Source organism: Roseateles sp., assembly GCF_039595595.1.
Classification (GTDB): domain Bacteria; phylum Pseudomonadota; class Gammaproteobacteria; order Burkholderiales; family Burkholderiaceae_C; genus Roseateles.
The window spans coordinates 1-227960 of the sequence record NZ_JBCNLG010000003.1; the positions used below are offsets into that span (position 1 = coordinate 1).

The following is a 227960-nucleotide window of genomic DNA, read 5'->3' on the forward strand; positions in this document are numbered from 1 at the left end:
TGCCCTGCATCCTCAGCCCCGAGATCGCCACGCGCTCGTCGGGACTCAAATGCCGATACGTCTCTCGTCTTTCCATCGCGACACCTTACCTGGGTAGGGGTGTTGCACTTCAGAATTGAGACCGCCCAGCCTTTGGCTGTCGAATATTTTCCATATCGCTCGCACTGAAGATGCAGGCGCGGGAGGATGATTTCACGACCATGCACGGCGCCCTGTACCGCGGTGATTTATGGAATGTGGTCCCGGGCAGCATGCAGACGGACGATGACGAAGATGCGCACGTCGTGCTGGATGCCGGACCGCTCATTGATGCGAGCATGTTGAAGCACAACCACTCGCGCACCTCGATCGGGAAATACTTGAAAGACAACCCCGATCAAGAGGGCGTGGTTGTCAACGCCAAGCACGGCGAAACGCTGAGAAAGAGAACCAGACGTCACACGGTCCAGCGTGAAGTCCTGGCAAATAAAGATTCTGGACAAGTGACAAAGACGATCAAATTCAACAACTCGATTGAATTGAAGAGAATCGCCTTGATCAGGCGTGCCCTGAACTTTGTTTCAGTCGCACCCGCCAATGATGTCATCCGGTTGTCGGCGCTCATTGGTCAATCATTTGATCGACCCAACGGACACAGGCGCTAGCGCTCCTTGTCACGCCCTTCAAACGCAGCCTTGTCGACATCGAGGCCCCCGCCCCCGCCTGACGCCCAAGCCAAGCCCGCATCCCAATACGGCGGATCCCCGAACGCCTCCTTGAGCGCATCGGCCAGCGCTCTCAGCTTCGCCGACGCGCGCCGGCCGTCGGGGTGGGCCATGTAGAGGAACTCCGTCTCGGGCGACTGGCCGACGTCGACGATCTCCAGCTCGCCCGAGCGCAACTGCTCGCCGATGATGAAGGTCGGCAGCAGCGCCAGGCCCAGCCCCGCCATCGCGGCCTCGCGCATCATGTCGCCGTTGTTCACGCGCAGGACCACGTGTGGCCGCACGAACTCATCCGCTCTCGCTTCGAGGAAGCGCCAATCGGCGATGCCGCGATTGCTGTAGCGGATCGCCCGATGGTCCGCGAAGTCCGCGGGGCGGCGCGGCCGGCCGTGCCGCTTCAGATAGGCCGGCGAGGCCACCAGGAAGCGCCGGCTCGGCGCCAGCACCCACGCCACCAGGCGCGAATCCGCGATCGCACCGTGACGCAGCACCGCGTCGTAGCCGTCGGCCTGCGCGTCGACGCGGCGGTCGTCGAGCTCCAGCGTCATCGAGATGCCGGGATGCCGGCTCAGGAACGGATACAGCGCCGGCCCCAGGTGCATGCGACCGAAGGTTACCGGCGCCGACAGCCGCATCGGACCGGTCAATTGACCGCGGCGCTCGCTGACCTCGGCGGCGGCCTCTTCCACCTCCCGCACGATGCGCAGCGCGCGCTCGAGGAAGGCCTGACCGTCTTCCGTCAGGCTGAGCTTGCGGGTCGTGCGGTGGAACAGCGGCGCGCCAAGGCCCTGTTCGAGCTCCGCCAGCCGCTCGCTGACCACCGACTTCGACAGCGACATCCGCCGCGCCGCGCCGCTGATCGATCCGGCTTCCGCTATCGCCACGAAGCTGGTGATCCCGTCGAGTTTGAGCATCTCGTCTCCCTCCTTGGGAGGCCGCCGAAGGGGCGGACCCGCGAGGCGCGATTCTGTCGCATTGTTCGGAAGCCCAGAACAGCAGTTCCGCCATTGGCCGGCTTCCGGAAACGGCGGGCGTCGCCGACATTGGACTCATCGATCAACCCCCGGCCGGTTCCCCGGTCAAGCCCCCAAGGAGAGTTCTCATGAGCCACCGCCTGCAAGACAAGGTTGCCCTCATCACCGGCGCCAGCTCCGGCATCGGCCGCACCACCGCCCTGCTCTTCGCCGCCGAAGGCGCGAAGGTCGTCGTCGGCGCGCGTCGCGCGTCCGAGCTGGACCAGCTCGTTTCCGAGATCCACGCCGCAGGCGGCCAGGCCGTCGCGCTCGCTGGCGACGTGCGCTCCGAGGCCTATGCCAAGGCGCTGGTGGACCTGGCGGTCGAGCGCTTCGGCCGGCTGGACGTGGCCTTCAACAACGCCGGCACGCTCGGCGAAGGCGGCCCCAGCACCGAGGTCTCGGAAGCCGGCTGGACCGACACGCTGGCCATCAACCTCACCGGCGCCTTCCTCGGCGCGAAGCACCAGATCGCGCAGATGACGAAGAACGGCGGCGGCTCGGTGGTGTTCACGTCGACCTTCGTCGGCCACACCTTCGCGTTCCCCGGCATGGCCGCGTATGCGGCGAGCAAGTCGGGGCTCATCGGCCTGACGCAGGCGCTGGCGGCCGAGTACGGCCCGCAAGGCGTGCGCGTGAACGCGGTGCTGCCGGGCGCCGTCGACACGGACATGTTCCGGGAGAAGAACGACACGCCCGAGGCGCAGAGCTTCGTCACCAACCTGCATGCGCTCAAGCGCGTGGGCAAGCCGGAAGAGCTGGCGCGCGCGGTGCTGTATCTGGCCTCGGACGACTCGTCCTTCGTGACGGGGACGGCGTCGCTGGTCGATGGCGGCGTGTCGATCACGCGGACTTGAGGCCGGCTCGCGCGTGGATGGCCTAGCATCGCTGCCCATGGCTATCCACCACCTCACTCCCACCGTCGACTCCGACGCTTTCAGCTCTTCCGATCAACGCATCTGGCTGAAGCTCGAAGCCCTGCAACCCTGCGGCTCGTTCAAGCTGCGCGGCGTCGGCCACGCGAGCGAGGTCCATGCCGCCCGCGGCGCGAAGCGGCTGCTGTCGTCCTCGGGCGGCAATGCCGGCATGGCGGTCGCGTATGCGGGACGGAGGCTCGGACTGCCCGTGGTGGTGGTCGTTCCCGAGACGACGCGCGAGTGGCCCAAGACCTTGATCCGCCGTCAGGGCGCCGAGGTCATCGTCCACGGCAAGAGCTGGATGGAGGCCAATGAGCACCTGATGTCGCTGCGCCAGACGGCGGACGCGTTCATCCATCCGTTCGACGACCCGCTGCTGTGGGACGGGCACGCGACGATGATCGAAGAGGCCGCAACGCAGTGTCCGAAGCCGGATGCGGTCGTCCTGTCGGTGGGCGGTGGCGGGCTGATGAGCGGCGTGCTGCAAGGAATGCACGCCGCCGGCTGGAGCGACGTGCCGCTGGTCGCGGCCGAGACCGTCGGTGCCGAATCGCTGAATGCCTCGATCGCGGCAGGCGAGCTCGTGACGCTCGATGCGATCACGAGCATCGCGACCTCGCTCGGCGCGCGCCGCGTCAGCGAGCAGGCCTTCGCATGGACGAAGCGGCATGAGGTCGTCGGCGCAACGGTCACTGACGCGCAAGCGGTGCGGGCTTGCCTCGATGTCGCGAAGGAGCACCGCCTGATCGTCGAGCCGGCGTGCGGCGCGGCGGTCGCGGTGGCGCGCCAGCGCACCGTGCCGGTCTTGCAGAAGGCGCGCAACGTGCTGGTGATCCTCTGCGGCGGCGCTTGCGCGACTTATGAAGACCTGCAGGCCTGGGCCGCGGAAAGCGCCGGCAAGTCCTGACCGCTCACTGCGGTCACATCTTCTCGCCCGGCAATTGGCTCGCTGCCTTCACCCAGGCGGTGAAGGCAGCTTCGTCGAGCGGCTCCCGCTCGCTCACATGGAGATAGCGCGCTCGCGCGGTCTTCGAGTCGACCGGTGGCATCGGATCGAGCGCCTTTCCGTTGAAAAAGGCGACCTTCACGTAGCGTGACATCACGTGGATGCCGAGGAACCAAGTCTCGCCATCCATGCCGTACAGCGGCGAGTTGTACTTCACCGCCTTGCGGACACTGGCGACGGTCTCGCCGACGAGCGCGTCGATGCGCCGCACCGCATCCTGCTTCCAGCCTTGCAACGCAGCGATGTACGCCTGCACGGGCTCATCGCCGTAGCCCTTCGGAATTTGCGGATTGCCGCCCGCCAGGAGCCTGGGCTCCGCGCCAGGTCCTTTGGCAGATTTCCTCGGCGATGAAGTCTTGGTCATGGTCCTAGCAGCGAGCCCCGCATGTGGCGATGCCAGATCGCGTCCTCATGCAAGTCCTGGTTCTGCAGCGTCATCGGCCGCGAGTGCAAATGGCCCTTGGCTTGCTGCGTGGTGAACAGGCCGATCCGGATGTCCTTGCTCCAGCTGCAGAGCTTGGCGCGGCGTTCGGCGTCGGACGGCGAGTGGTCGGTCATGGAGGGGCTTCTGAGTTGCTGAACAGGTTCAGCAAGAGGCCCTCCTGCGCAGACTCCATTCATCAAATGGCTTGCGCGTTTCGATTCGGAGTTACTTCAAATCCAGATCCCAATCCGCCTTGGCGGACTGCCGGACATTCCTGAGCACGTATTCCATCTTCTCCAGGTCCTCGTCAACAAACAACCGTTGATCTTCATCCTCTGCCGTCTCAGATACATGTTGGAGATATTCCTCATAGTGCTTCAACGCCTTCCAGAGAAGGTTGTATTCACCGACGATCAGCTTGACAGCCATTAGTTCACTCCCACTGCGAGCGGGCTTCTCCAAGGTCCGGCCAGTTCACGCCACCCTGGCGATATAGGTCCTGGGCACACTCGGCGATATCACGAACATATACATTCTCCGGCGCGATCATCTGAGTTTCCTTTGAGCTCAGTCAGGGAAATATAAGAAGAACTCGGCGGCGGGAAGCCATGACCAACGTCATCCCCTCGCTGGCGCAGAAAGCGGCTAGGCCCGCCGTCCGCCGGTGGGCAAGTCCCGATAGGGATACCAAACCCGACATCACCCCCGCATGAAATGTGATTGGTCCGGCATCCCGCCCCTCCCTAGGATCACGAACGCCTCACAAGGGGTGCCGCTGCATCGGCGCGTCCCGACATCAACATCAACGAGGAGACAACGATCATGAAGACCACGCGTCGTCAGCTGCTGGCCTTGAGCGCGCTCGCGCTGGGCACCGCCCTCCCCGCCCTGCCCGCCTTCGCGGCCGACGCCAAGCCGCTCGTCCTGGGCTTCTCCCAGGTCGGCGCCGAGAGCGAATGGCGCACCGCCAACAGCAACTCCATCAAGGACGCAGCCAAGCAGGCCGGCATCACCCTCAAGTTCGCAGACGCCCAGCAAAAGCAGGAAAACCAGGTCAAGGCCATCCGCTCCTTCATCGCCCAGAAGGTCGATGTCATCGCGTTCTCCCCCGTCGTCGAGTCCGGCTGGGACACCGTCCTGCGCGAAGCCAAGAACGCCAAGATCCCCGTCATCCTCACCGACCGCGCCGTCAAGGTCAGCGACCCCTCCCTCTACGTCACCTTCATCGGCTCCGACTTCGTCGAGGAGGGCCGCAAGGCCGGCCGCTGGCTCATCGACTGGGCCAAGAAGAACGCCCCCACCGGCGAGGTCAACATCGTCGAACTCCAGGGCACCGTCGGCTCCGCCCCCGCCCTGGACCGCAAGCGCGGCTTCGAGGAAATCATCCAGGCCGAGCCGCGCCTGAAGATCGTCCGCTCGCAGTCCGGCGACTTCACCCGCGCCAAGGGCAAGGAAGTCATGGAGGCCTTCCTCAAGGCCAAGGACAAGAAGATCCACGTCCTCTTCGCCCACAACGACGACATGGCCATCGGCGCCATCCAGGCCATCGAGGAAGCCGGCCTCAAGCCCGCCAAGGACATCGCCATCGTCTCCATCGACGGCGTGCGCGGCGCCTTCCAGGCCATGGCCGCCGGCAAGCTCAATGTCACCGTCGAGTGCAACCCCATGCTCGGCCCCCAGCTCATGCAGCTCGCCAAGGACGTCGTCGCCGGCAAGCCCGTGGCCAAGCGCATCACGACCGAGGAAGGCGTCTTCACCGCCGACGTCGCCGCCAAGGAACTCCCCAACCGCAAGTACTGATGGACGCCCCCGGACTGCTGCTCTCGCTCAGCGGCATCGACAAGGGCTTCCCCGGCGTGCAGGCGCTCTCCGGGGTCTGGCTGCGCCTGTTCGCCGGCGAGATCCACGCCCTCATGGGCCAGAACGGCGCCGGCAAGTCCACCCTCATCAAGGTCCTCACGGGCCTGTACCCGCCCGACGCCGGCCGCATCGAGCTCGCCGGCGATCCCATCGCCCCGCGCTCCACCGCCGATGCCCAGGACCTGGGCATCAGCACCGTCTACCAGGAGGTCAACCTCGTCCCCAACCTGTCGGTGGCCGAGAACCTCTTCATCGGCCGCTACCCGCGCCGCTGGGGCCAGATCGACTGGCCCCGCATGCGCGAGCGCTCCCGTCAGCTGCTGGCCGAGCTCGAACTGGACATCGACGTCGACGCGCCCCTGGCCCGCTACTCGCTCTCGATCCAGCAGATGGTCGCGATCGCGCGGGCGCTCAACATCTCGGCGCGCGTCCTCATCCTCGACGAGCCGACCTCCAGCCTCGACGAGGCCGCCGTCCAGCATCTCTTCCGCGTCATGCGGCGCCTGCGCGAGCAGGGCCTGGCGATCCTCTTCGTCACGCACTTCCTCGATCAGGTCTACGCCGTCTCCGACCGCATCACGGTCATGCGCAACGGCCGCACCGAGGGCGAGTTCCTGCCTCAGGAGCTTGGCCGCCTCGAGCTGATCCAGAAGATGGTCGGCCCGCACACCGCCTCGAGCCAGCCCCTGGAGGCGTGCGCGCAGTCGATGGAGCCGGCGCTCGCCGCGCATGGCCTCGCGCGCAAGGGTGCGCTGCAGCCGCTGGATCTGGAGATCCGCCGGGGTGAGGTGCTGGGCCTGTGCGGTCTCCTGGGCTCGGGCCGGACGGAGACGGCGCGGCTGCTCTTCGGTGCCGACAGTGCTGATGCTGGCGACATCGAGATCGACGGCAAGCGTCAGCGCTTTGCTTCGCCGCGCCAGGCGATCGCCAATGGGTTGGCGTTCTGTTCCGAGGACCGGAAGCTGGAGGGCGCGGTGCTGGCGCTGTCTGTGCGGGAGAACATCGTGCTGGCCTTGCAGGCGCGGCAGGGCTGGTGGCGTGCGATTCCGCTGAAGCGTCAGCAGGCTGTTGCCGACGACTACGTGCGCCGGCTTGGCATCAAGACGGCGGACATCGAGACGCCGATCGGTCTGCTGTCGGGTGGCAATCAGCAGAAGGTGTTGCTGGCTCGCTGGTTGCTGACGCAGCCGCGGCTGTTGATCCTGGACGAGCCGACGCGGGGCATTGATGTGCGCGCGAAGGAGGAGATCATGGACGAGGTCCGGCGCTTGTGCGCGCAGGGGGATGCGACGGATCGCCGCATGGCGGTGCTTTTCATTTCCTCGGAGCTTCCCGAGGTCTTGCGCTGCAGTGATCGTCTGGTGGTCCTACGTGATCGCCGGGCCATTGGCACCTACGACAGGGGCGACCTGGACGAGCGCTCGGTCCTCGAAGTGATTGCCGCCGATGGTCCCCGATCGCAGAACCGTTGAAGGACGGTGGTGGTTGGGGACGGCATGGCTTGGGGTTCAGGCGCTTGCCGCCTGCGGCCCCATGCCATGGCGGCCAACGCCCTGATCGTCGAAGTGAAAGCAACCTGTGATTGACTCCTTCCCCATGAGCAGTGCTCCTGCCGCCGCCAAGCCTCTGCGACGCCGCGTGTTCGCGTTGCTGGTGGCGCATCCTTTGCTGAGGCCGGTGGCCGCGTTGGTGATCCTGTTGCTGATCGATGTGATCTGCCTGCCGGGTTTCTGGCATCTGGAGGTCAAGGATGGGCATTTGTATGGCCCGTTGATCGACATCCTGAACCGTGCCGCGCCGCTGATGCTGGCGGCGCTTGGCATGAGTCTGGTGATTGCGACGCGGGGCATTGATGTGTCGATTGGCGCGGTGGTGGCGATTGCCGCGACGGTGGCGGCCTTGCTGGTGAATGGGGATCACTCGTTGGGCGTTGCCTATGCCGGCGCGCTGGGTGCGGCGTTGTTGTGCGGGGTCTGGAATGGTGCGCTGGTGGCTGGGTTGAAGCTGCAGCCGATCATTGCGACGCTGATCCTGATGGTGGCGGGGCGTGGTCTTGCGCAGTTGTTGTCGGATGGGCAGATTCTGACTGTCTATCGCGATGACTTCTTCGTCCTCGGTGGTGGCTACCTGCTCGGGCTGCCGGTGTCGCTGTGGGTGGTTGCGGCCTTGGCGCTCGTGACCACGGCGCTGCTGCGCAAGACCGCATTGGGCCTGTTCATCCAGGCCGTTGGTCTGAACCCGGTGGCCTCGCGCCTGGCGGGATTGCGCACCGCGACGCTGATCTTCGGCACCTATGTGTTCGCGGCCACCTGCGCCGGGCTGGCCGGCTTGATGATCGCCTCCAACATCAAGAGCGCCGATGCCAACAACGCCGGCCTGCTGCTCGAGCTTGACGCGATCCTTGCGGTCACGCTCGGCGGCGCGTCGCTGGCTGGCGGGAAGTACCACCTGGCTGGCGCGCTGGTGGGGGCGCTCATCATCCAGACGCTCACCACCACGATCTACTCGCTGGGTGTTCCGCCGGAGATCAACATGGTGGTCAAGGCGATCGTCGTGTTCCTGCTCTGCATCCTGCAGTCGAGCGAATTGCGTCCGATGCTGCGGCGCCTGCGTGGGCTGCGTGGCCTGGGTGGAGGCGCGCGATGAACGCCGTCGCCTCGTCCAGTCCCCTCGAGCTGCTGCGCCGCTGGCTGAGGCAACCTGCCTTCAGCGCGCAGATCACCGTCGTGCTGCTGCTCGCGTTGATCGCGGCGGGCGGTGCGCACTACACGGGCTTCGCGTCGCCGCAGGTGATGCTCAACCTCGTCATCGACAACGCGTATCTGCTGGTGCTCGCCGTCGGCATGAGCCTGGTCATCCTGTCCGGCGGCATCGATCTCTCGGTGGGCGCGGTGCTGGCGCTGTCCACCACCATCGCCGCCTGGCTGCTGCACCAGGCGCATTGGCCGGCCTGGGCCGTGATCGCGCTCGTGCTCGGCGGCGGCGCGGTCTTCGGCGTGCTGCAGGGCGCGTTGATCCACTTCTTCAAGCTGCAGCCCTTCATCGTGACGCTCGCCGGCATGTTCCTGGCGCGCGGGCTCTGCTATCTGATCAGCGTCGATTCGATCACCATCGATGATCCGACCTTTGTCGCCATCTCGCAGACGCAGTGGGCGGTGCCTGGCGGATTCATTTCGCCGAGCGCGGCGATCGCGCTCGCGGTGCTGGCCGCGGGGATCTGGGTCGCGCATCGGAGCGCCTTCGGACGCGCGGTGTATGCGCTCGGCGGGAACGAGCAGTCGGCGCTGATGATGGGATTGCCAGTCGGGCGGACCAAGCTCGCGGTCTACGGCGTCAGCGGATTCTGCGCGGCGCTGGCCGGGCTGCTGTTCGCGTTCTACATGCTCAGCGGCTACGGGCTGCATGCGCAGGGGGCGGAGCTCGATGCCATCGCGGCCGTCGTCATCGGCGGCACCATGCTCAGCGGCGGATATGGCTATGTCGCTGGCGCGCTCTCCGGCGTGCTGGTGCTGGGCGTGATCCAGACGCTCATCGCCTTCGACGGCACGCTCAGCTCCTGGTGGACCAAGATCGTCATCGGCGCGCTGCTGTTCGTCTTCTGCGTCGTCCAGCGCCTGCTCGCCCGTCCGGCCGGGCAGGCTTGACGAGTCCGGCTGCGAACGACGGCGGTGCCGTCCGCGTCTGCCTTTCCTGGAGCCCTTCTTCGATGAAGACCTGCATCGCCGCCGCGCTCGCCGCGGCACTCGCCTTCGCGGGCGCGCCGTCCCGCGCGGCCAATCCGCTCTTTCCGCAGCTCTACACGGCCGATCCCGCCGTGCTGGTCGAGAACGGGCGCGCGTACCTCTACGTCGGTCACGACGAGGCCGAGCCCGGCGGCAAGGACTTCGTCATGAACGAGTGGCGCGTGTTCTCGAGCTGCGACTTGACGCATTGGACCGACCACGGCGCGCCGATGAAGGCGCTCGACTTCAAGTGGGCCAAGGGCCGCGCTTGGGCGTCGGACATCACGCGGCGCGTCGTCGACGGGAAGCCGGCCTACTTCTTCTATGCGACCGTGGAGCACGGGTCGATCCCCGGGTTCGCGATCGGGGTGGCGAGGTCGGACAGCCCCCTCGGGCCGTTCACGGACGCGCGCGGGTCGGCGTTGATCACCAACGACATGACCACGCAGACCGACATCGCGTGGGATGACATCGATCCGGCGATCTTCGTCGATGACGATGGGCAGGCCTATCTGTACTTCGGGAACACGGTGTTGAAGTACGTGAAGCTGAAGGGGTCCATGACAGAACTCGCCGGGCCGATCAACGCCGTGGCGGTGAAGGACTTCACCGAGGCCTCGTATCTGCACAAGCATCGCGGCACGTACTACCTGTCGTACTCGCAGCACTTCCCCGAGGAGACCGCGTACATGACCGGGCCCAGCGCCATCGGGCCATGGACGCCGCGCGGCGTGATCATGGCCAGGAACGAGAAGACGCCCACCATCCATCAGGCGATCTTCGAGTTCAACGGGAAGAGCTACATCGCGTATCACAACGCCAAGCTGCCTGGCGGCGGGGAGTTCCGGCGATCGGTCGCGATCGAGGAGCTGCACTACAACGCGGATGGAACGATTCGATTCGTGCCGCAGACGGACGCGGGGCCGGCGGCGAATCCTTCGCCGGGGTGCAAGGGCTGAAGGCCCGCGCAGGCTGCTGGCCCTCTCCCCTGCCCTCTCCCGCAAGCGGGCGAGGGAGTATGAGCCGGACGTCGTAGTAAACCCCCTCGCCCCAGCGGGGAGAGGGAGGGGAGAGGGGCTCGTGGCACAGCGCTGCTGCCCTTCGAAGCCCCCCCTCTCCCCTGCCCTCTCCCCCCTCGCGGGGGGCGAGGGAGTTCGATGCTGGCGGCGCTCGGCGCTTCAGACGCCGAGGATCGATACCGCCTTGGTGTTCAGATAGGCCTCGAGTGCCTCGGGCCCGCCTTCGGAGCCGTAGCCCGAGTCCTTGACCCCGCCGAACGGCATCTCGGCCGATGGCGTGGCGGGCTGGTTGATCCACAGCATGCCGACCTCCACGCGCTGCGCGAGCAGATGAGCGTTCTTGATCGACTTCGTGAACGCATAGCCCGCCAGGCCGAACGGCAGCCGGTTCGCCTCCGCGATGGCGTCTTCCAGCGTGTCGAAGCCGCGGATCGCGGCGATCGGGCCGAAGGGCTCGTCGTTGAAGACGGAGGCCTCGAGCGGCACGTCGGCCAGGATGGTGGGCGCGAAGAAATTGCCGGCATCGCCCACGCGCTCGCCGCCCGTGGCGATCTTGGCGCCGCGCTCGCGCGCCTCGGCAACGATCCTGGACATCGCGACGACGCGCCGCTCATTCGCCAGCGGGCCCAGCGTCGTGCCCTCGGCCAGGCCGTCGCCGAGCTTCAGCCCCTGCGCGTGCTTGACCATCGCCGCGGTGAACTCTTCCTTGAGGCTGTTGTGCACCAGGAAGCGCGTCGGCGAGATGCAGACCTGACCCGCGTTGCGGAACTTCGCGCCGCCGGCAGCCTTGACCGCGAGCGCGACGTCCGCGTCCTCCGCCACGATCACCGGCGCGTGGCCGCCCAGTTCCATGGTCACGCGCTTCATGTGGGCGCCGGCCAGCGCGGCGAGTTGCTTGCCCACCGGCGTCGAGCCGGTGAAGGTGACCTTGCGGATCACCGGATGCGGGATCAGGTAGCCCGAGATCTCGGCCGGATCGCCGAACACCAGCCCGACCGTGCCGGGCGGCACGCCCGCGTCGACGAAGGTCTGCAGCAGCGCGGCCGGCGAGGCCGGTGTCTCCTCCGGCGCCTTCACCAGGAAGGAGCAGCCGGTGGCCAGCGCCGCGCCGAGCTTGCGCACGATCTGGTTGACCGGGAAGTTCCACGGCGTGAACGCGGCGACCGGGCCGACGGGCTCCTTCAACACCAGTTGCTGGGCTGCCAGGTTGCGCGACGGCACGATGCGGCCGTAGACGCGGCGGCCTTCGTCGGCGAACCACTCGATGATGTCGGCGCCGGCGAGCACCTCGACCTTCGCCTCCGCGACGGGCTTGCCTTGTTCCTGCGTCAGCAGACGGGCGATCTCGGGCGCGCGCTCGCGCAGCAGCGCGGCAGCGCGGCGCATGGTCGCCGCGCGCTCGTGGGCGGAGACATTGCGCCAGGCCTCGAAGCCCTTCTGCGCGGCCGCGAGCGCGCGGTCGAGGTCCTCCTTGCTGGCATGAGCCACCTTGCCGATGACGGCGCCGGTCGCCGGATTGCGCACGGCGATCGTGCGGCCGCTGGCCGCATCGACCCATTCATTGGCGATCAGCAGACGGGTGTCGGGATAGGAAGCGGAAGTGGTCATCGCGAGGTCCTCGAAGCCAAAGGGAAAAACTGGCGACGACTCTACCTGCTCCCCGGTACCGCTCGCATGACCGGTGGCGATACCTGACGCCGCGCGGGCGCTTTGATCGCAGGCCGCCCGCGTGAGCGGCGACGGCGGGCATCGGCCGCCAATCCCGCGATGTAGCGAATCGTGTGTCCGGGTCCGCCGCTTGCCCTCCTGGCGGCACCCCCGCTTTCCGACGAGAGGATGAACGATCAGTTCCTGCCACCCCTGCGCTGGCATCGCTTGAAGTGGATCCTGACCGCGTTGATGCTGGCGATCGCGGCCGTGGCGCTGCCCGCGCTGGCGCAGGAGGCGCCGGTCGAGCCGCCCGATCCCGACAAGCTGCTCGACAGCGCACGCAAGGACATGGCGGCGATCCGCAAGCAGCTCGACGATGCGCTCGACGACGCGGCGCTGCAGGACTTGCGCAAGACCGCGCAGTCGGTGCAATCGCGCGCTGAGGAAGCCGCATCCGCGCTGGCGCCGCGGCTGACCGACGCGCAGGCGCGGCTCGCGCAGCTCGGCACGCCGCAGGCAGGCGTGAAGGAGGCTGCCGAGCTGGCGTCGCAGCGCTCGCAATTGACGCGCGAGGTCTCCGCCATCGATGCGCAGATCAAGCTGGCGAAGGTGACCGCCGTCGAGGCCGCGCAGGCCATCGCCACCGCCCAGGCCAATCGCCGGATGCAGCTGGGCGCGCGGCTCGGCGAGCGGGTGCCCTCCGTCGTGCAGTCCGCCTTCTGGGCGTCGCTGGCGCGCGAGCGGATCCCGGACCTGAACCGCACCCGCGACTTCGCCGACCAGTTCGGCACGGTCTGGCGCGCGGTGCCGGCCGGCGACTGGCTCACCCTCGGCGGCGCGGTGGCGGTGATCCTCGCGGCCACCTATGCCTTGCGGCGCTTGATCGCGCATCTGTGCGCAACGCGCGTGCCCGCGGGACGCCTGCGCCGCTCGCTCTACGCGGTCAGCGTCGTCGCGCTGCGCACGCTGCGTCCGGGCCTGATCGCTCACGGCCTGGTGCTGAGCCTCACGGCGAGCGCGCCCGCCGACCCGGCGCTCATCGGATGGCTCGAGACGGTCGAGGCGATCGTCTGGTTCGGCGGCTTCGTGGCGGGCTTGGGAACGGCCTCGCTGATGCCGCGCAAGCCCTCGTGGCGGCTGCTGCCGCTGCCCGACGAGACCGCCGCCCGGCTGGCCTGGTTCCCGCACACGCTCGCGCTCACGGTGATGCTGGGCTGGTGGTCGTCGCGCACCGCGGCGACGCTGGAGATCAGCCTGCCCTGGAACGGCGCCGTGCACGCGCTGGCCACGCTGACCTTCATCGCGGTGCTGTCCCTCGCGACGATGCAGCTGCAGCGGCGGAGCCGGGACGCCAGGCCCGCCGCCGGCGGTGATGGCGCTGGCGAGCAGCCCGGCAGTCATCCCGCCTTCGCGATCCGCCCGCTGTGGCTGTCGGTGCTGCGCGCCGCGGCCTGGCTGGTCTTCGCCGGTTCCGCCGTGGCGCTGCTGACGGGCTTCGTCTCGCTGGCCATGTTCGCGATGAACCAGTTCGTCTGGGGTCTGCTCGTGCTGGGCGGCGCCTACCTGCTGAGCGTGCTGGTCGACGACCTCTTCATGACGCTGCTGGCGAGCCCGCCGGGCGCCGCGGCCGATCACGCCGCCGCGCCGGCCGCCGGGGCCGGTGCCGAGGCCGCGCCGGCCCCGGCCCGCACGCGCGAGCAGACCGCCCTGCTCCTGTCCGGCCTGTGCCGCGTGTCCATCGGCTTCTTCGCGCTGCTGTTGCTGATCGCGCCCTATGGCGAAGGTCCGCTGGACCTGTTCCGCCGCGCCAGCCGCTTCGAGCAGGGCCTGTCCATCGGCGAGCTGAGCCTGCGCCCGATGGCGCTGCTGCAGGGCATGCTGGTGCTGGTGGCCGGCCTGGTGGCGGTGCGGCTGCTCAAGGGCTGGCTGTCGCAGCGCTACATGCCGACGACGCGGATGGACAGCGGCATGCGCACGTCGACGACGACGCTGTTCGGCTACGTCGGGACCGTCGCGGTGATCGCGGCGGCGCTGTCGGCGGTCGGCTTCAGCCTGCAGAGCGTGGCCTGGGTCGCGAGCGCGCTGTCCGTGGGCATCGGCTTCGGCCTGCAGTCGGTGGTGCAGAACTTCGTCTCCGGCCTGATCCTGCTGGCGGAACGGCCGGTGAAGGTCGGCGACTGGGTCTCGCTGTCCGGCGTCGAGGGCGACATCCGCCGCATCAGCGTGCGCGCCACCGAGATCCAGATGGGGGACCGCTCCACGGTCATCGTGCCGAACTCCGAGTTCATCACCAAGATCGTGCGCAACGTCACCTACGGCGAATCCCTCGGCATGGTGCAGTTCAAGCTGCCGATGCCGCTGGCGACCGACACCGAGCGCGTGAAGGCGGTGGTGCTGGCTTCGTTCCAGGCGCACCCGGGCGTGCTGACGGCGCCCGCGCCCAACGTGCAGCTGGACGGCATCGACGGCGACAAGCTGGTGCTCAACGCCTCGGGCTTCGTCAGCTCGCCGCGGGCGGCCTACGGGATCAAGAGCGACCTGCTCTTCGACGTGCTGATGCGGCTGCGCGCCGAGGGCCTGCTGCCGGGCCAGGCCGCGCCCCCGGCCTGAATCGGGGCCGGCGCCCCGAGGCCATGCGGGCCTGGGGCCCGGCCCGCGTGCCGATCAGAAGCGGTGCTGGATGCCCAGCCCCACGCTGGACTGGCTGTCGGCGAAGCCGTTGTCGTCGCGCGAGACGCTGACCACGCCCTTGTCGCCGGACTTGGCGGTCGAGGCCACCGCGTAAAGGCTGGTGCGCTTGGACAGCTCGTACTTGGCGCGCAGCGCGAAGAGCTTGGGATCGTCGGTGCCGCTGGCGCCGCTGGAGATGTCCTGGAAGTAGACCGCGGGCGTGATGCTCAGCGCCGGCGTCGCCTGCCAGGTGGCGCCCAGCCAGGTCATCGTGCTCTTGGCGCTCTCGCCGCCGGCCGCGAAGGTCTTCTTGTAGACGCGCTGCGCCAGGAACAGCTTCACCGGCTTCAGGTCATAGGACAGGCCCCAATGCAGCGCCTTCTCCTTGTCGTAGCGGCCATTGGCGCCCAGCGTCGATCCATTGCGCTGATCCACCACCAGCGCCGCCGCGAACGGGCCGCTGCCATAGGCGCCGGCCAGCGAGAGGAAGCGACCCGCCGCGCTGGAGCCGGTCACCTCGCCCAGCGCGTAGCTGGCGCCCAGCTTCACCGGGCCGAAGCTGCCCTGGTACTTCACGAGGTTGGACACGCCGGTGACCATGCCGTCCTTGCGCGGCAGCGTCGCGATCTGGCCGCCCGAGGTGGCCCAGGAATAGAACGGCGCATAGCCCATCGGGTCGAAGGGCAGCATGAAGTCGTAGGTCGTCGAGTACGAACGGCCCGCGATCACGCGGCCGAAGTCGCCCTCCAGGCCGACGTTGGCCTGCCGGCCCCAGTAGGACGAGCCGGCCGCGCCGGTGTCGAAGCCGACCTCCGCCTCGAGCTGGAACACCGCCTTCAGGCCGCCGCCCAGGTCCTCGGCGCCGCGCAGGCCCCAGCGGGAGGTATTCATGCCGCCCGAGGTCACGCCGAAGCGGTGGTCGCCATTGGCGTTCATGTGGTCGCGATACTCGACCAGCATGTCGGCGATGCCGTAGATGGTGACGCTGCTCTGCGCGAAGGCGGCGGGCGCGGCGCCCAGCGCCAGCAGGCCCGCAGCGCACAGCGCGCCGAAGCGGCCCGGACGGCGCGTGGATCGGGTGCTCATGTCGTGGATGGGGTTCAAGGTGTCTCCTCGTTGTCGTTGATGGGGATTCGGGGTCGATGGGAGCACGGGCGCTCAGCGCCTCAGGCCGAAGCGGACGGCGAGTTCGGCGTACTCCCGGTTTTGCCGGTCGATGAACGCGCGCAGCGCCGGGCCGGTGAGCGCCAGCGGGAACAGGCCATGGCGCGCGCGGATCTCGTCGAAGGCGGGCGCGGCCATCAGGTGATCGAAGGTGGCGGTCCAGGCGGCGTAGGCGGCATCGGTGACCTTGGGGCCGACGTAGAAGCCGCGGATCGCGGGCCAGACGATGTCGACGCCCTGCTCCCGCGCGGTCGGCACGCCGGCCAGCGGCCCGGGCAGGCGCTTGTCGGCCAGCACCGCCAGCGCGCGGAAGGGCCCCGAGGGCGAGAGCTTGTCGAAGACCTCCGAGGCGTCGCCCATGTAGACCTGGACATGGCCGCCCTTGAGCGCGGCCATCGCCTCGCCGCCACCCTCGAAGGCGACGAAGCGCATCGACTTGTGGTCCACGCCCCCGGCCCCCGCGACCAGCGCCGACTTGACCCAGTCCTGGCTGCCGATGGTGCCGCCGGCGGCGAAGCTGATGTGCCCCGGGTCGGCCTTGAGCGCGGCGAGCAGCTCGGGCAGCGTCTTCCACGGCGCCGGCCGGCCCACCAGCACGACGCCGTAGTCGATGCCGATGGCGGCGACCCAGCGCACGTCGTCGGCGCTGCGCTTGCCGAAGCGGCCGTGCGACAGGTTCAGCAGCGAGCCGCTGGAGAAGGCCACCAGCGTCTGGGGCTCGGCGGGCCGGCGGGTGACGATCTGGTCGAAGGCGATCGCGCCGACGCCGCCCGGCATGTAGCTGATGCGCATCGGCGTCGCCGTCAGACCGGCCTGCTGGAAAGCGGCCCGCGCGAGCTTGCAGCTCTGGTCGAAACCGCCGCCGGGCTTGGCGGGGGCGATGCATTCAGGCGCGGCGTCGCCAATGGGCCAGGGCGCGGCGGACGCGCCGCGTCCGGGCTGGGCCATCACGCCCCAGGGCGCCGCCATCCAGGCGGCGGCGAGCAGCGCGGCCGCCCAACGCCGGCCCGCCCGCAATGTCGGGATCGATCGCATCTTGTCTCCTCGCGGTGATCTGAGTCGCCACGGGCCGCCGCCGTCCGCGCGCTGTCGCGAAACGCCGGCAGGCCGCGCGGTCGCCCGCCACCTGCTTGTGACGGACTCTAGGAAACCGGCGCTTTCAGCCGGCTTTCAGCGTGAAAGGGAAAACCGCCGGCGCTTGCAGCGGAAGCCGCAGCGTCACCGCGGTGCCGCGTTCCAGCCCGCCGGCATCCAGTCGCGCGGCCGCGACCTCCATGTCGCCGCAATGGCGGCGCGCGATGGCGCGCACGATCGCCAGGCCCAGTCCCGAGCCCGGCAGGTCCACGTTGGAGCCGCGGAAGAAGCGCTCGCCGGCGCGCGGCCGCTCGTCGGCGGGGATGCCGGGGCCGTCGTCGACGACGCGGATCAGCGCCGCCGGCCCATCGACGCCGATCTGCAGCGTCACGCGGCCGCCGCGCGGCGTGTAGCGCAGCGCGTTGTGCAGCAGGTTCAGCAAGGCCTCGCGCAACTGCCCTTCGTGACCGAGCACGACGATGTCGCCCGGCTCCCGCTCCACGCCCAGATCGATGCCCTGCTCGCGCGCCAGCGGCCAGGATTCGCGCGCGCAGCGCTCGGCCAGGCGGTCCAGCGCGAGGGGCGCCATCTCGACCTGCGCGGTGTCGGCGCGCGCGAGCGCCAGCATCTGGTTGGTGCGGCGCACGGTGTCCTCGATCTGGGCCTTGAGCGCCTCCAGGGCCTCGGCCAGCCGCTCGGGGTCGCGCTCCCGGCGCGCGTAGCCGACCATCGTCGCGAGTGTCGCCAGCGGCGTGCGCAGCTGATGCGAGGCGTCGTCGACGAAACGCCGGCGGCCGTCGATCAGCTCGCGCTGCCGCGCCAGGTGGTGGTTGATCGCGCGCACCAGCGGCGCGGCGTCCGCGGGCACCTCCGATTCGTCCACGGGCGAAAGGTCGTCGTCGGCGCGGGCCTCGACCTCGCGCCGCAGCCGGTCCAGCGGCCGCAGCGCCCAGCCGATCACCAGCGCCAGCGTGGCGGCCACGATGGTCACGGTCAGCAGGTCGCGCCACATCGCCTGGATCAGCAGCGCGCGCGAGAAGGCGTTGCGGGAGTTGGTGCTCTCGGCCACCTGGATGATCAGGCGCCGGCCGGAGCGCTCGGGATCGAGCTCGCGCGCCCAGGCGCCGACGCGCACCGGCGCGCCGAAGTACTCGGCATCGATGAAGCGCGGCACGCCGGTCTTGAGCGGCTGCGCGGGCAGCGGCAGGCCGGCGTTGCCGATCTCCACCAGGCCGTCCTCGGTGCTGACGCGGAAGTAGACCTGGCCGCTGGCGGTCAACTCGAAGAACTCGAGCAGCCGGTACGGCATCTCGACGGACAGGCCGCCGGTCTCGGTGGAGACGTTGCTCTCGATGGCCTTGATCGCGCCGAGCAGCGAGCGGTCGTAGGCCGAGTTGGCCGCCTGCAGCGCGGTGCCCCAGGTCAGCGCCAGTTCCAGCCCGACCGCGGCCAGCATCACCGGCAGCACCAGCGTGAGCAGCGTGCGGCGGACGCTGAAGCGATGCCAGCGCGCCGGGAGCGAGGGTCGCCAGGACCAGCGCCGGCGGGATTGCTGGCCGTCCTGCCGGCGCGGGTCCGCGTCCGGCGGCGTCAGCGTCATGCGGCTTCCAGCACGTAGCCCAGGCCGCGCAGCGTCGTGATGCGGACCTTGCCCGACTCGATGCGGCGCCGCAGCCGGTGGACCAGCACCTCGATGGCCTCGGGACGGACGTCCTGCTCATCGGAGAACAGACGCTCGAGGATTTCCTGCTTGGACATCGGCTCGCCGCTGTGCTGGATCAGCGTGCGCAGCACCGCGTGCTCGCGCGGCGACAGCGCCAGCGGTTCACGGTCCAGCGTGAAGAGCTTGGAGGCGGCGTCGTAGACCAGCGGGCCACAGGCGAACCGCGGCTGGTCGCGGCCGCGGGAGCGGCGGATCAGCGCCACCAGGCGGGCTTCGAGCTCCTGGAGTTCGAAGGGCTTGGCGAGGAAGTCGTCGGCGCCTTCATGGAGCGTGCTCACGCGCTCCATCAGCGAGTCGCGCGCGGTCAGCACCAGCACCGGGACGCGGGAGTCGGCGTCGCGCAGCCTTGCCAGCACCTCATGGCCGCCCAGACCGGGCAGGCCGAGGTCCAGGATCATCGCGTCGTAGCGGGTCGTGGCGAGCTGGCTCAGCACGAGGCGGCCATCGTCGATCCAGTCGACGACGAAGTCGTTCTGGCCGAGCGCCTTCACCAGCCAGTCGGCCAGGGGCTTTTCGTCTTCGACGAGGAGGATCCGCATGGCGCGCGATGCTAGCGCGCCAGTTTGCGGGGTCAGCTAGGTTCTTTCCACATGGCGCCACCCCGTCGAAGGCGCCAGCGCTTCATTCCTTGGACTGAGCATTCTTTTCCGGATCGTCGCGAAATTGATTGGGATCTCCGAAAACTCCGTTCTTGTAGCCGATGTAGTTGGCCGTCCCGATCAAGATGGCGAAGAACACGCCGGCGGCCGCGCAATTGAGCAGAAATTCAATCAACATGAAATCCCCTTATGAACAGAAAGTAATGGCCAAAGATATTCATCAGAACAAGAATCCACATGAGCGAGGCGCAGAATGACTTTCGGATCAGATCGCGCGGGTTCTCAAGATTTTTAGCAACCACCGGCTCCAGCCATCGGACGATCACCATCCAGATCGCGGTCGATACCAGGATCAAGGCCGGCGCGATGGCTGGGATGAAGGCTCGAACGGCTTCATTGGGAATATTGCAAAAAATATCCTGCAGCGAGATGGCTGCGGTGCCGTCAAAGACGAGCAGCAGCAATGCCCAGTCGGCCACCGAGGTTTTCAAGGCCGTTGGACCTCGAATCGTCAGATTCAAGATCCAGCCGACCATAGGCGGGCACGTGCCCGCCAGCCAAAATGTGACCATTTCCGGCGCCATTGCAACTCCTGAGGTCCGTTGAAGACAACGATCCTAGGCTCGCCGGAATCACCGCCAAATCACCCAACGCCGCATCTTGCGAGTTTCTTGCTATCAAATACACGCAAGCAAGTAGTCAGCGCTGGAATCTCGACAAACCGGGGTCAGCGAAGCGCGCCGAACGGGGCGCAGAAATGAAAGGCGCGGACGCGGCGGGCCCCTCTCAGCCGTCTCCCGACGGCACCGGCGCCCGCCGCGCCGTCAAGCGCTCAAGCCAGGTCGCGGCGAGCGGCGTCGATGGTCGCGATGGCCTCCACGGTGTCACCGTGGCGCACCAGCCAACTGACCTTCTCCAGTTGGCGCAGGTCGCCGGCGTTGTCCGGGTCGCGCTGCGCCATCAACTGCCGCCGGGCGTCGCGCAGCAAATGCATCGCGGTGTCCTGGTGGTCGCAGTAGAGCTCGACCTGCACCGCCCGCAGTTGCTGGTGAACCATCGCGCGGCGTTCCGATCGCCGCGTCAGGTCATCGGTGTTCGTCGAGGCCTGGGCCGACGCCGCCGCGAAGGCGGCGACCATGGCGAGGATCGGGGTGGACTTGCTCATGTGCATCTCCTGGGTCCGGCGGGCTCCGCGCCGGTGGCGTCTTCGGGAAGGCGTCGCCGTGGGCCGCGGGGCCGGTCGGGCCGATTGCGTCAAACAACTGTGTGCCCTGGACATAAGGTGCGCCTGTCGAATTAGAGAGACCTTAAGCAAACGCCTCTTCGCGCGATTCCAGGCATGACCTGGCGCTGCGCGCACCGGGAATGACGCGGCGGCAACACCGCCGTCAACGATCGTCACGCGCGGTCACCCGCGCTACACGATGCGAAGCGCTGGCCCGGCATCGCCCTTGCCCGGCTCAAGGCGCCAAGCGCGGGCTTGGCGACCGCCCCGCGACGCTCCTACACTCGGACGGCGTTCGCCAGCAGGTCGCCCAGGGAGAGAACAGATGACCGAAGAGACTGCGGCGCCCGTCGTCCTGTTCGTGGACGACGAGCCTTCCATCCTCAGCGCGCTGCGCCGGCTGGTCCGGCCCCAGGGCTATCGCGTGCTGCTTGCGTCTGGAGGCGCCGCCGGGCTGGAGCTGCTGGCGCAGGAACCGGTCGACGTCGTGGTCTCCGACATGCGCATGCCGGAGATGGACGGCGCGGTCTTCCTGGAGCAGGTCCGCGAACGCTGGCCCGCCGTGGGCCGCATCCTGCTGACCGGCTATGCCGACATCCAGGCCACCGTGGCCGCCGTCAACCGCGGCCAGATCCAGCGCCACATCGCCAAGCCCTGGGACGATCGCGAGCTGCTGATGGCCATCGATGACGCCCTGTCGCGGCGCCGGCTCGAGGTCGAGAATCGCGCGCTGCTGCAGCTCACGAAGGCCCAGAACGCGGAGCTGCAATCGCTCAATGCCGACCTCTCGCAGCGGGTGCGCGCCCGCACGATGGAGCTGGAGCAGGTCAATGCGATGCTGGAGAAATCCTTCGAGCAGGTGAAGGAGACCTTTCTGCTGTCCATCCAGGTGTTCTCCGGCCTGATGGAGTTGCGCGAGGGCGGCCTGGCCGGTTACTCGCGGCAGGTCGCGGATCTGGCGCGGCGCACCGCGCGCCGCATGGGGCTGGGGCCGCGCGTCGAGGAGGACGTCCACAGCGCCGGCCTGCTGCACGAGATCGGCAAGCTCGGCTTCCCCGACGCGCTGCTGCGCAAGCCGGTGTCGACGATGAACGCCGAGGAGATCGCCCGCTACCGGCGCCACACGCTCAACGGCGAGGCGGCGTTGCTGCCGCTGGGCCAGTTGCAGCATGTGGCGCGGCTGGTGCGCTCGCAGCACGAGCGCATCGATGGCAAGGGCTTTCCGGACGGGCTCTCGGGCGATGCCGTGCCGCTGGCGGCGCAGGCGCTGGCCATCGCCAGCGACTATCACGCCGCGCTGTCGGGCCGCATGGCCGAGCAGCGTTTCACCCCCGCGCAGGCGCTGTTGCTGGCGCGCGGCGGCGGCGGCACGCGCTACGAGCCCGAGATCGTCGAGGCCTTCGAGCTCGCCCTCACCGACGAGCCCGAGGACGTGCCGCGCGACCGCCAGATCAGCCCGCAGGACGTCGAGCCCGGCATGGTGCTGGCGCGCGACCTGCTCACGCCCAAGGGCACGCTGCTGCTGGCGGCCGGGCATGTCTTCGACGCGCGGCTGGTGCGGCAGATCCGCGAGTTCGCCGGCCGCGAGGGCGTGAAGCTGGCGCTCTTCGTCCAGCCGCCCGACGGGGACGCGGCGCCCGCGCCACGCCGCGCCGCCGCGCCGCAAGGAGCCGCCCATGGCTGAACGCCTGTTGATCGTGGACGACGAGCCCGGCATCCTGCACGCGCTGCAGCGGCTGCTGCGGCACGGCCTGACCGCCGCCGACGGCAGCCGCTACATCGTCGACGAGTGCGCCAACGGCGTGCAGGCGCTGGAGCGCGCCCGCAGCCATCACTACGCGCTGGCGATCTCCGACTACCGCATGCCCGAGATGAACGGCGTGGACTTCCTGACGGCGCTGCGCACGCTGCAGCCCGACTGCCAGCGCATCATCCTGTCGGGCTACGCCGACCTGAACGCGCTGGTGCGCGCGGTCAACGAGGCCGCGATCGCACGCTTCATCGCCAAGCCCTGGGCCGATTATGAGCTGCTGAGCGCGGTCCGCCAGGTGCTGCAGGTGCGCGAACTGCTGATCGAGAACCGCCGGCTCGCCGACCTGGTGCGCGCGCAGCAGGGGCAGATCAGCGCGCAGGAGGCCGAGCTGCGGCGCCTGGAGCGCCTGGAGCCCGGCATCACCCAGGTGCAGTGGGCGGACGACGGCTCCTTCATCCTCGAGGACCCGGGGGACGTGAAGCTATGAACGCGCCCGACATGACCACGGCCACTGCCACCGCGGCCGGCGGCGCGCCCGCGGGCGCCCCGCCCATCCACCTGGTGGCCGCCTGGGAGGCCGTCACCACGCCGCTGCTCGTCCATGACCAGGAGCGCATCATTCACGCCAACGCCGCGATGCTGCGGCTGCTGGGCTATGAATCCGAGGCGCTGCTGGCGATGCCGATCGATGCCTGGGCGGTCCCGGCGCAGCGCGCGTCGCTGCGCCATTACGGCCTGCAGGCGATCGCGCAGGACGCGCTGCCGCCCGCGATCGAGATCGAGGCCGAGACCGCCAGCGGCTCGGTGCGCTCGCTCGAGCTGACCGCGCGCCCCTACACGCTGCAGGGCCGGCGGCTGAACGTGCTGACGGTGCAGGACCTCAGCGACATGCAGCACGTGCAGACCAGCCTGCTCGACGTCGGCCGCGTGCTGCACCAGATCATCGAGAACAGTCCCGTGGCCAGCTTCGTGCTCGATGCCGAGCATCGCGTCACGCACTGGAACATGGCCTGCAGCAAGCTCACCGGCATCGACCGCTTCGACATGATGGGCCGCCGCGATGCCTGGACCGCCTTCTATCCCGAGGAGCGCCCGCTGCTGGCCGACCTGATCATCGACGGCACCATCGAAGCGCAGAGCGGCCCGCTCTACGAAGGCCGCGCCCGCCGCTCGGAGACCATCGACGACGCCTACGAGGTCGAGGCCTTCTTCCCGAAGATGGACGACGGCGGCCGCTGGCTGTTCTTCACCGCCGCGCCGCTGCTGGACGCGCAGGGCGCGGTGGTCGGCGCCATCGAGACGCTGCAGGACGTCACCCAGCGGCGCCGCGCCGAGGAGGAACTGCGCCGCCACCGCGCCGAGCTCGAGGAGCTGGTGTCCGAGCGCACCGCCGAGCTGCTGCTGACCCACCACGAACTCGAGGCCTTCCTCGAGAACGCCTCGGTGGGGATCGTGACGACGTTGAACCAGCGCCTGGTGCGCGGCAATCGCAAGTTCGCGGAGATGTTCGAGCTGGGCGAGGAGTCGCCCAGCGGCATCCCGACCCGCAACTTCTTCGCCAGCGACGAGGACTTCCAGTCGCTGGCCGCGGTGGCCTACCCGGTGCTCTCGCGCGGCGAGTCGCTGCAGCACGAGATGGAGATGCGCTCCGCGCGCGGCAAGCCGCTGTGGGTGCAGATGATCGCGTACGTGGCCAACCCGCATGACCGGCTGGCCCAGACCTGGTGGCTGCTGCAGGACCGCACCGAGGAGCGCCGCGTCCAGCAGGCGCTGGCCGAGAACTACCAGCGCATCAAGCTCACCAACACCCGGCTCGAGGAGGCGCAGAACCAGCTGCTGCAATCCGAGAAGATGGCCTCGATCGGACAGCTCGCCGCCGGCGTGGCGCATGAGATCAACAACCCGATCGGCTTCGTCACCTCCAACCTGGGCACGCTGCGCGGCTATGTCGAGCCGATGTTCGGGCTGCTCGACGCGATGCAGTCGGCCATCGGCGAGCTGCCCGAGTCCGTGCGGGCGGCGCTCAAGGAGCTCGACCGCCGCATCGACCTGGCCTTCGTCAAGGAGGACCTGCCGCAGTTGCTCGACGAGAGCGAGGACGGTCTGGTCCGGGTCAAGAAGATCGTGCAGGACCTGAAGGACTTCTCGCGCGTGGATCACGCCGAGTGGCAGGACGCCGATCTCAATGCCGGCCTGGACTCGACGCTCAACGTCGTCATGAACGAGGTCAAGTACAAGGCCGAGGTGCGCAAGGACTACGGCCCGCTGCCGCCGGTGCGCTGCATCGCGGCGCAGCTGAACCAGGTCTTCATGAACCTGATCGTCAACGCCGCGCATGCGATCCCGCAGCGCGGCGAGATCCGGCTGACCACCCGCGCGGAGGGCGACTGGGTGTGGGTGCAGGTCGAGGACACCGGCAGCGGCATGAGCGAGGAGGTCCGGCGCCGCATCTTCGAGCCCTTCTTCACCACCAAGCCGGTGGGCAAGGGCACGGGGCTGGGGCTGTCGCTGTCCTACTCGATCGTGCAGAAGCATGCGGGCCGCATCGAGGTCGAGAGCACGCCCGGCGAAGGCACGCGCTTTCGCGTGTGGATCCCGGTCCAGCCGCCCGCGGCGCCGCCGGGCTGACGCCGGCCCGGCTTTTGTATGCCAGTGTGTCCGGCCGCGCGCCGGACACGCGGCGCGCCAAATCGGCGGCGCATCCACACACCGTCGATACATCGGGCCGATGAAATGCGGGCCACGCAGCAGATGACGCTGCATCCACGGAGCCCACCATGATCGCCACCTCTCCCGCCCCCGTCCAAGTCCTCTACACCGCCCGCACCCGCACCACCGGCGGCCGCGAGGGCCGCGGCCAGTCCGACGATGGCCGCCTCGATGTGCAGCTGGGCTCGCCCGGCTCCTCGCGCCCGGGGACGAATCCGGAACAGCTGTTCGCGGTCGGCTGGTCGGCCTGCTTCATCGGCGCCATGGGCCTGGCGGCCCAGGCCATCGGCGTCAAGCTGCCCGCCGACACCGACGTCGAGGCCGCCGTCGACCTGAACAAGGGCAGCGAGGGCTACTCGCTCAGCGCCCGGCTGCGCGTCAGCCTGCCGGGCCTGCCGCGCGACACCGCCTACGAGCTGGTCAAGCGCGCCCATGCCACCTGCCCCTACTCGAAGATGACGCGCGGCAACATCGACGTCGGGCTGGAGCTGGCCTGAACGCGGCCAGCGCGGGAGGAGCCGCGATGAAGCGCCTGCTGCTTGCGCTGCTGTTCCTGTTCGGCGGCGTGGCGCACGAGCTGCGCCACCCGCTGCAGTGCACCGCCATCGTCAGCGGCGGGGGGAGGCGCCGGCGCGACGCGCCGCCCTCGGTATAGTGCCCGGCACCATGAGCGATGCCTCCCCTGCCCTGGCCATCCGGCCCTTCCACGACGAACGCACCGGCACGGTGACCTACGTGCTGTCCGACCCGGCGGCGCGGCAGGCCGCGATCGTCGATCCGGTGCTCGATTTCGACCTGAAGTCCGGCCGCACGTCGACGCTGCAGGCCGACCGCGTGCTGGCGCATCTGGCCGAGGCGGGCCTGCAGGTGCAGTGGATCCTCGAGACCCATGCCCATGCCGACCACCTGTCCGCGGCGCGCTACCTGCAGGAGCGCGTCGGCGGGCGCATCGCCATTGGCGAGCACATCCGCGAGGTGCAGGCGGTGTTCCGCCAGCTCTTCAACCTGGAGCGCAGCTTCCTGCCGGACGGGCGGCAGTTCGACCACCTGTTCGCCGACGGCGACACTTTCCGCATCGGCGGCCTCGAGGCGCAGGCGCTGCTGGTGCCGGGCCATACGCCGGCCTGTCTGGCCTACCGGATCGGGGATGCGGTCTTCGTCGGCGACACGCTGTTCATGCCGGATGTCGGCACCGCGCGGGCCGACTTTCCGGGCGGCGACGCCGCGACGCTGTACCGCTCGATCCGGCGACTGCTGGACCTGCCGCCGGCGACGCGGCTCTTCGTCTGCCACGACTATCCGCCCGAGGGCCGCGCGCCGGCCTGGGAGACCACGGTGGCCGAGCAGCGCGCGCGCAACATCCATGTCCACGACGGCGTGACCGAGGCCGAGTTCGTCGCGCTGCGCACCGGGCGCGATGCGCGGCTGGACGTGCCGGCGCTGATCCTGCCGTCGATCCAGGTCAACATCCGCGCCGGCCATCTGCCGCCCGCCGAAGACAACGGCGTCAGCTATCTGAAGATCCCGTTGAACACGCTGGGCCGGCAGTGAGCGTGATCACGCTTCGCCGCCGACCGCCGCCGACGAGAGCGGCTGCGCGCGTGTATCGGACACGACACGCCCCCGGTCGATGACGATGACGCGGTCCGCCATCGCGATGGTCTCCGGACGGTGCGCCACGATGACGCGCATCGCGCCGAGCGCGGCCACGCTCGCGTTGACGCGGCGCTCGGCCGCGACGTCGAGGTGGCTGGTGGCCTCGTCGAGCATCAGGATCCGCGGCCGCTTGTAGATGGCCCGCGCCAGCAGCAGGCGTTGCCGCTGACCGCCCGACAGCCCGGTGCCGATGTCGCCGATCTGGGTCCGGTAACCCATGGGCAGCGCGGCGATCTCCTCGTGCACGGCGGCCTGGCGCGCGCAGTCCGCCACGCGTTCCAGGTCGGGCGCCGGGTCGAAGAAGCTGATGTTCTCCTCGATGCTGCCCGCGAACAGCAAATCGTCCTGCATCACCGTGCCGACGATGCGGCGGTAGGCGTCCAGTCCAAGCGCTTGCACCGGGTGCCCGCCCACCAGCATCTCGCCGCGCGTCGGGCTCAACAGGCCCAGCATCAGCTTCACCAGCGTCGTCTTGCCGCTGCCCGAGGCGCCGGTCAGCGCGACGCATTCGCCGGGCTCGATCCGCAGGTCGATGCCCGACAGCACCTCCGGCTCACCGTCGCCGTAGCGGAAGGCGACGCCGCGCAGTTCGATCGATGCGGGCAGACGGCTCAGGTCCACGGAGTCCGAGGCGCCGGACTCCTCGGCCGGCGTGGCCAGGATGTCGGACAGCCGCTCGCCGTGCAGGCGCAGCATGCGCAGTTCGAAGAGCTTGTCGATCAACGCGCCCATCCGGTCGCTGAACTGGTCCTTGTAGCTGAGGAAGGCCAGCAGCATGCCCACGCTCATCCGGGTGTCGAGCACGGCCAGCGCGGCCAGCCAGATCACGGCGATGCGCTCGATGCCGAAGATCAGGCCGCGCGCGGTCTCGTAGCCGACCGACCAGCGCGCCAGGCGCAATTCGGCGTTGAACTCGTCGGCCAGCAGGTGCATCCAGCCGAGGCGGCGCAACTCGCCGCGGCCGAACAGGCGCACCGCCTGGGCGCCGCGCACCGATTCGAGGAAATGGGTCTGCTGCAGCGCGCCGCAGCGGATCCGGTCGGCGGTGGCGGCGCGCATCGTCCGGAAGACGCTCCAGCGCAGCAGCCCGTACAGCAGCACGGCGCCCAGCACCACGGCCGTCAGCGGCCCGCTGTACATCAGCATCACGGCGAGCGTGACCAGGGCCAGCAGGCCGTCGATGACGCCCTCGATGAACTGCGTGGTGAGCGTGTGCTGGATGGTCTCGATCGAGCCGAAGCGCGACACGATGTCGCCGAGATGGCGCTTCTCGAACCACGCCAGCGGCAAGCGCATCAGATGGCCGAAGGCGCGTCCCTGCCACTGGAACGCCAGGCTGGTGGAGAGCACCGTCGTCATCCACGAGCGCACGGCGCCGAGCGCGACGCGGATCGCCGCCAGCAGCAGGAAGCCCAGGCCCAGCACCATCACCAGGCCGTGGTCGCCGGTGCTCAAGGCGTGGTCGGTGAGTCCCTGCAGATGGAACGGTGCCGCCAGCGCCAGCGCCTGCAGCGCGATGCCGAGCACCAGCACCTGCGCGAGCGAACGCTTCAGGCCGGTCACGGGCCCGAGCAGCGCGCGCCAGCGCTGCGGCCGGACGTCGGCGGGCGGCGGGGCCGCGCCGTCGATGGCATCGAAGTCCTCGTCGGGGGCGAGTTCGAGCGCGATGCCGGTGAAGCGCCGCGACACCTCCGGCATCGGCACGCGGCGGCGTCCGCAGGCGGGATCGACGATGGTCACGCCGCGGCGCGTCACGCGCTCCAGCACGACGAAGTGCGTCATGTCCCAGTGCAGGACGCAGGGCAGCGACAGGTCCTTGAGCTCTTCCAGCTCGAGCTGCAGCGGACGGCTGCGCAGGCGCAGCGCGGCCGCCATGTCGATCAGGCCGGCGAGCGTGGCGCCGTGCACCGAGATCGAGAAGCGGCGCCGCATCGCCGGGAGATCCATGCGCCGGCCCCAGTGGCTGGCGATCATCGCGAGGCAGGCGGCGCCGCATTCGGCGGCTTCGTCCTGGCGCAGCTCGGGCGTGCGCCGCCGCGGCCGGAAAGCCAGGACGAGGCCGTCAGGCATTCGCGCCCGCCCGTGGCGATGGCGGTTCAGCCCTGCGCGGCAGCACGGCGTTGTGCGCGGCCGGACTCCAGAGCCAGAAGAAGCACCGGACGATCTCCGGCGGGGTGCCGTATTCGTCCAGGTCACCCCGGGCTTGGGTCGCGCCCCCTGCGACATTCCTCAGTTCATTCGCTTTCAAGACTCTCATGCCATTCGCTCCATGGCGGTCGACGACAGGCGGGCACGGCGGGCCGACCGAAACGCCGCGTCCGGGGTGCCGCGGCGACACCCACCCGGCTAGTGCGCCGCCAGGCCCTGATCGAGGAAGGGAAGACGGATGCGCGCGTCCCGTTCGACCGGGACGGCCTCAGTGGCCGGCATCCGGCGGGGACAGCGCGTCGCCCAGCTGTTTCAGGGGATCGATGAGCCACTCGTAGAGGCGGCGCCGCTCGAGCGGCGCAACGGCTTCGAGCGTCATGCCCGGCCGCAGCGCATGGTCGGCGCCACGCGCGGACAGCGATTGGCGGGGCAGGCGCACCCGCACGCGGTAGGCGGGCGGCTCGCCGGCAGCCGCGGGCTCCGACGCGATCAGGTCGACATCGCGCACGCGGCCCTCGATGGCGCCGAACTTCTGATGCGGGAAGGCGTCCAGATGCAGCCTCACCGCCATGCCTGGCGCGAGGAACGCTGCCGCGTGCGAGGGCGCGCGCAAGTCGGCCTCGAGCTCGCCGTCCGCCGGCCAGAGCTGCGCGAGCAGTTCGCCCGCGGCGACGCTCTGCCCCGGCTCCGCTCGAAGTGCCGAGACCACACCGGCGCGCGGGGCGCGGATCAGGACCTCGCGGCGCCCGTCGTGTTCGGCCAGTTCCTGCTCGATCGCGGCCAGCGACCGGGCGGCGGACTCGTCGTCGCGGCGCAGCTGCAGTTCCAGGTCTCGCGCATCCTGGAGCACCGCGGCGCGTTCGCGGCGCGCGGCGGCGCTGGCGCGCTCCTGCTGCGACAGGCGCTGGCGGGCGTCGATCAACGCGGCCTCGCGTTCCTGCGCGGCGCTGGCCGTGCTCATGCCATGGGCCTGGAGCGCGTGCTGGCGATCGAGTGCCGCGCGGTCCAGCTCGACGCGGCGGTGCGACAGGCGGTGTTCGTCCTCCAGCCGGCGCAGATCGCCATCGAGCGCCGCGATCCGATCGCGCAAGGCCGCCAGGCGCTGGCGCCCCTGCGCCTGCCGATGGCCGGTGTCGGCGATCAGGCTGTCGCGGCGATGCGCGATCAGGCGCGACACGGCGGCGTCGGTGCTGCCGCCCCGCGCATCGCCGCGTTCGCTGCCGAGCAGGAAGAGGCCGTCGCCCGCGCGAACGGATTGGCCCTCCGCCACGCGCCGCTCGACGACCCGGCCGGCCCGGTCCGCGACGACGCGCAGCACGCCGCCCGAGGGCGTGAGCACGCCCGGCAGCCGCGCGGTGGCACTGGCCGAGAAGCACAGGATGAAGGCCAGCAGCGCCGCCACGATCGCGGCGGCGAGTGCAGTGAGCACCGCGAAGCTCACGGGCCGCGCCAGCAGGATCGTGCCGTGCAGCGCGTTGCCCTCGCGCTGGGCCTCGGCGCGGAACAGCGCGGCGGGGGCGTCAGGCGACGGTGGGTCAGAAGACGTCAAAGCCGAAATGGCCGGGATTCAGTCCCGGCCATCCCCATTCGTCCTGAGGATCAGCCGGAGGAGCCCCCAGGACATCGGGGCTGGCGCCGCAGGCATCTCACCGACACCCGCAGCGCTAGTGGATCAAGGCGCCTCGACCGGCAGATGGCTCTTGCGAATGCAAGCTCCCGTTCGTCGGGATCTCTCCCCGGTCCGCGCCGCGGAGCGCGCGTCAGAACATCACGTGACGCCGGCCCCACCCCGCCCAGCCGGGCTGCAACGCCCGAGGGCTGCTGGGCGCGCGCTTGACCTGCATCGCCACCGCGACGATGGCCTGCAGGATCACGCCGCCGCTGACGGCATGGACCTGCGCCTCGGACAACTGCCGCATGCCGCGGGCTCTCACGAGCCCTGCCTACCGTCGGCTGGCTTGGGCGTGGGGGTCAGCTCCTTCACCACCGCGACGGACAGCAGCGGCGGGCACAAAACCCCCAGAAGCCAATCCCACCACGCCGCGCCGCCGCCGTGAACGCAATCCATCTCTTGTTCATTCAAGGTTTGCATCGCCATGTTTCCTTCCGTCGAAACATCCGGTCCTGATCAGGACGCGACGGCGGTTCCAGGACCAGCACCTCGCCGCCGCGGGGCGTCTGTGCGACGCCCACAGCGCTAGTGCACCGCCCTGCTCCCGTACGCCTGCGGCGGCGCGCGAGGTGACCATCCCGTTTCGCCGGGTTCAGCCGTCAATGCCCCGCGTGCGCGGTCCCCTCTTCTGCCGGCGAGTGCTCGACGGGGAACGGCGCGAACCAGGCCAGCACGATCGGCGGCAGCGAGAACACCAGCACCCAGCCGAAGAAGCTCGCGTAATGCTGGCCCACGCCCGCGAACAGCCAGCCGCTGACGCTGCCCGTGGCCCACTTGGTCATCGCCATGACGCCCGTGGCCATCGCGTAATGCGTCATCTTGAAGGGCCCCGGCGCGATCTGCTGCATCATGTACAGCATGTGCCCGACCGAGCCCATGCCGAAGCCGAACTTCTCGATCGCGACGACGGCGCCGATCCACCACAGGTCCGCCGGCAGCGCGTGGCTGAGGTAGTAGTAGGTCAGGTGCGGCAGGTTGAGCGCGATGGCCAGCAGCAGGAACGAGCGCCGCAGCGTCATCTTCGCGGCGATGAAACCGCCCAGGAACGCGCCCGCGATGAAGGCCACCGTGCCCGCCGTCCCGTAGATGTGCCCCAGCGCCGCGTTGTCCAGCCCCAGCCCGCCCACCGTGCGCGGATCGAGCAGGAACAGCGGCCCGAACTTCTCGATGAAGCCCTCGCCGAAGCGGTAGAAGAACACCACCGCCAGCATCATCCAGATCGACGGCTTCTGGAACAGCGTCGTCCAGGACTCGCGCAGCGAGACCATCGCAGTGCGCAGGTCTTGCCCGTGCACCGCCGCCGGCGCGCCCGGCGGCAGCACCCGCAGGTGCCACAGGCCGAAGCCGCCCATCATCGCCGCGGCGCCGAGCATCACCGCCATCCAGCACTGCACCCAGGTCCAGCCCAGCGCATCGTGCAGCCACCCGGTCAGCGACACCAGCAGCCCCGACGCGACCACCGCGCCCAGGTTCCAGCACATGCCCTGCAGGCCGGCGTAGCTGGCCTGCTCGCGCGGCGGCATCGTGGTCATGAACACGCCATCGGCCACGATGTCCTGCGTCGCCGACGCGAAACCGGTGATCCAGAAAAAGGCCAGCGACGCCCGCAGGAAGCCCTCCAGCGGCAGGCAGAACGCGATCGCGCCGATCGACGCCATCATCACGAACTGCATCGCGATCACCCACCAGCGCTTGGTCTTGTAAGGCTCCAGCAGCGGCGACCACAGCGGCTTGAGCACCCACGGCAGGTACATCTGCGAGGTGTACAGCGCGATGTCCTCGTTGGACACGCCCATGTTCTTGTAGAGGATCGCGGCCACCGCGCCGACCAGCACGTTGGGCAGCCCCATCGCGAGGTAGAGCGTGGGGACCCAGCTCAGCGGATGGCGGGCCGGCTTGTCCGCGGCGGCTTCGGCCTCGGCCGCGGCCCGCGCAGGCTGCGCCCCATCACCCGGCAGCCGGGAAAGATCTGCACTCATGCGTTGTCTCCTGTTTGGCGCGCAGCATAGAACACCATGACAACGTTGTCAGCCTGGGGAATCGCCTGAGCGGCACCGAGGAAGCGCTGGCGCCCGTCGAAGCAGCCGCCTCTCCCCTGCCCTCTCCCCCTCGCGGGGCGCGAGGGAGTTCGTCACGGAACGATCTGCGGATCTGCCAAGAGGTCGTGAAGGTTTGGAGATGGTTTCGTGACGGCAAGGTTTCCGACGGGTTCGGAGCGCACGCTTGCGAAACCTCCCGTAACACCCGTCCATACCGGGTTAACAACATGTCCATCCTCCGCAACTTCCGCATCGGCCGGCGCCTCGGGCTGGCCTTCGCCGCCATGCTGCTCCTGTTGTGCTTCATCGCGGGATTCGGCATCCAGCAGATGGCCCGCATCAACGCCAACGTGCAGGACCTCAACCAGAACTGGCTGCCCAGCGTCGCCAAGCTCGCCGACATGCAGGACGCCGCCAACCTGGCGCGCCGGCTCACGCTCCGGGCCGTGCTGGAGAGCGACGAGAGCCGCCGGACCAAGATCGTGCAGGACCATGACGCTGCGACGCGCGAGTTCGACAAGGCGGCCAGGATCTACGAGTCGTCGATCACGCCGGGCCGCGAGCAGGAGCTCTACGCCCGCATCCGCGAGGCCTGGAAGGCCTACCAGGACGCCGACGCCGAACTGGCGAAGGTCGTCTCAGGCGGCGAAGCCCAGCACGAGGCCGCCCGCAAGCTTTCCGCCGGCGCCTCGTCGGTCCTCTTCACGAGCCTGGCCGAGGCGATCCACGCCGACGTCAACTTCAACCGCGAAGGCGGCGACGCCGCGGCGAAGGAAGCGGCCGTGTCCTACGCCGACGGGCTGCGCGTGACGCTCATCGCCGTGGCCATCGCGCTGGCCATCGGCGTCTGGCTGGCCTGGCAGGTGACGCGCTCCATCACCGCGCCGATCGCGCAGGCGGTCCGGGCCTCGGAAGACGTGGCCGGCGGCGACCTGACCATCGCCATCCGCGCCCAGGAGCGCGACGAACCCGCCGACCTGCTGCGCGCCATGGCCCGCATGGTCGACCAGCTCGGCCGCCTGGTCGGGCAGGTCCGCGACAGCAGCGAGAGCATCGCCACCGGCTCCCAGGAAATCGCCCAGGGCAACGCCGACCTGAGCTCGCGCACCGAAAGCCAGGCCAGCAGCCTGCAGCAGACCGCCGCGTCGATGGAGCAGCTGACCAGCTCGGTGGCCCAGAACGCCGCCTCGGCCAGCCAGGCCAGCCGCATGGCGGCCGAGGCTTCCGGCGCCGCCGGCGAAGGCGGCCAGGCCGTCGGCGACCTGGTCCACACCATGCAAGGCATCAGCGACGCCTCGCGCCGCATCGGGGACATCATCGGCGTCATCGACGCGATCGCTTTCCAGACCAACATCCTGGCGCTGAACGCCGCCGTCGAGGCCGCCCGCGCCGGCGAGCAGGGCCGCGGCTTCGCGGTCGTGGCCTCCGAGGTCCGGGCGCTGGCGCAGCGCTCGGCCGGCGCCGCCAAGGAGATCAAGGATCTGATCCAGGCCAGCGCGCAGCAGGTGGACACCGGCGCCCGCCAGGCGGTCAGCGCCGGCGAGGTCATGCAGCGCGTCGTGGCCCAGGTGGGCCAGGTCGACACGCTGATCCGCGAGATCTCCGCCGCCACCCAGGAGCAGAACGGCGGCATCCAGCAGGTCGGCGACGCCGTCACCCACCTGGACCAGGTCACCCAGCAGAACGCCGCGCTGGTGGAGGAAAGCGCCGCTGCGGCCGAGAGCCTCAACGGCCAGGCCCAGCAACTGGCCCGTCTGGTCAGCCAGTTCCGGCTGCGCGCGGCGATTACCTAAGTCACGAGGCCGCGAGGCCCCCGCTGGCTATCCTTTCCTCCGGTCAAGAAGGACAGCCAGATGCTCACGCCGCGTTCGGGAAACCAGGATTCCAAGCACCCCTCTCACTGGGCCGCCACCGCGGCCCGCAGCGCTTTCTTGGCGCTGATCGCCGTTGGCGCGCTGGGCGGGTGCTCCTCGATGTCCAGCCTCAACCCCTTCGGCCCGGGCGCGCCCAAGCCCACCGAGGTGCGCGGCACCATCCAGGCCTCGGCCCAGCTCAACCCCAGCGTCACCAAGCGCCCTTCCCCGCTGCTGGTGCGCGTCTATGAGCTGAAGTCGGCCAACGCCTTCAACGCGGCCGACTTCATCAGCCTCTATCAGAAGGACCAGGCCGAGCTCGGCACGGAAATGGTCGCCCGCGAGGAAATGACCCTCCAGCCGGGCGAATCCCGCCCGATCAACAAGAAGACGCTGTCGCCGGAGACCCGCTTCATCGCCGTCTTCGGCGCCTACCGCGATCTGGAGCACGCGCGCTGGCGCGCCGTGGTCCCGGTGATCGCCGGCAAGAAGCAGGAAGTCCTCATCCAGGCCGACGAACTGTCGGTCAGCGCCTCGGTCAAGCAGCCGTGAGCTGGCACAGCAAGGTCATCTGGACGCAGGGCATGTTCCTGCTGCCTCACCATTTCCAGCAGGAAACCCGTTATCTGGAGCACCTGGTCGACAGCCGCGCCCGCGCGCTGGCGCCGCATGGCTGGGGCTTCACCGAACTGGTGCTGGACGAGGCGCTGCTGAGCGTCGGCCGCCTGGGCATCGTGCGCGCGAGCGGCATCCTGCCCGACGGCACCCCCTTCCAGATCCCGCAGGCCGACGCCGCGCTGGCCCCGCTGGAGGTCCCCGCCGACCTCAAGGGCGACATGGTCGTGCTGGCCGCGCCGATCGCGCGCCCCGGCACCGACCAGGTCGCCTTCAACGGCCATGACGGCGGTGAACTCCATCGCTACCACGTCGTCGATCAGGACCTGCGCGACCAGACCAGCGCCGGCGACGAGCCCGAGCCCGTCCAGACCGGCGCGCTGACGCTGCGCCTGCTGCCCGCGCGCGAGCTCAACGACGCCTATGCGGCGCTGGGCGTGGCCCGCATCGCCGAGCGCCGCGCCGACCAGCAACTGGTGCTGGACCGCAGCTACATCCCGCCGCAGACCCGCATCGACGCCAGTGGCCACCTGTCCGCGATGGCCTCGCTGCTGCACGGGCTGGTGCGCCAGCGCGCGCAGCTGCTGTCCTCGCGCATGGGGCAACTGGGCAACGGCGTGTCCGAGCTGGCCGACTTCCTGATGCTGCAGGCGCTGAACCGGGCCGATCCGCTGTTCCGCCAGCACGCCGCGTCGCCGCACGTCCATCCGGAAACGCTGCACCGCGACTGCCTGCAACTGGCCGGCGACATGGCGACCTTCGTCAGCGACACCCGCCTGGCCTCCGAGTACCCGCTGTACCGCCACGACGACCTGCGCGGCAGCTTCGCGCCGCTGCTCGAGGACCTGCGCCGCATGCTCAGCGTCGTGCTGGAGCGCAACGCGCTGCAGATCGATCTGACCGAGCGCACCCATGGCGTGCGCACGGCCGTCGTGCCCGACGCCGACCTGCTGCGCAGCGCGAGCTTCGTCATCGCCGTCAATGCGCAGGTCGCGGCCGAGCAACTGCGTCAGCGCTTCCCGGCGCAGTCCAAGCTGGGCCCGGTGGACCGCATCCGTGATCTGGTGAACCTGCAGCTGCCCGGCATCGGCCTGCGCGCGCTGCCCGTCGCGCCGCGCCAGCTCCCGTTCCACGCGGGCTTCCACTACTTCGAGCTGGACCGCGGCGGCGAACTGTGGAAGCAGCTCGAGCGCAGCGGCAGCCTGGCGCTGCATGTCGCCGGCGACTTCCCCGGACTGGAGCTGGAGCTCTGGGCCATCCGGCAGTAAGCGCCGTATACGGCGCCACGCCTGGCCCCTCCGCCCTTCCATCGATCAAGACAAGTAACCTCCGGGAGCCGGCATGGACCCCTCCGCGCTCAACGATCCGTTCGCAGGCTTCGACGATCAGCGCACCTTCATCAAGCCCCGGCCGGGCGGCGCGCAGGCGCCGCGCGGCGCTTCGCCGTCCCCGGATCCGGTTCAGCCCGACGCCGCCCCTCCGGCCGCCGGGCTCAACGCGCTGCTGACGCTGGCCAACCCGCTGCTGCTGCTGGTCCCTCAACTGCGCGCGACGCGACGCGTCGACGACGTCGGCGCGCTGCGCAACAACCTGGCGCAAGGCATCCGCGACTTCGCCAGCCGCGCCGCCGCCGCCGGCATTCCGCCGGAGCGCGTCATGGCCACGCGCTACGTGCTCTGCACCATGATCGACGAGGCCTGCGCCGACACCCCGTGGGGCGGCTCCGGCGTGTGGGCGCGGCACAGCCTGCTGTCGATGTTCCACAACGAGACCTGGGGCGGCGAGAAGGTCTTCCAGCTGATGGCGCGCCTGGCCGAGAAGCCGGACGCCAACCGCGACCTGCTCGAGCTCATCTACGCGGCGCTGACGCTGGGCTTCGCCGGGCGCTACCGCGTCATCGACAACGGCCCCGCGCAGCTGGAGGCGGTGCGTGACCGCCTCGCCCAGATCCTGAAGCAGCAGCGCGGCGACTACCCCGCGGCGCTGGCGCAGCACTGGCAGGTCGAGGCCACCGTCCAGCGCCGCCACATCGGCTGGCTGCCGCTGGCCGCCACCGCCGCGTTGACGGCGCTGCTGCTGGTGGGCGTCTATCTGTCGCTGACGCTGTCGCTGGCGGAGCGCTCCGATCCGGTGTTCGGACAGATCCAGTCGCTGCGCCTGTCGCCGCCAGTGGTGGCACCGCCACCACCACCGGCCAAGCCGCGGCTCGCGCAATTCCTGCAGTCGGACATCAAGGCCGGCCTGGTCGCGGTGCGCGACGAGGTCGACCGCAGCGTCGTGACGATCCGCGGCGACGGCCTGTTCGCCCCGGCCAGCGCGACCATCGTCCCGGAGCGCGAGGCGCTGATGACGCGCATCGCCGACGCGCTGACGCAGGTGCAGGGCACGGTGCTGGTGACCGGCCACAGCGACGGCACGCCGATCCGCACGCCGCGCTTCCCGTCCAACTGGCACCTGTCCGAGGAACGCGCCAACACCGTGCGCGAGCTGCTGGTGGCACGCCGCGTCGCGCCGGAGCGCATCCGCGCCGAGGGCCGCGCCGACGCCGAGCCGGTCGCCCCCAACGACACCCCCGCCAACCGCGCGCTCAACCGGCGCGTGGAAATCAGTCTGATGGTCAATGGCCGGGCGCCCGAGGCGCCGGCGCGCGGAGCTTCGCGATGAAACGCGTCCTGGGATGGATCTTCAACCGCTGGGTCCTGCTGGCGGTGCTGGTGCTGGCGGTCGCGCTGCTGATCTGGATCGTCGGCCCGCTGGTGGCGATCGGCGAGGCGCGCCCGCTGGACACCGAGCGCTCGCGCTGGATCACCATCGGCGTGCTGCTGCTGGCGGTGGCGCTGTGCATCGCCTGGTCGCGCTGGCGCGCCAGGCGCGGCAACACCGCGGTGGTGAACCAGTTGCTGCAGCAGCCCGCCGGCGAGACGCCGGAACGCGAAAGCGCCGACATGCTGGCCGTACGCGAGCGCTTCCGCCAGGCGCTGCAGATGCTGCAGCGCTCGCGCTTCGGCGCGGAGGGCTCGGCCGGGTTCGCGTCCAAGCTGCGCTCGCGCTTCGGCGGCCGCTACCTGTATGAGCTGCCCTGGTACCTGATCATCGGCGCCCCCGGCTCCGGCAAGACGACCGCGCTGCGCCACAGCGGGCTGAACTTCCCGCTCGCCGAGCAGATGGGCGACCATGCGATCCGCGGCGTCGGCGGCACGCGCCACTGCGACTGGTGGTTCACCGACCAGGCCGTGCTGATCGACACCGCCGGCCGCTTCACGACGCAGGACAGCGACCCGGACAACGACAAGGCGACCTGGAGCGGCTTCCTGCAGATGCTGCGCCGCTCGCGCCCGCGCCAGCCGATCAACGGCGCGCTGGTGACGGTGTCCGTGACCGACCTGCTGTCGCGCAGCCCGGCCGAGCGCGCCCAGCACGCCGCCATGGTGCGCGCCCGCGTACAGGAGCTGCAGAAGGACCTGGACATCCGCTTCCCGGTCTACCTGCTGGTCACCAAGGCCGACCTGCTGTCGGGCTTCATGGACTACTTCGCGACACTGGACAAGGACCAGCGCGCCGCCCCCTGGGGCTTCACCTTCGCGCGCGGCAGCGCCACGCCGCTGGCCGGTTTCGGCGCGGAGTTCGACGCGCTCGAGCAGCGCCTGCAGAACGGCCTGATCGACCGCCTCCAGGCCGAGCGCGATCCGCAGCGCCGCGCCCGCATCTATGGCTTCCCGGCGCAGTTCGCGAGCCTGCGCGCGCTGCTGGCGGAGTTCGCCGAGGGCGTCTTCGCGCCCACCCCGTACGAGGCGCAGCCGCAATTGCGCGGCGTCTACTTCGTCAGCGGCACGCAGGAAGGCACGCCGATCGACCGGGTGCTGGGCTCGGTGGCGCGCAGCTACCAGATCGAGCATGCGGTGCTCCCGCCCAACCAGGCCAGCGGCCGCAGCTATTTCCTGAACCGGCTGCTGGGCGAGGTCGTGTTCGCCGAGGCCGGCCTGGGTGGCACGCACCGCGGCTGGGAACGCCGCCGCAACGCGCTGGCGCTGGCCGGCTACGCGGTCGTGGCGATCGCCGGCATCGGACTGATCACCGCCTGGACCGTCAGCTACTTCAACAACCGCAAGTACCTGGAAGACACCTCGGCCCGCGCCGACCAGGTGCGCGAGCTGCTGCAGTCCACGCCCAACCGCGCCACCGCCGACCTGCTGCCCATCCTGCCGGCGCTGCAGGCCACGCGCGCGCTGGCCGCGGTCGACGACCACGTGCCGCTGTCGATGCGCATGGGCCTGTTCCAGGGCCGCAAGCTCGACAGCGCGGCGCGCGCGTCCTACCAGCGCATGCTGGGCGACGCGGTGCTGCCGCGGCTGGTGCTGCGCATCGAGGAACAGCTGCGCCAGGGCGCCGCGACGCCGGTCACGCTCTACGAGGCGCTGAAGGCCTACGTGATGCTGCATGATCCGCAGCACTTCGATGCCAGGGCGCTGAAGCAGCACATCGAAAGCGACTGGGAAACGACGCGGCGCGAGCTGACGCCGGACCAGCGCGAGCAGCTCGGCGCCCATCTGGACGCGCTGCTGTCGCAGGGCGGCATCGCCTCGCCGCTGCCGGAAGACGCTTCGCTGCTGACGGCGGTGCGCACGCAGCTCGCGACACAGCCGCTGCCGCAGCGCATCTACAACCGGCTGCGCGCGCAGGGGCTGGGCAACGAGTATCCGGAGTTCACCGTCTCGCGCGCCGGCGGCCACAACGCGCCGCTGCTGTTCACGCGGACCAACGGCGCGCCGCTGTCGCAAGGCGTGCCGGGCTTCTTCACCCGTGACGCCTACCTGCGCGGCTTCCAGCCCCGCGTGGGCCAGGTGGCGGACGAGCTGGCGGCGGAGGAGCCCTGGGTGCTCGGCGTCGCCGCCGCGCCCAAGGACGCGCAGGCCATCGTGCGCGCCAACGCGCCGCTGGTCGACGACGTGCGCCGGCTCTATCTGAACGACTACGCGGCGGCCTGGGAGGCCTTCCTCAACAGCGTCAAGCTGCTGCCGATGGCCACGGTGCCGCAGTCGGTGGAGCGCTCGCGCATGCTGTCCGCGCCGGACAGCCCGCTGGGGCCGTTCCTGCGCGCGGCTTCGCGCGAAACGACGCTGACCCAGCCCGGCAACGCGATCGAGAACGCCGAGCGCCGCGCCGCCGACCTGGTCCAGCAGACCCGCGAGCGCGTGGCCGGCATGTTCGGCAAGCCGGGTCAGCCGGGTGCGCAGCCGGACCCGAACGCGCCGCGCATCGAGAGCATCGTCGACGACCGCTTCACCGCGCTGCGCAGCATGGTCACCGCGCCGGCGGGCGGCGGCAAGGCGCCGCTGGACGAGACCGTCGGTCTGATCGCCGAGGCCAACATCATGCTCACGGCCGCCGATTCGGCGCTCAAGGGCGGCAGCGCGCCGCCCCCGTCGCCGGTGCCCACGCGCCTGAAGGCGGCCGCGGCGATGAGCCCGGAGCCGCTGCGCACCATGCTCGACGACCTGGGCAGCAGCAGCGCCCGCGTGTCGCAGGGCGCGATGCGGCAGAACCTGGCGATGGAGGTGCGCTCGCAGGTCGGCGAGTTCTGCAACCAGGCCGTCGCCGGCCGCTACCCGCTGGACCGCAACTCGTCGCGCGACGCCACGCAGGCCGATTTCGCGATGCTGTTCGGCCCTGGCGGCAAGATCGACCAGCTGTTCCAGCAGAAGCTCGCGCCCTACGTCGACACGACGACCCGGCCGTGGAAGTTCCGCGCCGTCGAGGGCACGCCGCTGGGCGCGGACAGCGGCACGCTGCCGCAGTTCCAGCGCGCGCAGGCGATCAAGGAGACCTTCTTCCCCGGCAGCGCCACGCCGTCGCTGCGGCTGGACTTCAAGCCGGTCGAGATGGACACCACGATCCAGCAGTTCATCCTGGACGTCGATGGCCAGATCGTGCGCTACAGCCACGGCCCGCAGATCCCGACCTCGGTGCAGTGGCCGGGTCCGCGCGGCAGCTCGCAGGTGCGGGTGCAGATCAGCCCGGCCAGCACCAGCGGTTCCTCCGGCATGGTCAACGACGGTCCGTGGGCGCTGTTCCGGATGTTCGACCGCGTGAAGATCGAGAAGACCAACGCCCCGGAGCGCTTCCGGGCGACCTTCGACGTGGACGGCCGCAAGGCGGTCTTCGAGATCACCGCGAGCAGCGTCCGCAACCCCTTCCGGCTGCCGGAACTCAACGAGTTCCGTTGCCCGAGCGGCCTGTGATGACCAGGAGAGCCCGACGATGAGCGTGCTGCCCGAAGCCCTGAATCCCTCCGGCGAAGCCGCGCCCGGCTGGTACGGCAAGGTCGCCGCCCTGGGCGATTTCGCGCAGCGCCGGCTGCCGCAGCACTTCGTGCGGCACAGCGATGCCTGGCTGTCCGGTGTGATGCAGGACCTGCCCAAGGTGCTGGGTCCGCGCTGGCTGGACACCTATCTGACCGCGCCGGTGCTGCGCTTCGCATGGGCGCCGGGCGTGGTCGACATGAAGTGGTGGTTCGGCGTGCTGATGGCCAGTTGCGACAACGTCGGACGCTATTTCCCGCTGGTGATCGCGCAGCCCAGAACGCAGCCGCCGGTGGACCGCGCCGGGCTGGATCACCTGGACCGCTGGTACACGGTGCTGGCCAACGCGGCGATGCGCACGCTGGAAGACACCGCGACGGTGGATTCGCTGGAAGCGGCGCTGGCCTCGACGCCGCCCTGGCCGGCCAGCCATGCGGCCACGCTGCCCGCGCCCGAGAACGCCGTGCAATGGGTGACATACACCGCGCCGGCCAGCCTGCTCACCTCGGCAGTGCCGATGCTGGCGGCGGGCGAGCTGATGGAGCGCCTGGCCGGCTGCACGGTGTGGTCGCCCAATCCGGAGCCGGGTGGCCAGGTGCACATGCGCTGGGGCCCGGGCTTGCCCTACGTGGAAGCCTTTGCCGCGATGCTGACCAAGCAGGCGGCCTGACCGGCGCCTGGCGCCGTCCCGTGAGACAGTCGGCGCCAGGGAGAGCCAACATGACGACATTCGGACGCCGCCTGGCGCTGGGGTTTGTGCTCGCGGTCGCTGTGCTCGGTATCGTGGGCGCGGTGGCCCTGCGCAGCGCCTTCCTGATGGAGGACGCCGCTGGCGGCGTGACGCGCAGCCACCAGGGCCTGCGCCTGCTGGCCAACCTGCTCAACGAGATGTCCGAAGCCGAAGCCGCGCAGCGCGCCTTCATGCTGACCAAGGACGAGGCCTACGTGGCCGCGCTGGACAAGTCGATGGGCGAGGTCAAGGACGGCCTCGCCGCGATGCGCGCGGCGCCGGTCTGGGCCTCCCGCGGCAAGGATCTGGACGACACCCAGCGCGACATCACCGCCCTCTTCCAACTCTTCCGGGAACGCATCGCCGAGCGCCGCTCGATCACGATGGAAGAGGTCACGCGCTCGCCCAAGGTGGCGCTGGTGCGCCAACGCATGGAACAGCTGCGCGCCCGCTTCGAGCGCATGGAGCGCGATGAGGTCGCGCAGCTCGAAGCCCGCAGCGGCGCGATGAGCGAGACCACGCGCCTGGTCAAGTGGGTGGGGCTGGGCGGCTCGCTGCTGGGCCTGCTGATCGTGGCCGTCACCGGCGTCGCGCTGCAGCGGCTGCTGGCCGACATGGTCGGCGCGGCGGCCGCCGATGTCGCCCGTCAGGCGCGCGAGCTCGAGGCCTCGTCGCTGCAGCAGGCGGCCGCGGCCAAGCAGACCTCGTCCTCGGCGCTTGAACTGACCGCCACGATGCACGAGGTGCAGGCAGCCGCGAACCAGATCGCGCAGCGCTCCTCGGAGGTCGAGGAGATGGCCTCCGCCAGCGCCCAGTCCGCGCGCTCGGGCGGCGTGGCGATGCATCAGGCGCGCGAGGCCACCGTCACGATGCAGCGCCAGATCGACCTGGTGGTCACGCAGATGACCACGCTGGGCAGGGAAGTCCAGGGCGCCTCGGTGGTGCTGGGCGCCATCGAGGATCTCGCGGAGCGCACCAACATCCTCGCGATCAACGCCACCATCGAGGCCTACAGCGCGGGCGAGGCCGGTGAGCGCTTCCGGGTCGTGGCCGACGAGATCCGCCGTCTGGCCGAGAAGGTCCGCGCGGACGCCTTCGACATCCGCAACCAGCTCGAATCGATCCGCAACGTCTCCAACGCCACGATCATGTCCACCGAGGCCGGCGCCAAGGCGGTGACCACCAGCGCGACGCTGTTCTCGGATGTGGCATCGATGTTCGCGCTGATCTCGGAGCGCGTCGGCGCCTCGGAGCTGGCGAGCAAGGAGATCAAGATGGCCACGCACCAGCAATCCAGCGCCGGACGGCAGCTCGAGACCGCACTGGTGGACGTGGGCCGCGCGACCACCGACGCCGAGGATGTCGCACAGCGCAACCTTCGCACCGCCGAGGCCTTGTCGCGCACCGCGCAACGCCTGAGCGCCTTCGTCGCGTCGCCGGCCATCCGGCGAGTCGTGCCCGCTGGCAACCGGGCAAGCCCGGCCGAAGCGTCCGCCCCGCCCGACGCGCCTGCTCGGCCCGCTCAGCCTTCTTGACCCGTCAGGGACGCCTGCCCCTCCAGCGCCCACGCGCGGCTCACAGCGGCATCCGGCGCGTCGACTCGTCCTCGTCCTCCGCTTCCAGCGGAATCGGTCCCGACTCGACCGCCAGCTCGTCGGCCATCTCGCCGGCCTCGCCGGCCGGGGCTTGGGCGGCCTCGGCCAGGGCCGGTTCGCCCACCCACAGCGCGATCGCGCTGAAGTTGTCCTGGTCCGGCAGCCCGCGCTCCTCGATGGCGGCGCGCATCGCGGCCAGCCAGTCGTCGGGCGAGGCGGAGTGCTTCAGCGTGGCATCGATCAGCGCATCGCCCGCGCTGCCCCACCAGCCGTCGCTGCACAGCAGAAAGACATCGCCCTCCTGCAGCGGCTGCGGCGCGGTCGTGTGCGGATGCAGTTCGTCCTCGATGCCCAGCGCGGCCACCAGGTGATTCTTGTGCGGATGGTCCTCCGCCTGTTCGGGCGTCAGCAGCCCGGCCTCGATCAGCATCTGCACGACGCTGTCGTCCTGCGTGATGGTGTCGATGCGGCCGCCGCGGATGCGATAAAGGCGCGAATCGCCCACATGCGTCCACAGCGCGAAGCCGCGCTGCGCGTCGACGCACAGCGCCACCACGGTGGTGTGCATGCGGTCGCGGCCGGTGCCCTCGACGCCTCTGCGCACGTCGTCGTGCGCGGCCAACACCGCGCCGGTGAGCAACTCGGGCCGCCACGGGAGCGTGGCGTCGCCCAGGCTGGTCTGCATGCGATGCACGGCGCGGCGCGCCGCCTCGGCGCCATTGCGGTGGCCGCCGGCCCCGTCGGCCAGCACGGCATACCAGCCGGGGCCGTTCTCGTGGGCCACGACGGCATCCTCGTTGTTGGCGCGCGCGCCTTGTTCACTGCAGGCGGCGACCCGGATCTTGAGCATGGTGATAACGACGTGTAGGACGGATGGCGGGGCTCAAGCCCCGCTCTGATGTGGTTGCGGAGACGGCGACGGACCCGGCCCGTTCTGGCTCAGGCGCTCGAGCTGGTCCTCGTAGGCCTCCAGGAAGGCCTTGCCGAAGAGGGTGTGGAAGTCCTCCTGCGCCTCGTCGCGGATGGACTCGAAATGCTGCAGGTAGAGCTCCCACAGCTTGGCCTTGCGGTTCATCGCCAGCACGCTGTCGAGCACCGAGCGGCTGGTCAGCTTGGCCTCCAGCGCCGAGGGCTGGAAGCGCGTCAGCACGCCCTCGAGCGCCGCGCGGGTGCCGGCCATCGTGCCGATGGTGTGGCCCACCAGGTCGCGCATCGCGTCCTGCATCGCCGCGGGGCCGGGCAGGAAGCCGCGCACCGGCGGCTGCAGCAGTTGCTCCAGCGCGGACTGCGGATCGGGCGAGAACTTGAGCGGGTTGTTGTCGCGCGAGCGGATCACGGTGACCTGCGCGCGCAGTTCGTGCTTGGTGGCCGCGCGCACAGCCATCATGCGCAGCGCGCCGTCGACGCAGGCATTCAGCAATTGGCCGATGACGCGCATCAGGTCCGGATTCAGGCCTTGCGGCGGCGCGGCCATGCGCACGCCGGCGCCTTCGCAGAAGGCGTTCCACAGCGCGGCGGTGTCGGCTGCCGGGCCCGAAGCGGCCGTTGCCGCCGGGGCTGGCGGGAGCGCGTGCACCGCGGCGGGCGGCATGACAGGCGGCATGATGGGCGGCGGTGCCACGGGCGGCATGACCGGAGCTGCCACGGCCGGGGCCGCGGTGGCTGGAATGACGGGACGCACCGGCGGCGGCACGGCCGCCACGGGCGGGATCGGCGCGGGCGGCGAAGGGGGCAATGGCGGCGGCGCGGGGACACGCACTTCCGGCGGACGGAAAGCCGAATGCAGCGCCGGCGTGTGATCCGGCAGCGCCGGCGTCTGCGGCTCCGGATTGACGGCCGGGGCCGCGGCGCCAAAGAGCGCCAACGGGTCGGACGACAAGCCGTTGCGCGCGCCGGACTCGGCGGTCGCGCCGGCGCCGGCCATGAAACCGGCCAGCGGATCGGACGCGCCGGGCTTCAACCCGAAGAGGTCGTCGAGCGAGCGGTTGCCGTCGCCCGGCACGAGGTCGGCGAAGGCGCCGCCGAAGCCCAGATCGTTGGACGGCGCCACGGTCGGCGCGGGTGCCTGGGCGCCCGGCAGGTCAAGGCCGCCGAAGGGGTCGAAGGCGGCCTTCGTTCCGGCGGCCGGTGCCGCGGGCGCCGTCGGTGCCGGAGGGGGGGCGAAGGGATCGAAGTCGTCCGGCAGCAGCATCGGGCCGGTCGGCGCGGGCGGGGGAGCCTGCACCGGCGGCGCGGCGAACGCCGACAGCGGCGCCGGCGCGGCGGGCGCCGTGCCGAAGACATCGGCCGACGGCGGCAGGCCGCCCAGCAGGTCGGCGAACGGATTGGAGTCCGACAGCGCCGCCGGCGCCGGGGCCGCGAATGGCGCAGGCGCCGGCAACGGGGCCGGGCCTTGCGTGATGGGGCGCGCCAGGTCCGGCGCGCGGCGGATCACGGTGGCGCCGCTGTCGTCGACGAGGTCGCTCTGCACCTCCAGCAGGTAGCCGCCGATGCGGATCTGGTCCTGGTGGCGCAAGGGCACGGCCTGGCCCTGGGCCACGGCCTGGCCGGCGACGGTGATCGGATTGGCGCTGCCGACGTTGCAGATCACGAAGCTGCCGGCCTCGGCGCGGATCTCGGCCTGCTGGCGGGAGATGTGGCGCTCCGGATCGGGCAGCGCCATCGTGTTGTGGTCGGCGCGGCCGATGGTCCCCCCGGTGGCGTCGAAGCGCGCGGTGATGGGCTGCGTCAGGGGCAGGTCGTTGAGCGACACCGCGCGCAGGGTGAGGGTCATGGGGGCTGCCTTTGGGACCACGGGAAACTGACAGGGATGTTTCCGTGTCAGAGCGCACGCTTCAATGAACGAAAGTCACCTCCAGGGGGCTTAACGCTGTTTCATACTCCACCCCGCTCGAATCCCGACGTGATGCCGATGTCGACCTTCTTCCGTCCCGATGCCCCGACTCCCCTGACCCCGGCCGCCCTGGCGGCGCGGGGTCGCGGCCTGACCGCCGGCTCCGCGCTGCTGCTCAGCGTGCTGCTGCTGGCCGGCTGCCAGACGCCGGCTCCCCCACCCCCGCCCCCGGCCGAGCCGGTCGTCGCCGCACCGCCGCCCCCGCCGCCTCCCGAACCCGCGCCGCCAACGCCCGCCGAGCAGGCGCTCGCGCAGAAGACGGCGATGCAGTCGATCGAACTGCTCGAGACCGGCCAGGAGGAACAGGCCCGCGCCGAGTTGCACCGCGCGCTGCAGCTGGATCCGAACAACAAGCTGGCCGTGAGCCTGATGAAGCAGATCACCGCCGATCCGGTGGCGCTGCTGGGCCGCGAGTCCTTCGCCTACACGGTGCAGTCCAGCGACACGCTGTCGCGGATCGCAGGCCGCTTCATGGGCGACATCTACGCGTTCTACATCCTGGCCCGCTACAACGACATCCGCGTGCCGCGCCAGGTGTCGGGCGGCCAGGTGCTGCGCATCCCTGGCAAGCCGCCGGCGGGCCCGCTGTACCCGCGCCCGGGCAAGGCCGAACCCAAGGTGTCGCCCGCGGCCGCCGCGGCTGCTGCAGCCGCCGCCCAGACTGCGGCTCCGGCCGCCACGCCCGCCGCCCCCCCCGCCCCGCCGCCCGCGCCCGAGATCTCGGCCGGCGAAAAGGCGATGCGCGCCGGCGAGGCTCATGAGCGCGTCGGCCGTCTGGACAAGGCGCTGGAGGAATACCGCCGCGCCGAAGCCGCCGATCAGCCTGGCGCCTCCGCGAAGGTCGAGGCCGTGCGCAAGAAGCAGATCGCCCGCGCGACGCTGGCGGCCCGCACCGCGTTCGCCAAGCAGGATCTGGCCGGCGCGATCAAGGGCTGGGACACCGTGCTGCAGCTCGATCCCGAGAACGAGCTGGCCAAGCTGGAGCGCCAGAAGGCCGTCACGCTGAAGGCCAAGGCCGATCAGCTGAAATGAGCCCGCCGCCGCATGCGCGGCGACGGACGACGAAAGAGGCGCCGCGTGCGCCTCTTTTTCATGGCGCATCCGTGAGCACGGCGTGAGCGCACGGTGATGGATGACGCCATCGGTTGGAATTCCGTGCGAGCAACGCGCGAGCGCGCGCCATCGCTCGCTGGGCGACGAATCTGACGTTACGATCCGCAGCCTCTTTACGTTGCAGCAACATGGATATCCGCACTCCGCGCAATTTCGCCATCGACTGCCTGCGCGGCGTTGCGATCCTGCTGGTGGTGGTCCACCACCTGGCCCTGCCCTTCCGCCTGCCGCTGGCGCCCAGCCTGATGGGCGGCTGGATGCCCAAACGCCTGATCGACGCCCTCAGCTTCAATGGCTACGAAGCGGTGTTCATGTTCTTCGTGATCTCGGGCTTCCTGATCGCGACCCGCATCCTCGAGCGCGACGGCGATCTGCGCCGGGTCGAGCTGCGGCCCTTCTATCTGGCGCGCGCGCGGCGCATCCTGCCGCTGCTGCTGCTCGTGCTGGCGGTGCTGACGCTGCTGGCGCTGATCGGGATCGAGGGCTTCGCGCCGTCCGGCGAGCAGAGCGTGGCGGGCCTGCTCGGCTCGGCGCTGAGCTTCACCTTCAATTGGTATGAGGGCCGCACCGGCTGGGCGCCGGCGGCGTGGGATGTGCTCTGGTCGCTGTCGATCGAAGAGGTCTTCTACGTCGGCTTCCCGTTGATATGCATGGTGTTTCCGCGGCCGCTGCTGGTGGTGGCGCTCGCGGCGCTGGCGGCGGGTCTCGTGCCGCTGCGTTCGCTGGTGCCAGTCAGCAACGAGGTCTGGTGGGAGAAGGCCTATCTGCCTGGCATGGCCGCGATCGCCTGGGGCGTGCTGGCCGCCCTCGCCGCCCGGCGCTGGCGCCCGGGGCCGCGCGAGGCGCGCGCGCTGGCGGTCTTCGGCGGCTTCTGCGTGCTGCTGGTGATCGGCTGGGGCGACCTGGTGCATCGCCACCTGTTCAAGTCCGGCATGTATGGCCTGTGTCTGGGCACCGCGCTGATGCTGATCGCGTTCCGCGCCCAGCCGGCGGCGCCGCGCCGCGGGCTGCGCTGGCTGGCGCGCATGGGGCGGCTGAGCTACGAGCTCTACCTGTCCCACATGTTCATCGTGCTCGGCGCCGTCGCGCTGTATCGCGAACTGCTGGGACCGTCGCAGGCCTGGACCTTCGCGGTCTACCTGCCGGCCGTGGCGCTGTGCGTGGCACTGGCACTCGTCCTGGAGCGCCTGGTCGCCAGACTGCCGATCAACGCCGCGCCAGCGAGCAGCAGCGCCCAGCTCGCCGGTTCCGGCGCGGTAGAGATCGGCGCCGCTGACAGCGCGTAGTCGAAGCCCGAGGCCGACGACACCTGGTAGTTCACGCGGTGACCGTACCAGTCGGTCACCTGCGAGATCCCGCCCCAGTAGATCGACGGCGCGTCCGCGCTCAGCACGCCGGTGGTCACGAGGCCCAGCGTGTTGAGCGTGCTGCTGAGCTCCATGTAGAACTCCAGATGGGTCGCCGAGCCCGCCAGGATGGCCGCGGCGAAGCTGTAGACGCCGTAGATCCGGCCCATCTCGCCGCTGTTCCAGTGGCTGGTGGTGGTCAGGCTGCCGTCGTAGCCGAGCTGGGTGCTGCTGTCCCAGGCGGTGAGGTAGCTGTCATCGAGCCGATGGACCAGCGTCCAGTCGAGCGAGCCCGCCGTCTTTCCGGCGCCGCCGGGCGGCGTGATCGGCGAGATCGAGCCGCTGGTGCCGCCGGCGATCACGATGTTGTAGTGGACGACGAGCTCGTTGTCCCAGCCACCGTCGGTGCGCTGGAAGGTCAGCGTGTCGCGCTGGTAGGCCGAGAGCGAAGTCGATGCACTGCCGGTGCCGGCAAAGCGGCTGCTGGCACTGCCCGACAGCACGCCCGGCCCGATGCGGGTCGACGCCCAGGCGCTCGATGAATAGGCATGGCCCAGTCCGGCACCGGTGTCCGTGGCCGAAGCGCTGAGCGTGCCGGGACTGCCGGTCTTCGTGCGCGCGTCAGTGACGCGCCCGGCAGTGGCGTTGACGGTCTGCACGGGCTCGTCGGGCGGCCAGAACTGCGCATGGGCCATGGACGACGCCGCGAGCATCGACGCGGCAAGAAGGAACGGCTTCATGAAAAAAACATCCTCGATCGGTCGCGCGGCGCGCGGGTCGCCAGCGCGAGCAAACGGGACGCCCATGCCCCCTGCTTCGGGGGCATGGGGCGCAGCGGCAGGACGAAACGAATGGACGCGCGCCGCCAGGCGGGTAAGAACGCGGATTGCTCGGATGCTCAACGGACCCTGCGTTCAAGCGTTCCCAACCCACGACCTGAAGGAGCCTTCATGGAAGCCCAGCAACTGCATCGCGGCCGCCTCATCGATCACCTCCAGCTGGTGGTCCGCGACCTGCCCGCCAGCCGCAAGTTCTACGGCGCGATCCTGCCCCTGCTGGGCGTGCCGATCGGCGGCGAGGGTCCCGGCTATTTCTGTGCGGACGAGCTGTTCGTCTCGACCGCCGACAGCGATGCCGCGCAGGGTCATCTCACCGGCCGTCACCACCTGGCCTTCCAGGCCAAGGACCGGGCGGCGGTGGACGCCTTCCACAAGCTCGCGCTGGAGAGCGGCGGGCGCGACAACGGCGCCCCCGGCGAGCGGCCCTATCACCCCGGCTACTACGCTGCCTTCGTGCTGGATCCGGACGGCAACAACATCGAAGCCGTCTTCCATGGCGAGGCGCAGCGCAGCGCGGCCTCGGTCACGGTGACCTTCTGAGGCGGCAGGTCAGCGCCGGTCGGTTCTGTTGCTCGACGTCGAGCCGGAACCCGGCGCCTTCGCGGCCGACTCGTCGATGAGCTGGCGCATCAGCGCCGTCGCGCGCGCGTTCTTCGGGTCCACGCGCAGGCATTTCTGCAGCAGCATCACCGCGCCGGACTTGTCGATCGCCGCGACCTTCTCGGCCTTGCGGACGTAGAGGTCGGCCAGCAGCCGCTTGGCCGACGGATCGTTGCGATCCTGCGGCGCGCGGCGCTCCAGCAGCCGGATCGGCTCGTCGAGCTCGCCCTGCGCCGCGAGCATCGCGATGTGCTCGAGCTCGTTGCGGTCCTGACCCGGCGGTGCGGCCGCGGCCTGCACCGTGTCCTTCCCGTTGCCGGCGTCCTTCGCGTCCTTCGCGCTCTTGCCATCCTTCGAGGCCTCTGCCTGCGCCTTGCCCTTGGCGGCCGGTTTGGCGGCCGCCATCGCGGGAGGAGGTGCGCCCTTGCGCAGCGTCAGCCGCGCGGGCTTGCCCAGATAGCTCTTCTGATTGCGTTCCTTCTCGATCGCCCGCAGCGCGTCAGCGGCTTCGGCGTTGTCAGGCTGCAGCGCCAACGCACCCAGGAACTGCGTGCTCGCGCCGTCCAGGTCGCCGCGCTTCTGTGCCGCCTTGGCCTTTTCCAGGCGCTCGGCGACGCCGCTGTCGATCAGTTGCCGCGTCGCAGCCAGGCTGTCGCGGTAGCCGGCGTTGTCGGGCCGAAGCACCGTCAGCGCCTCCCAGGTCCAGGCCGCGTCGGCCAGTTGGCCTTCCTTCACCTGTTCCTGCGCGCGCTGCACCTGCGCCAGTTCGAAACCCGTGGGCGCGCCGCCTGTTGAATCGGGGCCGCGCAGCACGCCGCCCGTGCCGCCGGTACAGGCCGCCAGCAGCAGCGCCGCCAGCGCGGCCAGGAGTGCGCCGGCCCTCATGGGGTCTGCCCCATGCGGCGGCTGGTCTGCAGCCGCGCCTTGAAGGCCTCGAGGTCGTGGTCTCCGAAGATCATCGTGCGGCGCAGCATGAAGGGCTGCGCGAAGAAGGCGTTGCCGCCCGGGTTGACGGTCACCGCGAGCGTGTACTTCTGGCGCGTCAGCGCGTCCAGCACCTGCTCGTTGGCGTCCCCGAAGGGATAGGCGTAATGGCGCACCTGGCCGGCCGTGTTGAGCTTCTGCTCGATCAGGTCGCGCGGACCGGCGGTCTCCGCGTCGAGGTTGCGCTTGTAGCGCTCCTCGTTCTCGCCAGCCGTGCGCTCGATCAGGTTGCGGTGGGACTTGGAATGGGACTGGATGTCCATCAAGCCCGAGGCCTGCATCTCCGCGAGCTGCGACCAGTTCACCGCGTCGCCGCCCGCGCCGACGAAATCGGTGTAGACGAACATCGTGGCCGGCAGGCCCAGCTTGCGCAGCACCGGGAAGGCGAACTTGTAGACGGACTCGTAGCCGTCGTCGAAGGTGACGACCACCGACTTGGGCGGCAGCGGCTCCTTGCCCTCGAGGTAGCCGCTGATCTGCGAGAGCTTGATCACGCGGTAGTCGTTTTTCGCGAGCCACTCCATCTGCGCCGCGAAGTTGGCCGGGGAGACCGCCATCTTGCCGCCGGTCGTGCCCAGGCGGTGGTAGCAGAGGATGGGCACGGTCTGGTAGCTGCCGGCGTGCACGCCCAGCGGATTCATCGGCTTGAGCGGGACGATCAGCGGTTGGCCGGGCTCGGCCTTGGTGACGCCGGCGTTGGCTTCGCTGATCTGCCAGTCGCGGTCCTCGCTGCCCAGCAGCCGGCCGGCGATGCCGCGCAGCGAGTCGCCGGCGACCGGGACATAGATCAGCAGGCGATCGCTGCGGGCGATGATCTCGCCGGTCGCGGAGGGCTTCGCGGGCGCGGCCGCGGCGGGCTCGTTCAGCGGTGGCGTGGCGGTCGGCGTGGTGACGCAGCCGGTCAGCGCCAGAACGGCGAAGAGCGCGGCCAGCAGCGGCCGCTGGCCCGCGGGGAGGAGACCAGACATCTGGGGAAGTCCTTTCACGCTCATCAGGCCGCCCCTGGGCCGGGCGGCTCCGTGGGCGCGGGCGGGGTCGGCTCGCTGGACGGGGCGGCCGTCTGCGATGGCACCGGCGCGGCGGGCACGGCCGCCGGCGTGAGCGACGCGCGCGCGCCCGAGCGCCGGCCGAGCGTCGTCGGCGCCTCCGCCTTCGCCGCCGACGCCGCCAGCGCCTGCCGGTCCTGCAGCGCCTGCGCCATGCGGTCGAACGCGGCGTACAGCAGACCGAATTCATCCTTGCGCTGCTCGCGGATCCGGAAGTCGACGCGTCCGCGGCCCACCTCCTCCAGCGCTTCCACGACCAGCTTGATCGGCCGCGAGAACCAGTTCGCCACGAAGAACATGGCGATCGCCACCGCCAGGACCGTCGTCACCGCCAGCACCCCCATCAGCGTGCGCGACAGCCGCGCCACGCTCTCCAGCGGCAGCTCCGGCAGCCCCAGCGCCACGCGGCCCACGGTCTTGTCCTGGAAGGTGATCGGCGAGTCGAAGCCGAGGATCGCCGCGCCATTGGCCGCGTGATACCGCGTGCGCTTGACGCCGCCCTGCTCGCCCAGCGTCTCGCCCGCGGGCGGCTGGTAGGGCTTGCCGACCGTGTCGGGCTGGCTGGACGCGGCCACCACGCCGGCGCGGTCGATCACGGTGACGCTCTCGAAGTCGCGCGTCTTCATGATCTCCTGCAACGACACGTCCACCGACACCCAGTCCTCGCCCAGCGCCGAGGTCGCGTTCTGCGCCGCGATGAAGCGCGACAGCGCCGTGCCGTAGTCGGCCACCTGCTGCATCAGCGCGGCGTTCTGGCGCTGGCTGATGATGGAGCCGCTGACCGCCATCACGATGGCGACGATGCCGGCCATCATCGCGGCCCACTTCACCCGCAGCGGGATCAGCTTGGACCTGCCCTTGTTGCGGGCTTCCTCGTCGATGTCGTGCAGCACCTTGACCAGCGCGTCGGCCAGTTCGGCGCCGGTCTGGAAGCGGTTCTCCGGCGCCTTGGCCAGGCAGCGGTCGACCACGCGGCGCAGCGACGCCGGGATTTCCGGCCGCAGCTTGTTCAGCGGCGTCGGGTCGTCCTTGGCGATCTTGAGCGCCAGGTTCACCACGCTGTCGCCGGTGAACGGACGCACGCCGGTGAGCATCTGGTACAGCACGATGCCGACCGAGAACAGGTCCGAGCGGCCGTCGATCTTCTGCCCGTTCATCTGCTCGGGGGCCATGTATTGCGGCGTGCCCAGCACGTCGCCGGCGCGGGTGCGCTGCTCCCCCTTGGTCGACTCCATGTGGGCGATGCCGAAGTCCATCACCTTGATGTCGAGCGTGCCGCGCACGCGGGCGATGTTGCCTGGCTTGATGTCACGGTGGACGATGCCGCGCTTGTGCGCGTAGTCCAGCGCGCGGGCGAGCTGCACGGCCATCACGACGGTGTCGCGGATGGGCAGCGGCTGGCCGGGCTCGAGCAGGTCGGCCAGCGGCTCGCCGTCGAGCAGTTCCATGGCCATGTAGGGGCGGCCGTCGACCTCGCCCACGTCGTGCACGGTGACGATGTTGGGATGCGACAGGCCGCCGGAGGCGCGCGCCTCGCGCAGGAAGCGGGCGCGGTATTCCTCGTCCTCGCACAGCGAGGCGTGCAGGAACTTGATGGCGACATCGCGGCCGATGCCGGGATCGTGCGCCTTGAACACGCTGGCCATGCCGCCGCGGCCGATGCGGTCGAGCACCTGGAAGCGGCCGACCTGGCGCACCGGCGCATCGGCGCTGGCCTTGGCGGCGGCCAGCGCGCCGCCGGGCAGCGTGCCGGTGGACGGACGTCCCACCGGCGTGGGCTCGGGCGGCAGGGCGCGCATCGCGGCCACCGCGGCGACGGCGTCGGGATCGAGCACGGTCTCGGCGAACTCCGAGGCGTGGAACTCGGAGTCACCGGCGTCGGCCACGGGTGCGGGCGGCGGCGCCGGGACGGGAGCTGGCGCCGCCGTCTGTGCAGCCGGTGGCGCCACGGGCGGCTTCGCGGCCGGCGGCATCACGGCGGGGGCGATGACGGTCTCGTTGCCGGTGGGTGAGAAGTCGGTGACGGGCTGCGCGGCACTAGCCGCGACAGAAGGTGCGGCGGATTCGGTGGACGCCACCGGGGCGGCGGCCGCGGCCGGCGAGGCGGCGGGCACGTCCGCGGTGCGCGGCGTCAGCAGCGCGGCGGGCGCGATGACGGTGTGGTCGTTGTCGAGCGGAATGTCGGTGGGCTTGCGGCCGGAGCGCATGGAGAAGGTGTCCGGGAACGAGGGGTCGATGAAGCTCACCTCGCGCTCGTGCTGGACGGTCTCGGGGCCGTCGTCGTGCGGGGGTTCGGTGGCGGAGGATGTGGCGGGTGGCGAGACCGTGGGCGAGACGCGGTTGGCGGCGGTGTTGGGCGGCATGTGGTCCAGCGGCGCGGCGCCGGACGACGCGGGCACGATGCGTGTCGCGTCGGGATCGAACCCGGAATCGCCGGCCTCGGCCGGCGCGTTGCCCGGCTTGGCCGGACGGGAATTGCCTTCAGGTCGTGACATCGAACGCCTCGCCGCGGCGAGGATCGCCGCCAAGCACGCATTGTCGTGTCACGCACAGAGGGGGCAATGAACGAAAGTCACGAAGCGCCCGTCGGGTCACGGCCCTTCATAAGCGATGGCGCGCAAGGCGCAGCGCCTGTGCAGCCGGGCGAGCATGCACTCGATGCGTCGCTGCCAGTCGAACGGCTCGGCATGCAGTCCGTCCATCCAGATCTGGATGTGTTCGGGTTCAAGCAGCGCGAGGGAGGTTTCGCCCATGTCGGCGAAGACATGGTTCGCCAAGGGAGTCAATCCGAGGGCCAGGTTCTCCAGGGTGCCCAGCGCTTCGGCCAGCCCCTTCAGCACGGGCTCCCGCACCGGCTCGACGAACAGGAGATGAAGGTGGAAGGACTTGCGACAGTCGATGGATGCCCCGCCTGAGACGGCGGGCAGCCCACGCCGGATCGCAGCGTCTTCAACCCGGGTGGCCGGCGTCGCGAGCGCCGCCGCTCGCTCAAGGGCCGATTCGTCGCCATGAAGGGCGAGCAGATGCAGCACTCCCCTGCGTACGAGCGCGAGGTCTTCAGCGGCGAAGGCGTGTGGCAGTCCGGTCACCGACAGGCCCACCTCGCCGCACGCCCATTGCGCGCCGACCGACGTCTGGAGGCCGCTGGCGGCGAGTGTGTCCGAACCGGCCAGTTCGGTCAGGAATCCGAAATGCCGTGCCCGCTCGACGGCCTGGAGGAAGCCGTGCACCTCGGCACGCAGCACCGGACCCGCCTGCGTGAGCGCGTGCGGCAGGGTCAGCATTGCGGTCAGGCTGCGCCGAAGAACCGGCGATACCAGGACACGCGGGCCTCGAAGTCCATGCCCGCGATGGTCTGGAACTTCGCCTGCTCGTCGGGCATCGCCAGCGCTGCCAGGATCTGACCCGCCTCCCGATACGCGGGCAGCAGGTCCTGGCGATTGACGTCTCCCGTCTCCGGCGTGGGGCCGGCCTGGATCTCGAGGACGCCCGGCCGCACCAGTTCGCTGCCCAGGCCCCGCGCGGCCGCCGCCTTGGCCAATGCGGCAAGGTCCTGACCGCGCGCCGCCGCGGCGGCTTCGGACACGAAGGTCAGCCAGGACGTTGCGAGCAGACCGTCCAGCATCAGGTTGGCCTGGCCCAACGGCGCTCCGACCGTCACGCCGGGATATCGCAGCAACCACCCGGGGAGATCGCGAGCGATGGCCGCATCCGCATCGGAGAAACCGCCGCCGGTGTAGTACGACCAGCCACAGTGGCCGGCCAGCAACGGAAAGTCCTGCAGAAGGTCTCGCGCCAGGGTCTTCAATGCGTCTGAGGCCGCCATCGGGCCCTCATGCGGCAGGCAGACCCGCAAGTACGAGCGTGTCGGCGGGACGCCGTCGCCGGGCGACAACCTCGTCGAGAACCAGTCGACCGACGGGAGATCGAACGCGCCCGCCTTTTCCCCTCCGAAGAACTCGATGCCGGACTGTTTGGCGGGCTTCTTTTCGTCCGCAGCGACGAAATTGCTCATCAGCGTCGCTGCATCCGGTGCGATCGGCTTGGCGGCCGACATGGTATTGGTCCGGTAGTAACGCAGGCTGCCTGGAAACCGTTGCTCGATGACCCGCGCCGCAGTGGCTAGCGGCTCCTTGAAGGCCCCCCGCGCCTCGGTCCCGTAGAGGTGTATCTCCAGGCACGGTCGGACGTTGCCCTTCTTCAAGGTCCCGTGCGTCGAACGCACGGCGGCCACAAATTCGTTCGATTTCATTCCTGTCCTCATCAATGGGTGCGGACTCAGCAGCCGCAGCTCTCGCGGTCCAACTCCACCAGCTTCTTGTCCTCGCCACGCTGGACAAGGCGGTCCTTGGCCGCAGCCTGGTTCTTGGTGGGCTTGTCGTCGATTTTCACTTCGAAGAAACGTTTGACGTTCCCTTCGGTCATGCCCTTGGTCTTGTCCTTCAGCAGAGTGAAGTCCGGGCGCCACCCCGGCACATCGTTCTTGCGCAATGTATTGATGGCCCCCATCTGGCTGCTCGGCGCCTTGACGCCCGCGAGCCCGCCCAGTAGCCGGCTCCTGGACAGGCACGGGATCAGCGCGTCGGTGACCTTGTCCGGAATGCCCCAGGTCGCCTCCGTCAGGAGGTTCTCGTAGCCTGCCTTGGGCTCGTGGCGCGGCGGCCCGTTGCTGAAACGCTTGGCGATCTCGTCCTGGTGATGCTTGCCCTGCGGCAGCTTCTCGCCGTCGTCGGACTTCTTGGCGGCCTTGCAGAGCTCTTCGCAGATCTCGTTGGCCAGGGCCACCTCTTCGTTGTCCAGGTTGTGGGCATCCACCACGCTCTGGATGACCCCCGCCAGATTCGCCGCGTTCTCATGGTTGTGGAACATCTTGTCCATGAACCGGGCGCAGTTCTTCCCGTTCATCTTCGTGTCGAAGGAGTACAGGATCCAGGTCGCCTCCTTCATGAAGGTGCTGGACTTGACGCCGCCGGCCACGCCGGGGTTGTCGCCGTTGGAGATCGCGAACTTGGAGCCCTTGACCGCCGCCATCGTCTTGTCGCCCTTGACGGTGGTCGTGCCGTCGGAGAGCGTGATCGACTGGGCGATGTTGGGATACGGGATCGGCACCGGGCCGCCCGGGCTGGGCGTCTTGCAGACATCGGGGATCGTCGCCGCGCTGATGCCGTTGCTGAACTTGTGGACCAGCGAGTTGACCGTCCCGTTGACCTTGATGGTGACCGGCATGTCAGTCCCCTCCACCCAGCCGGTTCAGCAGCCGCCGCTGCCGCCACGCCGGCGCCTCCACCGGGAACAGCGGCGTGCCCGGCCGCAGCAGGCACAGGTGCAGCGCCGCGAGCGCCCTCGCCCGCTGCCGGCCGCCGTGCAGCACGCGCAGGCAGTGGACCTCGCTCAGCGGCTGGCCCATGAACAGGCGCCCCTGCGGCGGCAGCGCCGGCAGCCGCGACTGGTGCGCCAACCACCACGCGCGCACCTGCTCGACGTGCGGCCACGGCAGCGCGACATCGACCGGCAGCTCGACGTCGTCGTCCTCGGGATCCTCGCTGGGCCCCTCCTCGAAGTCCTCCGGCGGCGGCGCCTCCAGGCCGTCGGTGTTCACGTCCGCGCCGGTGATCAGGCAGAAGGCTTCCAGCGCGATGCGCGCCAGCGCCGGCGTGCTCATCTGGTCGATCAGCCAGGGCACGTAGCGCAGCTGCCCGGACAGCCCCGCGCCGATGATGCGCAGCCGCGCGGCGCCGGACATCGACTCGGCCTCGACCAGCAGCCGATGCCCCTCCTGCACCGGCAGCGCCAGCATCGCCAGCCGGAACGCGTCCATCTGCCGCGTGCCCGGCCGCAGCGCCGCGCCGGTGAGCGCGGCCAGCGCCTTGCCGCGGTCGCTCAACAGCACCGAGGCCCACAGCGCCCAGTAGCGCGGCTCGCTCTTCTCGTCGCCGATCAGCGTCAGCACCGATTCGAGGCCATCGACACGGCCCAGCTCGCCCGCGAAGCGCAAGGCCCGCGCGCGCTCGCCGGCATTGGTCGAGCGCATCGACACCGCCCAGCGCTCGCCCGCGTCCAGCCGATGCGCGCCGTAGGCCTCCAGCGTCAGGCGCCGGCTCAGCGAATCGTCGGGCGGCATCAGCGCCTCGGCCTGCAGCGCCTCGTGGCTGCCGACCCAGCCCAGGGCCGCGGCCAAACCCGGCGTGGCTTCGGGCGCCGCCTTGGCGCGCCGCACCAGCATCCGCCAATCGTCCGGCCGCCCGTTCAGCGCCAGCACGCCGGCGACGAAGAAGTCCTCCGCGCAGTCGTTGACCAGCGCCGCCTCGCAGGCCGGCCAGGCGTGATCGCCGGCCTCGGCCAGGCCGTCGAGTTGCGCGGCCAGTTGCTCGTCCAGGTCGGCGAACTGCTGCGGCGAGTAGTGCGGCGCGTCCAGCGCGTCGCGCCGCTGCGTCCACAGGAACGAGGCCTCGTCGCGGTAGGCCTCGATCTGGTCGGCCGTCACCGGCGCGCCGGCCGGGACGCGGGCGTTGTCCATCGTCATGCGCGCTCCGACACCTCGGCGCGGATCACCGCCGCGCCGCGCTCGCCGCCATCGGAGCTGCCCCACAGCAGCGTCAGCGGCCCCTTCGCATACCCCTTGCGGCAGGCCGACGCGGCCAGCAGCAGGTGCAGCGGCAGGCCCGCCGCCCCCACGTCGCCCCAGCAGTCCGCTGGCGCGGCGAAGTCCGTCGGATCGCGCAGCCGGTCGCGCACGCGCAGCCCGCTGAAGCCGTATTCATCGGCGCGGTACGCCTCCCCATTCATGTCGCAGACCACGTTGTCGATCACTCCCGCCGCGGGCACTTCATCCAGCGCGCGGCGCAGCGCCTGCGTCAGCCCCTCGCCGATGCAGACCTCGCCGCTCTTGTTCAGCTTCGATTCATGGCCGAGCCCGACCGCCAGCACCTCGGCCCAAGGGCGCGAGGCCGGCGGCGATCCCGGCGTCGCCCCATCGCGCGCCAGCAGCAACGCGCCCGCCGCCTCCCCCGGGATGAAGCCCCACGCGTTGTTCAGCGGACCCGCGCCGTGCAGTTGGTCCTCGGCCTCCAGCCATTCCAGCGTCTGCGGCGCGAGGTAGGAATCGACCCCTGCGACGATGACCGCCTCCACCTGACCGCCACGCAGCCAGGAGCGCGCCTGGTCGAGCGCCTCGAAGCCGCCCGCATGGCCGCTCGCAAACACCTGGAACGGCCCGAGCCGGCCGCCCAGCCGCTCCTCGCAGAGCGCGCGCACGGCACCGGCCGCCTCTTGCGCGCCGCCTGGGCGGGGCGGCGGCAGCGCGACGGCCACACCGAGGCGCGCGATGCGGCCGCCGGCGCCGGCCAGCGCTTCGTCCAGCGCGGGCGCCAGTAGCACGACCAGCCGCGCCGCGCCGTCCAGCCCGGCGTCCATCGCCGCCACCTGCGCCACGCGCATCGGCTCGCCGGCGGTGTCGATCATGTAGGCGTGCTCGCGAAAGCCGCACAGGCCCGCGCGCACCGCGGCCGCGGTCGAGCGCGCATCGCCGCCCACCGGCGTGACAGCCCCGATCGCCAGCACCCGCAGCGCCGTCGAAGCCGCGACGTTGGCCGTCATCGTGGCTGCTGCGCCGCTCATCTCAGACCGCCTCCTCGCGGTCCATCTCATCGGCCCGCGGCGCGCCGAGCACGCCGTCGCGCAGGTCCTGCTTGAGCCAGATCCGGGTGTGCCGTAGCTTCAGCACGCGCGGATGGCAGGGCAGCGCGGTGTGGAAGACCAGCGAGACCCGGGCCTCGTCCGGCGCGAGCAGGACCGTGTGCAGCTTCGGCGGCGCGTGCCGCTCGCGGTGCCCGTCGTTGAAGAAGGTCTCGAAGCCGAGGAACACGCGCGGCAGCGAGAAGCGCAGGCAGCCGCCGCCGGGAGACAGGTTCAGCAGCGCGACGGCCTCGCCGCCGCGCAGGAAGCCATCGTGCTGCTGGTCGGGCGGCGCGCACTGGTAGTGGCGGTCGTCGAAGTCCTCGGGCAGCAGCGGCAGCCGCTCGCGCTGCCAGCGTTCGTCATAGGTGCCAGCGAAGCGGCGGCGCTCCAGCCAATGGCTGCACAGCGCGCCGAACCCGGCGGGCACGGGCCGGTCCTTCCAATTGCGGATCAGGTGATCCGGGTCCTCGATGTTGGGCAGCGGCCTGCCATCGACGTGATCGCCGTCCACCGCATAGCCCTGCCCCACCGGATTGCGCTCGTCCCAGGCGCCGGGATCGGCCTTGGGATCGGCGCCGCCGAAGGCGCGCTCCCACACGACCGGCATCGACACGAACGGCGCCGGACGCCCGATGCCGCGTCCCTGCCAGACGCGGTCGCCGAAGACCTTGAGCGCCTTCGCCCGGCCGCCGACCGCCAATCCGGCATCGAGTTCCGTCACCGGCGCGCCACCCGGCGCGTGGGCCTGGCCGTCCAGGATCACGTCGGTGGCAAGCTTGGTGCGAACGAGATCGGCATCCTCCGCCAGGCTGGTCGAGGCCGCGTCACCGCGATGCCGGGGACCGCGCAGGACCTCGGGCTGCTCCCGCGCCACCCGCAGGCCGCCATCGGCCTGCAGCGTGAAGCTGGCCTTCACGGCGACGAGCCAGATCTCGGTGCCATCGCGATCGCGCACCCAGCCACGCTCGGCGGCGAAGGGCGTGCGGTTCTGCAGCTGCCACATGGGAAGAAACGGAGTCCGGACGGCGCGCGGCGCCGTCAGTTGATGTCGACGAACGCACCCTTGATGCGGTTCGCGCCGCTGGAACGGCTCAGCACGTACGAGCCGCGGATCAGGATCTTGCCGGCGGCGGTGAGCACGATGCTGGCCTCGCCGCATCTGAGCTCGACCTGCTTCGCACCTTGGAGCAGCACGCGCTGACCGTCCACGACCAGGGTCTGGCCGCGCGAGCTCAGGCCGGCCGGGCCGCTCGGGCCGCTCATGTCGGCCGCCGCGTCGCCCGCGTGCTCGATGGCGTCAGCGGGCGAGCCGGGTTCCGCGGGCTCGCTCCTGGCCTGCCGCGCCTCGTGCCAGGCGGGCTCGAGGTCCTGCGCGCCGCGCAGCGCGCGGCCGAGGATCACGGGCCTGGACGGGTCGCCGCGCTGCAGCGAGACGATGACTTCGTCGCCCTCGTCCTCGACGCGCAGACCGATGACCGACAGGGCCGGCACGGGTGCGAGGTCCTTGGCCAGGCGCACCAGGAAGCTGCCTTGGGCGTCGAAGCCGCAGAACACGCCCACCAGCACGCCGGCGTCGACGAGCCGCACGCGATCGATCAGCTGTTCGGCCGCCGCGGAGGCGGCACGCGTCGGGCCGCGCTCGGACAAGGGGATGGCCCCGAGGGGCCTGGCGTTGCCTGCTGGCTCGGTCATGTCAGTTCTCTCCGATCTTGGCGCCCTTGACGGCCACGCCGCCGCTGCCCTTGATGCCCACGGTGCCGCTGGCCTTGATGGTGATCTTGGCCGCCGAGATCGTGATTCCGCTCGAGTCCATCACGATCTTGCTGCCGCCGGCCTTGAGCGTGATCGACGGCGCCTCGATCGTGGCGCTGGCGCCGGCCTTGGTCTTGTAGGTGCCCTTGGCCGTCTGGGCGATGGTGGCGGCGGACAGCTTGTGCGGTCCGGCCACGCCGATGCTCTGCAGCGCGCCGATGTTGACGCGCTGCAGTCCGCCGATGGACACCATCTGCGCGCCGCCGACGTTGATGGCCTCGGCCGCGCCGACGGTGTGCATCCGCGCGGCGCCGACGGTGTGGGCCTCGGCCAGCGAGATCGTCGTGGTCTGCGCGCCGTTGACGGTGTGGCTGCGCACGCCGTTGACGGTGACCGTCTGGCCGGCGTTGATCGTCAGCGTCTCGCCGCCGCCGACGGTCTCGGTGCGATGCGCGCCGATGGTGATGGTCTCGTTGGACGCCACCGACTCGGTGCGGTTGGCGCCGATGGACACGGTCTCGTTGGCGCCGATGGTCTTGCTGCGGTCGGCGCCGATGCTGATCGACTGGTTCACGCCCACCGTCTGGGTCTGGTTGTTGCCCACGGTCTCCGCGTCGTCGACGTCGACGGTGTCGGTGCGGTTGTTGTGGATGGTCGAGGTCTGGTCGTGCTCGATCGTCGTGGCCATGTCGTACTGGCCATGGATGGTGATCATTTCCTTGCCGGCCGTGTCGTCCATCGACATCTCGTTGTAGCCGGCGCCCTTGTGCGTCTTGGACTTGATGCCGCTGATGACCGCGGCGGCCGGGAGGCCGTAGGGAGGCATCTGCTCGGCGTTGTAGACGCGGCCGGTGATCAGGGGCTGGTCGGGGTCGCCCTCGACGAAGTCGACGACGACCTCCTGGCCGATGCGCGGGATCGACACGCCGCCCCAGCCCTTGCCGGCCCAGGGCTGCGAGACGCGGATCCAGCACGAGCTGGTCTCGTTGCGCTGGCCGCGCCGGTCCCAATGGAATTGCACCTTCACGCGGCCGTACTTGTCGGTGAAGATCTCCTCGCCCGCGGGGCCGGTGACGATGGCGGTCTGCGGCCCCGGCGCCATGGGCTTGGGCGTGCGGCGCTCGGGCCGGAACTGCTGGTCGGCCGGGATCGCGGCGAAGCGGCAGCGCAGCTCGGAGTCGCCCGAGGCCGATTCGGTCGCGGCCTGGCGCAGCTGGATCGTCGTGTTGGTGATCAGGTATTTCGCGTTCTGGTCGTCGCGCGGATGGCGCTCCAGCGACAGCAGGTGGCCGGTGCACACGCCCTGCGCGTTGGTGTCGCCGTCGTAGCGGGCGCAGGCGGACTGGATCTCGTCGAGGCGGTCCTCGGCGTACTGCGCGCCGTCGGCGGTCTGCAGGTAGCCGCCGGGATAGTCGAAGACCTCGCCGTCGGACAGGTCGTAGCCGCGCGCGCGATCCTGCTGGGTTTCCAGCGACGCCGATGGGCGTTCGAAGTCGTAGTCCGTGATGACGACCTTGCCGGGCTTGAGGCTCTCCTGAGCGATCCAGGTGTCGACGTACTCGAGCGCCGGCGGCGTGTTGCCGCCGCCGGCGTAGAACGGCAGCGACTCGCAGCCCGGGGCGCAGTCATGGGCCGAGGCGGCGTCGGTCAGCACCAGCGTGTGGCCGCCCTCGTCGTGGGTGAAGTACCAGTAGATGCCTTCGTTCTCGAGCAGGCGGGCGATGAAGTTGAAGTCGGTCTCGCGGTACTGGACGCAGTAGGTCCAGGGCCGGTAGGCGCGCATCAGCTTGAACTCGTGGCGGGCGACGGGGTGGTCGTCGAAGACCTGCTTGACGATGTCGGGGACCGTCATCTCCTGGAAGATGCGGCAGTCGGCGGTGCGGGTGAGCAGCCAGAGCCAGGGCCGCAGCGTCATCTGATAGACCGTGTGGCGGCCTTCGAAGCCGGACTGCGAGAAGCGGGTGACGTAGCCGCCGAGATGGCGCGGGCCGTCGTCGCGCAGCGCCATGGTCAGCGTGGCGGGCTTGCCGAGCAGCTCCGAGGCGCGGATGTCCTTGCGCTCGCTGAGCAGGGTGAGCGTGGTCTCGCCGAGCTCGCTCAAGGCCTCGCGCGAGGCGCAGGCGTGGACGCGCAGCACATCGTCGGCAAGGGCGCACTGGAGGCGGAAGGGAGCGGCCATGGGCGGACCGGCAAGCCGGACCTGAGCGATCGGACCTTCACGGTAGGCCGGTGCGAGGAGCGCCGAAAGCGACCAAAGTCATTCGCGGCGGCTCACCCCTGTAAAGGGGTGATGCGGCGTGACAGGGCCTGTCACCGGAGTGGGTGACGCCGCACGGAATCGGTGCGGCAGGCCGCGCCCGGGCCGTCACATGGCGAGCGGCAGCGCGACGGTGAGGGTGAGCACGGCGCCGTCGTCGGCGTAGTCGGCGGTCAGCTCGCGGCCGTCGAGCTGCCATTGTTCCCACTCGACGACGCCCTCCTCCTCTTCGCCATCGGACGGCGCGCCGTAGGCGGCGAGCGCCTGCTCGCGGGAGTCGACGGGGCCATCGGCGAACGGGGCGTGGCCGGTGTAGGGCTCGACTTCCTCGCTGCCCTCGGGGTAGTAGAAGAGCGCGCTGAGCACATGGGTGCCGGCGCCCAGCGGCTCGCCGAAGTCGACGGCGTGGGTTTCACGCGGGGTGAAGGACATCACGACGCCGGCGTCCTTGAGCAGCACGAAGCCGGCGCGGATCTCCTTGCGGCGTTTCTGGGAGAGCTCGGTCGGGACCGGGGCGCCCGCGGGCGCGGTGTGCGCGAGCAGCGCGGACACCAGCGGCGGATCGAGGTCGGTGAGGCCCAGCAGGTGGTGGAGGTCGGGCAGCGCCGGGGCCGGTGCGGTGGGTGCGGTGGTCATGGGGTGGGACGATACCTCGGCGGGGGCGTCACATGGCGATTGCGATGACGATGAGCGACTTGTGCTGGCCAGTTCGCTGTTGTTGGCGGCGTGCAGGATCTTGCGCTGGCGTCCGCGAGAACGCGAGGAGCAGCGAGAACATCGAGCGAGGGGCCGTCGTGCACCGCGGTCGCCCGCCCCTCAGACAGGAGCCAATCCAAACTCGCGGTCGGAGTCGTCCGGCAAAGACAAACTCACAAATGACAGGCATGCACCGGCGGGATCGGCATAGGAAAACACGCAGACCAATCCCTGAATGAAATACGAGATTCCAGCGCCCCCATCCACCGGGTTCTCGCCCTGGGTGCGGGGTGACCCGAGAACTGCCAGGACTTCATCCTTCGTTCTGGCCCGTCCCACACCGAACGGTAGATCTCCGGAAAACGGCTCCTTCGTAGACGTGAAATCGAGACTGATCTTCGTGAAGACGAATTCGCCGGCGCTCTTGCGTTCAATCCCCAGGTCCGCGGGATCGTCTTCAAATCCCAGCGAAAGGCCTGGGCAGCTCGACTTGAGCAAGTAGGGATAGCTGTCCGTCGTCCGAGGACGCTTCTTCATGCCGCATGAGCCAAGGAAGTCATCAAATGGCTTGTGTGCCGATGAATGTCCCAGGAAGGCAATGAGGCTCTCGATATTCATACGTTTCGTATCCTATGGGGAATCTCTGGGCAGGGTCGGACCTATCCCTTTGGGACACCCATGGCTGCAACTGCGTAGCGCGCGAGCGGCCCGGCGAATCCGGACTTCCAATCAAGCTGGATTGCCAACTCGACTCCATCCGGGCGGCTGACGAAGAATGACGCACCGTTTCGATGTCGTCTTCCGGGCGCGCGGAAGTGCGCCTCCATGGCATTCAGTTCGCAGGTGGTCTCAACGATCCCACTGCCCCAAGCGAGCCTAGGGGGAGAGACGCCAGAGTCGAGCAAGGTGACCGATCGCAGGGCCCAGGTCTCAAGGACAGTCAACGTGCCAGGCTCGTACGTCAAGACGAGTTGAAGTTCGCCGCCAAACCAACTCAGCACAAATGGATCGGCATCGCGCTTCTGCCAATGAACAGGCCTAATCTGACCGTCAGACCATCGATCCCAGAAGGCCTGCCAGCGAGCCTCGGTGGCCCGCCAGCCCAAGATGGCGACGAGCGCATCGGCGGATAGAACGCGGCGCAATGCAGTCACTCTCGAATCGGCTCGTTGTCCGGATGATCGACTCGCTCCCACTTCTTTCCGTCGAATCGAATTAGATCGGTAACGCCAATACTCCACATCACGCCATCGACCTGATCGAGCCGCCATGCATCTTGGATCTCAGGCTTCAGCCGTGATTTCACCGGGGCGATCGTCTTGCCGTCAAAGACGAAGAGCCCTTCCTCGGCGCTCAGATAGACGGCATTCTTGAATTTGGAGAGACAGACGAATGTCTGATGGTCGTCCAAACCGCTCACGCTCTTGAAGCCCTTCATTGCGCTGCCCGTGAGCAAGGTACCGTTATGCCCGCATACCAAAACCTCATCGGGCCCATAACAGCGCACCCATTCCAGATGCTCATCGACAGGAAGAGGGATCTTGGTCCATCGATCGCCATCGAAATGCGCCATGTAGCCCAGCAAGCCCACCACATAGACATCGGCTCCGCTGGTCCCATCAATGCAGCTCAACATTGGAGCAGCGGACATGACCTCTAGCATCTCACCAACGCGATCACCGCCGTACTCTGAAGGATTCACTTCAACGCGAATGCCGTGATCGTTCCTGCGCCAATCGTCGACGCCATGCCGGCGATAGACCTGGCCGTGTTGCCCACAAGCCCACAACTGACCGTCGATCTCACGCAAATGAGACATCAGCCCGCCAAAATTGCCATCCTGCATTCCGGCGCCTGGTAGTCGCTCAGTCCGGACCTCCTTCGTGCTGCCGCGAACGAAGTGCACCGCGCCTTGGGACCCAAGGCAAGCGAAGCGCTTCTTGTCCTCCGGCAGAGTTCGATAGGCGTGAACCGAGACGATGTTGTCGTCGAGATCGAAGTACCCGAACGGCAGCTCTTGTTCAGCCGGGTTGTAGGTGGAGCATCGAGTGTGGGCCGTTTCTCGGGGGTCTAAAGAATCGAGCTGCGTCGCAAGAAAGACGAAGTCCGGTGCGACGACAACACCGTCAAGGTAATACACGGATGAAACATCGCTCGATGCCATTGAGTTCTCCATATCGTTGAATTAGTCGGAAGCGCCGCCTTGTCGCGAACCCATTGGCGTTCCCTTGGGCGGTGGATTCTTCCCGAAAGAATCCGCCCGGAGCCGCGTGCTCTCAGGCAAGCCGTTCTTCTGGTGATGCTCTCGCAACTGTCTCTTCAGATCCTTGGGATCGCAGCCGGTCACCATGCCTGCGGATGTCTCCTGGAAGATCCGGCAGTCCGACGTGCGCGTGAGCAGCCACAGCCACGGCCGGATCGGCATCTCGTAGACGCAGTGCTTGCCCTCGAAGCCACGTTGCGCGAAACGCGTCACGTAGCCGCTGATGTAGCGCGGCGCCTCGTCGCGCAGCGCCACCGTCAGCGTCGCCGGCTTGCCCAGCAGGGCGACGGTCGAAAGTCGACCCCACGAGGTCGGGCTACCGATGCCCGGACAAGACGCGGCGCATGAATCAGGAAGATCATCGACGGTGAATCGCTCATCGCCGGGAAACCACGATCGACAGGTCACCCTGCCTCGGATCCACTGAGAACTCGATCCGACCCCAGGAAAAGCGAGCCTGGGCCATTCGTCGCGACACCATCTCCGGCGTCACGCCGGTCTTCTTCGCAAATCGCCTCACGATGCTGCTGGTCAGGATGGAGTCGGCGAACTCCTCTTCATCGAATAGCACCGTGGCGACCACGCCTTTCCCCTCCTCTTCCGCGATCACGAGAATGGCGTCCAGGTCCAGACAGCGGACCACACGTTCGTCTTCGAGCGCCGACGCACCGTCTCCGGCACTCCACGCCGCCATGCCGTCCACGAGGACGCGCCCCTTCAGTATGTCGATCTCTAGAACCATCGTGACTTCGCCCATCGCGACAGACCGCAAAGCTTGCAATGAGCAGCCTGCGCCTCAGTCACACGCAGCCTTTGAACGTCACGGCGATCGACATGGCCTCAGTTTCTCCCTACCGCTTCCGCCCAGGTCGCAGTCGTGAACTCCGTCCATAGCCTGGGAAGCTCGATCAACTCGCCCTGATGCGGGTCGCGCACTCGTGTCCCTTCGATGGCCAAGGGCTGGAGCTTCACGCGCTCATCCTGGGGCGCATCCAGGGCGATGTCATCGATCACCGCTGCCTGAACGCAAACGCCTTGTCGCCATCGAAGAAGCAGCGGCAGGTCAGGAGGAATGAACCCGTCGAGAAACTCGGCGTGGTCCTCAAGGTCCAGCCACATCGCAATCAGTGGCGCGGGAAGCCCCGCAGCCAGCGCATCGAACGCAGGCCGCAAGCGCTGGCACTTGCTGCACCAACCTTCCGCGCCAAGCACGACTAGCAACTCGCTACCAGGATCACGCAGTCGCCGCGCCAATGCCGCAGCGTCCTGCCACGGGTCAAGTTCGTTCATTCCGCTCACGGAGCGACTCCCATTCGAGCCAATTGCGCCGCTTGAACCGCCGGGCTGGCACGCACATTGAGCGCATAGGCCGGATGCAATTGCGTCAGTGCATGGGCCGCAACAAAGCGCAATGCTTGAGGTTGATCGGCGGCAGGATCAAGAAGCGTCCTCAAAGCATGAGCCCGTACCGGCTGGCCCATCAACAGGCGCTCGCCCACCTCCAAGACGATATGGCTGCCCGGATGAGCGGCGACAGCGGCCACATCGGGCAATGGAAGTCCCTGGTCGGCATCCCGCTGATCGGTGCTCAATGGCGCATCCAGATCGGGTGGAGCGTCGGGCAGCGTCAAGCCGGCAACTTGCGGGTCGACACCCGTGAGGCAACGCCACACCCACAGGGCCCACCGCGCAACCGCCGGTTGTCCCGTGGCCTGCACCACAAACTTCAGTTGCGCTGCATCTCCGTGATGGAGCAGGAAGCTCAGCGCCAAGCGCGGTGGCAGTTGCGCGAGCAACTGCGGCACGCCGGCATGACCAAGAGGCGCGAGCCAAGCCAAGTGGCACAGCCAACGGTTGAGCCGGCGCTGCGCCTGCATGCGATACCAGCCGCTGCGCGTCTCGGTGAGTTCAATCTGTTCGCTCACGCACCGCCACAGCAGACTGGCCGCCTGTGCCGCATCTTCGGCACGCCGCTCACCCTCCGGCATCAGCCGCGCCCACGCGATCGCGCTCTCGGCGCGCACCTGGAGGTCGGCATCGTCGCGGAGCGTCGCGAGTTCGCGCAGATGCTCCGGACCGGCGGCTCGGCAAGCCGCTGCCCGCACATGCGCGTCCTGATGGTGAGCGTGCAGGTGCCATCGCTCGACTCGCAGGCCATGAAGCGAGCAGGCACGCAGGGCCGCAACACGGAGCACCGGATCGTCCGAAACGAGAGCGCCGCGTAGCCAAGGTTCCACCTGCGCGGCATCCGTCCAGGCCAGGGCGGAAATGAATCCGCGCAACAGCACATCCGGAAGTTGCCGAATGGTCCTCAGCAGCGGCTCGAGCGCATAAGCCCGCGCTTCAGCGCCGCCGGATATCGACAGCGCGGCAGCACATGCCGCGAAGGCCTCCCCCGGTTTACGCCAGCGGACGAGCGCTTCCTGCGTCAGCGGCATGCCATCAATGCCAGCGACGCGCAGGCCTTCCAGATGAGCCTCCAGCAGGCGCTGGAAGTGGATCAATCGCTGAGCGTTCAGCCCTGTGGCCTGTGATGCTCCGTCCAGTTGCGTCCAGTAGAACGCGGCGTCTTCCGCATGCCGGCGCACCAGCGGTTGGACGATCTTCGGCAGGCTTGGCCAGGCAATCGGGGATTCGCTCACTTGGCGTCGTCGAGCAGCAACTTGTCCATCTGGCCCTTGGTGAAGATGCTCTGCCACTTGCCGTTCTCACGGAAACAGGCCCCACCCAGGCCAGCCATCAGCATGACGCCGTCGGCGACATAGAGGTTGCCACTGCAGACGCTGATCTCTGGCGGCAGCTCGTGGTTCTGGAACTCAACACGGCCGTCCTTGATCGTCCAAAGGCCGTTCTCGCTGGTCGCCCAGGCACGGTCTTCGAACCAGACCATGTCTCGCCAGCCGAGATAGACGCCTCCCGCATTGATCTGTTTCCACTTGTCTCCACGGCCCACGAAGGTCAGGCCTTCGTACCCTGAGATGTAGACCAGTCCATCACCGCCGCAGCACACCGTTTTCAGCCAGGCATTCGTAGGCAGGTGAACTTGATGCCAGCCCTTCCCATTGAAATGCCAGACATCACCTCTGCCGCCTGCGGCGTAGATGTCATCCTCGGCAAACATATCAAAGTCTTCGAATCCGTCCTCCAGATGCGTGGGATCGCCCACGGGAATCGGAAGCACAAGACCCTTGTGGCTTTTGTAACGATCCGTCCCCAATCGCTCGGCAAATCCTCGGCATCCACCCGCCAAGAACGCCTTGCCATTGAATGTCTTGATTCGATCGACACCTGCATTCATTGGGCAATCTGGATCCGTCAGATTGCTGAGTGGCCTTTCGAACGTTTCCTCTCCCGATCCAATGACGTAGACCCTGCCCTTCTCACCCTCGTAGAGCAAAAACTGGCTTTTTGGCAGATCCATGGCGCCAAGCCGGAGCGGGCCCCATTGGTCGAAGTCCGTTCCGCCACACCTGTCACCCTCTGCCTCATCGCGGAAGAAGGTAATGAGGCGCTTGGGGCGCAAAGATCGATCCCACTTGTTCCTCTCTTCTTCTTCGACCTCCGCATCAGTGAGGATTCGGTCGAGCGCGAATGCAAAGATGTTGCGATCTCTCGCCGCGCAGTCAACGATGTAGTAGTTCTTGAACGTGGTCTTGTACTCTTCAGCTGTGACTAGCATTTCATCGCACCTTCGTTGGTTTCGCCTTGTCCCCGGTTGATGAGCCGCCACCGGATCCCGAATGCGCTGAAAGATCCTTTCCGGCGCATCCCTTGTAGTGCTTGTCGAGTTGGGCTTCGAGGCAAGCACGATCACAATGACCGGCTCCCGCCATTTCTATGGCGTTCAGGCCGTGGCGCTTCGCATCCGCATAGGGAATCGTTTCCTTCTTCGTCGTCTGCTTGTATTTGTCGATCGACCGTTTCAGGTTGGCGTGAGCCATCCCATGGGATCCGTGACCATCATGATTGTTGGTTCCTTCGAGGCACACGGTCGGCGCGGAATCGTAGTCGTAACCATCGCAGTTGGCGCCCGACACCATCGCGTCCGGTAACACGTGGTGGCCCGTCTGCCCTGGACAGCAACCATTGCCATGGCGAGCCTGAGCCGTGGCTTTCGTCGGACTGCCTTTCGTGTTCTTGTAGGGCACGAGCATGCATTTCCTAGCCCGCACGCAAGGATCCAGCTGAGCCATCAGGCTCATGGCGTTGGCATGCGCCTTGTGCGGGTTGTCCTTGAAGTCCTGCAGGATCGCCTTGGACTTGTCCTTGATGTCCTTGATATCCATGATCGCTTGCAAGGCGGCCTGACCTTTGGTTCCGGCCATCGCCGCAAGCTCCACCGCGGTGCTGACAAGATCAGCTGCGGTCCAGGCTCCCATGACCACAGGAACGATGCCGGTTTCCACCCCAACAGCCCCAACCGCGCCCTTGGCCACGGTGCGAGCGGTGAACCATGCGGCCTTCTTGGCCGCAGCCTCTCCCGCTTTCTCGATGGCGACGTCCTTGAGTTCCCCGAAAGCCTTGCCCATCAGGCTCAGCTTGGAGTTCTCGATGTTGTCCATCATCGACTGCAACTGCTGTTGCAACTCGGCAGGACTCTCGTGCTGGGGCGAAATCCACAAGCCCGTGCAGTGATCCTCCATCCAGGCGTTGCCGTCGGTCGCCGTCTTGCCAGCCTTGTCTCGCTTGTAGAGGGCGGACGCCTTCCCGGCATCGTCCAGCGCTTCCGCCGCCTTGCCCAGGGCGCCGCTCAGCCCCTTCTTCCGCCGGCGCGGCTTGCCCTTCTTCTCATCCTCTTCGCTCTGAGGCTTCTGAGGCTTGCACTTCTTGTTGATGTCAGACAGCTCGTCCTTGCATTTGGCGCGCACGGCCGGGTCATCGATGTAGTACGTGGGCGGTGTATCCCCCGGCTTGGAGCCGTGGTTATGCGTCGTCAGGTCCTGATGCCGCGCCACCCCTTTGCCTTCAAAAGCGACGTCGAAGGACCAGGACTGGAAGTACGCCTTTCCCTTGATCACGGACGTCTTGACGCCCTTGTTGAAGGCCTGCGTCGCGCCTTCATTGCCGGTGCTCGTTGCGAAGTACGAATGGTCTTCCAACGCGACCTCTGTCCCGCAGACCTTGACGGTGGCGGTGCCGTTGGTGATGTCGCGTGCGAAGACCGTGTTGGGGTACGGAATCAGGACCGGCCCGGCGCCTGGCGCGGGCGGACTCCAGCAGGGATCGGGAAACGCGGCAGTCGCCTTGCCGTCGGCAGCCTTCGAGGCCACCTCTCGACCATTGGCGTACACGTGAGTTTGCATGACGGCGTTGCCTCAGCTTCGTGAACGAAAGAATTGAATGTGAGATCGAACCACGACCGCTCACCCCTGGCGAGCCCGAAGCACCAGCGCGCTTCGCTCACCACTGTCATTGCCCACGTGCAGCAGCGCCTTGCGGCCAGGCGCACGCGTGGCCGGCTGCAGCAGGGCGCGGCTCAGCCACGCCATGGCCAGCACCGGAGCCGCCGCGCCGGTCTCGCCGACACCACGCGCGATGGGATAGTGGTCGAACTCCGCCACCCGTCGTTCCATGGCTCGCCCGAGCGCCAAAGCCACTTCGCGAAACTGGCGCGCTTCGCCACTGACACCGCTGACGTGGAAATCGAGATCGGCCACCTCGCATCCGGCGCTGGCAGCCGCCTGACGAATCGCCTGAACGAGCCCGGTACCGCGCACCGGCGCCATTGCGCCCTGGTCCGTCCATGCGTCTGTCGGAGTTCCCTGACCAAGTCCATCGATCCAGACGCCTGTGCGGTCAGCCGGTCCATCAAGGCTCAACAGCAGAGCCGCCGCGCCTTCTCCGGGAGTCAGACCATCGCTCTGATTCGGCAGCTTCAGGCGCGACTGCGCATGTAGACGTGAGATCGCGGCCGACGTGAGCAAGCTGTCGATGCCAATCACCACGACGTAGGGGCAGCGCGCGAACTGTCCCCGCCCCTCCAGCAGTTCGGCGGCCGAGAGCAATGCGTCCGCGATGCCGGCCTTCCCCAGACTCAGCACACGCGAAGCGGGATGCAGTCCCATTCCAGCCGATTGCATTCCGGTCAGGCACCCATGCGCCTCAGCGACCGTCATGCCGCTGCACTTCGGACTCGCGCTCAGCAGCAGCACGGGCAGGTGTTGACGTGGCACCTCCGAAGCCAATCCGGACGTTGCTTCGTACCAGACCTGCATGGCCATGGCCGCGTGACGCGACGTGCCTTGCACCGCAACGCCGTGGATGGTGGCACCATGAACGACCTGACCGTCGCAACGGAACGCAGTCTCCTGCAGATGGTTCATGTGCGCGTCGATGGCCGCGATGGCGGCAGCGCTGTGGTGTCCCAGCGCACAGCACATCGCAGGCGACTGGATGTACATCGGGCGCCAGCTCGATGAGGGGGCGCTTGTTCGGCTCATGGCAGCACCACGGAAAGTTCTGTCTCGTCGCAGCCCTTGCAGCCACTCCGGATGCCAGAAAAACCAGGTGCCCACAGTTCCGGGTCAACGCCTCCCACCGCACAGGCCTCGAACTCCTGAAGGCTGCGTCGAATCGGCACACTCGCCCGCCATACGGCACTGAAGCGCAGCTCTTCTGTTTCGAAAAACAGCGTGTCCAAGTGAGCCTTGGGAGCTTCTTGCGAGGTGTCTGAACGAAGCACGCCGACCTTCGGCTTGAAATTGGGCAGTTCGAATCTCATGTCGGGTCGCCCGGGAAGCAGATTGAGCAAGCGAACTGTTTCTCCGCCTTGGGGATACGGCATCTGCTGATCCTCCGGCGCGCACTGGTAGAACTGTTCATCGAAGTCGTGCGGCAGCAGCGGGAAGACATCGCGCTGCCACACCTCGTCGTAGGTGCCCGCCAGGCTGCGTCGCGGCAACCAGTTCCTCGCGACTGCGCTTAGTGCCGCCGGCGGAAGCACGTCGCCCGGCTGCTGCACGGGGTGCTGAACATGCTCCAGTTGATGGGCGGCTTGCAGATGCATCTGGCCCAGCGTCCGAGCACCCGCGAAACCGAGTCCCGATGGATTGTGTTCGTTCGTTTCGCAGAGTCTTTCCCCACCCTCCTGGTACCAACGGGTGCCGCCGAATGCGAGACCATGATGGAGAGGCGTCCGAACGAACTCGCTACTGGAGCCGAGACGGAATGTCCGCCCGCCGTCCGTGCTTTGCCATTGACGAGGGCCAAGGACGCGCAGCAGCTTGCGTAGCGGCCCGAGCTCGAAGCCGGCATGCAACTCGCGCGTTGGCCGGCCATCGGGGCTATGAGCGCAAGCATCGAAGATCACGTCACAACGTGCCTTGAAGCGGGCCATGTCTGCGCTGCAACGCAGTGGGCTCTCGCCCGGCGCTCCGTAGTACTCATCTGTCATGACCAGAGGCTGAGGAGGCAGCGGACGAGGCCGTTGCCCCGATTCCGGAATGCTCCACGTCGCTTTTGTGACGATCACCAGGTGCTCGCGCCCGGTCATGTCCAGCGCCACAGCGATGTCGGTGGCCAAATGCTTGGAGCCAATGTGCAACTGCATGGATCGCGTCAGTTCACATGCACCGACCCACCCACGATGCGCTGTGTCGCGCTCGCATGGCTGGTGATGTAGGTCCCACGCAGTTGGATGCGCCCGTCAGCGGTCAGCACGATGCACGCCTCGCCGCAGCGCAGTTCGAGTTCTTCCGCGGCCTCGATCACCTCCCTGTGCCCATCGACCGTGACGATCAGCCCTTCCGGCTCTTCCTGCGAATCCCGCTGCTGCTCAGCCGCCTCGCCCTGCGTCCCTGCGCCATTCCACAGCAGCCCCAGCACGATCGCCGAGCCGCCCGCGAGCACGCTGAGCGCCACGCCCTGCCCTTCCTGCGCCGCCGTCAGCGGCACCAGACTGTGCACCACGCCCACCACACCCAGCCCCGGCACCTGCGCCGCGCCTGCCGCACCCATCGCGGGCGCCGTCTGCAGCGTGCCGATGACCACCTGTCCCGGCGCCGGCATCGCCGCCGCTTGCGACCCCTGGCTCAGCAGCACATGGAACGGCGACGCTTCCTGCGAAGCCTCGGCACCTTGCGCCGCCACGTCGACTCGTTCCACCTCAGTTCTCCAGGATCTTCTTGCCCTTGACGGTCACCTCGCCGTCGGCCTTGAAGGTCTGCTCGCCGGTGGTGCCCACGCTCAGCGTGTGGCCGTTGAGGATGATCGTGCCATCGGACTTCATCGTCAGGCTCGCCTTGCCCACCGTCAGATGGATCTCGTCCTTGGCCGTGACCGAGTAGGTCGCCCCGCTGCTGATCGAGTAGTCCTTGCCCACCGTCGTGGTCTTGTGCAAACCGATCTGCGCCGTCTGGAACGCGCCCACCGTCGTGTTCATCATCGCGCCTACCGAGGTCTGATACCCCAGCCCGATCGTCAGCGCCTTCGCCAGGCCGATCGTTTCGGCCTTGGCCATCGTGATGGTCTCTGTCTTGTTCCCGCCGATCGTCACCGACCGGTTCGACCCGATGCTGATCGTCTCGTTGACGCCCACGTCCTCGGTGCGGTTCATCCCGATCGAGATCGTCTCGTCCAGGTCCACGCGCTCCTTGCGGTTCTGATGAATCGTGATCGTCTCATCCAGGTTCACCGTCTCGGTGCGATTGCCCTTGACCAGCGTCGTCTCATGCCGGTCGATCGTCTTGGTCCGATCCCGCCCGACCCAATGCGTCTCGTCGTTCTCGACCTCGATATCCTGGTTCTTCTCCGCGTGGATCCACAGCTGCTCCGCGCCCTGCTTGTCCTCGAAGCGGATCGCGTTGGCGTTGCCGTAGCTGCCCCCCTTCGTCGAGCGCGTCAGGAAGCCGCTTTGCGTCGCGTTGGCCGGCAGGTCCCAGGGCGGCAGGTTCTCGCCGTTGTAGGTGCGGCCGATGATGATCGGCGCATCCGGGTCCCCTTCGATGAACCCCACGATCACTTCCTGCCCGATGCGCGGAATGTGGATCCCGCCGAAGTTCGACCCCGCCCACGGATGCGCCACGCTCACCCAGCACGAGCTGCGCTCGTCGCGCTTGCCGCGCCGGTCCCAGTGGAATTGCACCTTCACCCGGCCGTACTTGTCCGTGTGGATCTCCTCCCCCGCCGGACCCGTCACGATCGCCGTCTGCGGCCCCGGCACCAGCGGCTTGGGCGTGCGCCGCGCCGGCCGGTACTGCTGCGCCGACGGAATGCAGCTGAAACTGCACCGCAGCCCCGCCTCCCCCGACCCCGATTCATTGCCCGCCTGCTGCAGGCTCAGCACCGTGCCGGTCACCAGATATTCATCGTTCTCGATGTCCCGCGGATGCCGCGTCATCGACAGCAGATGCCCCGTGTGCACCCCCTGCGCATTCGTCGTGCCGTCGTACACCTCGAACGCGGTCTGCAGCTCGTCGAGCCGGTCCTCCACGTACTGCGCCCCATCCCCGTTCTGGATGTAGCCGCCCGGGTAGTCGAACACCTCCCCATCGGACAGGTCGTAGTCGCGCTCCTGGCTCCGCGAGGCCTCCAGCGACGCCGACGGCCGCTGGAAGTCGTAGTCCGTGATCACCACCTTGCCGGGCTTGACGCACTGCACGCCGTTCCAGCTCTGGATGTACTCCAGCTGCGGCGCCGCCTGCGCCCCCGAGCCGTAGAACGGCAGCGACTCGCACCCCGGCACCGCGTCGTGCCCGCTGGCCGAGTCGCACAGGACCACCTTGTGACCGTTCTCCTCGTGCTCCACGTACCAGTAGATGCCCTCGTTCTCCAGCAGCCGCGCCACGAAGTTGAAGTCCGTCTCCCGGTACTGCACGCAGTAGTTCCAGGTCCGGTACGGGCGCAGCAGCTTGAACTCGTAGCGCGCCACCGGGTGGTCCTCGAACACCTGCTTGACGATGTCGGGCACCGTCATCTCCTGGAAGATCCGGCAGTCCGACGTGCGCGTGAGCAGCCACAGCCACGGCCGGATCTGCATCTCGTAGACGCAGTGCTTGCCCTCGAAGCCACGCTGCGCGAAACGCGTCACGTAGCCGCTGATGTAGCGCGGCGCCTCGTCGCGCAGCGCCACCGTCAGCGTCGCCGGCTTGCCCAGCAGGTCATAGGCCGACAGGTCGCGCTGCTCGCTCAGCAGCGTCAGCATGGTGTCGCCCGCTTCGCTCAGACCCTCTCGCGACACGCACGAATGCACTCGCAGGGTTTCTTCGGGCAAGGCGGTCTTGAGACGGAACGGTGAGGCCATGGCTCGCAGGTACTGGGACGATGCCTCGCAGGCTAGGGAACACCCCTTGCCCGGGCAACTGTCGAAGGTCACTCTCGGCCGTCAGGGCGATAAACGCCCGCCACGAGGGGCAGGTCATGCCGGCCGCGCTCCTCCAATCAGCGCCTCACGCCCCGCGTTGCCCTTCTTGCAGGCGGATCGATGTCCAGACGCGTCACCGCCCTTCGCAGCTCGGTCTCGGAAAGCGTCATCCCCATCCCCTGCATGCAGATCCTGAGGCGGTTGCTCCGTTCCAGAAGCTCGGTCTTCGCCTTGACGAACGAGTTGGCGACGGACGACCCGTAAGCCAGTTCCGCCTTGGCTCGGCCCGCCGCCATCACCGCCGGATCGGGCGACATCATCGCCAGATCGATCAGATCCCTCGACATCACGCTGTTGTCCCGCCAACGGTCGGCATTGGCCATGAGCTTCGATGCAACAAGGTCCACATCCGTGAGCCGCCAAACGCCGCAGATCCGCTCCTCCGGCCGCGGCGCGTCCAGCGTGATCCGGCTCTCGAAGACGATCTCGAACTTGATCGGCCGGGCACCGCCCATGGAGACCGCGCTGCGGATTCCATACTGATCGACCCGCGGCTCGCGCTCCAGCTTCACTTCCGGAGAGAAGGCCCAGGCCAAACCGCTCTGATCGACCAGGGAACGCAGCCTCCGGTAGCCGTCCTTGTCGTCGCACATGAAGTCGATGTCGACCGATTCGCGGTATTCGCCAAAGGCCAAGGCGATCGCGGTGCCGCCACCAAACAGGCAGCGGTTCTCGCACAGGAGATCCGAGTTCAGGTGCGCCAGCACGGCAGCGATGTGCTGATGATGCGGTCGCTCAAACAAGCATCACCCCCTTGCCCAGCGTCTCCACGAGCCGCTGGATCAGCGCGCGCTCCTTGGGCAGCACTTGCGCCTGGTCCACGTGGCGCCAATTGCGCTCATAGAGTTCCAGCGCCTCCTTCGGGGTCACCGTGGCCTGCGGGTCTGAAAGATGCCAAGCGATCTCGCGGAGCTGCGGATAGGCGTCAATGCGAATCCGGCTCGGCAACCGGCGCTGCCTCAACTGCTCTCCGGCAGTTCGCTTCTCAGAGTCCTCGGCGACATCCGCCAAGTCCTGGGCGAGCCTGAGGGAATCCAGCACCTTGAGAAAGGTCGCCACGGTGATCGAAGGGTCGCCGCGCTCCAGGCGGTTGAGCGTCACGCGGGTGATCCCCGCCTCGCGAGCGACCTGCTCCGCCGTCATGTTCCTGCGGAGCCGGGCCTCACGCACCCGTTCGCTCACCTGCGCCCACAGGCGCTGGAGGTCATCGGCGAGCAAGGCTGCTTTGGCTGGCATGTATCGCGTTTTATACGAAGACCCATGCCAACGCAAGCGGCCTGCCAGCGCCGCTCAATCGAACCCGTACTCGAAATCCCCGTCCTTCACCGTCAGCGCGACCTGGGTGATCGTCTGGCCGTTGGTCAGGCGCGTCAGGTATTCCCGGCTGATGCGCGGCAGCACCGTGTTCGTCAGGATCGCGTCCACCACCCGGCCGCCGCTTTCGACCTCGTTGCAGCGGCTGATGATCAGCTTCACCACGTCGTCGCCGAAGCTCAGCGGCACGCCCAGGTTCTCGCCCACGCGCTTCTGGATGCGGCCCAGCTGCAGACGCACGATCTGGCCCAGCATCTCCTCGCTCAGCGGGTAGTACGGGATCGTCACCAGCCGGCCCAGCAGCGCCGCCGGGAACACCTTCAGCAGCGGCTCCCGCAGCGCCTTGGCGATGCCCTCCGGCTCCGGCATCAGCTCCGGATCCGCGCACAGCTTCATGATCAGGTCGCTGCCCGCGTTGCTCGTGAGCAGGATGATCGTGTTCTTGAAGTCGATGTAGCGGCCCTCGCCATCCTCCATCCAGCCCTTGTCGAAGACCTGGAAGAACAGCTCGTGCACGTCCGGGTGCGCCTTCTCGACTTCATCGAGCAGCACCACGCTGTACGGCCGGCGGCGCACCGCCTCGGTCAGCACGCCGCCTTCGCCGTAGCCGACATACCCCGGCGGCGAGCCCTTGAGCGTCGAGACCGTGTGCGCCTCCTGGAACTCGCTCATGTTGATGGTGATGACGTTCTGCTCGCCACCGTAGAGCGCCTCGGCCAGCGCCAGCGCCGTCTCGGTCTTGCCCACGCCCGACGTGCCCGCCAGCAGGAACACGCCGATCGGCTTGCTCGGGTTGTCCAGCCCGGCGCGCGACACCTCGATCCGCTTGGCGATCATCTCCAGCGCATGCCGCTGGCCCACCACGCGCTGGTTCAGCGTGTCGGCCAGCTGCAGCACCGCCTGCAGCTCGTTGCGCACCATGCGGCCGACCGGGATGCCGGTCCAGTCCTGCACCACCGCGGCCACCGCCTGCTCATCCACCTGAGGCAGGATCAGCGGCGCATCGCCCTGCAGCGTCGCCAGTTCGGCGCGCAGGCCGTGCAGCTCGCTCAGCAGCGGGCCGCGCTCCTCTTCCGAAGGCGCGCCCTCCCCGTCCTTGCGCAGCAGCGCGTGCAACTCCAGCACGCGGTCGACCATGCCCTTCTCTTTCAGGTGGCGCGCCTCGAGCTCCGCCTTGCGCGTCTGCGATTCGTCCAGCGCCGCCGCCACGCGCTGCTGGCGCTCCGCGACGTCCATCCCGATGGCGCCCTCGCGCGCGATGATCTCGCGCTCGATCTCCAGCGCCTGGATGCGGCGCTGGCAATCCTCCAGTTCCGCCGGCGTCGCGTGCTGGCTCACCGCCACGCGCGCGCAGGCCGTGTCCAGCAGGCTCACCGCCTTGTCCGGCAGCTGCCGCGCCGGGATGTAGCGGTGGCTCAGACGCACCGCGGCCTCGATGCCCTCGTCCAGTAGCGCCACGCGGTGATGCTTCTCCAGGATGGAGGCCACGCCGCGCAGCATCAGCACCGCCTTGTGCTCATCGGGCTCGGGCACCTGCACGACCTGGAAACGCCGCGTCAGCGCCGGATCCTTCTCGATGTGCTTCTTGTACTCGGCCCAGGTCGTCGCCGCGATCGTGCGCAGCTTGCCGCGCGCCAGCGCCGGCTTGAGCAGGTTGGCCGCGTCGCCCGTGCCCGCCGCGCCGCCCGCGCCGATCAGCGTGTGCGCCTCGTCGATGAACAGGATGATCGGCTTGGGCGAGGCCTGCACCTCGTCGATGACCTGGCGCAGCCGGTTCTCGAATTCGCCCTTCATGCTCGCGCCCGCCTGCAGCAGGCCGATGTCCAGCATGTACAGCGACACATCCTTCAACTGCGGCGGCACGTCGCCCTGCGCCAGGCGCAGCGCGAAGCCCTCCACCACCGCCGTCTTGCCCACGCCCGCCTCGCCCGTCAGGATCGGGTTGTTCTGGCGCCGGCGCATCAGGATGTCGACGATCTGGCGGATCTCCTCGTCGCGCCCGGCGATCGGATCGATCTCGCCATTGCGCGCGCGCTCGGTCAGGTCCACCGCGAAGCGCTTGAGCGCCTCCTGCTTGCCCATCGCCGCGGGCGCGATCGCGCCGCTCGCGTCACCGGGCGCCGCGCCTGGCTCGGCCGCGCGCATCGCGCGCTCGGGCGAGCCTTCCAGGATCTGGTTGAAATGCTCGCTCAGGTCGTCGACCGGGATCTTCTCGAACTGCTTGGACACCGACAGCAGCACGTTGCGCATCGACGCCGTCTTCAGCAGCCCCAGCACCAGATGGCCGGTGCGAACCTGCTGGTCGCCGAACATCAGCGAGCCGTAGACCCAGCCGCGCTCGACCGCGTTCTCGACCCAGCTCGACAGGTCGGTGACCGAGGTGGCGCCGCGCGGCAGCCGGTCCAGCGAGGCCATCAGGTCCGCCGACAGCTGCGCCGCGTCCAGCCCGTAATGCTTGACGATGCGGTGCAGGTCGGAGTCCGGCGTGTTGAGGATCTGGTACAGCCAGTGCTGCAGCTCCACATACGGATTGCCCCGCAGCTTGCAGAACACGGTGGCGCCTTCGATCGCCTTGTAGGCCAGCGGATTGAGCTTGCCGAAGAGGCTGGTGCGGGCGATTTCAGTCATGACGATGCTCCCTGTGATGCCGGCGGCGTCGCCCGCCCCCGGACCCGCTGTCGCGGATGCAGGTGCAGGTCGCCCCGGTCGTGACGATGCGGACGGCCGCCCGCGCGGCCCGTCCAGGATGTGAAGCCCAGCCGCGCCCGGCCGCTCAGCGCCGCGGCGGGCACCTCGTCGCGGCGCAGCACCGGCTGCAGCTCCCATTGCAGGTTGTGGCCGACGTACTGCCGGATCCAGTCGTTCAGCGGCCGCCACGCGTCGCCGTCGGGCAGGAAGCCCTCGTACTGGCGCAGCGTCAGCGGCCCCAGCACGACGCGGAAACGGTACTGCCGGTCCCAGGCCTTGTTGCCCGCCGTGGTGGTCTGGCCCAGCCGCGGCAGCTCGCGGCCGATGCGCTCGGGCCGCTGGCGCGCGAAACCCAGCCGCGTGCGCTCGCCGTCCTCGACCGGCAGCCAGTGCGCGACGTGCTGCTCGATGCGCACCGGCACGCCGAAGTGCAGCGACAGGATCTTCGCCAGGCCCTCCGGATGCTGCGCGCGGCCGCCATGCAGCCCGGCCTGGAACAGCCGCGCGGTCTGCGGCAGCGAGTCGTTCGGACGCAGCGCGCCGTCCAGCCCGGTCGCCGCGCCCAGCCAGGCCGCGTAGCGGTCCGAGGCCGGCCGGTCATGCTGCACCGCCGGCTGCGATTGCGCCCAGGCCCGGTAGAAGTGCAGCAGCAGCCGGTGATGGAAGACGTCCAGGAAGCGGCTCAGCGTCGGATCGCCGCGCTGATGCAGCCGCTCGCGCGTGTATTCGGTGAGGTGCAGCGGCATCGGCCCCTGCGGACCGAGCAGCCCGAAGAAGCGCACGCCCAGCCGCGGTGCCGGTCCTTGCCCGCGCGTCAGACTGGCCAGCGCGGCCGGTGCGAAGTCGAGCTCGGGCTCCTGGCCCAGCCGGATCGCCTCCTGCGACGGCCGCAGCCCGCGGCCCAGCCGCGGCACGTCCGGCGACAGGCCTTCGATGCGGCGCAGCAACGCGAAGAAGTCATGCGCCCACGGCGTCGCCTCGACATCCTCGAAGAGCGCGCGCAGCGCCTCATCCCGCTGGCCGCGCTCGCCGCGCTTCTCGGGCCGGCGCGCGAGCAGATGCTCCGGCCGCAGCTCCGCCGCCGCGGCGCCGGCCGGCGCGGCGTCGCCGCCGCTCGCGTCATTGGCGCCGTCGCTGGCCGAACCGGAGTCGCGCACGTTCATGCGCGCCCCCCGGCACGCTCATCGCGCCCTTCAGCATCGCCGCCAATGCGCGGCGCCCAGCGCTTGATCAGCCCGCGCTGCGGCGAACGCAGGCTCAGCTGCGTGAAGCTGTTGATCGCCGCGTGGCGCGTGAAATAGCGCTCCAGCACGCTGGCGAAGAGGAAGGCGCTGTGGCCCTGGAACGCGAGTTCGTCGAGCTCCAGTTCAATCTCGGTGCCCGCCCCGTAGCTCAGCGGCCCGCTGAATGGGAGCCGGCGCACGACCGGCTTGGCCTCGACCGCGCGCACGCCCTCGATCTGGCGCAGCCAGGCCGGATCGGCCGGCGGTCCGTACAGCGCCAGCAGACGGCGCAGCGTCGCGGCCGCCTGCGCGGGCGGCTCGTCCGCCCACGGGAGCTGCTGCTGCGTCAGCAGGCCGACCAGGTTCCAGCCCGCCTCGCCGGCCGGCTGGCGGCTCACCGGCCGCGTCGGCCCGTGCACCGCCTCGACCTTCAGCACCGGCCCGGCCGCGTCCAGGCGCCAGATGCCGGCGCCGTTGTGCGGCAGCAGCATCGGCAGGTCGCGGTTGGTCACCAGCGCCGTCACCGACAGCTGGCGGATGTCCTCGCGATACGGCGCATGGCGCGGATCGACCAGCGACAGGAACACCTCGTCGCCGATGTAGCCGGTGCGCGGCCCGTGCTCCTTCTGGCGCGTCGACATCAGCCGCGGCTCGCGCCGCGCGGTGTAGAAGCCGGGCGCATCCGGACGCGCCTCGTGATAGGTCGCATACAGCGGCTCGAAACCCTGCTGCCCCAGCGCCCCCGCGCCATAGCCGGTGACCGACTGCAGGCTGTGGATCTCGTAGTCCATCGGCCGGGTGCGGTCCGGCACGACGTGGTACTCCCAGCTGCCGGTGCCCAGCTGAATGCGGTCCAGCCGCTTCGGGAACAGGTTGATCGCCGGCGTGCAATGCAGCGACACGCTGTCCGCATCGACCATCGCCTCCAGCCCGCCATCGCCGCGGCTGAAGAACAGCACGATCTCGAAGGCGTTGCCCTCGATGCGCGCGAGCCGGTCGGCCAGCTGGTCGATCTCGAGGAAGAGGAAGCGCCGCGGCATCGCGGCGAGCTCCTGCATCAAGCGGCTGCCGGAGAAGTTGCGATGCGTCTCGGGCAGCAGCGCCTCGTCGGCGCCGAAGCCCATCGGGCGGATGCTGGCCGCCGGGCGCCATTGCGCCGGCACCAGGGGCGCGTCGATGCCCTCGCCGGCCACGTAGCTGCCCAGCGGCGCGCCCAGCGCGAGTTCATGCAACCGGTAGGCGACCTCGTCCGGCGCGCTCAGGTACAGCGCGAGCCGCTCCAGGCCGAGCTGCCGCACCGGGATGCCGCCGCCGGTCCTGAACCGGAGCCGCAGCCCGCCGCGGCAGCCGGCCGCATCGGGCAGGCGCGACATCGGCAGGTCCGGCGCATGGGTGAAGTACTGCGCGTCCTCCAGCGTCAACGGCCACAGCGTGATCGGATGCGCGGTGCGGAACTCGCAGCGCGTGTCCTGGCCGCGCGGCACGCCCGCCTGCAGCACGCTGCCGCGCGGCACCGGATGGCCCTTGGAGAGATTCGGATCGGTCGGATCGACGCTCAGCCGCGCGATCATCATCGACGGCACCGGCGCCAGGAAGTTCGGATAGATGGACTCGAGCAGATGCGAGATCAGCCGCGGATGCTCGGCATCGAGCTTGAGCTGCACCCGCGCGGACAGGAAGGCGAAGCCCTCCAGCAGCCGCTCGACATAGGGATCGGAGACCTCGGCCTCCTCCATGCCCAGCCGCGCCGCGATCTTGGGGAAGTCGCGCGCGAACTCGGCGCCGACCTCGCGCAGGTGGGCGAGCTCGTCGTTGTACAGCCGCAGCAGGCGGGGATCCATCGCGGTCCTCAGCCTTCGCGCACTTCGACCTGGCCGGCCTCGAGGTCCAGCTGCGTGCGCAGCAGGATCTCCAGCGGCACCGGCTGCGACCACAGATGGCCACGGATGTCGAACTCGATCACGTTGTGGGTGTCCATGACGCTCTGCGTTTCCACCGCCCGCACCTGCAGCGAGTCGGGCAGGATGCGCGGCTCGAAGCGCAGGATGGCCTGGCGGATCTGCTTCTCCAGCAAGTGCACGTCCACGCGCGACGCGAGCTGGCCCGACAGTGCCGGCAACCCGAAGTTCAGCACGCTGTCGCCGACCTGCGCATAGGCCTCGGTCTCCTTGCCCAGCGGCTGGATCGCGTTGAACAGCCAACCCAGGTCGCGCAGCACCGCCTGGCGCAGCTGCGACTTGGACATGACGCGCCGCTCTTCGGCCTCGACGCGGTGATAGGGGTCGTCGTCGGTCAGCCGGTCCAGCAGGGCCGGTTGCAGACGGTCGCGATGGATCTGGCTCATGGGCGTTGCGGGAGCGGCGGCGCGCCCCGGCCGGCCGCTCGGCCGCCAGCGCGCGGCGCCGGCATCATGGCTGACGCAGCTCGATCAGCCGCGCGTCGAGCAGGCTGGTCTCGCCCTGCTCGGTCATCAGCACGCGCTGGCCGATGCCCGCGTACTGGTCGTCCTGCGAGCCCGGCAGCGGCTGCCATTCGGTGCGGCGCGCCAGCCAGACGCGCTCGTCGTCGAAGGCCACGCTGCGCGGGTAGCGCGTCGGGATCAGCGCCACCGAGGCGCCCCCATTGGGGAACTCCAGGTGCGCCGCGGTCCAGACCAGGTCGCGCAGGTCGGTCGGCGGCTCGATGTGGATCTCCTTCAGCGCGGAGAACGGCACCCAGCAGTAGCGGCCGTTGATCACGGCCTCGAGCACCGGGCCCAGCCGCGAGTCGGCGTCGCAGATCCACTCGAAGGCCGTGCCATCGAGCGTGCCCGCCGTCGCCGGCGCCGCCTCCAGCGCCTGCTGGCGCAGTTGGCGCGCGCCAGCCGCATCGCCATCGGCCTCGACCTTCAGCGCGTGGACCAGGTTGGCGACCCACTCGGCCGGCTCGCCCATCACCATCGGCGTGGTGCGGCCTTCGAAGACGGCTTCGCGCACCAGCTCGCACTTGAGCGCCTCGCGATAGGTGTTCACCATCGCCAGCGTGCCCGCGTCCAGCTCGCCGCAGACCTCCAGCTGCGCCGCCGCCCGCGCCCACTGGCCGGTCACCGCCAGCAGCTGGAACAGCATCGTGCGCAGCTTCGCGTCCTGCGGACGCTGGCGCACCTGCGCCTGCGCCGCGGCCAATGCCTCGGTCGGGCGGCCCGCCGCCAGCAGTTCCTGCACTGCGCTCATCGATCGCTCCCGAATGTGTTCAACGCGCGCCGACGCTCAGGTGAGGTCGTCGTCGAAGGTGTGCGAGCCGCCCATCTGGCCCTTGGCGCTCTGCGGCCGGTACTCGACCGAGACCTTCTGGAAGCTCATCGCGATGCGCTCCAGCGGCTCGCCGCGCTCGTCGGCCTCGATGTCATACGAGGCGATGCGCGCCTTCTCCAGCGTCAGGCAGAAGTAGTCCTCCTGCGCGCCACCAGCCTTGCGCAGGTAGAGCTTGGCGCTCTTGACCTCGTCGTTGGTCGCCACGGCGCTCATCAGCGCGGTGCTGCCGCTGTCCAGGTTCTTGGTGATGGTCAGTTGGCGGTAGCTGCGGCGGCCGGTCTGCTGGCCCGCCACGGCATCGCCGGCGGCGCCCACGCCCCAGCTGAAGCCGCGCACGACGAGGTCGTTGGCGTGGCCCGCCGCGGTGGATTCGCCCTTGACCTTGCCCGCCCGCTTGAGCGACAGATCGAGGTACATGTCGGCGCTGCTCGCGCCGCTGGTCAACGGATTCATCTTTCGCTCCGGCATGGACAACGGATGACGGCCACGAGGCACTGCTCGGCGTGTCGCGCCGTCATGCGTTGTCCGAGCGCGGCGCGCGGCCCGAAAGCCGGCGCGCCGCGGGGATCCGCGGATCGGTGGCGCCGGCCAGGGCCGGCCGCCACGCGATCCAGCAGCAACTCAGCGAGTCTCGGTCGTGGCCACGTTCCAGCCGAACTTGACCGCGCCGCCCAGGCCGCCCTTGGCGTCTTGAGCCTTGTACTCGAACTCGATGTCCGCGTACGACAGGGCCACGCTCTCGCTGATCTCGCCACCGGCGGAAGCGGACGGGGCGACATTGGTCACCAGCACCTGCTTCAGCGTGACCTTCAGGAAGTCCTGTTGGCCTTCGCCGGCCTTGCGGCAGGTCAGGACGGCCTGGTCGAAGTGCTTGCCCGAGGCGCAGGCCTTGGCCAGCACCGGGGACGCCTTGTCGTAGTAGTGCGCGAACACGAACTGGCCCGGGATGCCCTTGCCCTTGCCGGAACCGGTGCCGGCGTTGGCGGTGCTTTCCTGGCGCACGTCCCACGACCAGGCCAGCAGGTCGATCTCGCCCTTGTGGTCCTTGTGGGTGGATTCGCCCTCGACTCCGGCGAACTTCAGATTGGCGTCGATCGTCATGATCGGTTTCTCCTTGATGGACTCTTGAAAACAGCTTCCGCCGGCCGGGTGGGCCTGCGGGAGCCGGGATATCGGACCGGAAGGCCCGGATGGCTAAAGCCTCGACAGCTCAGAACGGCGCCTGCGACAGCGCTCCCTTGGACGCGTCGCGCGTCGTCGCGCGCGATTTCTTCTTCATTCCCCTCGGACGCGGCAGGCCGCGCCTCACTTGCCCTTCTGCGACGGCAGCGTCGACACGAGCCGCAGCGACACGGTCAGACCCTCGAGCTGGTAATGCGGACGCAGGAAGAATTTCGACGAGTAGTAGCCCGGGTTGCCCGGGATCTCCTCGACCACGACTTCCGCGGCGGCCAGCGGCTTCTGCGACTTCGTCGTCTCCGACGAGTTCGCCGGATCGCCGTCGACGTAGTTCATGATCCACTTGTTCAGCCACTTCTCCATGTCGCCGCGCTCCTTGAAGGAGCCCACCTTGTCGCGCACGATGCACTTCAGGTAATGGGCGAAACGGTTGCAGGCGAACAGGTAGGGCAGCCGCGCGGCCAGGTTGGCGTTGGCGGTGGCGTCCGGATCGTCGTACTCGGCGGGCTTCTGCAGCGACTGCGCGCCGATGAACGCGGCGAAGTCCGAGTTCTTGCGGTGCACCAGCGGCATGAAGCCGTTCTTGGCCAGCTCGGCCTCGCGGCGGTCGCTGATGGCGATCTCGGTCGGGCACTTCATGGCCACGCCGCCCTCGTCGGTCGGGAAGGTGTGGGCCGGCAGGCCCTCGACCGCGCCGCCCGCCTCCACGCCGCGGATGCGGGTGCACCAGCCGTAGTTCTTGAACGAGCGGTTGATGTTGGTCGCCATCGCGTAGGCCGAGTTGGCCCACGTGTACTTGGCATGCTCGCCGCCGCCGGTCTCTTCCTCGAAGTTGAACTCCTCGACCGGGTTGGTCTTCGCGCCGTAGGGCAGGCGCGCCAGGAAGCGCGGCATGGCCAGGCCGATGTAGCGCGCGTCGTCGGATTCGCGCAGCGACTTCCAGGCGGCGTATTCGGGCGTGCTGAAGATCTTGGTCAGGTCGCGCGGGTTGGCGAGTTCCTGCCACGAGCCCATCTGCATCAGCGATGGATTCGCCGCCGCGATGAACGGGGAGTGGGCGGCGGCCGAGACCTTGGCGATCTCGCCCAGCAGCTCGACGTCCGGCGGGCTGTGGTCGAAGTAGTAGTCGCCGACGATGCAGCCGAAGGGCTCGCCGCCGAACTGGCCGAATTCCTCTTCGTAGACGCGCTTGAAGATCGGGCTTTGGTCCCAGGCCGTGCCCTTGTAGCGCTTGAGCGTCTTGCCCAGGTCGTTCTTCGAGATGCTCATCACGCGGATCTTGAGCTGCTCGTCGGTCTCGGTGTTGTTGACCAGGTAATGCAGGCCGCGCCAGGCCGACTCCAGCTGCTGGAACTCGGCGTGGTGCAGGATCGCGTTGACCTGCTCCGACAGCTTCTTGTCGATCTCGGCGATCATGGCCTCGATCGAGACGATGACGTCGCTGCCGATCAGCTGGGTCTGCGACAGCGCCTGCTGCGCCAGCGTCAGCACCGCCTGCTCGACGGCGGACTTGGCCTCGTCGGTCTTGGGCTTGAATTCCTTGTTCAGCAGCGAGGCGAACTCGCCGCCTTCGTACTCGATGCCCTGTAGCGATGGCGAGGCTTGTGCGAGGGTCTCATCGGCCATGGTGCGTGCTCCGTGGGGTCCGGCTAGGGGTTCTGAAAGGGGTCCGGGCCGCGCTTACTGCGCGCCCTCGTCGGCGGGCTTCTGGGCCGAGGCCAGGGACTTGAGCAGCGCCTCGTCCTTGACCACCTTGGCGATCAGCTGTTCGGCGCCGGCCTTGCCATCCATGTAGGTGATCAGGTTGGCCAGTTGCTGGCGCGCCTCGAGCAGCTGCTTCAGGCCGTCGACCTTGCGCGCCACGGCGGCGGGCGAGAAGTCGTCCATCGACTCGAAGGTCAGGTCCACCATCAGGTTGCCCTCGCCGGTCAGCGTGTTGGGCACGGCGAACGAGACGCGCGGCTTCATCGCCTTCATGCGGGCGTCGAAGTTGTCGACGTCGAAGTCCAGGAACTTGCGGTCAGAGACCGGCGGCAGCGGATCGGCCGGCTTGCCCGACAGGTCCGACAGCACGCCCATCACGAAGGGCAGCTGGACCTTCTTCTCGGCGCCGTACAGCTCGACGTCGTACTCGATCTGCACGCGCGGGGCGCGATTCCTGGCGATGAACTTCTGGCTGCTGGTGGCCATGGGGTGCTCCTTGAAGCGTGGATCGGGTGAAGGGTCGAAACCGTGGATGAAATGCGGACGATGCGGATCACTCGCTCGGCGTGCCGGCGAGCTTCTCGATCTCATGCACGCCGTCCGGATTCAGGTCGCGCATGATTTCCAGGAAGGACTTGCTCATCAGCCGCTGCGCGCGGCGGATCAGCAGCGGCGCGGGATTGCTGGGCTCGTGACGCTCGATCCATTCGCACACGCGCTGCAGCGCGCGGACCGCGTCGTCGCGGCTGGCGATGGTGCCGGGCGCGGACACCGCCACGGTCACCGCGCCGCCGGCCTGCACGGGCGCGGAAGCGGCACCGTCGCCGGCCGGCGTCGCGTCGGCGCCCTGCCCCGTCAGCTGGCCGGCGGCGGCCGCCAGCGGCTTGAACAGGCGCAGCAGCGCGGAAAAGTCGGGGGCCTGGCCGGCGCCCAGATGCGTCTCGATGGCGGCGATGATGCCCTGCACCGCAGGAAGCGCGTCGTGCAGGCGGGTCGCGAAGGCGGGATCGTTGGCGGCCTGCGCCGCCAGCCCGGCCATCAGGCCCTCGGGCGACGGGACGGATTCATCGCCCATCGGATCGGCGTTGCCCAGCGCCAGTTCGACGTCGCGCACCCGCGGGCCGCCGCGCTGGCCGGTCAGGCTCGCGGCGCGCAGGTCGGCGATCGCGGCCGTGCCGCTGGCCAACGGCTGCAGCGCGTTCAGGCGCATCGTCGGATCGTCGTGATCGGAGGCGTCCAGCTGCGGATGCACATGGGCCCAGTGCTGCTCCAGCAGGCCGCGGATCAGGGCCAGGCCCTGCAGCGCCGCGCCAAAGCCCTGCAGCCGGGCGCCCGAGCGCAGCAGCCACACGGCCACGCGCAGGTCGCGGGTGCGCCGGGCCAGCGCCAGGGCCTGCTCGTGCACGGCGCCCCAGTCGGGCTCCTCGGCCGGGATGACGGTGTCGCCGTACTGCTGCTCGGGCTTGCCCGCCCCCGCGGCTTCCAGCGCGAGGAAGGCAGGGTCGTACTCCAGGTCGGCGCCACAGGGGGCGTCGTCCTGCAGGGGAGCAAGCAGCGCGTCGAGGTCGAGGTCAGCCATCGCGTCGGAGGCAGCGGAACAATTGCATGCCGTGCACTCTATTGACAGCTGTTACGGCGCACAGTGGTCGAAAGTCACTTTGCTCCCCCCTGAACGCGGCCATCAGAAACATTAACAAGATGTTTCAGCGCCGCCATCGGGCGACGCGGCGCCTGGGGAAGCAGCGATCTACCGCGCCGCTCTCGCGCGGACGAGGGCTGGGAACCTCGATTGCTGAGCATCTGGCATCGTCACTTCACGGAGAGCCCCCTCATGACTCGCCATGTTTCCCCGCGCCGCGGCGCGCTGCCCGTGTTCGCCGCGATCGCCGTCGCCTGTGGCGGCGCCCTGGCCGCCAGCGCCGCCTTCGCGCAATCCACGATGCCCTCCGCCACGCCGGCCTCCGGCGCCCGCACCGCCCATGCCGACAGCAGCTTCATGAAGGACGCCGCCGAGGCCGGCCACGCGGAGATCAACGCCGCCAACCTCGCCCTGCAAAAAGGTGTCAGCGCGGACGTGAAGAGCTTTGCCCAGAAGATGCTCGACGACCACAAGAAGGCCGCTTCCGAGCTGGAAACGCTGGCCGCGTCCAAGGACGTGAAGCTGCCCGCCGACGCGTCGATGGTGCAGAAGGGCAAGGCCAAGATCCTGGAGCAGCGCGACGGCACCAGCTTCGACCACCATTACGCCGAGAACCAGGTCAGCGCCCACAAGGACGCGGTCAAGTTGTTCGAGAAGGCGTCCAGGGATGCCAAGGACCCCGAGGTCAAGGCCTGGGCCGCCAAGACGCTGCCGACGTTGCAGCATCATTTGCAAGAGGCGCAGGCGCTCGAGAAGACCACCAAGGCGGCCGACAAGAAGAAGTGAGGCCGTGATGGCGGGGCCGCGCTCGCGGCCCGTTCAGCCCAGCGCGGCGAGCACCGCCGCCTGCGCGGCCCAGCGGCGCTGCTCGGCGCCGCCGCCGTCTTCGCCCCCGTCTTGATCCAGAGGCGCGAACACGGTCTCCACGTCCACCACCGGCACCGCCGCGGCCATCGTCAGGCGCTGCGCCATCGCGCCCTGCAGGCCGAGACAGGCGACGGCGCCGTAAAGCCGCCCCAGCATCCGCGCCACCGGTTCGACGCCGGCGCCCTCGCCCAAGGTCCGCGCAGGATCCAGCAGCGTCACCTGAGCGCCCAGCCCCTGTGCCGCGGCCTTGAATCGCGCGGCCAGTTCCGCCTCCGCATCCCCGCACACCAGCCCGACCCGCAAGCCCGCCAGCGGCTGCCGCGGGGCGCCGCGCTGCGCCGCCTGCCGGAGTTCCTCGGCGGCGGCGCGCAGGGCTGCCCTGGACGGCGGCAGGACGGACATCGACGGCGACGGCAACAGCGGATCGGAATGCGGCATGGTCGGACGCGGGGGAGCAGAGGACAGGCGCCTGAGGCGCCGGCGGAAGGCGCGGAGGGCGCGCCACGGGCGAGTCGCGCAGCGTAGTCACCTGGCGGAAGGGCGCGTTGATCGATGTCAACGCGGACCCGGCGCGGGGCCGCGATCGCCTCGGGCCTGCTGGAGCTCGACCGCCCGTTACTGAACCGTCACCAAGGGTTCACCGACTGTTTCCGACCGATGTCAAGGATTGGCGCTCCCGTTTCGGCCGCTTCCTAGCATCCCTCCCAACCTTTCAACCCGCGAGACCCTCATGCAAAGCGCCATCGAACTCGACCGCCCCAGCGAACTCTCCCGCGAGCGCCGGCGCGACGCCCCCGCTCCCCGCCCCCGGATCGTCCCCCCGGCGAACCCCTCGATCCACGACCCGGCCCTGGCCACCCGCGCCGTCGCTCCGGGCCTCATCGTCCCCGACCTCCGCCCCCTGACCCGCGTGCCGCTCCCGGCCGCGTCCAGCGCCCCCCCGCTCTCGGCCCGGGACCCGCAGCAGCGCATGCTCGAGGTCATGCGCATCATCCGGGACGTCGTCCAGCCGGCCGCCAAGGTCGTGCGCGCCGGCGACATGATCTTCCGCGCCGCCCAGCCCTTCTCCACCGTCTACCTGATCAATGCCGGCGCCTTCAAGCTGGTGAGCCGCAGCCTGGATGGCCGCGAGCAGATCGTGAGCCTGAAGTTCCGCGGCGACTGGCTCGGCTTCAGCGGCATCGCCCATGGCCGCCATCCCTGCGACGCCGTCGCGATGGACACGGGCAACATCTCCCTCATTCCGTACGACACGCTGACCGCCGCCTGCGCCCGCCATCCCGAGATGATGGCCATCGTCCACGAGGCCATGAGCACCGAGATCACCCACGAGCGGCAATCGCTGATGTCGGTCTGCACGCTGGCCTCGCTGGCGCGCGTGGCGGAGTTCCTCTGCGCCTGGGCCCGCAGCATGCACCAGCGCGGCCTGCGCGCCGACGAGCTGACGCTGCGCATGACCCGCGCCGACCTGGGCAACTACCTGGGCATGACGCTGGAGACCGTGAGCCGGTGCCTCTCCAAGCTCAACCGCGAGAAGCTGATCCGCTTCGGCGAGCGCGGCCGCCGTCAGATCTCGATTCCCAGCCTGCAGAGCCTGGAGCAGTTCGTGATCGGCGGCTCGGTGGTCCGCGGCCCGTCGCCGATGCAGTGAGGCGCGCTCAGCGCGACATCAGCTTCGCGATCGCCCGCGCCAGCGTGGCCCGGTCGTAAGGCTTGGGAAGCAGGTCCCAGCCCAGCGCGCCGTCCGGGCCGGAGGTGAGCAGTTCAGCGGAAAAGCCCGACATCAGCAGCACCGCGATGTCGGGCCAATTTTTCTGGACGCTTGACGCGAGTTCCGTGCCCCGCATGCCGGCGCCCAGCGCGATGTCGCTCAGCAGCAGATGCGGCAGGTCTTCGCGCCGGGCCGACACCTCCTCGAGGTGCCGCAAGGCCTCCTCGCCGCTCACGCAGGCGACGACCTGGCAGCGCAGGTCAGCCAGGAAACGCCGCGCGACGGCGCGCACCTCGGGGTCGTCCTCGACCAGCAGGACACGAAGGCCCTCCAGCGCCTGGCCCTCGGCCGTGCCGTCGCCGTCCGCCGATGGCGACGACGTCACGGGCGGCTGCGGCAGCACCAGCGTCAAGGTCGTTCCGCGCCCCGGCGCGCTGTCGATGCCGATCGCCCCACGCGACTGACGCGCGAAGCCATACACCGTGCTCAACCCCAGGCCCGTGCCGCGCCCGGCCTGCTTGGTCGTGAAGAAGGGCTCGAAGGCGCGCTCCCTGACCTCTTCCGGCATGCCCGATCCACTGTCCGAGACGGCGATGCGCACGTAGCGCGCCGGACTCGAGCCCAGGCCCTCGTCCTCCTCCAGATCGCGGCGCAATTCCGGCGGCATCGCGGCCAGCGGCGCGGCCTCGAACACCAGTTCACCGCCTTCCGGCATGGCGTCGCGCGCGTTGATGGCGATGTTCAGCAGCGCCGACTCCAGCTGCGCCGGATCGGCCTGGACATCGGGGCAATCCGGCGCGACGTCGATGCGGATGCGGATGCGCTGGTCCAGCGTGCGGCGCAGCATGTCCGCCAGCGAGCGCATCATCGCCGCCACGTCGACGCTGGCCGGCTGCAGCATCTGCCGCCTGGAAAACGCCAGCAGCTTGCCGGTCAGCTCCGCGCCGCGGCGCGAGGCGCGCGTCGCCGCCGCCACCAGCTGCGGTGCCAAGCCGTCGCCGGCCACCGCCGGCAGGTCCGCCAGCACCTGCAGGTTGCCCTGGATGACGGTCAGCAGGTTGTTGAAGTCATGCGCGATCCCCCCGGTCAGCTGTCCGACTGCCTCGAGCCGTTGCGAATGGTTGAGCGCCTCTTCCGTCTGCGCGCGCTGCAGGCAGGTGCCGAGCAGGTTGGCGACCGACTCGAGGAAACGCACCTCGGCCTCGCCGAAGCGCTTGGGCTGGCGCGAGCGCACCGCCAGCGTGCCCACCGGCCGTCCGCGATCGGACAGCGGCACCGCCAGCGAGGACACCAGCCCCGCCCGGCGGTAGCTGCCGGGCACCTCGAAGCGGCGCTCCGCGGCGAAGTCCTCGACCACCACCGGCCGGCCCTGCGCCAGCACATAGCCCTGCGGCGTGGCGGGACGGTTCGGTACGCTGGCGCCGGGCTGCTCGTCCTCGAGCAGTCCGACGCCGCCGGCCACGCGCAGCAGCGTCCGCGACGGCTCGAGCAGGAACACCACCGCCATGTCGGCCTCCAGCGCCTGCGCGGCGATGGAAGGCAATTGCCGCAACACCGCCTGCGGGTCCAGCGAGTCGACCGCGATGCGGCCCAGCTGGGCCAGATGTTCGCTGTAGCGGGCGCGCTGCAGCGCCTGTCGCACGCGCGGGTACTCGGCCACGCTGCGGATCGACGCCATCGTGTAGGGCAGCCCCAGCGGCTGCAGCGGGCTCAGCGCGATCTCCACCATCACTTCCGTGCCGTCGCGCCGGCGCGCGACCAGCTCGGTCGCGGTGCCGCCCATCGGCCGCGCGCGCGGCGCGTGTTCGTAGGCGTGGCGATAGGCCGCGTGGCGCGGCCGGATGCTGTCGGGCACCAGCATCTCCACGGGCGAACCCACCATCTCGTCCAGCGAGTACCCGAGCAGCTGCAGCGCCGTCGGATTCGCGAGCTGGATCAGGCCCGCGTCATCGACGAGCACCAGCCCATCCGGAGACGCCGCGAACAGCGCGCGGAACACCACGTGCTCATCGATGCCGGGCGGCCAGTCCTTCATCGCGGGGCTCAGGGCGACAGGCTGGCGGTCACGCGGGGGGCGAACAGATAGCCGGCGCCGCGCACCGACTTGATCCACAGGCCCTCGCCCGAGTCGGCGCCGAGCTTGCGGCGCAGCCGGCCCACCTGCACGTCGATCGTGCGGTCGAAGGGGCCGGACTCGCGGCCGCGGGTGTGTTCCAGCAGGAAGTCTCTCGACAGCACGCGCCCGGGGTGCAGCAGGAACACGTGCAGCAGATCGAACTCGCCGGTGGTCAGCGCGACGTCCTCGCCCTGCGGATCCGTCACGCGCCGCGCCGCCACGTCGACGGTCCAGCCTTCGAAGTGCAGATGCTCGCGGCCCGCCGAAAGGTCCTGGGCCGCCTCGCCGCCGGACACCGGGGCGGGCGCTGGCGTGCAGGCCGCGTCGGCCGCCGGCGCGAGACGCCGCAGCACGGCCTTCACCCGCGCGACCAGTTCGCGCAGGTCGAAAGGCTTGGTCACGTAGTCGTCGGCGCCCACCTCCAGGCCGACGACCTTGTCCACGGCGTCGCCGCGGCCGGTGACGATCACCAGGCCGCAGCGCCAGTGCTCGCGCAGTTGCCGCGCGATCACGAAGCCGTCCTCGCCGGGCAGGCCCAGGTCCAGCAACACCAGGTCGGGGGGATCGGCAGCCATCAGACTCATCAGCGCCCGGCCGTCATGCAGCTGCGTCGTGCGAAAACCATGGGAGCCCAGATAGCCGGCCAGCAGTTGGGTGATGTCCGGCTCGTCATCGAGGATCGCCACATGCGCCGGCGCCGGCAGGCGGGCCGCAGCGGCATGAGCGGCATGAGCGGCATGAGCGGCCGGCGTGGCGGGAGCGGCGGGCGGGAAAGGTCCGGGCGTGGTCATTGGGGCCGCATTCTAGGAGGCCGCCCGGGCCGGTCTGCCCCGCTGACGCCCGGCGCGATCCGCCCGCGTCACGCGGCATCGGCGCGGATCAGCCGCTCCAGGGTCCGGGTGAGGCGGTCCAGATCGATCGGCTTGACCATGTGCTCGTCAAAGCCGCTGCCCAGCGCCTTGTCGCGATCCGAGGCCTGGCCATAGCCCGTCAGCGCGATCAGCCGCGGCGCGGCGTCGCCCAGTTCGCGGTGGATCAGCGCCGCGAGCTGGTAGCCGTCGATGACCGGCATGCCGATGTCCAGCACCGCCGCGTCGAAGTGCGAGGCCTGCAGCCGGTCCAGCGCCTCCTGCGGCAAGGTGGTCGTGACCACGTCGTAGCCGGCGTAGCGCAGCGCCATGCCCAGCGTCTCGGCGGCGTCGCGGTTGTCGTCGACCACCAGCACCCGCCCCTGCACGGGCGGCAGGGTGTCCAGCGCCTCGGCGGCCGGCCCGGGCTCGGGCGGCATGACGTGGATCTCGGCCGGCAGCGTCACGCGGAACGTCGCGCCCAGGCCGGGCCCAGCGCTCTGCACCGCCACCTGGCCGTGATGCATCTCGACCAGCTGCTTGACGATCGCCAGGCCGATGCCCAGCCCGCCCTTGGACCGGTCCAGGGTCGTCGACCCCTGCTCGAACAATTCGAACACCCGCGGCAGCATCGCCGCGTCGATGCCCGCGCCGTTGTCCTGCACCTCGATCACCAGCGAGCCGCCCTCGGCCCGCGCGGCCACGCGGATCTCGCCGTTGGTCGGGGTGTACTTGGCGGCGTTGCTGAGCAGGTTCACCACCACCTGCCGCAGCCGCGCCCGGTCGCCGACCAGCCGCAGCTCCGGCCCCACGTCGCAGCTCACGCGCAGCAGATGGTTGCGCTCCTCGAGCAGCGGGCTCACGCCTTCGATCGCGTCGGTCAGCAGGAACTGGACGTCGACAGGCTCGCGCGCGAGTTCGATCTTGCCGCGCGTGATGCGGGTGATGTCGAGCAGGTCGTCGACCAGCTTGGACAGATGGCCGACCTGGCGCTCGATGATCTCGTGCTCGCGCGACAGCTGGCCCGTCTGCAGCCGGATCAGGTGCAGCGCCGTCGAGATCGGGGCGAGCGGATTGCGCAGTTCATGACCCAGCATCGCCAGGAATTCGTCCTTGGCGCTGGCCGCTCTCTCGCGTTCGTGGTCCAGCCGCGCCGCGTGCAGCCCGGTCGACGCCAGCGTCGCCGCCGCCCGCATGAAGGCGCTCTGGTGGGCCGACGGGAAGTCGGGCCGCGAGGAGCCGAACCACAGGCTGCCCGCGCGCCCCGCCGGGCCCAGGTAGAGCCTCACCACGCACAGCGTGCCGAGCGGGGACTCGAGCGGGGTCGCGATCTCCGCCGTGTCCGGCATCTGGCGGCAGGCGTCGATGAAGTCGGCCCAGGCCTCATGCGAGACGCGCACGCCGCCCAGCTGCAGCATCGTTGTTGGCGGCGCATCGGGCACCAGCGGCGCGTGCACCAGGCAGACCGCCGTGCCGACGATGCGGTTGACCGCCTCGGTCGTCAGCTGCAGCACGGTGGCGGCATCACGCCCCACCCAGAGCGCCGGCAGTGCCAGCAGGCCCATCAGATCCCGCAGCGCCCGGTCGGCGGCGGAGGGTTCTCGTTCACGGGACATCGTCGTCATTCGGCGCGCCGGCTCCGGGCCGGGACTGGAAGCGCCGCCGGTGCCGGCCGCCCCCGGCGCCGGCCGGTGGCGCGGCGCGCGGAGAGCTCGCGCAGCATCTCGGCCGGCGGCGTGAAGAAGGGATTCTCGCGCAGCACGCCGCCGATCATCGTGAGCGGATGCGTCCGCAGCAGGTCCATCATCGTGGCGCCATCCAGCGGCGCCAGATCGTAGACGCAGATCGCCAGACGGCGATTGGCGTCCAGCACCTCGTTCAGGCGCGCCTCGTATTCCAGCAGGTCGAGCCGGTCACCGCCGTGCTGGACGGCCCAGCCCATCTGGCTCATCACGCGCAGTCCCTCGAACCCGCCGGCCCCATGGCGGGCCAGGCCCTGTCCGCCGCGCGCGGTGGCTTCGTCCATCGCGCGGAGCAGCCCGTCGACGTCGATGCCGCCCGGCTCGGGCGGCCACGTCCGCAAGCTCAACTGGCCGGTGTGTTCACAGCCGGCCACGTCGATGCCGGCCGCCGTCAGGCAGGCGCGATGCGCGTCCAGCGGGTCCGACACCAGGTGAAGGTTGCGCTCGCCGCGCTGCTGCGCCTCCCGGTAGAACGGGGCCAGCACTTGGGAGGCCTCCTCCCGGCTGTCGAAGAAGGCGCAAATGTGGAAATGGGTTGCGAACGTCACTGCTCTCTCACAACACCCGCGGTCCTGCCTGCGGATGTCCTCCGACCCGAGTTGATTCGACCAGTCCACTGGCTCTTATGGGTTGAGTGCTTGATGTTAGCCGTGAAGCGGGTGTACGTTATGCGACCGAATCATGCGCTCATCGCCCACATCGCCCACTCCGGCCAGCCGATTGCCTGGGCAGGGGTCTTCCCATTTTCCGAGGAGCACAGCCATGGAACCCGTCGTCCACCCGTTCTCGGCGCTGTTCGAGCAACTGGGCCTGCCCGCCGGTGAGGCGGACATCCGCGCATTCATCGAGGATCACCGCCCGCTGCCTGGCGACGTGAGGGTGCAGGAGGCGCCGTTCTGGACACCGGCGCAGGCCAAGGCGCTGCGCGACATGCTGCTGGACGACGCCGATTGGGCCGAAGTGGTCGATCAACTCAATCTGGCCCTGCATTGACCGGTTTTGGAAACCCGCGATTCCCCTTCGAGCGAGCGCGGGAATTCCGATGAAGCGGAATTTGAATATATTGGACTGAGGCCCACTCGTAATAGTGACGAAGTACCGAATATCTGGAATAAGGTGCCGAATTCGAGTGGGGAAATGAGGGCCGAGGGGCCTTGCGCCCCTGGGCCTTTTGACGATCAGGACAGCGCGTGCCGCTCCGCCGCATGGGGCGCGCACGCCTGCGCGCAGGCCCGGCAGGCTTGGGCGCAACGCCGGCAATGGGCATGCTGGTGCTTTTCGCATTCTTCCGCGCATGCGCGGCAGACGTGGGCGCACAGGGCGCAAAAGTCGCCGTGGTGCTCCGACTCGCGGGAGAGCGCGCTGATCGTTGCTTCGCAGATCGCGGCGCAATCGAGATCCAGCAGGGCGCAACGCTCGAGCATCCGGTCCCCTGACCGGATGCAGGCGTTGGCGCAGTGACGCGTGGCCAGCAGCGCTTCGGCACAGGCCTTCAGACAGGGTTCGAGGTCTTCGGATGGGGTGGTCATGGGAGCTCCTGGTGAGGGGGGGACAAGCGCCGATCCGGCAACTGCCGTGCCCCGGATCGCGGGTCGACTGACACATCTTTGCTAGTCCAATCACACAAACCAGTTATCAATCGCTGGTCACGCCGAATTGCTAGCAAACTTATGCTATTGCGAGCAAAACAGGCACGAAACGAAACTGGGCGCCTTCGCAAAACAGCCCAGCGAGTTTCCCTTGTCAACCGCTTTCATCGATATTCCCCGGCCCCGCGCGAATATCCGGGCCACCGCCCTCCCCCAGTATGGGATTGCCCTGCTGGCGCTTGTTTTCCCACCCGCATGGGCCGATTCCCCCCTTCCCCCGCCGCCCGCCGATTCGGCGGCTTCCGATGCCGCCCCGGGCCGCTGGGGCGCGCCGATGGACGACTTCATTTCCACCGCGCTCGCGGAAGATCCTTCGATTGAACGCGCCCGCGCCGCCATTGCGGCGGCCGAGGACGGGATCACGGCGGCGAAATGGCAGTTCGGCCCCTCCCCCAGCATCTCCCGCGAGCTGGCCAGCGGCACGAACCGCTACGTGAACGTCCTGCGCATCCAGCAGCCGCTCTACACCGGCGGGTTGCTGTCCGCCAACCTGAACGCCGCGCGCACCACGCTGCGCAGCAGCCAGCAGGAGCTGCTCGCTGCGCGTCTGCAGCTGAAGCTGAAGATCGTCCAGACCTGGGCGGACTGGGCCAAGGCGCGTGGCCGCGCCGACAGCCTCGAGGCGCTGCGCGAAGCCCACCAGCAACTGCTGGACATGATCCAGCGCCGCTACAAGGCCGGCGTCGCGACACACGCCGACGCCGCGCTCGCCGCCTCCCGGCTCAGCGCCGTGCAGGCCGAGGTCGCGCAGGCGGCCCTGGAGGAGGCGCTCCAGCGCGATCGCCTCCAGCGTCTTTCCCGCCGGCCGGTCGGCCCCGCGCTGCGGACGGTGCTCGATGGCGAACTGCCGGAGCCGCCCGCGCTGACCCAGGTGCTGGATCGCATCCAGCTCTCGCCGGAGATGACCGTGGCCCGTGCCAACGTCGATCTCGCCCGCGACGAACTGGCCAAGGCCAAGGCCGCCCTCATGCCGACGGTCAGCCTCCGGTTCGACCACCAATCCGGCGCCTATCGCGATCAACGCCTGGGCCTGGTCTTCCAGGCCAGCCTGCAAGGCGGCCTGGCCGGGCTTGCGGGCATGAACGCCGCGCGCTCGCGCATCGCGGCCGCCGAAGCCGCCGTCGCGGCGACCGAGCAGGACCAGATCAGCAACTACCAGCTCGAGTACACGCGCTACGCCGCTGCGGTCTCCTCGCTGCGCAACGCGGCACTCACCGCGGCGACCAGCGACGAAGTGCTGGCGTCGTACCGCCGCCAGTTCGACGCGGGCAAGCGCCCCTGGCTCGACCTGCTGAACATGGTTCGCGAGGCTCACGCCACGCGCCAGTCGCAACGCGACGCGGGCGTCGACGAACGCGCCGGCCTCTACCGGCTGACCCTGCTCCTCGACGGCGCGCCGTCCGGCGATTGACGGCCCGCGCCCGCCGCCAAGCCTTCTCCGCCTTCCCTGCCCTCCCCGCACCGCATCTTTCGCCCACCTTCCCACGAGGCAGTCATGTCCTGGAATCCCTTCAAGCCGCGCCCGTCGACCGACGCCGGGCACCCGCACGAGGCGCTGGCCGCCTGCCTCACGCACTGGCTGCGTCTCAAGGGGCGCCCGGTGCCGCTGGACGGGGTGCGTCAGCGCCTGGCCCTGCTCGCGCTGACCGGCGACGACGCCGCGAGCGCGCGCGATCTCGCCGGCGCCGTCGATGCGCGCTCCCGCTTCGTGCTGCTGCCGGCCCCGCAACCGGCCGCGCTGCCACTGCTGTGCAAGCACGGCGAACATGGCTGGCAGGTGGTCATCTCGCGTACCGCCCAGGGCCTGTGGCACTGCGTCGGCGGCGACGGCGTCAAACGCGAGCTGGTCCTGGAGCACACCCCCTGCCTGCACGCGATCTCCGATGGAGAGGCCGATCCGGCCGCGGCCCGCAGCGCGCAGGCCATGATGCTGTCGCAGGTGCGCGGCCAGTGGCCGATCTTCATGGAGGCGGCCGGCCTGTCGCTGGTGCTCTCGATCATCGGGATCGCGATCTCGTTCTTCTCGATGCAGGTCTACGACCGCGTCATCCCCAACCAGGGTCTGCAGACGCTGTGGGTGCTGACCGTGGGCGTGGGGCTGGCGGTACTGATCGAGTTCCTGCTCAAGCTCGCCCGCGCCTCCCTGCTCGAGCCCCGGCTGAAGGCGCTCGACATCGGCATCTCCCAGCGGCTGATGGCGCGGCTGAACGCGGTCCGGCTCGACCAGCGTCCGGGATCGGTCGGCACCCTGGCCTCGCAGGTGCAGAGCTTCGAATCGATCCGGGGGATCCTCTCGGCCAGCACGCTGTTCCTGCTGTTCGACATGCCGATGGCGCTGATCTTCGCGCTGGTGATCGCGATGATCGGCGGGCCCTGGATGGCGCTGCCTGCGCTGGTGCTGTTCGCCGTGACCGTGATGACCGGCCTGCTGCGCGCCCGCCGCATCGCCCGACTGACCGCGAGCAGCCAGTCCGGCGCCAACGCCAAGACCGGCCTGCTGGTCGAGACCATCGAAGGGGGCGAGGCCATCAAGGGCCTGGGCGCCGCCTGGCGCTTCGAAGCGCGCTGGTCCTCGCTCTGCGAAGTGAACGCCGCGCAGAGCCTGTCCCTCAAGCACGAAAGCGACACCACGGCCTACATCGCCGCCGCGCTGCAGCAGGCCAGCTACATCTCGCTGATCTGCGTGGGCGCGGTGCTGGCGATCCAGGGGCAATTGACGCAGGGCGCGATCGTCGCGTGTTCGATCCTCTCCGGCCGCGTGCTCTCACCGCTGGCCTCGATCCCGCCGCTGCTGGTGCAACTGGGAAGCGCGCGCGCCTCGATGAAGGCCTTGGACGCGATCTTCAAGCTGGAAGTCGATAACGAGGCCATCGAGCGTCCCATCGTCCCTGATCGCGTGCGAGGGGAACTGCGCTTCGAGGACGTCGAGTTCACCTACCCCGGCCAGAAGGAAGCGCTGCGCATCGGCAATCTGCGCGTCTCGCCCGGCGAGAAGGTGGCCATCCTGGGCACCGTCGGCGCCGGCAAGACGACGCTGCTGTCGCTGGCCTGCGGGCTGTCCAAGCCGACGCGCGGCACGGTCTACCTCGATGGTGTGGACCAGCAGCAGCTGCACGCCGGATGGCGCTCGACGCAGATGGCGTATGGTCCGCAGCATGCCTGGCTGTTCTCGGGCACGCTGCGCGACAACCTGATGTTTGGCCTGCCCGACGTCGGCGATGAGCAACTGGTCGCGGCCTGCCAGAAGACCGGTCTGTGGCCAATGGTGGCCCAGCACCCGCTGGGCCTGGATCGACGGCTCGCCGAAGGCGGCCGCGGACTGTCCGGCGGCCAGCGGCAACTGGTGGCCCTGACCCGCCTGGTGCTCGCCGATCGGCCGGTGTGGCTGCTCGACGAACCGACCTCCGGCATGGACGACGGCCTGGAACAGGCCACGGTCCGCCTGATGACGCAGTTGCTCAAACCCGAGGCGACGCTGCTGCTGGTCACCCATCGGCTCTCGATGCTGGCGCTGGTCGAGCGGGTGATCGTGCTGTCTCCCCAGGGCGTCCTGGTCGACGGTCCCCGCGACGCCGTGGTCGCGCATCTGCAAGGGCGCACCGCGCCCCAGCGCCCGGCGCCTGTGGCCGCGATCGACGCCCGTCCGGCTCCCGCGGCCGTCTCCAACCCCTCCGCGACCGCCGCCTGAGCGCGGCCGCCGCCCCGATGACTCCCGACATCAGAAGACTCCCATGAAGAAGACGCACATCCCGAGCGACGGCCAGTCGCGCATCCGGTGGACCGTCATCGCCACGGTGGCGGCGCTGGGCGCCGGCCTGTGGTGGGCCTCGCAGGCCGAGATCGAACAGGTCACTCGCGCTGGCGGCAAGGTCATGGCATCCTCCCGCACACAAGTCATCCAGACGCCCGACGGAGGTGTGGTGGAGAAGCTGTTCGTGCGGGAGGGGGCCGCGGTCCGCAAGGGGGATCTGCTGGTTCAGCTGGACAACACCAGGGCCAGCGCGGCGCTGGCGGATTCAAGCGAGAAGGCGGCGGCGCTCAATGCATCGCTGGCCCGGCTGCGTGCCGAAACGCTCGGGACGCCCTATCGCCCCACCGGCTCTGGTGCTTTCAACGAGCTGCAGCACCGGCTTTACGAGCGCCGGCAAACCGCGCTGAAGGAAGAACTGTCGGTGCTGACCAAATCCGCCGAGCTGGCCCGCCGCGAAGTCGAGCTCAACGAACCGCTCCACCAGGCCGGCGACATCAGCGCGGCGGAGTTCCTGCGGCTCCAGCGCGTTGCCAACGAAACGGCGGGCCAGGTCACCCTGCGGCGCAACAAGTTCCTGCAGGACGCGCAGGCGGAACTCGCCAAGACCGAAGAGGACCTGGCCAGCGTCCAGCAGATGCTCAACGACCGCCGGGGCAGCCTCGAGCACACGCAGTTGCGCGCGCCGGTCGACGGCGTCGTCAATCTGATCACGCAAACGACCCAGGGCGCGGTGCTGCGCGCCGGCGACGAGATCATGCAACTGCTGCCCACCGGCGACGACCTGATCATCGAAGCCCGGCTGCGCGCGGCGGACATCGGTTTCGTGCGCCCGGGCATGCTCGCGGCGATCAAGCTCGACGCGTTCGACTACAGCATCTATGGCGCGCTCGACGGGGTGGTCAGCTACGTCAGTTCGGATGCGCTGACCGAGCGCACACCCCAGGGCGAACAGCCGTACTACCGCACCCACATCCGCATCAGCGGCAAGCGCTTCAAGGGCGAAAAGGCCGACCAGATCGTGCTGCAGCCCGGGATGACCGCCACCGCCGAGATCATCACCGGGCGACACACGGTGCTGGACTATCTGCTCAAGCCCGTCAAGAAGACCGTGTCGGAATCGCTGGGCGAGCGCTGATCGCCGCGCCGCCCGCACAAGGTCGACAGGATCGCCACTCACTTCTCGTCAATCCACTTTCTTCCGGCATCACCGACAACAACTCGGAACCTCAGGGGAACCCCACATGATCACCGTCACCATCATCGAAGACGACGCCACCGTCCTGCAGCGACTGATCGACGTCGTGTCCGCGAGCAGCGCCTGCCAGATCGTGGGCATCGGCCGCAATCGCGGCGAGTCCGTCTCGGCGATCCTCGCCAACCGCGCCGACATCTACCTGGTCGACCTGGGCCTGCCCGACGTCGACGGCATCGACCTGATCAAGCTGATCAAGGAGAAGTGCAGCGATGCCCACAGCATCGTCATCAGCACCTTCGGCGACGCCAAGCACGTGATGCGCAGCCTGCGCTCCGGCGCCTCCGGCTACCTGCTGAAGGAGGAGATCCAGCCCAGCCTGATCGACAAGATCATCGCCACCCACAACGGCCACGCGCCGCTCAGCCCGGCGGTGTCCCGGCTGGTGCTGGACAAGCTGGAGAGTCTGGAGACCGGCGTGAAGCCCAAGGTCGACAAGGCGCAGAAGCTCAAGGAGCTCGGCCTGGGCCAGCGGGAATGGAGCGTGCTGAATCTGCTGATCGAAGGTCTGCCGATCGTGGACATCGGCAACCGGCTCTCGATCTCGCGCTTCACGGTGAATCAGCATCTGCGCTCGATCTATCGCAAGCTCAACGTCAATTCGCGCGCCATGGCGACCAGCGTCGCGCGCATGCACGGCCTGGTCGACGACTGACCGCCGCGGCACCAGCTTGGCGCGCCAGCGCGCCAAGTGATCCGGCCCTCATCCCTCGGCCCTCATCCCTCGGTCCTCATCCCTCGGTCCTCATCCTTCGGCCCTCATCCCGCGACGCGCTGCCCGGCATTGGCCAGGGCCGCTCCGGCGAGCCGAAACACGCCCTCCGGACGAGGCTGCAGGCGCATCCTCAGCAACTGCTTGCAGATGAGAAACGAGGCCCGCTCGAGGGCTTCGCTGGATCGAATCCCGGCGGCCTGCGACAAACGCGCGCGACCGTCGGCCAATTCGCCGTGCAGCCACAAGGCCAGGTCGCGGTCCCGGCCGTGCGCCGCGGCAATGTTGAGCACCGCCAGCCAGGCGGTCAGCACCACGGGCGGCAAGGACTCCAGCACATCGACCAGCGACTGGGCTGAGGCCGCGAACTGCGGCGCGTGAATCTCCTGCAGGCGAAGCAGCCGGGCCACGACCGCCGGGTGCCGCCCCGCCACGAGGGCCAGCGACGTGGCCCCGACGCCGGCGCAAGCCAGCAGATAGAGCTGTCCCAGCACGCGCACCTCGCAGCCCGGCAGCGCCGGCACGGCGAGCGTCATGGGCGCCGCGATCCCGAAGCCCTGGAAGTAATCGGCGCCGTCGGCACGGGCGCGCTCGCAGGCCTGCGTGTCTTCGATCTTCTCCGCGATCACGGCCAGGCCGAGCTGATGGGCCCGGCGAATCAGCGGCCGCAGCTGCGCTGGCGTGATGCCAAGCAGGTCGAGCTTCACGAATTGCACCCAGGGCGCCAGGGCCCAGCGCGGATCGTCGATCCGGACCACGTCGTCGAGCGCGAATCGATAGCCGCGGCCGTGAAGGTCCCGGATGCGTGCCGTGATGGCGTCGTTGACCTCGACGGTCTCGAGCAGCTCGATGACGCCGATGTCCGGGGTCAGCGCCTCCACGATCGGGCCCATCAACGTGGCGCCGTCGACATTGACCAGCAGGTCGCCGATCGGATGCTCCGCGGCTGGCGATCGGGTCAGCAACTCACCATCGAGCAAGGCATTGGAGAGCACGGCCGCGGTCGCGTAGGCGCCCAGCTCCGGCTCGACCAGGTCATCGCTCGCGTTCCATCGGAACAGCAGTTCGGAGGCGACGACGCGTCCCGAACGATCGATGATCGGCTGCGAGGCGTATCGGACGTGGGGGGTGAGATGTTCGCGCTGGAGATCTTGCGTCGAGGGGACTGTCGCACCACTGACGGGGGGGCGGCCGGGATCGGAGGAGCAGGTCATGAAGCGCTTCGCTGGGCGAGTGGAAAGCAAGGCTTCATGCTATGAATCGCCCTTCGCAAACGCGAATAGCAAACTCCTGTCATCCCAGTGCTGCCGCTAACAGTTATTGATGAGTTGCCCCACATGGTGACGGAGGTACGAATCAGGCCCCGCGCTTGCCCCTGGGCCTGCGTCGTCCGACGTGCGCCCGCGCCGCAAGCCCGGCGCGGGCGCACGGGCCATCGATCCGCCGGCCCCGCATCGGGCCGCCCGGTTTTCTTTCCCGAAGTACAAGGAGAAGCAAATGCAGATGCGACACACCCGACTGGCCGCCGCCGCGCTCACGGCGGCCGTCCTGGCCGGCTGCGCGAACATGGATGAGCGCCAACGCGGCACCGCGGGAGGCGCCGCGATCGGCGCGGTGTCCGGCGCGGTGATCAGTTCCGCCACCGGCGGCAAGGCCGGCACCGGCGCGCTGATCGGCGGCGCGCTCGGCGCGGTGGCCGGCAACGTCTGGTCGCGCCACATGGAGGAGAAGCGCCGCGCGATGGAACAGGCCACGCAGGGTACCGGCGTGGAAGTCACGCGGACGGCTGACAACCAGCTCAAGCTCGACGTGCCCAGCGACATCTCCTTCGCGACCAACAGCGCGACGCTGGAGCCGCGGCTGCGGCCGGTGCTGGACGCGTTCGCGAACGGCCTGAACAGCAACCCGTCGCCGACGATGGTGCGGGTGGTCGGTCACACCGACAACACCGGCTCGGACGCGATCAACGATCCGCTGTCCCTGCGCCGCGCGGAGAGCGTGCGCGGCTATCTGGCCGACCGCGGCGTGAGCAGCGCCCGCATCGAAGTGGCCGGCCGCGGTTCGCGCGAACCGCTGGTGTCCAACGACACCGCCGAGAACCGCGCCAAGAACCGCCGCGTCGAGATCTTCCTGCGCGAGCCGCAGCAGGGCAGCGGCGGCTGATCCTCAGCGGGCCATGAAGAAGGGCCCGCCTTCGAATCCCGAAGGCGGGCCGCCGCGCGCAGGACCCGTTGGAAGTCTCCGCGGTCCTGCGCGCAACGCCTGGCACCGGCGCCGGCGAGGGCGCCCCTCCTGCAGCGTCAATGGGCCGGTTTGGCCGGCTCTGGACCCATGTGCGGACCCGTGCGATGCAGCGCGCCGCCCTCGCCTTCCCAGGTGGTCACCTCCTCGGGTTTGGCGTGGGACATCTTGAGCCGCTGCGTGGTGCGGCGGGCCTGCCACTGCCACAGCGCATAACCGGCCAGGCTGGACAGGGCGATCGGGACAAGGCGTTTCATCAGCATGGTGGCGCTCCTGGATCGATCAGCGGGCCGGCGAACTGGCCTTGGGTTGGCGCGGCGGCGGCACGTCCGGACCCGGACGCATCGTTGCGCTGGGCGGCTGCGCCGGCGCGCCGGCGGCGGTCGGGTTCTCCTGGACCATGCGGTCGATGCGCGACAGGATGCCGCCGCTCTCGACACTGCCATCGCGCGTGCCCTGCCCCATCACCATCATGCGGCAGTCCTCGCGATCCTCTTCCTTGACGCGCTGGCAGCGCAGCATGGCGTTGTTGGCGAGTTCCTGCGTGCTGGCGGTCTTCAGATGGCCGCGCAGCGCTTCCTGGCGCGCGGCGCCGGCTTCCTTCAGGCAGGTGGCGCGAGCCTGGCCGGTGCGGCCGGCCATGCAGTTCGCGCGCTCCTGTTCGTAGGTGGCCTGGATGTCGGACTTGGACGCGGCGCCCGCCGCGAAGGCGGGGCCCGCCACCATCATCACGGCCGACAGCACCGCGCCGGCAGCGATCAGTCCGGCGGCGGAAGGCGTGCGGAGGGTCTTGTTCATCGGGATCATCTGGGTTCCTTTCCGGCGCACAGGGCGCAGAGGTCGGAGATGAAAGGGAGGATGAGGCAAGCGTAGGCCGGGTGGCGCAGGCCGTCTGTCGTACCGCGCCGGGGCCGGTTGTAGGACGAGTCCGGCACCGAGCCGGCCCCTCTCCCCTGCCCTCTCCCCGCCAGCGGGGCGAGGGAGCTCGAAGGGCGGGGCTGCCGTCATGGTCCTCGGAGCGCGCGGCGTCCTGTCCTACATGCGGACGTGGACCCTGCTGATCCCTTCGCGCCGGGGGCCGCTTCTACAGTGGCTGCAAGCGCCGCGCCGCGGCCAACAGCAGGAAAGGACATCGTCATGTTGAAGTGGGCCCTGATCTTTGCCGTGATCTCGCTGGTGGCGGGTGTGCTCGGCTTCACCGGCGTCGCCGCCGGCGCGGCCGGCATCGCCAAGATCCTGTTCGGGATCTTCCTGGTCATCTGTCTGGTGCTGCTGGTGCTGGGCATCACCGGCGTCAACGCGTTGCGCAAGTGACCGTCACGCCCCGCCGATCCCCAACCGCCCAGAGGAGCCAGCCCCATGAACGCCCCTGAACACAAGCACCTGCAGCTCGACGAGCAGGCCTTGCAGCGCGCGCGCCAGCACCTCGACGAAGGCCCCGTCACCCCGAGCTACGGCCCGTGGCGGGACGACGTCGTGCGTCTGCTCAACGACGCGCTCGCGACCGAGCTGGTCTGCGTGCTGCGCTACAAGCGCCATTACTTCACCGCGCATGGCCTGGCCTCGCCGCGCATCGCCGAGGAGTTCCTCGAGCACGCCAACCAGGAGGCCGTGCACGCGGACCGCATCGCCGAGCGCATCGTGCAACTGGGCGCTGATCCGGACTTCAATCCGGACTCGCTGACCCAGCGCAGCCACGCCGAGTACGACGAGACCAAGGACCTCAAGTCCATGCTGCGCGCGAACCTGGTGGCCGAGCGCATCGCCGTGGAGGCTTATCGCCAGATGATCCAATTGATCGGCGACAAGGACCCGACCACGCGCCGCATCCTCGAGGAGGTGCTCGCCGAGGAGGAAGAGCACGCCGATGACCTCGCCGACCTGCTGAGGGAGTGAGCGGTGCGCCGGCGCGTCGCGGCCCTGGTCCTCGCGCTCGGCGCGAGCGTCGGACTGGTCGCCTGCGGCACGCCGCGACCGCCGGTCAACGGCCGCATCCCCGATCCGCCGGCCTCGGCACCCGCGCTCACGCGGGTGGCCGCGCAGGTGGATGTGGTCGGCGCGCGCGGCCCGCTGAACCAGGCCAGCCGCGAGCAGGCGCTGCAGGCCGCCGCCGCGCAGGGCAAGGCGGAGCTGCTCAAGCGGCAGTTGGCGGCGATGTCCGCGTTCGGTGACGTCGACCTGTACGCCGGCAACGACGCCAAGCTGCTGGTCGACGGGCCCGCCACCTTCGCCGCGATGTTCGCGGCCATCGGGAAGGCGCGCCGGCAGGTGGTGCTGGAGAGCTACATCATCGAGGACGCCGAGGTCTCGCGGCAGCTCGCCGACCTGCTGCTGCGCCGGCGCGCCGACGGCCTCGAGGTGGCCGTCCTCTACGACGCGGTCGGCTCCTTCGGCACGCAGGACGCGTATTTCGACCGGATGCGCCAGGGCGGCATCGCCATCTGCGCCTTCAACCCGGTCAATCCGCTCAAGCGCGCGAGGTATCACAAGATCACGCATCGCGACCATCGCAAGATGCTGATCGTCGACGGCGAGACCGGCTTCACCGGCGGCATCAACATCAGCGCGGTGTACTCCTCGGGCTCGGGCGGCTTCGGCAGCCGCGGATCGTCGAAGCCGCCGCGGCCGCGGACGGCGCCGGCCCCAGCCTCGGCCGCCAGCGGCGCGCAGGACCGGGACGCCGAGAACGGCGGGAACGGCTGGCGCGACACCATGATCCAGGTGCGCGGACCGGCGACGCAGGCGCTGCACACGATGTTCCGCGAGGTCTGGTCCCAGCAGCATTGCGAGGGCACCGTCAGCGAGATTCAGCCCCCGCCCGGACCGCCGGCCGGCAAGCAGCTGATGCGCGTGATCCCCTCGACGCCGCAGGACACCGAGAACCGCATCTACACGCTGCTGCTGGGCAGCATCCGGGCGGCGCAGCGCAGCGTCTACCTGACGATGGCCTATTTCGCGCCGGGCCAGGACATGGTGGACGCGCTGTGCGAGGCGGCCATCCGGGGCGTCGACGTGGAACTGATCCTGCCCTCGCAAAGCGACTTCTCGCCGGTCATGCATGCGGGCCGCAGTCACTACGAGCGGCTGCTCAAGGCCGGCGTGCGCATCCACGAACTGCAGGACGCCGTGCTGCACGCCAAGACCGCGGTGATCGACGGCGTCGTCTCGACGGTCGGGTCCAGCAACATGGACTGGCGCAGCTTTGTCTACAACAACGAGGTCAACGCGGTCGTGCTTGGCGAGGACTTCGGCGACGCGATGACGCGCATGTTCGAGCGCGACCGCGCCGCCTCCCGCGCGATCGATCTCGCCCGCTGGCAGGACCGCGGCCTGTGGCAGCGCGGCAAGGAATTCTTCTCCAGGATGTTTGAACAATGGTGGTGAACGACAAGACCTCCGCCGGGCCGGACGGCGCCCCCCCGCCAGGCCCCGCTCCCCGGCGGCATCGCACGCGGCACGGCTGGGCGATGGCCCTGCTGACGCTGCTGGCGATGCTGGTCATCGCAGTCGGCATCTGCGAATGGCTGGGCTGGCCCTTCCTGCGGCGGCCGGCCGAGCAATGGCTCAGCCAGAAGCTGGACCGCCAGGTCCACTTCGATGGCGGCGAAGGCGACAGCTGGCAACTGCGGCTGATCGGCCATCCGCGGCTGCGCTCACACAGCGTCACCATCGCCGGCCCGAGCTGGAGTCCGCTCGGCGGTCCGACGCTGCAGGCGCAGGACGCCGAATTGACGCTGCGTTACAGCGACCTGCTCGCGCTGCGTCATGAGGGCCAGGCCTTGCGCGTGAAGTCGCTGCGGGCCGGTGAGATCGCGCTGCGGCTGGAGCGCGATGTGGAGGGCCGCGCGAGCTGGCAGTTCGGCAGGCAGCCCCCCAGCGACACGCAGATCCGCAAGCGCCCCGCGATCGATGGTGTCCGATTCGACTTGCTGGAAGTGCGCCAGGGCACGGCGCTGGTCGACGACAAGATCCAGGCGCTGTCGCTGCTGGCGCGCTTCGCGCTGCGCGAGACCTGGACGACGGCCGGCCAAGCCGCGTCGGCGGTCCAGCCGGCACGGGAGGGCGCGTCGAGCAACGCGAGCGGCCGGGGCGAGCCCTCGGTGGCGGCGCGCGCGGCCAGCGCGGCCGCTTCCGGCACGCGGCTGGCGGTGGACTTCGGCGAGCGCGTCGCGGGCAAGTCCAAGGGCGGCTCGGAAGCGTCCGGCGAACCGGGCCCGGGCCAAGGCGGCCGTCTTGGCGTCACCGCGAGCGCCGAAGGCCACTTCCGCGACCTGCCGCTGAAGGCGACGCTGCAGACCGGCTCCGCCCTGCCCTGGCTGTCTTCCGACCCGAACGCGCCGGCGGTGCCGGTGACCCTGCGCGGCAACATCGGGAAGGCGCAATTGAGCTTCGACGGCACGGTGCGCGACCTGCTCGTGTCACAGGCGCTGGCCGGCGATTACGTCCTCAGCGGCCCGTCGCTCGCGGCCGTCGGCGAGCCGCTGGGCGTGACGCTGCCAACCACGCCGGCGTTCTCGATGCGAGGCCGGCTCACTCGGGATGGCCCGCGCTGGACCACCGTGGTGAGCCAGGCCACGATCGGCAAGAGCCGGTTGAGCGGCGATTTCGAATACCTGAGGCGCGACGACGCCGTGCCCCAGTTGACAGGCCAGCTGCGCGGCCGCGAACTCTGGCTGGCCGACCTGGGGCCGGCGGTCGGCGTGCCGGCGGACCCGGATGCGCGCAAGCCCGGCCGGGCGGCGCGGGTGCTGCCGGACAAGCAGTTCGACCTGCCCTCGCTGCGCGCGATGAACGCCAATGTCGATGTGAAGCTGGCGCGCTTCGAATCCGGCACCTCGGTGCTGCAGGCCGCCGAGCCGCTGAACGCCCGCATCGTGCTGCACGACGGCGTGCTGGAACTGCGCGACATCGATGCGCGCATCGCACGCGGCCAATTGGCGGGCCGCATGCTGCTCGACGGGCGCGAGCCCAAGGCGAAGTGGGAGGCGCGTCTGCGCGTCAGCGGTGTCCACCTGGAGCAGTGGCTCAAGCTGGAGCGCAAGAACGGCCAGCGCTGGGTCACCGGTCTGATGGGCGGCCGGATCGCGCTGGACGGCACGGGACGCTCGACCGCCGAGCTGCTGGCCAGCGCCGACGGCCGCATGGTGCTGTACTGGACCGACGGCACGGTCTCGCACCTGCTCGTCGAGACCGCCGGCATCGACATCGCGCAGGGGCTGGGCATGTTGGTGCGCGGCGACGACGCGCTGCAGGTGAGCTGCGGCGTCGCCGACCTGCGGGTCAAGGACGGCACGGTGACACCGCGGCCCATGGTCGTGGACACGAAGGATTCGATCGTGCTGGTCGACGGCGCGATGTCGCTGGCGACGGAGAAGCTCGCGCTGACGGCCAAGGTCGAGCCCAAGGACAAGAGTCCGCTCACCCTGCGCACACCGCTGGACATCCAGGGCACGCTGGGTGACCCCAGGCTGAGCCTGCAGAAGGGCCCGCTGCTGCGCAAGCTGGTGCCCGCGGCGGTGCTGGGGCTGGCGGTGGCGCCGCTGGCGGCGGTGCTGCCGCTGGTGGACCTGGGCGAGGATCCGGATCCGGAGAGTGTCAAGGCGCTGTCGGAATGCAACGCCCGGTTGGCCCCAGTCTCGAAGCGATGATGGGGATCGTGATAATGGGCGCCTCGATTTCACCCACGCCCATGTCCACCGTTCCCGTCACCGCATCGACGCCCGGCACGCTGACCTGCTTCCTGGTGGAGGACAGTCCGTTGATCCGCGAGAACCTCGTGGCGACGCTGCAGGAGATGCTGGACCTGGCGGTGGTCGGCCAGGCCGACGACGAAGCCGCCGCGATGCGCTGGCTGCATGACGAGGCGGTGCCCTGCGACCTGGTCATCGTGGACCTCTTCCTCAAGCGCGGCTCGGGCCTGTCGCTGCTGCCCAAGGCGCGGCGGCTGCAGCCCGAGGCCAAGCTGGTCGTGCTGAGCAACTACGCCACCGCCGACATGCGCCAGCGCTGCGCTCAGCTGGGCGCGGATCGGGTCTTCGACAAGTCCAGCGAGCTCGACGAACTCATCGCGTACTGCCTGGACCTGGCGTCGTCGAAGGCCTGATGGCGCTGCGGCGCTCAGTGCGCCCCGCCCGCGTCCACCGGCGCGCCCATCTTCGGCGGCCGCCGGGTCAGCCAGACGAAGGCGATCAACACCAGGAACAGGATCGCCGAGGCCAGGAAGATGTCGTCCGCCGCCCGCGTGAAGGCCTGCTGGTCCACCAGCCGGTTCAGGTAGGCCAGCGCCTGGTCATGGCTGAAACCGGTGCGCTGCAGCGTGTCGATCGCCGCCGTCTCCGCCGGATCGCCCAGCGCCAGCCGCTCCGCCAGGTGATGGTGGTGCAGCGCCGCGCGGTTCTCCCACAGCGTCGTGGAGATCGACGTCCCCATCGCCCCCGCCGTGATGCGCACGAAGTTCGACAGGCCTGCCGCCGCGGCGATGCGCTCGGGCGGAATGCCCGACAGCGTCAGCGTCGTCAGCGGGATGAAGAAGAACGCCAGCGCCCCGCCCTGCAGGATGGTCGGGATCATGATGGTCCCGAGGTCCGTGTCGGTGGTGAACACCGAGCGCATCCACAGCACGATCGCGAACATCACGAAGGCGAAGCTCGCCATCGCGCGCGGATCCCACACCGCCACCTTGCGACCCACCACCGGCGACAGCAGGATCGCCAGCACGCCCACCGGCGCCAGCGCGAAGCCCGCGGCCGTGGCAGTGTAGCCCATGTGCTGCTGCAGCCACAGCGGCAGCAGCACCACGTTGCCGAAGAACAGCCCGTAGGCGATCGACAGCACCGACGCGCCGAACAGGAAATTGCGCCGTCCGAAGAGCCGCAGGTCCACCACCGGATGGTCGTCGGTCAGCTCCCACACGATGAACACCGCCAGGCCGACCACTGCGATCACCGCCAGCGCGATGATCTGGTTGGACTCGAACCAGTCAAGCTCCTTGCCCTTGTCCAGCATGATCTGCAGCGCGCCCACCCACAGCACCAGCAGCGCCAGCCCGATGGTGTCGATCGGCAGCTTCTTGGTCGGGGTCTCGCGGGTGCGGTAGATGCTCCACGTCAGGCCGGCGGCGAACAGCCCCACCGGCACGTTGATATAGAAGATCCACGGCCAGGTGATGTTGTCGGTGATCCAGCCGCCCAGCAGCGGCCCCACCACCGGCGCCACCAGCGTCGTCATGCCCCATAGCGCGAGCGCCGTGCCCGCCTTGTGCTTCGGGTAGCTCGACAGCAGCAGCGTCTGCGACAGCGGGATCATCGGCCCCGCCACCAGCCCCTGGAACACGCGCGCGGCCACCAGCATCTCGAGCGAGTGGGCGAAGCCGCACAGCCAGGACGCCAGCACGAACAGCAGCACGCTGGTGGTGAACAGCCGCACGGCGCCGAAGCGCTGCGTCAGCCAGCCGGTCAGCGGCACCGAGATCGCGTTGGCCACGCCGAAGCTGGTGATGACCCAGGTGCCCTGCACCGGGGAGACGCCCAGATCGCCAGCGATCGCGGGCAGCGACACGTTCGCGATGGACGAGTCCAGCACGTTCATGAAGGTGGCCAGCGACAGCGAGATCGTGCCCAGCACCAGCGCGGTGCCGGTCAGCGGCGCGGGACCCGCGGGCGGGCCGGCGGGCGGGTTCGCGGGTGGAGCGGCCGGAGCCGCCGCGGTGGAATTGCTCATTGCACGCGGGCCGGGCTCGCCTTGGCGGCCTTGCCGAGGTTGGACGCGATGATCCGGCCGACCTGTTCGTCGGCGGCCTTCTCCTGCGCGTCGAAGATGGTGGTCTGCAGGCGCGGGGCGCTGGCGCCGGTCGCGGCGGCCAGCATCGGGCCGCCCTGGTCACGGATGTCCACCTGGACGTCCATCGACAGGCCCACGCGCAGCGGATGCTCCTGCACTTCCTTCGGGTCGAGCGCGATGCGCACCGGCACCCGCTGCACGACCTTGATCCAGTTGCCGGTGGCGTTCTGGGCCGGCAGCAGCGCGAAGGCCGCGCCGGTGCCCGCGCCCAGGCCCTGCACGGTGCCGTGGTACTCGGTCTTCTTGCCGTAGACGTCGGCCTCCAGCGTCGCGGACTGGCCGATGCGGAGCTTGGCCAGCTGGCTCTCCTTGAAATTGGCGTCGACCCAGACCTGCTGCAGGCCGACCACCGCCATCAGCGGCGCGCCGGCGGCCACGCGCTGGCCCAGCTGCACCGAACGGCGCGCGACCCAGCCGTCCACCGGCGCGACGAGCTCGGACCGCTGCAGCGCCAGGTAGGCCTCGCGCAGGCGGGCCGAGGCGCGCAGCACGTTGGGGTGTTCCTCGACCTTGACGCCGTCGGTCAGCACCTGGTTCGAGGCCAGCTGGTCCTTGGCGGCCTGCAGCGCCGATTGCGCGGCGGCGGCCTGCGCGCGGGCGGCGGTCAGCTGCGACTGGGCGTGTTCCAGCTCTTCCTTGCCGACCGCGCCGGTGGCCACCAGCGGCTGGCGGCGCGTGACGTCGGCCTGCAGGCGGCCCAGCTCGGTGACGGTGCGCTGCAGGTCGGCCTCGCGGACCTTGACCTGCGCTTCCAGGCCGCTGTTGTTGGCGTAGAGCGTGCGGACCTCGCGCACCGTCTGCGCCAGCTGGGCCTGCGCCTGCTCGAGCGCGACGCGCGCATCGACCGGGTCCAGGCTGATCAGCTTCTGACCGGCCTTCACGAAGTCGGTGTCATCGGCGTAGACGGCGCGCACCGTGCCGCCGACCAGCGGCGTGATCTGCACGACGTTGGCCTGCACGTAGGCGTTGTCGGTGGTCTCGTAGCGGCTGCCGACGATCCACGAATAGCCGCCGTACACCAGACCGGCGACGATGACCGCCGCGGCGATGACGGTCAGCCCCTTCTTGCGGGAACCGTTCGTGGCGCCGTTGGCGGCGGGAGCTTGGGGCTTGTTCTCGGGAGTAGCGCTCATGGTGGGCTCTGGGAGATGTTGTTCTGTCGGAGGCGCGGGAAGCGCGCAATTCGGTGACGGGATCGGTGGCGGGACCCGGTGACGCGGCGGCGCCTTCGCGCCGCTGCGCACAGGTCGCGCGGGGCCGGCGTCAGCCGCGGCCGGGATCGCTGGCAGGCCGGGACTGCGCCTGAGCGCGGCCTGGCTCGGCGTAGCCGCCGCCCAGCGCGCGCATCAGGTTGATCTGCGCGTCGACGGTCAGCGCCTGCAGGTCGATCTGGCCGCGTTGCTGCAGCAGCTGGTTCTGGCGGGCATTCAGCACCGCGATGCGGCCGGTCAGGCCGGCGCGGTGGCGCTGCTCGGCCAGCGCGGCCTGGCTGTCGGCGTTGGCCACCAGCGCGTCCTGCTGCGTGCGCTGCTGGCGCAGCGATTCGAGCGAGCTGTACTGGTCGCTGGCGTCACGCACCGCATCCAGCACGGCGGCGTTGTAGGTCGCGATCGCGGCGTCCTGCTCGGCGGCGCTGCCGCGCAGGTTGGCGCGCAGCCGGCCGCTGTCGAACAGCGGCAGATGCAGCGCCGGACCCACGCCGTACTGGCGGCTGCCGCTCTTGAACAGGTCGTCCAGGCCGATCGAATTCAGGCCGACGAAGGCCGTCAGGCTCACGCTCGGATAGAACTGCGCGCGGGCGGCGCGGATGTCTTGGGCGGTGGCCTCGACGCGGGCGCGCGCGGCCGCCAGATCCGGGCGGCGGCCCAGCAGGTCCAGATGCGGCGCCTGCTGCCAGTCGAGCGCCGCGGGCAGCGTCGCATCGAGCGACTCGGTCGCCTTCGGGCCCTGGCCGGTCAGCGCGGCGATCTGGTGGCGCAGCAGCTGCTGCTGCTCGCGCAGCACGACCTGCTGGCGCTGGATGTCGGGCAGCGGGGCCTCGGCCACGCGCAGGTCCTGGCCGTTGTCCAGGCCGGCGGCGCTGCGCTGGCGCACCAGGTCCAGGCTCTGGTCGCGCAGCGTCTTCTGCTGCTCCAGCAGGCGGCTCTGCGCCTGGCTGCGGGCCAGCGCCACGTAGGCCTTCGCGACCGCGTTGGACACGCTCAGCCGCGCGGCGGCGGCGTCCGCCTCGGCGGCGCGCTTCTGGCCCAGCGCGGCCTGCAGCGCCGCGTCATGCCGGCCGAAGAAATCGAACTCGTAGCTCAGCCCGGCCTGGATGTTGGCCAGCGTCTGGACGCTGCCGGCCAGCGGCGGCGGGTAGATGCCGTGCTCGCTGAAGCGCTGGCGGGTGGCGTCGGCCTCGAGCTGTGCCGAAGGACGCTTGGCGGCCTCGGCGTTCTCGGTCATCGCCGCGGCGCGCGCGATGCGGGCGCGGGCCAGCGCCAGGTTCGGCGAGTGCTCGATCGCCTGCTCGACCAGCGCGTCCAGTTGCGGATCGCGGAAGGTCTTCCACCACGACGCGTCGATCGCCTGGCCGGGGCCGGCGTCCAGCCCCAGGCGGGCGGCGGCCTCGGGGCCGTCGATCGGCTGGCCGGGCTCGGCGAGCTTGGGAATGGGCGCGCAGGCGGCGAGCACCATCAGTAGCGCGGCGCCCATGGCCAGGGCCAGCGTCGTGCGATGAAGGGAATGGGAGCTCATCGGGGTTCCTCGTGAATGTTGTTCTTGTGACAGGTCGGGAAAAGGGACAGCTCGGCCGGCGGGCCGCGGGCTCACTCGCACTTGTCGTCGAGCGTGGAGCTCTCGGACGAGAGGCCGGCGTCGCGGATCGCATGGCCGTTGGCGACGATGCGCTGCAGCAGGCCGATCAGCGTGCGGAACTCCTCGTCGTTGAAGCCGGCCAGATGGTCGTTGAACACCTTGGACAGCACGCCCGGCGCGGCCGCCATCGCGTTCACGCCGACCTCGGTCAGCGAGACCATGACGACGCGGCGGTCCTCGACGGAGCGCTCCCGGCGCACCAGCGACTTGGCTTCGAGCCGGTCCAGCAGCCGCGTCATCGCACCGCCGTCCATCGCCAGCTCGCGCGCCAGCGCGGCGCTGGACATCGGGCCGTTGAAGCGCAGGCGCAGCATCGGCGCCCACTGGGCGTGGGTCAGGTCGTGCTGGCCCAGCATCTTGTCGGCCTGCAGCACCATCGACTGCTTGATCTGGCGCAGCAGCCAGCCCAGGCTGGGCTCGGAGGTGAAGCTGTCGGCGCTGTAGAAGTCGGCGGGCGGAGGCAAGGTGGCGGTCATGGCGGCGGCTTTCCGGGAGGGTGCTTCTGGAAAAAGCTGAAGACAATTATTGCTTAGGCAATCATTGCCCTGCCAATCACTGCCTGGGATGGGCTTTTCGCCGGTGGGGATATTCCGGTCACGGGCGGCCCCTACACTGGCCCGATGTCCGCCCTGTCCCCTTCCTCGACGACGTCCCGATCCGAAGCGCCGACCGGCTCGCCCGCCGTGGCAAACGCCGTGCGCACGCCGCCGCCGCTGCGGGCCATGTGGCCGGCGCTGTGGCCATTCCTGCGGCCGTACCGGGGGCGGATCGCCGCCGCCATCGTGTTCCTGATGCTGGCGGCGGGGGCGACGCTGGTGTTCCCGATCGCGCTGCGGCAGCTGATCGACCAGGGCCTGGTATCGGCCGATCCCGGCGAGCGCCTGATGGCGCTGCGGGAGCACTTCTTCTGGCTGTTCGCCACCGGCGCGGCGCTGGGGGTGTTCTCGGCGCTGCGGTTCTACGCGGTGACCTGGCTGGGCGAGCGCGTCAGCGCCGACCTGCGCACCGCCGTCTACAGCCACGTCCTGCGGCAGAGTCCGGAATTCTTCGAGACCACCCAGACCGGCGAGGTCATCAGCCGCATCACGACGGACACGACGGTGATCCAGAGCATCGTGGGCTCCAGCCTCTCGATGGGCCTGCGCAACCTGATCATGGGGCTCGGCGCGGTGGCGCTGCTGATCGCCAGCAACCCGTGGGTGATGACGCAGGTGCTGGGCATCCTCGTGCTGGTGGTGGCGCCGGCGATGTTCTTCGGCCGGCGCGTGCGGCGGCTGTCGCGTTCCAGCCAGGATCGCATCGCCGACACCAGCGCGATCGCGGCGGAGATGCTCAACGCGATCGGGGTGGTGCAGTCGCATGCGCAGGAGGCCCGCGAGGCCGCGCGCTTCGACGCCGCCAGCGAGGCGGCCTTCGACACCGCGCGCAGACGCACCAAGGTGCGGTCGATGCTGGTGGCCTTCGTGATCACGGCGACCTTCGGCGCGCTGCTGTGGGGCCTGTACCAGGGCACGCAGGCGGTGATGGCCGGACGGATCACGGCGGGGCATCTGGGGCAGACGGTGGTGTACGTGATCCTGCTGGTGTCGTCGGTGGCGGTGCTGGCGGAGGTCTGGGGCGACCTGCTGCGCGCCGCGGGCGCGACCGAGCGGCTGATGGAGCTGCTGGCGGCGAGATCGCCGGTGGCGGATCCGGCCGCGCCGGTGGCGCTGCCGGCGTCGGCGGGGCCGGCGCGGGTGGCGTTCGAGAACGTCCGCTTCCATTACCCGTCGCGGCCGGATCGCGCGGCGCTGGAGGACTTCACCCTGCGCATCGAGCCTGGCGAGACGGTGGCGCTGGTGGGGCCGAGCGGAGCCGGCAAGAGCACGGTGCTGCAATTGCTGCAGCGGTTCTACGACGTGCAGTCGGGCCAGGTGCGGATCGACGGGATGGCGGTCGACCGGGTGGCGCTGGCGGCGCTGCGCGGGCGCATGGCGCTGGTGCCGCAGCAGAGCGTGATCTTCTCGGCCAGCGCGCTGGACAACATCCGCTACGGGCGCCCGGATGCGAGCCGCGAGGCGGTGATCGCCGCGGCGAAGGCCGCGCACGCGCACGAGTTCATCGAGCAGTTGCCGCAGGGCTACGACAGCTTCCTGGGCGAACGCGGGGTGCGGCTGTCAGGCGGTCAGCGCCAGCGGATCGCAATCGCGCGGGCGATGCTGCAGGACGCGCCGTTGCTGCTGCTCGATGAAGCGACCAGCGCGCTGGACGCGGAGAGCGAACGGCTGGTGCAGCAGGCGCTGGACGAGGCGATGCGGGACCGCACGACGCTGGTCATCGCGCATCGGCTGGCGACGGTGCAGCGCGCGGATCGGATCGTGGTGATGGACCACGGGCGCATCGTCGAGCAAGGCACGCATGCGGAACTCGTGGCGCGCGGCGGGCTCTACGCGCGCTTGGCGGCGCTGCAGTTCAATGCGTGAGGGCCAGCGCCCGTGGCATCCCTCTCTATAAAATCCCGCCCCATGACCGCAGAACCCACCTCCGCCCGCCCGGTGCGCAGCCAGTACGAAGACTTCATGCGCCATGTCTACGAACATGGTGTCGCCAAGGGCGACCGGACCGGCACGGGCACGCGCAGCGTGTTCGGCCATCAGATGCGCTTCGATCTGAGCGAGGGCTTTCCCCTGGTGACCACCAAGAAGGTGCACCTGAAGTCCATCATCCTGGAGCTGCTGTGGTTTCTCCGCGGCGATTCCAACGTCAAGTGGCTGCAGGAGCGCGGCTGCACGATCTGGGACGAATGGGCGCGCGAGGACGGCGACCTGGGCCCCGTGTACGGTGTCCAGTGGCGCAGCTGGCCCAAGGCCGGCGGTGGCCATGTCGACCAGATCGCAGAGGTCGTGAAGCAGCTCAAGACCAACCCGGATTCGCGCCGGATCATCGTGTCGGCCTGGAACGTGGCCGAGCTCGACCAGATGGCCCTGATGCCCTGCCACGCGTTCTTCCAGTTCTACGTGGCCGACGGCAAGCTGTCCTGCCAGCTGTACCAGCGCAGCGCGGACATCTTCCTGGGCGTGCCCTTCAACATCGCCAGCTACGCGTTGCTGACACAGATGCTGGCGCAGCAATGCGGGCTGGGCCTGGGCGATTTCATCTGGACCGGCGGGGACTGCCACATCTATTCGAATCACTTCGAGCAGGTCCGGACGCAGCTCTCGCGTACGCCGTTCGCGTATCCGACGATGCACATCAAGCGCCAGCCGGCTTCGATCTTCGACTACGAGTTCGAGGATTTCGAACTGCGCGACTACCAGCACCACGCGGCGATCAAGGCGCCGGTGGCGGTGTAAGCGATAGACTCCGGCCTACGTCTCTTCGAAAGCCCTCTGCCATGTCCCGCCGACCCGAAGACCTCACCGAATCCGCGATGCGCGCCGCCGAGCGCCGCTTCCCGGAACTGGCCGCCAAGGCTGGCCGGGAGGCCTACCGGCAGGCGCTGGCCGAGACTGGCGCCGTGATGGTCGCCACCAGCAAGGGCCAACTGGTGCAGCGCAAGGCCGATGGCACGACCACGGTGCTCAAGACCCTGCCGCCGGACAAGCGCGTGAAGGTCGGCGTCGTGCTCCAGCGTGTCAAGCGCAAGGCCGCCTGAGTCCGGCAAGGCCTCGCAGCCGCGGCTGCGCGTGCTGGCGGGCCCGAACGGGTCGGGCAAGAGCACGATCAAGCTCGAACTGAAACCCCAATGGATCGGCGTGTTCATCAACGCCGACGAGATCGAGCGCACGCTGCGCGAGTCGCAGGGGCAGCTAGCCCTGAAGTCGCTGGGCCTCTCCGGAACGCCCGCGCAGCTGCTGACGGCGCTGGAATCGCACATCCGGGGATCGGGTTTCGCGCGCAAGCTGGGGCTGCACAGCCTGCTCGGCAAGCTGAGCGTGGATGACGCGCTGCGGCTGCAGGTGCCCGGCCCTTACGACTCGTACTTGGCCTCCGTGCTCGCGGATGCCATCCGGCGGGAGCTGCTCGAGGAAGGCCAGACCTTCACCTTCGAGACCGTCATGTCCTCGCCCGACAAGATCGCCTTCATGCGCGAGGCGCGCGAGCGCGGCTATCGCGTCTACCTCTACTTCGTCGCGACCAAGGATCCCGCGATCAACGTGGACCGCGTGCGCAACCGCGTCAAGCGGGGCGGCCATCCGGTGCCGGTGGACAAGATCCGCGAGCGCTACGTGCGCTCGATCGCCCTGCTGACCGAGGCCGCCGACGCCGCCCATCGCGCCTATGTCTTCGACAACTCCGGCGCGAAGCACAAGCTGCTGGTGCAGGTGATCGACGGCCAGTCGATGGAGATCGAATCCGGCGCGATGCCGCGCTGGTTCGTCGAGACGGAACTGTGGCGGGACTTCAACGGCTGACCTCAGTTCTCAAAAGCCGGACGGCTGCCTGGAGCCGGAGGGCCCTTTGACGCGCGTCCACGGCTGATGTGCTCTGATGGCGCTTCCGCCCGATCTGCCCCACGACGACATGACCTCGACCGCCCCGCTCCATCTCGGCATCGTCGGCTGCTCCGCCGAAGGCGCCGCCCTGTGTTATCGCACCATCTGCGCGGAAGGCGCGGCGCGTCTCGGTCCGCACGCGCATCCCGAGATCAGCCTGCACACGCCCTCGCTGCACCGCTACGTCGAAGCGCTTGACCGCGGCGATCTCGAGGCGGTCGCCGCCTTGATGCTCGACTCGGCGCGCCGCCTCAAGGCCGCTGGCGCTCAGTTGCTCCTCTGCCCCGACAACACCATCCATCAGGCTTTCGACCTGGTGGCGCCGCGGTCGCCGCTGCCCTGGCTGCACATCGCGCGGGTCGTGGCGGACGAGGCGCGTGATCGCGGCTTCCGCCGTGTGGGGGTGCTCGGCACGAGCTGGCTGGTGCGCAGCAAGGTCTATCCGCAGGCGCTGCAGGCCGTGGGGCTGGAGGCGGTGCGCCCGACCGATGCATGGCGTGACGAACTCGGCGCGCTGATCATGGACGAGCTGGTGCCGGGCCGCATTCAACCTGGCACGGCCGGCCGCTTCCAACTGGCCATCGACGAACTCCGCGAGCGCGGCTGCGATGCGGTCGTACTGGGCTGCACCGAGATCCCGTTGATCATCAGCGATGCGAACGCCTCGTTGCCGACGCTGGATTCGACGCGATTGCTGGCGCGGGCAGCGCTGCGGGCCGCTTGCGCATGACCTGCCCCATGGTTGGCAGAGAGCAGGTCAATAGCGCCTCCAAGTAGCGTTTGGGGGGCGTTGCAGCGAGCACACGTCCGCCTTTCGGGTCATTTGGGCCGAGCTGCCGCACTCCTAGACTCGGTGGCCTTCCCGCTTCGAATCCAGGCAGTACCGGCATGCAGCAGGCCACTCCTCAAACCATCGCGCATCAGTTGGACGCCGACCTCGCGTCGGTGGAAGACCGCATCAGCCACTTCCTCTCCCCCGACGACGGCACGGTCGCCGCGCTCCTGGCGAGCGCCGATCAATTGGCGAAGGCCGATGCGCTCGAAGCGAGCCATCTCAAGGGACGCATCCACGCGCTGACCGGCGATCGACGGCAGGTCGACTACTGGTTCGCGAACGCGCGCCGTCTCCGCGACGACTGGCGCGCTGATTTCAACCATGCGTCGTGTCTCTTGAGCCTGGGCTACTTCTCCGACGCGGCGGCGCTCACGGTACGCCTTCGGACGATCGATCACCGCTCACTCGCCATGACGGCCGGTCTCGCGACGGCGGTCTTCGACCTTGCTGGCGCGCAGGAGGCCTGCGAGGTCCTCCACTGTGCGGGCATCGAGCCGAACGGCGTTGATCCGAAGTTCGCGAAGAATGCGCTCAAAGTGCTCTCCGACTTCGACGTCCCCACCGAGAACGTGCGCGCGGCCCTTGATGTGGTGGGCGAGATCCTCAGGGAAAACCGCTTGTGGTGGCTGGGTCGTTATCCGAAGCTCTTCGCTCACCATAGCTCCGAGGATTTCGGCATCCTTTATGAGCTCCTGATCGGGGTCTCCATCGAAGAGTCCATCCGGCTCACCAATGAATGCCTTGAGCGCCTGCATGATCGATCGCTGCTGCTTGCAGGCTTTGGTTTCAGCTTCATCGGGGTGGGGCCCAGGGGGAAGGAGAAGGAACATCAACTCCGCCTCAGGAGGGTTCAGTGACATGCCGGTCCAAACAAGTGATCTCATGACATTCGCTGAAGGGCTGCTCTCGCTCCCTTCCGAAGCCGCGTGGCGCGCGGCAATTAGCCGCTCCTATTACGCCGTCTATCACCGCGCCCTGAAGTGGGAAGAAGAGCAGCACATCAATGGCTCGAACATCGGAAGGCTTGGAGGGGCGCATCAGCAGCTGATGAATCGGCTTCGCAATCCATCCATTGCGCTCCCTACGGAGCTTCGTAGGCGGTCTGCACTATTGGCCACCAAACTCGAGATCCAGCGCGATCGACGAGTCGACGCCGACTATTGGCTTCAGAAGGACATTGCGATCGAGTTGGCAACGATGCAACTGGAGCAGGCCAAGGAAGCAATCAACGAGCATTGCGGCAAGCCGCGTTGCAATCCCAGTGCCTGACCGTTGTCGCATCGGAACGCTCGGAAGTCGCACCCCCTGCCGCGACACGCGCGAAGGGTCGCCTCCTTCGCGCTAGGATGCCGCGCTTGAAGGGGTTTCAGATGGTCACGACGATCAAGCGCGAAGAGTTCACATTCCTGGTGGTCGACGACTTCTCGACCATGCGGCGCATCATTTCCGGCCTGCTGCGCGAGCTCGGCTTCAAGAAGATCCTCGAAGCCGAAGACGGCAGAGCCGCGCTGCGTCAACTTGAACTCGCCGCCGAGTCCGGCGAGCCAGTGCACTTCGTGCTCAGCGACGTCAACATGCCGGTGATGAACGGCTTCCAGCTGCTGGAGGCGCTGCGCACCAAACCCGACGGCGATCAACTGCGCACGATCCCGGTGCTGCTCGTCACCGCCGAGGGCCGCAAGGAAGACATCATCCGCGCCGCGCAGCTCGGCGCCTCGGGCTACATCGTCAAGCCGTTCAACAAGGACACGGTCGGTGACAAGATCCACCTGACGCTGAAGAACCGGAACATCCTGGTCGACTGACGCGCCAGGAGTGCTCCTGAAGCGCCAAGCGTCCCCCATCGGAGCCGGCTGCCGTCAGCCCCATCAGCCACCGGCTTCGCCGAACGCCTTCACCACCTCCTCCGGCGCCTGCACCAATTCGATCAGCACGCCCTCCCCCGCAATGGGGAACTCGTCATTGCTCTTCGGATGGATGAAGCAGATGTCGTAACCCGCCGCGCCCTTGCGGATGCCGCCCGGCGCGAATCGCACGCCGTTGGCCGTCATCCACTCGACCGCCTTCGGCAGATCATCGACCCACAGCCCGACGTGGTTCAGCGGCGTCGTGTGCACCGCCGGCTTCTTCTCCGGATCCAGTGGCTGCATCAGGTCGACTTCGACCTTGTGCGGCCCGCTGCCGATCGCGCAGATGTCCTCGTCGACGTTCTCGCGCTCCGACACGAAGTTGCCCGTGACCTCCAGCCCCAGCACGTCCACCCACAGCCGCCGCAGCGCCGCCTTGTCCGGCCCGCCGATCGCGATCTGCTGGATCCCCAGGATCCGATAGGGCTTCGCGCCCTGCCCGTTGGATGCGCTCATCGTCCCCTCCTCACTCGAAGCGCACGATCGGCTGATCGACCGCCAGGCTCTCGCCCACCTTGGCCAGCACCTCGGCCACCGTCACGTCCTGCGTCGCGGTCAGGATGTTCTCCATCTTCATCGCCTCGATGACGGCCAGCCGCTCGCCCGCCTGCACCCGCTGCCCCGGCTCGACCGCGACATGCACCAGCAGGCCCGGCATCGGCGACAGCAGCAGCTTGCTGGTGTCCGGCGGCGCCTTGTAGGGCATCAGCCGGTGCAGCTCGGCCGCGCGCGGCGACAGCACCGTGACCTCGATCGCGCGCCCGTTGTGCTGGATGCGATACGCCAGCGGCGCCTTCGGCGTGCCGCGCTCGGCTTGCGCGACGAAGGGCCGGCCATCCACCGTGCCGACGATGCGCGTGTCGTTGAGCCGCGACTGGCTCACGATGCGGTACTGCTTGTGCCCGCCGATGGCCACCAGCGCCTCGCCCAGGCTGCCGACGTACTCGGTGATGCTCAGCGGATGGCGGCTGAAGTTGCCCTGCCCTTCGTTGACCACCGCGACGTAGTCGTGCTCGATGCGGACCTCATGCCCCGGCAACTGGCCGGTGATGCCGGCCTCGCGCTCACGGGCCTTGCGGCGGATGAAGCCGGCCAGCGCCACCAGGAAGTCCGGATCGTCGTGCGGCACGTCCTCGGCGTGGAAGCCGCTGCCGTAGTGCTGCGCGATGAAGCCGGTGTTGAAGTCGCCCGAGCGGAAGTCCGGATGCGCCAGCAGCGCCGACTGGAACGGGATGTTGCTCGAGATGCCGCGGATCACGAAGCCATTGAGCGCCTCGCGCATCTTGGCGATCGCGTCGTCGCGGTCGCGGCCGTGCACGATCAGCTTGGCGATCATCGAGTCGTAGAACATCGGGATCTCGCCGCCATCGAAGACGCCGGTGTCCACGCGCACGCCGAAGCGCGCCTCGCCGGCCGCCTCCATCGAGGTCTCCGGCGGCTGGTACTTCACCAGCCGGCCGGTCGACGGCAGGAAGTTGCGGAATGGATCCTCCGCGTTGATGCGGCATTCGATCGCCCAGCCCTCGCGCCTGATCTCGTCCTGCTTGAACGGCAGCGGCTCGCCCGCGGCGACGCGGATCATCAGCTCGACCAGGTCCAGCCCGGTGATGCACTCGGTGACCGGATGCTCGACCTGCAGCCGCGTGTTCATTTCCAGGAAGTAGAAGGACTGGTCCTTGCCGACCACGAACTCGACGGTGCCCGCGCTCTGGTACTTCACCGCCTTGGCCAGCGCCACCGCCTGCTCGCCCATCGCGCGGCGCGTGGCCTCGCTGATGAAGGGCGACGGCGCCTCCTCGATCACCTTCTGGTGGCGGCGCTGGATCGAGCACTCGCGCTCCCACAGATAGACGACGTTGCCCTGCGCGTCGCCCAGCACCTGGATCTCGATGTGGCGCGGCGACTCGACGAATTTCTCCATGAACACGCGGTCGTCGCCGAAGCTGGCGCGCGCCTCGTTGCGGCAGCTGGTGAAGCCGTCGTGGCAGTCCTTGTCGTTGAACGCGACACGCAGGCCCTTGCCGCCGCCGCCGGCGCTCGCCTTGATCATCACCGGGTAGCCGATGCGATGGGCGATGGCCACGGCCTCGTCGGGCGATTCGATCGGCTGGTTGTGGCCCGGGATCGTGTTGACCTGCGCCTCGCCCGCGAGTTTCTTGGAGGCGATCTTGCCGCCCATCGCCGCGATCGAGTAATGCTTGGGCCCGATGAAAACCAGGCCTTCCTCCTCCACGCGGCGCGCGAAGTCCTCGTTCTCCGACAGGAAGCCATAGCCGGGATGGATGGCCTGGGCGCCGGTCTGCTTCGCCGCGGCGATGATCTTGTCGGCCACCAGGTAGGACTCGCGCGAGGGCGCCGGGCCCAGCAGCACGGCCTCGTCGGCCAGCTCCACGTGGCGGGCGTCCTTGTCCGCCTCCGAATACACCGCCACCGTGGCGATGCCCATCTTCTTGGCCGTCTTGATCACGCGGCACGCGATCTCACCGCGATTGGCGATCAGGATCTTCTTGAACATGTTCTGCGTCTCCTGCGCGCCGGTCAGAGGGGGATGTTCCCGTGCTTGCGCCACGGGTTCTCGAGCTGCTTGTCCTTGAGCATCACCAGCGAGCGGCAGATGCGCTTGCGCGTCTCGTGCGGCTGGATGACGTCGTCGATGAAGCCGCGCGCCCCGGCCACGAACGGATTGGCGAAGCGCGCCTTGTACTCGGCCTCGCGCGCGGCCAGCTTGGCCGGATCGTTCTTGTCCTCGCGGAAGATGATCTCCACCGCGCCCTTGGCGCCCATCACCGCGATCTCCGCGTTGGGCCAGGCGAAGTTGACGTCGCCGCGCAGGTGCTTGGAGCTCATCACGTCATACGCGCCGCCGTAGGCCTTGCGCGTGATCACCGTCACCTTGGGCACCGTGCACTCCGCATACGCGTAGAGCAGCTTGGCGCCGTGCTTGATGATGCCGCCGTACTCCTGCGAGGTGCCCGGCATGAAGCCCGGCACGTCGACGAAGGTGATCACCGGGATGTTGAACGCATCGCAGAAGCGCACGAAACGCGCCGCCTTGATGCTGCTCTTGATGTCCAGGCAACCCGCCAGCACCAGCGGCTGGTTGGCAACGATGCCCACCGTCTGCCCCTCCATGCGGGCGAAGCCGGTCAGGATGTTCTTCGCGTTCTCGGCCTGCAGCTCGAAGAAGTCGCCGTCGTCCACGACCTTGAGGATCAACTCCTTCATGTCGTAGGGCTTGTTCGGGTTGTCCGGCACCAGCGTGTCGAGCGAATGATCGAGCCGCGCGCCGGGATCGCCACTGGGGCGGCAAGGGGCCTTCTCGCGGTTGTTCAGCGGCAGGTAGTTGAAGAAGCGCCGCAGCATCAGGATGGCCTCGACGTCGTTCTCGAAGGCCAGGTCCGCGACGCCGCTGCGCGCCGTGTGCGTCGAGGCGCCGCCCAACTCCTCGGCCGTCACTTCCTCGTGCGTCACGGTCTTCACCACCTCGGGCCCCGTGACGAACATGTAGCTGCTGTCCTTGACCATGAAGATGAAGTCGGTCATCGCCGGCGAGTACACCGCGCCGCCGGCGCAGGGGCCCATGATCATGCTGATCTGCGGGATCACGCCCGACGCCATCACGTTGCGCTGGAACACCTCCGCATAGCCGCCCAGCGAGGCCACGCCCTCCTGGATGCGCGCGCCCCCGGAGTCGTTCAGGCCGATCACCGGCGCGCCGACCTTCATCGCCTGGTCCATCACCTTGCAGATCTTCTCGGCATGGGCCTCGGACAGCGCGCCGCCGAAGACGGTGAAATCCTGGCTGAAGGCGAAGGCCAGCCGGCCGTTGATCATCCCGTAGCCGATGACGACGCCGTCGCCCGGGATCTTGTTGTCCGCCATGCCGAAGTCCACGCAGCGGTGCTCGACGAACATGTCCCATTCCTCGAAGGTGCCGTCGTCGAAGAGCAGGTCCAGCCGTTCGCGCGCGGTCAGCTTGCCCTTGGCGTGCTGGGCCGCGATGCGCTTTTCGCCGCCGCCCTGGCGCGCCTGCTCGCGCTTGTCCTCGAGCATCTGTTGGATGTCATGCATGTCGTTGGTCCTTTGAATCCTCGGGATTCCTGTCTCCGGAAAATCTCGCCAGCAACTCGCGCGCCGCCGTCGACGCCGCCAGGCGCCCGTCCAGCACCCGCGCCGTCATGTCGCCCAGCGCCGCGCGCACTGCGGGCGCCGCCTTGAACTGCTGCTTCAGCCCCGCCTGGATGCGCTCCCACATCCACGCGAGCGCCTGCTGCTGGCGCTTCTCGTCGAACGCGCCATTGGCCTGCTGAAGGGCCTTGAACTCGGTGACCGCGCTCCAGAAGGCCTCGATGCCCACGCCCTTGAGCGCGGACATCCGCATCACCCGCGGATGCCAGATCGCCGTGTCGTGATGGGCGTGGTCGGGCCGGCCATGCAGCCCGTACAGCCGCAGCGAGGACGTGATCTGCGCCTGCGCCCGCGTCGCCGCGGCGTCGTCCAGGTCCGCCTTGTTGATCACGACCAGGTCGGCCAGCTCCATCACGCCCTTCTTGATCGCCTGCAGGTCGTCGCCGGCATTGGGCAGTTGCAGCAGGCAGTACATGTCGGTCATGCCCGCCACCGCCGTCTCGCTCTGGCCGACGCCGACCGTCTCGACGATCACGATGTCATGGCCGGCGGCCTCGCAGACCAGCATCGCCTCGCGCGTCTTCTCCGCCACGCCGCCCAGCGTGCCGCTGGACGGACTGGGCCGGATGTAGGCGCGCGGATCCATCGAGAGCCGCTCCATGCGCGTCTTGTCGCCGAGGATGGAGCCGCCCGACACCGTGCTCGACGGATCCACCGCCAGCACCGCGACGCGATGGCCGCGCGCGATCAGGTCCAGGCCGAGCGCCTCGATGAAGGTGCTCTTGCCCACGCCCGGCACACCCGAGATGCCCAGCCGCAGCGAGCGCCCCGTGTGCGGCAGCAGCCCGGTGAGCAGCGCGTCGGCCTGCGCGCGGTGGTCGGCGCGGGTCGACTCCAGCAGCGTGATGGCCTTGGCCATCGCGCGGCGCTGGGCCGGCCCGGGCTCGCCCAGCAGCGGCGCGGCCAGCGGGTGATCCGGCAGGGCCGAGGGAGGCGGCGCGTTCACGCGATCCGCTCCGCTCAGGCCGCGACCGTCTTGCGGATCTGCTCGAGCACGTCCTTGGCGCTCGCCGGGATCGGCGTGCCGGGCCCGTAGATGCCCTTGACGCCGGCCTCGTAGAGGAAGTCGTAGTCCTGCGCCGGGATCACGCCGCCGACGAACACGACGATGTCATCGCCGCCCTGCTCCTTGAGCGCCTGAATGATGGCCGGCACCAGCGTCTTGTGGCCAGCCGCCAGCGTCGACACGCCGACGGCGTGCACGTCGTTCTCGATGGCCTGGCGCGCGCATTCCTCCGGCGTCTGGAACAGCGGCCCCATGTCGACGTCGAAGCCCAGGTCCGCGTAGGCCGTGGCGACAACCTTCGCGCCGCGGTCATGCCCGTCCTGGCCGAGCTTGGCGATCATCACCCGCGGCCGGCGGCCCTGCTCCTCGGCGAAGGCGGCGATCTCGTCCTGCAGCTTGGCCCAGCCCTCGGCCGAGTCATAGGCCGCGGCATACACGCCGGTGACCTTCTGCGTGTCGGCGCGGTGCCGGCCGAAGACCGTCTCCAGCGCGTCCGAGACCTCGCCCACCGTCGCCCGCAGCCGGATCGCCTGGATGCTCAGGTCCAGCAGGTTGCCGGTGCCCGAGCGGGCCGCCTCGGTCAGCGCCGCCAGCGCCGCCTGCACCTTGGCGCCGTCGCGCGTGGCCTTGATCTTCCGCAGGCGCGCGATCTGGCTGTCGCGCACCTTGACGTTGTCGACCTCGAGGATCTCGACCGGATCCTCCTTGGCCAGCCGGTACTTGTTGACGCCGACGATCACGTCCTTGCCGCTGTCGATGCGCGCCTGCTTCTCCGCGGCGCTGGCCTCGATCTTGAGCTTGGCCCAGCCCGAGTCCACCGCCTTGGTCATGCCGCCCATGGCGTCGACCTCCTCGAGGATCGCCCAGGCCTTGTCGGCCATGTCCTGGGTCAGCGACTCCATCATGTAGCTGCCGGCCCAGGGGTCGATCACGTTCGTGATGTGGGTCTCCTCCTGGATGATCAGCTGCGTGTTGCGCGCGATGCGGGCGCTGAACTCGGTGGGCAGCGCGATCGCTTCGTCCAGCGAGTTCGTGTGCAGCGACTGCGTGCCGCCGAACACCGCCGCCATCGCCTCGATGGTGGTGCGCACCACGTTGTTGTAGGGGTCCTGCTCGGTCAGGCTCCATCCAGAGGTCTGGCTGTGCGTGCGCAGCATCAGGCTCTTGGGGTTCTTCGCGCCGAAGCCCTTCATGATCCGGCACCACAGCAGCCGCGCGGCCCGCATCTTGGCGATCTCCAGATAGAAGTTCATCCCCACCGCCCAGAAGAAGGACAGCCGCCCGGCGAAGTCGTCCACGTCCATGCCCTTGGCGATCGCGGTCTTGACGTACTCCTTGCCATCGGCCAGCGTGAAGGCCAGCTCCAGCGCCTGGTTCGCGCCCGCCTCCTGCATGTGGTACCCGCTGATCGAGATCGAGTTGAACTTCGGCATGTGCGAGGCCGTGTACTCGATGATGTCGCCGATGATGCGCATCGACGGCTCGGGCGGGTAGATGTAGGTGTTGCGGACCATGAACTCCTTGAGGATGTCGTTCTGGATGGTGCCGCTGAGCTGGGCCTGCGAGACCCCCTGCTCCTCCGCCGCGACGACATAGCCGGCCAGGACCGGCAGCACCGCCCCGTTCATCGTCATCGAGACCGAGACCTTGTCCAGCGGGATGCCGTCGAACAGGATCTTCATGTCCTCCACCGAGTCGATCGCCACGCCGGCCTTGCCGACGTCGCCCGTCACGCGCGGATGGTCGGAGTCATAGCCGCGGTGCGTCGCCAGGTCGAAGGCGACCGACACGCCCTGCCCGCCCGCGGCCAGCGCCTTGCGGTAGAAGGCGTTGCTCTCCTCGGCCGTCGAGAAGCCGGCGTACTGCCGGATGGTCCAGGGCCGCACCGCGTACATCGTGGCCTGCGGGCCGCGCAGGAAGGGCTCGAAGCCGGGCAGCGTGTCCGCGTACGGCAGGTCGCGGGTGTCGGCCGCGGTATAGAGCGGCTTGACCACCAGCCCCTCGGGGGTGTGCCAGTTCAGCTTGGCGGGGTCGCCGCCGGGCGCGGACTTCGCCGCCGCCTTGTGCCATTGCTCCAGCGTCGCCGGCGCGAACTCGGGGGGAGTGTTCGTCCCGCTTGTGGCGGACGGCGCGGCGGAGGGAACCTGTTGTTCGTTCGACATGAGGGGACTCCTGGAAGCGGCGGATCATAGCGCGGTGCGAATTCATAATTATGAATTTCAGATTCGCTACACTCCGGCGCCATGTCCCTCTCCGCCCCGCTCGCTCCCCGCGCCCCCCTGTATGAGGAGGTCGCCGAGCGGCTGCGCCAGCGCATCTTCGCCAAGGAGCTCGAACCCGGCAGCTGGATCGACGAGCTCAAGCTCTGTGCCGAGCTCGGCATCAGCCGCACCCCGATGCGCGAGGCGCTCAAGGTGCTGGCCTCCGAAGGGCTGGTCACGATGCGGGTGCGCCGCGGCGCCTACGTCACCGAGATGTCCGAGCGCGACGTCCGCGAGGCGTATCAACTGCTCTCGCTGCTGGAAAGCGATGCGGCGGCGGTCGTGGCGCGGCAGGCCAGCGACGCGCAACTCGCCGAGCTGCGCGAGCTGCATCGCGCGCTCGAGGAGAGCCTGGCCGACGGCGAGGCCGGCCGCGAGCGCTTCTTCGCCGCCAACGAGCGCTTCCACCTGCGCATCGTCGAGATCGACGGCAACCGCTGGCGGATGCAGATCATCACGGACCTGCGCCGGGTGATGAAACTCAACCGCCACCACTCGCTGTTCAAGCAGGGACGGCTGCAGGAGTCGCTGCAGGAGCATCGGGAGATGCTGGCGGCGCTGCTCGAGCGCGATGCCGACCGGGCGGCGCGGCTGGTCCGGTGTCACTTCGACAATGGACTCAAGGCCACCGGCCGTTCTGCCGACTGAGCGCGTACGCGCGCGCGATTTCCATTCAGGAAACTCGCCGCAATTAATTTGGCGCAATAACAAATCTCGGCATTAATACCCGCGATACCTCGCGAATCACCGGCCATTCCCTGCTCGAGGAGCCGTCGGGAAACTCGTGAACTTGTCACGAAGTCATCACGGCCAGCCGCATGAGCGCCAAGACCGCTTCCCTTCGCGCCGGTCTTCGTTCACACGTGTCACGTCTTGTTTCAGTGGCGAGCACCCCGGGGAGAGGGTGTGAACCGCGCCGCGCAACGCCGCCCTCTTCTTCAGCAGCGCGCGTAAGTGCCGATCAGCATTGAAAGTCCGCCCAACCGAAATCCAACGGACCTTCGATGCTGCGCTGCGGAACCTTTGCCCGGGCAAGCATCCGATCCCCCGCGTTCACGGGCTTTACGCAGCTTCTGTAACCGTGAACTGAGGCCGACTCCCCGCCCTTTTGTTCCGTTCAGGTTAAGCAGGCCGCAAATAACATTTCTGGGCTAGCTCAAGTTCGTCATTCCGCGTCCGAAAACCGAATGACGGCAGCCGGAAGACCGGGTGTCTTTCGACCGCACGCTGACCAAAACCACGCGCCTATGGGCGCATCCGCCCCATAGGTTCACGGAGTTCCAAAGATGGCATCGCTGATTACCAACCTGACGACCGACCAGATCGCCGCCCTGACGTCGACGACCCTGGCGCGCCTGACCAGCGAAGACTGGGCTGCGTTTTCCACCGAACAGTTCCAGGCGCTGACGACGTCGCAGTTCGCGTCGCTCGGCACGAAGGCCATTTCGCTCTTCACGACGTCCAACATCGCCGCCATCGAGTCTGATGACCTGCGTGCGCTGTCCACCGCCGGCATCCAGACCTTCACCAGCGCGCAGCTGAACGCGCTGGGCTCGGACCAGTTCGGCGCCCTGACGACCCGCCAGGTCGGCGCGATGACGACGCAGCAGGTCCGCAACCTGGAGTCGGACGACCTGAACGCGCTGGCCTCCGACCAGATCCGCGCGCTGAGCACGCAGCAGGTGGCCGCCATCTCCACCAGCCTGATGAACAGCCTGGCCTCGGATGACCTGCAGGCGCTGAAGACCGACCAGATCAAGGCGCTGAGCTCCCAGCAGGTCGCCGCCCTCGCCACCGAGGGCGTTGCCGCTCTGGCGACCAATCAGGCCGCCGCGCTGACCAGCACCCAGACCGCCGCCCTGACCAGCGGCCAGGCCGCGGCGCTGACCTCGGATGCCGTCCACGCGCTGAGCACCGCCGCCGTCAAGGCGCTGGGCACCGACCAGATCGGCGCGCTCAATTCCGACCAGGTCGCCGCGCTGACCACCGCGCAGATCGGCGCCCTGTCCACGCAGCAGATCCGCCAGCTGGCCAGCGACGAGATCGCCGCGCTGGGCACCGACCAGATCCGCGCCATCACCACGCAGCAGATCGCCGCGCTGACCACCGACCAGATGGCCGGCGTGGGCAGCGCCGACGTGCAGGCGCTGTCGACCGCGCAGGTCCACGCGCTGAGCTCCAGCCAGATCGGCGTGCTGAGCACCGATTCCATCGCCGCGCTGAGCTCGGCCCAGGCCGCCGCGCTGAGCTCGACCCAGGTCAAGGGCCTGACGACCGACCAGGTCGCCGCGCTGAGCTCGGACGACGTCAAGGTGCTGAACACCGCCGCCCTGCGCGCGCTGAGCACCGACCAGTTCCAGGCGCTGAACTCCGACCAGGTCGCCGCCATGAGCACGGCCCAGGTCGCCGCGCTGAGCACCGGCCAGGTCGCCGTGCTGTCCACCGATGAGCTGAACGCGCTGGGCTCGGCCCAGATCCGCGCGCTGGGCACCGCCCAGATCGCCGCGCTGTCGACCGACCAGGTCGCCGGCATGGAAACCGCCGACGTGCAGGCGCTGACGACCGGCCAGGTCGCCGCGCTGAGCTCGGCCCAGATCGCCGCGCTGTCCACCGACGCCATCGTCGCGCTGACCTCGCAGCAGGTCGGCGCGCTGTCCACGAAGCAGCTGGCCGGTCTGTCGACCGACCAGATGCACGCCATCGAGTCCGGTGACCTGCGCGCCCTCTCGACCGCCGCGGTGCGCTCGCTGACCACCGACCAGTTCGACGCGCTGGGCTCCGACCAGGTCGCCGCGTTGACGACCCAGCAGGTCGCCGCGCTGACCACCGGCCAGGTGGCCGCCATGTCCAGCGATGACCTGAACGCGCTGGGCTCGGCCCAGATCCGCGCGCTGGGCACCGCCCAGGTCGCCGCGCTGACCACCGGCCAGATCGCCGGCATGGAAAGCGCCGACGTCCAGGCGCTGAGCACCGGCCAGGTCGCCGCGCTGAGCTCGGCCCAGGTCGGCGCCCTGTCCACCGACAACGTGGTCGCGCTGACCTCCGGCCAGTTCGCCGCGATGAGCACCAAGCAGCTCGCCGGCCTGACGACCGACCAGATCGCCGCCATCGAGACCGGCGACCTGCGCGCCCTGTCGACCGCCGCGATCCGCTCGCTGACGACCGACCAGTTCGACGCGCTGGGTTCCGACCAGGTCGGCGCGCTGACGACCGGCCAGGTCGCCGCGCTGACCACCGGCCAGGTGGCCGCGATGGCCAGCGATGACCTGAACGCGCTGGGCTCGGCCCAGATCCGCGCGCTGGGCACCGCCCAGATCGCCGCGCTGACCACGGACCAGGTCCACAACATGGAAAGCGCCGACGTCCAGGCGCTGAGCACCGGCCAGGTCGCCGCGATGGGCTCGGCCCAGATCGGCGCCCTGTCCACCGACAACATCGTGGCGCTGACCTCGGCCCAGGCCGCCGCGCTGTCCACGAAGCAGCTGGCCGGCCTGTCGACCGATCAGGTCGCTGCCTTCGAGACCGCCGACCTGCGCGCCCTGTCGACCGCCGCGATCCGCTCGCTGACCACCGACCAGTTCGACGCGCTGGGCTCCGACCAGGTCGCCGCGCTGACGACCGGCCAGATCGCCGCGCTGACCACCGCCCAGGTGGCCGCGATGGCCAGCGATGACCTGAACGCGCTGGGCTCGGCGCAGATCCGCGCGCTGGGCACGGCCCAGATCGCCGCGCTGACGACCAGCCAGATCGCCAACATGACCAGCGACGACGTGCAGGCGCTGAGCACCGGCCAGATCGCCGCGCTGAGCTCCGACCAGATCGCCGCGCTGTCCACCGGCAACGTCGAGGCGCTGACCTCGCAGCAGGTCGGCACGCTGTCGACCAAGCAGGTCGGCGGCCTGACCACCGACCAGATGGCGGCCCTGGAGACCGGCGACCTGAAGGCGCTGGGCACCGCGGCCGTGCGCGCGCTGAGCACCGACCAGATCGCCGCGCTGGGCTCCGACCAGATCGGCGCGCTGTCGACCGCGCAGGTTGCCGCGCTGACCACCGGCCAGGTGAGCAACCTGACGTCCGATGACCTGAACGCGCTGACCAGCGGCCAGATCAAGGCGCTGTCCACGCAGCAGGTCGCCGCGCTGACGACCGGCCAGATCTCCACGATGGAGTCGGCCGACGTCCAGGCGCTGAGCACGCAGCAGATCGCCGCGCTGAGCTCGGCCCAGGTGGGCGCGCTGTCCACCGACAACATCGCCGCGCTGAGCTCGCAGCAGGTCGCACCGCTGTCGACCAAGCAGGTCGGCGGCCTGACGACCGACCAGGTCGGCGCGATCGAGACCGTCGACGTCAAGGCGCTGAGCACCGCGTCGCTGCGCGCGCTGACCACCGACCAGATCGGCGCCCTGACCTCCGACCAGGTGGCCGCGCTGACGACCGCCCAGGTCGCCGCGCTGGGTACCGCGCAGATCCAGGCGCTGTCCAGCGATGACCTGAACGCGCTGAACTCCAACCAGATCCGCGCGCTGGGCACCGCCCAGGTCGCCGCGCTGACCACCGGCCAGATCGCCGGCATGGACAGCAACGACGTGCAGGCGCTGACGACCCAGCAGGTCGTCGCGCTGGGCTCCGACCAAATTGCCGCGCTGTCGACCGGCAACATCGCCGCGCTGACCTCGGGCCAGGTGGCCGCGCTGTCGACCAGGCAGGTCGGCGGCCTGACGACCGACCAGATCGGCGCGATGGAGACCGCCGATGTCCGCGCCCTCAACACCGCCGCGCTGCGCGCGCTGACCAGCGATCAGCTGGACGCGCTGGGCTCTGACCAGATCCAGTCGCTGACGACCGCGCAAGTGGCCGCGCTGACGACCGGCCAGGTGAGCAACCTGACCAGCGACGACCTCAACGCGCTGACCAGCGGCCAGATCAAGGCGCTGGGCACCGCCCAGGTCGCCGCGCTAACGACCGCGCAGATCTCGACGATGCAGTCCGACGACGTCGCCGCGCTGACCACCGGTCAGATCGGCGCGCTGGGCTCGGCGCAAGTCGGCGCCCTGAGCACCGATGCCATCGTCGCGCTGAGCTCGCAGCAGGTGGGCGCGCTGACGACCAAGCAGGTCGCCGGCCTCACGACGGACCAGATGGGCGCCATTGAAACCGGCGACCTCAAGGCCCTGAACACCGCCGCGCTGCGCGCGCTGACCAGCGACCAGCTCAACGCGCTGGGCTCCGACCAGGTCGCCGCGCTGACGACCGGCCAGGTCGCCGCGCTGACCACCGGCCAGGTGAGCAACCTGACCAGCGACGACCTCAACGCGCTGACCAGCGGCCAGATCAAGGCGCTGTCCACGCAGCAGGTCGCCTCGCTGACCACGGCCCAGCTCTCGACGATGCAGTCCGACGAGGTGCAGTCGCTCACGACCGCCCAGGTCGCGGCGCTGAACTCGGCGCAGCTCGGCGCGCTGAGCACCGACTCGATCGTGGCGCTGACCTCCTCGCAGGTCGCCGCGCTCAGCAGCAAGCAGGTCGCGGGCCTGGGCACGGACCAGATGGCCGCGCTGGAAACGGCCGACCTCAAGGCGCTGAGCACCAACGCGCTGCAGTCGCTGACCTCGGCCCAGCTGGACGCGCTCAACAGCGACCAGATCGCCGCGCTGTCGACCCAGCAGGTCGCCGCGCTGAGCACCGCCCAGATCAGCAACCTGTCCAGCGATGACCTGAACGCGCTGACCAGCGGCCAGATCAAGGCGCTGTCGACCCAGCAGGTCGCCGCGCTGACGACCGGCCAGGTCTCGACCATGGAATCGGCCGACGTGGCCGCGCTGGCCACCAACCAGGTCGCCGCGCTGAGCTCGGCCCAGGTGGGCGCGCTGAGCACCGACTCGATCGTGGCGCTGACCTCGGCGCAGGCCGCGGCGCTGACCTCCAAGCAGGTCGCGGGCCTGACCACCGACCAGATGGCCGCCATCGAGACCGGTGACCTGCGCTCGATCTCGACCACCGCGCTGCGCGCCCTGACCAGCGACCAGCTGCAGGCGCTCGGCTCCGACCAGGTCGAGGCGCTGAGCACCGCCCAGGTCGCATCGCTGACCACCGGCCAGATCAGCCAGTTCGCCACCGATGACTTCGCCGCGCTGACCACCGGCCAGCTGCGCGCGTTGACCACCGGCCAGGTGGCCTCGCTGACCTCGGCCGAACTCGAAGCGCTGGGCTCCGACCAGATCGCCGCGCTGACGACCGCTCAGGTCGCCGCGCTGACCACCAGCCAGATCAGCAACCTGGGCAGCGACGACCTGAACGCGCTGACCAGCGCGCAGATCAAGGCGCTGACGACCCAGCAGGTCGCCGCGCTGACGACCGGCCAGGTCGCGACGATGGAATCGGCCGACGTGGCCGCGCTCGCCACCAACCAGATCGCCGCGCTGAGCTCGGCTCAGGTCGGTGCGCTGAGCACGGACGCGATCGTGGCGCTGACCTCGGGCCAGGTGGCTGCGCTGTCGACCAAGCAGGTCGCCGGCCTGACCACCGACCAGATGGCCGCCATCGAGTCGGGTGACATCAAGTCGCTGAACACCGCCGCGCTGCGCGCGCTGACCAGCGATCAGCTGGACGCGCTGGGCTCTGACCAGATCCAGTCGCTGACGACCGCGCAAGTGGCCGCGCTGACGACCGGCCAGGTGAGCAACCTGACCAGCGACGACCTCAACGCGCTGACCAGCGGCCAGATCAAGGCGCTGGGCACCGCCCAGGTCGCCGCGCTAACGACCGCGCAGATCTCGACGATGCAGTCCGACGACGTCGCCGCGCTGACCACCGGTCAGATCGGCGCGCTGGGCTCGGCGCAAGTCGGCGCCCTGAGCACCGATGCCATCGTCGCGCTGAGCTCGCAGCAGGTGGGCGCGCTGACGACCAAGCAGGTCGCCGGCCTCACGACGGACCAGATGGGCGCCATTGAAACCGGCGACCTCAAGGCCCTGAACACCGCCGCGCTGCGCGCGCTGACCAGCGACCAGCTCAACGCGCTGGGCTCCGACCAGGTCGCCGCGCTGACGACCGGCCAGGTCGCCGCGCTGACCACCGGCCAGGTGAGCAACCTGACCAGCGACGACCTCAACGCGCTGACCAGCGGCCAGATCAAGGCGCTGTCCACGCAGCAGGTCGCCTCGCTGACCACGGCCCAGCTCTCGACGATGCAGTCCGACGAGGTGCAGTCGCTCACGACCGCCCAGGTCGCGGCGCTGAACTCGGCGCAGCTCGGCGCGCTGAGCACCGACTCGATCGTGGCGCTGACCTCCTCGCAGGTCGCCGCGCTCAGCAGCAAGCAGGTCGCGGGCCTGGGCACGGACCAGATGGCCGCGCTGGAAACGGCCGACCTCAAGGCGCTGAGCACCAACGCGCTGCAGTCGCTGACCTCGGCCCAGCTGGACGCGCTCAACAGCGACCAGATCGCCGCGCTGTCGACCCAGCAGGTCGCCGCGCTGAGCACCGCCCAGATCAGCAACCTGTCCAGCGATGACCTGAACGCGCTGACCAGCGGCCAGATCAAGGCGCTGTCGACCCAGCAGGTCGCCGCGCTGACGACCGGCCAGGTCTCGACCATGGAATCGGCCGACGTGGCCGCGCTGGCCACCAACCAGGTCGCCGCGCTGAGCTCGGCCCAGGTGGGCGCGCTGAGCACCGACTCGATCGTGGCGCTGACCTCGGCGCAGGCCGCGGCGCTGACCTCCAAGCAGGTCGCGGGCCTGACCACCGACCAGATGGCCGCCATCGAGACCGGTGACCTGCGCTCGATCTCGACCACCGCGCTGCGCGCCCTGACCAGCGACCAGCTGCAGGCGCTCGGCTCCGACCAGGTCGAGGCGCTGAGCACCGCCCAGGTCGCATCGCTGACCACCGGCCAGATCAGCCAGTTCGCCACCGATGACTTCGCCGCGCTGACCACCGGCCAGCTGCGCGCGCTGACCACCGGCCAGGTGGCCTCGCTGACCTCGGCCGAACTCGAAGCGCTGGGCTCCGACCAGATCGCCGCGCTGACGACTCAGCAAGTCGCCGCGCTGACCACCAGTCAGATCAGCAACCTGGGCAGCGACGACCTGAACGCGCTGACCAGCGCGCAGATCAAGGCGCTGACGACCCAGCAGGTCGCCGCGCTGACGACCGGCCAGGTCGCGACGATGGAGACCGCGGACGTCGCCGCGCTGGCCACCAACCAGGTCGCCGCGCTGAGCTCGGCCCAGGTCGGCGCCTTCAGCACGGACGCGATCGTGGCCCTGAGCTCGACGCAGGTCGCCGCGCTGACCAGCAAGCAGGTCGCGGGCCTGACGACGGACCAGATGGGCGCCCTTGAAACCGGCGACCTGAAGGCCCTGAACACGGCCGCCCTGCGCGCCCTGACCAGCGACCAGTTGAACGCGCTGCACACCGATCAGATCGGCGCGCTGACGACCGCCCAGGTCGCGGCGCTGACGACCGGCCAGGTGAGCAACCTGACCAGCGACGACCTGAACGCGCTGACCAGCGGCCAGATCAAGGCGCTGTCCACGCAGCAGGTCGCCGCGCTGACCACCGGTCAGATCGCGACGATGGAAAGCGGCGATGTGGCGGCCCTGAGCTCGCAGCAGATCCAGGCGCTGAACTCGGCCCAGGTGGGCGCGCTGAGCACCGACTCGGTGGTCGCGCTGACCTCCGGCCAGGTCGCCGCGCTGGGCTCGGCCCAGGTGGCCGGCCTGACGACGGACCAGATGGCCGCGATCGAGTCCGGCGACCTCAAGTCGCTGAGCACGCTCGCCCTGCGCGCCCTGACCTCGACGCAGCTGGACGCCCTGAGCTCGGATCAGATCCAGTCGCTGACGAGCACGCAGGTCGCCTCGCTGACGACCGGCCAGATCGCCAACCTCTCCAGCGACGACCTGAACGCGCTGACCAGCGGCCAGATCCGCGCGCTGGGCACCACCCAGCTGCAGGCCCTGACCACCGCGCAGATCGCGACGATGGACACGGACGACGTGGCGGCGCTGACCACCAGCCAGCTGCTGGCGCTGAACTCCGCGCAGATCGGCGCGCTGAGCACCGACTCGATCGTGGCGCTGACCTCGTCGCAGGCGGCGGCGCTGACCTCGTCGCAGGTCGACGGCCTGACCACCGACCAGATGGCGGCCTTCGAAACCGGTGACCTGCGCCTGCTGGGCACGGCGGCGATCCGCTCGCTCGACAGCGCGCAGCTGGCGGCGCTGGGCTCCGACCAGATCGAAGCCCTGTCGACCGCGCAGGTCGCGGCGCTGAGCACGCTGCAGGTGAGCCAGCTGGCCACCGACGACGTGCAGGCCCTGACCTCGCAGCAGGTCGTCTCGCTGAGTTCGGCGCAGCTCCACGCGTTCACCACCGACCAGGTGATGGCGCTGGACAGCGGCGACTTGGCGGCGATCGGCAGCGCGAACCTGGTGGCCTTCGACTCGGCGGACTTCCAGGCCTTCACCTCGGACCAGATCCATGCGCTGACCTCGTCGCAGTGGAGCGCGATCGGCTCGTCGCAGATCGTCGGCATCGACACCGCCGACATCGCGTCGATCACGACCGAAGGCATCCATGCGCTGGGCACCGCGGCGATCCACGCCTTCCACACCGACCAGATCGCGGCCCTGACCACCGACCAGGTCCATGAGTTCAGCACCGCGCAGCTGCATGCGCTGGACACGGCCCAGATCGTGGCCCTGACGACGGACGACATCGGCGCCCTGACCAGCACGCACTTCGCGGCGCTGACCTCGACGCAGATGCATGCCTTCACGACGGACCAGATCCTGGCGCTGGATTCGCACGACATCCATTCGCTGACGTCGCTGCAGATCCAGGGCATCACCACCGACCAGATCGTGGCGATGACCTCCGACCAGTTCATCGGCTGGGACACGCAGGACCTGGCCAGCATGAGCATGGAGCAGGTGCTGGCGATGACCACCGACCAGATGGTTGGCTGGACGGACGACCAGATCAACGCCCGCTTCATGGCGACCCCGATCGTGCTGGACCTGGATGGCAACGGCATCCAGACGCTGGCGGCCAAGGACGGCGTGAACTTCGACCTCAACGCCACCGGTCACAACGACAAGTGGGGCTGGGTCGGCGGCAACGATGGCCTGCTGGTGATGGATCGCAACGGCAACGGCTCGATCGACAGCGGCGCGGAGCTCTTCGGCTCGGGCACCACGGTCAACGGCCGCAAGAACCTGGACGGCTTCTCCGCCCTGGGCTCGCTGGACACGAACCATGACGGCCACATCAACGCCAAGGACGTGGACTTCAGCAAGCTGCAGGTCTGGGTGGACGCCAACCATGACGGCAAGACCGACAAGGGGGAACTGCACTCGCTGACGGACCTGGGCATCACCGACCTGAGCCTGAACGCGGCCAAGGGCACGGACGTCGATCACGGCAACCTGGTCGGCCTGGTGTCGAGCTACACCAAGTCGGACGGCACGACGCACGAGATGTCGGACGTGTGGTTCGCCAAGGACGGCGCGACGCAGCAGGTCACCGGCACGACGCACGCCGCCGCGCCGCACCTGGGCGATCTGCTCGCGCAGCCGGAGGCCAACCTGCTGGGCGGCGCCACGGCACCGGCGGCGGCCACCGCCGCGGCGACCGCGGCCTCGGCCGACACGGTCAGCCACGACGTCCTGAGCGCGGCCTACAAGAAGCTGCATGATGACGACCAGAACGGCAGCGCCCCGCTGATCTAAGCGACGCACCGGAACCGGGGGCTTCGGCCCCCGGTTTGCCGTTTGCGGCTGCCGCCACCGGCCGCAAACGGCAAACCGCCAGGCTCCAGAAGTTTCTCCTCCACACCGCATGGCCACTTTCGACGTCGGATCGCTCACGCCGGAGCAGATCGCCGCGCTCACCACCACTCAGCTCGCCACGCTGACCGGGGCGGAATGGGCGCTGCTGAGCGCCGACCAGGTGGTGGCGCTGACGACGCTGCAGGTCGCCTCGCTGACCGCGCGGCAGCTCAATGGCCTGGCCTCCGGCCACCTGTCGGCCATGGAGGCGCAGGACATCCAGGCGATCAGCACCGGCGCGATCCGGACGCTGACGACCTCCACCATCGCCGCGCTGACCTCCGACCAGATCCACGCGCTGACGACCACGCAGATCCCGGCGCTGACCGTCGACCGCCTGCGCCGCCTCGACAGCGACCAGTTCAGCGCCTTCGACACGGCGCAGGTGGCGGCGCTGTCCTCGGTGCAGGTGCGCGGCCTGAACAGCCAGCAGATCGGCCTGCTGACGACCGACGAGGTCGCGGTGTTCAGCACCGCCTCGATGCAGGTGCTCAACACGCTGCAGCTGGGCGCCTTCAGCACGGATCAGCTCAACGCGCTGGGCACCGACCAGATCGGCGCGCTGCGCGGCAGCCAGACCCGCGGGCTCAGCGGCGACCAGCTCAGCGCGCTGCACACCGAGTCGCTGCAGGCGCTGAGCACCGGCGCGGTGCGCGGCCTGAGCACGGCGGCGGTGTCGCACTTGACGTCCGACGCGATCCAGGCGCTGGCGACCCAGCAGGTGGCCGCGCTGACCAGTCAGCAGTTCCGCACGCTGAGCACCGACGCGCTGGTGGCGATGACGTCGGACCAGTACGCCGCCATCGGCACGCTGCAGATCAAGTCGCTGAACACCACGCAGGTGGCCTCGCTCGAGGGCCAGGACCTGGCCGCGATCGGCACCAAGGGCCTGCGCACGCTGGACTCGCTGCAGCTGTCGGTGCTGAGCTCCGACCAGTTGGACGCCCTGAGCTCCCGGCAGGTGGCCAGCCTCACCTCGACCCAGCTGATCGGCATGAACACGGCGCAGCTGCCGTCGTTCAGCACCGATGAGCTGCGCTCGCTCGGCAGCACGGCGCTGGCGGGACTCAAGCCTGATGTGCTGGCGGCGATGAGCGCCGAACAGCTCGGCGCGCTCAAGACCCTGCAGGTGGCGGCGATCACGACGCGCCAGCTCGCCGCATTCGGCACCGAGGACCTGGCCGCTTTCTCCACCGCGCAGATCGCTGCGCTGACTTCGACCCAGCTCGCGTCGCTGACGCCGGGGCAGTTCCACTCGCTCAGCACCGATGACCTCGCCGCGCTGAGCAGCATCGCGTTGCGCGGCCTGACCGCGGCACAGATGGCCTCGCTCGATCCGGAGCAGGTGGCGGCGCTGTCGAGCGCGCAGACCGGCGCGCTGGGCACGCTGCAACTGCGCGACCTGACCGACGCGCAGCTCGCGGCGCTGACGCCGGCCGCGATCCAGGCGCTGTCCACGCGCGTGGTGGCCACGCTGACGAACGCGCAGCTGGAGATGTTGACCTCCGATCAGCTGACCGCGCTGACCAGCAACCAGGTCCGCGCGCTCACCACGGCGCAACTGGCGGCGATGACGCCGGACGAGCTCAACACGCTGACCACGGCGCAGTTCGCCGCGATGGGCTCGGCCCAGTTCCGCGGCTTGACGACGGATCAGGTCGCGCATCTGCAGGCCGAGGACTTCGGCGCGCTGTCGGGCACGGTGATCCGCTCGCTGAGCAGCGCGCAGGTGCAGGCGCTGGACCTGGCGCTGGTGGGCGGCATGACCTCGCTGCAGACCGGCGTGCTGAGCACCGTGCAGATCGCGGCACTGACGGCGGACCAGTTGCAGACGCTGACCCCGGCCGCGCTGCAAGGCATCACGACGCTGGCGATCCGCGGCCTGTCGGCGGCGCAACTGGATGCGCTCGGCCCGCTGGGCGTGTCGCAGCTGCGCGATGCGCAGCTCGCGGCGCTGACCACCGCCCAGGTGCGCAGCCTCGATCACGACACGCTGAACGCGCTGGGCTCGCAGCATTTCCCGGCGCTGAGCTCGTACCAGCTGGCCGCGATCTCCACCGACGAGATCGGCGCGCTGACGCCGGATCTGCTGGCCGCCGTCCGTCCGGTCTATCTCACGGCGCTGTCCACCGCGCAGATCCACGCGCTGAGCCGCGAGCAGGTCGGTGCCTTCGGCAGCGGTCAGACCTCGCTGCTGTCGACCGGCCAGGTGGCCGCGCTGACCCCGTCGCAGATCGACGCCCTGTCCACCGACGGCGTGCGCGGTCTCACGGTGCAATCGCTGCAGGGCTTCAGCACGGACCAGCTCAATGCGCTGGTGCCCGAACAGTTCGCGGCGCTGCGCACCGGCCAGGTGGCCGCGCTGACCACCGCCCAGATGGCCGCGCTGGAACAGGCCGACCTGAACGCGCTGGACTCGACGCAGTTCGCGGTCTTCTCGTCGAAGCAGCTGGCGGCGCTGAGCACCGATCAACTGGCCAACCTGGAGATCGTCGACATCGTCGGCCTCACCACGCGGGCGCTGCAGGGCCTGAGCTCGGCGCAGCTGGCGTCGATCAGCGGCGACAACCTCGCCGCGCTGAGCAACGCGCAGCTGTCCTCGCTGTCATCGCGCCAGTTGCAAGGCCTGACGGCCGATCAGATCGACCATCTCGGCACTGCCCAGCTGGCGAGCCTGGGCACCGGCGCGCTGATCGGCATGACCAGCGACCAGTTCGGCGCGCTGGACCTGGCGCAGATCGCGGCGCTCTCGCCCAAGCAGATCGCGGCGCTGAACTCGATGCAGATCGAGGCGCTGGCCACCGACGCGCTGGCGGCGCTGACCACGGCGCAATTCGCGGCGCTGCGCTCCTCGCAGCTGTCCGCGCTGGACGCCGCGCACCTGGCCGCCATCGAGACGCAGGACCTGGCGATGCTGCACTCGACGGCGCTGCGCGCGCTGAGCTCGGACCAGATCGCGCTGCTGAGCACCGATCAATTCGGGGCTCTGCGGGCGGAGCAGGTCGGCAACCTGACCTACCAGCAGGCCGCGGCGATGACCACGGACCAGATCCAGGCGCTGAGCACGGCGCAGATGCTGGGCATCACCAACGTGCAGGTGCTGGCCTGGAGCACGGACCAGATGGCGGCGCTGGAGTCGCAGGACTTCGCGCTGCTGCGCGGCAGCGCGATCCGCGTCATGACGGTCGGCGACTTCGCCGCGCTGTCGACCGACCAGGTGCATGCGATGACCAGCACGCAACTGGTCGAGATGACGACGACGCAGCTCTCGGGCTTCGGCACGGACGACTTCGCGGCGCTGACTTCGTCGGCCTTCCACGTGCTGACGACAGCGACGCTGAACACGCTGTCCACCGACGTCTTCGCCAGCCTGGGCGCCGAGCAGGTGCACGGGCTGGGCACGCAGGCGCTGCACGCCCTGAACAGCGCGTCCATCGCGGCGATGAACAGCGACGCGATCGCGGCGCTGGACAGCCGCCAGGTCATGGCGCTGACCACGGCGCAGCTCGCCTCGATCTCGTCCGAGGGCTTCGCCACGATGTCCAGCGACGAGCTGGCGGCGCTCAGCCGCGACCAGGCCAAGGCGCTGACCGTCGACCAGATCCACGCCATCGGCAGCGACGCGGTGATCGGCTTCGAGACCGCCGACCTGGCCGCGCTGAACATGGATCAGGTGCTGGCCTTCTCCACCGACGCGCTGCATGCGATGTCGGGCAAGCAGTTGGACGCGCTGTTCCTGGCCACGCCGATCATGCTCAACCTCGATGGGCACGGGCTCGGCACGGTGGCAGCGGCCCAGGGCGTCAGCTTCGACCTGAACAACACCGGCCACAGCCAGCAATGGGGCTGGATGGCCCAGGGCAACGGCCTGCTCGCCCGCGACCTCGACGGCAACGGGCAGATCGACTCGGGCGCCGAGCTCTTCGGCACCGGCACGGCGCTGGCGAGCGGCAGGCACGCGGCCAACGGCTACGAGGCCATGCAGGCCATGGACAGCAACGGCGACCATGTGCTGAACGCGCTCGACGCCGGCTTCGCGCAGTTGCGGATCTGGGCCGACGCCAACGGCAACGGCAAGACCGATGCGGGCGAACTCAAATCGCTCGCCGAGCTGGGCATCGTGGAGCTGGACCTCAACGCCAAGTCCAGCGCGACGGTCGATCATGGGAACGTGATCGGCTTGATCTCCGGCTACAAGACCGCCGATGGCGTCACGCACCAGATGGGCGACGTGTGGTTCTCGAAGTCGGGAGACGGCCAGAAAGCCCCTCCATCCGCCGCCGACGTGCTGGCGGCTCCCTCCGCGTCCGTGCTGCCGGGGGCGGCGCACGGTGACGCGGCGGCGTCGGCGCCCTCCCCGGCCGCGCCGGACGACGGCGCGCGCATCCACCATGCGGCCACGGCGGCCCTGCACGCGACGATGCGCAAGGTCGGCGAGGAAGACGGCACCGGCCCGCTGCTCTGATCGGTTCGGTCGGCCGACATCGGAAAAGCGAGCGGCAGCGGACGCCCGGGAAGGGTTGTCCGCCGAACGGTGAACGCGGGAATGTTCACTAGACATCCACCTTCGACAGACGACGTCGTCCCTCAAGGTGGCCAGCAAGCGCTTTGCTGGACGAACGCGTCGTCGCTCATGGAGCACGACGATGCCGCTGACTCTCCCTTCCAGCCCTGAGGCGGACTCGACAGGCGCCGCGGTCATGGACGGCGCCGCTCCTCCCCAGGAGCACGCCGGCGCCGAACGCGAGGCCGCGCCGGCGGACCCGCGCGAAGCCCAGCTCCGGGCACGGCTGCGCAGCGAGAAAGCCGTCTATGACGCGCGGCGCAAGGAGCGCGACATCCTTCATGAGGCCTTGCGCCTGGAGGCCCACGCCGACGCCACCAGTGCCGATCGCCAGGAACGCGTCCGGCAGCTCAATGCGGTGATCGCACGCGTGGCGGCGGCGGAGACCCGGGTACTGGCCGCGGCGCAGGAATGGTCGGCCGCGAAGGACTGGCCAGAGATCACCGCGATCGAGTCCGGCGCCGCGCGGGACAACCCGCCGCGATCTCGCCGGGCGCGCATCGCCGACACGCTGCTGAGCCCGCTGCGCGGCCTGCGAGCGCGGTTCAGCGCCCCGCGGATCACCCTCGCCGCCGGTCCGCTGGGGGTGTCTCGCAGCGGGACGTCTCCGACGAGTTCCGCCCGCGGCCAACTCCCCGACATCAAACCCGCCCTGCCGGCGAACAAACATCCATTGGCATCGACGGACAAGCCGGCGTCGATCACGCCGTCTCCACTCGCTGCGGCGCCGGCCGCCGCAGCCGCGTCGAAGGACGCCGAATTCGAGGCCGAACTCATGCGCCTGTTCGCCACTTCCGCCGACGGCAGCGCGACGGCCGCCTGCGACGTCGCCTCGCTGGCCCGTACCCTGCTCGAGCATCCTGGCGCGGATCCCTCGGGACGTCCCGGCGGACACGCGTTGCGCCATGAGCAGGCCCTGCTGATCGCCACGACGCTGCGCACGCTCACCGGCCACCCGCTGATGGCGCGAAAGGCCTATCTGGCATTGCGCGAACACGCGCCCCCGTTGCCGGCGGTCCTTCTGCCCGACAGCCACAAGCCTGCGCCGGGAATGGCACGCCTGGATGACGAAGTGGGGCCAAAGCTTGGCCCTCGGCGCATGGCCAACAACGCGCGGCGCGCGCTGGCCTCGACCGCCGGCGGATTCCAGGCGTTGCTGGATCTGCATGGCATCGCGCTGCCCTCCCCTGGAGATCCTTCGCGCGCCTACGCCGAGCAGGCCATCGAGCACTACAAGCTGGGCCTGCGCGCCGAAGACGCGTTGATCCGCCTGGGTCTCGAGCCCGGAAAGGACTACGCGACACAAGATGTCCGCGACGCGCTGAACGCACACCCCTTGCACCCGCGGATGCTCGATCCGTCCTGGCTCGGCACCGGCAACGCGCGCCGGCGGCCCGGCGGCCCGCATGAGGCCGAGCATCCCATGACGCTGGCGGCGCAGGCCTTCCTGCATGCCACGGACAACTGCGGCCGTGCGCCCGGGGAGCCGGAGCGCTGGCGCGACTACAAGCCCGCCGCCGTCGCGCTGCGCAACGGCTTCACCGAGAGCGGACAGGGAACGCCCTTCCACCTGATGACCAAGCGGCTGCGCAAGTTCATCACCTACATCGACCTGGCCTGCAAGACGCCGCAAGGTCAACTCCCGACGACGCGCGATCGCCTGCGCGCGCCCATCCGCGCGCTGCGCCGGCTGGCCGGCAAGGACAAGACACCGCTGCGGACCTTGCTGAACGCCGGACCGCTGGCCTCCCACCTGGGCACGATGCCCGACCATCGCGCGGACCCGCGGGCCCGGGAGAAGGCCGCCGCGGCTGCGGCTTACCAGGCGGCGTTCGACAAGGCGCTGCGCGAGATGCAGGCGGAGTTCGACAGCGCCGACCCGGCGCGCCGCCGCGAGATCCTGCGCCAGGTGATGAACTCGGTGGTGACCGGCAACGACATCGCCACCTACCGCGACGGCCGGCGCCACGGCATCGGCGTCACCGTCGGCGCCAACGCCGCCAGCATCGGCGGCGCGGGCAGCCTCTCCTTCGGCATCACACCGGTCGTCGAGCTGGGCGCCGACCGCAGTCGCGCCGCCGTCTTCAAGGCGGGCCCGAGCGCCAACAGCGGCGTGCTGTTCCTGGGCAGCGAGCGCAAGGTGAGCGGATCGGTCGGCGCCGGCGTCCGCGTGGGCACCGAGCTGGGCCCCGTGGGTCTCTCCGCGCAGGCCATGGCGCGGCTGGGCGGGTCGCACCTGGTCGCCAAGGGCCTGATGATCCGCACCAACCGGGAGGGCCGCGAACATCAGGCGCTGCCGCCCGAGGAGCGGGCCCGGCTGACGGCCAGCGACTGGCGGGGCATGGGCGAACGGGTGGTCAACACGATCTTCGAGATCGCCGACCCCGCCCGCAAGCGCCCCGCCCATGGCGGCGAGATGTGGGCGCGGGTCGTGGAGCGGCTTGGCGATGACCACGACATCTCCTTCGGCTGGAACGAGGCCCGCGCCCGCTCGGCCGAGGTGTCGCTGTCGCTCGACGCGACCGCGCGCGCGGAGCTGGGCCTGGGCATCGGCGCCTTCGCGACGGCGGGCGCCGGCCTCAAGCGCACCCTCCTCGACAAGCAGCGATCACGCGATACCGGCGGCGCCACGCGCGTCGGGCAGGACACGAGCGCCACCCACACATCGATCGGGCTGGACGCCAGCGCCGGCATCACGAATCCCGCGGTGCCGCTGCCCACGGGCCAGGGCCTGGTGCTCTTCGGCCAGCACAAGGTCGGCGTCGAGACCGATCTGCTGTTGAGCGGCAGCGGCAGCGGGACCCGCATCACCACGCAGGACGGCAAGGTCCTTCCGCGGTTCTCGTTCAAGGAACGCCAGGTCGCCAGGCCGGACAAGTTCCTCGCGCTGATGGCGTCGCGGCGCGCCGTCTGGGAGCCGCGCCTGGGGCCCGGTGTCCTGGACGGCTTCCTCCAGCGCATCCGGGATCTGCCGCCCGCCGCCTCCAACAACCGGCTCTTCATCGAGATGCTGTGCCTGACGCCGGAAGCCGGCGAGCGCATCAACGCCTGCATGGAGCGCCTGGCGATGCTGCAACGCCCGCTGCCGCCCGGCGTTGCGCAGGACCGGGACACGCAGGACCGCATCCGCGACCTGCAGCGTGAGATCGCCATCCAGGTTGACGACGACGCCAGCTGGGAGCCGTCGAAACTGGTCGTCAACGAGACCGTCTCGGCCACGCGCGCGTACTCGCTGGGCGCTCAGGCCCTGGTCACGCCGGCCACGCCGCCGGACCCGCCCGGGGGCGGCTTGGTCGAGCGCTTCCGCGCCGGCGGCCAGGTCACCCTGGGCGCTCACGTGAACTCGGCGATCGCCGGCCGGGACCTGCTCCTCCTGGCCGCCGGGCCGGCGCCGGCCTGAGTCGACCCCGCCCACACCTTACCTTCGCCCTGCCCTCGCCCTGCCGTCTTCGCCACGGAGTAGGCCGTCCCTGTCCCCCTTATCCGCGCATGCCCCCGCCCGCGCGGGGACACAATCCGCCGGATGAAGACACTCTGCATCGAAGGCTGGCGGGGGGTGAACCACTCCATCGCGATGGTCAACCAGAACCAGATCCTGGAGATGGTGAAGGACCCGCGGTTCGAGCTGTTCCACAAGGACGCGCCGTTCTTCATGCCGCATTGGGACAAGGGCAAGCTGGACTCCGGCTTCGCGCCCGAGGAGCGCGCCATCATCGACGCGCTGCCCGACCCCGGCGACCGCGTCATGGACCTGCGCCTGCGCATCGCCTCGCCGGTGCGCCTCGGAGACCCGGCCGCGGCGCGCCGCAACGCCACCTTCGTGGTCACCGAATTCGGCCTCTCGGGCAAGAGCTTCGATCCGCCCGAGATGGCACCCTCCGCGCTGACCCAGGGCGACGACTTCATCGTCACGCCGACGCGCTGGTCCAAGGCGCGGCTGGTGGATTACGGCTTCGACGCGGACAAGGTCCAGGTCGTGCCCCACGGCTACAAGACCGACACCTTCTTCCCGATGACGCCCGAACAGCGTCAGGCCGCGCGCGCGGCGCTGGGGCTGCAGCCGCATGAGACGGTCTTCGCCAACGTCGGCGTGGCGACCTGGAACAAGGGCATCGACCTGCTGCTGCTGGCCTTCGCCGAGCTGCGCCTGCAGGGCCTGCCGGTGCGGCTGATCCTCAAGGACCACCAGGGGCTGTACGGCATCGGCGTCGAGCGCCTGTTCGGCGAGCTCGCGGCGCGGGCGCCCCAGCTCAATTCGCCGCAGGTGCGCGACGGCATCTCCATCCTGTCGACCAGCCTGAACCTGCCGCAGCTGCGCTCGCTGTACGCGCTCTCCGACGCCTATGTCTCGCCCTACCGGGCCGAAGGCTTCAACCTGCCGGTGCTGGAGGCGATGGGCTGCGGCACGCATGTGATCGTCAGCGGCGGCGGCGCCACCGACGACTTCACGCCGCCCGAGCTCTGCCACCGCCTGCACACCCGGCCCGGCACCGACGCCGACGCGCCGCAGCCGGTGGGCGCCTTCGTCGTGCCCGATCTGGACGACCTGCGCGAGGCGATGCTGCAGGTGGTCGAGCAACGCCTGACCCCGGCGCCGCGCCGCGAGGCCGCCCGCCAGCGGCTGGCGCAGCGCTTCTCCTGGGGCACGGTGACGAAGCAACTGCTGGACCTGATGTCATGAGCGCCAAGCCCAGCATCGCCGTCGCCATCGTCGACACCGACCTGCATGTGCTGGCCCGCCAGGCGCTGCTGCACAGCATGCGGCTGATGGAGCAGCAGGGGCTGCCGTTCAGCCAGGTGCTGATCTACTCGGACCGGCCGGAGCTGTGGCCCGGCCTGCCGGTGATCCCGGTGCCGACGCTGCGCTCGATCAACGACTACAACCTGATCATCACGCGCCAACTGGCCGAGCACCTCAGCGCCGATCACGTGCTGGTGATCCAGTACGACGGCTTCGTGCTCAACGCGGATCAGTTCTCGCCGCACTTCCTGCATTACGACTACATCGGCGCGCCCTGGCCCAACTACGAGGACAACAACGTCGGCAACGGCGGCTTCTCGTGGCGCTCGCGCCGCCTGGTGCATGCGGTGGCGCAGCTGGACTATCCCGATCCGGCCCAGGCCGAGGACCTCTTCATCTGCCGCACCATGCGCGACACGCTGGAGCGCGCCGGCTGCCGCTTCGCGCCCAAGGCGATCGCCTCGCATTTCTCGGTGGAGTTCCCGGCGGTGCCCTACCCGACCTTCGGCTTCCACGGCATCTTCCACCTGCCCAGCGTCTATCGCGAGATGCCGGATTTCCTGCTGGACCACCTCTCCGACCGGATCGTCAAAAGCCGCAGCGGCTACCTGCTGCCGGGCCTGCAGGTGGTCGCCCCGGAGACCGCGCTCAAGCTCCAGGCGCGCCTGGCGGCGCTGTCCTGATCCCGGCCAAGACTCCCCCTCGAAAGCTTCCGATGAACGCGAAGAAACAGATCGTCATCCTGATCCCCCACGGCGTGCAGACCGGCGGCCCGGAGGCGCTGCACCAGCTGTCGGACTCGCTGATCCGCCAGGGTCACGACGCGCGCGTCTGGTACGTGCTGCCGACCGATCTGCCCGCGATCGACGAGTTGTACCGCCGCAATGGCCTGAGCGCCAGCACGGCGCTGAAGCTGCAGCCGCGGCCCAACACCGTGGCCGACTACCAGAAGTACCAGGTGCGCCTGGCCGAGGAGATCGCGATGACGCCGGACACCTGCGTCGTCCTGGCCGAGACCTATGTGCACTGGCTGCGCTACTTCCAGCCCTGCACGCCGATGGTGTGGTGGCTGAGCATCGACAACGCCTTCGAGTACCTGGCGGTCAACAGGATCAACATGAACCTGCTGCGCAGCGAGCGGGTGCTGCACACCTACCAGTCGAGCTACGCGCACGACGTGATCCGCGCGCTGGGCTGCACGCGGACGCTGCCGCTGTCGGACTACACGCCCGGCAAGCCGGTCGCCGCGGACGGTGAGCCGGCGGTCGATCCGGCCGCCAAGACCGACATCGCGCTGAACGCCAACCACAAGGTCATCTACGACGTCGGCGCGATCGCCGCGCGGCTGGAGCGCGAGAACGGCTGCAAGGTGCACCTGATCCGCGGCCTGACGCGCGCGCAGGTCTACGACGCGCTGGGACGGAGCAAGCTGTTCATCGATCTGGGCAACTTCCCCGGCAAGGACCGGCTGGCCCGCGAGGCGCTGATGCGCGACTGCTGCGTGTTCGCGCTGGACGTCGGCGCGGCGCGCGACTACGCGCTGCCGGACGAGTGCTACTTCAAGCCGGACCAGGTCGACCAGGTCTTCGCCGGCGCCGGCGAGCTGATGCGCCAGTACGCGCTCTACCTGGAGCTGTCGCGCCCGGCGCAGCAGGCGGTGCAGCGCGAACGGATGATCTTCGAGCGCGAAGTCGCCGGCCTGGCGCACGCCTTCGGGGCCTGACCGAGTCGGCTGCCACGGGGGTTTCCCGGACTGGCTTCGACCGATGTAGGCAATTTCCTCACGCGTGATCGCGCGCTGAAGACCTTGAGAACCCGCCTGCCGCCGCCGAAGATGAAATTTGGCACCGGCTCGGAGTGCCAGCATCCGTCAGGGGGAATCGCCATGAATCTTTCAAGCCTCAAGGTCAAGACCAAACTCTGGGCCGGCTTCGGCCTGATGGCGTTGATCGTCATTGCCGTGTCGGCCGAGGCGCTGCATCAGCTGGACCAGTCCAGCACGCGCGTGGAGACCTACCTGCATGGCGTCGCGGCGCGCGAGCGCCTGGTCATCGCGGTGCAGTCCGCGGCCAAGTCGCGCGCGATCGCCGCTCGCAACCTCGTCCTGGTGACTACGCCGCAGGACCGCGCGATGGAACTGGACGCGGTCACCAAGTCCCATGAGGAGGTCAAGCAATCCCTGGGCCGGCTCAAGGAGCACCTGACCGGCGCGCAGGACGCGACGCCGCAGGACAAGGCGCTGTTCGACAAGCTCTCCGGCGTCGAGGAGCAGTACGGCAAGGTCGCGCTCGCGATCGTGGGACTGGTCAACGAGGGCAAGCGCGACGACGCCATCGCGAAGATGAACACCGAATGCCGGCCGCTGCTGGCCGCGTTGCTGACGGCCACTGGCGAATTCATCCGCTACGAGGACGAGCGCTCCGCCGGCGAGACGCAGGCCGCGAGCGAGCTCTTCGCCACCGACCGCACGCTGCTGATCGTCACGGCCGTGCTGTCCACGGCGATGGCGGGCCTGCTGGGCTGGCTGATCAGCCGCGCGGTGACGGCGCCGCTGAATCGCGCGATCCGGGTGGCGCAATCGGTGGCCGACGGCGACCTGCGCGAGGAGATCGAGGTCAGCGGCCGCGACGAGCTGAGCCAGTTGCTGACCGCGCTGAAGGCGATGAGCGGCAACCTGTCGGCGATGGTGTCGAACGTGCGCCAGGCCGCCGATGGCATCGCGACCGCCTCGACGCAGATTGCCAGCGGCAACCACGACCTGTCCAGCCGCACCGAATCGCAGGCCAGCGCGCTGCAGCAGACCGCCTCGTCGATGGCGCAGATGACGGAGACGGTGCAGGTCAACGCCGAGTCCTCGCGCAAGGCGACGGGCCTGGCCGACGCGGCGGCGCAGGTCGCTGGCCAGGGCGGCGAGGTGGTGCACCGCGTGATTTCGACGATGGAGGCGATCACCGGCTCCAGCAAGCGGATCGGCGACATCATTGGCGTGATCGACGGGATCGCGTTCCAGACCAACATCCTGGCGCTGAACGCGGCCGTCGAGGCGGCGCGCGCTGGCGAGCAAGGCCGCGGCTTCGCGGTGGTGGCCAGCGAGGTGCGGGCCTTGGCCCAGCGCAGCGCGCAGGCGGCCAAGGAGATCAAGGTGCTGATCTCCGACAGCGTGGAGAAGGTCGATGCCGGCGGTGCGCTGGTGCAGGAGGCCGGCCGGACGATGGACTCGGTGCTGAACCAGGTGCGCAAGGTCACCGACCTGATGGGCGAGATCAACGCCTCCACCGAACAGCAGTCGCAGGGCATCGTGCAGGTCAACGAGGCGGTGGCGGCGATCGACCGCGGCACGCAGCAGAACGCGGCGCTGGTCGAGGAAAGCGCGGCGGCGGCCGAGAGCCTGCGGCAGCAGGCCGTGGCGCTGACCGAGGCGATCTCGCGCTTCAAGGTGCGCGGCGGGCTGTCGGCCGCCTGAGCCGGCAGGCCGCACTTAGCTGAGTTTCGCCACAAATCCCACCGAGTTATCACCAGTTCGGATCAATAGACTGCACCGTCGGCAAGCCCGAGTTTTCCCGGCAGTCCCGCAGGTGCCGGCGATTTGTATAGTCCTCCCTGACCGACAGCGAAATCCGACTTGGGAAGCTCCCGTGAACGGCATATACCTGATCATCCCTGCCGAGGAATCAGAGGGATTGGTGTGGGATCCGCTGCAGGATCTGACGTTCTACGAGGCAATCGGGTGGAACTCCATCAAGTCAGACTGGGTGGCGCAAAAGGCTCGTTTCCTGGACGACGCGCATGAAAAGCTCAACGCTGGGGTCGTGAGACCGGGAGGGCTCGTTGCAGCAGAGAATCTGGCGCATGAGCTTCTCAAAAAGATTCGGGCTGAATGCGACCTTCTCCCGATAAGCGTTGGAGGTAGACGATGGGAACTTCTGAACGTCTTGTCCACGGTACAGGAATTCGACAGGTCTCGCTCAGAAGTTCTTGCAAATTTGGACGGTCGAGTTTTCTGGGTGCATGAATTATCAATTCCTCTGAACGAGGCGGCCTGGGATATCTTCACCCTCTCTGCATCGAATCGCGCGTCAATATTTGCCACTGATCGATTTGTGCAGGCCTCAAAGGAGCTGAAAATGAAAGGTGTCGATTTCAAAAGGATAGCTGAATTCAGCCCATAAAGCCGATTGTCGCCGTATCCGTGAAGCTGGCCCGATCATCAAACCGATGACTAGGCCGGGCGCCGGCAATCCACACATCGTCAAGGGCGTGCGATCGCCGGCGCCAGCGCCAATGAATAAGTGATGGACGCTTGGTTCAATTTCTTTTCATATTCATCCCGACCCCTGAGATTTGAAATGAAATTGCTCATGGCGCGTCCACCTCGAATTTTGATCATTCTGAAGCTGCTTCTGCTTCCCCGCTCTTGGTGGGTGGCTGCGTACTGGCTCAAATGCCCGCCAGATTCAATGGATCATCTGGCTTAGAACAAGACTGATATGAAAATTGGGCTCTTGCAGCTTGTGCGGTGAAGCGGGCACGCTCATGATGGCCGGCGGGACTCGTTTATACGGGACAACGGTCTAGGCGCACTTAAATGCAAATGACTGACCCTGTGTTGATCGCGACGCTGGCCGGCCTGCCATGCATGATCTACGGTGTGATCACGATGATCAAGTTCAGCGCATTTGGCCAACAAATCGCGGCCGTGCAGCGCAGGTCGAACGATCTGCTAGAACCTGGCGGCGAAGGCGGTATGAACAATTACCAAATTGAGTTATTTGAGCAATTGATCAATGGCGATGAATTGCGCGGTATCGACGAAGAACTCTTGGAGAAGGCTCGCCATATCGGCAAGCATCTGCGCTGGAGTATGCGAATGAATATCGCATGGATCGTTGTGGTGGGCACAACCTATTGGATCACGGTGAGTTAGGGGCATTTCAACGGCATTGATAGTTGCGCCTGTAAACCGTTCGTCATGCGGCGAAGAGGGGGAAAAGAAAATGGTGCGGGTGCTTGGATGCGGAGCCTGAGCAAAGAAATCCGCCTCGGCGCAGCCCCAGGGCTCAGGGCGCGGGCCCACTCCCCTTGAGCTCCGCCTGCATCCGTGCCCGCATCTCAGCGATGCGCCGGCGTTTCTCCTCCCCCTTGGCCAGTTGCTCAGCCGGCAGGCCCATCGCGCGGCCGCGCTCGATCTGCTGGTCGATGAGCGGCAATTCGCGGTCAGCCGCGTCGACGAAGGCCTGCTGCACCGCTTGATGACGGTCCTGCTCGCGGCGCGCGTAGCCCGCATGGTCGTCGAGCTGCCAGGCAGGCACCGCCGGTTCGGCCGCCTGACGCTGCATGGGCGGCGCCCGGTCATCGCCGGCCACGCGGGCATCGGCCAGACTCCAGGCGGCCGGCAGCTCCGATGCCGGTTGCGATGGCGGCGCCAGAGGCGTTTGCGCCGAAGCCGCGCCTGGCCCCGCGGCAAGTGCCTCCGAGGCGGATGCCGCGCGATCCGCTGGCTCGGCAGCCCCGGCGTCAAGCTGCGGCGAATGGGCCGCTGACCGCACCTGAGCCGCCCCAGCGGCGACCGACGTGTCCCACGTCCCCTCAGGCCCGCCCCTCGCGAGCCACACCGCCAAGGCGCCGATCACCGCCAGCGCCGCTGCGATCTTCAGATCAACGCGTCCACGCTCAATGCGCATGGCCATGCTCCTCGTCGCCCTTGGGCGGCAGTTCCGGCTCGAACGGCAAGGGCGGCGCCGACATCCCCGGCGCCCATTGCAGATCGGCCGTCGCCAGCAACTCGCGCTGACGGCGGCGCCACGCGGCCTCGAGCTTCTCCTGCGCGATGGCCTGTCGCGCCTCATGGCGCACCGTCTCGCTGTCGAGCGGATGGTGGCCCCGTTTCACCGCGATCGCCTGCACCCGTTCCCAGCCATGGCCGTCGGGATGCCGGATCGCCGGCGAGGCCACGCCCACCGGCCAGGCCTGCAGCAGGTCCAGCGCCCAGGCGTCGAGCTCTACCGCCGGCTTGGGGTCGCCGAGCCGCCATGCGAGCGTCTTCACGCCCGCCTGGCCGCGCAGGTCGCTGCCCTCACCGCACGCGGCGTCCGGGCAGCGCAGATGCAAGCCACCGACGGCCTCCAGCCGCGTGAAGCGGTCCAGATGCGCGCGGTAATACGCGCCGATCTCGTCCTCCCGCACCGACGCCGCCAGCGCCGCGCGCGCCGGCGCATCGCCGTGCGGATCGCCGCTGAGCCCCTGCCAGCGCACCCACGCGAGCTTGCGCTGCCGCGCCTGCACGACGCGGCGGACGAAGTCCAGTTCCGCCTCGCTCCACCCGCTGTCGCGGCGCAGCCATTGCTCGACGAAGCGCTCTCGCAGCAGCTGCCGGGCCTGCGCGCGGGCGAAATCGAGCTCGCCCATGCGCAGCATCCGCCGCCCCTGCACGTTCTGCAGCGGCCAGATGTCGGCCACGCTGATCGCGCCCGCCGGCAGGCCGCCAAAGGCGCGATGGCGCAGCAGCACCAGCCGCGAGGCCGCGTCGCGTTGCCTGTCGTCGAGGGCCTCGTCCAGGCGCAGCCCACTGCCCTGCCCGTCCGCCCACAGCGCCGTCCAGGCCCGCGCGTCCACGCTCACCGGCTGCTCGAGCCTCGCGCCCGTCCAGGCCCGGTCGATGCGTTCCGGCCAGATCTGTTGGAGCGTCGCGAGCCACTGCCGCCGCGTGTCGGCCTCCGGCGCGAAAGCGACACGGCGGCTCGCGAAGAGCGTCGCATCGCCGACCTCCCGCGCGGCCGCGTCGCCCAGCAGCAAGTCCAGCGCCAGATGGCGCGTCAGCTCAGGCAGGGTCAGCGCCGGCTGCTCCCGGCGGGCGAGCATCAGCAGCGCCTCGGCCGGCCGGCGCGGGATCGCCTGATCACCGAAACGCGCGACCCACCCCGGCGCGGCTCGCTCATCGGCCGACGCCGGCGCGGCCGATGGCCCAGGCGCCGCGCTCGCTCGCGGGACCACGAAGACCGCGCACGCCGCAAGGCCCAGCCCTGCCGTGACGAACGCCGCGCAGGCCCGGCCCATGCGCCGGCCGCGAGTCGCGCGCCCGCCCCTCACAGCCGCTCAGCCGCGCGGTTGAGCAGATGCACGACCATCGCGATCGCATGCGGCACCACGACGCGGCCCACATCGCGGCGCACCGCGTGGTCGGTCGTCGACAGCACCTGGCCGCCGCGGCTGTACGAGATCTGCCCGCCCTGGCGCAGCAGCGGGCGGATGTCGGTGGCGCTGGCCGGCAGCGGCGTGTAGCTCGCCAGCGCGGCGGTCACGAGCGCGTCATCACCCAGCGCCTCGCTGTCGTAGTAGTCCTTCACCCAGGTCTCCCAGCCGGAGTGGTTCAGCGCCGAAGTCGTCCAGGTGTGATGCGGCTGCAGCAGGTCCGTCGTGTGCATCACGAAGCCCAGGCTCTGCACCGTCGGCCGCGCCAGGAACTGCGACCACCAGTACTGGCCCAGGTTGTCGATGGGCTGGAACGGCGCTTTCTCGAAGTCCGCGTACATCGACGGCGTCGAGCTGCCGCCCTGCCGGTAGTTGGCTTCGGTCAGGCCATAGGCGTTGTACTTGCTCCCGTCGCCAAACCAGCCCTTCATGCCGCCCTTGCCGTCGTCCAGGTGATCGCCGACGAGCCACGCGGCAGCCAGATCGTCGATGTCGCCCTTGACGGTCAGCTTGGCGTAGTTGTAGCCGCCGAAGGGATTGCCGTGGACGTCAGGGCCCTGCGTGCGGTTCTGGAAGTGCCAGTACGAGGTGTAGTTGACGATGCCCGAACCCAGCCCCCAGACCGGCGCCAGCACGCAGTCGCCGGTCATCGCGCCGCACAGGTAGGTGTCGGCGAAGTCGTCGACGTCATAGGCGCCCTGGCCGAGCTGCTCGGCGAACTGGTCGATCGTGTAGCCCGCGCGCGTGACGCCCGCCAGCAGCTTGGCGTAGTTCGTCGTGCCGGCGTGGCGCTGCATGTAGCGCACCGCGTCGATCGCAATGCGCCTGTGGGTGTCCTGGGCGAAGGCGTTGGCCTCGATCGGCTGGGCGAGGCCGGCCGCCACGGCGGCGGTGGCGGCGAGCAACTGGATGGATCGCATCGAAGTCTCCCTGTGATGAGCCCGCAAGGGGCGTGATGGCTGCGCGATCGGCGCACGCCGGAATCTGGGCCGCGATGTTCGGAGGCGCTCGTGACGCTTCCGTTAAGGGAACGCGACGGCCGGCGCTGGTTTTCAGTTGGCAACAGTCCGAGGAATCCAGGCGCGGTTCGCCGCTGGAGGCTAGGCCCGGGATGCGGCTGGCGGCAGTCGGACCGACCCCGGCTAGGGACGTCCCTAGCTGGGAACGGTCCCGTCTTTCACGGCCGACCACCGCGCGATGCAATGCCAGCCAGCCCGAAACGCAAGGAGCACGCGATGCTGGCCGACGCCACCCGTTCATCCAACGTCCCTTCGCCCGCGCCCTCCCCGGCGCCGGCCGCCCCGACCGGCGCCACCGCCTCCTCCGCCGTCCAGCGCGGCCAGGCGCGGGACCTGATCGCCCAGGCGGCCGATCCCAACACCGGCGCGCTCGACACCAGGCGTCTGGCGGGCTGGGTCGCCGAGGCCAGCGTCAAGGACTTCGACAGCGCCGCGCAGGCGCACGCCTCGATCGAGAAGGAGCTGATCGCGCAGGGCCGCGTCGGCGACCTGTCACGCTTCAACCAGGACGTGGTCACCGCGACCGCCGAACTGGCGCCGAACGGCCTGTGGGCCGCCGGTCAGGCGATGGCGAGCCAGGGCAAGCACCTGCTCATCGACAACCCCATCCTGATCAAGCGCTGGGAGAACACGACCAGCGCCTGGACCGGCCGCAGCGGGTTCTCCTCGCCGCTGCGGGAGCTGCTGACCTCGCACGGCATCGAGTTCAACGCCACCGCGCACGCGGCGCCGCCCAACTCGGTGGGCAAGTCGGCCGGCATCCCGAAGGAGGTGGCCAACAACACCAACGGCGCGCTGGCGCGTGACGCGATCGCCGACCGCTGGCGCGCCACCGGGCACGACGTGTCGATCGAACAGCCCCGCAACGGCGGCAGCCGGCGGGTGGACGTCGTCGCCGACACCCGGGGCGGCGATCCGCGCAACCGCACGCGCGTCGAGATCGAGTCCAAGGTCGGCTACACCTCCAAGAGCAGCACCATCGTGGAGCAGGTCGCCAAGGATGCCCAGGCGCTGGCCGAGAACCGCACGCTGCGCCAGACCGGCGTGGCGCTGGAGCGGGCGGGCAAGGTGCTGCGCCCCGTGGGCGCGGTGATGGATGCGATCGAGGTCGGCAGCGCCTTCCACGCGGACGGCAACCGGGTCGGCGAGAAGACCGGGCGCGCGGTCGCCGGCGTGGCTGGCGGCGCGCTGGGCGGCTGGGGCGGCGCGGCGGCCGGCGCGGCCATCGGCACGGCGATCCTGCCGGTCGGCGGCACGGTGGTGGGCGGGCTGATCGGGGGCGCGATCGGGGCCTTCGGCGGCGATCAGCTCGCCAAGGGGGCCTTCGACACGATCAAGGGATGGTTCTGAGCGCCGCGCCTGCGAAGATGGCGCGATGCTGAACTGGCTCAAGAAGATCGCCCCGCCGTCCGGGTCCACGCTCGAGCGGCGCCTGGCCGGCTATCCGGCCTACACCCTGCCCCATCCGGGGGACGGCGCGTCGCTGACGCCCGCCCAGGCGCAGGCCAACCTGGAGGCGCTGCTGACGCAGCGGACCGCCCGGCTGGAGATCGTCACGGCGCTGCTGCGCGACGAGGCCGGCATCGACGCCGCGCCCGCGCTGGCCGGCGCCGATCCGGCGCCGCTGCTCGACGCGCTGCACACGTGGATGAAGGAGGCGATGCCCGCGCTCCATGACCGGCACCGGGAACTGGCGTCGACGGCGCGCTGGCTCGCCAGCCACCGGCGCGGCGACGAACTGGTGTTCTCCTTCCTGGGCGACCTGGGTCTGCTGCTGGGCGAGCTGATCGTCCTGGGCCGCCCCGCCTTTCAATGGGCGCTCGACCTGGACCCGCGCAACCGCCGCGCGAAGATGGTCAGCTGGCAGCGCCCGGTGCTGATCGCGCATCGGCCCGACGGCAGCGCCGTCGAGCTCGATCCCGAGGACGCCGTCGTGCACCGCTTCATCCAGCCGCGCGGCAGCGCCCTGGTGCTCAACGAGTGGGGCCGGATGGTCCAGGACGCGCGGGCCGGGGCGTACGACCGGGCGCTTTGACCGCCGGCTTGGCGTTGCGCACCCGGTTGGCGAGGAACACCTCGCCGATGTCGAGCGTGCTCTCGTGGCCGACATGGGCCGCGCAACTGCCCAGCCATTTGTCCGCCGCCGCCCGGCCGAGCCCGAACAGCGTCGTCAGCAGTCCGGGATCGGTGTTGAGCTTGCTCGACGCGCCGAACGGCGCCAGGCCGTCCTCGTCGGCGATGCGGTGCAGCCGCATCTGCTTGTAATGGGTCGGATCGACGCGCCGGTCGCGCAGCAGCCGCTGCACGAAGGCGATCGCGCGCAGCTCGGCGACCAGGCTGGCATTGAAGGTGATCTCGTTGATGCGGTCGTCGATCTCCGCCGCGGTGCGCGGAATGCCGGCATGCTCGCGCGGATTGATCTGGATCAGCAGCACGTCGTCCGAGGCGGTGCCATAAACCAGCGGCCACAGCGCCGGATTGCCCGAGTAGCCGCCATCCCAGAACGGCTCCCCGTCGATCACCACCGTCTGCGCGCCGTGCGGCAGGCAGGCCGAGGCCATCAGCGCCTCGATGCTCAGGTCCTCGCCGCTGAACACGCGCGGCTGGCCGGTCCGCACCGAGGTCGCCACCACGAAGACCTTGATCGGTCCCTCGCGCAGCGCCTCGATGTCGACATGGCGCTGGACGATGTCGCGCAGCGGGTCGAGGTTGAACGGATTGAGCTGGTACGGGCTCCACAGCCGCATCCAGGCGTCCCAGGCCGCGTAGCCGGGCCAGGCGCTGCGGTTGTAGACCCAGGCCGGGAGCTCCATGCGCGCGGCGTGGCCGGGACCGGCCGTCTCGCCGACGACGCCGAAGCAGGCCGGCACGCCCGACACGTCCTGCCAGAAGCGCGATAGCGCCTGCCGCGCCCCCAGCGCCCCGCCCTTGGCGAAGCCGGTGGCCATGACGGCGGCATTCATCGCGCCGGCGCTGGTGCCGGAGACGCCGTCGGCCTGGAGCCGCCCATCCTCGAGCAGCCGGTCCAGCACGCCCCAGGTGAAGGCGCCGTGCGAGCCGCCGCCTTGGAGCGCCAGGTCGATGAGCCGGGGGGACGCCGCGGACTTGGCGCTGGGCTTGTCAGTCGGTTTGTCGATGGGTTTGTCAGTCGGCATGGCGGCAGGACGCGCGGCGGCGCCCGGTGGCGGCGAAGCCCGCAGCCTACCGTGGCGGCGTGCCCTGCGTCACGCGCTCACTTCCCGCCGCGCAGCTTCGCCAGCTGTCCCTGCGTCTCGGTCCACAGGTCCATGCCGACCTGCGTCGCGATGCCGGCGTTCACGCGGGTCAGCTTGTCGCGCATGCGGGCGGTCTCGGCCGGGCTCAGTTCATTGACCGCCATGCCCTTGGCCTTGAGCTCCGCCAGCGCCTTGGCGGCCTCGTCGCGCGTGTCCTTGCGTTCGAAGTCGCGGCTCTTGACCGCCGCCTGCTGCAGGATCGCCTGCTCGTCCTTGGACAGGCCGTCCCAGAACTTCTTCGACACCGTCACGATCCACGGGCTGTACACGTGATTCGTCACCGTCAGGTACTTCTGCACCTCGTAGAACTTGGCCGACAGGATGGTGTTGTACGGGTTCTCCTGGCCGTCGACGGCGTTGGTCTCGAGCGCCGTGAACAGCTCCGAATACGGCAGCGGCACCGCGTTTGCGCCCAGCTGCTTGAAGCTGTCGAGGAACACGTTGTTCTGCATCACGCGCAGCTTGATGCCGCTGAGGTCCTCCAGCTTGTTGACCGCGTGCTTGCTGTTGGTCAGGTTGCGGAAGCCGTTCTCCCAGTACACCAGGCCGACCAGGCCCTTCTCGGCCAGCTTGCCGCGCACCTTGTCGCCCACCGGCCCGTCCAGCAGCGCGTCGGCCTCGCGGACGTTGTTGACCAGGAAGGGCGTGTCCCACAGCGCCATCTCCTTGGCGATGCCCACCAGCGTCGCCGTGGAGCCCACCATCATCTCCTGCGCCCCGCCGATCAGCGCCTGCTGCATCTGCGTATCCGGCCCCAGCGCCGCGCCACCGATCGCGCGCACCCGCATCTTGCCGCCGGAGAGCTTCTGCACCTCGTCGGCGAAGACCTTGACCGCGCGGCCCTGGTTGCTGTTCTCCGCCAGGCCGTAGCCGAAGCGGATCAGGCGCGGCTTGATGTCGGCGGCGGCGGCCGGCAAGGCGGCGCCGAGGGTGCCCAGGGCGAGCGTGGCCAGCGCGGCAGCGGCCAGGGTCAGGCGGCGAGTCTTGAAGCTCATGGTTGTCTCCTTGGGGGGCGAATGGACTCGGGATCGGATTCAGGATCGGATACGGCTGCGGATTCAGCGCATCCAGCGGATCGGCTCCGTCACCAGCGCCGGGAAGGCGGTGAACAGCACCAGGATCAGCGTGTAGGTGAGCAGGAACGGATTGACGCCCTTGATGACCTGATGCATCGACAGCCGGCCCACGCCGGCCACGACGTTGAGCACCGTGCCCACCGGCGGCGTGATCAGGCCGATGGCGCCGTTGAGCACGAACATCAGGCCGAAGTACACCGGGTCGATGCCCGCCTTGACGGCGATCGGCAGCATCACCGGGGCGAAGATCAGGATGGTTGGCGTCAGGTCCAGCGCGGTGCCGATCACGACCAGGATCAGCATCATCAGCGCCATCAGCAGGCGCGGCGATTCGATCAACCCGCCCAGCCACCCGGTCAGCACGCCCGGCAGGTCGGCCAGCGTGATCATGTAGCTCGCCACCTGGGCGCCGGCGCACAGGAACATCACGATCGCCGTCGTCTTGGCCGCGCGCACCAGCACGCCATGCAGCTCGCGCAGGCCCATCTCGCGATGGACGGCGAAGCTGATCACCAGCGCGTAGAACGCGGCCACGACCGCGGCCTCGGTCGGCGTGAACACGCCGGTCTTCATGCCGCCGATGATGATCAGCGGCATCAGCAGCGCCCAGAAGGCCTTGGCCGTCGCCTTCAGCCGCTCGCCCATCGGCAGCGCGGTGCCGGGCGGCAGGTCGATCCGGCGCAGCTGCAGCTTCCACGCGATCAGCAGCCCCAGGCCCATGACCAGCCCCGGCACGATGCCCGAGAGGAACAGCGCCGAGATCGAGGTGTTGGTCGTCACCCCATAGATCACGAAGGGCATCGACGGCGGAATGATGGGCGCGATGATGCCGCCCGAGGCGATCAGCCCGGCCGAGGTGGCCATCGGGTAGCCATGGCGCTGCATCATCGGCAGCAGGATGGTGGCCAGCGCCGCGGTGTCGGCCAGCGCCGAGCCGCTCATGCTGGCCATCAGCACCGAGGCGCCGATCGCGACGAAGCCCAGCCCGCCGGGGATGTGCCCGACCCAGGCCTGCGCCATCTGGATGATCCGCCGGCTGATGCCCCCGGCGTTCATCAATTCCCCGGCCAGGATGAAGAAGGGCACGGCCAGCAGCGGGAAGCTGTCGATGCCGGCCACCAGGTTCTGCGCCAGCAGCTGGGTGTCCCAGAAATCCAGCGCCCAGGCCATGCCGGCGCCGGTCAGCACCAGCGCGAAGGCCATCGGGATGCCCAGGCCCATCAGCAGCAGCATGCCGCCGCAAAAGACGATGAAGGACAGTGCCTCGTTGCTCATGGTCATCCTGCCCTTACTCGACGTCGGACTCGTGATCGAGGTCCAGCGGCTGGTTGCGGATCAGCTCCCACAGCGCGATCACGGCGATCGCTGCGCAGGAGAGCAGCGCCGGCAGCGGCAGCAGCGCGTTGGAGTAGCCCAGCACCACCGAGCGGCTCTCCAGCCCGACCACCACCTGCTGCCAGGCGCCCCACCCCACCAGCGCGGCCGCGGCGATGACGGCGACGCGGATCAGCGCGGTGATCGCGCGCAGCGCCGCCGGCTGGCGCCGCAGCGGCAGCAGCAGGCTGGTGAAGGCCATGTGCTCGCCCAGCGGATAGGCGGCCGTCGCGCCGATGAAGACCATCCACACGAACAGCAGGCGCGAGAGCTCCTCGCTCGCCGCGATGCCGCTGCCGAAGCCGTAGCGCAGCACGACATTGACGAACACCGCCAGCGCCATCACGCCCAGGCACAGCGCCATCGCGGCCTCGCTGGCGGTCTGCCAGCGCGAACGGCGCGCGGCCTGGGCCGGCGCGCCGGCGTCCTGATGAGAGGGGGTCATGGCGCGGTCTCCTGGTTGTCCTGCGGTGCCGGGGGCGCCATGGACGTCTCCGACGCCTTTGACGTGTCCGGCGCGTGGGGCGCTTCCTGCGCGAGCGCGGCGAGCGCCTGCCTCACCTGCTCCGCCACCGGCAGCGCCGCCGGCACCGTCACGACGCCGGGCTCGCCGGTGGGCGGCTCCAGCGTGGCGAACTGGCTGTCGACCAGGCTCGCCGGAAAGATGTGCCCCGCCGCGCGGGCAGCCACGCGCGTCAGCGCGAGCGGCTTGTCGATCTCGAGGAACACGAAGGCCAGGGACGGACAGGCGCCACGCAGCCGATCCCGGTAGGCGCGCTTGAGCGCGGAGCAGCTCAGCACCACCGGCGCCTGTCCGGCCAGCAGCGCGCCGAGCCGGTCGAGCCAGCCCCAGCGGTCCTCGTCCGTGAGCGGCTGGCCGGCCTGCATCTTGGCGATCGAGGCCGGCGCGTGGTGGGCGTCGCCCTCGATGAAGGGCCAGCCGAGCGCCAGCGCCAGCACCTCGCCGACGCTGGTCTTGCCGCAGCCGGCCACGCCCATCACGACGATGGCGCGGGCGGCGGGCGCTGCGGGGGAGGCAGTCGATGCGGTCATTGGATAGCGCTATCCCAAGTTCTGAAAAGAGACGGCGATCGGAAGGTCCGGGTCGCCGTCGAGTCCTCGTCACAGGAGGGCCACCCCGCCGCGAAGAGCCTTTCACGCGGCGGGATAGCGCTATCTTAGGTGGTGCATGGCAGCACCAGGATAGGGATTACGCGAGGTTTCGGTGCCGCCGGCGCGCCAAGTCCTGGGGCAGCCCCCGGCTCCCGGGCCGGGAGGACAGCGCTATCCTCCTGCCGATGAACGCATCCTCCCCCAGACGGCGCCGGGCCACCGGCCGCGCCACGCTGCAAGACGTCGCGCAGGCGGCCGGCGTGAGCCCGATCACCGCCTCCCGCGCGTTGCGCGGCGAGCGCAGCGTCGCGCCGGAACTGGTCGAGCGCGTCACCGCCGCCGTCGCGCAGCTGGGCTATGTCCCCGATCCGGCAGCGCGCGCGCTGGCCTCGGCGCGCAGCAACCAGGTCGTGGTGCTCATCCCGCTGCTGTCGAACGCGCTGTTCGTCGACCTGCTGGACGCGGCGCAGCGCACGCTGCTCGCGGCCGGCTACCAGAGCCTCATCGGCGTCACCCACTACCACCCCGAGGAAGAGGAAGCGCTGCTGCGGACCTACCTGATGAACCGCCCCGCCGGGCTGCTCGTCACCGGCTTCGACCGCACCGATGCGGCGCGCGCGCTGCTTCACGGCAGCGGCGTGCCCTGCGTCCACGTGATGGAGAACCGCGGCGAGCCGGGCCTCTATTCCGTCGGCTTCTCTCAGCAGGCGGCCGGCCATGCGATGACCGCCGAACTGCTGCGGCGCGGTTACCGCCGCATCGCGTTCGCGGCCGCGCAGCTGGATCCGCGCACGCTGCAGCGCGCCGAGGGCTATCGCGCCGCGCTCGGCGCGGCCCACGATCCGGCGCTCGAGTTCATGGACTCGGCGCCCTCGTCCTTCGCGCTGGGGGCGGCGATGTTCGAGCGCGTGCTGCGGGCGGCACCGGAGGTCGACGCGATCTTCTTCAACAACGACGACCTGGCGCAGGGCGCGCTGCTGCAGGCCTTGCGCCTGGGTGTGAAAGTGCCGGAGCGCGTCGCCGTCGTCGGCTTCAACGACCTGACCGGCGGCGACCAGATGCTCCCGCCGCTGAGCACGGTGCGGACGCCTCGCGGCGACATCGGCCTGCACGCGGCCCGCATGCTGGTGGCCCTGATGCGCAACGAGCCGGTGCCCGAGACCTGCGTGGATCTCGGCTTCCAGCTCGTGATGCGCGACAGCTGCTGAGCGCCTCCCGGCGCCCTTTCCAGCCCTTTCCCGCCCTTTCCCCCTTTTTTCCGCCCTTCCCGCCCTTCTCTCCAGCGCCCGATCAGAACGGCGCGGGCCGCGCGCGGACCTGCCATTCGCCGGACGGCTGCCAGCTCGTGCTCACGCGCAGGAGACCGAAGGGGTGGCGCGTTTCGAGACGGACCCGCGGCATGGCCTGGGAGCCGCATCTGAGGGCCGGCAGCGGGATCAGCACCGAGTCCGTGCTCTGGGGCGCGACAGCCAGCCAGCGCACGCTGCCCGGCTGCGGCGGCTCGACCAGCGTCACGGCGATGTGACTGCGCGCACGGCGGGAGGGGTTGCGGGCCGACAGCGCCAGCATCGCGGTGTCACCGGCGAAGCACAGCGACGGCGGCGCGACATGCAGCAGCAGGCCGCGCAGGGTCTGGATGCCCACGGCCAGGCAAGTGGCCAGCAGCCCCATCAGCGCCAGCCCGAACACCATCGGCAGCCAGGCCTTCGACGAGAGTCCCTGCATCAGCAGGGGCACGGCGCAGGCCAGCAGGACCAGCGACGCACAGGAGGGCATCACCCGGAGATCCCGGAGCCGGAGCGTGGTATGGGCGACCTCCTCGGCGCAACTGCCGGAGCTGGGCGCGGCGGCGCAGGGATGGAGGGAAAGGAGGCCCAGATGGCTGCGCAGCGGCAGGCGGGCCGAAGGGGGCATTGGCGGGAAGGACATCGCGGGTGCGTGCAGACGTTGGCGGAACGGCGACTGTCCGTCGCCGCTCCGCCTCCACGCCATCGTCTACACAGGTCAATCGATGTCGTCGACCGGCCTCGCTGAGCTAGTGCCGATGAGTCAGTTCAATCGGCGATCCCCGGCGTGGGCGTGCCCGGGGTGCCCATCGCCACGCCGCTTTCGGCGGCCGCGGCCGGTGCGGACGGCGCCGCGCCTGGCTCTTGCGCCGTGAAGGTCTTGCGGCCCTTCACGAGGTAGGAATAGATCACCGGCACCACCACCAGCGTCAGGATCGTCGACGTGATCACGCCGCCGATGATCGCCCGGCCCATCGGGGCCTGCATCTCGCCGCCCTCGTTCAGCGCGATGGCCATCGGCAGCATGCCGAACACCATCGCCGCGGTCGTCATGATGATGGGCCGCATCCGGATCAGGCCCGCCTGCAGCAGCGCCTCGGGCACTGACAGGTGCTGGTCCTTGCGCGCATGGTTGGCGAAGTCCACCAGCAGGATCGCGTTCTTCGTCACCAGGCCCATCAGCATCACCAGGCCGATCATCGAGAACACGTTCAGCGTCGTCTTCCACAGCAGCAGCGCCAGCATCACCCCGATCAGCGCCAGCGGCAGCGAGGCCATGATCGCCACCGGCTGCACGAAGCTGCCGAACTGGCTGGCCAGCACGATGTAGATGAAGATCAGCGCCAGCCCCATCGCGATCAGCAGCCCGTTGAAGGCCTCCGCCTGCTGCTTGCCGTCGCCGTCGACCATGAAGCTGATGCCCGGTGGCAGCTGCGTCTCCTTGATCAGCTTCTGCACGTCGGCGTTGACGTCGCCGCCCGGGCGGCCCTGCACGCCGGCGTACACCGCCTCGCGGCGCTGCAGATTCTGGCGGCGGATCACCTCGGGGTTGAACACCGGCTCGATGGCGGCCACCTGCTCCAGCGCGATCGGCGAGCCGTCCTTGGCGAACGCCACCGGCAGGCTGCGCATCTGCTCGATGCTCTGGCGCTGCGCCTTGGGCAGGCGCAGCAGCACCTCGACCTGGTTGCCGTCCGGCGTGGTCCAGTAGGTCGCGATGTCGCCGTTGACGTAGGCGCGCAGCGACGAGGCCACCTGCACCGCGTTCAAGCCCAGCTCGCGCACCGCGGAGTCGCGCAGCTTCACCGCGAAGGCCGGCAGGCCCGGCTTGACGGTGGTGTCCACGTCCACCGCGCCCTTGATCTTCTTGACCTTCTCGGCGAAGTCCTTGGCCACCTGCGTCAGCACTTCGGGGTCCGAGCCCAGGATCGTCACCCACACCGGCCGGTTGAAGCCGACGCTGACCTCGACGCCGGGGATGCGCGCGATCTCGGCGCGGATCGCGTCCTCGACCTGGGTCTGGCTGCGCTTGCGCTCCTTGCGGTCCACCAGCGCGATGTCCAGGTTGGCCTGGTTGCGGCCGGTGGCCAACCCTTCCCCGCTGCTGCCGACGACGGTCGACACGGTCTTGATCTCGGGGAACTTGGCCAGGATCTCCTCGACCTGGCGCACCTTGGCGTCGCCCCGGTCCAGGCTGGTCGCCACCGGCATGCGCAGCGTCAGATGGGTGAAGCCCTGGTCGACCTGGGGCTGGAACTCGCTGCCCACGGCCGGCACCAGCAGGATCGCCAGCACGAAGCTGCCGATGCCCGACAGCGTCACGATGCCGCGCGGCGTGATCGTGGCCGAGCGCAGCCGGCGCGGCGCGGTCTTGTCGCGCTCGCCATCGGCGCCGAACGGACGTCCGAAGGACGGCAGCACCCACAGCCGGTAGCGGCGCGGCGAGAACACCCAGCGCAGCGTCTTCTCATAGACGGCGTGCAGCACATCCATCGCGGCGTCGGTGGCGCGGATCAGGTGGCCGATCACCGGCACCTTCTTCACGTAGGCGCTGGGCGGGTCCGGCCACACCGACGACAGCATCGGATCCAGCGTGAAGCTGACGAACAGCGACACCAGCACCGCCACCGCGACGGTGATGCCGAACGGATAGAAGAACTTGCCGACGATGCCGCCCATGAACGCCACCGGCACGAACACCGCGCAGATCGCGAAGGTCGTGGCCATCACGGCCAGCCCGATCTCGTTGGTGCCGTCCTCGGCCGCCTGGTGATGGTCCTTGCCCATGCCGACGTGGCGCACGATGTTCTCGCGCACGACGATGGCGTCGTCGATCAGCAGCCCGATGCACAGGCTCAGCGCCATCATCGTCATGAAGTTCAGCGTGAAGCCGAAGGCGTAGATCGCGATGAAGCTGGAGATCACCGAGATCGGCAGCGTCAGCCCGGTGATGATGGTCGAGCGCCAGCTGTGCAGGAACAGGAACACGATCGCCACCGTCAGCAGCGCGCCCTCGATCAGCGTGTGGCGCAGGCCGTCCAGCGAGTGCTTCACGAAGTCGCTGTTGACGTAGACCAGGCGCAGCTCCATGTCCTTGGGCAGCGTCTTGCGCAGCTCCTCGACGGCGGCCTTGACGGCCTCGCCGGTGGCCACGATGTTGGCGTCCTGCTGCTTGAAGATGTTGAAGCTCACCGCCGGCTGGCCGTTGATGCGCGCGATGGAGTCGAGCTCGCGCTCGCGCTCGCTCAGCGTGCCCAGGTCGCCCAGCGTCAGCGCCAGGTCGCCGCGGCGCGCCACCACGACATTGGCGAACTGCTTCGGATCCTTGACCTTGCCCTCGACGCGCAGCATCGCGTCGTCGTAGTGGTTGGAGATCAGGCCCACCGGCGCGTCGGTGTTGGCCGCGTTCAGCGCCTTGGAGATCTCCGCCGGGGTGATGTTGTAGGCGCGCAGCCGGGTGGGATCGAGGTCGATGCGGACCTCGCGCACCGCCATGCCGCCCACGTCCACCTTGGCCACGCCCTCGACGCGGCCCAGCCGCTTGGACACGGTCAGGTCGGCCAGCATCGACAGCTCGCGCAGCGTGCGGTTGGGGCTCATCAGCGCGGCCACGATGATGGGCTGCGCGTTCTCGCCCTGGAAGCGCTGCACCATCGGCGGCTTCACGTCGCGCGGGAACTGCGCCTGCGCCATCGCGACGCGATCGCGGATCTCCTGCATGCCGCGGTTCATGTCGGCGTTCAGCGAGAACTCGACCGAGGTCTGCACCCGGCCCTCGAAGCTGCGCGACTGCACGCGCTCGACGCCGGCGATGGTATTGAGCGCCTCCTCCAGCGGCTTGGCCACTTCGCGCTCGACCGCCTCCGGAGAGGCGCCCGGGTACTGGATGTCGATCTGCGCCCCGGGGAAAGTGATGTCGGGCGATTGCTCGACGCCCAGCTTGGAATACGCGACCAGCCCCAGCACGCACAGCGCGACCATGACCATGGTGGCGAAGACGGGGTTGCGGATCGAGACGCGGGTCATCCACATGGTGCGGCTCCCCGGTTATTGAGCGGCGGCGCCGCTGGCGGCCGCGCTGGCCACGCTGGCTTTGGGCGCGCGGATCTCGGCGCGCTCGCCCTCCTTCAGGTTGTCGAAGCGCGCCCCCAGCACCTGCGACTGCGGCGTCACGCCGGCCAGGATCTCGACCCGCCCTTCCCGCGCGTCACGCCGGCCGGTGGTGACGATGCGGCGCACCAGCGCGCCCTTGTCGATCAGCCAGACATGTTCCTGGCCCGACACGCTGCCGATGGCCGTCGCTGGCACGGTCAGGCGCTGCTTGTCGTCGGCCAATTCGACGCGGGCGACCGCGTACTGGCCGGCGCGGAAGCGCTCGCCCGGGTTGTCCAGCGCCAGCGTCACGCCGATCGAGCGGGTGCCCGGCTCGGCCGCCGGCGCGATGCGCGCGATGCGCGCCGTCACCGGCTCGTCGACGCCCTCCACCTTCACCTGCACCGACATGCCGGGCGAGAGCTTGCCCACCTCGTGCGTGCCGACCAGGCCGGCCAGCTCCAGCTTGGACAGGTCGACGATGGTCAGCACCTGCTGCTCCGCGGCGACCTTCTCGCCGGGCAGCGTGTGGCGCTTGGCCACGATGCCGTTGATCGGCGAAATCAGCGCCGCCTGGCGCAGCAGGACCTCGCTGGTGCCGAGCTGCGCCTGCGCCGACAGCATCTGCGCGCGGGCCGATTCGAGCTGCGCGCGGGAGTTGTCGAGCGCCGTGGGCGCGATGAAGTTCTGCGAGGCCAGGCCCTGGTTGGCCTTGAACTGGCGCTCGGACTGCTCATACAGCGCGCGCGCGGATTCGACGCTGGCGCTGCGCTCGGCGACCTTGTGGCGGAGTTCTTCCAGATCCAGCTGGCCGAGCACCTGGCCGGCCTGCACGCGGTTGCCCTCGGCGACGGCGAGGCGGTCCAGGCTGCCCGACGCCTTGGCGCGGACGATCACCGTATTGGGCGCGACCAGCGGGCCGGAGAACTCGATCACCCCCGGCATCGCGGCCAGCACCGGCTTGACGACCTCGCTGGCCTGGAATTCCAGGGCCGGCTTGCCGGCGTCCTTCTTCGGCGCGGGCGCATGGCCCCCGCTCGTGGCGTACACGCCGGCTCCGCCGGCCAGCACGGCCACCGCCACACCACCCAACCACCACTGCTTGCGCATGTTCTCCCCCATCCGTCGAGACGGGATCACCGGTTCGATGATCCTTGAATGCGGCGGAGTGTAGGAATCCCGAATTTGACCTGTCAGCGACCTGCGACGAATTGCAGTTTGCGCGTCATGGCCTGCTTTTCTCCGGGACTGAAATCCTTCAAATAAAGGACGAAATGCAAATCAAGGTGGGGAACGGATGGCAAAGCCACTGGAATGAGCCATTGTGGAAAGGCTCTCAGCCTGCCAGGCGTGATAGCGCCCGGGCGCTGGAAGCGCTCAGCCGGCCTCGGGCCGCTGGGCGGCGATCGCGGCGATCGGCAGCTCGACGTCCGCGCATTGCGCGCGATCCATCAGCACGTGGTCGATGACGACCAGCGCCAGCATCGCCTCGGCGATCGGCGTGGCACGGATGCCGACGCAAGGATCGTGGCGGCCGAAGGTCTCGACGACGGTCGGCTCGCCCGCGCGATTGATCGAGGGCCTCGGCGTGCGGATCGAGCTGGTCGGCTTGATCGCGATGGACACCCGCAGGTCCTGGCCGCTGGAGATGCCGCCCAGCACGCCGCCGGCGTTGTTGCTGGCGAAGCCCTCGGGCGTCAGCGCGTCGCCGTGCTGGCTGCCGCGCTGGCGCACGCTCTCGAAGCCGGCGCCGATCTCGACGCCCTTGACCGCGTTGATGCCCATCATCGCGTAGGCGATGTCGGCGTCGAGCTTGTCAAACAGCGGCTGGCCCAGGCCGGCCGGCATGCCGGTGGCCTCGACCATCAGCCTGGCGCCCACCGAGTCCCCGTCCTTGCGCAGCGCGTCCATGTAGGCCTCCAGCGCGTCGATCTGCGACGCATTGGCGGCGAAGAACGGGTTCTGGCCGACGTGCTCCCAGCCCTCGAAGGCGATGTCGATCTCGCCGAGCGCGGTCATGCAGCCGCGAAAGCCCACGCCCAATGTCTGCTTCAGCCACTTGCGGGCCACCGCGCCCGCCGCGACCATCGGCGCCGTCAGCCGGGCCGAGGACCGGCCGCCGCCGCGCGGATCGCGCAGGCCGTACTTGCGCCAGTAGGTGTAATCGGCGTGGCCGGGGCGGAAGGTGTCGAGGATGTTCCCGTAATCCTTGCTGCGCTGGTCCACGTTGCGGATCAGCAGGCAGATCGGCGTGCCGGTGGTCAGGCCTTCGTAGACGCCGGACAGGATCTCGACCTGGTCCGGCTCCTGGCGCTGCGTCACGTGGCGCGAGGTGCCCGGACGGCGGCGATCGAGCTCGGGCTGGATGTCCTCCACCGACAGCGCCAGCCCCGGCGGGCAGCCGTCGATCACGCAGCCGATGGCCGGACCGTGGCTCTCGCCGAAGTTGGTGACGCGAAACAAGCTGCCGAAAGTGCTGCCGGACATCTGGAGAACCTGCCTGGGCGGGAGAAACCGAAGCCGCCGATTCTACGAGCGCGTTCCCGGCGGACGACCCGCGATGCGCCCGGCCGCGGCGCTTCAGGCTCCTTGAGCGATGAACTCAGCGCTCGGGTCCGGCGAGGCATCGCCGCCGGCCGCGGCCTCGCGCGCGATGCGCTCCTGCGCGGCGGGGTCGCGCTCGAAGACGGCGATGCTTTCCACATGGGCCGTGTGCGGGAACATGTTGACCGCGCCTGCCTTCGTGCAGCGATAGCCGGCCACGTGGACCAGCAGGCCCGCGTCGCGCGCCAGCGTCGACGGGGCGCAGGACACGTAGACGATGCGCTCCGGCGGCGCCCAGCCCGGCGCCAGCGACGGATCCTTGACCAGCTCCGCCAGCGCCTTGACGAGCGCGAACGCGCCTTCGCGCGGCGGATCGATCAGCCAGCGGTCGGCCTGGCCGTCGGCGGCCAGCAGCTGCGGCGTCATCTCGAACAGGTTGCGCGCGACGAAGCTCGCCTTGTGATCGAGCCCGTTGCGCCTGGCGTTCTCGCGCGAGCGCTGCACCAGCGCCTCGCTGCCTTCGATGCCCAGCACCTCACGCGCCTGCGTCGCCAGCGGCAGCGTGAAGTTGCCCAGGCCGCAGAACCAGTCGATGACGCGCTCGCCGGCCCGCACGTCCAGCAGGCGCAGCGCGCGGCCGACCAGCACCGTGTTGATGTGGTGGTTGACCTGGGTGAAGTCGGTCGGCTTGAACGGCATCAGCACGCCGAACTCCGGCAGCGTGTAGGCGAGCTCCGGGCCGCCCTCATCGAGCAGGTGCACCGTCTCCGGCCCCTTGGGCTGCAGCCACCATTGCACGCCGCGCTCGGCCGCGAAGGCGCGCAGCTTGGCGATGTCGCCGGCGCTCAGCGGCTCCAGATGGCGCAGCACCAGCGCGATGACCTGCGTGCCGTCGGTGTCGCCGATGGCCAGCTCGATCTGCGGCAGCCGGTCGCGCGCGTCCATCGAGCCGATCAGGTCGCGCAGCGGCATCAGCATCGCGCTGACCACCTCCGGCAGCACCTTGCAGACCTGCATGTCGGCGATGTAGCGGCTCTTGCGCTCATGGAAGCCGACCAGCACATGGCCCTTCTTCGGCACATAGCGCACCGACAGGCGGGCGCGGTAACGGTAGCCGGTGGCCGGGCCCTCGATCGGGCGCAGCAGCGCCTCGGCCTTGACCTTGCCCAGGTGCCAGAGGTTGTCCTCGAGGACGCGCTGCTTGACGGCGACCTGCGCGGCCGGATGCAGGTGCTGCATCTTGCAGCCGCCGCAGGCGCCCGGGTGCAGGCCGAAATGCGGGCAGACGGGGCGCACGCGCTGGGAGCTCTCGCGGCGCATCGCGACCAGCGCCGCCTGCTCCCAGTTGTTCTTCTTGCGGCCGACGGCCACCTGGACTTCCTCGCCGGGCAAGGCGCCCTCGATGAACACCACCTTGCCTTCGCTGTTGTGGGCCACGCCCTGCGCTTCAAGGTCCAGCGATTCGACCTTCAGCCATTCCGATACGTCAGTCATGGGCGCGCATTATCCCAGCGCGGCCCGCGGGGGCTGGATTCAGCAGATGCGATTCAGAAGATGCGGTTCAGAAGATGGAATCGCGGCTGATGCCCTGCCGCATCATGTTGCGCTTGAGCTTGGCCAACGCCTCGATCTGGATCTGCCGGATGCGCTCGCGCGTGAGGCCCAGCCGCACCGCCAGGATGTCCAGCGTTTCGGGCTCGCGGTCGGCCAGGCCGTAGCGGCCGGCGAGCACCTCGCGCTCGCGATCGCTGAGCGAGGCCAGTCCGTTCTTGAGCAGGTCCTCGAGCTCGTGGCTGAGCCGATGGCCGACGGGGTCGATGGCCTGTTCGTCGGCGACCAGGTCCAGCATCGATTCGCCGCCGTCGCCATTGCGGTCGACCGGCGAATCCAGCGAACTGGGCAGCTCCGCATAGGCGAGCAGTTCGGCGACTTCATCGACCGGCCGCCCCAGCGCCTGGGCCACATCCTCGGCGCGCACCACGCCTTCGCCGCCGCGCTGCGCCGCAGCCGCCTCCAGCGCGCGCCGCGCCTTCAGCACCTGATTCAATTCACGCACGATGTGGACCGGCAGACGCACCAGCCGCGCCTGATGCATCAGCGCGCGCTCCACCGCCTGACGGATCCACCAGCTCGCGTAGGTCGAGAAGCGAAAGCCCCGTTCGGGCTCGAACTTGCCGATCGCGTGCATCAGGCCGAGGTTGCCTTCCTCGATGAGGTCGCTCATCGGCAGGCCGCGGCCAAGATAGTTCTTCGCGATGCTGACCACCAGGCGCAGGTTGTGCTCGATCATGGCCTGACGCGCCTCGAAGTCGCCAGCACGCGCCTTGACGGCGGTGGCGAACTCCTCCTGAGGGGTCAGCAGCGGGGTGCGGCGGATGTCGCGCAGGTAGGCCTGCAGCGCGTTCGTCGCATCGCCGTCGGCGGGGCCGAGATCCCCTTTGCGCGCCTTGGTGCGGGCGGATTCTCCGGCTTCGGCGTCGCGTAGCGCGCGGACGTCGTCGTCCTCGTCGCCATCGGTGGCGCCAGGCGTGATCTGGCCGTCGGAGGGCGCGAGCTCGCGCTCATCGGCCGGCTCCGCGGCGGCGTCGGCCGCGAGTTCGCGAGGGAGCTGGAAACGGCCCGGGTGGCCAGGGTGATCCAGGCCATCGGGCAGGTGTCCGTCGGAAGAAGAGGCGCGTTGCAGGTTCATGTCGCGGCGCCTCCTTGAGCGCCTCAGCGCGCGGGCAGCAGCCTGGAAGGATCGATCGGCTTGCCCTGCTTGCGCACCTCGAAGTGCAGTCTCACCGCGTCGGCGTCGCTGCTACCCATCTCGGCGATCTTCTGACCCTTGCGCACCACCTGGTCTTCCTTCACCAGCAACGTCTGGTTATGCGCGTACGCGGTCAGATAGTTCGTGCTGTGCTTGATGATGATCATGTTGCCGTATCCGCGCAACCCCGCTCCCGCGTACATCACGCGGCCATCGGCGGCCGCGAAGACCGGATCGCCGGCCTTGCCGGAGAACGACAGACCCTTGTTGCGGACCTCGTCGAAGCCCGATGCCACAGGGCCGGACGAGGGCCAGCCCCAGCTGATGTCGTCGTCGTCCTTGGTCGCCACCGGCGGCGGCGTCGCTGCCGCGCCGCTGGCGGGGGCCGAGGCGGAAGCGGTGGCCGTCGCCGGAGCCGGGGACTTGCCGTCCAGCGGACGGGTCTCGACCTTGGAGGTCGTCAGCGGCTTGGTCGTCACCGCGGTGGGGTCGATGCCGGGGGGCACCACGCGCAAGACCTGACCCACCTCGATCAGGTTGGGGTTGTCCATGCCGTTCCAGCGGGCCACGTCCTTCCAGCCCTGACCGTTGTCCATCGCGATGCGGATCAGCGTGTCGCCCGGCTTGACCGTGTAGTAGCCGGGTTTGCCGGCGTTCTCGGCGCCGGGGAGCGGCTTGGATTCAGGCGCCGGCGTGACGGCGGTGCCGGGGATGGAGGATTGCGCGGTCGAGCCCTTGCCGACGGTGCGGTCCTCCACCGGCGCGCGGTGCGGCGTGTTCTGGCAGCCCGCAAGCGCCATCAGCACCACGGTGGCTCCAAGCAGCGGAAGACGGAAGAGTTGTTGCATGCGCGCGTGTGTGTCGTTTGGGAAAGCCGAAGCGCGGCGCCGTGAGGCAACCGCGCTACAGGACCCCTGATTTTAGGGGCACGAACAGGACCGCTTCATGCAGGCTGCGCAGGAAGCGCGAGCCCGCGGCGTCGCGGACATGGTCGATGAGGACCAGGACTTGCCCCCGGCCGCTGGGCGCCGTCATCGGCGCGACCAGCCGTCCGCCCGGCGCGAGCTGGTCCAGCCAGGCCTGGGGGATGTCGTCGCCGCCGGCGGCGGAGATGATGCTGTCGTACGGGGCGGATGGCCGGTGGCCGAGCATCCCGTCGCCGTAGACCAGCCGGACCTGGTGATGACCGGCCAGATTGGCGCGCGCCTTGTCGTGCAGCGGCTTCAGGCGCTCGACCGACACCACCTGTTTCGAGAGTTGCATCAGCAGCGCCGCCTGGTAGCCGCAGCCGGTGCCGATCTCGAGCACCTTGCCCAGATGGCCGCGCTGCTGCGCGCCGGGCGCGGCCAGCATCAGCGCCAACATGCGGCCGACCACCGACGGCTTGGAGATGGTCTGGCCATGGCCGATGGGCAGGCTGGTGTCCTCGTAGGCCTGCGTGGCGAGCGCGGAGTCGACGAACTCATGGCGCGGCACGGTGGCCAGCGCCTGCAGCACGCGCTCATCGCCCAGCCCGTCGCGGCGCAGCCGCTGGACCATGCGCTGGCGCACGCCGGCCGAGTCCAGGCCGAGTCCGATCGGCGTGGTCTGGCGCGCCTTGATCGCCGCGGCCTGCTGCCAGTGGCCCTGCGGCTTGAGCGGCTCGCGCGCCTCGGCGGCCGCGGCACTGGGCGCGCCAGCGCGCGCCGTCCCGAGCTTGTCCAGCGACAGCGGGAAGCGCTTGGGCCGCGGCGGCAGCGAGGTCATGGACGTCCGTCGTTCTGCAGCCGCTGGGCCCACAGGCCGAGCGTGGCGTGCTCGGTCAGGTCGACCTGCAGCGGGGTGACCGAGACCGCGCCATTGGCGGTCGCGTGGAAGTCGGTGCCCTCGCCGGCCTCGCGTTCGGCGCCGGCCGGGCCGATCCAATAGATCATGTCGCCGCGCGGGCTGCGCTGCTGGATGGTCGCCTCGCTGGCGTGGCGGCGGCCCAGGCGGGTGACGCGGCGCGGCAGCGAGGCGGCGTCGGCGCGATTCGGGATGTTGACGCTCAGCAGGAAGGGCTGGCCCAGGCCCGCGGCGATCACGTCCTGGATCAGTGCGCGCGCCACGGCGGCGGCGGCGTCCAGATGGCCCCAGCCCTTCTCGACCTGCGAGAAGGCGATCGACGGAATGCCGAACAGGTAGCCTTCGGTGGCGGCGGCGACGGTGCCCGAATAGAGCGTGTCGTCCCCCATGTTGGCGCCGTTGTTGATGCCCGAGAGCACCAGGTCGGGCTTGTAGTCGAGCAGGCCGGTCAGCGCCAGGTGGACGCAGTCGGACGGCGTGCCGTTGACGTAGCGGAAGCCGTTCGAGGCGGTGTAGACCGACAGCGGCCGGTGCAGCGTGAGCGAGTTGGACGTGCCGCTGGCGTTCTGCTCGGGGGCGATCACTTCGACCGTGCCGAGCCCTTCGCACGCGCGGACCAGGGCGGCGAGGCCCGGGGCCAGGTAGCCGTCGTCATTGGCGATGAGGATGCGCATGGGGCGGCATTGTAGGCAGGCCGTCACCCGGGCGACGCGAGCCGCTGCGCGGGCTGCCTATCATGCGCCCCGGCTTCCAGCATCAAGGAGACGACATGAAGGCCTGGCTGTGCGAGAACCCCATCGGCGTCGAGGCGCTGCAATGGAAGGAGCTGCCGTCGCCGCCGCCCGGTCCGGGCCAGCTGAAGGTGGCGATCAAGGCGGCGAGCCTGAACTTCCCCGACCTGCTGATCATCCAGAACAAGTACCAGATGAAGCCGCCGCTGCCCTTCGTGCCGGGGACGGAGTTCGCGGGCGTGGTCGAGGCGGTGGGCGACGGCGTGAGCGGTTTCAAGCCCGGCGACGCGGTGGCGGCCTTCACCGGCACCGGCGGCTTCGGCACCGAGGCCCTGGTGCCCGCCGCGCTGGCGATACCGCTGCCGGCGGGCTTTCCGTTCGAGGACGCGGCCGCCTTCATCTGCACCTACGCGACCAGCCACCACGCGCTGATGGACCGCGCCGCGCTGCAGCCCGGCGAAACGGTGCTGATCCTGGGCGCGGCCGGCGGTGTGGGCACGGCGGCGATTCAGATCGCCAAGGCGGCCGGGGCGCGGGTGATCGCGGCGGCCTCGTCGGACGAGAAATGCGCCCGCTGCCGCGAGATCGGCGCCGACGCGACGATCAACTACGCCACCGCCTCGCTGCGCGACGAGCTCAAGACGCTGACCGAGGGCAAGGGTCCCGACGTCATCTACGACCCGGTGGGCGGCGACCTGGCCGAGGCGGCCTTCCGCTCGATCGCCTGGCGCGGGCGCTACCTGGTGGTGGGCTTCGCGCAGGGCGCGATTCCGGCGCTGCCGCTGAACCTGGCCTTGCTGAAGGGGGCGTCGCTGGTCGGTGTCTTCTGGGGAGAGTTCGCGAAGCGCGAACCCAAGCGCAACGCCGCGATGATGCAGACGCTCGCCCAGTGGTACGCGGCCGGCAAGATCCGCCCGGTCATCGACCAGGTGCTGCCGATGGAGGCGCTGCCACGGGCGTTCGCGCGGATGGCCTCGCGGCAGGTGGTGGGGAAGCTGGTGGTGGTGAACGGCTGAGGGACGGCCGAAGGGGACGGCCCGGGGGGACGGCCGGCCTCTGGCCGACACCCCGCTTTACGGGGCATGCAAGCCGGGGGGCCGCTGCTAGGATGCGGACAGCTTTTGCTCTCCACACCATGGCCGTCAAAGTTCTCATCGTCGAAGACAACCCCGTCGCCCGCAGCTTCCTGTGCCGCGTGGTGCGTGAGAGCTTCAGCGACGGCATGGAGATCACCGAGGCCGGCGACCTGGAAGGCGCGCGCCGCCAACTCGCCAAGGTCGAGGCCGAAAGCGGCCCGGGCAACGGCTACAAGCTGATCCTGATCGACCTGGAGCTGCCCGACGGCAACGGCATGGAGTTCCTGGGCGAGCTGGCCGGCCGGCCGGCGGTGAAGATCGTCACCACGCTGTACTCGGACGACGACCACCTGTTCCCGGCGCTGCAGCGCGGCGCCGACGGCTATCTGCTGAAGGAGGACCGCTTCGAGGTGCTGGTCGAGGAGCTGCAGCGCATCGTGCGCGGCCAGCCGCCGCTGTCGCCGGCGATCGCGCGGCGGCTGCTGTCGCACTTCCGGCCGGGATCGACGGGGGACTCGGGGCCGATGGGGCTGAACTCCGGCTTCGGCAGCCTGACCTCGACGGCGACGGCCAGCGCGCGCGGCGTGACGCTGGACCCGCTGCCCGAATGGGAGCGCCTGACGCCGCGCGAGAACGAGGTGCTGACCTACCTCAGCAAGGGCTTCACGATCAAGGAGATCGCGAACCTGATGGGGATCAAGTGGTTCACCGTGAACGACCACATCAAGTCGATCTACAAGAAGCTGAACGTGTCCAGCCGCGCCGAGGCAGCCGTGCTGGCCAGCAAGCAGGGCCTGGTCTGAGGCCTGGGCCCCGGCCCCGGCCTTGAGGCCGGATCCTTGCGGCCGGCCCGTCCCCTTCCCATCACCACCGATAACCGAGCTTGGCGAAGTACTGCCGCCCGTTGAAGCCGAAAGGCGAGAACTGGCTGTAGGTCAGGATGCCGCCGATGGCATTGGCCGTGATCACGCGGTCCGGATAGCGGTTGGTGAGGTTGTCCACACCGGCGCTGACCTGCCAGGCGCCCTGCTCCCAACCCGCCGACAGATCCAGCAGCCAGGCCGGCGCGAAAGTCTGATCGTTCGCCGCGTTGGACTGGCGGACGATGAAGCTCCCATAGCGGCTCGCGGCCGCGCGTCCGATCCACGGGCCCCAGCGGTGCTCGGCGCTGAGCACCAGCTTGTCCTTCGGCGAGCCGACGGTGGCCCGCGCCAGCGTCACGCGGTCGATCAGCTCCAGGCCATTGGCCGTCAACAGCGCGGGGTTGTCGTCGACATGGCGGATCGAGTTCCTGTTGTGGTTGAACGCGACGGTGTACTGCCCGCGGCCCGCGGCGCCCCAGTCCTGCTGCCAGGTGCTCACCAGGTCCACGCCGCGCGTGCGCGTGTCCAGCGCGTTCGTGAAGTAGCGGCCGGCGCTGACCAGCACGCCCTGGGCCGCGAGCTGGCTCCGCAGCGCCGCCGGCAGCGAGAGGTTGGCGGAAAGCAGGATCCGGTTGTCGATGTCGATCTGATAGACGTCGACGGTCGTCTGCCATTGCGGCAGCGGCTGCAGGAGCAGGCCCAGGCTCAGGTTGCGGGACTTCTCGGCCTTGTGCGGGCGCGCGCCGAGCGCCGCGGCCGCGGCTGATTCGACCGGGAAGGTCCCTGCCTCGACGAGCGCGCCATTGATCAGGTTGGTCGAGGTGGTGGCGAAGTACTGCTGCGCCAGCGAGGGCGCGCGGAAGCCCGTCGACACCGTGCCGCGCAGCGCGACCGCGGGTGACCAGGCATAGCGGCCGGAGAGCTTGGCGGAGGTGGCCGAGCCGAAGTCGTTGTAGTGCTCGGCCCGCAGCGCGGCGGAGGCGCTGAAGGCCTGCGTGACGCGGCCTTCGAGGCTCGCGTAGGCGGCGACGTCATGGCGCGAATGCGCGCCGGCGTTGCCCGGCTGGAAGCCCGGGAAGCCGGAGGCGCCGCCGGACTGATAGGAGGCGGGTTCGCCGGCATCGATCTCGTAGCGCTCGCGGCGCGCCTCGGCGCCGAGCGCCAGCGTCCACGGCGCGATGAGGCCAAGGTCGACCTCCCGCGAGACATCGAGGTTCAACACCGTCTGCTGATTGCTGAGCCGGCCGGCATCGAAACGTGTGGGACTGGCGTTGCCGAGCGAATAGTTGGCCGTGTTGGCGACATCGATGTCGAAGCGGTTGCGGCCATGGTTGACGCTGGCATCCCAGGACCACCCGGCCCATTCACCGCGCAGGCCGGCGATCAGACCGAGGTCAACGCTGGTGCTCTGCTGCAGCGGGAGGAAGCCCTCGGGATAGAGCCCGGCGACGTTGTTAGCGACCGCGGTGGCACGGGTGCGCCAGAACGCCGCGGTGACCGTGTCGCGATGGCTGAGCGTGGCGACGGCGTAGGCCTGCAGGCTGCCGGCGAGCGGCAGTTCCGCGTTGAGCACGGCGGATTGCTGATGGCTGTCCGGATCGCCGAGCCGGTTGTTGATCTGGCCGAAGCGCGGTTCCGTGGCGGCCTCGCGGGTGTCAAGGCCGGCGCGATTGGTGCGCTGCTGATGGCGGTTCTCGAGCGCGATGCGCAGCCAGCCGTCCGCGCCCAGCGCCAGACCGGCGCTGGCGGACTCGGTGTGGCGGAAGCCGTCGCCGGCGTCGGTCTGGCCGGCCTCGATGCCGGCACTGCCGCCGCGCGCGCCCTTCTTCAGCACGATGTTGATCACGCCCGCGATCGCATCGGAGCCGTACTGCGCGGCGGCGCCATCGCGCAGCACCTCGACGCGCTCGATGGCCGCGAAAGGGATGGTGTTCAGGTCGACGGGCGCGGAGCCGCGGCCCTGCGTGCCGTTGATGTTGACGACCGCGGTGGTGTGGCGGCGCTTGCCGTCGATCAGCACCAGCGTCTGGTCCGGCGAGAGGCCGCGCAACTGCGCGGGCCGCACGGCATCGGAGGCATCGGTCAGCGACGGACGCGGGAAGTTCAGCGAGGGCAGCAGCTGTGCGAGCGCCGTGGCGAGCTCGGTGGTACCGGTGCGCTGCAGGTCGGCGGCGCTGAGGACGTCGACGGGCGACTCGGACTCGGCGATCGTGCGGTTGATGCGGCGCGTGCCGGTGACGACGACCTGCTGGAGCTGATCCGCCGATGCCACCGCCGAAGGCGATGGGCTTTGAGCGTGCACCGACGGCGCGAGGCTGGCGATGGCGGCGAGCGCGACGGCGCTCAACGGGATCTGGGGGCGGTACCGGGGAGCAATTGACGAGCGAAGGGACATGGGGGCTTTCGAAGATTCATCGATCGGAAGAATCCCATAGCCTGCGTGAGCCGGCATGCCCAGGCAAAGAAGCTCGGCGCAGATGCTCATGAGGAGGGCGTAGTCGACAGGTAAAGAGCGAAGACCGACGTGCAGCGCTCAAGCCCGAAGCCTGTGATCGATCTTGTCGCGGATCGCGCGCTTGTCGTCGAGCCCGAACACCATGTCGTTCGCCACCTTCGCCAATCGCTCGATGTCGGCCTTCGACACATCCCCGAGATCATTGACGACCACCAGGGAGTCGAAGCTGCCCGCGTAGGTCTTCAGGTGCTGAAGCGTGATGGCGGTCAACCGCGCCTTGTCCGCCCCCTTGACTCCGAACAGGTAGAGCGGTGCGCGAGCCCCTTGAACGTAGAAATCGATCGGATAGTTCTCGCTCGCGGGAACGTCCGGGTCCACATAGTCCCTGATCAATCGATCACCACCGACGACATCACGAAGGACAGAGTCGAGATCGTCATAGAACGTGGATTCGACTCGTCCACGGCTCCAGAGCCCAAGATCCTCAAGACGGCAGATGCAACGCCCCAACCGGAACAAGCCCTGCACGAGTTCGTCCGCGCCGGCTTTGACGACCAGTTCCCCGTCCTGATCCGAAACGCCGCACTCTCGCAGAACCTGTTCATAGAGCTTGCCGCGCGCCCCGCTGAGAAGTTTGGTGAGATCGTTTTCGTAGCTGAGCCGCATCAAGGTCTTGGCGAGATCGCTCAATCGCCAGCCTTCCCCCTCCTGCGAGAGGTGGATGACGGGGTGATCGCCGTCACGCCCTTCAAACGGCAGCGACACCATGAGCTGCCCCAATCGCTCGACGACTTGCACTTCGCGACAGAGCATCGCGCACAGCTGCTGCTGAAGATTCGTTCGACTCATGTTCAGCGCCCCCTTTCGAGTAGCTCTTCCGCAGGCTCAATGCTTGCGCCATCCAGGTCCAGCGGCAGATTGGCAATGGCGCACAAGCCAGCGAGATGCCGCGTCGCGCCGACGAGATCGCCATAAGCCTCGCAATGCTCGGCAAAGTGTTCCGGTTTCATTCCTTCGGCGATGTATCGCTCGGTGGCGAAGTGCACGTGGCATCGATAGTCGAGGCGGGCCCCTTCCAGCGGATTTCCGTGAAGGTGATCAGGCCCATTGCACCGCACAAGCGTCAGATCCTCACCATCACCGTCGAGCACGCTCAATCCGCATGAGAAGGCGCTCGGATCCACCAGGTTCTGACGCTGATAGACGCGGAACCGGTGCCGGCCGTCCACGCTCTCGACGTCAAAGGTGCGTCGCCTCGACTTCTTCTGCTCCGTCCACCGCACCCTGGGATTGCGCACGGCCTTCGGCATCTCGATCAGCGACTTGATCGACTCGTCTGTCATCCATTGCTTCATTGACCCCGCCCTTGCTTCACCTGAAACCGACGGTCAGTCTAGGCACGCTCCAGCAGGTCGATTTCAAACGAGTTGGCATGAACGCAACGCTTCGCGGCGCGCCGGCCGGTCCGCCGCTCACACCGCCGGCCGCTGCGTCTCCCCCCATTGCGGATTGATCAAAGCGAAGGTCTCATGGTCGCGCCAGGCGCCGTCGATGAACAGGTAGCGCGGGCTGAAGCCCTCGCGCTGGAAGCCGAGCCGCTCCAGCACCCGGCGGCTGCGCTGGTTGTCCGGCCGCACCGACGCCTGCACCCGGTGCAGCGACACCGCCGGCCCGAACCCCTCGTCGAGCAGCCGCCGCAGCGCCTCCTGCATCAGCCCGCCGCCAACGCAGGCGTGATCGAGGCTGTAACCCAGCATCGCGCTCTGGAACACGCCGCGCACCACCTCCGACAGCGCGCATTGGCCGATCACGCGCTCCGGCGCGTCGTGCAGCGAGAGCCAGAAGCGCCAGGTCGTGCCCGCGTCGAAGGCGGCCTCCTCGCGAGCGAGCCGCGCTCGCGTCACCTCGAGCTCCCAGTGGTCCGCGGGCCGCGTCGGATCCCAGCGTGCGAAGTGCTCAACGTTGCGCGCCTGATAGTCGATCGCGGCCTCGGCCAGCGCAGGCGTCGAGGCCCGCATCCACAGCCGGTCCGTGCGCATCTGCTTGAGCGGCGAGCCCGCGCGGCGGCCCGTCATGAGGGAAGAGGTAGACATCCCGCCACTGTAGTCCCGCCCCACATGACCAACGACGCCTCGCGAATGCAGGTGCACAATCACGCCCGCCGCCTCCGGCCCCCTCCCCTCCCTCGGCCCATGCCCCGCTTCAGCCGCTCCATCCGCCTGTGGATGCTCGCCCTCACGGTCGCGAGCCTCCTGCTGGCATGGCCGTTGCACGAAGCCCGGCATGTGAGCCAGCCCATCGCCGAGCAGGTGGCCAACGCAGCAGCCGTCTTCGACGCGTCGCTGAACGCGTCACTGAACGCCGCAGGGCTCGTCGATGCCGGTGCCGACGATCACGACGACACTGGGTCTTCCGAAGCGACCGGCGCCGGCTGCGCCTGGTGCCTGTTCCATGCGCAGCACGCCATCGCCGCGCACCTGCCTCCGCCCTTCGTCTTCCACGCCGAAGCCAGCGCGCCTCCCGCCGCTCCGCCGCGCGGCCTCCCCACCGGACGCTGCGCGCTCGCCGCCGATCCCCGCGGGCCGCCCCAGGCCTGACGCGTCCGTCTCCGGGCGCCTGACACCCCCGTTCGCCTCGCCCGCGTCCCGTCCGCGCCATCAGCGCCGGACGGCCGCCGCGCATCGCGCCATTTCCAGCCCAGCGCTGCCCTGAACGGATCCCGCGATCCCGCGCGGCAGCCTGCCCGCGCGCGCCTGCTCTCCGGCGCGCCGCGGGGCTTGTCTCGTCCTGCCATGAACCTCTCCACATCCCCTGCCCTGGGCCGCCGCTTTGCCTTCGCGCCGGCGCGCCTGTCCTTCGCGTTGTCGCTCGCCTTCGCCTCGTGCCCGGCCCCTGCCCAATCCACGGATGCGCCCGCGTCGTCCGAAGCACCGCCCTCCGCGCAGGCGCTGCGCCGCGTCGAGGTCTCCGGCCGCGCCACGGCGCCGGCGCGCCAGCCCGGCGACCGCAACGAGCTCTCGCTCAAGCCCGCCGCCCTGCCCGCCGCCGTCCAGCATCTGGGCGAGGAGGACATCACCGCCACCAACATCGGCCGCGACATCTCCAACGTCTTCCGCCGCGTGCCCGGCGTGCTGGCCCATAACATCGACCAAGGCGAGACCGGCAACGGCTTTCGGATGCGAGGCTTCGCGACGCAGGGCACGCACGGCGCCGACACCGCCATCCTCGTCGACGGCGTCCCGCAGAACATCCCCTCCAGCCAGGGCGGCGCAGGCCACGGCCCCGCCTTCCTCGAATGGCTGAGCGGCGACATGATCGGCGGCATCGATGTCGTGAAGGGACCAATCTCCGCGCTCTTCGGTGACCAGAATCGCGCCGGCGCGGTGGACATCCGCACCCGCGACGCCGGCGCGGCGACGCCCTCCAGCCTCGGCGTGACCATCGAACGACACGGCCTTCGCCGCGCCTCGCTGGTGCTGTCGAGCACCCTCGGCGGCGGCGCGGACAGCGCGCTGGCGGCGATCGACTCGCTGCTCATCGCCGACGTCTATCGCAACGACGGCTATCGCCGCGACTCCCGCACCGACCGCGACACGCTGTTCTGGAAGCTCGGAACGCGCGTCGGCGACGCCCGCTACAGCCTGCGCCTGACCCGCTACGTCGCCCGCTTCGACGCCGCCGGCTACCTGCTGCTGCCCGACCTGGAGCGGGGCCTGGATCCCCGCTCGACGCAGGCGGGCAATCCCGGTTTCGGCAACGCGCGCCGCACGATGCTGGTGCTGAACCGCGCGCCCGCCGACGGCGACATCGGCTGGCATGCGACCGCCTACGCCGAGCGCTTCGACCGCACGCGCGGCCTCATGACCAGCGCGACGCAGCACACGGTGGGCGTGGACCATCGCAACATCTTTGGCGGCCGCGCGCTGCGCCATCTGCGGCTTGGTGAAGACGCGACGCTGCTGCTGGGCGCCGAGGCCCGCGCCGATCGCGGCGACGCCTTCCGCCGCATCGAAGTCCGCCGCGCCGCCACCGGCAACTACGTCAACGCGCACGACCTGGACCTGCTCACTTATGGCGTGTTCGCGCAAGCGCAATGGCGGGTGCTGCGCGATCTCAAGCTCAGCGCCGGCGCGCGCCACGACCGCTTCGACTACGACATCGCCAACCTCAAGCTGCCGGCCGCCAGCACCGGCTACCGCAAGGGCGTGACGACGCCCAAGCTCGGGGCGTCCTGGTCGGTGACGCCGTCGCTGGAGCTGTTCGCCAACATCGCGCAGGGCATGCGATCGCCGGCCGCCGAGCAGATCAGCAGCAGCGGCGCGCCCGGCCCGCTGGGCGCGCCAGGCGGCATCGTCAGCGCGGTCGCTCCGAGCAAGGTGCGTTCTTATGACGCCGGCTTTACCGCCGCGCCGCTCACCGGCTGGACGGTCTCCGGCACCGCCTACCTCATCCAGAACGACGACGAGATCACCGGCCAGCTCGATGGCTCCTTCAAATCCGTCGGCGACACCTCGCGCAAGGGCTTCGAGCTCGATGCACGCTGGCAGCTCGCCCCCTCGACCAGCGTCTACGCCAGCGCCGCCCGCATCGTCGAAGCCTCGATCAACAACCCCGCCCCCAATACCGGCGCGAAGCTGCCCGTGCCCGCGCGTCAGTTCAAGGCCGGCGTGCAGCACCGCCTCGCGCTCGGCCCCGGCCGTCTGACGCTGAACGCCGATGCCTACTACCTCGGCGGCATTCCGTACTACGCGGGCACGCCGCAGACGCAAGAACGCACGATGCCCGCCTACACGCGCTACGACCTGCGTGCGAGCTACGACTGGGCATCGATGCAGGCCACGCTGTACGCTGTGTTCCAGCCGCGGCGCTTCGCCTCGGAGATCGCCTATGGCAGCGCGGCCGGGCTGATGCTGTCGCCGGTGCCGCGCAGCACGGTCGGCGCCTCGCTGAAGGTGTTCTTCTGATGAGCGCCGCTCCCCTGCTCGAGACCCGGCGCCTGGTCATCCGCCGCGGCGATCGCATCACCCTCGACGCCCTGGACCTTCAGGTGCCCGCCGGCTGCGTCTACGCGCTGCTGGGCGGCAACGGCGCCGGCAAGACCACCGCGCTGAACGCGCTGCTGGGCTTCGTGACCGCGGCCTCCGGCCAGGCGCTGGTGGACGGCATCGATGCCTCGCGCGATCCGCATGCGGCACGCGCGCGGATCGCCTACCTGCCGGAGAACGTCGCGCTCTATCCCTACCTCAGCGGCATCGAGAACCTGCGCTACTTCTGCACCCTGTCGGGCCTGCGCCTCTCCCTGGACAGCGCCCGCGCGCTGCTGCGCGCGGCCGGCTTGCCCCGCGAGGCGCTGGCGCGCCGTGTCGGCGGCTATTCCAAAGGCATGCGGCAGAAGGTCGGTCTGGCGATCGCGCGCGCCCGCCAGGCCCGCGCGATGCTGCTCGACGAGCCGACCTCGGGCCTGGACCCGTCGGCGGCGAACGAGTTCGCGCGCGGCGTGCTCGCGGCGCGCGATGAAGGCCTGGCGATCCTGATGGCGACGCACGACCTGTTCAACGCGCTGCAGGTCGCGGACCGCATCGGCATCCTGCGCGACGGCCGGCTGGTCGCGGAACTCCAGGCGCGCGACGTCGCGCACGACGAGCTCGAGCGCATCTACCTGCGCCACGCGCGCGCCGCGGATGAGGTGTCGCCATGATGGGCGCGCTGGTGTTGAAGGAAACGCGCGCGCTGCTGCGCGACGGCCGCCTGTGGATGCTGGGCGGGGCGCTGTTCCTGCTCTTCGCGGCGATGCTGGCAACGGCCCAGTCGGGGCTGCGGCAGGCCGGGCAGGAACGGCGGGAGGTCGAGGCCGCGTCGCGCTCGCAATGGGATCACCAGGGCGAGAAGCACCCGCATCGCGGCGCCCACTTCGGGCTGTACGCGTTCAAGCCGGCGTCACCGCTGTCCGGCGTCGAGCCGGGCATCGACGCGCAGGCCGGCCAGGCGCTGTGGCTGGAGCCGCACCGGCGCAACATGGCGAAGTTCGCGCCCGCGGCCGACGCGCCGCCATCGATCGGGCTTGGCCGCCTGACGCCCGCCTTCGTGCTGCTGACGCTGGTGCCACTGCTGATCGCGGTCCTTGGCCACGGCACGGTGGCGCAGGAGCGCGAGTCCGGCACGCTGCGCCTGCTGCAGGCCTGCGGCGCGCGCGCCCGGCCGCTGGTCCTGGGCAAGTGGCTGGGCCTGTGCGCGGGCGTTGGCCTGGTGCTGATGCCCGCGCTGCTGATCGGCGCGTGGCTGGTCGTCGACCGGCGCGGCCTGCCGCAGGCGCTGGTGCTGGGCGCGGCGCTGATCGCGTACTACGCGGTGTGGGCGGCGCTCACCGTGCTGGTGTCGATGCACAGCCGCAGCGCGCGTGCGGCGCTGCTGGTGCTGATCGCGGCGTGGGTGATGACGATGTTCGTCGTGCCGCGCCTGGGCGCCGCGCTGGTCGAGCGCTCGACGCCGCTGCCCACTGGTCAGGCCTTCTGGGACGCGATCGCCAGGGACATCGAGCAGGGTCTGCCCGGAGACGGCACCGCGAGCGAGCGGCTGCGCGCGCATGAAGCCGCCCTCCTCGCCGAGCACGGCGTGACCCGGCTCGAGGATCTGCCCTTCGGCGCGAATGCGAAGCGGCGGATATTCCGCGACGCCTATGCGGCGCGTGTCCACGCGCTGCACTTCAGCGCGCTGTGGGAGGCGCAGTTGCGCCAGCAGGTGCTGCTGCGCGGCATCACCTGGCCCAGCCCGATGGCGCCGATGCGCGCGATCGGCAGCGCGCTGGCCGGGACCGATCTGGCCCATCGGCGTCACTTCGAGGACGCCGCCGAGCAGTACCGGCAGCGCTTCACCACGCTGATGGATGAATGGGACCTGCGGGCGACACGTGGCGTCACCTCCTTCGACAGCAAGTACGCAGGCGATGCGCAGTGGCAGGCGATGCCGGTCTGGACTTATGAGCCTCCCGGGATTGGCTTCGCGCTGCGCTCGGCGTGGCCGGACTTCGCGGCGCTCGCGCTGTGGCTGGTGGCGGCGCTGACCGCGCTCGCCCTCACCGCGCGGAGAGTGGCCCCATGAAGCGCTTGAACGTGTTGCCATCACTCGACATCTGGCGCGCCGAGGGCCTGAGGCTGCGGCGGTTGCCGCTGGCGCGGGTGACGCTCGGCGCGCTGCTGACGGTGTTGATCGCGGTCTCGACTGCGGCGGGGCTGGAAGCCCGCGCGTGGCGACAGGCCGCGACGGAGGACGAGATCCGGCTCGCTGCCGCGCGCCAGGCGGCGCTCGGCCAGTTCCGCGAGAGGCCGCCCGGACCGGCCGCCGCGCAAGCCACGTACCAGCTCGGACGCGGTGAACTCGGCGCGACGCGCATGCCGGTGGGCGATGGGCTGGCGCTGGGCGTTCAGCGGCTGGAGGTGCTGCCGGTCCGCGAGAAAGCGACGCTCGACAGCCGCCATGTCGACGCCCGTCCGCTGGGCGCGCTGCGCAATCCGCTGCTGACCGAAGGCGGCCTGCCCGGCGTGCCCGCGATGGTGGCGCTGCTGTTGCCGTTGGTCGCGCTGGCGCTCTGCGCCGGCCTGCTGCAGGAGGAGCGCGAGCAGGGCCGTCTCGGCCTGCTGCGCGTGCAGGCCAGCCATGGACTCGCGCCGGTGATGGCCGCGGCGCTCGGCTGGCGATGGCTGGCGCTGTGCGGCGTCGCGATGCTCGGCACCTTGCCGGCGCTGCTGCTGGATCCGGGCGCGTCCTTGGCGGCCACCACGTTCTGGGTGGCGGCGCTCGCGGCGTTCGCCGCGGTGTGGGTGGCGCTCGGCGGCCTGCTGTCGTGCCTGCCCGTCTCGGGCGCCGCGGCGATGCTCCTCGCGCTCGGCGCTTGGCTGCTGCTGACCTTCGCGGTGCCGGCCGGCCTCGCGGTGCTGGCCGAGCGCGCATCGCCGATGCCCTCGCGCCTCGCGGCGATCATCACGATCCGCGACGCGCAGCAGGACAGCGAGGAGCGCGAGGACGCGCTCGCGCGCGCCTGGTACGCGAGTCATCCGGACGTCCCCGCCTCGCTGCCGGCGGTCTGGCCCGCGAGCTTCGTGCCGCGCGTGCTCGAGCAGGACAAGCGGCTGCGCCCGCTGATGCGCCGCTTCGACGAGCGCCGCCTGAAGCAGGCGGCATTCGTCGAGCGCTGGGCGTGGGCGTCGCCCGGGCTCGCGCTCGTGCTGACCGGCGAGCGCCTCGCCGGCACCGACACGGCCAGCCACGCCCGCTACCTGCGCGAGGTCGATGCCTTCGAGGATCGCTGGCGCGCGTTCCTCGTCCCCAAGGTGATGGACCGGCGCGGACTCAGCCCGGCGGACATCGGCGGTTTGCCTCGCGCGGGCCCGCCACCCAAAAACTCGCCCCGTTCGTGACATTGTTCGCTGGTTTTTTGTAGTCGTTCCACTACAAAATCGACGAAACACTACAACGCAATGGCGCCCGCTTCCCGCGAAGCCCGCCGTCCGTTGGCACCCGGCGCGCGGCGCCAGGAGACGAGGCGCAGTTCATGACTTCAGAATCCCGACCTCCCGCCGCGGAGGACAGCCCGCCACAAGCGGGACGGCACGCCGTGCTGGCTGACAGCCGGTACGCGGACGACGACACCGGCTTCGCCCTCTCCGCCTTCGCCGACCCGCCCGACGCCGCCGCGCTCGACGAGGCCCTGGCGTCCTCCACCGTGATCGCGCTGGTGGGCTGGCCCCAGTTGCGGCGGCTGCCCGCGGAGCAGCAGGTCGACATCGCGCGGATCTGCGCGCTGCTGGCACAGTCGCCATCGGCCAGCTTCCTCATCCATCGGCGGCTGGATCTGCCCGTGGCGGCCGTGCGGGCCTCGCTCCGCGAACTGCGCCACCAGGGATGCCTGCGCGCGGCCGGACGAGCCGCGGCCACAGCCTCCCCGGTGGTCGGCACCGAGGAGCCGGCGCGCGCCGACAGCCTCTGGAGCAAGCTGCTCAAGCGGCTGAGGAGCTGAGGATGGAAAGCCGCATCCTGTTGCTCGGTCCCGTCCGCGCCGGCAAGACGACCGCCATCCGCGCGATCAGCGACATCGAGACGGTCGACACCGACGTCCGCCCGTCCGACGAGGTGGCGCTGCTGAAGGCGACCACGACCGTGGCCATGGACCTGGGCGTGGTGCGGCTCGATGAACGCGACCGCATCGTCCTGTACGGCGCGCCCGGTCAGGAGCGCTTCGACTTCATGTGGGAGATCCTGTTGGAGCAATGCGAAGGCGTGCTGCTGCTGATCGACGACAGCGCCCAGGATCCGGTGGCGGATCTGGCGCACTACTACGCGCTGCTGATGCGGCCCGGCCAGAAACGCCGTCCGCTGATGGTCGGCGTGACCCACGTTGAAGGCCGTTCCGATCACGACCTCGCCCGTTATGACGCCGTGCTGCGTCCGGCCCGGGCCGCCTGCGGCTGCCTGTCCTGCTCACCGCCGGTGCAGGCCCTGGACGCGCGCGAAAGCAATGAGGTGCGGGCCCTGCTGATCGGGCTGGCCGCCATGCTGGAAGTCCAGCAGCGCTTCAGGAATCGCCCTTGTCTCGCATGAACGTCCTGGCGGAACACGGCGATGCGCCGGACGGCCCGATGCTCGCGCTGCGAGGCTTCGGCGTCTCGTATGGCGAGCGCCGTGTCCTGACGGACATCGATCTCGATCTGCCCGGCCAGGGCGTCACCGTGCTGCTGGGTCCCAGCGGCACCGGCAAGTCCACGCTGCTGCGGACCCTGTCCGGCGCCAACGACGCACACCCCCTGCTCCGGCTCGACGGCCGCTGGCGGTACCGGGCGGCGGGGCAGCGCCCGCCGCTGGTCATGCAGAAGACCCAGTTGATGATCTCCAGCGTGTTCGAGAACCTGGTCGATGGATGGCCGGAGCGCTCGCGCATGACCGCTCGCGAGCAGACCGGGCATGTGTCGGCGTGGCTGGACTCGCTGGGCCTGCAGCGCCTGATCGGGCACCTGCGGTCCGCCGTGCTCGACCTGCCACCGGCCGATCAGCGCCTGGTGGCCATCCTCCGCGCGGCGCTGCATGAGACACCGCTGATGCTGGTGGACGAACCGACCGCTGGCTTGCGCGCGGATCACACGGCGGCCATCGTGGACCTGCTGCGACTGCTCGGGACGCAGCGCTCGCTGCTGGTGGCGATGCATCACCTCGGCCACGCCCGGGCGGTGGCGGATCACGTCCTGCTGATCGCCAGCGGGCGCGTCCAGGAGTTCGGGCCGGCCCACGCCTTCTTCGGCGGGCCGCGCTCGGACGCCGGACGCCAGTTCCTGCGCACCGGGTCCTGCCCCGAGGAACCGCTCGCGGTCATCGGCGCCGACACCCATGAGGCCGCGGCTCCCGAACCCGAACGCCTGGCGCCCGCCGTGCCGCCCGTCATCGCGCCCGTCATCGCGCCCCTCATCGCGCCCGCGATGGCGCCAGTGAACGCGCCCGCGCCGGCCCGTGCCCGTTCGCTCGGCCCCACCGGCTTCGCCTGGCTGATGCCCGGACAACTCGCCGGCACGCCATGGCCCGGCCTGGTGCATCCGGCGGACTACGACCTGAGCCTGTTGCAGGACGCTGGCGTGACGCGGCTGGTGTCGCTGACGGACCGGCCGTTCGACGCCCGGCGGGCCGCCGCCTGCGGCATGTCCGTCAGCCACGAGGCCATCACCGACATGCAGCCCCCGACGGCCGACCAGGCGCTGCGCCTGTGCCGCTGCCTGGACGAGTGGCTGGACCGCGCCGAGGTCGTGGCCCTGCATTGCCGCGCGGGCCTGGGCCGCACCGGCACGCTGCTGGCCGCCTACTGGATCTGGCGTCATGGCGGGCGCCTGGACGGGGGCCAGGCCTTGCGGGAGGTGCGGCAGCGTCATCCGGGATGGGTGCAGTCCGCCTCGCAGATCGAATTCCTGAACCGATTCGCGCGCGCCGTCGCGGGCGCGCCGCAGGCCTTTGCGGGCCTGTCGCGGCGGGCGCCCGAGGCCCGCGCTTCCCTGTTCCCCTCTTAGCCGTTCCCTGGCTTCCCTGTTCCTCTTCCAACGAAAGGCATCCCATGTCCAAACTTGACGCGGCCCTCCAGAAGGCCATCACGAGCGTTCCCGATTGCGTCGCCACCGGTTTCGTCGACCTGGCCTCCGGCATGCTGCTGGGCGTCAAGACCGTCGACTCGCATCCTCAGGAGGTCATCGAGATGCTCGCCGCCGCCACCGCCGACCTGTTCCAGGGCCCCAGCGTGGTGGCCATCGAACGGCTGTTCCGCTCGGCCCGCGGCGTGCCCGAGGACGGCCATCACTACTTCCAGGAGATCATCGTGAACAGCGACAACCTGATTCACGTGTTCCTGCGCGGCAAGCGCCAGCAGCAGGTCGCCACCTTCGTGTGCCGCAAGGGCGCCAACCTGGGCATGGTGCTGACCAAGGCACGCATGGCGATGCCCGAGGTGGAAGCGGCGCTCTGAGCGTATGACACCCCTCGAGGCCCTCTCCACGGCGCAGTGCAGCCAGGCACGCTCGGTGCTGCGCGCGCTGCGCGGCGATCACCACGCCATCGAAGCCTGCGCGTTGATGACCAGCGACGGCCGCGTGGTGGCCTCCGTCCTGAGCCCGGACATCGACCCGGACCGTTTCGGCGCGATGTGCGCGGCGCTGCTCGCGCTGGGCGGCCGCGCCGCCCGCGAGGCGCAGCGCGGCGAGCTCCAGCAGTTGATCCTGGAGGGGCAGGCGGGTCCCGTCCTGCTCACGCGCACGGGCGAGCACGGTGTACTGGCGGTCGCGGCATCGCCCGAATGTCCGCTGGGCCGCCTCCTCATCGGAGCGCGGACCGCGGCGCAGGCGATGGCCGGCCTGATGGGCGGGGCGCGGTGACCGCCCTGCGCTACGTCGATCTCACGCCGCTGGGCGTGATGCGCGGCCTCTCGGGAACGCGCCGCGATGACGCCAGCATCCTGCTGCAGGCGCTGCTGCGGCGGGACCCCGGCCGCGCCTGGGATCCCGGCGAGTTCGCGGCACTGCCGGCCAGGCCCTTGAAGGTCTGGGCCCGCCTGATGTTCGAGCTCCAGGGGGCGGGCTGCATCGACACCTCGCTCACGCGGCCCGGCAATCCGGACCGGCACTGGGCCGGCATCCAGTCGGACCTCGCGGCGATGGTGGCGCTGGGCGCCTCGCAGGCCACGCTGCTCGACGGCGACGGGCTGGTGCTGGCGCAGGCCGGCGGCGCCCCGGACCTGGCCGCGCCGCCCGCCGACGTGCGCGTGCCCTTGAAGATCGGCGACGGCGCAAGTGCCGCCGCCTATGCTCTGGTCCTGCGGGGCCTCGCGCATGAGCGATGCCCGCCGCTCGTGCGGCTCGCGCGCCGTCTGGCGCGCCAGGACGTGCCGCTCGTGGCAGCCGCGCCGGCTGCGCCGCTGGAGGCCGCCCGCCCGCTCGAGGACCTGCTCGCCTGGGAACTGCGCAGGCTGGCCGACCAGTGCCCCGGCCTGCTCAGCACGGCGATCGCCTCGCGCGACGGTCTGGCGCTGGCCGCGACCGGGATCGTGCAGCCCGACGCGCTTTCGGCGACGTCAGCCTTCCTCCTGGACGAGATGGACACGCACCTGCGTCCGCTGCGCGAAGGCGCAGGCGCCCGGGAAGTGCTCGTGTGGACCGACAGCGGTCCGTGGTACTTCTCCGCCATCGGTGCGCTGCCGTACCTGCTGGCGCTGCACGCCGCGCCGCACGTGCCCGCCGCGCTGCTCCGCCATGCGGGCGCGCAGGGCTGCGCCCGCATGACCGCGCTGCTGGCCCCCTTGAACGCGGCCTGAGGCCGCGCCGCTTTCCGCCTTTCCACCCCTGCCTCCTCGACGCGCCATGACATCGACCGCCCTTGCCGTCTTCGGCATCACGCATGCCGACCTGCCCACCACCGATCTGGCGCGGGCGCTGCGCATCCATCGAGACCTGCTGGGCTTCTGCGAAACGGCCAGAGGCGACGGCTGGATCGATCTGGACGCCGGCGGCACCATCACGCTGCGCCTGGTGCAGGTCACTCGGGTGGAACATCGCTGCACCCTGCGCTTGCGTGTCGGCGATGTGCAAGCCTGCGTCAACGCGCTGGTCCTGAGCGGCCTGACGCTGACCCAGGCCGCGCAGCGCAGCGCGGAGTCCACGCTGGCCGCCACGCTGCGCGACGAGGATGGCCACGCGATCTGCGTCTGGCGTCATCTGAGCGAAGACGAGTACGACACCGCGCCGGAACTGCCCAAGGTCAAGACCTGGAGCCCGGAGGCCGACGCGCTGTTGAAGCAGTTGCTGAAGGGGGTGCCGGCGCTGTTCCGGGCGCTGGCGCGCCGCAAGGTGACCCGCGTGACGGAAAGCCTGGCCGGTCCGCAGCACAGCGTGGGCACGGAGGATGTCATTCGCGGCTTCATCCTCGCCAGCCCGCGCATCACGCGCGAGCGCAACCGCAAGCCGCTGCTGGAGGCCGGCATCGACGTCTCCAGGTATCAGGCGGAGTGGGACGCGCCCTAGCCCTCATCATGGCGCCTGGCCCGGCGCGGCGCCCAGGTGCCTGGCCAGGAAGCGCTCCATGCGGCCGTAGAAATCGGTCTTGGTCGAGAGCATCCGCCAGGCGTGGCCTTCGCCGGGGTAGGTGACGTACTCGACCTGCGAGTGACCGGCCTTCTCGAGCGCGCGCCGGAGGTCGCTCGCGTGGTCGATCGGGACACGGCGATCGTCCAGGCCATGGCCGATCAGCAGCGGCGCCTGGAGGTCGGCGGCGCGGCGCAGCGGAGACGTGCGGCGCAGACGCTCGGCATCCGCTTCCCGGTCGCCGATCAACGCGACCAGGCCGTAGCGGCGGGTGACCTCGCTGGCGTCGCTCCAGCTCAGGCTGAACAGGTAGTCGAGGTCGGTCACCCCGGACCAGCTCACGCCGCAGCGGTATTGGCCCGGATCCTTGATCAAGCCCATCAACGCCGCGTAGCCCCCATAGCTCGCCCCTGCGATGCAGACGCGCTTTGGATCGACCCAGCCTTGCTTGACCGCCCAGGCCAGCGCATCGCTGATGTCGTCCTGCATGGCCAGGCCCCACTGGCGCCAGCCGGCCCTGAAGAGCTGCTCGCCATAACCCTCGCTGCCGCGGAATTCGGGCTCGATCACGACATAGCCGCGCGAGGCCAGGAACTGCGCCTCGTCGTCCCACATCCAATGCGTGCCGCGCACGTAGGGGCCGCCATGGATCAGCATCACCGCCGGGCGCGGACCCGCGGCCCGGCCCCTGGGCATGGTCACCATCACCGGGAGCTCCAGGCCGTCGCGCGCCCGGATCCGGCTGAGTTCCCGCGTGGCCATGTCGGCGGCACGGATCCAGGGCCGCGAGGCGCCAACGGCGCTCAACTTCTTCGCCGCGTGGTCATAGACATAGAACTCCTGCGGCTGGGTGTCGGACCAGGAGGTCACCAGCACCCTCTGCGTCTTGAGACAGCGCCGGCACTCCAGCTGGTTGACCCGTCCGGGCAAGGCCTGGTCCACCGCCGCCTGCATGGCCTTCAGCACGGGGTCGAACCAGTGCGATGACGGGGCGTCGTTCTCGTAGTACAGGCCCAGCAGCCGACGGCTTTCCGGATCGAAGACGGCGCCGCCGTCGAAGTCGAACCCCTGCAGCGACACCAGCGGCTGGGCCTCCGGCTTCAAGGTCTCGGGATCGACGCGATAAAGCGCCATCGTGCCCGCCGGCGAGCGATCCACCACCAGGCGCAGGCCGCGGCCATCCGAGGCGAACGGCATGACCGTGGGCGACCGCACCACCTCCCCCTCCTGCGCCAGCTTCCAGGCGCCGGCCTGCTTGTAATAGAGCGCCGTGCGGTTCTCCGTCAGCGTCGTCAGCGCCCATGGCTCGCCCACGGCGTCCAGCCACCAGCCGACCGCGTTCTCCGGAGCCTGCGCCTCGAGCACGCGGCGCTGCTGGGTGTCGACGTTCAATCGCGCCAACTGCGCCGACTTCAGGTCCCAGCGGACGTCAAAGCGGCCGTAGCCCACGATGACTTCGCCGCTGTCGTCGTCCGGCACGCCATAGAGCGACCACTGGAAGGGCAACGCCCGCGTGATGATGCTCGAATCGATCCGGCTCTCCTGCGCATAGCGCGTCAGGATCAGTTGACGCCGCCCGGAGCCATCGCGCTTGACGGTCCACAGGCCCGAGGTGTTGGAATCGCTGCGCTTGCCGCCTTCGTCCTTGCCCGAGGTGTACACGAGCCGGTCGCTGCCCACCCAGGCGAAGTACGCGATGTCGGAATCGGAAAAGCTCTCGACCTGGGTGATGGTGTTGTCGCGCTCCAGTTCAAGCACCGCCAGCGCGCTGCGACCGCCCGGCGCGCTGACGACCAGCGCGATCGCGCGCCCATCGGGCGAGATCTTCGGACGGCGGACCTGCGGATCGCGGAAGAAATCGGCGATCGGCGGCGGCGTGCCGGCGGCCGCCGGCACAGTGTTGGCGCCCCCCTGGGCCATCGCGCCGAGGCTGCCAAGACCCAGCACACCGAGCGCGCACAGCCGCGCGAGCACGGCGCGGCGCCTTCCCTTCGTTTCGGTCATTCCTCTCCCCCTGATTGAAAGCATTTTCGTGAGGCCGGATTCTGTGACGGTTCCAGGCCAACATGAATCAGCAAGTTCCAGAGGAAGAGGCGACGGCGAAGCCATCCCTTCAAGGCATCCAGCGGCCTCCCAATGCGCGCAGCAGCGCGATGCGGTTGACCTGCTCGGTCTGGCGCAGCGTCACGAGCACGCGCCTGGCGGCCGTGAGCTGGCGCTGCGCGTCGAGCAGCTCCAGCTGGCTGCTGCCGCCCAGCCGGTAGCTGCGCTCGGCCAGCTGCAGCGAGCGCTCGGCCGCCTCGACCTGCGCCTGCTGCGCGTCGAGCCGCTCGTCCAACTGATCGCGCACCGCCAGGGCATCGGCGACGTCGCGGAACGCCGACTGCAGCGCCGATTCGTAGCCCGCCAGGGCCTCCTGCCGGCTCGCCTCGCTGACCGCCACCTGCGCGCGGCGCTGGCCGCCGTCGAACACCGGCAGATCGATCTGCGGCACGATGCTCCACACGCCGCTGCCGCTCTTGAACAGGCCGTCGAGGTCCGGACTGCGCGTGCCGCCGCTGGCCGTCAAGGTCAGTCGCGGAAAACGCGCCGCCCGCGCCGCGCCGACGTCGAAGGACGCGGCGCGCAGGCGCTCCTCGGCGGCGCGCAGGTCCGGACGCTGCAGCAGGACCTCCGCCGGCAGGCCGCCCGGCACCGCCGGCAAGGCCACGGCGGGCCGCTCATCCTGCGCCGCGGGCAGCAGACGGTCAGGCAACGGCTGCCCGGCAAGCAGCTCCAGCTGCAGCCGCGCCTGCGTGACCGCGGAGACGCTTTCGGCCGCGTCGCCGCGCGCCGACTCGAAGGCCGCGCGCGCCCTCGCCCGCTCCAGACCGGACGCGGCGCCCAGCGCGTACTGGCGCTCGGCGAGCTCATGCGAACGCCGCTGACTGTCGCGCAGCGCCTCGTTGAGCATCAGCCGCTGCTGCGCCGCCGCCAGATTCAGCCACGCCGTCGCGACTTCAGCGGCCAGGCTCAGCCGCGCGCTGCGCTGCGTCTCCTGCTCCGCGAGGAAGCGCGACAGCGCCGCGCCCTCGAGGCTGCCAAGCCGGTCGAACAGATCGATCTCGTAGCTCGCCAGACCGAGATTGACGCCATAGGCCGTGGTCGCGCCGCTGCCGGCCGTGCGCTGCCGCGTCGCGGAAGCGCCCAGGCCGATCTCCGGCAGGCGGTCCGCGGCGGTGACGCGATACTGCGCCCTCACCCGCTCCACAGCCGCGGCGCTCGCGCGCAGGCTGCGGTTCTGGTCGAGCGCGATGGCGACCACCTCGTCGAGCCGCGCATCGCTGAAGAAGCCGCGCCATTCATGCGAAGCCGAAGAGGCCGCCTGGCTCGCGGCCGCGGCCGGCGCCATCACGCGGAAGTCGTCGCGCAGCGGCGGACGGGGCGCGTCGCCGGTCGGCACGAGGCTGCCGCAGGCGCTCAGGCCCAGCACGGCCGGCAGCACCGCCAGGATCAGCGCGCGCTTCATGCCCGCGCCTCCGGCTTCGCGGCGCCGCCCGCTTCGCGCGGGGACGCCCCGGCCGGACCAGTCGGACCAGTCGGACCAGTCGGACCAGTCGGACCAGTCGGACCATTCTCTGCGGCCCGGGCCTTCCCGCCGCGGCTGAAGCGCTGCTTGACCCACAGGTAGAACAGCGGCACGAAGAAGATCCCCAGCAGCGTCGCGCTGCCCATGCCGCCGAGCACGCCGACCCCGATCGCGCGCTGCGAGCCCGAGCCCGCGCCGCTGGCGTAGGCCAGCGGCAGCACGCCCATCATGAAGGCGAGCGAGGTCATCAGGATGGGCCGCAGACGCTGCCGGCAGGCTTTCAAGGTCGCCTCGACCAGACCCATGCCCTGCCCCAGCAGCGTCTCGGCGAACTCGACGATCAGGATCGCGTTCTTCGCCGACAGGCCCACCGTCGTCAGCAGCCCGACCTGGAAGAACACGTCGTTCATCTGCCCGCCCAGGTGGCTCGCCGCGAGCGCGCCGATGATGCCCAGCGGCACCACCAGCATCACGCTGAAGGGCACGGACCAGCTCTCGTACAGCGCCGCCAGGCACAGGAAGATGAACAGCACCGACACCGCGTACAGCATCGGCGCCTGGTCGCCCGACAAGCGCTCCTGATAGCTGCGGCCGGACCACTCGTAGCCGATGCCGGGCGGCATCTCGCGCAGCACCTGCTCCATCGCCGCCATCGCGGCGCCGGAGCTCACGCCCGGCCGCACGTCGGCCTGGATCTCGTAGGCGGCGCTGCCGTTGTAGCGCACCAGCTGGCGCGGGCCGTTGGTCCAGCCGGCCTTGGCGAAGGCGCTGAAGGACACCATCTCCCCGGCGGCGTTGCGCACGTACCAGTAGCGCAGCGCCTCGGGATCGGCGCGGTAGGCGCCCTCGCCCTGCACCAGCACGCGCTTGACGCGGCCGCGGTCGATGAAGTCGTTCACGTAGCTGCTGCCCAGCGCGATCGACAGCGTGTCATTGATCGTCGCCGTCGACACGCCCAGCGTGCCGGCCTTGTGGTCGTCGATGTCGATCTGCAGCTGCGGCGTCTCGGTCAGGCTGTTGGTGCGGGCGCGGCTCAGCTCGGGCCGCTGGTTGGCCAGATCGATCAGGCGGTCGCGCGATTCGATCAGGACCTCGCTGCCGACGCCGCCCAGGTCCTGCAGGAACAGCTGGATGCCGGCGCTGCCGCCCAGGCCGCGCACGGTCGGCGGTTGCACCACGTAGATGTTGGCGTCGCGCACGCGCTTGCCCAGCTCGCGGCTGAAGCGCTCCGCCAGCGCCCCCGCGCCCTGCTCCTTGCCGGTGCGCTCCGGCCAGTCGGTCAAGCGGATGAAGCCCTGGCCCGAGCCCTGGTCGCCGCCCGCGCCGCGCACGATGTTGTAGAAGCGCACTTCCTTCTGCTCGCCCAGGTAGGTCTCGATGCTCTGCGCGACAGCCTCCATCCGCTCGGCCGTGGCGCCCGGCGCCATCCGCACCTGGATCTGCAGTCCGCCCTGGTCCTCGTCCGGCAGGAAGGAGGTCGGCAGCGTCTTGTAGAGCACCGCCAGCGCCGCGATCAGCAGCAGGTAGACGGCGAAGCTGCGCACGCCGCGCGCGGTGAGCCAGCGCACGCGCGAGACGTAGCGCTCGGTGAAGCGGTCGAAGCCGCGGTTGAAGCCGCCGAAGAACCAGTCCAGCTGCTTGCCGAAGGGGCCGCCATGGGCGGCATGCTCGCCCTGGTGGACCGGCTTGAGCAGCGTCGCGCACAGCGCCGGCGACAGGCTCATCGCGACCAGCACCGACAGGATCATGGCGCTCACCACCGTGATCGAGAACTGGCGGTAGATCACGCCGGTCGAGCCGCCGAAGAAGGCCATCGGGATGAACACCGCCGACAACACGACCGCGATGCCCACCAGCGCGCCGCTGATCTCCTTCATGCTGGCGCGGGTCGCGTCGCGGGGGCTCAAGCCCTCCTCGCGCATCAGGCGCTCGACGTTCTCCACGACCACGATCGCATCGTCCACCAACAGGCCGATGGCCAGCACCAGCCCGAACATCGTCAGCGTGTTGATCGAATAGCCGGCCAGCGCCAGCACGCCGAAGGTGCCCAGCAGCACGACCGGCACCGCGATCGCGGGCACCAGCGTGGCGCGCAGGTTCTGCATGAACAGGTACATGATCACCACGACCAGCACCATCGCCTCGATCAGCGTGTGCACCACGCCCTCGATGGAGACGCTGATGAAGGGCGTCGTGTCGTAGGTGAAGCTGACCTTCATGCCGTGCGGGAAGAAGGGTTCGAGCTCCTTGAACTTGGCCTTGACCAGCTCGGCAGTCTTGAGCGCGTTGGCCCCGCTGGCCGGCACGATGGCCATGCCGGCGGCGGTGACGCCGCTGCTGCGCACGTTGGTCGTGTAGCTGTCGCGGCCCAGTTCGACCCGCGCCACGTCGCCCAGCCGCAGCGCCGAGCCGTCGGGCTGCACGCGCAGCACGATGGCGCGGAACTGCTCCGGCGTCTGCAGCTTGGCGCGGGCGGTGATGATGGCCGTCAGGCGCTGGCCGTCGGGCACGGGCTGCGCGCCGAGCTGGCCGGCGGAGACCTCGGTGTTCTGCGCCAGCAGCGCGTTGCGGATGTCGCCCGGCACGAGCGCGTAGCGCTGCAGCTTGGCCGGGTCCAGCCAGACGCGCATCGCGTAGCCCGAGCCGAAGACGTTGATGTCGCCCACGCCCTCGATGCGGCTGATGATGTCCTGCAGCGTGCTGGACAGGTAGTCGCCGAGGTCGGCGGAGCTGACGCCCGGGTCGTCGCTGGTCAGCATCACCACCATCAGCGGCTCGGAGCCGGCCTTGGTCACGCGCACGCCCTGCGCCTGCACCGCCTGCGGCAGCCGCGACAGCGACTGCGACACCTTGTTCTGCACCTGCATCTGCGCCAGGTCGGGATCGGTGCCGGCGACGAAGCTCAGCTGCGTGTTGGCGCCGCCGGAGGCATTGCTGGAGGACTCGATCGAGAACAGGCCGTCGATGCCCTTGAGGTTCTGCTCGATGACCTGCGTCACCGAGTCCTCGATCGCCTTGGCCGACGCGCCCGGGTAGCTCGTGTTGATCGAGATCCGCGTCGGCGCGATGTCGGGATAGCGCTCGAGCGGCAGACCCAGCACCGCGGCCACGCCGGCCAGCATCACGACGATGGCCAGCACCCACGCGAAGATGGGCCGGTCGATGAAGAAGGCGGCCATCAGACGCTCCCGGACGCGGGGCTGGCCGGCGCCGAGGCGCCCCCGGCCTTGTCGGCGGTCTTCTTCCTGCCCGGGCCCGCCGGCACCGGCGTCACCGGCTGGCTGGGCCGCACGCGCTGCAGGCCCTCGACGATGAGCTTGTCGCCCGCCTTCAGGCCGCTGGCGACGACCCACTGGTTGCCGAGCGCGCGCTTGAGCACCAGGCGCCGCAGCTCGGCCTTGTTGCCGTCGCCGACGACGAGCGCCGTGGCCTCGCCGGTCGGGGACCGGGTGACGCCCTGCTGCGGCACGACGACCGCGTCGCGGTCGATGCCCGCGAGCAGCCGCGCGCGCACGACCATGCCGGGCATCAGCATGCCGCCGGGATTGGGCACGACGGCACGCAGCGTCACCGCGCCGGTGCCGCGGTCGACGGTCACGCCGCTGACCTGCAGCTGCCCAGGCTGCGCGAACTCGGTGCCGTCCTCGAGCAGCAGCCGGATCTGCCGGCTGCCCTTGCCCGAGGGCCCCTCGCCTTCGAGCTGGCGGCGCAGCTGCAGGATCTCGGCGCTGCTCTGGACGATGTCCACGTGCATCGGATCGAGCTGCTGGACCGTGGTCAGCGCCTGCGTCTGATTGGCGGTGACCAGCGCGCCGGCGGTGACGGCGGAGACCTCGATGCGGCCGGAGATCGGCGCGGCGATGCGGGTGCGTTCGAGTTGCACCCGCGCCGCGTCGAGCGCGGCGCGCGCCACGGCGACGTCGGCCTGCGCCTGGCGCAGCGCGCTCGCGCTGTCATCGGCGCTCTGGCGGCTGAGCGCGTCGGCCTTGAGCAGCTCGGCATCGCGCTCGGCACGCGTGCGGGCGACGGCGGCCTGCGCCTCGGCCTTCTGCAGCGCGGCGGCGGCCCGGGCCCGTTCGGCCTCGTAGGTGGCGGCGTCGAGCTGGTACAGCGCCTGCCCGGCGCGCACGGTGCTGCCTTCTTCGAAGAGCCGCTTCTGCACGATGCCGCTGACCTGCGGACGGATCTCGGCGACCTGGCTCGCGGACAGCCGGCCGGGCAGCTCCAGCGCCAGCGGCGCATCCTGCGTGGCCACGATGACGACGCCGACCTCGGGCGCCGACGGCTTGGCGGCCTCGGCCTTCTTCTCGCCGCAGCCGGCGGCGATGAGGGCCATGGCCAGCAGCGCCGGCAGCGCCATCGGACCGGTCGGCAGGCGGGCCGCCAGGCGGGTCATCGAGCGGACCGGCGGGCGCGGCGCCGGCGCGCGCGGACCGGCTGCGCGCGCGGGGAATGTCAGAATCTTCGGCATGGCGGCGGATGCTGGCCGACGAATGTGGAGAGATCTTGAAGAACGCGTTGAAGCTTCCGTTCAACCTCACGGCCCGGCTGTTCATCGCCGTCTTCAGCACCGCCATGGCGGTGGCGCTGGCGATGGGCGTGTTCTCGCACATCAACCTGAACCGGGACTTCATCGGCTATCTGAACGAACAGGCCGTCAACCGGCTGGAGCTCGCGCGCACCAGCGTCACGGCCGGGTATCGCGAGAACGGCGGGAGCTGGGATTTCCTGCGCGAGAAGCCCGAGCTGTGGGGCCGGCTGCTGCGGCCGCTGGTGCCGGAGGCGGACATGCCGGCGGTCAAGCACGGCCCGGCGGACCTGACCGGCGCGACGCGCCGTTTCACGCTGTTCGACGAGAACCGGGTGCGCGTCGCCGGCTACGCGGGGCCGGTGGAGCCGACGGTGGAGCGGCCGATCATCGTCGACGGGCTCACGGTGGGCTGGCTGGCGCTGACGCCGATCGAGTCGGTGAGTCCGGGCGCGGAGAAGCATTTCTACGACGCGCAGCTGCGTTCGGCCTGGATCGTGGGCGGCGCGGCGGTGCTGCTGGCGGGCGCGGTGGCGTACTGGATCTCGCTGCGATTGCTGCGGCCGGTGCGGCGGGTCGCGCATGCGACGCACCGGCTCGCGGCGGGGGAATTCGAAGTGCGCGTGCCCGAGACGCGCGGCAATGACGACATCGCCGGACTGGGCCGGGACTTCAACCAGCTCGCGCTGACCTTGCAGCGCAACGAGGCGATGCGGCGGGAGTTCCTGGCCGATGTCTCGCATGAGCTGCGCACGCCGCTGGGCGTGCTGCATGGCGAGCTGGAGGCGCTGGAGGACGGCGTGCGCAAGCTCGACGCGCAGGCGCTGCGCTCGCTGCGGGGCGAGGTCGCGACGCTGCACAAGCTGGTCGACGACCTGCACGAGCTGTCAATGGCCGACGTCGGCGCGCTGGCCTATCGCAAGGCGGAGCTGGACCTGCGCGAGCTGATCGGCGTGACGGCGGGCGCCTTCGGCGAGCGGCTGAACGGGAGCGGGCTCGAGCTGCGGCTGGATCTGCCCGAGCAGCCGCTGCGGGTCTTCGGCGACGAACGGCGGCTGCGACAGCTGATGGCGAATCTCGTCGAAAACAGCTGCCGCTACACCGAGGCTGGGGGCGCCCTGAGCATCAGCGCGCGGCGCAGCGGCGGGCAGGTGGTCATCGACGTGCAGGACACGGCGCCGGGCGTCGGCCCGGAGCATCTGCCGCGGCTGTTCGAGCGCTTCTTCCGCGTGGAGGCCTCGCGCAGCCGGCGCGGTGGCGGATCGGGTCTGGGGTTGTCGATCTGCCAGCGCATCGCGCAGGCGCACGAGGGCCGCATCGAGGCGCGTCCGTCGCCGCTGGGCGGGCTGTGGATGCGCGTGGAGCTGCCGGCCCATGGCTGAGGCGGATAGCCCATTGCCGATGAATGGCCCGGGCCTGGCGCCGATGCCGATGGAGCCGGGGCCGGCGCGGGTGCTGGTCGTCGAGGACGAGCCCAAGCTGGCCGCGCTGCTGGCGGATTACCTGCGGGCCGCGGGGCACGAACCGGACTGCATCGCCGACGGTGCCGAGGTGATCGCGGCATGGACGGCGAGGCGGCACGACCTGGTCCTGCTGGACGTGATGCTGCCGGGCGTGGATGGCCTGACGCTGTGTCGCGAGTTGCGCGCGCGCAGCAGCGTGCCGATCCTGATGCTCACGGCGCGGGCGGATGAATCGGACCGGCTGATGGGGCTGGAGACCGGCGCGGACGACTACATCGCGAAGAACCCGTTCAGTCCGCGCGAGGTGATGGCGCGGGTGAAGGCCGCGCTGCGGCGCAGCCGCGCGCACGAGGCGGCGACGGCCGCCGCGGTGGCGGCCTTCGCATCGGGCAGCGAGCCGCTGCGCATCGACGAGGCGGGATGGACGGCGAGCTGGCAGGGCCAGGCGCTGGACCTGACGCCGATCGAATTCCGCCTGCTGCACATCCTGGCCGCGCAGCCGGGACGCGTGTATGCGCGCACGCAGTTGCTGGACCTGCTGCACGTGGATGGCCGCGAGGTCACGGAGCGCGCGGTGGACAGCCACGTGAAGAACCTGCGGCGCAAGCTCGAGAAGGCCGGCGCGGGGGCGGATCGGATCCGGTCGATTTATGGGGTGGGATACCGGTTCGAGCGGTGAGCAGGAACGCCACAAAGGCGCCCCCTATTTCTGTGCTCATATCGTCGGATACGCCTTGTCCTTGTGAGTTCGCCCCCCAAAGGCAACGCATTCAGGTCAGCGGGTGAACGGAGCCGCTGCCCGGCGATGAAACACTCGTCGGATGGAAACCCGTAGCGATTTCGTTGTCTTCGTGGACGAGAGCGGTGATCACAACCTGCAGTCGATCAATCCGCGATATCCGGTCTTCGTCCTGGCCTTTTGCATTCTTCCTGTGGAGTCGTATCTGCGAGAGGTCGGCACGGACTTTCGACGATTGAAGTTCGAGCTCTTTGGGCACGACATCATCGTTCTGCATGAGCACGACATCCGGAAGCGATCGGGTCCGTTCGCGTCGCTCAATCCGACGTCGCGCGAGCGCCTGCTCCGCGGACTAACCACCATCATTGAAGACGCGACGATGACCATCGTGGCCGTGGTGATCGATAAGCCTCGCCTGCTGGAATGCGCCATCGGCCACCTCCACCCGTACAACCTGGCATTGCGGTATGGGCTTGAACGGGTGCATCAATTCCTGCAGATGAAAGGGCAAGGAGGCTTGCGTACCTCCGTCGTCTGCGAAGCGCGGGGAAGCAAGGAGGACGGCGACCTTCGACGTGCCTTCGAGGAGGTCCGGCTTGGGCGCAACTGCAGCGGATACGAGTATCCGTTTGATCTGGTCGTCGCCGACAAGCGGACGAATTCAGAAGGGCTGCAACTTGCAGACCTTGTTGCGCGTCCGATTGGCCTGCACGTGCTTCGCCCCGACCAGCTCAACCGCGCATGGTCCTCCCTGGCTCGAAAGCTCTTCGACGCCGATCAGCTCGCGTGGCCGCCAGTGGGCTTGACGATCGTGCCCCCACAGAAAGTCGAAGGGCCCCTGAGTTGCCTCAGGAGCCCAACGCCGGTAGGGAATGCCCGACCCATTTGCAGCGATTCTGGCTCGACGCGGAGCGCCGGTCGATAGCGTCTCGCAGTCAAACTGCCCACTGGAACCTGCAGTCCTTCAATCAGGCGCCAGCAGTTCCCGCCGTGCGTGTCGCGCTGGACCGCGCTCGCGATTCGCGCCTTACTGCTTGTAGAACGTCACGTCGTCGACGTTGAGCCAGCCGGTGCCGGTCGAGTCGCTCGTCCAGAACCCGATTTCGGCGTTCCCGTTGCTCACATTGATGTTGCTGAGGGTGAGCTGCGTGTAGCCGTCAGACGCCATCGAGGCGACGGACACCTGGCTGCCGCCGAAGTTCTTCACGTACAGCTGGTGTCCGGCCGTTCCCCGCACCCAGGCTTTCACCGTGTACAGCCCGTTCGGGAGGCCGGTGAGCGTCTGGGCGCTGTAGGCCCAGTACGCGCCCGTGCCGCTGTGCACCAGGTGCGACGCGCCGGAATTGGGCCGCGTCGTGGCGGTGGTCACCGTGCCCCCTTGCGTTCCCGTGAACCAACCGCCCAGCCCGTTCTCGAAACCGGGGTTGCTCAGCAGATTCACGCCGCCATCGATCACGTCCACGCGGTCGGCCGTGACGAAGGTGTTCGACGAACTGGCGTTCTTCGTGCCCGTGGCCCGCACCTTCAGCGTGTGGCTGCCCGCCGTCAGCACGGGGCTGCTCCAGAGCAGCACGTCGTCCTTGCGAGCGGCCGAGTAGGTGTCGATGGCGACTTCCGCGCCGCCGTCGATGGACACGGCGGCGATGCCGTGCGCGGGCGCCTGACCGCCATACAGCTTGACCTGCGTGCCGTTGAAGGGCACCTGGTAGTAGGCGTTGGTCAGCCCGGACCAATGGTTGTCGTTCTGATACGCGCCGGTCTGGCTGCCGCCAGGCCAGTTGGCGGCGTTGTCGTAGCTGAAGCTCGCGTCATTGCGCGTCACCCGGCCCAGGTAGGGCAACAGGATCGGCAGCAGGCGGTTGCTGACCTTGACGTGGCCGGTGTCACTGGGGTGCAGGCCATCGGTGAAGTCCGTGGATCCGCTGGACGAATCGAGCCAACCGGTGGTGTCGATGTAGTGCACCTTGGCATCGCCCGCATTGACGCGCGCGGTCACCGCCGCCTGCGTCTCGGTCTGGTAGAAGCCGCCGAAGGTGCGCAGCGCGAAGATGTCCGCGTTCGGGTACTTGGCCCGGATGTTCTGCAGGAACCCGGTGTAGCGGCTCTGGAAGGTGGCCGAGGGCACCGAGTTGAAGGAATCGTTGCTGCCCAGGTTCACGACGACCAGTCTGGCCGTGTAGTTGGCGAAGTTCCAGGCCGGGTTGCCGGTGCACGCCACATCGGGACAGCGGTTGGCCTGCCACAGCTTGAAGTACAGCGACTCCATGCCCGGGAAGGTGTTGTCCGAGTAGTGATAGCCGTCGGACAGCGTGATCCCGGGATAGGAGATCTGCGTGTGATCGGCGGCCATCCTCTCGCCGGTGAGCCAGGCGTAGTCGGAGACCGCGGCGTCAGTCGTCGTCACGCCGGAGGTGATGGAGTCGCCGACGAACTCGACCAGCGGCAGCGTGTCGGGCCGCACCGTCGACGCGCCGGCATCCAGCACCAGCCCCTGGAAGGGCAGCTCGATCTTTTCGTACTTGGCGACGATCTTGAGCGTGTGCGTTCCGTTGGCCAGCGGCGTGGGCGTGAGGTTGATCGTGCCGACCGCGTCCCAGTAGGTGGTGGGCACGCCGTCCACGATGGCCATGAAGACGGTCTTCTCGGCGAGGTTCACCTTCACCGTGGTGCCGGTGAACTTGGTGGATAGATAAGAGCCGTTCCAATAGCTGCGATACGTCGCGCTGCTGCTCTTGTCCCAGCGTCCGACGTAATTGATGTTGGTGTCCGTGAGGTCACCATTGCCGGTGCCTGCCAGGACGGGAGCACCGCAGGAGAACGCAATCCCCAGCAGCGCCAGACGAAGGTAATGCCGGGGCGCGAACGCGCCGGCGGAACCACGATGACCGGTCATGTCTCTCAACCTTTCAACGCAAGTGCGCTCACCACTTCGACGGTGATATAGCGCTAAATCCCGGTCGCATCGTAGTTCATGCGTCGCGCGAACTATTTAGGGAAACTCCCAGCCGTGTTCTTCAAGGATTGCCGCGGCCACCTGAAGGTCCAGTCGAACTGGTCGGTGGCGACTGGAGTCCGAGGCGAAGGGGTCGAACGTTCAGCGGGTAGCCGCATCCTCGGCGCCGAGGGGCGGCTCCAGCTCAACCGCGCAGCGCCGCTTCGATCTTCGCGATGTCGATCTTGCGCATCTCCATCATGGCGTCGAACGCGCGCTTCGAAGCGGCCCGGTCCGGGTTGTGCAAGGCATCGGTCAGCACGCGTGGCGTGATCTGCCAATTCACGCCCCACTTGTCCTTGCACCAGCCGCAGGCGCTTTCGGCGCCGCCGTTACCGACGATGGCATTCCACAGGCGGTCCGTCTCGGCCTGGTCGTCGGTCGCGATCTGGAACGAGAACGCTTCGGTCTGCTTGAACTGCGGTCCGCCGTTCAGCCCGATGCAGGCGACGCCGCACACGCTGAACTCGACGACCAGCACGTCACCCTGCTGGCCGGACGGAAAGTCCCCCGGCGCCCGCGTGACGCGGCCAACCTTGCTGTCGGGAAAGGTCTTCTCGTAAAAGCGCGCGGCCTCTTCCGCGTCACGGTCGTACCAGATGCAGATGGTGTTCTTGGCGAGCATGGGAGTCTCCTTGAGCGAAACAACGGTGGTGGACTGTGGAGGCGGGCCGCACCGGCGGGCAACCGGCGTTCCCCTGGATTCGCCGCCTCACCCTGGGACGACGGCCGATGAGCGCCGGTTTCGACAAGCACGTCGAAGATTTTTTTGCCGGCTCCGCCCCCGGACTGGAGGGAAGCCCCCCTTGGGCCTCCGGCGCACGGAAGGGATACTCGACGGAGGTCCTGGCCGCCGCCCCGGCGTCACGCCCGGACGTTCCCGCACATCCCAAGGAGGAACTGCTGCCCATGAGCGCAATGACGCTGGCCGCCCTGCTGATGGCCGCCGGCATCGCGGTCCTGCTGACCCGCTTGATCCGCGAGCGTCGCGCCCACCAGGCCGCGCTCGCCCGCGCCGAACGCATGGGACAGGTGCTGCTCACGCTGTCGCGGGCCAACCGGATGGTGCTGCGCATCGACGACGATCGCGCGCTCTTCACCGAAGCCTGCCAGCTCTGCGTCGATGCCGGCAACGCGATGCTGGCCGCGGTCTATCTGCGCGAAGGCGACCTCGCCCATCGCGTCGCCAGCGCGGGCCCGGCCGTCGACGTGCTGCGCAACGTCCCGGACCCGCTGGACCTGCGCCTGCCCGAGGTCCAGGGCACCTACACCGCGCGCGTGCTGCGCGATGGCGTCAGCGCCGTCAGCAACGACTACGTGCTCGACTCGCAGGCCGGCCGCTGGCGCTCCGAGGCCGTCGCCCAGGGCATCCGGGCGATCGCCTGGATCCCCATCCGGCGCGCGGGCCTCGTGGCCGGCACGCTGATGCTGTGCGCGCGCCAGCCCGACTTCTTCGATGCGGAACTGATGGCCCTGCTCGAGGAGCTGGGCGCGGACCTGTCCTTCGCGCTCGACAGCGTCGACAGCCGCCACGCCCGCGAAGCCGCGGCCCGCGAGATCGAGGCCGGCCGCGACCGCTTCCAGCGCCTGTTCGAGGCCGCGCCCGTGCCCATGGCCATCGTGTCGGTGGCCGACCGCCGCATCGTCGAGGCCAACCCCGCGCTGTGCCGCCGCTACGGCCGCACGCATGAGGAAGTCATCGGCACGACGACGGCATCGCATGCCTACGGCGTGATCGCGGAGGACCGCGATGTCTTCTATCAGGTGCTGCAGGCACAGGGCCACGTCACCGACATGGCCGTGCGCACCCTTGACGCGGCCGGCAAGCCCGGACGGGCCATGCTCAATGCCGTGCCGCTCGACTACCTCGGGCAGCCGTGCTGCCTGATCATCAGCCAGACGCTTCAGCGCGAGACGGACTGAGCGGACCTGAAGCGGAGCTGAGCGGGACTGAGCGCCCTCCCGCGGCGAAGGATCAAGCCTGCGGCTTGTGGCAGACCATCTCGATGTTGTGCCCGTCCGGCGCGATGACGAAGGCCGCGTAGTAGTTCGCGTGATAGTGCGGCCGCAGACCCGGCGCGCCGTGGTCCTTGCCGCCGGCTGCGAGCGCCGCGCGATGGAACGCGTCGACCTGGTCGCGCGAGCTGGCCACGAAGGCGATGTGCAGCGGCGCGGGTTTGTCGGTGGTCTGGAACAGGCACAGCGACACGTCGCCCTGCGCGATCTCGATGCCGTAGGACGGCTCCCCTTCCCCACAGACCCGCACGCCGATCGGCTCCAGGGCCTTGAGGAAGAAGGTCTTGCTCGCTGCGTAGTCGCTGACGCCGAACTTCACGTGGTCGAACATGGGAACTCCTGAGTCTTGACGGGCCCGGTGGCCGAAGGCGTTCTTGTACCTCGCCGCGAGAGACGGCCCGCAAGTCACGGCAAGTCCCTCATGAGCTCATGCGCAAACCTCAGTTCCGGGCACCGCATCACGGCCGTAGCCTGCAGCGACCCAGACCCGAGGAGGCCCTCATGACCCAGTCCGCCGCGTCCGATTCCTGGCGCTTCGAAACGCTGTCCGTCCACGGCGGCTACTCGCCCGACCCGACGACCAAGGCCGTGGCCGTGCCGATCTACCAGACCGTCGCCTACGCCTTCGACAGCGCGCAGCACGGCGCGGACCTGTTCGACCTCAAGGTCCCCGGCAACATCTACAGCCGGATCATGAATCCGACCAACGACGTGCTCGAAAAACGCCTCGCCGCGCTGGAGGGCGGCATCGGCGCGCTGGCCGTGGCCTCTGGCCAGGCCGCGGTCACCTACGCCATCCTCACCCTCGCCGAGGCCGGCGACAACATCGTCGCCTCGAGCGCCCTGTATGGCGGCACCTACAACCTGCTGGCCCACACGCTGCCGCAGTACGGCATCCAGGCGCGCTTCGCCGACTACCGCCAGCCCGACGCCTTCGCCGCGCTGATCGACGCGCGCACCAAGGCGATCTTCGTGGAGTCGCTCGGCAACCCGCAGGGCAACGTCACCGACATCGAGCGCATCGCCCGCATCGCCCATGAACACGGGGTTCCGCTGATCGTCGACAACACGGTGCCCTCACCCTACCTGAGCCGTCCCATCGAGCACGGCGCCGATATCGTCGTGCACTCGCTGACCAAGTACCTGGGCGGGCATGGCACCAGCATCGGCGGTGCGATCGTGGACTCCGGCAAGTTCCCCTGGGCGCGGCACAAGGAGCGCTTCAAGCGGCTGAACGAGCCCGATCCCAGCTATCACGGCGTCGTCTACACCGAAGCGCTCGGCCCGGCCGCCTACATCGGGCGGGCGCGCGTCGTGCCGCTGCGCAACACCGGCGCGGCGCTGTCGCCGTTCAATGCCTTCCTCATCCTGCAGGGCATCGAGACGCTCGCGCTCCGCCTGGACCGCATCAGCGACAACGCGTTGCGTCTGGCGCAGCACCTGACCCGTCACGAGAAAGTGGGCTGGGTGAACTACGCGGGCCTGGAGGACCATCCCGATCACGCGCTGGCGCGCAAGTACCTCTCGGGCAAGGCCTCGGGCATCGTCACTTTCGGCCTGAAGGGCGCCGCCGGCGAAGGCCGCGAGCGCGGCGCCCGCTTCCTCGATGCGCTGCAGCTCTTCACCCGCCTGGTCAACATCGGCGACGTGCGCTCACTGGCGACCCATCCGGCCTCGACGACGCACCGGCAGCTCTCGCCCGCCGAGCTCGACAAGGCCGGCGTGTCCGAGGACACGGTGCGGCTCTCCGTCGGCATCGAGCACGTCGATGACCTGATCGCCGACCTCGATCAGGCGCTGGCCGCGGTCTGATCGCCGCGGCGCGGCCCGCGCTGCCCGCTCACTTCACGGTGACGAAGATCGGGTTCGAGTAGAACCACAGGCTGCCGTAGTTGCGGTCGTTGATCTGGTCGTGGCGCGTGGCGTTGTCGGCCGTCGTGATGCGCTGGTCGGCGAGCGGCTCGCCACCGGCGCTCAGGTTAGGCACGTCCACGGCCAGGTTGGTGCCGCGCAGGCGGAAGTACTGGCTCTTGCTGGCGGTCAGCGTGGTGGTGACGCTGTAGTAGCCATCGGCGCCGAGCGTCCAGTCGGCGCTGGTGAAGCGCTTGAGCACGCGCGTCGACGGATTGGTCGCCACGTCGTAGGCCGGCGTGCCGGGCGCCGCCTTGGCGCCGACGTCGCCCACGATCAGGTCGACGTGATCGACCTTGGGCACCATGTTGCCGAGATTGCCGCTGTTGACCGGCCGCTGGTAGTTGTTCACCGCGGGGCTCTTGAAGCGGATCGTCACCGTGACCGACTGCCCCGCGCCGGCGATCAGCTCCTGCCCCATGTTGGCCTTGCCGGCGCCCGAGGCGGCGGTGAAGTCCAGCGCGTTGATCAGGTCGCCGAACACGCCGAAGCTGCGTCCCGCGCGCAGGCTGGCCAGCAGGCCGGCGATGCCGGTGCTGTCCTTGGGCTGCCACACGTAGTTCTTCGCGTACTCGCCGGGGAAGTAGCCGCTGCTGTTGCCGGCGGCATCGATCTCGAAGTGCGAGTCGGAGTCCGCGACGTTCCAGATCCGGCGCCCCTCGCCGAGCAGCGCGTCCCACACGCCGCCGAGCTGCGCGACGACATAGTCCGTGCCGCCGTAGGTGCGGTTGGGTTTGTTGGCGTCGATGTAGGCGGAGGTGTAGCCGCCGCGATCGGGCTCCATCTGGTTGCCGACCATGCCTTCGATCGCGAAGACGATCCTGGGCGCCAGGTCGTTCATCTGCCTGAAGTCGGCGATGGTGTACTTGCCGGGGTTGCGCGACGGGTGGTTGATGACGGCGTAGCTCGAGTCCGGATAGTTGTCCTTCAGCCAGGCGATGCCCTTGAGCGCGTCAGCGGCGGTGGTGTTGGCGCGCTGGCTGTATTTGGCCTTCCAGCGGGTCACGTCGTCGGCCTTGAACAGCGACTCGTCGGCGGTGGTGAAGACGTACTGGAACTCCTGCGAGGCATGGGGCGAGCTGGCCAGCGTCGTGCTGCCCTCGAAGATGCCGATGCCCAGGTGGTCGTGGGTGGGCGTGTCCCACTCGAAGCCGGAGAAGATCAGTTTCTTGTCGTAGGTGCCGGCGGCCTGCAGCGCCTGGACGCGCGGCAGCTCATAAGCCTCCATGCCGTAGGCGAAGGCGACCGGGGCGGCCAGCAGGTTGGCGTTGTTGTCGTACTTGGACGAGCGCAGGTGGTTGGTCACCGCCATCCAGTCCAGGTTGTTGGCCGTGAAGGCCTTGCCGAGCACAAGGTCCAGCGTCTGCGTGGTGCGCGAGTCATCGGACTGGACGGTGTGCACGTGCAGGTCGCCGGTGGTCCAGGCGCCGGCTTCCGGCTCGGTGCCGTTGCCGCCACCGCTGCTGCCGCCGCAGGCGGCCAGGGTCAGCAGGCCGGTCAGCGGCAGAGCGGAGAGGAGAAGGCCACGCCGGGCCTTGGAGTCGATGCGGTCAGTCTTCACGGGAGTCAGGCGCGGCCGAAGCGATGCGGGTGGTTGCGAAAACCCGCGAGTCTGTCGGCGCGTGGTGACGAGACCGTGACTCAGGTCTCACCGCAAGCGCACCGCCGTGCCGGATGGTCTCCAGGTCGCACGGCGGTGAACGCGATCATTGCGCCGGTGCGCTGGCCTCCCGCGGCGGCTCCAGCCGCTCCAGACTCTCCTTGAGGGCCTGGAACGCCGGCATCGCGCGCAGCGTCTGCGCGCCCGCCTTCTGCAGCTCGATCACGTCGTGGGCCTCGATCGTGAACGCCGTCGGCACGCGCAGCAGGCTGTGGCGGATCTTGTCGTCCGGCGTGTCGCGCAGGCTCACGCTGATCAGGTGCAGCTCCGCGTCCGCCGCGAACGGGCTGCCCGGCGTGCCGCGCGTGCGCTTGAGCTCGGCCTGCCAGCGGCGGTTGTCGTCGTTGAGCATGGCCAGCGTGACCTGCGTCTCGCGGGCGCCGGCGCCGAAGATCAGGGTCTCGATCACCTGCCCGGTCGAAGGCACGCGATCGCTGGCGTCGATGCGCTCGGCCAGGTCGCGCTCGGAGTTCACCGTGATCAGCACCAGGCGCCGGATCGATCCCGGCGGCGAGTCCTGGAACGACGACGCCATCGAGCCTCCCGCCAGCAGCCGGTCCAGCATCAGCCGCGCGCCGGTGTTGTCGGAGACGCCGCCGTCCACGAGGTGGATGAAGGGGCGCTCCTTCGCGTTGCGGTAGCTCTGCGCGCTGAGCGCAAGCAGCCGGCTGCGGTAGTCGTCCGCTGCGATCGAGCCATGCTGCGCCTGGGGCGGCACGGGGCACTCGCCGGCATGGTTCTGCAGCGTCATCGGCGACAGCAGGATCGGCACCGCCGACGAGGCTGCCACCGCGAAGGACAGCGGCGTGCGGTCCAGGTCCGAGCAGATCAGGCTGAACTGCTCGGCGGTGAAGTCGAAGGGCGCGCCGGTCGTGAGGTCGGTCGCCGTCACCATCAGGTCGGGCGCGTTGGGACGCGCCTTCAAGTCACCGAAGGTGCGGCCGCGATAGAGCTCGTCGAGCCGCTGCGCCAGGATGTGGCTGCGGCCGTACCACGGTGAGGTCAGGTGATAGAGCCGCGTCGGCGCGAAGGCCTGACGGATCAGGCCGGCCTCGAAGGGGACGAGCAGGAAGTCCGGCTCGAAGCGGGTGAGCGTCTCGTCGCCGAAGGCCGCGTAGTGCGCGGCGAGGATGCTGCCGCCGGACACGCCGCTGATCAGGCCGATCTGGTCGAGCATCGTGGTCGTCTGGCCATTCACGCTGAACTGAGTGGCCTTGAGTTCGCGCAGCACGCCGAGCCCGAAGGCGGCCGCCCGTGCGCCGCCGCCCGACAAGGTGACCGCGGCGACCACCGGACCCAACCGTCGCCGCGCGGGTGGCGCCGGCGTCTCGACCAGCGATCCCTCAGCCCCGGTCGTCACCGCCTGGACCGCCGGCACGGGCTGCACGCCGTTGACCCACGGCCGGTAGGTCGAGCAGCCCGCCAGCGCGGCCGCCACCATCCACGGGGCCATCCAGGCGCCCAGTCTCCGGGTCATCGCCGCAGCGATCCCGTCATTGCACTTGCTCAATCGAATACCCCCGCCCCGCGGCGCGACATGGCCGACACGACACGGGTCGCCTTATACCGCGCCAAGGTGTCTGGCGCCTGTCGGCATTGACGCGGGGCGCGGGCGTGGCGACCATCGAGGCTTGTCCGCGCGGGTCCGCAGGCCCTGCACAGGAGCGACCATGGCCGAGACCGACAAGCTCTTCGCGGGATCGATCCCGCGCGCCTATGACACGCTGATGGTGCCGTTGATCTTCGAGGCCTACGCGGCGCACACGGCGGCGCTGGTCGGCGGCATGAAGCCGGGCGCGGTGCTCGAGACAGCGGCCGGCAGCGGCGCCGTCACGCGCGCGCTCGCACCGCGGCTGGCGGCCGATGCCCGCTATGTCGTGACCGATCTGAACCAGCCGATGCTCGATTACGCGGCCGCGCGCCAGGGGGCCGATGGGCGGCTCGAATGGCGGCAGGCGGACGCGCTGCAGTTGCCGTTCGAGGACGGCTCATTCGATGTCGTGGTGTGCCAGTTCGGCGCGATGTTCTTTCCGGATCGCATCGCCGGTTACGTCGAGGCGCGCCGGGTACTGCATCCGGACGGCCGCCTGGTCCTCGCCGTCTGGGATCGCATCGAGGAGAACGCCTTCGCGAATGAGGTCACCGCGGCGCTGGGTGCGCTGTTCCCGCTCGACCCGCCGCGGTTCCTCGCGCGCACGCCGCATGGTTATCACGACCTGGCGCTGATCCGAGAGGACCTGCGCCACGCGGGCTTCACCGGCATCCAGATCGACACCCGGACGGAAGAGAGCCGCGCCGCCTCGGCGCGCGACGCAGCCATCGCGTACTGCCAAGGCACGCCGCTGCGAAACGAGATCGAGGCGCGGGACGCGGGCGCGCTCGATGCCGCGACGGATCGCGCCGCCGAGGCGATCGCGGCTCATCATGGCCGCGGGTCGGTGAGCGGCAAGATCCAGGCGCATGTGATCGTGGCAGCGGCGTAAGCCTCCCACCAGTGAACTCCCTCGCCCCGCTTCGGGGAGAGGGAGGGGTGAGGGGTCGCGCCACAGCGCTGCTGCCCTTCGAAGCACCCCCCTCTCCCCTGCCCTCTCCCCCCTCGCGGGGGGCGAGGGAGTTCTTGCGCAAGGCCTCAACTCCGGTTCGTCGCCCGTTCCTGCAGTTCACGCCACGCCGCTGCATCCTGGTCGCCTGCTCCTCGCAAGTCGGTGGGTCGATGACGACACTGACTCCATCGACACAGCCAACCGCCTCAGGAGCCCACCATGACCACCACCCGCTTCCACGTCGCTTCCGCCACCAACACCACCATCAAGGCCGTCGTCTTCGGCGCCCTGGCATCGATGGCCCTGGTCCTCGGAATTGCCCATGCCCAAGGCCAGCGCGAACTGCGCGCCTCGATCGTGACGCTGGATCCGGTGGTCATTTCCGTCAAGCGCGAGCAACTGCCCACGGTCTACGTGACCGGCCGCCGCGACGCCTCGGCCAACACCAGCGAACAGGCCTCGGCCCAGTGATCCCGAACGGTTGCGCTGTCTCCACGGAGCGATCCACGGAGCATTCCGCGGACTGACCGAACGGATCGCCCTCCAAACAAGAACGCCCGGCTCATGCCGGGCGTTTTGCTTTGGCCGGACGCGTCGAGCGCCAACCGTTGCCTTCAGTGTAGCGACCACCCCGGGGCTTGCACCAGCACCCCGGGCGAACTCCAGAATCGCCGCCCGACCATCAGTGATTCAACGAATCAGGAGTACTGCCATGCACACCACGGACGTCACCGACACGAGCTCGCATGAGGTCGTGATCGCCGGCGGCGGGCCCACCGGCCTCATGCTCGCCAGCGAGCTGGCCCTGGCCGGCGTCGACGTCGCCATCGTCGAGCGCCGCGCGGACCAGACGCTGGCCGGCTCGCGCGCCGGTGGCCTGCATGCGCGCACGCTCGAGGAACTCGATCAACGCGGCATCGTCGAGCGCTTCCTCGCCGAGGGACAGGTCGCGCAGCGCTGCGGATTCGCCTCGACCAAGCTGGACCTGAGCGACTTCCCCTCCCGGCACGCCTGCACGCTCGGCCTCTGGCAGAACCGCATCGAGCATCTGCTCGCCCTTCGCGCCGAGGAACTCGGCGTGCACTTCCACCGCGAGCGCTCGGTGGAGGACTTCGTCCAGGACGAGGGCGGCGTGACCATCAAGACCTCCGAAGGCCTCGTGCTGAGGGCCGCTTACCTCGTCGGCTGCGACGGCGGACGCAGCATCGTCCGCAAGCGCGCGGGCATCGCATTCCCGGGATGGGACGCGACCGAAAGCAACCTGCTCGCCGAAGTCGAAATGAGCGAGCCGCCGCCGCTCGGCATCCATCGCACGGCGCAGGGCACGTACTCGTTCGGCAAGCGCGACTACGAGATCCGCAATGGCGAAATCCTCTACAAGGACGGCGGCCCGATCCGCGTGATGGTGCCGGAAGCCAGCGCCAGCGCCCGCGGCGAGCCGACGCTGGACGAGCTCCGCGCCGCGCTCATCGCCACATGCGGCACCGATTACGGCTTGCACTCACCGACCTGGATCTCCCGCTTCACCGACGCCGCGCGCCAAGCAGCGAGCTACCGCGACCGCCGGGTGCTGCTGGCCGGCGACGCCGCGCATGTGCATTCGCCGGTGGGCGGACAGGGTCTGAACACCGGCGTCCAGGACGCGATGAACCTGGGCTGGAAGTTGGCCCAGGTCGTCCAGGGCGTGTCGCCCGAGGCGTTGCTCGACACCTATCACGCCGAACGCCACCCCGTCGGCGCGCGCGTGCTGCGATACGCGATGGCAGGCGCCACGCTGCTCCGCCAGGACGACGGCATCGGCGCGCTGCGCGACACGCTCGGGGAACTGCTCGTCCTGGACGAGCCGCGCAAGCGCCTGGCCGGCGACCTCTCGGGGCTGGGCATCCGCTACGACCTCGGCCCCGGACATCCGCAGCTCGGACGCCGCATGCCGGATCTGGACCTCATCACCGACGATGGTCCCTGCCGCGTCTTCAGCCTGCTGCATGACGGACGCGCCGTGCTGCTGGATCTCGGCGGGGGCACGGCGGGAAACGCATCACTGGCGCGTTCATCCGGTCGGCTGCGATGTCTGAGCGCTCGCCCTGTCGGGCCATGGGAGCTGCCGGTGATCGGCACGGTCACGCCGCCCACGGGCGTGCTGATCCGTCCCGACGGTTACGTGGCCTGGGTCGGCGAAGGCAGCGCGCGCGGGCTCGACGAGGCCTTGCGCACCTGGTGCGGCGTTCACGCGGCCTGAGCCCGGCCGGCATCGCCCGCGGCTTCGCGTCCTACGCGCGGGCGCGTCCTCGCCCGACACCGGCGCGCGGGCGCCAAGTCTAGGCTCGACCCATGGGAGTACATCGACTCATCGGGCGCCTGGCGATGGCGCCGTTCTCCAAGGCCCTGCCCGCGATGGGCGACACCGAACGCGCGGCACTCGAAGCCGGCACCGTCGGCTTCGAGGGGCAGCTCTTCGCGGGCCGGCCCGACTTCGACGCTCTGCTCGCGCAGGGCCCGAATCGCCTCACCGACGAGGAGCGCCGGTTCCTCGACAACGAGGTCAAGACGCTGATCGGCATGCTCGACGACCATGCCATCGACACCGCCGGCGATCTGCCACCCGAGGTGTGGCGCTACCTGCGCGAGCATCGCTTCTTCGGGATGATCATTCCCAAGGAGTACGGCGGCCTGGGCTTCGGCCATTACGCGCATGCCGAGGTCGTGACCCGCATTGCCACGGTCAACACCGCCTGCGCGGTGACGGTGATGGTGCCCAACTCGCTCGGCCCGGCCGAGTTGCTGCTGCGCTACGGCACGCCGGCCCAGCAGCAGCACTACCTGCCCCGTCTGGCCGATGGCCGCGAGCTGCCCTGCTTCGGCCTGACCTCGCCCTACGCGGGCTCCGACGCGGCATCCATCCCCGATCGCGGCGTGCTCACCGAGCGCACCATCGATGGCCGCGTGGTGCGCGGCTTCAGCGTGCGCTTCGACAAGCGCTACATCACGCTCGCGCCGGTGGCGAGCGTGGTGGGCCTGGCCTTCCAGGCGGTCGACCCCTCGCGTCCCGAGGGTGAGCAGGAGCTCGGCATCACCTGCGCGCTGCTGCCGGTGCCCACGCCCGGCATGGACATCGGCCGCCGGCACCACCCGATGAACTCGGCCTTCATGAACGGCCCGATCCGCGGCGAGGACGTGTTCGTGCCGATGGACTGGGTGATCGGCGGCGAGGAGCGCGTCGGCCAGGGCTGGCGCATGCTGATGGAATGCCTGGCCGCGGGCCGCGCCATCTCGCTGCCGGCGCTGGGCGCGGCGATGCAGCAGACGGCGCTGTTCGTGGTCAACGGCTATGGCCAGGTGCGTGAGCAGTTCGGCCTGCCCATCGGGCGTTTCCACGCCATTGCCGGCATCACCGCGCGGATGGCCGCGCGGCTCTACGCCACCGATGCCGCGCGCCGCTACACCGCCGCGGCCCTGGACGCCGGCGAGCGCCCCAGCGTCGCCAGCGCGATCCTCAAGGTGCAGCTCACCGAAGCCGGCCGCAGCGCGGTCAACGAAGGCATGGACGTGCTCGGCGGCAAGGGGATCATCGCGGGGCCGCGCAACCTGCTCGGCGTCGCGTATCGGCACGCGCCGATCGCGATCACGGTGGAGGGCGCCAACCTGCTGTCTCGCGCGCTGATCATCTTCGGCCAGGGCGCGACCCGTTGCCATCCCTTCGTGCTGGAGGAGATGGCGGCCGTGCAGGCGCAGGATCCGGAGCGGCTTGGGCGCGCGCTGATGAGGCATGCCGGCCATGTGATGCGCAATCTGTGGCGCAGCCTGATCCATGCACCGTTGCGTGGCCAGCCGCCCGACGGCCTGCGGAGCGAGGCCAAGCTCATCGCCTCGCTGTCCGCCCGCTACGCGCTCACGGCCGATGTCGCCATGGGGCTGCTGGGTGGCAAGCTCAAACGCATGGAGTTGCTGTCGGCACGGCTGGGAGACGTGCTCGCCGCACTCTACCTGGCCGCGGCCAGCGTGTGGCGGTATCAGGTCGAGAACGAGCCCGCGATGCTGCCGGTGGCGCGCGCCGCGATCCGCCTTCAACTGGACGAGGCCGCGTCGCTGCTTCGCGAGCTCTATGCGAATCTGCCCTCGCGCCTGTTGCGGGCGATGGCACCGATGTTCCTGCACGGCACCGGCCACCTCGCGCCGCTGCGCGACCGCGAGTCCATCGCGCTGGCCGAGGCGCTGCGCACGCAACCGGCGCTGGTGCAGCGCCTGTGCCCCGATGTCTCGCGACCCAAGAGCGGTGGTCTGCTCGATCTGATGCGCGCGCTCGAAGCGGCCCGCGCGCTCGGCGACGAGGTGCCCAAACTCAACAAGGCGCTGCGACGCGCCGGCTCGCTCGAGGAGGTGGCGCGCGCGTCACGCGATCCCGAGGCCGCGCTCGCCTATCTGCGCGCGGCCGAGGAAGTGATCCGCGTGGACGAGGATCAGGGCGTCAGATAGAAGTCCATGGGGATGAGCTCGACGGCCCATCCGCCCTCCTCGCCCAAGGTCGCGGCCGGGTGCATCGAGGCCAGACGCAGCGCTTCCTCGGGGGTCTCGGCATCGATGATGAACAGGCCGCCGACGACTTCCTTGGCCTCGGTGTACGGGCCGTCGGTGACCTGCGTCCTGCCGCCCCGCGGACGCAGGGTCTTCCACTGCTCCAGGTCGCCGAGCGACGCGGACACGAGCACCTTGCCGGTGGCGCGCATCTTCTCGTCCAGCGCCGGGCATTGGCTCACCAGCGCCTTGACGTCCTCCGGCGACATCTGAGCGAATTTCTCGGGGGTGAAGTAGGCCAGGCCAAGGTATTTCACGGAAGGTCCTTTCAGGGTTGATGCCTTGACGACGAAGCGCGAGATCGGAAATCGACAGCGATCTCAAGATTCCTCGTTCAATGGAAGCTGTAGCAACGCCGCTCGGTCGTTGGATCCGTCCGGATCACCGGCAGATCGATCAGTTGCTGCCCGATGCGCACGCGCGGCATCGCCAGCACCAGCGCGTTGGGCGGCCAGAACTCCAGCAGGCGGAAGTACTCCGGCGTGCCGGGCTCGTTGACGAAGCGATCGAAGCCGGAATTGATGCGGAAGTCCGATCCCACGATCGGCTCCAGCGGCCGGAACCCCTGCCCCTTCATCGGGACGTCGTAGGTCTCGCCGGTCTTCAGGTCGAGCAGCTTGAAGGTCGCCTGCTCGAACTGGAGCGTGGTGCCCTGGTGCACGAACAGCTTGGCGCACAGCGCCGCATCGGCGCCCTGGCGGCCGGCGGGATTCCCACGGCAGTGCCCGACCGCGATGGCGAAGCCCGGATGATCCAGCCAGAGGTCGTCCGCGAGCAGGCTGGTCTTGATGAGAGGAACGGGCTCCTTCACACTGAGGCGCTGGATGCTCCGCTCGCCGCAACTGACGCAGCCTGCGAGGAGCGCTCCCGCCGCGACGGCCGTCACCACGACAAGTACTCGTCCGATGCCGTTCATTCAGCCTCCCGTCTGATTCGAGCCGTTTCCATGCCGGCATGCCGAGAATCTATCCCAGGACGGATCAGGGGAATGGGCTTCACCTCCCCTCTGCCCTACGCTGTCGATTTCCCCCGCCGCCATTCGTCGTGCAAGGGGGCGGCAGTACGCCGCGCCATCAACCGGAGAACCGCAATGAACTACGTGGATGGATTCGTGATCGCCGTGCCGACCGCCAAGCGCGAGGCCTATCGCCAGCTGGCGCAGGACGCCTCGGCCGTGTTCAAGGACCATGGCGCGCTCAGCGTCGTCGAATGCTGGGGCGATGACGTCCCGGACGGCAAGGTGACCTCCTTCCCGATGGCCGTGCAGCGCAAGCCCGACGAGACCGTGGTGTTCTCGTGGATCGTCTGGCCGTCGCGTCAGGTGCGCGACGTCGGGATGAAGAAGTCGATGGAAGACCCGCGGATGAACCACGATCCGAAAGACATGCCTTTCGACGGCCAGCGCATGATCTTCGGCGGGTTCCAGATCATCGTGGAAGCCTGAGCGAGGAACGCCCGGGCGTTCGCCCCGATGAGGCCTGCGCTTCGCGGGTCGCGCAAGTGGGCGGCGGCCGAGGCTCAGCGCGGCGTGAACTCCACGTTGGACGACACGTAGCTGATCGGCATGAACACGCCGCCGCCGACGTACTGCAGGTGCAGCGCGTCGCCCTGCCCGCCCGAGAGCGAGCCCGTGACGCCAGGCGTCGTGGACGGCCGGCGGACGCCGCCGTAGAGTGCCGCGCCCGACTTCGCCGCCAGCAGCGTCTGACCATCGGCGCTGCTGGACACGGAGGACCACGCACCGCCATCGGCCGAGGCGCGCCAGGTCGTGCCGCCGTCCGGGGACTCGTAGAGCGTGCCGCCACTGGTGGCGGCGACGACATAGCGGCCATCCGCGGAGCTCGCGATCCCGCGCCAGTCGCGGTTGGTGCCGACGGGCTCCCAGGTGGTGCCGAAGTCGCTGGAGCGCCAGACGCTGCCCGTGTCGACGGTCGCGACCATGCGCTTGCCATCGGACGAGGACGCCACGCTCCACCAGAACTGGGCGGAGGCTCGCGGGGTCCAGGTCACGCCGAAATCGGTCGACACGAAGATCTGCGCCCCGTTGGTGACCGCGGCGAGCACCCGTCCATCCGCCGAGGAGCTGACCGCGCGCCAAGCACGGCTGGAGTCGCGCGCCGTCCAGTTGGCGCCGCCGTCGGCGGAGGTCCAGATCTGCCCCAGGTAGGCCGTGGCGACGAGCCGCAGGCCGTCCGCCGAGCTCGCGACCGCGCTCCATGCGCGGCTGCTGCCGTCGTTGTTCCAGTTGTTGCCGCCGTCGGTCGAGGTGTAGAGCGCTCCGCCATTGGTCGACGCCACGATGCGGCTGCCGTCCGAGGACATCGCCACGCCGGACCAGGCTTGACCGGTCAGCCGCGGCGCCCAATGGGCGCCAGTGTCGCTCGAGGTCAGCAGCTCGCCCGACGAGGCGGCCGCGACCTGCTGCGTGCCGTCGGCCGACATGCTGGTGGCGACCCAGGTGGCGGTGGGCGCTTCGGCGGTCCAGTCGATCTTGTTGCCACCGGGCAGACCGACCGTCGCGATGCGCTGTCCGGCGTTCTGGGCGACGCTCCATCCGCCGGTGCCCACGCCCGTGACCTTGATCCAGTCACCGATGACGGGCGA

The 227960-nt window shown here is 69.5% G+C and carries 189 protein-coding genes and 1 pseudogene (1 of these 190 running past the window's edge); 83 read left to right on the top strand and 107 right to left on the bottom strand.

Features of this window, described 5'->3' with window-relative positions; translation table 11 throughout:
• Positions 1–200 precede the first annotated feature (200 nt).
• Positions 201–644 carry a hypothetical protein gene (locus ABDW61_RS05205; RefSeq protein ID WP_343636927.1) on the top strand — a complete coding sequence of 148 codons (444 nt, stop codon included), beginning with the start codon at positions 201–203 and terminating at the stop codon, positions 642–644.
• Here the strand turns inward: ABDW61_RS05205 and ABDW61_RS05210 are convergent.
• Positions 641–1618 (bottom strand): LysR family transcriptional regulator, encoded by a 978-nt coding sequence (locus tag ABDW61_RS05210; protein ID WP_343636929.1) that lies wholly within the window; start codon positions 1616–1618, stop codon positions 641–643. The genes ABDW61_RS05205 and ABDW61_RS05210 overlap by 4 nt on opposite strands.
• Before the next feature lie 188 nt (positions 1619–1806).
• Here ABDW61_RS05210 and ABDW61_RS05215 point away from each other — a divergent pair, with 188 nt between their 5' ends.
• Together ABDW61_RS05215 and ABDW61_RS05220 are read left to right on the top strand one after the other, a co-directional pair.
• A complete protein-coding gene (locus tag ABDW61_RS05215; RefSeq protein ID WP_343636931.1) occupies positions 1807–2574 on the top strand; it encodes an SDR family oxidoreductase in 768 nt (255 codons plus the stop codon).
• A gap of 37 nt (positions 2575–2611) precedes the next feature.
• Complete coding sequence (locus ABDW61_RS05220) at positions 2612–3541, top strand: pyridoxal-phosphate dependent enzyme (protein WP_343636932.1); 930 nt, start codon at positions 2612–2614, stop codon at positions 3539–3541.
• A gap of 13 nt (positions 3542–3554) precedes the next feature.
• On the opposite strand, the gene ABDW61_RS05225 is transcribed toward ABDW61_RS05220, so the two are convergent.
• The 3 genes from ABDW61_RS05225 to ABDW61_RS05235 all read right to left on the bottom strand — a co-directional run bounded on the left by ABDW61_RS05225 (position 3555) and on the right by ABDW61_RS05235 (position 4493).
• On the bottom strand, positions 3555–4004 hold the full coding sequence (locus tag ABDW61_RS05225; protein ID WP_343636934.1) for a DUF1801 domain-containing protein: 450 nt from the start codon (positions 4002–4004) through the stop codon (positions 3555–3557).
• Positions 4001–4198, bottom strand: coding sequence for a hypothetical protein (locus ABDW61_RS05230; RefSeq protein WP_343636936.1), 198 nt, complete (start codon positions 4196–4198; stop codon positions 4001–4003). The genes ABDW61_RS05225 and ABDW61_RS05230 overlap by 4 nt, the downstream gene beginning before the upstream one ends.
• A gap of 91 nt (positions 4199–4289) precedes the next feature.
• Entirely contained in the window at positions 4290–4493 is a 204-nt protein-coding gene (locus ABDW61_RS05235) for a hypothetical protein (RefSeq protein WP_343636938.1), read from the bottom strand.
• 393 nt (positions 4494–4886) lie between these two features.
• On the opposite strand from ABDW61_RS05235, the gene ABDW61_RS05240 reads away from it, so the two are divergent.
• From ABDW61_RS05240 to ABDW61_RS05260, 5 genes are all read left to right on the top strand, one after another.
• Complete coding sequence (locus tag ABDW61_RS05240; RefSeq protein ID WP_343636940.1) at positions 4887–5864, top strand: ABC transporter substrate-binding protein; 978 nt, start codon at positions 4887–4889, stop codon at positions 5862–5864.
• The gene (locus ABDW61_RS05245) at positions 5864–7396 is read left to right on the top strand and encodes a sugar ABC transporter ATP-binding protein (RefSeq protein ID WP_343636942.1); all 1533 of its coding nucleotides are present in this window, start codon (positions 5864–5866) and stop codon (positions 7394–7396) included. Before ABDW61_RS05240 ends, ABDW61_RS05245 begins: the two co-directional genes overlap by 1 nt.
• Positions 7397–7520: 124 nt before the next feature.
• Complete coding sequence (locus ABDW61_RS05250) at positions 7521–8570, top strand: ABC transporter permease (protein ID WP_343636944.1); 1050 nt, start codon at positions 7521–7523, stop codon at positions 8568–8570.
• Complete coding sequence (yjfF, locus tag ABDW61_RS05255) at positions 8567–9568, top strand: galactofuranose ABC transporter, permease protein YjfF (protein ID WP_343636946.1); 1002 nt, start codon at positions 8567–8569, stop codon at positions 9566–9568. The genes ABDW61_RS05250 and yjfF overlap by 4 nt, the downstream gene beginning before the upstream one ends.
• Positions 9569–9630: 62 nt before the next feature.
• The gene (locus tag ABDW61_RS05260; protein WP_343636948.1) at positions 9631–10605 is read left to right on the top strand and encodes a glycoside hydrolase family 43 protein; all 975 of its coding nucleotides are present in this window, start codon (positions 9631–9633) and stop codon (positions 10603–10605) included.
• A 219-nt stretch (positions 10606–10824) separates the two neighbouring features.
• Here the strand turns inward: ABDW61_RS05260 and ABDW61_RS05265 are convergent, their stop codons facing one another.
• A complete protein-coding gene (locus tag ABDW61_RS05265; RefSeq protein WP_343636950.1) occupies positions 10825–12273 on the bottom strand; it encodes an NAD-dependent succinate-semialdehyde dehydrogenase in 1449 nt (482 codons plus the stop codon).
• Positions 12274–12501: 228 nt separating this feature from the next.
• On the opposite strand from ABDW61_RS05265, the gene ABDW61_RS05270 reads away from it, so the two are divergent.
• Positions 12502–14925, top strand: a complete 2424-nt coding sequence (locus ABDW61_RS05270) for a DUF3772 domain-containing protein (protein ID WP_343636952.1) — start codon at positions 12502–12504, stop codon at positions 14923–14925.
• A 54-nt stretch (positions 14926–14979) separates the two neighbouring features.
• On the opposite strand, the gene ABDW61_RS05275 is transcribed toward ABDW61_RS05270, so the two are convergent.
• The 7 genes from ABDW61_RS05275 to ABDW61_RS05305 all read right to left on the bottom strand — a co-directional run bounded on the left by ABDW61_RS05275 (position 14980) and on the right by ABDW61_RS05305 (position 20710).
• Complete coding sequence (locus tag ABDW61_RS05275; RefSeq protein WP_343636954.1) at positions 14980–16071, bottom strand: porin; 1092 nt, start codon at positions 16069–16071, stop codon at positions 14980–14982.
• A 72-nt stretch (positions 16072–16143) separates the two neighbouring features.
• Complete coding sequence (locus ABDW61_RS05280) at positions 16144–17184, bottom strand: tripartite tricarboxylate transporter substrate-binding protein (protein ID WP_343636956.1); 1041 nt, start codon at positions 17182–17184, stop codon at positions 16144–16146.
• A gap of 124 nt (positions 17185–17308) precedes the next feature.
• On the bottom strand, positions 17309–18823 hold the full coding sequence (locus ABDW61_RS05285; RefSeq protein ID WP_343636958.1) for a sensor histidine kinase N-terminal domain-containing protein: 1515 nt from the start codon (positions 18821–18823) through the stop codon (positions 17309–17311).
• Positions 18820–19485 (bottom strand): response regulator, encoded by a 666-nt coding sequence (locus ABDW61_RS05290; protein ID WP_343636960.1) that lies wholly within the window; start codon positions 19483–19485, stop codon positions 18820–18822. Before ABDW61_RS05290 ends, ABDW61_RS05285 begins: the two co-directional genes overlap by 4 nt.
• An 82-nt stretch (positions 19486–19567) precedes the next feature.
• A complete protein-coding gene (locus ABDW61_RS05295) occupies positions 19568–19723 on the bottom strand; it encodes a hypothetical protein (protein ID WP_343636962.1) in 156 nt (51 codons plus the stop codon).
• Positions 19713–20129 carry a hypothetical protein gene (locus ABDW61_RS05300; RefSeq protein ID WP_343636964.1) on the bottom strand — a complete coding sequence of 139 codons (417 nt, stop codon included), beginning with the start codon at positions 20127–20129 and terminating at the stop codon, positions 19713–19715. The genes ABDW61_RS05295 and ABDW61_RS05300 overlap by 11 nt, the downstream gene beginning before the upstream one ends.
• 248 nt (positions 20130–20377) lie before the next feature.
• Complete coding sequence (locus ABDW61_RS05305) at positions 20378–20710, bottom strand: hypothetical protein (protein ID WP_343636965.1); 333 nt, start codon at positions 20708–20710, stop codon at positions 20378–20380.
• Positions 20711–21095: 385 nt separating this feature from the next.
• On the opposite strand from ABDW61_RS05305, the gene ABDW61_RS05310 reads away from it, so the two are divergent.
• From ABDW61_RS05310 to ABDW61_RS05335, 6 genes are all read left to right on the top strand, one after another.
• The gene (locus ABDW61_RS05310; RefSeq protein ID WP_343636966.1) at positions 21096–22454 is read left to right on the top strand and encodes an HD domain-containing phosphohydrolase; all 1359 of its coding nucleotides are present in this window, start codon (positions 21096–21098) and stop codon (positions 22452–22454) included.
• The gene (locus tag ABDW61_RS05315; RefSeq protein ID WP_343636967.1) at positions 22447–23010 is read left to right on the top strand and encodes a response regulator; all 564 of its coding nucleotides are present in this window, start codon (positions 22447–22449) and stop codon (positions 23008–23010) included. The genes ABDW61_RS05310 and ABDW61_RS05315 overlap by 8 nt, the downstream gene beginning before the upstream one ends.
• Before the next feature lie 11 nt (positions 23011–23021).
• Positions 23022–25151 carry a PAS domain S-box protein gene (locus ABDW61_RS05320; RefSeq protein ID WP_343636968.1) on the top strand — a complete coding sequence of 710 codons (2130 nt, stop codon included), beginning with the start codon at positions 23022–23024 and terminating at the stop codon, positions 25149–25151.
• 149 nt (positions 25152–25300) lie between these two features.
• Complete coding sequence (locus ABDW61_RS05325; protein ID WP_343636969.1) at positions 25301–25729, top strand: organic hydroperoxide resistance protein; 429 nt, start codon at positions 25301–25303, stop codon at positions 25727–25729.
• A 26-nt stretch (positions 25730–25755) separates the two neighbouring features.
• A complete protein-coding gene (locus ABDW61_RS05330) occupies positions 25756–25887 on the top strand; it encodes a hypothetical protein (RefSeq protein ID WP_343636971.1) in 132 nt (43 codons plus the stop codon).
• Positions 25888–25898: 11 nt separating this feature from the next.
• The gene (locus tag ABDW61_RS05335; protein WP_343636973.1) at positions 25899–26783 is read left to right on the top strand and encodes an MBL fold metallo-hydrolase; all 885 of its coding nucleotides are present in this window, start codon (positions 25899–25901) and stop codon (positions 26781–26783) included.
• Between the two features lie 6 nt (positions 26784–26789).
• Here ABDW61_RS05335 and ABDW61_RS05340 read toward each other — a convergent pair whose 3' ends face one another.
• From ABDW61_RS05340 to ABDW61_RS05360, 5 genes are all read right to left on the bottom strand, one after another.
• Entirely contained in the window at positions 26790–28958 is a 2169-nt protein-coding gene (locus ABDW61_RS05340; protein ID WP_343636975.1) for a peptidase domain-containing ABC transporter, read from the bottom strand.
• Positions 28959–29304: 346 nt separating this feature from the next.
• Positions 29305–30585, bottom strand: coding sequence for an HlyD family efflux transporter periplasmic adaptor subunit (locus tag ABDW61_RS05345; RefSeq protein WP_343636976.1), 1281 nt, complete (start codon positions 30583–30585; stop codon positions 29305–29307).
• A 211-nt stretch (positions 30586–30796) separates the two neighbouring features.
• Positions 30797–30955 carry a hypothetical protein gene (locus ABDW61_RS05350; RefSeq protein ID WP_343636977.1) on the bottom strand — a complete coding sequence of 53 codons (159 nt, stop codon included), beginning with the start codon at positions 30953–30955 and terminating at the stop codon, positions 30797–30799.
• 11 nt (positions 30956–30966) lie between these two features.
• Positions 30967–31128: a hypothetical protein gene (locus tag ABDW61_RS05355; RefSeq protein WP_343636978.1), complete on the bottom strand. Its 162-nt coding sequence runs from the start codon at positions 31126–31128 to the stop codon at positions 30967–30969.
• A gap of 179 nt (positions 31129–31307) precedes the next feature.
• Positions 31308–32687, bottom strand: a complete 1380-nt coding sequence (locus ABDW61_RS05360) for an MFS transporter (RefSeq protein WP_343636979.1) — start codon at positions 32685–32687, stop codon at positions 31308–31310.
• A 287-nt stretch (positions 32688–32974) separates the two neighbouring features.
• On the opposite strand from ABDW61_RS05360, the gene ABDW61_RS05365 reads away from it, so the two are divergent.
• The 7 genes from ABDW61_RS05365 (at position 32975) to ABDW61_RS05395 (ending at position 43779) form a co-directional block, all read left to right on the top strand.
• Positions 32975–34540, top strand: coding sequence for a methyl-accepting chemotaxis protein (locus tag ABDW61_RS05365; protein ID WP_343636981.1), 1566 nt, complete (start codon positions 32975–32977; stop codon positions 34538–34540).
• A 138-nt stretch (positions 34541–34678) separates the two neighbouring features.
• Positions 34679–35152, top strand: a complete 474-nt coding sequence (gene tssJ, locus ABDW61_RS05370; RefSeq protein WP_343636983.1) for a type VI secretion system lipoprotein TssJ — start codon at positions 34679–34681, stop codon at positions 35150–35152.
• Complete coding sequence (gene tssK / locus ABDW61_RS05375; protein WP_343636985.1) at positions 35149–36483, top strand: type VI secretion system baseplate subunit TssK; 1335 nt, start codon at positions 35149–35151, stop codon at positions 36481–36483. The genes tssJ and tssK overlap by 4 nt, the downstream gene beginning before the upstream one ends.
• 73 nt (positions 36484–36556) lie before the next feature.
• Positions 36557–37879 (top strand): DotU family type VI secretion system protein, encoded by a 1323-nt coding sequence (locus tag ABDW61_RS05380; RefSeq protein WP_343636987.1) that lies wholly within the window; start codon positions 36557–36559, stop codon positions 37877–37879.
• Positions 37876–41454: a type VI secretion system membrane subunit TssM gene (tssM, locus tag ABDW61_RS05385; protein WP_343636988.1), complete on the top strand. Its 3579-nt coding sequence runs from the start codon at positions 37876–37878 to the stop codon at positions 41452–41454. The genes ABDW61_RS05380 and tssM overlap by 4 nt, the downstream gene beginning before the upstream one ends.
• 19 nt (positions 41455–41473) lie before the next feature.
• Positions 41474–42184, top strand: coding sequence for a type VI secretion system-associated protein TagF (tagF, locus tag ABDW61_RS05390; RefSeq protein ID WP_343636990.1), 711 nt, complete (start codon positions 41474–41476; stop codon positions 42182–42184).
• 50 nt (positions 42185–42234) lie between these two features.
• Entirely contained in the window at positions 42235–43779 is a 1545-nt protein-coding gene (locus ABDW61_RS05395; protein WP_343636992.1) for a methyl-accepting chemotaxis protein, read from the top strand.
• 40 nt (positions 43780–43819) lie between these two features.
• Here ABDW61_RS05395 and ABDW61_RS05400 read toward each other — a convergent pair whose 3' ends face one another.
• On the bottom strand, positions 43820–44689 hold the full coding sequence (locus ABDW61_RS05400; RefSeq protein WP_343636993.1) for a protein phosphatase 2C domain-containing protein: 870 nt from the start codon (positions 44687–44689) through the stop codon (positions 43820–43822).
• 33 nt (positions 44690–44722) lie between these two features.
• Positions 44723–46612, bottom strand: a complete 1890-nt coding sequence (gene tagH / locus ABDW61_RS05405; RefSeq protein ID WP_343636995.1) for a type VI secretion system-associated FHA domain protein TagH — start codon at positions 46610–46612, stop codon at positions 44723–44725.
• Between the two features lie 132 nt (positions 46613–46744).
• Here tagH and ABDW61_RS05410 point away from each other — a divergent pair, with 132 nt between their 5' ends.
• The gene (locus ABDW61_RS05410; protein WP_343636997.1) at positions 46745–47764 is read left to right on the top strand and encodes a LysM domain-containing protein; all 1020 of its coding nucleotides are present in this window, start codon (positions 46745–46747) and stop codon (positions 47762–47764) included.
• Between the two features lie 209 nt (positions 47765–47973).
• Positions 47974–48957: pseudogene (locus tag ABDW61_RS05415) on the top strand (acyltransferase); the annotation flags it as partial.
• Between the two features lie 23 nt (positions 48958–48980).
• Here the strand turns inward: ABDW61_RS05415 and ABDW61_RS05420 are convergent.
• Positions 48981–49931 carry a PEP-CTERM sorting domain-containing protein gene (locus ABDW61_RS05420; RefSeq protein ID WP_343636998.1) on the bottom strand — a complete coding sequence of 317 codons (951 nt, stop codon included), beginning with the start codon at positions 49929–49931 and terminating at the stop codon, positions 48981–48983.
• A 210-nt stretch (positions 49932–50141) separates the two neighbouring features.
• Here ABDW61_RS05420 and ABDW61_RS05425 point away from each other — a divergent pair, with 210 nt between their 5' ends.
• A complete protein-coding gene (locus ABDW61_RS05425) occupies positions 50142–50570 on the top strand; it encodes a VOC family protein (protein WP_343636999.1) in 429 nt (142 codons plus the stop codon).
• 9 nt (positions 50571–50579) lie between these two features.
• Here ABDW61_RS05425 and ABDW61_RS05430 read toward each other — a convergent pair whose 3' ends face one another.
• The 36 genes from ABDW61_RS05430 to tssA form a co-directional block, all read right to left on the bottom strand.
• Positions 50580–51515, bottom strand: a complete 936-nt coding sequence (locus tag ABDW61_RS05430; protein ID WP_343637001.1) for a hypothetical protein — start codon at positions 51513–51515, stop codon at positions 50580–50582.
• The gene (locus ABDW61_RS05435; protein ID WP_343637003.1) at positions 51512–52582 is read right to left on the bottom strand and encodes a polysaccharide deacetylase family protein; all 1071 of its coding nucleotides are present in this window, start codon (positions 52580–52582) and stop codon (positions 51512–51514) included. The genes ABDW61_RS05430 and ABDW61_RS05435 overlap by 4 nt, the downstream gene beginning before the upstream one ends.
• A 23-nt stretch (positions 52583–52605) precedes the next feature.
• Positions 52606–55155, bottom strand: a complete 2550-nt coding sequence (locus ABDW61_RS05440; protein ID WP_343637005.1) for a protein kinase — start codon at positions 55153–55155, stop codon at positions 52606–52608.
• Positions 55156–55251: 96 nt separating this feature from the next.
• On the bottom strand, positions 55252–55944 hold the full coding sequence (locus ABDW61_RS05445; protein ID WP_343637007.1) for a hypothetical protein: 693 nt from the start codon (positions 55942–55944) through the stop codon (positions 55252–55254).
• Between the two features lie 5 nt (positions 55945–55949).
• Positions 55950–56912, bottom strand: coding sequence for a type VI immunity family protein (locus ABDW61_RS05450; protein ID WP_343637009.1), 963 nt, complete (start codon positions 56910–56912; stop codon positions 55950–55952).
• A gap of 26 nt (positions 56913–56938) precedes the next feature.
• The gene (locus tag ABDW61_RS05455; RefSeq protein ID WP_343637011.1) at positions 56939–57886 is read right to left on the bottom strand and encodes a DUF4150 domain-containing protein; all 948 of its coding nucleotides are present in this window, start codon (positions 57884–57886) and stop codon (positions 56939–56941) included.
• A 1-nt stretch (position 57887) separates the two neighbouring features.
• A complete protein-coding gene (locus tag ABDW61_RS05460) occupies positions 57888–59183 on the bottom strand; it encodes a TIGR02270 family protein (RefSeq protein WP_343637012.1) in 1296 nt (431 codons plus the stop codon).
• Positions 59180–60277, bottom strand: coding sequence for a beta-ketoacyl synthase N-terminal-like domain-containing protein (locus ABDW61_RS05465; RefSeq protein ID WP_343637014.1), 1098 nt, complete (start codon positions 60275–60277; stop codon positions 59180–59182). Before ABDW61_RS05465 ends, ABDW61_RS05460 begins: the two co-directional genes overlap by 4 nt.
• A gap of 1 nt (position 60278) precedes the next feature.
• On the bottom strand, positions 60279–61340 hold the full coding sequence (locus ABDW61_RS05470; RefSeq protein WP_343637016.1) for a DUF2169 domain-containing protein: 1062 nt from the start codon (positions 61338–61340) through the stop codon (positions 60279–60281).
• Between the two features lie 35 nt (positions 61341–61375).
• The gene (locus tag ABDW61_RS05475; RefSeq protein ID WP_343637018.1) at positions 61376–62029 is read right to left on the bottom strand and encodes a DUF6484 domain-containing protein; all 654 of its coding nucleotides are present in this window, start codon (positions 62027–62029) and stop codon (positions 61376–61378) included.
• A gap of 1 nt (position 62030) precedes the next feature.
• Positions 62031–64268 (bottom strand): type VI secretion system tip protein TssI/VgrG, encoded by a 2238-nt coding sequence (gene tssI, locus ABDW61_RS05480; protein WP_343637020.1) that lies wholly within the window; start codon positions 64266–64268, stop codon positions 62031–62033.
• A gap of 186 nt (positions 64269–64454) precedes the next feature.
• Entirely contained in the window at positions 64455–64982 is a 528-nt protein-coding gene (locus ABDW61_RS05485) for a hypothetical protein (RefSeq protein WP_343637022.1), read from the bottom strand.
• Between the two features lie 180 nt (positions 64983–65162).
• Positions 65163–65660, bottom strand: a complete 498-nt coding sequence (locus ABDW61_RS05490; protein ID WP_343637024.1) for a hypothetical protein — start codon at positions 65658–65660, stop codon at positions 65163–65165.
• 532 nt (positions 65661–66192) lie between these two features.
• A complete protein-coding gene (locus ABDW61_RS05495; protein WP_343637026.1) occupies positions 66193–67206 on the bottom strand; it encodes a hypothetical protein in 1014 nt (337 codons plus the stop codon).
• Between the two features lie 21 nt (positions 67207–67227).
• Positions 67228–67713, bottom strand: coding sequence for a phage late control D family protein (locus ABDW61_RS05500; RefSeq protein WP_343637028.1), 486 nt, complete (start codon positions 67711–67713; stop codon positions 67228–67230).
• The gene (locus ABDW61_RS05505; RefSeq protein ID WP_343637030.1) at positions 67682–68047 is read right to left on the bottom strand and encodes a hypothetical protein; all 366 of its coding nucleotides are present in this window, start codon (positions 68045–68047) and stop codon (positions 67682–67684) included. The genes ABDW61_RS05500 and ABDW61_RS05505 overlap by 32 nt, the downstream gene beginning before the upstream one ends.
• A gap of 98 nt (positions 68048–68145) precedes the next feature.
• Positions 68146–68595, bottom strand: a complete 450-nt coding sequence (locus ABDW61_RS05510) for a thioredoxin (RefSeq protein WP_343637032.1) — start codon at positions 68593–68595, stop codon at positions 68146–68148.
• A 5-nt stretch (positions 68596–68600) separates the two neighbouring features.
• Positions 68601–69947 (bottom strand): hypothetical protein, encoded by a 1347-nt coding sequence (locus ABDW61_RS05515; RefSeq protein ID WP_343637034.1) that lies wholly within the window; start codon positions 69945–69947, stop codon positions 68601–68603.
• Complete coding sequence (locus tag ABDW61_RS05520) at positions 69944–70984, bottom strand: hypothetical protein (RefSeq protein WP_343637036.1); 1041 nt, start codon at positions 70982–70984, stop codon at positions 69944–69946. Before ABDW61_RS05520 ends, ABDW61_RS05515 begins: the two co-directional genes overlap by 4 nt.
• A gap of 1 nt (position 70985) precedes the next feature.
• The gene (locus tag ABDW61_RS05525; RefSeq protein WP_343637038.1) at positions 70986–72608 is read right to left on the bottom strand and encodes a PAAR-like domain-containing protein; all 1623 of its coding nucleotides are present in this window, start codon (positions 72606–72608) and stop codon (positions 70986–70988) included.
• Positions 72609–72668: 60 nt separating this feature from the next.
• Positions 72669–73706, bottom strand: a complete 1038-nt coding sequence (locus ABDW61_RS05530; protein ID WP_343637040.1) for a hypothetical protein — start codon at positions 73704–73706, stop codon at positions 72669–72671.
• 35 nt (positions 73707–73741) lie between these two features.
• Entirely contained in the window at positions 73742–74854 is a 1113-nt protein-coding gene (locus ABDW61_RS05535) for a DUF2169 domain-containing protein (RefSeq protein WP_343637042.1), read from the bottom strand.
• An 8-nt stretch (positions 74855–74862) separates the two neighbouring features.
• The gene (locus tag ABDW61_RS05540) at positions 74863–75408 is read right to left on the bottom strand and encodes a hypothetical protein (RefSeq protein ID WP_343637043.1); all 546 of its coding nucleotides are present in this window, start codon (positions 75406–75408) and stop codon (positions 74863–74865) included.
• A gap of 1 nt (position 75409) precedes the next feature.
• Positions 75410–77545 carry a type VI secretion system tip protein TssI/VgrG gene (gene tssI / locus ABDW61_RS05545; protein WP_343637045.1) on the bottom strand — a complete coding sequence of 712 codons (2136 nt, stop codon included), beginning with the start codon at positions 77543–77545 and terminating at the stop codon, positions 75410–75412.
• Between the two features lie 137 nt (positions 77546–77682).
• A complete protein-coding gene (locus ABDW61_RS05550) occupies positions 77683–78408 on the bottom strand; it encodes a nucleotidyl transferase AbiEii/AbiGii toxin family protein (protein WP_343637047.1) in 726 nt (241 codons plus the stop codon).
• On the bottom strand, positions 78401–78901 hold the full coding sequence (locus ABDW61_RS05555) for a helix-turn-helix transcriptional regulator (protein WP_343637049.1): 501 nt from the start codon (positions 78899–78901) through the stop codon (positions 78401–78403). The genes ABDW61_RS05550 and ABDW61_RS05555 overlap by 8 nt, the downstream gene beginning before the upstream one ends.
• Positions 78902–78955: 54 nt before the next feature.
• Complete coding sequence (gene tssH / locus ABDW61_RS05560; RefSeq protein ID WP_343637051.1) at positions 78956–81607, bottom strand: type VI secretion system ATPase TssH; 2652 nt, start codon at positions 81605–81607, stop codon at positions 78956–78958.
• The gene (tssG, locus tag ABDW61_RS05565) at positions 81604–82830 is read right to left on the bottom strand and encodes a type VI secretion system baseplate subunit TssG (RefSeq protein ID WP_343637053.1); all 1227 of its coding nucleotides are present in this window, start codon (positions 82828–82830) and stop codon (positions 81604–81606) included. The genes tssH and tssG overlap by 4 nt, the downstream gene beginning before the upstream one ends.
• Positions 82827–84731 carry a type VI secretion system baseplate subunit TssF gene (gene tssF / locus ABDW61_RS05570; RefSeq protein ID WP_343637055.1) on the bottom strand — a complete coding sequence of 635 codons (1905 nt, stop codon included), beginning with the start codon at positions 84729–84731 and terminating at the stop codon, positions 82827–82829. The genes tssG and tssF overlap by 4 nt, the downstream gene beginning before the upstream one ends.
• Before the next feature lie 8 nt (positions 84732–84739).
• Positions 84740–85234, bottom strand: a complete 495-nt coding sequence (gene tssE / locus ABDW61_RS05575; RefSeq protein ID WP_343637057.1) for a type VI secretion system baseplate subunit TssE — start codon at positions 85232–85234, stop codon at positions 84740–84742.
• A 64-nt stretch (positions 85235–85298) separates the two neighbouring features.
• A complete protein-coding gene (locus tag ABDW61_RS05580) occupies positions 85299–86102 on the bottom strand; it encodes a type VI secretion system accessory protein TagJ (protein ID WP_343637059.1) in 804 nt (267 codons plus the stop codon).
• 36 nt (positions 86103–86138) lie between these two features.
• Positions 86139–86636 carry a type VI secretion system tube protein Hcp gene (locus tag ABDW61_RS05585; RefSeq protein ID WP_343637061.1) on the bottom strand — a complete coding sequence of 166 codons (498 nt, stop codon included), beginning with the start codon at positions 86634–86636 and terminating at the stop codon, positions 86139–86141.
• A gap of 168 nt (positions 86637–86804) precedes the next feature.
• Positions 86805–87284 (bottom strand): type VI secretion system tube protein Hcp, encoded by a 480-nt coding sequence (locus ABDW61_RS05590; RefSeq protein ID WP_343637063.1) that lies wholly within the window; start codon positions 87282–87284, stop codon positions 86805–86807.
• 204 nt (positions 87285–87488) lie between these two features.
• On the bottom strand, positions 87489–88988 hold the full coding sequence (gene tssC, locus ABDW61_RS05595) for a type VI secretion system contractile sheath large subunit (RefSeq protein WP_343637065.1): 1500 nt from the start codon (positions 88986–88988) through the stop codon (positions 87489–87491).
• Positions 88989–89042: 54 nt separating this feature from the next.
• Positions 89043–89552, bottom strand: coding sequence for a type VI secretion system contractile sheath small subunit (gene tssB, locus ABDW61_RS05600; protein ID WP_343637067.1), 510 nt, complete (start codon positions 89550–89552; stop codon positions 89043–89045).
• 67 nt (positions 89553–89619) lie between these two features.
• Positions 89620–90645, bottom strand: coding sequence for a type VI secretion system protein TssA (gene tssA, locus ABDW61_RS05605; RefSeq protein ID WP_343637069.1), 1026 nt, complete (start codon positions 90643–90645; stop codon positions 89620–89622).
• Between the two features lie 252 nt (positions 90646–90897).
• On the opposite strand from tssA, the gene ABDW61_RS05610 reads away from it, so the two are divergent.
• Entirely contained in the window at positions 90898–91491 is a 594-nt protein-coding gene (locus tag ABDW61_RS05610) for a DUF4142 domain-containing protein (RefSeq protein ID WP_343637071.1), read from the top strand.
• 33 nt (positions 91492–91524) lie between these two features.
• Here ABDW61_RS05610 and ABDW61_RS05615 read toward each other — a convergent pair whose 3' ends face one another.
• On the bottom strand, positions 91525–92010 hold the full coding sequence (locus ABDW61_RS05615; RefSeq protein WP_343637073.1) for a hypothetical protein: 486 nt from the start codon (positions 92008–92010) through the stop codon (positions 91525–91527).
• Between the two features lie 292 nt (positions 92011–92302).
• On the opposite strand from ABDW61_RS05615, the gene ABDW61_RS05620 reads away from it, so the two are divergent.
• On the top strand, positions 92303–93223 hold the full coding sequence (locus ABDW61_RS05620) for a helix-turn-helix domain-containing protein (protein ID WP_343637075.1): 921 nt from the start codon (positions 92303–92305) through the stop codon (positions 93221–93223).
• A 7-nt stretch (positions 93224–93230) separates the two neighbouring features.
• Here the strand turns inward: ABDW61_RS05620 and ABDW61_RS05625 are convergent, their stop codons facing one another.
• The 4 genes from ABDW61_RS05625 to ABDW61_RS05640 all read right to left on the bottom strand — a co-directional run bounded on the left by ABDW61_RS05625 (position 93231) and on the right by ABDW61_RS05640 (position 98537).
• Positions 93231–95318, bottom strand: a complete 2088-nt coding sequence (locus tag ABDW61_RS05625) for a GAF domain-containing protein (RefSeq protein ID WP_343637077.1) — start codon at positions 95316–95318, stop codon at positions 93231–93233.
• Positions 95319–95326: 8 nt separating this feature from the next.
• Positions 95327–96190 carry a response regulator transcription factor gene (locus ABDW61_RS05630; RefSeq protein WP_343637079.1) on the bottom strand — a complete coding sequence of 288 codons (864 nt, stop codon included), beginning with the start codon at positions 96188–96190 and terminating at the stop codon, positions 95327–95329.
• A 68-nt stretch (positions 96191–96258) separates the two neighbouring features.
• Complete coding sequence (locus ABDW61_RS05635; protein ID WP_343637081.1) at positions 96259–97863, bottom strand: ATP-binding protein; 1605 nt, start codon at positions 97861–97863, stop codon at positions 96259–96261.
• A gap of 5 nt (positions 97864–97868) precedes the next feature.
• Positions 97869–98537, bottom strand: coding sequence for an MEDS domain-containing protein (locus ABDW61_RS05640; RefSeq protein ID WP_343637083.1), 669 nt, complete (start codon positions 98535–98537; stop codon positions 97869–97871).
• A gap of 214 nt (positions 98538–98751) precedes the next feature.
• Between ABDW61_RS05640 and ABDW61_RS05645 the strand changes: the two genes are divergently transcribed.
• Positions 98752–98982 (top strand): DUF2789 domain-containing protein, encoded by a 231-nt coding sequence (locus tag ABDW61_RS05645; protein ID WP_343637085.1) that lies wholly within the window; start codon positions 98752–98754, stop codon positions 98980–98982.
• Positions 98983–99167: 185 nt separating this feature from the next.
• On the opposite strand, the gene ABDW61_RS05650 is transcribed toward ABDW61_RS05645, so the two are convergent.
• The gene (locus ABDW61_RS05650) at positions 99168–99518 is read right to left on the bottom strand and encodes a four-helix bundle copper-binding protein (RefSeq protein WP_343637087.1); all 351 of its coding nucleotides are present in this window, start codon (positions 99516–99518) and stop codon (positions 99168–99170) included.
• A 394-nt stretch (positions 99519–99912) separates the two neighbouring features.
• Between ABDW61_RS05650 and ABDW61_RS05655 the strand changes: the two genes are divergently transcribed.
• The 4 genes from ABDW61_RS05655 to ABDW61_RS05670 all read left to right on the top strand — a co-directional run bounded on the left by ABDW61_RS05655 (position 99913) and on the right by ABDW61_RS05670 (position 105296).
• Complete coding sequence (locus tag ABDW61_RS05655; RefSeq protein ID WP_343637089.1) at positions 99913–101049, top strand: TolC family protein; 1137 nt, start codon at positions 99913–99915, stop codon at positions 101047–101049.
• An 84-nt stretch (positions 101050–101133) separates the two neighbouring features.
• Positions 101134–103326 carry an ATP-binding cassette domain-containing protein gene (locus ABDW61_RS05660; RefSeq protein WP_343637091.1) on the top strand — a complete coding sequence of 731 codons (2193 nt, stop codon included), beginning with the start codon at positions 101134–101136 and terminating at the stop codon, positions 103324–103326.
• A gap of 43 nt (positions 103327–103369) precedes the next feature.
• On the top strand, positions 103370–104524 hold the full coding sequence (locus tag ABDW61_RS05665; protein WP_343637093.1) for an HlyD family efflux transporter periplasmic adaptor subunit: 1155 nt from the start codon (positions 103370–103372) through the stop codon (positions 104522–104524).
• Between the two features lie 106 nt (positions 104525–104630).
• Complete coding sequence (locus ABDW61_RS05670; protein ID WP_343637095.1) at positions 104631–105296, top strand: response regulator transcription factor; 666 nt, start codon at positions 104631–104633, stop codon at positions 105294–105296.
• Between the two features lie 104 nt (positions 105297–105400).
• Here the strand turns inward: ABDW61_RS05670 and ABDW61_RS05675 are convergent, their stop codons facing one another.
• Positions 105401–106567 carry an EAL domain-containing protein gene (locus tag ABDW61_RS05675; RefSeq protein WP_343637097.1) on the bottom strand — a complete coding sequence of 389 codons (1167 nt, stop codon included), beginning with the start codon at positions 106565–106567 and terminating at the stop codon, positions 105401–105403.
• A 289-nt stretch (positions 106568–106856) separates the two neighbouring features.
• Between ABDW61_RS05675 and ABDW61_RS05680 the strand changes: the two genes are divergently transcribed.
• Positions 106857–107516 carry an OmpA family protein gene (locus ABDW61_RS05680; RefSeq protein WP_343637099.1) on the top strand — a complete coding sequence of 220 codons (660 nt, stop codon included), beginning with the start codon at positions 106857–106859 and terminating at the stop codon, positions 107514–107516.
• A gap of 137 nt (positions 107517–107653) precedes the next feature.
• Here the strand turns inward: ABDW61_RS05680 and ABDW61_RS05685 are convergent, their stop codons facing one another.
• Both ABDW61_RS05685 and ABDW61_RS05690 read right to left on the bottom strand, forming a co-directional pair.
• Positions 107654–107857, bottom strand: coding sequence for a hypothetical protein (locus ABDW61_RS05685; protein WP_343637101.1), 204 nt, complete (start codon positions 107855–107857; stop codon positions 107654–107656).
• Between the two features lie 19 nt (positions 107858–107876).
• Complete coding sequence (locus tag ABDW61_RS05690; RefSeq protein WP_343637103.1) at positions 107877–108392, bottom strand: hypothetical protein; 516 nt, start codon at positions 108390–108392, stop codon at positions 107877–107879.
• A 339-nt stretch (positions 108393–108731) separates the two neighbouring features.
• Between ABDW61_RS05690 and ABDW61_RS05695 the strand changes: the two genes are divergently transcribed.
• Genes ABDW61_RS05695 through ABDW61_RS05715 form a run of 5 tightly spaced genes read left to right on the top strand, consistent with a single transcriptional unit; the run spans position 108732 to position 113697 of the window.
• Positions 108732–108908, top strand: coding sequence for a DUF1328 domain-containing protein (locus ABDW61_RS05695; RefSeq protein ID WP_343637105.1), 177 nt, complete (start codon positions 108732–108734; stop codon positions 108906–108908).
• A gap of 45 nt (positions 108909–108953) precedes the next feature.
• Positions 108954–109490 carry a ferritin-like domain-containing protein gene (locus ABDW61_RS05700; protein ID WP_343637107.1) on the top strand — a complete coding sequence of 179 codons (537 nt, stop codon included), beginning with the start codon at positions 108954–108956 and terminating at the stop codon, positions 109488–109490.
• Between the two features lie 3 nt (positions 109491–109493).
• Positions 109494–110978 carry a phospholipase D-like domain-containing protein gene (locus ABDW61_RS05705; protein WP_343637109.1) on the top strand — a complete coding sequence of 495 codons (1485 nt, stop codon included), beginning with the start codon at positions 109494–109496 and terminating at the stop codon, positions 110976–110978.
• Entirely contained in the window at positions 110969–113242 is a 2274-nt protein-coding gene (locus ABDW61_RS05710) for an AsmA family protein (protein WP_343637111.1), read from the top strand. Before ABDW61_RS05705 ends, ABDW61_RS05710 begins: the two co-directional genes overlap by 10 nt.
• Before the next feature lie 41 nt (positions 113243–113283).
• Positions 113284–113697 carry a response regulator transcription factor gene (locus tag ABDW61_RS05715; protein ID WP_343637113.1) on the top strand — a complete coding sequence of 138 codons (414 nt, stop codon included), beginning with the start codon at positions 113284–113286 and terminating at the stop codon, positions 113695–113697.
• A gap of 14 nt (positions 113698–113711) precedes the next feature.
• On the opposite strand, the gene ABDW61_RS05720 is transcribed toward ABDW61_RS05715, so the two are convergent.
• The 4 genes from ABDW61_RS05720 to ABDW61_RS05735 form a co-directional block, all read right to left on the bottom strand.
• Positions 113712–115313 (bottom strand): DHA2 family efflux MFS transporter permease subunit, encoded by a 1602-nt coding sequence (locus ABDW61_RS05720; RefSeq protein ID WP_343637115.1) that lies wholly within the window; start codon positions 115311–115313, stop codon positions 113712–113714.
• Positions 115310–116566 carry an HlyD family efflux transporter periplasmic adaptor subunit gene (locus ABDW61_RS05725; RefSeq protein WP_343637117.1) on the bottom strand — a complete coding sequence of 419 codons (1257 nt, stop codon included), beginning with the start codon at positions 116564–116566 and terminating at the stop codon, positions 115310–115312. Before ABDW61_RS05725 ends, ABDW61_RS05720 begins: the two co-directional genes overlap by 4 nt.
• A gap of 130 nt (positions 116567–116696) precedes the next feature.
• Entirely contained in the window at positions 116697–118169 is a 1473-nt protein-coding gene (locus tag ABDW61_RS05730) for an efflux transporter outer membrane subunit (RefSeq protein WP_343637119.1), read from the bottom strand.
• Positions 118170–118240: 71 nt separating this feature from the next.
• Complete coding sequence (locus ABDW61_RS05735; protein WP_343637121.1) at positions 118241–118765, bottom strand: MarR family transcriptional regulator; 525 nt, start codon at positions 118763–118765, stop codon at positions 118241–118243.
• A gap of 246 nt (positions 118766–119011) precedes the next feature.
• On the opposite strand from ABDW61_RS05735, the gene ABDW61_RS05740 reads away from it, so the two are divergent.
• From ABDW61_RS05740 to ABDW61_RS05775, 8 genes are all read left to right on the top strand, one after another.
• Positions 119012–120751: an ABC transporter transmembrane domain-containing protein gene (locus ABDW61_RS05740; protein WP_343637577.1), complete on the top strand. Its 1740-nt coding sequence runs from the start codon at positions 119012–119014 to the stop codon at positions 120749–120751.
• A gap of 42 nt (positions 120752–120793) precedes the next feature.
• Positions 120794–121621 (top strand): thymidylate synthase, encoded by an 828-nt coding sequence (locus tag ABDW61_RS05745; RefSeq protein ID WP_343637123.1) that lies wholly within the window; start codon positions 120794–120796, stop codon positions 121619–121621.
• 41 nt (positions 121622–121662) lie between these two features.
• Positions 121663–121923, top strand: coding sequence for a hypothetical protein (locus ABDW61_RS05750; RefSeq protein WP_343637125.1), 261 nt, complete (start codon positions 121663–121665; stop codon positions 121921–121923).
• Entirely contained in the window at positions 121901–122683 is a 783-nt protein-coding gene (locus tag ABDW61_RS05755) for a zeta toxin family protein (protein WP_343637127.1), read from the top strand. Before ABDW61_RS05750 ends, ABDW61_RS05755 begins: the two co-directional genes overlap by 23 nt.
• A 76-nt stretch (positions 122684–122759) precedes the next feature.
• Positions 122760–123494, top strand: coding sequence for an amino acid racemase (locus tag ABDW61_RS05760; RefSeq protein WP_343637129.1), 735 nt, complete (start codon positions 122760–122762; stop codon positions 123492–123494).
• A 158-nt stretch (positions 123495–123652) separates the two neighbouring features.
• The gene (locus ABDW61_RS05765; RefSeq protein WP_343637131.1) at positions 123653–124456 is read left to right on the top strand and encodes a hypothetical protein; all 804 of its coding nucleotides are present in this window, start codon (positions 123653–123655) and stop codon (positions 124454–124456) included.
• 25 nt (positions 124457–124481) lie between these two features.
• Positions 124482–124868 carry a hypothetical protein gene (locus ABDW61_RS05770; RefSeq protein WP_343637133.1) on the top strand — a complete coding sequence of 129 codons (387 nt, stop codon included), beginning with the start codon at positions 124482–124484 and terminating at the stop codon, positions 124866–124868.
• 101 nt (positions 124869–124969) lie between these two features.
• Positions 124970–125404: a response regulator gene (locus ABDW61_RS05775; protein ID WP_343637579.1), complete on the top strand. Its 435-nt coding sequence runs from the start codon at positions 124970–124972 to the stop codon at positions 125402–125404.
• Between the two features lie 63 nt (positions 125405–125467).
• Here ABDW61_RS05775 and ABDW61_RS05780 read toward each other — a convergent pair whose 3' ends face one another.
• The 5 genes from ABDW61_RS05780 to scpA are packed head-to-tail and all read right to left on the bottom strand — an operon-like array spanning position 125468 to position 132862.
• Complete coding sequence (locus ABDW61_RS05780) at positions 125468–125962, bottom strand: VOC family protein (RefSeq protein ID WP_343637135.1); 495 nt, start codon at positions 125960–125962, stop codon at positions 125468–125470.
• Between the two features lie 10 nt (positions 125963–125972).
• A complete protein-coding gene (locus ABDW61_RS05785) occupies positions 125973–128021 on the bottom strand; it encodes an acetyl/propionyl/methylcrotonyl-CoA carboxylase subunit alpha (RefSeq protein WP_343637137.1) in 2049 nt (682 codons plus the stop codon).
• Positions 128022–128044: 23 nt separating this feature from the next.
• Positions 128045–129577, bottom strand: a complete 1533-nt coding sequence (locus tag ABDW61_RS05790) for an acyl-CoA carboxylase subunit beta (RefSeq protein WP_091724823.1) — start codon at positions 129575–129577, stop codon at positions 128045–128047.
• Positions 129570–130616 (bottom strand): methylmalonyl Co-A mutase-associated GTPase MeaB, encoded by a 1047-nt coding sequence (meaB, locus tag ABDW61_RS05795; protein ID WP_343637581.1) that lies wholly within the window; start codon positions 130614–130616, stop codon positions 129570–129572. Before meaB ends, ABDW61_RS05790 begins: the two co-directional genes overlap by 8 nt.
• Before the next feature lie 38 nt (positions 130617–130654).
• Positions 130655–132862, bottom strand: coding sequence for a methylmalonyl-CoA mutase (gene scpA, locus ABDW61_RS05800; RefSeq protein ID WP_343637139.1), 2208 nt, complete (start codon positions 132860–132862; stop codon positions 130655–130657).
• Positions 132863–132943: 81 nt separating this feature from the next.
• On the opposite strand from scpA, the gene ABDW61_RS05805 reads away from it, so the two are divergent.
• From ABDW61_RS05805 to ABDW61_RS05850, 10 genes are all read left to right on the top strand, one after another.
• Complete coding sequence (locus ABDW61_RS05805; RefSeq protein ID WP_343637141.1) at positions 132944–133609, top strand: GntR family transcriptional regulator; 666 nt, start codon at positions 132944–132946, stop codon at positions 133607–133609.
• A 638-nt stretch (positions 133610–134247) separates the two neighbouring features.
• On the top strand, positions 134248–143697 hold the full coding sequence (locus ABDW61_RS05810) for a hypothetical protein (protein ID WP_343637143.1): 9450 nt from the start codon (positions 134248–134250) through the stop codon (positions 143695–143697).
• Between the two features lie 109 nt (positions 143698–143806).
• Positions 143807–148261 carry a hypothetical protein gene (locus ABDW61_RS05815; RefSeq protein WP_343637145.1) on the top strand — a complete coding sequence of 1485 codons (4455 nt, stop codon included), beginning with the start codon at positions 143807–143809 and terminating at the stop codon, positions 148259–148261.
• A gap of 181 nt (positions 148262–148442) precedes the next feature.
• Positions 148443–151760 (top strand): hypothetical protein, encoded by a 3318-nt coding sequence (locus ABDW61_RS05820; protein WP_343637147.1) that lies wholly within the window; start codon positions 148443–148445, stop codon positions 151758–151760.
• A gap of 123 nt (positions 151761–151883) precedes the next feature.
• A complete protein-coding gene (locus ABDW61_RS05825) occupies positions 151884–153041 on the top strand; it encodes a glycosyltransferase (RefSeq protein ID WP_343637149.1) in 1158 nt (385 codons plus the stop codon).
• Positions 153038–153784 (top strand): DUF5672 family protein, encoded by a 747-nt coding sequence (locus ABDW61_RS05830; protein WP_343637151.1) that lies wholly within the window; start codon positions 153038–153040, stop codon positions 153782–153784. Before ABDW61_RS05825 ends, ABDW61_RS05830 begins: the two co-directional genes overlap by 4 nt.
• 32 nt (positions 153785–153816) lie before the next feature.
• Positions 153817–154824 carry a hypothetical protein gene (locus tag ABDW61_RS05835; protein ID WP_343637153.1) on the top strand — a complete coding sequence of 336 codons (1008 nt, stop codon included), beginning with the start codon at positions 153817–153819 and terminating at the stop codon, positions 154822–154824.
• Positions 154825–154986: 162 nt separating this feature from the next.
• The gene (locus ABDW61_RS05840; RefSeq protein WP_343637155.1) at positions 154987–156564 is read left to right on the top strand and encodes a methyl-accepting chemotaxis protein; all 1578 of its coding nucleotides are present in this window, start codon (positions 154987–154989) and stop codon (positions 156562–156564) included.
• Between the two features lie 172 nt (positions 156565–156736).
• The gene (locus ABDW61_RS05845) at positions 156737–157270 is read left to right on the top strand and encodes a hypothetical protein (protein ID WP_343637157.1); all 534 of its coding nucleotides are present in this window, start codon (positions 156737–156739) and stop codon (positions 157268–157270) included.
• A gap of 416 nt (positions 157271–157686) precedes the next feature.
• A complete protein-coding gene (locus ABDW61_RS05850; RefSeq protein WP_343637159.1) occupies positions 157687–158025 on the top strand; it encodes a hypothetical protein in 339 nt (112 codons plus the stop codon).
• A gap of 133 nt (positions 158026–158158) precedes the next feature.
• Here the strand turns inward: ABDW61_RS05850 and ABDW61_RS05855 are convergent, their stop codons facing one another.
• From ABDW61_RS05855 to ABDW61_RS05865, 3 genes are all read right to left on the bottom strand, one after another.
• A complete protein-coding gene (locus ABDW61_RS05855) occupies positions 158159–158782 on the bottom strand; it encodes a hypothetical protein (protein WP_343637161.1) in 624 nt (207 codons plus the stop codon).
• Positions 158772–159959: a hypothetical protein gene (locus tag ABDW61_RS05860; RefSeq protein ID WP_343637163.1), complete on the bottom strand. Its 1188-nt coding sequence runs from the start codon at positions 159957–159959 to the stop codon at positions 158772–158774. Before ABDW61_RS05860 ends, ABDW61_RS05855 begins: the two co-directional genes overlap by 11 nt.
• A gap of 224 nt (positions 159960–160183) precedes the next feature.
• On the bottom strand, positions 160184–161209 hold the full coding sequence (locus ABDW61_RS05865) for a phospholipase (RefSeq protein WP_343637165.1): 1026 nt from the start codon (positions 161207–161209) through the stop codon (positions 160184–160186).
• A 315-nt stretch (positions 161210–161524) separates the two neighbouring features.
• Between ABDW61_RS05865 and ABDW61_RS05870 the strand changes: the two genes are divergently transcribed.
• Both ABDW61_RS05870 and ABDW61_RS05875 read left to right on the top strand, forming a co-directional pair.
• Positions 161525–162658 carry a hypothetical protein gene (locus tag ABDW61_RS05870; RefSeq protein WP_343637167.1) on the top strand — a complete coding sequence of 378 codons (1134 nt, stop codon included), beginning with the start codon at positions 161525–161527 and terminating at the stop codon, positions 162656–162658.
• A 25-nt stretch (positions 162659–162683) separates the two neighbouring features.
• A complete protein-coding gene (locus ABDW61_RS05875) occupies positions 162684–163343 on the top strand; it encodes a hypothetical protein (RefSeq protein ID WP_343637168.1) in 660 nt (219 codons plus the stop codon).
• On the opposite strand, the gene ABDW61_RS05880 is transcribed toward ABDW61_RS05875, so the two are convergent.
• The 5 genes from ABDW61_RS05880 to ABDW61_RS05900 all read right to left on the bottom strand — a co-directional run bounded on the left by ABDW61_RS05880 (position 163282) and on the right by ABDW61_RS05900 (position 168086).
• Positions 163282–164463, bottom strand: coding sequence for a patatin-like phospholipase family protein (locus ABDW61_RS05880; protein WP_343637170.1), 1182 nt, complete (start codon positions 164461–164463; stop codon positions 163282–163284). The two genes, ABDW61_RS05875 and ABDW61_RS05880, sit on opposite strands and share 62 nt — an antisense overlap.
• Positions 164464–164540: 77 nt before the next feature.
• Entirely contained in the window at positions 164541–165578 is a 1038-nt protein-coding gene (locus ABDW61_RS05885; RefSeq protein WP_343637172.1) for a TRAP transporter substrate-binding protein, read from the bottom strand.
• Between the two features lie 63 nt (positions 165579–165641).
• On the bottom strand, positions 165642–166934 hold the full coding sequence (locus tag ABDW61_RS05890; protein ID WP_343637174.1) for a TRAP transporter large permease subunit: 1293 nt from the start codon (positions 166932–166934) through the stop codon (positions 165642–165644).
• A 13-nt stretch (positions 166935–166947) separates the two neighbouring features.
• The gene (locus ABDW61_RS05895; protein WP_343637583.1) at positions 166948–167397 is read right to left on the bottom strand and encodes a TRAP transporter small permease subunit; all 450 of its coding nucleotides are present in this window, start codon (positions 167395–167397) and stop codon (positions 166948–166950) included.
• 77 nt (positions 167398–167474) lie between these two features.
• Positions 167475–168086, bottom strand: a complete 612-nt coding sequence (locus ABDW61_RS05900; protein ID WP_343637176.1) for a gluconokinase — start codon at positions 168084–168086, stop codon at positions 167475–167477.
• A gap of 245 nt (positions 168087–168331) precedes the next feature.
• On the opposite strand from ABDW61_RS05900, the gene ABDW61_RS05905 reads away from it, so the two are divergent.
• Entirely contained in the window at positions 168332–169354 is a 1023-nt protein-coding gene (locus tag ABDW61_RS05905; RefSeq protein ID WP_343637178.1) for a substrate-binding domain-containing protein, read from the top strand.
• Between the two features lie 82 nt (positions 169355–169436).
• Here ABDW61_RS05905 and ABDW61_RS05910 read toward each other — a convergent pair whose 3' ends face one another.
• The 9 genes from ABDW61_RS05910 to surE all read right to left on the bottom strand — a co-directional run bounded on the left by ABDW61_RS05910 (position 169437) and on the right by surE (position 181315).
• Complete coding sequence (locus tag ABDW61_RS05910; RefSeq protein WP_343637180.1) at positions 169437–169922, bottom strand: hypothetical protein; 486 nt, start codon at positions 169920–169922, stop codon at positions 169437–169439.
• 278 nt (positions 169923–170200) lie between these two features.
• Complete coding sequence (locus ABDW61_RS05915; RefSeq protein WP_343637182.1) at positions 170201–173464, bottom strand: efflux RND transporter permease subunit; 3264 nt, start codon at positions 173462–173464, stop codon at positions 170201–170203.
• Positions 173465–173479: 15 nt separating this feature from the next.
• Entirely contained in the window at positions 173480–174664 is a 1185-nt protein-coding gene (locus ABDW61_RS05920; protein ID WP_343637184.1) for an efflux RND transporter periplasmic adaptor subunit, read from the bottom strand.
• Positions 174665–174901: 237 nt separating this feature from the next.
• The gene (gene aroC / locus ABDW61_RS05925) at positions 174902–176011 is read right to left on the bottom strand and encodes a chorismate synthase (RefSeq protein ID WP_343637186.1); all 1110 of its coding nucleotides are present in this window, start codon (positions 176009–176011) and stop codon (positions 174902–174904) included.
• Between the two features lie 93 nt (positions 176012–176104).
• Positions 176105–177562: a 23S rRNA (uracil(1939)-C(5))-methyltransferase RlmD gene (gene rlmD, locus ABDW61_RS05930; RefSeq protein ID WP_343637188.1), complete on the bottom strand. Its 1458-nt coding sequence runs from the start codon at positions 177560–177562 to the stop codon at positions 176105–176107.
• A gap of 67 nt (positions 177563–177629) precedes the next feature.
• Positions 177630–178757, bottom strand: a complete 1128-nt coding sequence (gene rpoS / locus ABDW61_RS05935) for an RNA polymerase sigma factor RpoS (RefSeq protein WP_343637190.1) — start codon at positions 178755–178757, stop codon at positions 177630–177632.
• Between the two features lie 23 nt (positions 178758–178780).
• The gene (locus ABDW61_RS05940) at positions 178781–179665 is read right to left on the bottom strand and encodes a peptidoglycan DD-metalloendopeptidase family protein (RefSeq protein WP_343637192.1); all 885 of its coding nucleotides are present in this window, start codon (positions 179663–179665) and stop codon (positions 178781–178783) included.
• Between the two features lie 55 nt (positions 179666–179720).
• Positions 179721–180563 (bottom strand): protein-L-isoaspartate(D-aspartate) O-methyltransferase, encoded by an 843-nt coding sequence (locus ABDW61_RS05945; RefSeq protein WP_343637195.1) that lies wholly within the window; start codon positions 180561–180563, stop codon positions 179721–179723.
• Positions 180560–181315 carry a 5'/3'-nucleotidase SurE gene (gene surE / locus ABDW61_RS05950; RefSeq protein ID WP_343637197.1) on the bottom strand — a complete coding sequence of 252 codons (756 nt, stop codon included), beginning with the start codon at positions 181313–181315 and terminating at the stop codon, positions 180560–180562. Before surE ends, ABDW61_RS05945 begins: the two co-directional genes overlap by 4 nt.
• 95 nt (positions 181316–181410) lie before the next feature.
• Here surE and ABDW61_RS05955 point away from each other — a divergent pair, with 95 nt between their 5' ends.
• Both ABDW61_RS05955 and ABDW61_RS05960 read left to right on the top strand, forming a co-directional pair.
• Positions 181411–182388, top strand: coding sequence for an NADPH:quinone oxidoreductase family protein (locus ABDW61_RS05955; RefSeq protein WP_343637199.1), 978 nt, complete (start codon positions 181411–181413; stop codon positions 182386–182388).
• Between the two features lie 119 nt (positions 182389–182507).
• Positions 182508–183251, top strand: a complete 744-nt coding sequence (locus ABDW61_RS05960; RefSeq protein ID WP_343637201.1) for a response regulator transcription factor — start codon at positions 182508–182510, stop codon at positions 183249–183251.
• 61 nt (positions 183252–183312) lie between these two features.
• On the opposite strand, the gene ABDW61_RS05965 is transcribed toward ABDW61_RS05960, so the two are convergent.
• From ABDW61_RS05965 to ABDW61_RS05980, 4 genes are all read right to left on the bottom strand, one after another.
• Positions 183313–185706, bottom strand: coding sequence for a TonB-dependent receptor (locus ABDW61_RS05965; protein ID WP_343637203.1), 2394 nt, complete (start codon positions 185704–185706; stop codon positions 183313–183315).
• 138 nt (positions 185707–185844) lie between these two features.
• Complete coding sequence (locus ABDW61_RS05970; protein ID WP_343637205.1) at positions 185845–186615, bottom strand: DUF1828 domain-containing protein; 771 nt, start codon at positions 186613–186615, stop codon at positions 185845–185847.
• A 2-nt stretch (positions 186616–186617) separates the two neighbouring features.
• A complete protein-coding gene (locus tag ABDW61_RS05975; protein WP_343637207.1) occupies positions 186618–187121 on the bottom strand; it encodes a hypothetical protein in 504 nt (167 codons plus the stop codon).
• Between the two features lie 117 nt (positions 187122–187238).
• Entirely contained in the window at positions 187239–187859 is a 621-nt protein-coding gene (locus ABDW61_RS05980) for a GNAT family N-acetyltransferase (protein WP_343637209.1), read from the bottom strand.
• Between the two features lie 99 nt (positions 187860–187958).
• Between ABDW61_RS05980 and ABDW61_RS05985 the strand changes: the two genes are divergently transcribed.
• The 12 genes from ABDW61_RS05985 (at position 187959) to ABDW61_RS06040 (ending at position 199304) form a co-directional block, all read left to right on the top strand.
• The gene (locus ABDW61_RS05985; protein ID WP_343637211.1) at positions 187959–188363 is read left to right on the top strand and encodes a DUF2946 family protein; all 405 of its coding nucleotides are present in this window, start codon (positions 187959–187961) and stop codon (positions 188361–188363) included.
• 195 nt (positions 188364–188558) lie between these two features.
• A complete protein-coding gene (locus ABDW61_RS05990) occupies positions 188559–190730 on the top strand; it encodes a TonB-dependent receptor (RefSeq protein WP_343637213.1) in 2172 nt (723 codons plus the stop codon).
• Complete coding sequence (locus tag ABDW61_RS05995) at positions 190730–191464, top strand: ABC transporter ATP-binding protein (protein ID WP_343637215.1); 735 nt, start codon at positions 190730–190732, stop codon at positions 191462–191464. The genes ABDW61_RS05990 and ABDW61_RS05995 overlap by 1 nt, the downstream gene beginning before the upstream one ends.
• On the top strand, positions 191461–192864 hold the full coding sequence (locus tag ABDW61_RS06000; RefSeq protein ID WP_343637217.1) for a DUF3526 domain-containing protein: 1404 nt from the start codon (positions 191461–191463) through the stop codon (positions 192862–192864). The genes ABDW61_RS05995 and ABDW61_RS06000 overlap by 4 nt, the downstream gene beginning before the upstream one ends.
• On the top strand, positions 192861–194180 hold the full coding sequence (locus ABDW61_RS06005) for a DUF3526 domain-containing protein (protein ID WP_343637219.1): 1320 nt from the start codon (positions 192861–192863) through the stop codon (positions 194178–194180). The genes ABDW61_RS06000 and ABDW61_RS06005 overlap by 4 nt, the downstream gene beginning before the upstream one ends.
• 134 nt (positions 194181–194314) lie before the next feature.
• Entirely contained in the window at positions 194315–194779 is a 465-nt protein-coding gene (locus ABDW61_RS06010; protein ID WP_343637221.1) for a hypothetical protein, read from the top strand.
• 2 nt (positions 194780–194781) lie between these two features.
• Positions 194782–195360: a GTP-binding protein gene (locus ABDW61_RS06015; RefSeq protein ID WP_343637223.1), complete on the top strand. Its 579-nt coding sequence runs from the start codon at positions 194782–194784 to the stop codon at positions 195358–195360.
• The gene (locus tag ABDW61_RS06020) at positions 195357–196808 is read left to right on the top strand and encodes an ATP-binding cassette domain-containing protein (RefSeq protein ID WP_343637225.1); all 1452 of its coding nucleotides are present in this window, start codon (positions 195357–195359) and stop codon (positions 196806–196808) included. The genes ABDW61_RS06015 and ABDW61_RS06020 overlap by 4 nt, the downstream gene beginning before the upstream one ends.
• A gap of 44 nt (positions 196809–196852) precedes the next feature.
• On the top strand, positions 196853–197257 hold the full coding sequence (locus tag ABDW61_RS06025) for a hypothetical protein (RefSeq protein ID WP_099861251.1): 405 nt from the start codon (positions 196853–196855) through the stop codon (positions 197255–197257).
• 4 nt (positions 197258–197261) lie between these two features.
• Positions 197262–197663, top strand: coding sequence for a roadblock/LC7 domain-containing protein (locus ABDW61_RS06030; RefSeq protein WP_343637228.1), 402 nt, complete (start codon positions 197262–197264; stop codon positions 197661–197663).
• On the top strand, positions 197660–198598 hold the full coding sequence (locus ABDW61_RS06035; RefSeq protein ID WP_343637230.1) for a roadblock/LC7 domain-containing protein: 939 nt from the start codon (positions 197660–197662) through the stop codon (positions 198596–198598). The genes ABDW61_RS06030 and ABDW61_RS06035 overlap by 4 nt, the downstream gene beginning before the upstream one ends.
• Before the next feature lie 46 nt (positions 198599–198644).
• Positions 198645–199304, top strand: a complete 660-nt coding sequence (locus tag ABDW61_RS06040) for a DUF2621 family protein (protein WP_343637232.1) — start codon at positions 198645–198647, stop codon at positions 199302–199304.
• A gap of 6 nt (positions 199305–199310) precedes the next feature.
• Here ABDW61_RS06040 and ABDW61_RS06045 read toward each other — a convergent pair whose 3' ends face one another.
• From ABDW61_RS06045 to ABDW61_RS06060, 4 genes are all read right to left on the bottom strand, one after another.
• Positions 199311–201368, bottom strand: coding sequence for an alpha/beta fold hydrolase (locus ABDW61_RS06045; RefSeq protein WP_343637234.1), 2058 nt, complete (start codon positions 201366–201368; stop codon positions 199311–199313).
• Between the two features lie 109 nt (positions 201369–201477).
• Positions 201478–202872, bottom strand: coding sequence for an efflux transporter outer membrane subunit (locus ABDW61_RS06050; RefSeq protein ID WP_343637236.1), 1395 nt, complete (start codon positions 202870–202872; stop codon positions 201478–201480).
• On the bottom strand, positions 202869–206111 hold the full coding sequence (locus tag ABDW61_RS06055; protein WP_343637238.1) for an efflux RND transporter permease subunit: 3243 nt from the start codon (positions 206109–206111) through the stop codon (positions 202869–202871). The genes ABDW61_RS06050 and ABDW61_RS06055 overlap by 4 nt, the downstream gene beginning before the upstream one ends.
• Positions 206111–207403 (bottom strand): efflux RND transporter periplasmic adaptor subunit, encoded by a 1293-nt coding sequence (locus ABDW61_RS06060; RefSeq protein ID WP_343637240.1) that lies wholly within the window; start codon positions 207401–207403, stop codon positions 206111–206113. Before ABDW61_RS06060 ends, ABDW61_RS06055 begins: the two co-directional genes overlap by 1 nt.
• Positions 207404–207450: 47 nt before the next feature.
• On the opposite strand from ABDW61_RS06060, the gene ABDW61_RS06065 reads away from it, so the two are divergent.
• From ABDW61_RS06065 to ABDW61_RS06075, 3 genes are all read left to right on the top strand, one after another.
• Complete coding sequence (locus tag ABDW61_RS06065; RefSeq protein WP_343637242.1) at positions 207451–208842, top strand: ATP-binding protein; 1392 nt, start codon at positions 207451–207453, stop codon at positions 208840–208842.
• Positions 208835–209602, top strand: coding sequence for a response regulator (locus tag ABDW61_RS06070; RefSeq protein WP_343637244.1), 768 nt, complete (start codon positions 208835–208837; stop codon positions 209600–209602). The genes ABDW61_RS06065 and ABDW61_RS06070 overlap by 8 nt, the downstream gene beginning before the upstream one ends.
• Positions 209603–209744: 142 nt before the next feature.
• Positions 209745–210587 (top strand): DUF3800 domain-containing protein, encoded by an 843-nt coding sequence (locus tag ABDW61_RS06075; protein ID WP_343637246.1) that lies wholly within the window; start codon positions 209745–209747, stop codon positions 210585–210587.
• Between the two features lie 102 nt (positions 210588–210689).
• On the opposite strand, the gene ABDW61_RS06080 is transcribed toward ABDW61_RS06075, so the two are convergent.
• Positions 210690–212555, bottom strand: a complete 1866-nt coding sequence (locus tag ABDW61_RS06080; RefSeq protein WP_343637248.1) for a GDSL-type esterase/lipase family protein — start codon at positions 212553–212555, stop codon at positions 210690–210692.
• A 244-nt stretch (positions 212556–212799) separates the two neighbouring features.
• Positions 212800–213279 carry a VOC family protein gene (locus ABDW61_RS06085; protein WP_343637250.1) on the bottom strand — a complete coding sequence of 160 codons (480 nt, stop codon included), beginning with the start codon at positions 213277–213279 and terminating at the stop codon, positions 212800–212802.
• Between the two features lie 284 nt (positions 213280–213563).
• On the opposite strand from ABDW61_RS06085, the gene ABDW61_RS06090 reads away from it, so the two are divergent.
• Entirely contained in the window at positions 213564–214577 is a 1014-nt protein-coding gene (locus tag ABDW61_RS06090; protein WP_343637252.1) for a GAF domain-containing protein, read from the top strand.
• Between the two features lie 52 nt (positions 214578–214629).
• Here ABDW61_RS06090 and ABDW61_RS06095 read toward each other — a convergent pair whose 3' ends face one another.
• Entirely contained in the window at positions 214630–215001 is a 372-nt protein-coding gene (locus ABDW61_RS06095; protein ID WP_343637254.1) for a VOC family protein, read from the bottom strand.
• A gap of 170 nt (positions 215002–215171) precedes the next feature.
• Here ABDW61_RS06095 and ABDW61_RS06100 point away from each other — a divergent pair, with 170 nt between their 5' ends.
• Positions 215172–216482 carry an O-acetylhomoserine aminocarboxypropyltransferase/cysteine synthase family protein gene (locus ABDW61_RS06100; protein WP_343637256.1) on the top strand — a complete coding sequence of 437 codons (1311 nt, stop codon included), beginning with the start codon at positions 215172–215174 and terminating at the stop codon, positions 216480–216482.
• A 28-nt stretch (positions 216483–216510) separates the two neighbouring features.
• On the opposite strand, the gene ABDW61_RS06105 is transcribed toward ABDW61_RS06100, so the two are convergent.
• Positions 216511–218142, bottom strand: a complete 1632-nt coding sequence (locus ABDW61_RS06105; RefSeq protein ID WP_343637258.1) for an S-layer protein — start codon at positions 218140–218142, stop codon at positions 216511–216513.
• 145 nt (positions 218143–218287) lie between these two features.
• Entirely contained in the window at positions 218288–219718 is a 1431-nt protein-coding gene (locus ABDW61_RS06110) for a patatin-like phospholipase family protein (protein WP_343637260.1), read from the bottom strand.
• Between the two features lie 193 nt (positions 219719–219911).
• On the opposite strand from ABDW61_RS06110, the gene ABDW61_RS06115 reads away from it, so the two are divergent.
• The 4 genes from ABDW61_RS06115 to ABDW61_RS06130 all read left to right on the top strand — a co-directional run bounded on the left by ABDW61_RS06115 (position 219912) and on the right by ABDW61_RS06130 (position 225257).
• Positions 219912–220724: a methyltransferase domain-containing protein gene (locus ABDW61_RS06115; RefSeq protein ID WP_343637262.1), complete on the top strand. Its 813-nt coding sequence runs from the start codon at positions 219912–219914 to the stop codon at positions 220722–220724.
• Positions 220725–221003: 279 nt separating this feature from the next.
• Positions 221004–221255: a hypothetical protein gene (locus tag ABDW61_RS06120; protein WP_343637265.1), complete on the top strand. Its 252-nt coding sequence runs from the start codon at positions 221004–221006 to the stop codon at positions 221253–221255.
• 241 nt (positions 221256–221496) lie between these two features.
• Positions 221497–223023 carry an FAD-dependent monooxygenase gene (locus ABDW61_RS06125; RefSeq protein ID WP_343637267.1) on the top strand — a complete coding sequence of 509 codons (1527 nt, stop codon included), beginning with the start codon at positions 221497–221499 and terminating at the stop codon, positions 223021–223023.
• A gap of 92 nt (positions 223024–223115) precedes the next feature.
• Entirely contained in the window at positions 223116–225257 is a 2142-nt protein-coding gene (locus ABDW61_RS06130) for an acyl-CoA dehydrogenase (protein ID WP_343637269.1), read from the top strand.
• Here ABDW61_RS06130 and ABDW61_RS06135 read toward each other — a convergent pair.
• Complete coding sequence (locus ABDW61_RS06135) at positions 225242–225613, bottom strand: YciI family protein (protein WP_343637271.1); 372 nt, start codon at positions 225611–225613, stop codon at positions 225242–225244. The two genes, ABDW61_RS06130 and ABDW61_RS06135, sit on opposite strands and share 16 nt — an antisense overlap.
• A gap of 77 nt (positions 225614–225690) precedes the next feature.
• Positions 225691–226167, bottom strand: coding sequence for a hypothetical protein (locus tag ABDW61_RS06140; protein WP_343637273.1), 477 nt, complete (start codon positions 226165–226167; stop codon positions 225691–225693).
• A gap of 279 nt (positions 226168–226446) precedes the next feature.
• On the opposite strand from ABDW61_RS06140, the gene ABDW61_RS06145 reads away from it, so the two are divergent.
• A complete protein-coding gene (locus ABDW61_RS06145) occupies positions 226447–226800 on the top strand; it encodes a DUF1428 domain-containing protein (protein ID WP_343637275.1) in 354 nt (117 codons plus the stop codon).
• A gap of 74 nt (positions 226801–226874) precedes the next feature.
• Here ABDW61_RS06145 and ABDW61_RS06150 read toward each other — a convergent pair whose 3' ends face one another.
• Positions 226875–227960, bottom strand: partial view of a hypothetical protein gene (locus tag ABDW61_RS06150; RefSeq protein ID WP_343637277.1) — the 3' portion only. It continues 678 nt past the right edge of the window; the window shows 1086 of its 1764 coding nt (coding positions 679–1764); its start codon lies off the right edge, out of view — the gene reads right to left on this strand; its stop codon occupies positions 226875–226877.

What these genes read in the sequence shown, in the direction of transcription:
- ABDW61_RS05205 (WP_343636927.1), top strand. Translation starts at nt 201, where the DNA reads ATGCACGGCGCCCTGTACCGCGGTGATTTATGGAATGTGGTCCCGGGC.
- ABDW61_RS05210 (WP_343636929.1), bottom strand. Translation starts at nt 1,618, where the DNA reads ATGCTCAAACTCGACGGGATCACCAGCTTCGTGGCGATAGCGGAAGCC.
- ABDW61_RS05215 (WP_343636931.1), top strand. Translation starts at nt 1,807, where the DNA reads ATGAGCCACCGCCTGCAAGACAAGGTTGCCCTCATCACCGGCGCCAGC.
- ABDW61_RS05220 (WP_343636932.1), top strand. Translation starts at nt 2,612, where the DNA reads ATGGCTATCCACCACCTCACTCCCACCGTCGACTCCGACGCTTTCAGC.
- ABDW61_RS05225 (WP_343636934.1), bottom strand. Translation starts at nt 4,004, where the DNA reads ATGACCAAGACTTCATCGCCGAGGAAATCTGCCAAAGGACCTGGCGCG.
- ABDW61_RS05230 (WP_343636936.1), bottom strand. Translation starts at nt 4,198, where the DNA reads ATGACCGACCACTCGCCGTCCGACGCCGAACGCCGCGCCAAGCTCTGC.
- ABDW61_RS05235 (WP_343636938.1), bottom strand. Translation starts at nt 4,493, where the DNA reads ATGGCTGTCAAGCTGATCGTCGGTGAATACAACCTTCTCTGGAAGGCG.
- ABDW61_RS05240 (WP_343636940.1), top strand. Translation starts at nt 4,887, where the DNA reads ATGAAGACCACGCGTCGTCAGCTGCTGGCCTTGAGCGCGCTCGCGCTG.
- ABDW61_RS05245 (WP_343636942.1), top strand. Translation starts at nt 5,864, where the DNA reads ATGGACGCCCCCGGACTGCTGCTCTCGCTCAGCGGCATCGACAAGGGC.
- ABDW61_RS05250 (WP_343636944.1), top strand. Translation starts at nt 7,521, where the DNA reads ATGAGCAGTGCTCCTGCCGCCGCCAAGCCTCTGCGACGCCGCGTGTTC.
- yjfF (WP_343636946.1), top strand. Translation starts at nt 8,567, where the DNA reads ATGAACGCCGTCGCCTCGTCCAGTCCCCTCGAGCTGCTGCGCCGCTGG.
- ABDW61_RS05260 (WP_343636948.1), top strand. Translation starts at nt 9,631, where the DNA reads ATGAAGACCTGCATCGCCGCCGCGCTCGCCGCGGCACTCGCCTTCGCG.
- ABDW61_RS05265 (WP_343636950.1), bottom strand. Translation starts at nt 12,273, where the DNA reads ATGACCACTTCCGCTTCCTATCCCGACACCCGTCTGCTGATCGCCAAT.
- ABDW61_RS05270 (WP_343636952.1), top strand. Translation starts at nt 12,502, where the DNA reads ATGAACGATCAGTTCCTGCCACCCCTGCGCTGGCATCGCTTGAAGTGG.
- ABDW61_RS05275 (WP_343636954.1), bottom strand. Translation starts at nt 16,071, where the DNA reads ATGAGCACCCGATCCACGCGCCGTCCGGGCCGCTTCGGCGCGCTGTGC.
- ABDW61_RS05280 (WP_343636956.1), bottom strand. Translation starts at nt 17,184, where the DNA reads ATGCGATCGATCCCGACATTGCGGGCGGGCCGGCGTTGGGCGGCCGCG.
- ABDW61_RS05285 (WP_343636958.1), bottom strand. Translation starts at nt 18,823, where the DNA reads ATGACGCTGACGCCGCCGGACGCGGACCCGCGCCGGCAGGACGGCCAG.
- ABDW61_RS05290 (WP_343636960.1), bottom strand. Translation starts at nt 19,485, where the DNA reads ATGCGGATCCTCCTCGTCGAAGACGAAAAGCCCCTGGCCGACTGGCTG.
- ABDW61_RS05295 (WP_343636962.1), bottom strand. Translation starts at nt 19,723, where the DNA reads ATGTTGATTGAATTTCTGCTCAATTGCGCGGCCGCCGGCGTGTTCTTC.
- ABDW61_RS05300 (WP_343636964.1), bottom strand. Translation starts at nt 20,129, where the DNA reads ATGGCGCCGGAAATGGTCACATTTTGGCTGGCGGGCACGTGCCCGCCT.
- ABDW61_RS05305 (WP_343636965.1), bottom strand. Translation starts at nt 20,710, where the DNA reads ATGAGCAAGTCCACCCCGATCCTCGCCATGGTCGCCGCCTTCGCGGCG.
- ABDW61_RS05310 (WP_343636966.1), top strand. Translation starts at nt 21,096, where the DNA reads ATGACCGAAGAGACTGCGGCGCCCGTCGTCCTGTTCGTGGACGACGAG.
- ABDW61_RS05315 (WP_343636967.1), top strand. Translation starts at nt 22,447, where the DNA reads ATGGCTGAACGCCTGTTGATCGTGGACGACGAGCCCGGCATCCTGCAC.
- ABDW61_RS05320 (WP_343636968.1), top strand. Translation starts at nt 23,022, where the DNA reads ATGACCACGGCCACTGCCACCGCGGCCGGCGGCGCGCCCGCGGGCGCC.
- ABDW61_RS05325 (WP_343636969.1), top strand. Translation starts at nt 25,301, where the DNA reads ATGATCGCCACCTCTCCCGCCCCCGTCCAAGTCCTCTACACCGCCCGC.
- ABDW61_RS05330 (WP_343636971.1), top strand. Translation starts at nt 25,756, where the DNA reads ATGAAGCGCCTGCTGCTTGCGCTGCTGTTCCTGTTCGGCGGCGTGGCG.
- ABDW61_RS05335 (WP_343636973.1), top strand. Translation starts at nt 25,899, where the DNA reads ATGAGCGATGCCTCCCCTGCCCTGGCCATCCGGCCCTTCCACGACGAA.
- ABDW61_RS05340 (WP_343636975.1), bottom strand. Translation starts at nt 28,958, where the DNA reads ATGCCTGACGGCCTCGTCCTGGCTTTCCGGCCGCGGCGGCGCACGCCC.
- ABDW61_RS05350 (WP_343636977.1), bottom strand. Translation starts at nt 30,955, where the DNA reads ATGCGGCAGTTGTCCGAGGCGCAGGTCCATGCCGTCAGCGGCGGCGTG.
- ABDW61_RS05355 (WP_343636978.1), bottom strand. Translation starts at nt 31,128, where the DNA reads ATGCAAACCTTGAATGAACAAGAGATGGATTGCGTTCACGGCGGCGGC.
- ABDW61_RS05360 (WP_343636979.1), bottom strand. Translation starts at nt 32,687, where the DNA reads ATGAGTGCAGATCTTTCCCGGCTGCCGGGTGATGGGGCGCAGCCTGCG.
- ABDW61_RS05365 (WP_343636981.1), top strand. Translation starts at nt 32,975, where the DNA reads ATGTCCATCCTCCGCAACTTCCGCATCGGCCGGCGCCTCGGGCTGGCC.
- ABDW61_RS05380 (WP_343636987.1), top strand. Translation starts at nt 36,557, where the DNA reads ATGGACCCCTCCGCGCTCAACGATCCGTTCGCAGGCTTCGACGATCAG.
- tssM (WP_343636988.1), top strand. Translation starts at nt 37,876, where the DNA reads ATGAAACGCGTCCTGGGATGGATCTTCAACCGCTGGGTCCTGCTGGCG.
- tagF (WP_343636990.1), top strand. Translation starts at nt 41,474, where the DNA reads ATGAGCGTGCTGCCCGAAGCCCTGAATCCCTCCGGCGAAGCCGCGCCC.
- ABDW61_RS05395 (WP_343636992.1), top strand. Translation starts at nt 42,235, where the DNA reads ATGACGACATTCGGACGCCGCCTGGCGCTGGGGTTTGTGCTCGCGGTC.
- ABDW61_RS05400 (WP_343636993.1), bottom strand. Translation starts at nt 44,689, where the DNA reads ATGCTCAAGATCCGGGTCGCCGCCTGCAGTGAACAAGGCGCGCGCGCC.
- tagH (WP_343636995.1), bottom strand. Translation starts at nt 46,612, where the DNA reads ATGACCCTCACCCTGCGCGCGGTGTCGCTCAACGACCTGCCCCTGACG.
- ABDW61_RS05410 (WP_343636997.1), top strand. Translation starts at nt 46,745, where the DNA reads ATGCCGATGTCGACCTTCTTCCGTCCCGATGCCCCGACTCCCCTGACC.
- ABDW61_RS05420 (WP_343636998.1), bottom strand. Translation starts at nt 49,931, where the DNA reads ATGAAGCCGTTCCTTCTTGCCGCGTCGATGCTCGCGGCGTCGTCCATG.
- ABDW61_RS05425 (WP_343636999.1), top strand. Translation starts at nt 50,142, where the DNA reads ATGGAAGCCCAGCAACTGCATCGCGGCCGCCTCATCGATCACCTCCAG.
- ABDW61_RS05430 (WP_343637001.1), bottom strand. Translation starts at nt 51,515, where the DNA reads ATGAGGGCCGGCGCACTCCTGGCCGCGCTGGCGGCGCTGCTGCTGGCG.
- ABDW61_RS05435 (WP_343637003.1), bottom strand. Translation starts at nt 52,582, where the DNA reads ATGTCTGGTCTCCTCCCCGCGGGCCAGCGGCCGCTGCTGGCCGCGCTC.
- ABDW61_RS05440 (WP_343637005.1), bottom strand. Translation starts at nt 55,155, where the DNA reads ATGTCACGACCTGAAGGCAATTCCCGTCCGGCCAAGCCGGGCAACGCG.
- ABDW61_RS05445 (WP_343637007.1), bottom strand. Translation starts at nt 55,944, where the DNA reads ATGCTGACCCTGCCGCACGCGCTCACGCAGGCGGGTCCGGTGCTGCGT.
- ABDW61_RS05450 (WP_343637009.1), bottom strand. Translation starts at nt 56,912, where the DNA reads ATGAAATCGAACGAATTTGTGGCCGCCGTGCGTTCGACGCACGGGACC.
- ABDW61_RS05455 (WP_343637011.1), bottom strand. Translation starts at nt 57,886, where the DNA reads ATGCCGGTCACCATCAAGGTCAACGGGACGGTCAACTCGCTGGTCCAC.
- ABDW61_RS05460 (WP_343637012.1), bottom strand. Translation starts at nt 59,183, where the DNA reads ATGACGATGGACAACGCCCGCGTCCCGGCCGGCGCGCCGGTGACGGCC.
- ABDW61_RS05465 (WP_343637014.1), bottom strand. Translation starts at nt 60,277, where the DNA reads ATGAGCGGCGCAGCAGCCACGATGACGGCCAACGTCGCGGCTTCGACG.
- ABDW61_RS05470 (WP_343637016.1), bottom strand. Translation starts at nt 61,340, where the DNA reads ATGTGGCAGCTGCAGAACCGCACGCCCTTCGCCGCCGAGCGTGGCTGG.
- ABDW61_RS05475 (WP_343637018.1), bottom strand. Translation starts at nt 62,029, where the DNA reads ATGACCGAGCCAGCAGGCAACGCCAGGCCCCTCGGGGCCATCCCCTTG.
- tssI (WP_343637020.1), bottom strand. Translation starts at nt 64,268, where the DNA reads ATGGCCGCTCCCTTCCGCCTCCAGTGCGCCCTTGCCGACGATGTGCTG.
- ABDW61_RS05485 (WP_343637022.1), bottom strand. Translation starts at nt 64,982, where the DNA reads ATGACCACCGCACCCACCGCACCGGCCCCGGCGCTGCCCGACCTCCAC.
- ABDW61_RS05490 (WP_343637024.1), bottom strand. Translation starts at nt 65,660, where the DNA reads ATGAATATCGAGAGCCTCATTGCCTTCCTGGGACATTCATCGGCACAC.
- ABDW61_RS05495 (WP_343637026.1), bottom strand. Translation starts at nt 67,206, where the DNA reads ATGGCATCGAGCGATGTTTCATCCGTGTATTACCTTGACGGTGTTGTC.
- ABDW61_RS05505 (WP_343637030.1), bottom strand. Translation starts at nt 68,047, where the DNA reads ATGGTTCTAGAGATCGACATACTGAAGGGGCGCGTCCTCGTGGACGGC.
- ABDW61_RS05510 (WP_343637032.1), bottom strand. Translation starts at nt 68,595, where the DNA reads ATGAACGAACTTGACCCGTGGCAGGACGCTGCGGCATTGGCGCGGCGA.
- ABDW61_RS05520 (WP_343637036.1), bottom strand. Translation starts at nt 70,984, where the DNA reads ATGCTAGTCACAGCTGAAGAGTACAAGACCACGTTCAAGAACTACTAC.
- ABDW61_RS05525 (WP_343637038.1), bottom strand. Translation starts at nt 72,608, where the DNA reads ATGCAAACTCACGTGTACGCCAATGGTCGAGAGGTGGCCTCGAAGGCT.
- ABDW61_RS05530 (WP_343637040.1), bottom strand. Translation starts at nt 73,706, where the DNA reads ATGTACATCCAGTCGCCTGCGATGTGCTGTGCGCTGGGACACCACAGC.
- ABDW61_RS05535 (WP_343637042.1), bottom strand. Translation starts at nt 74,854, where the DNA reads ATGCAGTTGCACATTGGCTCCAAGCATTTGGCCACCGACATCGCTGTG.
- tssI (WP_343637045.1), bottom strand. Translation starts at nt 77,545, where the DNA reads ATGGCCTCACCGTTCCGTCTCAAGACCGCCTTGCCCGAAGAAACCCTG.
- ABDW61_RS05555 (WP_343637049.1), bottom strand. Translation starts at nt 78,901, where the DNA reads ATGCCAGCCAAAGCAGCCTTGCTCGCCGATGACCTCCAGCGCCTGTGG.
- tssH (WP_343637051.1), bottom strand. Translation starts at nt 81,607, where the DNA reads ATGACTGAAATCGCCCGCACCAGCCTCTTCGGCAAGCTCAATCCGCTG.
- tssG (WP_343637053.1), bottom strand. Translation starts at nt 82,830, where the DNA reads ATGAACGTGCGCGACTCCGGTTCGGCCAGCGACGGCGCCAATGACGCG.
- tssF (WP_343637055.1), bottom strand. Translation starts at nt 84,731, where the DNA reads ATGGATCCCCGCCTGCTGCGGCTGTACAACGACGAGCTCGCCCACCTG.
- tssE (WP_343637057.1), bottom strand. Translation starts at nt 85,234, where the DNA reads ATGAGCCAGATCCATCGCGACCGTCTGCAACCGGCCCTGCTGGACCGG.
- ABDW61_RS05580 (WP_343637059.1), bottom strand. Translation starts at nt 86,102, where the DNA reads ATGAGCGCAGTGCAGGAACTGCTGGCGGCGGGCCGCCCGACCGAGGCA.
- ABDW61_RS05585 (WP_343637061.1), bottom strand. Translation starts at nt 86,636, where the DNA reads ATGAATCCGTTGACCAGCGGCGCGAGCAGCGCCGACATGTACCTCGAT.
- ABDW61_RS05590 (WP_343637063.1), bottom strand. Translation starts at nt 87,284, where the DNA reads ATGACGATCGACGCCAATCTGAAGTTCGCCGGAGTCGAGGGCGAATCC.
- tssC (WP_343637065.1), bottom strand. Translation starts at nt 88,988, where the DNA reads ATGGCCGATGAGACCCTCGCACAAGCCTCGCCATCGCTACAGGGCATC.
- tssB (WP_343637067.1), bottom strand. Translation starts at nt 89,552, where the DNA reads ATGGCCACCAGCAGCCAGAAGTTCATCGCCAGGAATCGCGCCCCGCGC.
- tssA (WP_343637069.1), bottom strand. Translation starts at nt 90,645, where the DNA reads ATGGCTGACCTCGACCTCGACGCGCTGCTTGCTCCCCTGCAGGACGAC.
- ABDW61_RS05610 (WP_343637071.1), top strand. Translation starts at nt 90,898, where the DNA reads ATGACTCGCCATGTTTCCCCGCGCCGCGGCGCGCTGCCCGTGTTCGCC.
- ABDW61_RS05615 (WP_343637073.1), bottom strand. Translation starts at nt 92,010, where the DNA reads ATGCCGCATTCCGATCCGCTGTTGCCGTCGCCGTCGATGTCCGTCCTG.
- ABDW61_RS05620 (WP_343637075.1), top strand. Translation starts at nt 92,303, where the DNA reads ATGCAAAGCGCCATCGAACTCGACCGCCCCAGCGAACTCTCCCGCGAG.
- ABDW61_RS05625 (WP_343637077.1), bottom strand. Translation starts at nt 95,318, where the DNA reads ATGAAGGACTGGCCGCCCGGCATCGATGAGCACGTGGTGTTCCGCGCG.
- ABDW61_RS05630 (WP_343637079.1), bottom strand. Translation starts at nt 96,190, where the DNA reads ATGACCACGCCCGGACCTTTCCCGCCCGCCGCTCCCGCCACGCCGGCC.
- ABDW61_RS05635 (WP_343637081.1), bottom strand. Translation starts at nt 97,863, where the DNA reads ATGTCCCGTGAACGAGAACCCTCCGCCGCCGACCGGGCGCTGCGGGAT.
- ABDW61_RS05645 (WP_343637085.1), top strand. Translation starts at nt 98,752, where the DNA reads ATGGAACCCGTCGTCCACCCGTTCTCGGCGCTGTTCGAGCAACTGGGC.
- ABDW61_RS05650 (WP_343637087.1), bottom strand. Translation starts at nt 99,518, where the DNA reads ATGACCACCCCATCCGAAGACCTCGAACCCTGTCTGAAGGCCTGTGCC.
- ABDW61_RS05655 (WP_343637089.1), top strand. Translation starts at nt 99,913, where the DNA reads ATGGACGACTTCATTTCCACCGCGCTCGCGGAAGATCCTTCGATTGAA.
- ABDW61_RS05660 (WP_343637091.1), top strand. Translation starts at nt 101,134, where the DNA reads ATGTCCTGGAATCCCTTCAAGCCGCGCCCGTCGACCGACGCCGGGCAC.
- ABDW61_RS05665 (WP_343637093.1), top strand. Translation starts at nt 103,370, where the DNA reads ATGAAGAAGACGCACATCCCGAGCGACGGCCAGTCGCGCATCCGGTGG.
- ABDW61_RS05670 (WP_343637095.1), top strand. Translation starts at nt 104,631, where the DNA reads ATGATCACCGTCACCATCATCGAAGACGACGCCACCGTCCTGCAGCGA.
- ABDW61_RS05675 (WP_343637097.1), bottom strand. Translation starts at nt 106,567, where the DNA reads ATGACCTGCTCCTCCGATCCCGGCCGCCCCCCCGTCAGTGGTGCGACA.
- ABDW61_RS05680 (WP_343637099.1), top strand. Translation starts at nt 106,857, where the DNA reads ATGCGACACACCCGACTGGCCGCCGCCGCGCTCACGGCGGCCGTCCTG.
- ABDW61_RS05685 (WP_343637101.1), bottom strand. Translation starts at nt 107,857, where the DNA reads ATGCTGATGAAACGCCTTGTCCCGATCGCCCTGTCCAGCCTGGCCGGT.
- ABDW61_RS05690 (WP_343637103.1), bottom strand. Translation starts at nt 108,392, where the DNA reads ATGAACAAGACCCTCCGCACGCCTTCCGCCGCCGGACTGATCGCTGCC.
- ABDW61_RS05695 (WP_343637105.1), top strand. Translation starts at nt 108,732, where the DNA reads ATGTTGAAGTGGGCCCTGATCTTTGCCGTGATCTCGCTGGTGGCGGGT.
- ABDW61_RS05700 (WP_343637107.1), top strand. Translation starts at nt 108,954, where the DNA reads ATGAACGCCCCTGAACACAAGCACCTGCAGCTCGACGAGCAGGCCTTG.
- ABDW61_RS05710 (WP_343637111.1), top strand. Translation starts at nt 110,969, where the DNA reads ATGGTGGTGAACGACAAGACCTCCGCCGGGCCGGACGGCGCCCCCCCG.
- ABDW61_RS05715 (WP_343637113.1), top strand. Translation starts at nt 113,284, where the DNA reads ATGTCCACCGTTCCCGTCACCGCATCGACGCCCGGCACGCTGACCTGC.
- ABDW61_RS05720 (WP_343637115.1), bottom strand. Translation starts at nt 115,313, where the DNA reads ATGAGCAATTCCACCGCGGCGGCTCCGGCCGCTCCACCCGCGAACCCG.
- ABDW61_RS05725 (WP_343637117.1), bottom strand. Translation starts at nt 116,566, where the DNA reads ATGAGCGCTACTCCCGAGAACAAGCCCCAAGCTCCCGCCGCCAACGGC.
- ABDW61_RS05730 (WP_343637119.1), bottom strand. Translation starts at nt 118,169, where the DNA reads ATGAGCTCCCATTCCCTTCATCGCACGACGCTGGCCCTGGCCATGGGC.
- ABDW61_RS05735 (WP_343637121.1), bottom strand. Translation starts at nt 118,765, where the DNA reads ATGACCGCCACCTTGCCTCCGCCCGCCGACTTCTACAGCGCCGACAGC.
- ABDW61_RS05740 (WP_343637577.1), top strand. Translation starts at nt 119,012, where the DNA reads ATGTGGCCGGCGCTGTGGCCATTCCTGCGGCCGTACCGGGGGCGGATC.
- ABDW61_RS05745 (WP_343637123.1), top strand. Translation starts at nt 120,794, where the DNA reads ATGACCGCAGAACCCACCTCCGCCCGCCCGGTGCGCAGCCAGTACGAA.
- ABDW61_RS05750 (WP_343637125.1), top strand. Translation starts at nt 121,663, where the DNA reads ATGTCCCGCCGACCCGAAGACCTCACCGAATCCGCGATGCGCGCCGCC.
- ABDW61_RS05760 (WP_343637129.1), top strand. Translation starts at nt 122,760, where the DNA reads ATGGCGCTTCCGCCCGATCTGCCCCACGACGACATGACCTCGACCGCC.
- ABDW61_RS05765 (WP_343637131.1), top strand. Translation starts at nt 123,653, where the DNA reads ATGCAGCAGGCCACTCCTCAAACCATCGCGCATCAGTTGGACGCCGAC.
- ABDW61_RS05770 (WP_343637133.1), top strand. Translation starts at nt 124,482, where the DNA reads ATGACATTCGCTGAAGGGCTGCTCTCGCTCCCTTCCGAAGCCGCGTGG.
- ABDW61_RS05775 (WP_343637579.1), top strand. Translation starts at nt 124,970, where the DNA reads ATGGTCACGACGATCAAGCGCGAAGAGTTCACATTCCTGGTGGTCGAC.
- ABDW61_RS05780 (WP_343637135.1), bottom strand. Translation starts at nt 125,962, where the DNA reads ATGAGCGCATCCAACGGGCAGGGCGCGAAGCCCTATCGGATCCTGGGG.
- ABDW61_RS05785 (WP_343637137.1), bottom strand. Translation starts at nt 128,021, where the DNA reads ATGTTCAAGAAGATCCTGATCGCCAATCGCGGTGAGATCGCGTGCCGC.
- ABDW61_RS05790 (WP_091724823.1), bottom strand. Translation starts at nt 129,577, where the DNA reads ATGCATGACATCCAACAGATGCTCGAGGACAAGCGCGAGCAGGCGCGC.
- scpA (WP_343637139.1), bottom strand. Translation starts at nt 132,862, where the DNA reads ATGTCGAACGAACAACAGGTTCCCTCCGCCGCGCCGTCCGCCACAAGC.
- ABDW61_RS05805 (WP_343637141.1), top strand. Translation starts at nt 132,944, where the DNA reads ATGTCCCTCTCCGCCCCGCTCGCTCCCCGCGCCCCCCTGTATGAGGAG.
- ABDW61_RS05810 (WP_343637143.1), top strand. Translation starts at nt 134,248, where the DNA reads ATGGCATCGCTGATTACCAACCTGACGACCGACCAGATCGCCGCCCTG.
- ABDW61_RS05815 (WP_343637145.1), top strand. Translation starts at nt 143,807, where the DNA reads ATGGCCACTTTCGACGTCGGATCGCTCACGCCGGAGCAGATCGCCGCG.
- ABDW61_RS05820 (WP_343637147.1), top strand. Translation starts at nt 148,443, where the DNA reads ATGCCGCTGACTCTCCCTTCCAGCCCTGAGGCGGACTCGACAGGCGCC.
- ABDW61_RS05825 (WP_343637149.1), top strand. Translation starts at nt 151,884, where the DNA reads ATGAAGACACTCTGCATCGAAGGCTGGCGGGGGGTGAACCACTCCATC.
- ABDW61_RS05830 (WP_343637151.1), top strand. Translation starts at nt 153,038, where the DNA reads ATGAGCGCCAAGCCCAGCATCGCCGTCGCCATCGTCGACACCGACCTG.
- ABDW61_RS05835 (WP_343637153.1), top strand. Translation starts at nt 153,817, where the DNA reads ATGAACGCGAAGAAACAGATCGTCATCCTGATCCCCCACGGCGTGCAG.
- ABDW61_RS05840 (WP_343637155.1), top strand. Translation starts at nt 154,987, where the DNA reads ATGAATCTTTCAAGCCTCAAGGTCAAGACCAAACTCTGGGCCGGCTTC.
- ABDW61_RS05850 (WP_343637159.1), top strand. Translation starts at nt 157,687, where the DNA reads ATGCAAATGACTGACCCTGTGTTGATCGCGACGCTGGCCGGCCTGCCA.
- ABDW61_RS05855 (WP_343637161.1), bottom strand. Translation starts at nt 158,782, where the DNA reads ATGCGCATTGAGCGTGGACGCGTTGATCTGAAGATCGCAGCGGCGCTG.
- ABDW61_RS05860 (WP_343637163.1), bottom strand. Translation starts at nt 159,959, where the DNA reads ATGCTCGCCCGCCGGGAGCAGCCGGCGCTGACCCTGCCTGAGCTGACG.
- ABDW61_RS05865 (WP_343637165.1), bottom strand. Translation starts at nt 161,209, where the DNA reads ATGCGATCCATCCAGTTGCTCGCCGCCACCGCCGCCGTGGCGGCCGGC.
- ABDW61_RS05870 (WP_343637167.1), top strand. Translation starts at nt 161,525, where the DNA reads ATGCTGGCCGACGCCACCCGTTCATCCAACGTCCCTTCGCCCGCGCCC.
- ABDW61_RS05875 (WP_343637168.1), top strand. Translation starts at nt 162,684, where the DNA reads ATGCTGAACTGGCTCAAGAAGATCGCCCCGCCGTCCGGGTCCACGCTC.
- ABDW61_RS05880 (WP_343637170.1), bottom strand. Translation starts at nt 164,463, where the DNA reads ATGCCGACTGACAAACCCATCGACAAACCGACTGACAAGCCCAGCGCC.
- ABDW61_RS05885 (WP_343637172.1), bottom strand. Translation starts at nt 165,578, where the DNA reads ATGAGCTTCAAGACTCGCCGCCTGACCCTGGCCGCTGCCGCGCTGGCC.
- ABDW61_RS05890 (WP_343637174.1), bottom strand. Translation starts at nt 166,934, where the DNA reads ATGAGCAACGAGGCACTGTCCTTCATCGTCTTTTGCGGCGGCATGCTG.
- ABDW61_RS05895 (WP_343637583.1), bottom strand. Translation starts at nt 167,397, where the DNA reads ATGGCGCTGTGCCTGGGCGTGATGGCGCTGGCGGTGTTCGTCAATGTC.
- ABDW61_RS05900 (WP_343637176.1), bottom strand. Translation starts at nt 168,086, where the DNA reads ATGACCGCATCGACTGCCTCCCCCGCAGCGCCCGCCGCCCGCGCCATC.
- ABDW61_RS05905 (WP_343637178.1), top strand. Translation starts at nt 168,332, where the DNA reads ATGAACGCATCCTCCCCCAGACGGCGCCGGGCCACCGGCCGCGCCACG.
- ABDW61_RS05910 (WP_343637180.1), bottom strand. Translation starts at nt 169,922, where the DNA reads ATGCCCTCCTGTGCGTCGCTGGTCCTGCTGGCCTGCGCCGTGCCCCTG.
- ABDW61_RS05915 (WP_343637182.1), bottom strand. Translation starts at nt 173,464, where the DNA reads ATGTGGATGACCCGCGTCTCGATCCGCAACCCCGTCTTCGCCACCATG.
- aroC (WP_343637186.1), bottom strand. Translation starts at nt 176,011, where the DNA reads ATGTCCGGCAGCACTTTCGGCAGCTTGTTTCGCGTCACCAACTTCGGC.
- rlmD (WP_343637188.1), bottom strand. Translation starts at nt 177,562, where the DNA reads ATGACTGACGTATCGGAATGGCTGAAGGTCGAATCGCTGGACCTTGAA.
- rpoS (WP_343637190.1), bottom strand. Translation starts at nt 178,757, where the DNA reads ATGAACCTGCAACGCGCCTCTTCTTCCGACGGACACCTGCCCGATGGC.
- ABDW61_RS05940 (WP_343637192.1), bottom strand. Translation starts at nt 179,665, where the DNA reads ATGCAACAACTCTTCCGTCTTCCGCTGCTTGGAGCCACCGTGGTGCTG.
- ABDW61_RS05945 (WP_343637195.1), bottom strand. Translation starts at nt 180,563, where the DNA reads ATGACCTCGCTGCCGCCGCGGCCCAAGCGCTTCCCGCTGTCGCTGGAC.
- surE (WP_343637197.1), bottom strand. Translation starts at nt 181,315, where the DNA reads ATGCGCATCCTCATCGCCAATGACGACGGCTACCTGGCCCCGGGCCTC.
- ABDW61_RS05955 (WP_343637199.1), top strand. Translation starts at nt 181,411, where the DNA reads ATGAAGGCCTGGCTGTGCGAGAACCCCATCGGCGTCGAGGCGCTGCAA.
- ABDW61_RS05960 (WP_343637201.1), top strand. Translation starts at nt 182,508, where the DNA reads ATGGCCGTCAAAGTTCTCATCGTCGAAGACAACCCCGTCGCCCGCAGC.
- ABDW61_RS05965 (WP_343637203.1), bottom strand. Translation starts at nt 185,706, where the DNA reads ATGTCCCTTCGCTCGTCAATTGCTCCCCGGTACCGCCCCCAGATCCCG.
- ABDW61_RS05970 (WP_343637205.1), bottom strand. Translation starts at nt 186,615, where the DNA reads ATGAGTCGAACGAATCTTCAGCAGCAGCTGTGCGCGATGCTCTGTCGC.
- ABDW61_RS05975 (WP_343637207.1), bottom strand. Translation starts at nt 187,121, where the DNA reads ATGAAGCAATGGATGACAGACGAGTCGATCAAGTCGCTGATCGAGATG.
- ABDW61_RS05980 (WP_343637209.1), bottom strand. Translation starts at nt 187,859, where the DNA reads ATGTCTACCTCTTCCCTCATGACGGGCCGCCGCGCGGGCTCGCCGCTC.
- ABDW61_RS05985 (WP_343637211.1), top strand. Translation starts at nt 187,959, where the DNA reads ATGCCCCGCTTCAGCCGCTCCATCCGCCTGTGGATGCTCGCCCTCACG.
- ABDW61_RS05990 (WP_343637213.1), top strand. Translation starts at nt 188,559, where the DNA reads ATGAACCTCTCCACATCCCCTGCCCTGGGCCGCCGCTTTGCCTTCGCG.
- ABDW61_RS05995 (WP_343637215.1), top strand. Translation starts at nt 190,730, where the DNA reads ATGAGCGCCGCTCCCCTGCTCGAGACCCGGCGCCTGGTCATCCGCCGC.
- ABDW61_RS06000 (WP_343637217.1), top strand. Translation starts at nt 191,461, where the DNA reads ATGATGGGCGCGCTGGTGTTGAAGGAAACGCGCGCGCTGCTGCGCGAC.
- ABDW61_RS06005 (WP_343637219.1), top strand. Translation starts at nt 192,861, where the DNA reads ATGAAGCGCTTGAACGTGTTGCCATCACTCGACATCTGGCGCGCCGAG.
- ABDW61_RS06010 (WP_343637221.1), top strand. Translation starts at nt 194,315, where the DNA reads ATGACTTCAGAATCCCGACCTCCCGCCGCGGAGGACAGCCCGCCACAA.
- ABDW61_RS06015 (WP_343637223.1), top strand. Translation starts at nt 194,782, where the DNA reads ATGGAAAGCCGCATCCTGTTGCTCGGTCCCGTCCGCGCCGGCAAGACG.
- ABDW61_RS06020 (WP_343637225.1), top strand. Translation starts at nt 195,357, where the DNA reads ATGAACGTCCTGGCGGAACACGGCGATGCGCCGGACGGCCCGATGCTC.
- ABDW61_RS06025 (WP_099861251.1), top strand. Translation starts at nt 196,853, where the DNA reads ATGTCCAAACTTGACGCGGCCCTCCAGAAGGCCATCACGAGCGTTCCC.
- ABDW61_RS06030 (WP_343637228.1), top strand. Translation starts at nt 197,262, where the DNA reads ATGACACCCCTCGAGGCCCTCTCCACGGCGCAGTGCAGCCAGGCACGC.
- ABDW61_RS06040 (WP_343637232.1), top strand. Translation starts at nt 198,645, where the DNA reads ATGACATCGACCGCCCTTGCCGTCTTCGGCATCACGCATGCCGACCTG.
- ABDW61_RS06045 (WP_343637234.1), bottom strand. Translation starts at nt 201,368, where the DNA reads ATGACCGAAACGAAGGGAAGGCGCCGCGCCGTGCTCGCGCGGCTGTGC.
- ABDW61_RS06050 (WP_343637236.1), bottom strand. Translation starts at nt 202,872, where the DNA reads ATGAAGCGCGCGCTGATCCTGGCGGTGCTGCCGGCCGTGCTGGGCCTG.
- ABDW61_RS06055 (WP_343637238.1), bottom strand. Translation starts at nt 206,111, where the DNA reads ATGGCCGCCTTCTTCATCGACCGGCCCATCTTCGCGTGGGTGCTGGCC.
- ABDW61_RS06060 (WP_343637240.1), bottom strand. Translation starts at nt 207,403, where the DNA reads ATGCCGAAGATTCTGACATTCCCCGCGCGCGCAGCCGGTCCGCGCGCG.
- ABDW61_RS06070 (WP_343637244.1), top strand. Translation starts at nt 208,835, where the DNA reads ATGGCTGAGGCGGATAGCCCATTGCCGATGAATGGCCCGGGCCTGGCG.
- ABDW61_RS06075 (WP_343637246.1), top strand. Translation starts at nt 209,745, where the DNA reads ATGGAAACCCGTAGCGATTTCGTTGTCTTCGTGGACGAGAGCGGTGAT.
- ABDW61_RS06080 (WP_343637248.1), bottom strand. Translation starts at nt 212,555, where the DNA reads ATGACCGGTCATCGTGGTTCCGCCGGCGCGTTCGCGCCCCGGCATTAC.
- ABDW61_RS06085 (WP_343637250.1), bottom strand. Translation starts at nt 213,279, where the DNA reads ATGCTCGCCAAGAACACCATCTGCATCTGGTACGACCGTGACGCGGAA.
- ABDW61_RS06090 (WP_343637252.1), top strand. Translation starts at nt 213,564, where the DNA reads ATGAGCGCAATGACGCTGGCCGCCCTGCTGATGGCCGCCGGCATCGCG.
- ABDW61_RS06095 (WP_343637254.1), bottom strand. Translation starts at nt 215,001, where the DNA reads ATGTTCGACCACGTGAAGTTCGGCGTCAGCGACTACGCAGCGAGCAAG.
- ABDW61_RS06100 (WP_343637256.1), top strand. Translation starts at nt 215,172, where the DNA reads ATGACCCAGTCCGCCGCGTCCGATTCCTGGCGCTTCGAAACGCTGTCC.
- ABDW61_RS06110 (WP_343637260.1), bottom strand. Translation starts at nt 219,718, where the DNA reads ATGACCCGGAGACTGGGCGCCTGGATGGCCCCGTGGATGGTGGCGGCC.
- ABDW61_RS06115 (WP_343637262.1), top strand. Translation starts at nt 219,912, where the DNA reads ATGGCCGAGACCGACAAGCTCTTCGCGGGATCGATCCCGCGCGCCTAT.
- ABDW61_RS06120 (WP_343637265.1), top strand. Translation starts at nt 221,004, where the DNA reads ATGACCACCACCCGCTTCCACGTCGCTTCCGCCACCAACACCACCATC.
- ABDW61_RS06125 (WP_343637267.1), top strand. Translation starts at nt 221,497, where the DNA reads ATGCACACCACGGACGTCACCGACACGAGCTCGCATGAGGTCGTGATC.
- ABDW61_RS06130 (WP_343637269.1), top strand. Translation starts at nt 223,116, where the DNA reads ATGGGAGTACATCGACTCATCGGGCGCCTGGCGATGGCGCCGTTCTCC.
- ABDW61_RS06145 (WP_343637275.1), top strand. Translation starts at nt 226,447, where the DNA reads ATGAACTACGTGGATGGATTCGTGATCGCCGTGCCGACCGCCAAGCGC.